179 protein-coding genes, 1 tRNA gene and 6 pseudogenes (2 of these 186 cut by a window edge) are annotated in these 230,686 nt (G+C 60.2%); 78 read left to right on the top strand and 108 right to left on the bottom strand.

What is annotated here, in order from left to right:
- From LRO94_RS16280 to LRO94_RS16230, 11 genes are all read right to left on the bottom strand, one after another.
- On the bottom strand, positions 1–1,553 hold the 5' portion of the coding sequence (locus tag LRO94_RS16280) for a PAS domain-containing protein (protein ID WP_032886541.1). It extends 943 nt beyond the left edge of the window; only the first 1,553 of its 2,496 coding nucleotides appear in the window; it begins with the start codon at positions 1,551–1,553; its stop codon lies off the left edge, out of view.
- 140 nt (positions 1,554–1,693) lie between these two features.
- Positions 1,694–3,646, bottom strand: coding sequence for an acetoacetate--CoA ligase (locus tag LRO94_RS16275; protein WP_179178853.1), 1,953 nt, complete (start codon positions 3,644–3,646; stop codon positions 1,694–1,696).
- Positions 3,647–3,808: 162 nt separating this feature from the next.
- Positions 3,809–4,582, bottom strand: coding sequence for a 3-hydroxybutyrate dehydrogenase (gene hbdH / locus LRO94_RS16270; protein ID WP_032886538.1), 774 nt, complete (start codon positions 4,580–4,582; stop codon positions 3,809–3,811).
- Positions 4,583–4,589: 7 nt separating this feature from the next.
- Entirely contained in the window at positions 4,590–5,981 is a 1,392-nt protein-coding gene (locus LRO94_RS16265) for a GntP family permease (protein WP_032886537.1), read from the bottom strand.
- A gap of 293 nt (positions 5,982–6,274) precedes the next feature.
- A complete protein-coding gene (locus tag LRO94_RS16260) occupies positions 6,275–7,666 on the bottom strand; it encodes a sigma-54 interaction domain-containing protein (RefSeq protein ID WP_179178854.1) in 1,392 nt (463 codons plus the stop codon).
- Positions 7,663–9,237, bottom strand: coding sequence for an ABC transporter ATP-binding protein (locus LRO94_RS16255; protein WP_179178855.1), 1,575 nt, complete (start codon positions 9,235–9,237; stop codon positions 7,663–7,665). Before LRO94_RS16255 ends, LRO94_RS16260 begins: the two co-directional genes overlap by 4 nt.
- Positions 9,238–9,247: 10 nt before the next feature.
- Entirely contained in the window at positions 9,248–10,270 is a 1,023-nt protein-coding gene (locus LRO94_RS16250; RefSeq protein ID WP_179178856.1) for an ABC transporter permease, read from the bottom strand.
- Entirely contained in the window at positions 10,270–11,331 is a 1,062-nt protein-coding gene (locus LRO94_RS16245) for a microcin C ABC transporter permease YejB (protein ID WP_032886533.1), read from the bottom strand. The genes LRO94_RS16250 and LRO94_RS16245 overlap by 1 nt, the downstream gene beginning before the upstream one ends.
- A complete protein-coding gene (locus tag LRO94_RS16240) occupies positions 11,331–13,190 on the bottom strand; it encodes an extracellular solute-binding protein (RefSeq protein ID WP_179178857.1) in 1,860 nt (619 codons plus the stop codon). Before LRO94_RS16240 ends, LRO94_RS16245 begins: the two co-directional genes overlap by 1 nt.
- 130 nt (positions 13,191–13,320) lie before the next feature.
- Positions 13,321–13,602 (bottom strand): peptidylprolyl isomerase, encoded by a 282-nt coding sequence (locus LRO94_RS16235; protein ID WP_005788801.1) that lies wholly within the window; start codon positions 13,600–13,602, stop codon positions 13,321–13,323.
- An 89-nt stretch (positions 13,603–13,691) separates the two neighbouring features.
- Positions 13,692–14,186: a DUF1543 domain-containing protein gene (locus LRO94_RS16230; RefSeq protein ID WP_032886531.1), complete on the bottom strand. Its 495-nt coding sequence runs from the start codon at positions 14,184–14,186 to the stop codon at positions 13,692–13,694.
- Positions 14,187–14,292: 106 nt separating this feature from the next.
- Here LRO94_RS16230 and LRO94_RS16225 point away from each other — a divergent pair, with 106 nt between their 5' ends.
- Positions 14,293–15,114 (top strand): aldo/keto reductase, encoded by an 822-nt coding sequence (locus LRO94_RS16225; protein ID WP_032886530.1) that lies wholly within the window; start codon positions 14,293–14,295, stop codon positions 15,112–15,114.
- 53 nt (positions 15,115–15,167) lie between these two features.
- Here LRO94_RS16225 and LRO94_RS16220 read toward each other — a convergent pair whose 3' ends face one another.
- Entirely contained in the window at positions 15,168–15,683 is a 516-nt protein-coding gene (locus LRO94_RS16220; RefSeq protein WP_032886529.1) for an Hcp family type VI secretion system effector, read from the bottom strand.
- A 476-nt stretch (positions 15,684–16,159) separates the two neighbouring features.
- On the opposite strand from LRO94_RS16220, the gene tssA reads away from it, so the two are divergent.
- Genes tssA through LRO94_RS16140 form a run of 16 tightly spaced genes read left to right on the top strand, consistent with a single transcriptional unit; the run spans position 16,160 to position 35,913 of the window.
- The gene (gene tssA / locus LRO94_RS16215; protein ID WP_179178858.1) at positions 16,160–17,707 is read left to right on the top strand and encodes a type VI secretion system protein TssA; all 1,548 of its coding nucleotides are present in this window, start codon (positions 16,160–16,162) and stop codon (positions 17,705–17,707) included.
- A gap of 29 nt (positions 17,708–17,736) precedes the next feature.
- Entirely contained in the window at positions 17,737–18,234 is a 498-nt protein-coding gene (gene tssB, locus LRO94_RS16210) for a type VI secretion system contractile sheath small subunit (RefSeq protein ID WP_179178859.1), read from the top strand.
- 28 nt (positions 18,235–18,262) lie between these two features.
- Positions 18,263–19,738 carry a type VI secretion system contractile sheath large subunit gene (gene tssC, locus LRO94_RS16205; RefSeq protein ID WP_179178860.1) on the top strand — a complete coding sequence of 492 codons (1,476 nt, stop codon included), beginning with the start codon at positions 18,263–18,265 and terminating at the stop codon, positions 19,736–19,738.
- Positions 19,735–20,154, top strand: a complete 420-nt coding sequence (gene tssE / locus LRO94_RS16200) for a type VI secretion system baseplate subunit TssE (protein WP_032886526.1) — start codon at positions 19,735–19,737, stop codon at positions 20,152–20,154. Before tssC ends, tssE begins: the two co-directional genes overlap by 4 nt.
- Positions 20,144–21,931 (top strand): type VI secretion system baseplate subunit TssF, encoded by a 1,788-nt coding sequence (tssF, locus tag LRO94_RS16195; RefSeq protein ID WP_179178861.1) that lies wholly within the window; start codon positions 20,144–20,146, stop codon positions 21,929–21,931. The genes tssE and tssF overlap by 11 nt, the downstream gene beginning before the upstream one ends.
- Positions 21,895–22,902: a type VI secretion system baseplate subunit TssG gene (tssG, locus tag LRO94_RS16190; RefSeq protein ID WP_179178862.1), complete on the top strand. Its 1,008-nt coding sequence runs from the start codon at positions 21,895–21,897 to the stop codon at positions 22,900–22,902. Before tssF ends, tssG begins: the two co-directional genes overlap by 37 nt.
- A gap of 9 nt (positions 22,903–22,911) precedes the next feature.
- On the top strand, positions 22,912–25,350 hold the full coding sequence (locus tag LRO94_RS16185) for an AAA family ATPase (RefSeq protein ID WP_179178863.1): 2,439 nt from the start codon (positions 22,912–22,914) through the stop codon (positions 25,348–25,350).
- Positions 25,347–26,879 carry a sigma-54 interaction domain-containing protein gene (locus tag LRO94_RS16180; RefSeq protein ID WP_179180066.1) on the top strand — a complete coding sequence of 511 codons (1,533 nt, stop codon included), beginning with the start codon at positions 25,347–25,349 and terminating at the stop codon, positions 26,877–26,879. The genes LRO94_RS16185 and LRO94_RS16180 overlap by 4 nt, the downstream gene beginning before the upstream one ends.
- A gap of 59 nt (positions 26,880–26,938) precedes the next feature.
- Positions 26,939–27,070, top strand: a complete 132-nt coding sequence (locus LRO94_RS16175) for a type VI secretion protein (protein ID WP_081797692.1) — start codon at positions 26,939–26,941, stop codon at positions 27,068–27,070.
- Between the two features lie 16 nt (positions 27,071–27,086).
- Complete coding sequence (gene tagH / locus LRO94_RS16170; protein ID WP_179180067.1) at positions 27,087–28,271, top strand: type VI secretion system-associated FHA domain protein TagH; 1,185 nt, start codon at positions 27,087–27,089, stop codon at positions 28,269–28,271.
- A 5-nt stretch (positions 28,272–28,276) separates the two neighbouring features.
- Entirely contained in the window at positions 28,277–28,753 is a 477-nt protein-coding gene (gene tssJ / locus LRO94_RS16165; protein WP_179178864.1) for a type VI secretion system lipoprotein TssJ, read from the top strand.
- A gap of 11 nt (positions 28,754–28,764) precedes the next feature.
- Positions 28,765–30,093 (top strand): type VI secretion system baseplate subunit TssK, encoded by a 1,329-nt coding sequence (tssK, locus tag LRO94_RS16160; RefSeq protein WP_095184557.1) that lies wholly within the window; start codon positions 28,765–28,767, stop codon positions 30,091–30,093.
- Between the two features lie 5 nt (positions 30,094–30,098).
- Positions 30,099–30,962 carry a type IVB secretion system protein IcmH/DotU gene (gene icmH / locus LRO94_RS16155; protein WP_233896817.1) on the top strand — a complete coding sequence of 288 codons (864 nt, stop codon included), beginning with the start codon at positions 30,099–30,101 and terminating at the stop codon, positions 30,960–30,962.
- A gap of 15 nt (positions 30,963–30,977) precedes the next feature.
- Entirely contained in the window at positions 30,978–34,355 is a 3,378-nt protein-coding gene (gene tssM, locus LRO94_RS16150) for a type VI secretion system membrane subunit TssM (protein ID WP_179178865.1), read from the top strand.
- A complete protein-coding gene (locus LRO94_RS16145) occupies positions 34,352–35,074 on the top strand; it encodes a PP2C family protein-serine/threonine phosphatase (protein ID WP_122756546.1) in 723 nt (240 codons plus the stop codon). Before tssM ends, LRO94_RS16145 begins: the two co-directional genes overlap by 4 nt.
- On the top strand, positions 35,071–35,913 hold the full coding sequence (locus LRO94_RS16140) for a serine/threonine-protein kinase (protein WP_179178866.1): 843 nt from the start codon (positions 35,071–35,073) through the stop codon (positions 35,911–35,913). The genes LRO94_RS16145 and LRO94_RS16140 overlap by 4 nt, the downstream gene beginning before the upstream one ends.
- Before the next feature lie 8 nt (positions 35,914–35,921).
- On the opposite strand, the gene LRO94_RS16135 is transcribed toward LRO94_RS16140, so the two are convergent.
- The gene (locus tag LRO94_RS16135; protein WP_032886512.1) at positions 35,922–36,251 is read right to left on the bottom strand and encodes a DUF6388 family protein; all 330 of its coding nucleotides are present in this window, start codon (positions 36,249–36,251) and stop codon (positions 35,922–35,924) included.
- A gap of 285 nt (positions 36,252–36,536) precedes the next feature.
- On the opposite strand from LRO94_RS16135, the gene LRO94_RS16130 reads away from it, so the two are divergent.
- Positions 36,537–38,612: a PTS sugar transporter subunit IIC/EAL domain-containing protein gene (locus tag LRO94_RS16130; protein ID WP_095184563.1), complete on the top strand. Its 2,076-nt coding sequence runs from the start codon at positions 36,537–36,539 to the stop codon at positions 38,610–38,612.
- Here the strand turns inward: LRO94_RS16130 and LRO94_RS16125 are convergent.
- From LRO94_RS16125 to LRO94_RS16115, 3 genes are read right to left on the bottom strand one after another with little or no spacing between them, the layout of a single operon-like run.
- Positions 38,609–39,442: a metal-dependent hydrolase gene (locus LRO94_RS16125; RefSeq protein ID WP_179178867.1), complete on the bottom strand. Its 834-nt coding sequence runs from the start codon at positions 39,440–39,442 to the stop codon at positions 38,609–38,611. The two genes, LRO94_RS16130 and LRO94_RS16125, sit on opposite strands and share 4 nt — an antisense overlap.
- A gap of 15 nt (positions 39,443–39,457) precedes the next feature.
- Positions 39,458–40,348 (bottom strand): SDR family NAD(P)-dependent oxidoreductase, encoded by an 891-nt coding sequence (locus LRO94_RS16120; RefSeq protein WP_032886509.1) that lies wholly within the window; start codon positions 40,346–40,348, stop codon positions 39,458–39,460.
- Positions 40,345–41,883 (bottom strand): flavin-containing monooxygenase, encoded by a 1,539-nt coding sequence (locus LRO94_RS16115; protein WP_095184565.1) that lies wholly within the window; start codon positions 41,881–41,883, stop codon positions 40,345–40,347. Before LRO94_RS16115 ends, LRO94_RS16120 begins: the two co-directional genes overlap by 4 nt.
- Positions 41,884–42,159: 276 nt before the next feature.
- On the opposite strand from LRO94_RS16115, the gene LRO94_RS16110 reads away from it, so the two are divergent.
- From LRO94_RS16110 to LRO94_RS16060, 11 genes are all read left to right on the top strand, one after another.
- Positions 42,160–43,149 (top strand): alpha/beta fold hydrolase, encoded by a 990-nt coding sequence (locus LRO94_RS16110; protein WP_179178868.1) that lies wholly within the window; start codon positions 42,160–42,162, stop codon positions 43,147–43,149.
- 294 nt (positions 43,150–43,443) lie between these two features.
- Entirely contained in the window at positions 43,444–44,724 is a 1,281-nt protein-coding gene (locus LRO94_RS16105) for an alkane 1-monooxygenase (protein WP_095184567.1), read from the top strand.
- A 113-nt stretch (positions 44,725–44,837) separates the two neighbouring features.
- Positions 44,838–45,332, top strand: coding sequence for an alkane oxidation protein activator PraA (praA, locus tag LRO94_RS16100; protein ID WP_179178869.1), 495 nt, complete (start codon positions 44,838–44,840; stop codon positions 45,330–45,332).
- 133 nt (positions 45,333–45,465) lie between these two features.
- Positions 45,466–45,969 carry an alkane oxidation protein activator PraB gene (gene praB / locus LRO94_RS16095; protein ID WP_081797686.1) on the top strand — a complete coding sequence of 168 codons (504 nt, stop codon included), beginning with the start codon at positions 45,466–45,468 and terminating at the stop codon, positions 45,967–45,969.
- 222 nt (positions 45,970–46,191) lie between these two features.
- Positions 46,192–46,695 carry an alkane oxidation protein activator PraB gene (praB, locus tag LRO94_RS27945; RefSeq protein WP_285891639.1) on the top strand — a complete coding sequence of 168 codons (504 nt, stop codon included), beginning with the start codon at positions 46,192–46,194 and terminating at the stop codon, positions 46,693–46,695.
- A gap of 127 nt (positions 46,696–46,822) precedes the next feature.
- Positions 46,823–48,238 carry an outer membrane protein transport protein gene (locus LRO94_RS16085; protein WP_099602287.1) on the top strand — a complete coding sequence of 472 codons (1,416 nt, stop codon included), beginning with the start codon at positions 46,823–46,825 and terminating at the stop codon, positions 48,236–48,238.
- A 288-nt stretch (positions 48,239–48,526) separates the two neighbouring features.
- Positions 48,527–51,052, top strand: coding sequence for an acyl-CoA dehydrogenase (locus LRO94_RS16080; RefSeq protein WP_179178871.1), 2,526 nt, complete (start codon positions 48,527–48,529; stop codon positions 51,050–51,052).
- 149 nt (positions 51,053–51,201) lie between these two features.
- Positions 51,202–52,545: a 3-oxoacyl-ACP reductase gene (locus tag LRO94_RS16075; protein ID WP_095184571.1), complete on the top strand. Its 1,344-nt coding sequence runs from the start codon at positions 51,202–51,204 to the stop codon at positions 52,543–52,545.
- Between the two features lie 3 nt (positions 52,546–52,548).
- The gene (locus LRO94_RS16070; protein ID WP_179178872.1) at positions 52,549–53,439 is read left to right on the top strand and encodes a MaoC/PaaZ C-terminal domain-containing protein; all 891 of its coding nucleotides are present in this window, start codon (positions 52,549–52,551) and stop codon (positions 53,437–53,439) included.
- Complete coding sequence (locus LRO94_RS16065) at positions 53,436–54,734, top strand: acetyl-CoA C-acetyltransferase (protein ID WP_032886499.1); 1,299 nt, start codon at positions 53,436–53,438, stop codon at positions 54,732–54,734. Before LRO94_RS16070 ends, LRO94_RS16065 begins: the two co-directional genes overlap by 4 nt.
- Before the next feature lie 31 nt (positions 54,735–54,765).
- Complete coding sequence (locus LRO94_RS16060; RefSeq protein WP_099602292.1) at positions 54,766–56,469, top strand: AMP-binding protein; 1,704 nt, start codon at positions 54,766–54,768, stop codon at positions 56,467–56,469.
- Positions 56,470–56,603: 134 nt separating this feature from the next.
- Here LRO94_RS16060 and LRO94_RS16055 read toward each other — a convergent pair whose 3' ends face one another.
- A complete protein-coding gene (locus LRO94_RS16055) occupies positions 56,604–57,719 on the bottom strand; it encodes a Gfo/Idh/MocA family protein (protein WP_032886496.1) in 1,116 nt (371 codons plus the stop codon).
- A gap of 307 nt (positions 57,720–58,026) precedes the next feature.
- Between LRO94_RS16055 and LRO94_RS16050 the strand changes: the two genes are divergently transcribed.
- Both LRO94_RS16050 and LRO94_RS16045 read left to right on the top strand, forming a co-directional pair.
- Positions 58,027–59,067: a WD40/YVTN/BNR-like repeat-containing protein gene (locus LRO94_RS16050; RefSeq protein ID WP_032886495.1), complete on the top strand. Its 1,041-nt coding sequence runs from the start codon at positions 58,027–58,029 to the stop codon at positions 59,065–59,067.
- A gap of 15 nt (positions 59,068–59,082) precedes the next feature.
- A complete protein-coding gene (locus LRO94_RS16045) occupies positions 59,083–61,458 on the top strand; it encodes an efflux RND transporter permease subunit (RefSeq protein ID WP_032886494.1) in 2,376 nt (791 codons plus the stop codon).
- Positions 61,459–61,508: 50 nt separating this feature from the next.
- On the opposite strand, the gene LRO94_RS16040 is transcribed toward LRO94_RS16045, so the two are convergent.
- Together LRO94_RS16040 and LRO94_RS16035 are read right to left on the bottom strand one after the other, a co-directional pair.
- Complete coding sequence (locus LRO94_RS16040; protein WP_179178873.1) at positions 61,509–66,401, bottom strand: dermonecrotic toxin domain-containing protein; 4,893 nt, start codon at positions 66,399–66,401, stop codon at positions 61,509–61,511.
- 114 nt (positions 66,402–66,515) lie between these two features.
- Positions 66,516–71,135: a hypothetical protein gene (locus LRO94_RS16035; RefSeq protein ID WP_179178874.1), complete on the bottom strand. Its 4,620-nt coding sequence runs from the start codon at positions 71,133–71,135 to the stop codon at positions 66,516–66,518.
- Between the two features lie 208 nt (positions 71,136–71,343).
- Here LRO94_RS16035 and LRO94_RS16030 point away from each other — a divergent pair, with 208 nt between their 5' ends.
- The 3 genes from LRO94_RS16030 to LRO94_RS16020 all read left to right on the top strand — a co-directional run bounded on the left by LRO94_RS16030 (position 71,344) and on the right by LRO94_RS16020 (position 73,132).
- Positions 71,344–71,634, top strand: a complete 291-nt coding sequence (locus LRO94_RS16030; protein ID WP_032887223.1) for a DUF5629 family protein — start codon at positions 71,344–71,346, stop codon at positions 71,632–71,634.
- Positions 71,621–72,796, top strand: coding sequence for a lactonase family protein (locus LRO94_RS16025; RefSeq protein ID WP_179178875.1), 1,176 nt, complete (start codon positions 71,621–71,623; stop codon positions 72,794–72,796). The genes LRO94_RS16030 and LRO94_RS16025 overlap by 14 nt, the downstream gene beginning before the upstream one ends.
- Before the next feature lie 156 nt (positions 72,797–72,952).
- On the top strand, positions 72,953–73,132 hold the full coding sequence (locus LRO94_RS16020; RefSeq protein ID WP_032887221.1) for a hypothetical protein: 180 nt from the start codon (positions 72,953–72,955) through the stop codon (positions 73,130–73,132).
- 33 nt (positions 73,133–73,165) lie between these two features.
- Here LRO94_RS16020 and LRO94_RS16015 read toward each other — a convergent pair whose 3' ends face one another.
- The 12 genes from LRO94_RS16015 to LRO94_RS15960 all read right to left on the bottom strand — a co-directional run bounded on the left by LRO94_RS16015 (position 73,166) and on the right by LRO94_RS15960 (position 89,611).
- Positions 73,166–73,759 carry a glutathione S-transferase gene (locus LRO94_RS16015; protein WP_032887219.1) on the bottom strand — a complete coding sequence of 198 codons (594 nt, stop codon included), beginning with the start codon at positions 73,757–73,759 and terminating at the stop codon, positions 73,166–73,168.
- Complete coding sequence (locus tag LRO94_RS16010; protein WP_179178876.1) at positions 73,756–77,394, bottom strand: AAA family ATPase; 3,639 nt, start codon at positions 77,392–77,394, stop codon at positions 73,756–73,758. The genes LRO94_RS16015 and LRO94_RS16010 overlap by 4 nt, the downstream gene beginning before the upstream one ends.
- Positions 77,391–78,632, bottom strand: coding sequence for an exonuclease SbcCD subunit D C-terminal domain-containing protein (locus tag LRO94_RS16005; protein ID WP_179178877.1), 1,242 nt, complete (start codon positions 78,630–78,632; stop codon positions 77,391–77,393). The genes LRO94_RS16010 and LRO94_RS16005 overlap by 4 nt, the downstream gene beginning before the upstream one ends.
- 167 nt (positions 78,633–78,799) lie before the next feature.
- Positions 78,800–79,336: a hypothetical protein gene (locus tag LRO94_RS16000; RefSeq protein ID WP_032887214.1), complete on the bottom strand. Its 537-nt coding sequence runs from the start codon at positions 79,334–79,336 to the stop codon at positions 78,800–78,802.
- Between the two features lie 181 nt (positions 79,337–79,517).
- Positions 79,518–81,158, bottom strand: coding sequence for a BatD family protein (locus LRO94_RS15995; protein ID WP_032887212.1), 1,641 nt, complete (start codon positions 81,156–81,158; stop codon positions 79,518–79,520).
- Positions 81,155–82,894 (bottom strand): tetratricopeptide repeat protein, encoded by a 1,740-nt coding sequence (locus LRO94_RS15990; RefSeq protein WP_032887211.1) that lies wholly within the window; start codon positions 82,892–82,894, stop codon positions 81,155–81,157. Before LRO94_RS15990 ends, LRO94_RS15995 begins: the two co-directional genes overlap by 4 nt.
- Entirely contained in the window at positions 82,891–83,979 is a 1,089-nt protein-coding gene (locus LRO94_RS15985) for a vWA domain-containing protein (RefSeq protein ID WP_032887209.1), read from the bottom strand. The genes LRO94_RS15990 and LRO94_RS15985 overlap by 4 nt, the downstream gene beginning before the upstream one ends.
- The gene (locus LRO94_RS15980; RefSeq protein WP_032887208.1) at positions 83,972–84,466 is read right to left on the bottom strand and encodes a DUF4381 domain-containing protein; all 495 of its coding nucleotides are present in this window, start codon (positions 84,464–84,466) and stop codon (positions 83,972–83,974) included. Before LRO94_RS15980 ends, LRO94_RS15985 begins: the two co-directional genes overlap by 8 nt.
- The gene (locus tag LRO94_RS15975) at positions 84,463–85,395 is read right to left on the bottom strand and encodes a DUF58 domain-containing protein (RefSeq protein ID WP_032887206.1); all 933 of its coding nucleotides are present in this window, start codon (positions 85,393–85,395) and stop codon (positions 84,463–84,465) included. Before LRO94_RS15975 ends, LRO94_RS15980 begins: the two co-directional genes overlap by 4 nt.
- A gap of 5 nt (positions 85,396–85,400) precedes the next feature.
- Positions 85,401–86,360 (bottom strand): AAA family ATPase, encoded by a 960-nt coding sequence (locus LRO94_RS15970; protein ID WP_017739127.1) that lies wholly within the window; start codon positions 86,358–86,360, stop codon positions 85,401–85,403.
- A gap of 186 nt (positions 86,361–86,546) precedes the next feature.
- On the bottom strand, positions 86,547–89,120 hold the full coding sequence (locus tag LRO94_RS15965) for a S8 family peptidase (RefSeq protein WP_179178878.1): 2,574 nt from the start codon (positions 89,118–89,120) through the stop codon (positions 86,547–86,549).
- 137 nt (positions 89,121–89,257) lie between these two features.
- Positions 89,258–89,611, bottom strand: coding sequence for a hypothetical protein (locus tag LRO94_RS15960; RefSeq protein WP_179178879.1), 354 nt, complete (start codon positions 89,609–89,611; stop codon positions 89,258–89,260).
- A gap of 501 nt (positions 89,612–90,112) precedes the next feature.
- On the opposite strand from LRO94_RS15960, the gene LRO94_RS15955 reads away from it, so the two are divergent.
- The gene (locus LRO94_RS15955; RefSeq protein WP_032887202.1) at positions 90,113–94,981 is read left to right on the top strand and encodes an NAD-glutamate dehydrogenase; all 4,869 of its coding nucleotides are present in this window, start codon (positions 90,113–90,115) and stop codon (positions 94,979–94,981) included.
- A 196-nt stretch (positions 94,982–95,177) separates the two neighbouring features.
- Here LRO94_RS15955 and LRO94_RS15950 read toward each other — a convergent pair whose 3' ends face one another.
- From LRO94_RS15950 to LRO94_RS15940, 3 genes are all read right to left on the bottom strand, one after another.
- Entirely contained in the window at positions 95,178–95,864 is a 687-nt protein-coding gene (locus tag LRO94_RS15950; RefSeq protein WP_179178880.1) for a GntR family transcriptional regulator, read from the bottom strand.
- A gap of 16 nt (positions 95,865–95,880) precedes the next feature.
- Positions 95,881–96,582 carry a FadR/GntR family transcriptional regulator gene (locus tag LRO94_RS15945; protein ID WP_095184588.1) on the bottom strand — a complete coding sequence of 234 codons (702 nt, stop codon included), beginning with the start codon at positions 96,580–96,582 and terminating at the stop codon, positions 95,881–95,883.
- A 148-nt stretch (positions 96,583–96,730) separates the two neighbouring features.
- Positions 96,731–98,056, bottom strand: coding sequence for a C4-dicarboxylate transporter DctA (locus LRO94_RS15940; RefSeq protein ID WP_177326439.1), 1,326 nt, complete (start codon positions 98,054–98,056; stop codon positions 96,731–96,733).
- A 217-nt stretch (positions 98,057–98,273) separates the two neighbouring features.
- On the opposite strand from LRO94_RS15940, the gene LRO94_RS15935 reads away from it, so the two are divergent.
- Positions 98,274–98,903 (top strand): DNA-3-methyladenine glycosylase I, encoded by a 630-nt coding sequence (locus LRO94_RS15935; RefSeq protein ID WP_233896815.1) that lies wholly within the window; start codon positions 98,274–98,276, stop codon positions 98,901–98,903.
- 151 nt (positions 98,904–99,054) lie between these two features.
- Here LRO94_RS15935 and LRO94_RS15930 read toward each other — a convergent pair whose 3' ends face one another.
- The 6 genes from LRO94_RS15930 to LRO94_RS15905 all read right to left on the bottom strand — a co-directional run bounded on the left by LRO94_RS15930 (position 99,055) and on the right by LRO94_RS15905 (position 104,321).
- Positions 99,055–99,456, bottom strand: coding sequence for a cupin domain-containing protein (locus LRO94_RS15930; RefSeq protein WP_095184590.1), 402 nt, complete (start codon positions 99,454–99,456; stop codon positions 99,055–99,057).
- 84 nt (positions 99,457–99,540) lie between these two features.
- Positions 99,541–100,974, bottom strand: a complete 1,434-nt coding sequence (gene pdxR / locus LRO94_RS15925; RefSeq protein ID WP_179178881.1) for a MocR-like pyridoxine biosynthesis transcription factor PdxR — start codon at positions 100,972–100,974, stop codon at positions 99,541–99,543.
- Between the two features lie 70 nt (positions 100,975–101,044).
- Positions 101,045–101,812 carry an SDR family oxidoreductase gene (locus LRO94_RS15920; protein ID WP_032887191.1) on the bottom strand — a complete coding sequence of 256 codons (768 nt, stop codon included), beginning with the start codon at positions 101,810–101,812 and terminating at the stop codon, positions 101,045–101,047.
- Positions 101,813–101,835: 23 nt separating this feature from the next.
- A complete protein-coding gene (locus LRO94_RS15915; RefSeq protein WP_179178882.1) occupies positions 101,836–102,903 on the bottom strand; it encodes a phosphotransferase family protein in 1,068 nt (355 codons plus the stop codon).
- Positions 102,904–103,032: 129 nt separating this feature from the next.
- Positions 103,033–103,986 (bottom strand): 2-hydroxyacid dehydrogenase, encoded by a 954-nt coding sequence (locus LRO94_RS15910; RefSeq protein WP_179178883.1) that lies wholly within the window; start codon positions 103,984–103,986, stop codon positions 103,033–103,035.
- A 140-nt stretch (positions 103,987–104,126) separates the two neighbouring features.
- A complete protein-coding gene (locus LRO94_RS15905) occupies positions 104,127–104,321 on the bottom strand; it encodes a hypothetical protein (RefSeq protein WP_179178884.1) in 195 nt (64 codons plus the stop codon).
- 237 nt (positions 104,322–104,558) lie between these two features.
- Here LRO94_RS15905 and LRO94_RS15900 point away from each other — a divergent pair, with 237 nt between their 5' ends.
- Both LRO94_RS15900 and LRO94_RS15895 read left to right on the top strand, forming a co-directional pair.
- Positions 104,559–105,836: a serine/threonine transporter gene (locus LRO94_RS15900; RefSeq protein WP_032887187.1), complete on the top strand. Its 1,278-nt coding sequence runs from the start codon at positions 104,559–104,561 to the stop codon at positions 105,834–105,836.
- Between the two features lie 144 nt (positions 105,837–105,980).
- Complete coding sequence (locus LRO94_RS15895) at positions 105,981–107,630, top strand: SulP family inorganic anion transporter (RefSeq protein ID WP_095184594.1); 1,650 nt, start codon at positions 105,981–105,983, stop codon at positions 107,628–107,630.
- Between the two features lie 384 nt (positions 107,631–108,014).
- Here LRO94_RS15895 and acnB read toward each other — a convergent pair whose 3' ends face one another.
- Positions 108,015–110,624, bottom strand: coding sequence for a bifunctional aconitate hydratase 2/2-methylisocitrate dehydratase (gene acnB, locus LRO94_RS15890; RefSeq protein ID WP_032887185.1), 2,610 nt, complete (start codon positions 110,622–110,624; stop codon positions 108,015–108,017).
- Between the two features lie 396 nt (positions 110,625–111,020).
- Here acnB and LRO94_RS15885 point away from each other — a divergent pair, with 396 nt between their 5' ends.
- On the top strand, positions 111,021–111,491 hold the full coding sequence (locus tag LRO94_RS15885; protein ID WP_032887184.1) for a DUF1289 domain-containing protein: 471 nt from the start codon (positions 111,021–111,023) through the stop codon (positions 111,489–111,491).
- A 72-nt stretch (positions 111,492–111,563) separates the two neighbouring features.
- Here LRO94_RS15885 and LRO94_RS15880 read toward each other — a convergent pair whose 3' ends face one another.
- Positions 111,564–112,427, bottom strand: a complete 864-nt coding sequence (locus tag LRO94_RS15880; protein WP_032887183.1) for a universal stress protein — start codon at positions 112,425–112,427, stop codon at positions 111,564–111,566.
- Between the two features lie 150 nt (positions 112,428–112,577).
- Here LRO94_RS15880 and miaE point away from each other — a divergent pair, with 150 nt between their 5' ends.
- Positions 112,578–113,180 carry a tRNA-(ms[2]io[6]A)-hydroxylase gene (gene miaE / locus LRO94_RS15875; protein ID WP_032887182.1) on the top strand — a complete coding sequence of 201 codons (603 nt, stop codon included), beginning with the start codon at positions 112,578–112,580 and terminating at the stop codon, positions 113,178–113,180.
- On the opposite strand, the gene LRO94_RS15870 is transcribed toward miaE, so the two are convergent.
- Positions 113,136–114,335 (bottom strand): MFS transporter, encoded by a 1,200-nt coding sequence (locus LRO94_RS15870; protein WP_179178885.1) that lies wholly within the window; start codon positions 114,333–114,335, stop codon positions 113,136–113,138. The two genes, miaE and LRO94_RS15870, sit on opposite strands and share 45 nt — an antisense overlap.
- Positions 114,336–114,492: 157 nt before the next feature.
- On the opposite strand from LRO94_RS15870, the gene LRO94_RS15865 reads away from it, so the two are divergent.
- Positions 114,493–115,200, top strand: a complete 708-nt coding sequence (locus LRO94_RS15865) for a winged helix-turn-helix domain-containing protein (protein ID WP_095184596.1) — start codon at positions 114,493–114,495, stop codon at positions 115,198–115,200.
- Positions 115,201–116,478: an ATP-binding protein gene (locus LRO94_RS15860; RefSeq protein ID WP_179178886.1), complete on the top strand. Its 1,278-nt coding sequence runs from the start codon at positions 115,201–115,203 to the stop codon at positions 116,476–116,478.
- An 89-nt stretch (positions 116,479–116,567) separates the two neighbouring features.
- On the opposite strand, the gene ampC is transcribed toward LRO94_RS15860, so the two are convergent.
- Positions 116,568–117,722, bottom strand: a complete 1,155-nt coding sequence (ampC, locus tag LRO94_RS15855) for a class C beta-lactamase (RefSeq protein ID WP_179178887.1) — start codon at positions 117,720–117,722, stop codon at positions 116,568–116,570.
- A gap of 204 nt (positions 117,723–117,926) precedes the next feature.
- On the opposite strand from ampC, the gene LRO94_RS15850 reads away from it, so the two are divergent.
- Positions 117,927–119,111 (top strand): DUF2252 family protein, encoded by a 1,185-nt coding sequence (locus tag LRO94_RS15850; RefSeq protein ID WP_032887177.1) that lies wholly within the window; start codon positions 117,927–117,929, stop codon positions 119,109–119,111.
- A 458-nt stretch (positions 119,112–119,569) separates the two neighbouring features.
- Here the strand turns inward: LRO94_RS15850 and yghX are convergent, their stop codons facing one another.
- Both yghX and LRO94_RS15840 read right to left on the bottom strand, forming a co-directional pair.
- Positions 119,570–120,457, bottom strand: coding sequence for a YghX family hydrolase (yghX, locus tag LRO94_RS15845; RefSeq protein ID WP_032887176.1), 888 nt, complete (start codon positions 120,455–120,457; stop codon positions 119,570–119,572).
- Positions 120,458–120,501: 44 nt separating this feature from the next.
- On the bottom strand, positions 120,502–120,990 hold the full coding sequence (locus LRO94_RS15840; RefSeq protein ID WP_179178888.1) for a PaaI family thioesterase: 489 nt from the start codon (positions 120,988–120,990) through the stop codon (positions 120,502–120,504).
- 86 nt (positions 120,991–121,076) lie between these two features.
- Here LRO94_RS15840 and LRO94_RS15835 point away from each other — a divergent pair, with 86 nt between their 5' ends.
- The gene (locus tag LRO94_RS15835; RefSeq protein WP_179178889.1) at positions 121,077–121,634 is read left to right on the top strand and encodes a YceI family protein; all 558 of its coding nucleotides are present in this window, start codon (positions 121,077–121,079) and stop codon (positions 121,632–121,634) included.
- Here the strand turns inward: LRO94_RS15835 and LRO94_RS15830 are convergent.
- Complete coding sequence (locus LRO94_RS15830) at positions 121,631–122,521, bottom strand: DMT family transporter (RefSeq protein WP_179178890.1); 891 nt, start codon at positions 122,519–122,521, stop codon at positions 121,631–121,633. The genes LRO94_RS15835 and LRO94_RS15830 overlap by 4 nt on opposite strands.
- A 90-nt stretch (positions 122,522–122,611) precedes the next feature.
- Here LRO94_RS15830 and LRO94_RS15825 point away from each other — a divergent pair, with 90 nt between their 5' ends.
- A complete protein-coding gene (locus LRO94_RS15825; RefSeq protein ID WP_179178891.1) occupies positions 122,612–123,937 on the top strand; it encodes an aminotransferase-like domain-containing protein in 1,326 nt (441 codons plus the stop codon).
- 14 nt (positions 123,938–123,951) lie between these two features.
- Here LRO94_RS15825 and LRO94_RS15820 read toward each other — a convergent pair whose 3' ends face one another.
- Positions 123,952–124,377, bottom strand: coding sequence for a nuclear transport factor 2 family protein (locus LRO94_RS15820; RefSeq protein WP_032887170.1), 426 nt, complete (start codon positions 124,375–124,377; stop codon positions 123,952–123,954).
- Between the two features lie 246 nt (positions 124,378–124,623).
- On the opposite strand from LRO94_RS15820, the gene LRO94_RS15815 reads away from it, so the two are divergent.
- On the top strand, positions 124,624–124,842 hold the full coding sequence (locus LRO94_RS15815; protein ID WP_179178892.1) for a DUF6434 domain-containing protein: 219 nt from the start codon (positions 124,624–124,626) through the stop codon (positions 124,840–124,842).
- Positions 124,839–124,961, top strand: a complete 123-nt coding sequence (locus LRO94_RS27885) for a hypothetical protein (protein WP_256583447.1) — start codon at positions 124,839–124,841, stop codon at positions 124,959–124,961. Before LRO94_RS15815 ends, LRO94_RS27885 begins: the two co-directional genes overlap by 4 nt.
- Positions 124,962–125,096: 135 nt before the next feature.
- Here LRO94_RS27885 and LRO94_RS15810 read toward each other — a convergent pair whose 3' ends face one another.
- A complete protein-coding gene (locus tag LRO94_RS15810; protein ID WP_122680893.1) occupies positions 125,097–126,803 on the bottom strand; it encodes an amidase in 1,707 nt (568 codons plus the stop codon).
- Positions 126,804–126,860: 57 nt separating this feature from the next.
- Positions 126,861–127,649 carry a helix-turn-helix domain-containing protein gene (locus LRO94_RS15805; RefSeq protein ID WP_032887167.1) on the bottom strand — a complete coding sequence of 263 codons (789 nt, stop codon included), beginning with the start codon at positions 127,647–127,649 and terminating at the stop codon, positions 126,861–126,863.
- A gap of 83 nt (positions 127,650–127,732) precedes the next feature.
- Here LRO94_RS15805 and LRO94_RS15800 point away from each other — a divergent pair, with 83 nt between their 5' ends.
- Entirely contained in the window at positions 127,733–128,038 is a 306-nt protein-coding gene (locus LRO94_RS15800; protein WP_095184604.1) for a DUF2834 domain-containing protein, read from the top strand.
- Entirely contained in the window at positions 128,031–128,453 is a 423-nt protein-coding gene (locus tag LRO94_RS15795; RefSeq protein WP_179178893.1) for an MAPEG family protein, read from the top strand. The genes LRO94_RS15800 and LRO94_RS15795 overlap by 8 nt, the downstream gene beginning before the upstream one ends.
- A gap of 232 nt (positions 128,454–128,685) precedes the next feature.
- Here the strand turns inward: LRO94_RS15795 and LRO94_RS15790 are convergent, their stop codons facing one another.
- Both LRO94_RS15790 and LRO94_RS15785 read right to left on the bottom strand, forming a co-directional pair.
- Positions 128,686–129,852, bottom strand: coding sequence for a GGDEF domain-containing protein (locus LRO94_RS15790; RefSeq protein ID WP_179178894.1), 1,167 nt, complete (start codon positions 129,850–129,852; stop codon positions 128,686–128,688).
- Positions 129,853–129,960: 108 nt separating this feature from the next.
- Entirely contained in the window at positions 129,961–131,172 is a 1,212-nt protein-coding gene (locus LRO94_RS15785) for an MFS transporter (RefSeq protein WP_095184607.1), read from the bottom strand.
- A 144-nt stretch (positions 131,173–131,316) separates the two neighbouring features.
- Here LRO94_RS15785 and LRO94_RS15780 point away from each other — a divergent pair, with 144 nt between their 5' ends.
- Positions 131,317–132,108 carry an AraC family transcriptional regulator gene (locus LRO94_RS15780; RefSeq protein WP_032885323.1) on the top strand — a complete coding sequence of 264 codons (792 nt, stop codon included), beginning with the start codon at positions 131,317–131,319 and terminating at the stop codon, positions 132,106–132,108.
- Here the strand turns inward: LRO94_RS15780 and LRO94_RS15775 are convergent.
- From LRO94_RS15775 to LRO94_RS15765, 3 genes are all read right to left on the bottom strand, one after another.
- Entirely contained in the window at positions 132,083–134,641 is a 2,559-nt protein-coding gene (locus tag LRO94_RS15775; RefSeq protein ID WP_179178895.1) for a bifunctional diguanylate cyclase/phosphodiesterase, read from the bottom strand. The genes LRO94_RS15780 and LRO94_RS15775 overlap by 26 nt on opposite strands.
- Positions 134,642–134,715: 74 nt before the next feature.
- Positions 134,716–135,900, bottom strand: a complete 1,185-nt coding sequence (locus tag LRO94_RS15770; RefSeq protein WP_179180068.1) for an MFS transporter — start codon at positions 135,898–135,900, stop codon at positions 134,716–134,718.
- The gene (locus LRO94_RS15765) at positions 135,900–136,922 is read right to left on the bottom strand and encodes an alpha/beta hydrolase (protein WP_095184610.1); all 1,023 of its coding nucleotides are present in this window, start codon (positions 136,920–136,922) and stop codon (positions 135,900–135,902) included. Before LRO94_RS15765 ends, LRO94_RS15770 begins: the two co-directional genes overlap by 1 nt.
- Positions 136,923–137,087: 165 nt before the next feature.
- On the opposite strand from LRO94_RS15765, the gene LRO94_RS15760 reads away from it, so the two are divergent.
- Entirely contained in the window at positions 137,088–138,002 is a 915-nt protein-coding gene (locus LRO94_RS15760) for an AraC family transcriptional regulator (RefSeq protein ID WP_095184611.1), read from the top strand.
- Here the strand turns inward: LRO94_RS15760 and LRO94_RS15755 are convergent.
- Both LRO94_RS15755 and proP read right to left on the bottom strand, forming a co-directional pair.
- Positions 137,977–138,483 (bottom strand): GAF domain-containing protein, encoded by a 507-nt coding sequence (locus LRO94_RS15755; RefSeq protein WP_099602323.1) that lies wholly within the window; start codon positions 138,481–138,483, stop codon positions 137,977–137,979. The two genes, LRO94_RS15760 and LRO94_RS15755, sit on opposite strands and share 26 nt — an antisense overlap.
- A gap of 51 nt (positions 138,484–138,534) precedes the next feature.
- A complete protein-coding gene (proP, locus tag LRO94_RS15750) occupies positions 138,535–140,037 on the bottom strand; it encodes a glycine betaine/L-proline transporter ProP (protein ID WP_179178896.1) in 1,503 nt (500 codons plus the stop codon).
- Between the two features lie 347 nt (positions 140,038–140,384).
- On the opposite strand from proP, the gene LRO94_RS15745 reads away from it, so the two are divergent.
- Together LRO94_RS15745 and LRO94_RS15740 are read left to right on the top strand one after the other, a co-directional pair.
- The gene (locus LRO94_RS15745) at positions 140,385–140,909 is read left to right on the top strand and encodes a GNAT family N-acetyltransferase (protein WP_179178897.1); all 525 of its coding nucleotides are present in this window, start codon (positions 140,385–140,387) and stop codon (positions 140,907–140,909) included.
- A 143-nt stretch (positions 140,910–141,052) separates the two neighbouring features.
- Positions 141,053–142,456, top strand: a complete 1,404-nt coding sequence (locus LRO94_RS15740) for an MFS transporter (RefSeq protein WP_179178898.1) — start codon at positions 141,053–141,055, stop codon at positions 142,454–142,456.
- A gap of 30 nt (positions 142,457–142,486) precedes the next feature.
- Here LRO94_RS15740 and LRO94_RS15735 read toward each other — a convergent pair whose 3' ends face one another.
- A complete protein-coding gene (locus LRO94_RS15735; RefSeq protein ID WP_179178899.1) occupies positions 142,487–143,464 on the bottom strand; it encodes a DMT family transporter in 978 nt (325 codons plus the stop codon).
- A 92-nt stretch (positions 143,465–143,556) separates the two neighbouring features.
- On the opposite strand from LRO94_RS15735, the gene LRO94_RS15730 reads away from it, so the two are divergent.
- The gene (locus LRO94_RS15730) at positions 143,557–144,465 is read left to right on the top strand and encodes a LysR substrate-binding domain-containing protein (RefSeq protein WP_179178900.1); all 909 of its coding nucleotides are present in this window, start codon (positions 143,557–143,559) and stop codon (positions 144,463–144,465) included.
- Positions 144,466–144,498: 33 nt separating this feature from the next.
- Here the strand turns inward: LRO94_RS15730 and LRO94_RS15725 are convergent, their stop codons facing one another.
- Both LRO94_RS15725 and LRO94_RS15720 read right to left on the bottom strand, forming a co-directional pair.
- Entirely contained in the window at positions 144,499–145,791 is a 1,293-nt protein-coding gene (locus tag LRO94_RS15725; protein ID WP_179178901.1) for a PQQ-dependent sugar dehydrogenase, read from the bottom strand.
- Positions 145,788–146,201 (bottom strand): DUF2231 domain-containing protein, encoded by a 414-nt coding sequence (locus LRO94_RS15720; protein WP_032885312.1) that lies wholly within the window; start codon positions 146,199–146,201, stop codon positions 145,788–145,790. The genes LRO94_RS15725 and LRO94_RS15720 overlap by 4 nt, the downstream gene beginning before the upstream one ends.
- 172 nt (positions 146,202–146,373) lie before the next feature.
- Between LRO94_RS15720 and LRO94_RS15715 the strand changes: the two genes are divergently transcribed.
- Both LRO94_RS15715 and LRO94_RS15710 read left to right on the top strand, forming a co-directional pair.
- Entirely contained in the window at positions 146,374–147,399 is a 1,026-nt protein-coding gene (locus tag LRO94_RS15715) for a UV damage endonuclease UvsE (RefSeq protein ID WP_032885311.1), read from the top strand.
- Complete coding sequence (locus LRO94_RS15710) at positions 147,399–148,172, top strand: nucleotidyltransferase domain-containing protein (RefSeq protein ID WP_032885310.1); 774 nt, start codon at positions 147,399–147,401, stop codon at positions 148,170–148,172. The genes LRO94_RS15715 and LRO94_RS15710 overlap by 1 nt, the downstream gene beginning before the upstream one ends.
- Before the next feature lie 128 nt (positions 148,173–148,300).
- On the opposite strand, the gene LRO94_RS28115 is transcribed toward LRO94_RS15710, so the two are convergent.
- The 3 genes and pseudogenes from LRO94_RS28115 to LRO94_RS15700 all read right to left on the bottom strand — a co-directional run bounded on the left by LRO94_RS28115 (position 148,301) and on the right by LRO94_RS15700 (position 154,380).
- Positions 148,301–149,068, bottom strand: coding sequence for a methyl-accepting chemotaxis protein (locus LRO94_RS28115; RefSeq protein ID WP_371260683.1), 768 nt, complete (start codon positions 149,066–149,068; stop codon positions 148,301–148,303).
- Positions 149,069–149,155: 87 nt separating this feature from the next.
- Positions 149,156–150,160: pseudogene (locus LRO94_RS28110) on the bottom strand (cache domain-containing protein); the annotation flags it as partial.
- Between the two features lie 230 nt (positions 150,161–150,390).
- Positions 150,391–154,380, bottom strand: coding sequence for a bifunctional nitrate reductase/sulfite reductase flavoprotein subunit alpha (locus tag LRO94_RS15700; RefSeq protein WP_179178903.1), 3,990 nt, complete (start codon positions 154,378–154,380; stop codon positions 150,391–150,393).
- Between the two features lie 614 nt (positions 154,381–154,994).
- Between LRO94_RS15700 and nirB the strand changes: the two genes are divergently transcribed.
- The 3 genes and pseudogenes from nirB to LRO94_RS15675 form a co-directional block, all read left to right on the top strand.
- Positions 154,995–157,538: a nitrite reductase large subunit NirB gene (gene nirB / locus LRO94_RS15695; protein WP_155989944.1), complete on the top strand. Its 2,544-nt coding sequence runs from the start codon at positions 154,995–154,997 to the stop codon at positions 157,536–157,538.
- A complete protein-coding gene (nirD, locus tag LRO94_RS15690; protein WP_032885306.1) occupies positions 157,538–157,900 on the top strand; it encodes a nitrite reductase small subunit NirD in 363 nt (120 codons plus the stop codon). Before nirB ends, nirD begins: the two co-directional genes overlap by 1 nt.
- A gap of 738 nt (positions 157,901–158,638) precedes the next feature.
- Positions 158,639–158,728, top strand: a pseudogene (locus LRO94_RS15675) (nitrite reductase small subunit NirD); the annotation flags it as partial.
- A gap of 411 nt (positions 158,729–159,139) precedes the next feature.
- On the opposite strand, the gene LRO94_RS15665 reads toward LRO94_RS15675, so the two are convergent.
- Genes LRO94_RS15665 through LRO94_RS15645 form a run of 5 tightly spaced genes read right to left on the bottom strand, consistent with a single transcriptional unit; the run spans position 159,140 to position 164,329 of the window.
- Positions 159,140–160,471 (bottom strand): ABC transporter substrate-binding protein, encoded by a 1,332-nt coding sequence (locus LRO94_RS15665; protein ID WP_095184621.1) that lies wholly within the window; start codon positions 160,469–160,471, stop codon positions 159,140–159,142.
- Between the two features lie 39 nt (positions 160,472–160,510).
- Positions 160,511–161,578 carry a branched-chain amino acid ABC transporter permease gene (locus LRO94_RS15660; protein ID WP_179178904.1) on the bottom strand — a complete coding sequence of 356 codons (1,068 nt, stop codon included), beginning with the start codon at positions 161,576–161,578 and terminating at the stop codon, positions 160,511–160,513.
- Positions 161,579–161,601: 23 nt separating this feature from the next.
- Positions 161,602–162,483: a branched-chain amino acid ABC transporter permease gene (locus tag LRO94_RS15655; protein WP_032885303.1), complete on the bottom strand. Its 882-nt coding sequence runs from the start codon at positions 162,481–162,483 to the stop codon at positions 161,602–161,604.
- Between the two features lie 2 nt (positions 162,484–162,485).
- Positions 162,486–163,262, bottom strand: a complete 777-nt coding sequence (locus LRO94_RS15650; RefSeq protein ID WP_179178905.1) for an ABC transporter ATP-binding protein — start codon at positions 163,260–163,262, stop codon at positions 162,486–162,488.
- Positions 163,263–163,273: 11 nt separating this feature from the next.
- Complete coding sequence (locus LRO94_RS15645; RefSeq protein ID WP_179178906.1) at positions 163,274–164,329, bottom strand: AMP-binding protein; 1,056 nt, start codon at positions 164,327–164,329, stop codon at positions 163,274–163,276.
- Between the two features lie 263 nt (positions 164,330–164,592).
- On the opposite strand from LRO94_RS15645, the gene LRO94_RS15640 reads away from it, so the two are divergent.
- From LRO94_RS15640 to LRO94_RS15630, 3 genes are all read left to right on the top strand, one after another.
- Complete coding sequence (locus tag LRO94_RS15640) at positions 164,593–165,030, top strand: HIT family protein (RefSeq protein WP_032885300.1); 438 nt, start codon at positions 164,593–164,595, stop codon at positions 165,028–165,030.
- Between the two features lie 70 nt (positions 165,031–165,100).
- Positions 165,101–165,829 (top strand): hypothetical protein, encoded by a 729-nt coding sequence (locus LRO94_RS15635; RefSeq protein ID WP_179178907.1) that lies wholly within the window; start codon positions 165,101–165,103, stop codon positions 165,827–165,829.
- 85 nt (positions 165,830–165,914) lie between these two features.
- Positions 165,915–167,318 (top strand): XAC2610-related protein, encoded by a 1,404-nt coding sequence (locus tag LRO94_RS15630; RefSeq protein ID WP_179178908.1) that lies wholly within the window; start codon positions 165,915–165,917, stop codon positions 167,316–167,318.
- Between the two features lie 117 nt (positions 167,319–167,435).
- On the opposite strand, the gene LRO94_RS15625 is transcribed toward LRO94_RS15630, so the two are convergent.
- From LRO94_RS15625 to LRO94_RS28170, 3 genes and pseudogenes are all read right to left on the bottom strand, one after another.
- Positions 167,436–167,951 carry a hypothetical protein gene (locus LRO94_RS15625; RefSeq protein WP_095184627.1) on the bottom strand — a complete coding sequence of 172 codons (516 nt, stop codon included), beginning with the start codon at positions 167,949–167,951 and terminating at the stop codon, positions 167,436–167,438.
- Between the two features lie 318 nt (positions 167,952–168,269).
- Positions 168,270–169,214 (bottom strand): annotated as a pseudogene (locus LRO94_RS28175) (methyl-accepting chemotaxis protein); the annotation flags it as partial.
- Positions 169,215–169,565: 351 nt separating this feature from the next.
- Positions 169,566–169,835: pseudogene (locus LRO94_RS28170) on the bottom strand (PAS domain-containing protein); the annotation flags it as partial.
- Between the two features lie 163 nt (positions 169,836–169,998).
- Between LRO94_RS28170 and LRO94_RS15615 the strand changes: the two are divergent.
- Positions 169,999–172,197, top strand: a complete 2,199-nt coding sequence (locus LRO94_RS15615; protein WP_032885296.1) for an OsmC domain/YcaO domain-containing protein — start codon at positions 169,999–170,001, stop codon at positions 172,195–172,197.
- 124 nt (positions 172,198–172,321) lie between these two features.
- On the opposite strand, the gene LRO94_RS15610 is transcribed toward LRO94_RS15615, so the two are convergent.
- The 7 genes from LRO94_RS15610 to LRO94_RS15580 all read right to left on the bottom strand — a co-directional run bounded on the left by LRO94_RS15610 (position 172,322) and on the right by LRO94_RS15580 (position 177,406).
- Complete coding sequence (locus LRO94_RS15610; RefSeq protein WP_179178909.1) at positions 172,322–173,488, bottom strand: cystathionine gamma-synthase; 1,167 nt, start codon at positions 173,486–173,488, stop codon at positions 172,322–172,324.
- Positions 173,485–174,861: a pyridoxal-phosphate dependent enzyme gene (locus LRO94_RS15605; protein ID WP_179178910.1), complete on the bottom strand. Its 1,377-nt coding sequence runs from the start codon at positions 174,859–174,861 to the stop codon at positions 173,485–173,487. Before LRO94_RS15605 ends, LRO94_RS15610 begins: the two co-directional genes overlap by 4 nt.
- Before the next feature lie 173 nt (positions 174,862–175,034).
- Complete coding sequence (locus LRO94_RS15600; RefSeq protein WP_095184631.1) at positions 175,035–175,514, bottom strand: VOC family protein; 480 nt, start codon at positions 175,512–175,514, stop codon at positions 175,035–175,037.
- Positions 175,515–175,653: 139 nt separating this feature from the next.
- Complete coding sequence (locus LRO94_RS15595; protein WP_164440561.1) at positions 175,654–176,172, bottom strand: SUKH-4 family immunity protein; 519 nt, start codon at positions 176,170–176,172, stop codon at positions 175,654–175,656.
- Between the two features lie 144 nt (positions 176,173–176,316).
- A complete protein-coding gene (locus LRO94_RS15590) occupies positions 176,317–176,949 on the bottom strand; it encodes a hypothetical protein (protein WP_032885290.1) in 633 nt (210 codons plus the stop codon).
- A 32-nt stretch (positions 176,950–176,981) separates the two neighbouring features.
- Positions 176,982–177,143, bottom strand: a complete 162-nt coding sequence (locus LRO94_RS15585) for a hypothetical protein (protein ID WP_179178911.1) — start codon at positions 177,141–177,143, stop codon at positions 176,982–176,984.
- Between the two features lie 53 nt (positions 177,144–177,196).
- Complete coding sequence (locus tag LRO94_RS15580; RefSeq protein WP_179178912.1) at positions 177,197–177,406, bottom strand: hypothetical protein; 210 nt, start codon at positions 177,404–177,406, stop codon at positions 177,197–177,199.
- A gap of 58 nt (positions 177,407–177,464) precedes the next feature.
- Here LRO94_RS15580 and LRO94_RS15575 point away from each other — a divergent pair, with 58 nt between their 5' ends.
- Positions 177,465–177,638, top strand: coding sequence for a hypothetical protein (locus LRO94_RS15575; protein ID WP_179178913.1), 174 nt, complete (start codon positions 177,465–177,467; stop codon positions 177,636–177,638).
- Here LRO94_RS15575 and LRO94_RS15570 read toward each other — a convergent pair.
- Positions 177,632–177,985 (bottom strand): VOC family protein, encoded by a 354-nt coding sequence (locus LRO94_RS15570; protein WP_032885286.1) that lies wholly within the window; start codon positions 177,983–177,985, stop codon positions 177,632–177,634. The two genes, LRO94_RS15575 and LRO94_RS15570, sit on opposite strands and share 7 nt — an antisense overlap.
- Before the next feature lie 103 nt (positions 177,986–178,088).
- Here LRO94_RS15570 and LRO94_RS15565 point away from each other — a divergent pair, with 103 nt between their 5' ends.
- Positions 178,089–178,832, top strand: coding sequence for a class I SAM-dependent DNA methyltransferase (locus LRO94_RS15565; protein WP_032885285.1), 744 nt, complete (start codon positions 178,089–178,091; stop codon positions 178,830–178,832).
- A gap of 121 nt (positions 178,833–178,953) precedes the next feature.
- Here LRO94_RS15565 and LRO94_RS15560 read toward each other — a convergent pair whose 3' ends face one another.
- The 3 genes from LRO94_RS15560 to LRO94_RS15550 all read right to left on the bottom strand — a co-directional run bounded on the left by LRO94_RS15560 (position 178,954) and on the right by LRO94_RS15550 (position 182,185).
- Entirely contained in the window at positions 178,954–180,291 is a 1,338-nt protein-coding gene (locus LRO94_RS15560) for an MFS transporter (RefSeq protein WP_032885283.1), read from the bottom strand.
- A 123-nt stretch (positions 180,292–180,414) separates the two neighbouring features.
- Positions 180,415–181,350, bottom strand: coding sequence for an EamA family transporter (locus LRO94_RS15555; protein WP_122757567.1), 936 nt, complete (start codon positions 181,348–181,350; stop codon positions 180,415–180,417).
- A 322-nt stretch (positions 181,351–181,672) separates the two neighbouring features.
- Positions 181,673–182,185: a hypothetical protein gene (locus LRO94_RS15550; RefSeq protein ID WP_179178914.1), complete on the bottom strand. Its 513-nt coding sequence runs from the start codon at positions 182,183–182,185 to the stop codon at positions 181,673–181,675.
- Positions 182,186–182,582: 397 nt separating this feature from the next.
- Between LRO94_RS15550 and LRO94_RS15545 the strand changes: the two genes are divergently transcribed.
- The 4 genes from LRO94_RS15545 (at position 182,583) to LRO94_RS15530 (ending at position 185,444) form a co-directional block, all read left to right on the top strand.
- Positions 182,583–183,065, top strand: coding sequence for a GNAT family N-acetyltransferase (locus tag LRO94_RS15545; protein WP_179178915.1), 483 nt, complete (start codon positions 182,583–182,585; stop codon positions 183,063–183,065).
- A 243-nt stretch (positions 183,066–183,308) separates the two neighbouring features.
- The gene (locus tag LRO94_RS15540) at positions 183,309–184,064 is read left to right on the top strand and encodes a bestrophin-like domain (RefSeq protein ID WP_095184640.1); all 756 of its coding nucleotides are present in this window, start codon (positions 183,309–183,311) and stop codon (positions 184,062–184,064) included.
- Between the two features lie 318 nt (positions 184,065–184,382).
- A complete protein-coding gene (locus LRO94_RS15535; protein WP_032885278.1) occupies positions 184,383–184,838 on the top strand; it encodes a VOC family protein in 456 nt (151 codons plus the stop codon).
- Positions 184,839–185,012: 174 nt separating this feature from the next.
- Positions 185,013–185,444: a bleomycin resistance protein gene (locus LRO94_RS15530; RefSeq protein WP_095184644.1), complete on the top strand. Its 432-nt coding sequence runs from the start codon at positions 185,013–185,015 to the stop codon at positions 185,442–185,444.
- A gap of 173 nt (positions 185,445–185,617) precedes the next feature.
- Here LRO94_RS15530 and LRO94_RS15525 read toward each other — a convergent pair whose 3' ends face one another.
- Positions 185,618–186,178, bottom strand: a complete 561-nt coding sequence (locus LRO94_RS15525; protein ID WP_032885276.1) for a thioesterase family protein — start codon at positions 186,176–186,178, stop codon at positions 185,618–185,620.
- 1,276 nt (positions 186,179–187,454) lie between these two features.
- Between LRO94_RS15525 and LRO94_RS15520 the strand changes: the two genes are divergently transcribed.
- The 3 genes from LRO94_RS15520 to LRO94_RS15510 all read left to right on the top strand — a co-directional run bounded on the left by LRO94_RS15520 (position 187,455) and on the right by LRO94_RS15510 (position 190,548).
- Positions 187,455–187,856, top strand: a complete 402-nt coding sequence (locus tag LRO94_RS15520; protein WP_233896812.1) for a hypothetical protein — start codon at positions 187,455–187,457, stop codon at positions 187,854–187,856.
- Entirely contained in the window at positions 187,810–188,271 is a 462-nt protein-coding gene (locus LRO94_RS15515; protein ID WP_233896810.1) for a hypothetical protein, read from the top strand. The genes LRO94_RS15520 and LRO94_RS15515 overlap by 47 nt, the downstream gene beginning before the upstream one ends.
- 624 nt (positions 188,272–188,895) lie before the next feature.
- A complete protein-coding gene (locus tag LRO94_RS15510; RefSeq protein WP_179178916.1) occupies positions 188,896–190,548 on the top strand; it encodes a methyl-accepting chemotaxis protein in 1,653 nt (550 codons plus the stop codon).
- Positions 190,549–190,810: 262 nt separating this feature from the next.
- On the opposite strand, the gene LRO94_RS28105 is transcribed toward LRO94_RS15510, so the two are convergent.
- The 3 genes from LRO94_RS28105 to LRO94_RS15495 all read right to left on the bottom strand — a co-directional run bounded on the left by LRO94_RS28105 (position 190,811) and on the right by LRO94_RS15495 (position 195,343).
- Positions 190,811–191,503, bottom strand: a complete 693-nt coding sequence (locus LRO94_RS28105; RefSeq protein WP_260366928.1) for a methyl-accepting chemotaxis protein — start codon at positions 191,501–191,503, stop codon at positions 190,811–190,813.
- A gap of 995 nt (positions 191,504–192,498) precedes the next feature.
- On the bottom strand, positions 192,499–194,664 hold the full coding sequence (locus tag LRO94_RS15500) for a TonB-dependent siderophore receptor (RefSeq protein WP_179178917.1): 2,166 nt from the start codon (positions 194,662–194,664) through the stop codon (positions 192,499–192,501).
- Between the two features lie 187 nt (positions 194,665–194,851).
- Positions 194,852–195,343, bottom strand: a complete 492-nt coding sequence (locus LRO94_RS15495) for an Lrp/AsnC family transcriptional regulator (protein ID WP_032885271.1) — start codon at positions 195,341–195,343, stop codon at positions 194,852–194,854.
- A gap of 121 nt (positions 195,344–195,464) precedes the next feature.
- On the opposite strand from LRO94_RS15495, the gene LRO94_RS15490 reads away from it, so the two are divergent.
- Positions 195,465–196,499 (top strand): histone deacetylase family protein, encoded by a 1,035-nt coding sequence (locus tag LRO94_RS15490; protein ID WP_095184652.1) that lies wholly within the window; start codon positions 195,465–195,467, stop codon positions 196,497–196,499.
- A 68-nt stretch (positions 196,500–196,567) separates the two neighbouring features.
- Entirely contained in the window at positions 196,568–197,971 is a 1,404-nt protein-coding gene (locus LRO94_RS15485) for an amino acid permease (RefSeq protein WP_122753469.1), read from the top strand.
- Here LRO94_RS15485 and LRO94_RS15480 read toward each other — a convergent pair.
- The 20 genes and pseudogenes from LRO94_RS15480 to LRO94_RS15390 all read right to left on the bottom strand — a co-directional run bounded on the left by LRO94_RS15480 (position 197,928) and on the right by LRO94_RS15390 (position 226,243).
- On the bottom strand, positions 197,928–200,492 hold the full coding sequence (locus LRO94_RS15480; RefSeq protein ID WP_179178918.1) for an autotransporter family protein: 2,565 nt from the start codon (positions 200,490–200,492) through the stop codon (positions 197,928–197,930). The two genes, LRO94_RS15485 and LRO94_RS15480, sit on opposite strands and share 44 nt — an antisense overlap.
- 247 nt (positions 200,493–200,739) lie before the next feature.
- Entirely contained in the window at positions 200,740–201,501 is a 762-nt protein-coding gene (locus tag LRO94_RS15475; protein ID WP_032885266.1) for a PIG-L deacetylase family protein, read from the bottom strand.
- Between the two features lie 177 nt (positions 201,502–201,678).
- Positions 201,679–202,338, bottom strand: coding sequence for a glycosyltransferase (locus tag LRO94_RS15470; RefSeq protein WP_032885265.1), 660 nt, complete (start codon positions 202,336–202,338; stop codon positions 201,679–201,681).
- Positions 202,335–202,934: an SAM-dependent methyltransferase gene (locus LRO94_RS15465; RefSeq protein WP_032885264.1), complete on the bottom strand. Its 600-nt coding sequence runs from the start codon at positions 202,932–202,934 to the stop codon at positions 202,335–202,337. The genes LRO94_RS15470 and LRO94_RS15465 overlap by 4 nt, the downstream gene beginning before the upstream one ends.
- A complete protein-coding gene (locus LRO94_RS15460) occupies positions 202,931–203,689 on the bottom strand; it encodes a PIG-L deacetylase family protein (RefSeq protein WP_032885263.1) in 759 nt (252 codons plus the stop codon). The genes LRO94_RS15465 and LRO94_RS15460 overlap by 4 nt, the downstream gene beginning before the upstream one ends.
- Positions 203,686–204,684 (bottom strand): acyl-CoA dehydrogenase family protein, encoded by a 999-nt coding sequence (locus LRO94_RS15455; protein WP_032885262.1) that lies wholly within the window; start codon positions 204,682–204,684, stop codon positions 203,686–203,688. Before LRO94_RS15455 ends, LRO94_RS15460 begins: the two co-directional genes overlap by 4 nt.
- A 1-nt stretch (position 204,685) precedes the next feature.
- The gene (gene glgX, locus LRO94_RS15450; RefSeq protein WP_032885261.1) at positions 204,686–206,845 is read right to left on the bottom strand and encodes a glycogen debranching protein GlgX; all 2,160 of its coding nucleotides are present in this window, start codon (positions 206,843–206,845) and stop codon (positions 204,686–204,688) included.
- A gap of 122 nt (positions 206,846–206,967) precedes the next feature.
- A complete protein-coding gene (locus LRO94_RS15445; protein ID WP_095184657.1) occupies positions 206,968–207,237 on the bottom strand; it encodes a DUF2934 domain-containing protein in 270 nt (89 codons plus the stop codon).
- A gap of 24 nt (positions 207,238–207,261) precedes the next feature.
- Complete coding sequence (locus LRO94_RS15440; RefSeq protein WP_032885258.1) at positions 207,262–210,012, bottom strand: malto-oligosyltrehalose synthase; 2,751 nt, start codon at positions 210,010–210,012, stop codon at positions 207,262–207,264.
- Positions 210,009–212,093 carry a 4-alpha-glucanotransferase gene (malQ, locus tag LRO94_RS15435; protein WP_179178919.1) on the bottom strand — a complete coding sequence of 695 codons (2,085 nt, stop codon included), beginning with the start codon at positions 212,091–212,093 and terminating at the stop codon, positions 210,009–210,011. The genes LRO94_RS15440 and malQ overlap by 4 nt, the downstream gene beginning before the upstream one ends.
- Positions 212,090–213,835, bottom strand: a complete 1,746-nt coding sequence (gene treZ, locus LRO94_RS15430) for a malto-oligosyltrehalose trehalohydrolase (protein WP_032885254.1) — start codon at positions 213,833–213,835, stop codon at positions 212,090–212,092. Before treZ ends, malQ begins: the two co-directional genes overlap by 4 nt.
- Positions 213,836–213,854: 19 nt before the next feature.
- Complete coding sequence (glgA, locus tag LRO94_RS15425) at positions 213,855–215,411, bottom strand: glycogen synthase GlgA (protein WP_081797612.1); 1,557 nt, start codon at positions 215,409–215,411, stop codon at positions 213,855–213,857.
- 1,650 nt (positions 215,412–217,061) lie between these two features.
- Positions 217,062–218,015 carry a D-2-hydroxyacid dehydrogenase family protein gene (locus LRO94_RS15420; protein WP_179178920.1) on the bottom strand — a complete coding sequence of 318 codons (954 nt, stop codon included), beginning with the start codon at positions 218,013–218,015 and terminating at the stop codon, positions 217,062–217,064.
- Between the two features lie 26 nt (positions 218,016–218,041).
- Complete coding sequence (locus LRO94_RS15415) at positions 218,042–219,043, bottom strand: alpha/beta fold hydrolase (protein ID WP_179178921.1); 1,002 nt, start codon at positions 219,041–219,043, stop codon at positions 218,042–218,044.
- 44 nt (positions 219,044–219,087) lie between these two features.
- On the bottom strand, positions 219,088–219,531 hold the full coding sequence (locus LRO94_RS15410; RefSeq protein ID WP_179178922.1) for a YqaA family protein: 444 nt from the start codon (positions 219,529–219,531) through the stop codon (positions 219,088–219,090).
- A 3-nt stretch (positions 219,532–219,534) separates the two neighbouring features.
- Entirely contained in the window at positions 219,535–219,981 is a 447-nt protein-coding gene (locus tag LRO94_RS15405; protein ID WP_179178923.1) for a DUF411 domain-containing protein, read from the bottom strand.
- Positions 219,982–220,062: 81 nt separating this feature from the next.
- Complete coding sequence (locus LRO94_RS15400; protein ID WP_032885248.1) at positions 220,063–220,521, bottom strand: SRPBCC family protein; 459 nt, start codon at positions 220,519–220,521, stop codon at positions 220,063–220,065.
- 90 nt (positions 220,522–220,611) lie between these two features.
- A pseudogene (locus tag LRO94_RS28100) lies at positions 220,612–221,127 on the bottom strand (methyl-accepting chemotaxis protein); the annotation flags it as partial.
- Positions 221,128–221,472: 345 nt separating this feature from the next.
- Positions 221,473–222,597 (bottom strand): annotated as a pseudogene (locus LRO94_RS28095) (HAMP domain-containing protein); the annotation flags it as partial.
- Between the two features lie 283 nt (positions 222,598–222,880).
- Positions 222,881–226,243, bottom strand: a complete 3,363-nt coding sequence (locus LRO94_RS15390; RefSeq protein WP_179178924.1) for a membrane-targeted effector domain-containing toxin — start codon at positions 226,241–226,243, stop codon at positions 222,881–222,883.
- A 537-nt stretch (positions 226,244–226,780) separates the two neighbouring features.
- Here LRO94_RS15390 and LRO94_RS15385 point away from each other — a divergent pair.
- Positions 226,781–226,969 (top strand): hypothetical protein, encoded by a 189-nt coding sequence (locus tag LRO94_RS15385; protein ID WP_032885243.1) that lies wholly within the window; start codon positions 226,781–226,783, stop codon positions 226,967–226,969.
- Positions 226,970–226,999: 30 nt separating this feature from the next.
- Here LRO94_RS15385 and LRO94_RS15380 read toward each other — a convergent pair whose 3' ends face one another.
- The gene (locus LRO94_RS15380) at positions 227,000–227,380 is read right to left on the bottom strand and encodes a hypothetical protein (RefSeq protein WP_032885241.1); all 381 of its coding nucleotides are present in this window, start codon (positions 227,378–227,380) and stop codon (positions 227,000–227,002) included.
- 237 nt (positions 227,381–227,617) lie between these two features.
- Here LRO94_RS15380 and pvdQ point away from each other — a divergent pair, with 237 nt between their 5' ends.
- The 3 genes from pvdQ to LRO94_RS15365 all read left to right on the top strand — a co-directional run bounded on the left by pvdQ (position 227,618) and on the right by LRO94_RS15365 (position 230,508).
- Complete coding sequence (gene pvdQ / locus LRO94_RS15375; protein WP_179178925.1) at positions 227,618–229,906, top strand: bifunctional acylase PvdQ; 2,289 nt, start codon at positions 227,618–227,620, stop codon at positions 229,904–229,906.
- Positions 229,907–230,118: 212 nt separating this feature from the next.
- A tRNA-Cys gene (locus LRO94_RS15370) sits at positions 230,119–230,192 on the top strand.
- A gap of 109 nt (positions 230,193–230,301) precedes the next feature.
- Complete coding sequence (locus tag LRO94_RS15365) at positions 230,302–230,508, top strand: hypothetical protein (RefSeq protein ID WP_032885237.1); 207 nt, start codon at positions 230,302–230,304, stop codon at positions 230,506–230,508.
- 1 nt (position 230,509) lies between these two features.
- On the opposite strand, the gene LRO94_RS15360 is transcribed toward LRO94_RS15365, so the two are convergent.
- A protein-coding gene (locus LRO94_RS15360; protein ID WP_032885235.1) for a hypothetical protein crosses the window boundary here: on the bottom strand, positions 230,510–230,686 show its 3' portion. Its footprint extends 69 nt past the window's final position; only the last 177 of its 246 coding nucleotides appear in the window; its start codon lies beyond the right edge, outside the window — the gene reads right to left on this strand; its stop codon occupies positions 230,510–230,512.

Raw genomic sequence — 230,686 nt, 5'->3', positions numbered from 1 at the left:
GCTAACAGACGGTGAGTGAGGGCGGCAGCGCGGTGAGCCGACGACACGGCGGCATCGGTAAAGCGCCCGATTTCCTCACTGCGCCCAGCGACGATATAGCGCTGCATCAGGTCCAGGCTGCCGATAATGCCGGTGAGCATGTTGTTGAAATCATGGGCGATGCCGCCGGTGAGCTGGCCCAACGCTTCCATTTTCTGCGCATGGCGCAATGCATCTTCGGCGCGCTCGCGCTCGAACATCTCGTTTTGCAGGCGTTGGTTGGCCTCGGCCAGGGCCTGGGTGCGCTCGGCCACGCGTTCTTCGAGGTTATCGTTGAGGTGGCGCAGGGCTTCTTCGGTGAGTTTGCGTTCGGTCTCGTCAATCACAAAGATGTAGAAACCATTGACCGAGCCGTCATTGCTGAAACGCGGCAGGTATTTCATCAGCGCATGGCGGGGACGCCCGTCGCGGTGGGGCGTGATGGTCATGAAGCTGCACGCCTTGCCCTTGAGTGCGGCAGCGATCTGGTGTTCGCGCCCGGCATACACTTCGTCGCCCAATACTTCGCGGATGCTCTTGCCGTACAGTTCCTGGGGCGTCATGCCGTACCAATCAAGGTAGGCGCTGTTGTTCAGGCGAAAGCGCTGCTCGTGGTCGACGTAGCCGATCAGCACCGGCATGGCGTTGATGATCAGCTGCAATTCGGTCTGGCTTTGGCGCAGGGCCTGCTCGGTGTGCTTGCGCTCGGTCAGGTCCAGGGCGGCACCGAGGAAACGTGCGGGGCGGCCGTGGTGATCCTTGTAGCAACGGCCTCGGGCAAACACCCAGCGGACTTGGCCATCGGCTTGTTGCAGGCGGTATTCCTCGGCGTATTCGGTGCCGTGGGTGATGCAGTGCTTGATACTGCGCGCCACCGTGGCCCGGTCTTCGGGATGCACACCTTGGAGGTAATCGCTGATGGGCAGCCGGTTCGCGTCGTCGGGGTCGACACCGTGCAAGTAGGCGAAGTGAGCGTCGGCGATAAAGTGATCCTCGCCGATGTCCCAATCCCAGGTGCCCACGGCGTCGGTCGCCGCCAGTGCAAGCTGCAAGCGTTGCTCGGTGTTGTGCTGGGCCTTGCGGCGCTCGTTGGTTTCAATGGCAGTGACGAGGATGCCGGCCACGTTGGCGCTTTCATCGCGGATCGGGCTGTAGGTCAGGTCGAGCCAGATTTCCGTGTCGCGATTATTGCGTTGCAGGACAAAGCGCTGCTCGCTGAAGGTGCGCACCTGGCCGCTGAGCACGGCGTCGTAGACAGGGCCGGTAAAGCTTTCCAGCTCTGGCCACGTCTGGTGCGCCGGTTGGCCCATGGCTTCGGGGTGTTTGTTTCCGGCTAGCAGGGCGAACCCGTCGTTGTAGAGTTGGGTGAGTTGGCTGCCCCACAGCAGGAGCATGGGCATCGGCGAATGGACGACAATATCGACCGCTGTGCGCAGGCTTTGCGGCCAATCATTGGCCTCACCGAGTGGGCTTCGTGCCCAGTCCAGCCGCGCAATTAATGCAGCGGCGTCGCTACCGGTGGATGTTCCTTTCATAAAAAGCCCTGAGCGTAACGCTTTGAAAAATGACAACACCCATTATCCCGTGAGTCGAGAATGGGTGACTACCCCCGAAAAATAGCATGCATTCGGCGTTTGTCTTCAAATGAGTGCGTCAGCGCTGAATCCTTTCATCTTTATGCCAGTTCCGGGCGGTCGCGGAACTGTTCCAATGCCTGCGGGTTGGCCAGGGCGTCGGTGTTCTTGACCGGCTCGCCATGCACAACATTGCGCACCGCCAATTCGACAATCTTGCCGCTGATGGTACGAGGGATATCGCTGACAGCCAGGATTTTGGCCGGCACATGGCGCGGTGTGGTGTTGGCGCGGATCACTTGGCGGATCTGCTGTTGCAACGCCTCATCCAACTCGATGCCCTCATCGAGGCGCACAAACAGCACCACGCGCACGTCGTCTTGCCAGCGTTGGCCGATGGCCAGGCTTTCCAGTACCTGTGGGACTTTCTCCACTTGGCGATAGATCTCCGCCGTGCCGATGCGCACGCCGCCGGGGTTGAGCACCGCGTCGGAGCGGCCGTGAATCAGCAGGCTGCCATTCGGGCGTTGCTCAGCGTAGTCGCCTTGGGCCCACACGCCGGGGAACTGACTGAAATACGAGGCGCGCAGCTTCTTCTGGTCGGGGTCATTCCACAAACCGATGGGCATGGCCGGGAAGTGCCGGGTACACACCAGCTCGCCTTTTTCACCGACCAACGGCTGGCTGTGGTCGTCCCACACTTCAATGGCCATCGCCAGGCTCTTGCACTGCATTTCGCCTCGGCGCACCGGCAACACCGGGTTGCCGATAACAAAGCAGGACACGATATCGGTGCCGCCAGACATGGAGGATAAACACAGCTCGCCCTTGATCTCGCGGTACACATAGTCGTAGCTCTGGGGTGACAGCGGCGACCCGGTCGAGATCAGCCCCTTGAGGCTGCCCAGGTCGTGGCTCAGGCGCGGTTGCAGCCCGGCCTTTTCAAGGGTGGTGAGGAATTTTGGGCTGGTGCCGAACACGCTGATCTTTTCGGCATCAATCAAGTCGATCAGGCGCTCAGGTCCAGGATGAAAGGGTGAACCGTCATACAGCACCGCCGTGGCGCCGATGGCCAGTACCGAGACCAGCCAGTTCCACATCATCCAGCCGCAGGTGGTGTAGTAGAACAGGCAGTCCTCGCGGGACAGATCGGCATGCAGGCCGTGTTCCTTGAGGTGTGTAAGCAATACGCCGCCGGTGCTGTGGATGATGCACTTGGGCACGCCGGTGGTGCCGCTGGAATAGAGGATGTACAGCGGATGATCGAAGGGCACCGCGACAAACTCAGGCTCGCCGCCGGGTTGGTAAAAGTCCTGCCACAGCACAACCTTTGCCTGGGTGCGGTAGTCCTCGACCTGCGCCTCGGGCCGCGCATACGGCACCACAATCAACTGCTCCAGGGACGGCAGCCGTTCGAGGATTTCATTGAGTTTGGCGCTCTGGTCGATGGGTTTTCCGGCGTACCGATAACCGGCGCAGGTAATAAGCACCTTGGGCTCGATTTGGCCGAACCGGTCGATCACGCCTTGGGTGCCGAAGTCCGGCGAGGAGCACGACCAGATTGCGCCCAGGCTGGTGGTGGCGAGCATGCCCACCAGGGTTTGCCAGGTGTTGGGCATGCACGCCGCCACCCGGTCACCGATGCCGACGCCAGCCGACCGCAGACTGTTTTGCAGGCCGGCGACGTGTGCGGCCAGTTCGGCGTAGGTGAGTTGTTCGCGCTGGCCGTCTTCGCTGATCGCGACCACGGCCGGGTGGTGGTCACGCCGACGCAGCAGGTGCTCGGCGAAATTCAGGGTCGCGCCGGGAAACCACTGGGCGCTGGGCATCTCGGCGCCTTCGATCAGTACCGCGCCGGGCGGGCTGCGAAACTGCACGTCGAAGTAGGCGACGATCGCCTGCCAGAAGTCCGGCCGCTGGTCGATGCTCCATTGGTGGAGGGCGGGGTAGTCGCCCAGTTGCAAGGCGTGGCGGTCGTTGATGAAGCGGCGGAACTGGTCCATCCGCGTGTGGCGGATGCGTTCCGGTGAGGGTTGCCAGAGGATCTCGGACATCAGCAAGGTCTCTTGTTCTTATGCAGGTCTTCAAAACAATAGAATTCTACTGTGGGAGGGGGCTTGCTCCCGAAAGCGGAGTATCAGCTAGCCCGTGTGGTACTGACCCACCGCCATCGGGAGCAAGCCCCCTCCCACAATTTAGAACGCCAGTGTCTGGTTTTATTGGGCCAGCCAGCCGCCATCAATGTTCCACGCCGCGCCACGTACCTGCGCACCGGCCTCGCTGCACAAAAACAACACCAACTCACCCAACTGCGGCGGCGTCACAAACTCCAGGGACGGCTGTTTCTCCGCCAGCAAATCATGCTGCGCCTGGTGCGGGTCCACACCTTTGGTCACGCGATCATCAATTTGCTTCTGCACCAGCGGCGTCAGCACCCAGCCGGGGCAAATCGCATTACAGGTCACATTGCTGGTTGCCGTCTCCAGGCCTACCACTTTGGTCAAACCGATCACGCCATGCTTGGCCGCCACATAGGCTGCCTTGCCCACCGAACCGACCAGGCCGTGAACCGAGGCGATATTAACGATACGCCCCCAGCCCTTGGTCTTCATGCCCGGCAGGCTCAGGCGCGTGCTGTGGAACACCGAGGACAGGTTGATCGCGATGATCGAGTCCCAGCGTTCGGCCGGGAACGCTTCCACCGCCGCCACATGCTGAATGCCGGCGTTGTTGACCAGGATGTCCACGCCACCGAACTCACGCTCGGCGTAGGCGAACATTTCGGCGATCTGCGCCGGGTCGCTGACGTCCGCAGGGTGATGCCCCACCTTGCCACCAAACGCCTGCACCTGCGCGATCACCGCGCTGGCGTCGCCGAAGCCGTTGAGGATCAAGTTGGCCCCTGCCTGTGCCAGGCTCAAGGCAATGCCCAGGCCGATGCCACTGGTGGAGCCGGTGACCAGGGCGGTCTTGCCATTCAAAGTCGTCATGAAAACCTCACACAATGCCGGTGGCGTAGAAAGTACCGATCACCACGAACACCGCGAGGGTCTTGATAATCGTGATGCCGAAAATGTCTTTGTAGGCTTCGCGGTGGGTCAGGCCGGTCACCGCCAGCAGGGTGATCACCGCGCCGTTGTGGGGCAGGGTGTCCATGCCGCCGCTGGCCATGGCCGCGACCCGGTGCAGCACTTCAAGGGGAATATTGGCCGCATGGGCCGCCGAAATAAAGCTCTCGGACATGGCCGCCAGGGCGATGCTCATACCGCCCGACGCGGAACCGGTGATACCGGCCAGCAGGGTCACGGTAATTGCTTCGTTGACCAGCGGGTTGGGGATGCCCTTGAGCCAGTCCGCCAGCACGAGAAAGCCTGGCAGCGAGGCAATCACCGCACCAAAACCGTATTCCGACGCGGTATTCATTGCTGCCAGCAAGGCGCCGCTGACCGCACTTTTGCTACCTTCGGCGAGCTTGCTTTTGATCGCCGACCAGCCGAAGGCCAGCACCATCAAGATCCCGACCAGCAACGCCGCCTGCACCGCCCAGATCGCGGTGAGCTTGGCGATTTCAGTGGTCACTGGCGCGCTCATGCCCGGCAGGCTGAGGCTGTGGGTCTTGCCGTACCACTGCGGGATCCAGTGGGTGAACAACAGGTTCATCACGCCCACCAGGATCAGCGGCGACAGCGCGATCCACGGATTGGGCAGAGTGAGGTTTTCGGCGGTCTCAGGCTCGTTGCGCAACTCAGTGCCATAGCCTTCACCCGCGCGCTGGGCCTTGTTGCGTTGGCGCGCCAGGTACAGCATGCCGGTGCAGAACACGAAGATCGTGCCGATCAACCCCAGCCACGGCGCCGCCCAGGCGGTGGTGTTGAAGAAGGTGCTGGGGATGATGTTCTGGATCTGCGGCGTGCCGGGCAGGGCATCCATCGTGAACGAGAATGCGCCGAGGGCGATAGTCGCCGGAATCAGGCGCTTGGGGATATTGCTCTGGCGGAACATCTCCGCCGCGAACGGGTACACCGCGAACACCACCACAAACAGCGATACGCCGCCGTAGGTGAGCAGGGCGCAGACCAGCACGATCACCAACATCGCCTGACGCGTGCCAAGCAAGCGAATCGCAGCGGCCACGATGGAGCGCGAGAACCCCGACAACTCGATCAACTTGCCGAAGACCGCACCGAGCAGGAACACCGGGAAATACAGTTTGATAAAGCCGACCATTTTCTCCATGAACACCCCGGTAAAGGCGGGGGCGACAGCGGACGGGTCGGTGAGCAGTACCGCGCCAAGGGCGGCGATGGGGGCAAACAGGATAACGCTATAGCCACGGTAGGCGGCCAACATCAGCAGCGCGAGCGCGGCCAGGGCAATGATCACACTCATGGTGTGTCTCCATCGGATTGTTATTTTTGTGGGTGAAACTGTGGGGAGGGCTATAGCGAGATGTGTGCCATATTTTCAAGTTATTGAAATATATGGATATTTTTTAATTTCTTTCGAGTGTTTTTGGGTTTTGTCTCAATTTCGAGACAAGCGAAGATCAAATGTGGGAGGGGGCTTGCCCCCGATAGCGGTGCATCAGCCAGCATATGTGTTGACTGACCTGATGCTATCGGGGGCAAGCCCCCTCCCACATGGATTGTCTTTATATGGAGAACTTAGTCTCTTTGTGGAGATTAGGCGATGCCCAGTGCCACCATCTTCTTGTACAACGTCGACCGTCCCAGCCCCAATCGCCTGGCCGCCTCGACCACGTTGCCGTCACAGGCCTTAAGTGCCGTCGCAATCAGCTGTCGATCAAACCGCTCCCGCGCCGCCGCGAATGTCTCGCCCTCAACCGTTGCGACCGCGCCGCGCTCCACGGGGCTGAACGTGCCGATCGCCGCGCGAATGTCCGTGGCATTCAACACCAAGTCATCACTCAGCAACGCCGCCCGCTCCAGCACATTACGCAGCTCACGGATGTTCCCTGGCCACGCATGCTGTGCCAACAGCGCCAGAGCCTCGCGGTCCAGCTCATGCTGGCTGCGCAGTTCTTCGAGGATCGCCTCGCTCAATGCCGGAATGTCCTCCAACCGATCACGCAGTGGCGGCACGTGGATCGGCAACACATTCAGCCGGTAATACAAATCGGCGCGAAACTCACCACGCTTGATCGCCGCTTCCAGGTCCATGGAGGTCGCCGCGATTACCCGCGCATCGCTGTGCAGCATCTCGTTGGAACCCACCGGTTCGAATTCCTTTTCCTGCAACACCCGCAGCAATTTGCTTTGCAGCGGCAGCGGCATATCCCCGATTTCATCGAGGAACAGCGTGCCGCCCTGGGCAATCTGGAATTTGCCTGGACGGCCCTTGCGATCAGCGCCGGTAAAGGCGCCTGGCGCGGTGCCGAAGAATTCGGCTTCGAGCAGGTCGTGGGGAATCGCCGCGCTGTTGACGCTGACAAACGCCTTGTGCGCCCGTGGCGAGGCACCGTGGATGGCCTGGGCCAGCAACTCTTTGCCGGTGCCGGTTTCGCCGAGCAACAACACCGGCGACTCGGCACTCGCGCTGCGCCGGGCACGGCGTTTGACCTCAAGGCTGGCGGCGCTGGTGCCGATAAAGTGCGCGAAGTTGTACTTGCTCTGGCGTGAGCGCAGCAGCGAGCGGGTGGAGGCCAGCTCCTGCTGCATGCTCAGGTAACGTTCGATCAACGGCGACAGGTTGCGCAGTTCATCGAACAACGCGAAACCAATCGCGCCGATCACCGCGCCAGCGTCGTTGTGGATCGGCAGGCGCATCACCACCAACGGGCCTTTGGGTGTGTCCTGGATATCCAGCAGGATCGGCTGGTCGTTACGTACCACTTGGCGCAACAGGCTATTGGAAATCACCTGCTCGCACGGCTGGCCGATGGCCTCGTCAGCGCTTTTGAGGCCGAAGCGCTTGGCGTATCGCTCGTTCATCCACACGATATTGGCGTCGCGGTCGACAATCACCGTGCCTTCGCTGGACTGCTCGATGATCTCGAACAGCGACTGGATCGCCAGGCCGCGAACCTGTTGGTAGTCCTTGAGGCTGGTGCTCATGTCGACAGCCCGCACGCCGCCGCCAGCAACTCCTTGGTGTAGGGATGTTGTGGCGATTCGAACACATCATGGCTCGCGCCGCGCTCCACCACCTTGCCGTCCTTGATCACGATCATGTCGTGGGCCATGGCGCGTACCACGGCCAGGTCGTGGCTGATGAACAAGTAGGTCAGGCCGTACTTTTCCTGCAGCTCGCGCAGCAGTGCAACCACCTGTTTTTGCACCGTGCGGTCAAGCGCTGAGGTCGGTTCGTCCAGCAGCATCAGTGCGGGTTTCAACACCAGGGCGCGGGCGATGGCGATGCGTTGGCGCTGGCCGCCGGAGAATTCATGGGGGTAGCGATGGCGGCTGGCGGGGTCTAGGCCCACGTCCTTGAGCACCTGGATCACTTGCGCGTCGCGGTCGGCGAGGCTGCACGGCGCGTGGACTTCCAAGCCTTCGCTGATGATTTGCTGTACCGACATACGCGGGCTGAGGCTGCCGTAAGGGTCCTGGAAAACCACCTGCATCTGTTTGCGCCAGGGGCGCATTTGCTGATGGTTCAGCGGGTCGAGGGCTTCACCCTGGAAGCGGATGCTGCCGGTGGAATCCAGCAGGCGCAGGATCGCCTGGCCCAGGGTGGATTTGCCCGAGCCGGACTCGCCGACAATCCCCAGGGTCTTGCCGCGCTGCACGTTGAGGCTGATACCATCCACGGCGCGCAGGTAGGTTTTGCGCCGAAACAGCCCACCGCCGAGGGGGAACTCTACGGTCAGGTCATCCACTTCCAACACGGTCTCGCGCGGATCGCTGCACAGCACATCGCCGGACGGCTCGGCGTCCAGCAACAGGCGGCTGTAAGGGTGTTGCGGCGCCGTGAACAAGGTCTCGCAGTCAGCCTGCTCGACAATCTCCCCGGCGCGCATCACGCACACGCGCTGGGCGATGCTGCGCACCAGGTTGAGGTCATGGCTGATCAACAGCAGCGACATACCCAGGCGCTGTTGCAAGGACTTGAGCAGCAGCAGGATCTTGCGCTGCACGGTCACGTCCAGCGCGGTGGTGGGTTCGTCGGCAATCAGCAACTCCGGCTCGCAGGCCAGGGCCATGGCGATCATCACGCGTTGGCGTTGGCCGCCGGACAGTTGGTGCGGATAAGCCTTGAGGCGCTCCTGGGGTTTCTGGATGCCCACCAGTTCGAGCAGTTCAAGGATGCGCGCCTGCGCCGCCTTGCCGCCCATGCCCTTGTGCAGCAGCAACGTTTCGCCGATTTGCTTTTCGATGCTGTGCAGCGGGTTGAGGGAGGTCATGGGCTCCTGGAAGATCATCGCGATACGGTTGCCGCGCAGTTTCTGCAGGGTCGCCGTCGACGCGCCGACCAACTCCTGGCCGCGATATTTAACCGACCCCGTGGTAGCTGTGCCGGCTTCGGGCAGCAATTGCAGGATCGAATGGGCCGTCACCGACTTGCCCGAGCCCGACTCGCCTACCAGTGCCAAACACTCGCCGGGGCGCACGTCCAGGCTCAGGTTACGCACCACGGTCTGGCCGCTGAAGGCGACACTGAGGTCGCGGATTTCGATCAGGTTCATAGGGACTCACTCATGAACGTGGGTCGAAGGCGTCACGCAACGCCTCGCCAATAAAGACCAGCAGCGACAGAATCAGCGCCAAGGTGAAAAACGCCGTCAGGCCCAGCCATGGCGCTTGCAGGTTCTGCTTGCCCTGGGCGATCAGTTCGCCCAGGGATGCGCTGCCCGCCGGCATGCCGAAGCCGAGGAAATCCAGGGCGCTCAAGGTGGAAATCGCGCCGGTCAAAATAAACGGCAGGTAGCTCAAGGTGGCGGTCATCGCATTCGGCAGGATATGTCGGCGGATGATCTTGCCATCGCCCAGGCCCAGCGCCCGTGCAGCCTTGACGTATTCCAGGTTGCGCCCGCGCAGGAACTCGGCGCGCACCACGTCCACCAGGGCCAGCCAGGAAAACAGCGCCATGATCCCTAGCAACCACCAGAAATTGGGCTCGACAAAGCCCGACAGAATGATCAGCAGGTACAGCACCGGCAGACCGGACCAGACCTCAAGTACCCGCTGGCCGATCAGGTCGACCCAGCCGCCGTAGTAACCCTGCAAAGCCCCCGCGGCGATGCCAATGGCTGCGCTGATGGCCGTCAGCGCCAGGGCGAACAGGATCGACACCCGCGCGCCGAAAATGACCCTCGCCAGCACGTCGCGGGACTGGTCATCGGTGCCCAGCCAGTTCACCGCCGAGGGCGGGCTGGGGGCAGGGCGGGTCAGTTCGTAGTTGGGGGTGTCATCGCTGAAAGGGATCGGCGGGAACAACATCCAGCCGCCGTCCTGTTTGATCAGCTTTTGCACATAGTCGCTGCGGTAGTCGGCCTGGAACGGCAGCTGGCCGCCGAACTGCTGCTCGGTGTAACGCTTGAACACCGGGAAATACAGTTCGTTCTTGAAACTCAGCACCAGGGGTTTGTCGTTGGCGATCAGTTCGCCGCCGAGGGTCAGGATAAAGAGGCCGATAAACAGACACAGCGACCACCAGCCACGGCGATTCTTCTTGAAACGCTCGAAGCGTCGGCGTGCCACGGGAGACAAGTTAAGCATCAGGCGTTCCTCGCGGCGAAGTCGATACGCGGGTCCACCAGGGTGTAGCAGAGGTCACCGATGAGTTTTATCAGCAGGCCGAACAGGGTGAAGATAAACAGCGAACCGAACACCACCGGGTAATCCCGCGAAACCGCCGCTTCGTAGCTCATGCGACCGAGGCCATCCAGGGAGAAAATCACCTCGATCAGCAAGGATCCTGCAAAAAACACGCTGATAAATGCCTGGGGAATCCCCGAGATCACCAGCAGCATGGCGTTGCGGAACACATGTCCATACAGCACCCGTCGTTCGCTCAAGCCTTTGGCCCGCGCGGTCACCACGTATTGGCGGGTGATTTCATTGAGGAACGAGTTTTTGGTGAGAATGGTCAGGGTGGCGAATCCGCCGATTACCAAAGACGTCACCGGCAACACCAGGTGCCAGAAGTAGTCGGCGATCTTGCCCACGGTGCTCAGTTCTTCGAAGTTCTCCGACACCAGTCCGCGCACCGGGAACCAGTTCAGGGAGGTGCCGCCGGCGAACACCACGATCAGGAACATCGCGAACAGGAACGCTGGCATCGCATAGCCGATCACGATGGCAGTGCTGCTCCACACATCAAAGCTGCTGCCGTGGCGCACCGCCTTACGTATACCCAGCGGGATCGACACCAGGTAAGTGATCAGCGTGGCCCACAGCCCGAGGGAAATGGTGACGGGCATCTTTTCCAGGATCAGGTCGATCACCGTCGAGCCGCGAAAGAAGCTGTTGCCGAAATCCAACTGGGCATAGCTCTTGAGCATCAGCCATAGGCGTTCCGGTGCGGACTTGTCGAAGCCGTACTGTTTTTCAATGTCCTTGATCAGCTTCGGGTCCAGGCCCCGACTGGACCGCGAGCCGCTGCTGATACCTTCGCCGGATGAGCCGCCGACACCGCCGCCGCCAATCCCCTGCAAGTGGGCGATGGCCTGTTCCACCGGGCCACCGGGGGCGGCCTGCACGATCACGAAATTCACCAGCAGGATGATCACCAGGGTTGGGATGATCAGCAGCAGGCGCCGCACGATATAGGCAAACATCAGCGCGCTCCTCCGCGTTTTTTCAGTTCGGCATTCATCTGCTCAGTGGTCAGAGGTGTGGGGCTGACTTCCCACCAGGTTTCCAGGGCCTCGTCATTCTTGGCCTCGATGGCCGGGCGGCCGAAACGGTTCCACCAGGCGGCGGACGTACCGGGCGGGTAGTAATTGGGGATCCATAGGTAATTCCATTGCAGCACCCGGTCCAGAGCATGGGCGTAGGTGAGCATCTGCGCCTGTGTGTCGGCTTTGACCAGACCTTTGATCAAGGCGTCAACCGCCGGGTCCTTGAGCACCATGTAGTTGTTTGCGCCCGAATCAAAAGCGGCGCTGGAACCAAAGTAGTTGTACAGCTCCATGCCCGGCGAGGTGGTGACAGGAAACCCGGTGACGATCATGTCGTAGTCCCGTGTCATCAAACGGTTGACGTACTGAGAGGAGTCGATGCGACGGATATTAAGGGTGATGCCGATCTGCGCCAGGTTGCGTTTGTACGGTAGTAACAGTCGCTCCAGACCGGCCTGCGCATTGAGGAAGGTGAACTCAAGCGGTTCGCCTTCGGCGTTTACCAGCTTGTCGCCGTTGGGTTTCCAACCGGCCTCTTCCAGCAGGGCCAGGGCTTGGAGCTGTTCTTCACGGATCATGCCGCTGCCGTCGGTGACCGGTGCCTTGAACACCTGGGTAAACACCTCGTCAGGGATCTGCCCACGCAACGGTTCAAGAATCGCCAGCTCTTCCTGGGTGGGCAGTTGGGTCGCCGCCAGCGGGCTATTAGAGAAGAAACTCTGCTGACGGATGTACATATTTCGCATCATCTGCCGGTTGGCCCATTCGAAATCCCACAGCATTGCCAAGGCCTGGCGCACGCGGCGGTCTTTGAATACTGGCTTCTGCACGTTGAAGACATAGCCTTGGGCCGGTTGCGGCATTTCCTTGGCCAGGTGAGCGCGTTGCAGGCGGCCATCGTCCAGGGCAGGGCCGTTGTAGCCGATGGAGTAGCCGGTGGCGGAAAATTCACGATTGAAATCGTAGGCGCCGCCTCGCAGCACCTGGCGGGCTACTTCGGTATCACCGAAAAACTCCAGGCTCAGGTGATCGAAGTTGTACAGGCCGCGGCTGACGGGCAAGTCTTTGCCCCACCAGTCCGGGTCGCGAGTAAAGGTAATGGTGTTGCCGGAGTCGACCTTGCTGACTTTGTACGGGCCGCTGCCCAGTGGTGCTTCGTAGCCGCCGCCATTGGCGAAGTCGCGGGTCTTCCACCAGTGCTCCGGGAACACCGGCAGGGTGGCGATATCCAGGGGGAGGGTGCGGTTTTCGTTGCTGGAAAAGTCGAAGCGCACCTGGCGCTCACCTTCCACTTCGACGTGCTTGACGTCGGCGAACAGTGTGCGAAAACGCAGGCTGCCTTGGGTCATTAATAAATCAAAGCTGTAGCGTACGTCTTCGGCGGTGATGGGTTTGCCGTCGGCAAAGCGCGCCTTTGGGTTCAGGTAGAAACGCAGGGACAGGCCGTCCTCGGCGCGCTCCATTTTTTCGGCGACCAGGCCGTAGACCGTATAGGGTTCGTCCAGAGAGCGCAGGGCGAGGGGCGCGTAGAGCCAGCCGTCAACCTGTGACACGCCGATGCCTTTGTCGATATAGGGCAGCACATGATCGAAGCGTCCGATTTCGATGGCCGAGCGCCGCAGGCTGCCGCCCTTGGGCGCGTTGGGGTTGGCGTAGTCGAAATGGGTAAAACCAGCGGGGTACTTGGCTGGTTCGCCGTACACCGTCAGTGACGGTTGGGGGGCCGCGATCACGGCGGTGCTGGCCAGCAGCAGGGCGAGGGTAGAGCGAAATAGAGTCGAAAAGGCCAATCGCATTATCAGTCTTGAACGCCGGAAGAACAGGAATAGGGATTTGTACGCTAACGGCATCAGCGTCGCCAGTCATCACATGCACAACGGCCCACCAAAAGGCGGGCCGTTGTTTGTCGCATCAGCGTGGACTGGATCAGTCCTGGCGGCTGGTGACTTCCAGCAGGTGGTAGCCGAACTGGGTTTTCACCGGGCCTTGCACGGTGTTGACCGGGGCGCTGAAAACTACGGTGTCGAATTCTTTAACCATTTGGCCTGGACCGAACGAACCCAGGTCGCCGCCTTGACGGCTGGATGGGCAGCTGGAGTTGGCTTTGGCGATTTCTGCGAAATCGGCGCCGCCTTCGATTTGGGCCTTGAGTTCGTTGCACTTGTCTTCAGTGGAAACGAGGATGTGACGGGCGGTGGCTTTGGCCATGGGGAGTAACTCCTTGAGTAAAAAGGGTGAGCGTACCGGATTCAGGCGGTTATTTCCTGGCAAAGTTCCCGGTATTTGATCGGCCGGTCTCAGGGCAGCACGATATAGTCGTTGCGCTGCAGGATTGCCCGGTGCGGTGCCTGGACGAGGTGCAGGTAGCGCCCGTCGACCAGGTCGATGGGCAGGCAGTCATCGATATCCAGCACGCCGTCGGTGTGACCCTGGGACCAATGCCCCAGCATCTGTTGCTTGCCCATGCGGGTGGCTTCCTGTTTGTTGCGCGCGACCACCAGCAGGTAATGATGGGCCTCGCCAAAGGTGTTCGCTTCGTACCCGCCAAGGTTGATGAAGTACAAGTGATGGGCGCCGGCCTGGGGCGCCAGGTGGCTGAGTTCGACCTTCCAGCCGTCGACGCCATCCACGGCCATCCAGGAATCGATATGCACGCCCTTGGGGCTGCCAAACCAACCGTCGCGCAATTGCGGGTAAGTGGCTTCCAGCGTATCCGCAGCGGCGAACACCACATCGTGAACTTCGATTTTCGCCCTGGGGTGCTTGCCCCCGAGCATCACGATAAACAGCATTGCGGGTCTTTCCTCGCGACTTGGCAAAGGGCAACCATACTTCGATTGAACCCTTTTGTCCGACCAATGCCACACTGTTAATCCGCGAACTCATCAGGAGGTTGTCATGCGTACTATTGATCTGGCCGGCGTTCCCGTCCCTGTCATCGGCCAGGGAACCTGGCGCATGGGCGAAAACCCGGACCAGCACCGCGCCGAAGTCGCCGCGTTGCAACTGGGGATCGACGAGGGCATGACCCTGATCGATACCGCCGAAATGTACGGCGAGGGCGGCGCCGAAACGGTGGTTGGCGAAGCTATCCGCGGCAAACGTGACCAGGTGTTCCTCGTGAGCAAAGTCTACCCGCACAATGCCAGCCACAAGGGTGTGCCGCGGGCCTGCGAAGCCAGCCTCCAGCGGCTGGGCACTGACTACATCGATCTGTACTTGCTGCACTGGCGTGGCCAATACCCGCTTGAAGAAACCGTTGAAGCCTTCGAGCGTCTGCGCGAAGCCGGCAAGATCGGTCGTTGGGGTGTCTCCAACTTCGACGTGGCAGACCTGCAGGAGCTTGCCTCCCCAGCCTGTGCAACCAATCAGGTGCTCTACAACATCGAAGAGCGCGGCATCGAGTTCGATCTGCTGCCCTGGTGGCAGCAACATCACTTGCCCTTGATGGCGTACTGCCCGATCGCGCAAGGCGGTGAGTTACTGTCCAGCGCGACGCTCAAGCAGATCGCCCATCGTCATGAGGTCACACCGGCGCAGGTCGCTCTGGCCTGGGTGTTGCGCCAAGAGGGCGTGATCGCCATTCCCAAGGCTGTGTCGCCGGAGCACGTGCGACTGAACGCAGCCGCCGCCAAACTGGTGCTCGATGAGCATGATCTAGACGCCATCGACCGCGTCTTCGGCGCGCCCAAGCGCAAGCATCCGCTGGCGATGGTCTAACCCGCTGGCAGAAACGGCGCCGTCCCTGGCGCCCGTTCCTGCGTGGGGCCGGGTTAACCGGCTACCGGGCTGCGCCAGTCATCCGACCCGGACGTGCCGGACACTTCGTGGGTCCATACGATCTTGCGATAGGTGAAGTACACGTCCTCCAAGTGTGTGAAGTGGGCATTGCTCGGGTCCTGGCAGTTGGGCATGCGTGATTGGATGTCCACGATGGTTGCCCCTTCCAGTTCGATGGTGAAGTAGTGCTCCTGTGCTCCGGCAGATGTGCTGCGCATCCATTCCAGGCGGCACGTGACCTGCTCACCGCTGGTCAAGGCGCTGAACAGGAGTGGTGATGACTTATCGAAGACCTTACTGATCATCAGCGGTTTGTGAACCCTCTGGCCGGTTGGTTGACCGGACTGTGGGTCCCGCGGAACGACTACTTGGTGGGAAAAGGCCTGGACCAGGATCTGGTCTGCATGGCCCTGCTGATAAGTGTTGCCTACAGAGTCCTGAGTAAATGTGCCTGCCGTAATCAAACCCTGTTTGACGCCGGTGATAGAGAGATACGCGGGTGTTGGCATGACGGGTTTCCTTGCCTGATTGAAAGGTCGTTCACACCGGCGACTGCGCCGGTTGGAGAAATGCCTATAACAAGAAACGTGCCTGAAAGTGTGGGAACCAATAAGTACTTGGTGTCCGTTGAGTGTCTGCGCGGCATGTAGAAAGTTATTGAGGGGTTGGAGGTGGTTTGTCGGGTATTAATTGCGCATAAGTGCGCATTTAATTGCTCGTGCCGATAGGGCGCCTGGCAATTGATTTTCGCTGATATTCGATTCGATAGGCTGGTTTTATTGCGCAATATCCGGCATATGCCTTAGTTTACGTCACCCGTAGGACAAGTCTTAAGTATGTGGTTATTGCTTGCTGAATGTTATTGGCATGGCTAAGGTTTGCGAACTTCGTGGCGAGTCGAGCGAAGCCAAGATGACATTCTAGTGCGAATTTTAAGTTTGCTTAGTTTGTTGTTCGTACCTTGATTAATTGCGTGCGGTCCTAAATGGGATACTCGGATAAACTCTGCGTTCATTATCTTGAACTTGCCAAACTACCCTGTTCGCAAACAAGTTTTGCTGGCGGTGATATACGGTATTCGAGTGAGTATGAAGCCCTGGAGTCTGAACTGGGAAAGATGCAGTCCATTCATGGCGCTGGCCAGCCGGACTGGCAAAAGACTCTGGACATCAGCGAATGCCTGCTGCGTGAGCAGTCCAAAGATCTGCGCGTGGCTGTCTGGCTGACGTGGGCGCTGTACCAGCGCGAATCCTTTGCCGGTCTGCTGGCAGGGCTCGGGTTGCTGCGTCATCTCTGTGAGCATCATTGGTCCACGGTGCACCCACAAAAGCTGCGCACCCGCAGCGCGGCGTTCGGCTGGTTGGTCTTGCGCCTTGAGACACTGCTTGTTCAAAGCCTTTCGCTTCAGGACCAGCAGCCTTTATTCCGAGCGTTGCTGGAACAACTCTCGCGCCTTGATGAGCTCTGGACTGCCCATTTGGGCGAGGGCGCGCCGCTCTTGCTACCGATTCGCAGGCAACTGGACCAGCGGATGGAGCTTGCGGCGCAGGGTCATCCCGCCGTCACAGGGGTGAGTGCCGTGATTGCACACGTCAAACAGGCCACCATCCCGTTGTCGAAAACCGAGCTGACGGTCAACAACGAAAAGGACGCGCATAAATTGTTGCGTGCCTTGCAAGAACAAGCCCGTCCGTTGTGTACCTGGTGGCTGCGCCACAACGCTACCGACTTACGGGCCTTGCACCTGAGCCGAACGCTGGCATGGCTGGCCATCGTCCGCTATCCGGACGCCAACAATGAGCGCGTCACCGCGCTTTACGCGCCGCCCTGCGACACGCTCAAACGCTATCAGGAGCGGTTTTGCCAAGGGCATCACGCCGATCTGCTGGTTGAACTTGAGGCTTGCTTCTCAGGTGCCATGTTCTGGTTCGACGGGCTGCACATGATCTGGCAATGCCTGGAGGCTCAGCAGGCGAAGCAGGCCATGACCGAACTGGAAGTGAGCTTTGCTCTGTTGCTGCAACGCTTGCCGGACTTACCGGCGTTTCGTTTTCACGATGGCGCTCCTTTTGCCAACAGCAGTACTCGCGACTGGATCGCACTGCATGTTTCCCATCACCTGCAAGCGCCTGAAGTGCCCGGTGTGGTGGCCGATGCCGAGCCCTGGGAGATCGCTTTGCAGGATGTATTGCCTCGGCTGGGCAAAGAGGGACTCAAGGCCGCCGTGCAACAACTCAAGCAAGGCTTGCACGCCGCCCGCAGTGATCGAGCACGCTTTTACTGGCGCTTGGCCCAGGCGCGTTTATGTGTCCACGCGGGCAAGCATGAACTGGCGAAGATCCTGCTCGAACATTTGGATGTCGAGCTGCAACGCTCGGGCCTGGAGCGCTGGGAACCGGAGCTGGCGTTTCAAGTCACCCAACTCTTGCATCGCTGCTGCGACCTGATGCCGCAAAACCATGCCGTGCGCGAGCGCAAGGAAGACACCCACCGCAGGCTGTGCCTCTTCGATCTTGAAGCGGTACTTGAATAGGCTCACGAGCCAAAAAAAGGAGAAATACCATGGCCAAAGAAGGTTCGGTAGCACCCAAGGAACGCATCAATATCACCTTCAAACCCGCCATCGGTGGTGCTCAGGAAGAAGTCGAGCTGCCGTTGAAACTGCTGGTGCTGGGGGACTTCACCCAGCGTGAGGACCTGCGCAAGCTTGAAGATCGCAAACCCATCGCCATCGACAAGAACACCCTTGATGAGGTGCTGGCCAAACAGGCGCTGAGCCTCACGCTGAATGTACCCAACCGTCTCCAGGAGTGCGCCGAAGTTGAAGAACTCGCCATCCAGGTACGCATTAATTCGATGAAGGATTTCAACCCCGCAAACCTGGTGGAGCAGATCCCCGAGTTACACAAGCTGATGGCCCTGCGTGAGGCGTTGATGGCGTTGAAGGGACCGCTGGGCAACACGCCGAGCTTTCGTAAAGCCATCGAACAGGCTCTGGCCGATGACGTCTCCCGTGCCCGGGTATTGGCAGAGTTGGGCCTGAACAGCCAAATCGCCTGATATTTCTCAGTAAAAGGACACTGGTGCCATGACGACTCAACACACTCCGATACCTGTACACAGCACTGATGAGTGCAGCATCCTCGACAACATCATCGCTCAGACTCTGTTGAGTGCGGACGACGAGGCCTACGGCATTGCAAAGCGTGGGGTCTCGGCCTTTATCGAAGAACTGATCAAGCCGCAGAACAGCGGTGAACCGGTCAAGAAGCGTCTGGTTGACCGGATGATTGCCGAGATTGACGAAAAGCTCAGTCGGCAAATGGATGAGATTCTTCACCACCCAGGTTTCCAGGCGCTGGAGTCCTCCTGGAAAGGCCTGCAGCTGTTGGTCGAACGCACCAACTTTCGAGAAAACATCAAGATCGAACTGCTAAATGTCTCGCGGCAAGACCTGCTGGATGATTTCGAAGACTCGCCAGAAGTGACTCAGTCAGGGCTCTATAAGCATGTCTACAGTGCGGAATACGGTCAGTTCGGCGGCCAGCCGGTGGGCGCGATCATCGCCGACTATTTTCTGTCGCCCAGTGCCCCTGATGTGAAGTTGATGCAATACGCCTCCAGTGTGGCTTGCATGGCCCATGCACCTTTTATCGCTGCCGCCGGGCCGGGTTTTTTCGGCTTGGAAAGCTTCACCGACCTACCTGATCTAAAGGATCTCAGGGACCATTTCGAGGGCCCTCAATTCGCTAAATGGCAAAGCTTCCGCCAGAGCGAAGACGCCCGATATATCGGTCTGACTGTGCCGCGTTTTCTGCTGCGCACGCCTTACGATCCCCTTGAATGCCCGGTCAAGACTTTTGCCTACCGGGAAACCGTGGTGAACAGCCACGAGCACTACCTATGGGGTAACACCGCCTACACCTTTGCCACACGCTTGACCGACAGTTTCGCGCGGTTTCGTTGGTGCCCTAACATCATCGGTCCGCAAAGCGGCGGCGCAGTGGAAGACTTACCCTTGCATCACTTCCACAGCATGGGCGAAATCGAAACCAAGATTCCCACTGAAGTACTGGTGTCCGACCGCCGCGAATATGAACTGGCACAAGAGGGCTTCATTGCCTTGACGATGCGCAAGGGCAGTGACAATGCCGCGTTTTTCTCCGCCAGTTCGGTACAAAAGCCCAAGAGTTTCGGCATCAGTGCCGAGGGCAAGGAAGCGGAGTTGAATTACCGCCTGGGCACTCAATTGCCCTACATGATGGTGGTCAATCGTCTGGCCCATTACCTCAAGGTCCTGCAACGGGAGCAACTGGGGTCGTGGAAGGAGCGTACCGACCTTGAGCTGGAGCTCAACAAGTGGATTCGCCAGTACGTCGCAGACCAGGACAACCCCAGTGCCGAGGTGCGTGGGCGGCGGCCATTGCGTGCGGCGCGCATCGTGGTCAGTGACGTTGAGGGTGAGCCTGGTTGGTACCGGGTCAGTCTGAGCGTACGACCGCACTTCAAATACATGGGGGCTGACTTCACGCTGTCCCTGGTTGGCAAGCTCGATAAAGAATGAGCAGGGGCCAAGGGGTGACCCGCAACCGAAGTCTGTTTGAGCGACTTGGGTATCCAGCTGAGCATTCAGCCTGTGGCGTGAGGTCTGTCGCAGCTCACCTGGGAAAAATGCTCAGCATCCGCGCGGGCAGTGTGCAGACATTGCCGGACTACGGAATGCCGGACCTCAATGACATGAACCAGAGTCTGCATGAGTCCTTGAGCCAGTCGCGCTTATTGATCGAGCGGTTTATCCGCGCCTACGAACCACGCTTGAAACAAGTCCGCGTGAGGTCGTTACCCCGAGGTCACGACGCTTTGGCCCTGGCGTTTGCCATCGACGCCACGCTTTCTATCGACGGGGTGACACAACCTGTGGTGTTCACCGCGCGCCTGCGGGATGCGGGACAGGTTGAGGTCTTGCCTGATGTCCTTTAACCAGTACTACCAAAGTGAACTCAGTGCGTTGCGTCTGCTCGGGCGGCGTTTCTCCGAGCGAAATCCCGCGCTGGCGCCCTTTCTAGGGGAGGCTGGCCAGGATCCGGATGTGGAGCGATTGCTGGAAGGTTTTGCCTTTCTCACCGGTCGCTTGCGCCAGAAATTGGATGACGAGTTGCCAGAGCTGACGCACTCGTTGATGCATTTGCTGTGGCCCAACTATATGCGGCCGATACCTGCGTTCAGCATTTTGCAGTTTGACCCGCTGAAGCATACGGGCGTCGGGGTGATGGTCGCACCGAATACGCCAGTCGAAAGCGGTGCGGTGAATGGCGAACGCTGTCGCTTTCGGACCTGTTACGACACCCGCATCCTGCCGTTGCAACTGAGCGCATTGGAGTATTGCGTCCAAGGCGAACAGGCGTTGATGAGCCTGCGCCTCGACATGAGTGCCGGAGGCAATTTCAGCGAATGTGAGTTCGACCAATTACGTCTGCATCTGGCGGGAGATCGCTACATCAGCCAAGGGTTATATCTGAGCCTATTGCGCGAGCTTGAAGGTATCGAGTTACGACCACTGGACTGCGATGGACGAGCTGTGAGCGCGGCTGATGGCAAGTCCCTGTTGTTGCGACTCGACGCTGAGCAGGTAAAACCGGTGGGGTTCGCCGAGGAGCATGCGCTGATGCCCTATCCGCACACTACGTTTAGTGGGTATCGCCATTTGCAGGAGTATTTCTCCTTTCCTGAAAAGTATCTGTTCGTCGATGTAAATGGGCTGGATGTGCTGCAGCGGTTGCCCCAGGACCAACTCAAGCAAATCTGCAGCATTCAAGTGTGCTTCACGTTGCGCGTGGGCTGCCAGACCACCGAGTGCCCCACTTTGAGCAACGTGAAGCTGTACTGCACGCCCATCGTCAACCTGTTCAAACATGATGCAGTTCCGATACGCCTGGACGGCAAGCAGGACGAGTACCTGCTGATTCCTGGAGAGTACGCGCGGGAAAATGCTTGTGTGTTTTCAGTAGATAAGGTCATGGGTTGGCGCCCTGGCGGGTTGGGGTATCAAGCGTACGTCCCGTTTGAAACCTTCGAGCATGATGGCGATATCGACGCTTCGGCGCCCCCCACCAGCTACAGCATTCGGCAGCGCGCGTCGGCGCACCACACAGGGCTCGATACTTGGCTGACGTTTGGAAATGGGCAGGTGCATGCCCAGGAAACGCTGTCGATCGAGCTGACATGTACCAATCACAACCTGCCTCGGCAATTGCAGGCAGGTGACATCAATCAACCCTGTGAGCAGACGCCGGAGGGGTTGTCGTTTCGCAATATCTGCGCGCCGACCGCGAGTTTTGCGCCGCCCCTTGACCAGGATTTTCTCTGGCGACTGATCAGCAACATGTCGCTCAACTATTTGTCACTGACCGATATCAACGCGTTCAAGGTGCTCCTGCAAACCTACAACGTGCCGCGTTACCACGACAGGCACGCGCAAAAGGTCAGCCAGAGAAGGTTAGGTGCGTTGCGATCCATCAGTCATAGGCCGGTCGATCGTTTGTACCGCGGAATGCCATTTCGTGGCTTGCAGATTGACCTGAGCATTGATTTCGAAGGCTTCCTCGGGAGGGGCGAAGCGTTTGTGTTCGCCTCGGTGCTGAACGAGTTCTTCGCGCTTTACGCAAGCCTCAATGCCTACCACGAACTACGTGTCATCAGCACACAAGGAGATGTGTACCTATGGCCACCCCGGATGGGGCAGCAGCCCCTGCTTTGAAGGAACTGTGCAGTGCGATCCGCGAATATTCGCTGTTCCAGGCGATTTTGCAGGTGATCAAGCGCCTGCGCGCCGCCCATCCTTTGCTGGATGACGACGCGCTCTATGACAGGTTGGAGTTTCAGGCCAACCCAGGTCTTGGTTTTCCCGGTCACGACATCGATCGGGTGGAGTTTTTTGTTGAACACGGTCAATTGCGTGCGCGTCTTCGCCTCAACGTTCTGGGTCTGTGTGGCGCTGGGTCACCGTTGCCGGCGTTTTACGGCGAGCAGGCGTTTGCCGATGAGGCGAGTGGGCACGCCACTCGCGATTTTCTGGACCTGTTTCACCATCGTCTGCAACGGCTGATGCTGCCGATCTGGCGCAAATACCGTTACCAGGTGAGCTTCCAGGCGCAGGCCCGTGACGCGTTTTCCGAGCAGATGTTTGCGTTGATTGGGTTGAAGGGCCGGCAGCTGCGCACTGCAGCGCAGTTGGACTGCAAGCGGCTGTTGCCCTACCTGGGTCTGCTTAGTCTGCGGGGGCATTCGGCGGCGGTAATCGAGACAATGCTGCGTTACTACTTCAAGCACGACCGCGTGTTTATTGAGCAGTGGGTCGAACGCTCGGTGGTCATTGCTCCCGCGCAGTTGAACCAGTTGGGTGTTGCCAACAGCGTGCTGGGCACCGACCAGGTTTTGGGAGACCGGGTCGCCGACTGCAGTGGCAAGTTCAGGGTGCATGTACAGGGCCTGGATTGGCAGCAGTTCCATGGTTTTTTGCCTACGGGTGCGGACTATCCGCTGCTGTGTGCGTTGGTACGACTGACCGCTCGCGACCCGCTGGATTACGACCTGCGCCTGGTGCTGGACAAGGAGTCCATCAGGCCGTTGCACGTGGGTGAATACAACGTCTGCAGGCTGGGTTGGACCAGTTGGCTGGCACACGAATGCGCCGACGGTGTGGTCATCGTGGCCAACAACGCTCACTAGGGGCTCTTGATGATGAATGTAGACCTGCAACAACTTATCCGAACGTTGACGCCTGCGGTCCGCCAAGACTTGGAGCGCTCGGCTGAGCGTTGTGTGGCGCGTGGTGGCAGGGAAGTGCTTGTAGAAGACTTGCTATTGGCCCAGCTGGAACATCGCGATGGCGTTTTAATGAGAGCCTTGGTCGACGCGGGGATCGAAGCGCAGACGCTGCAAGCAACGCTGCAGCCCAAGGGGGAGGGAAGTGCTTCACGTAACCCGGTGTTTGCCCAAGCCCTCGTGCAATGGTTGCAGCAGGCATTGTTGGTTGCTCATCTGGAGTTGCGCCAAACCGAAGTGGACCACGGCGCGCTGTTACTGGCGCTGTTGCATCACCCGTTGCAACACGCAGGCAGTCGCTATTACGCGTTGTTGAGCCGTTTGGATGCACAGCGCGTACAGGGCTTCGTGCTGAGCCAGCGCCCGGACATCATCCCCGCCGCAAGCGACGAGTCATGGCTGGCACGTTTCACCCATGACCTGACACGCCAGGCGCGCGAAGGGCGTATCGACCCGGTGCTGTGTCGTGATGGCGAGATTCGTCAGTTGATCGACATCCTCATGCGTCGACGCAAAAACAATCCGATCCTGGTGGGGGAGGCAGGGGTAGGCAAGACCGCTGTTGTCGAAGGTCTTGCGTTGCGCATCGCCAGTTCACAAGTACCGGAGCCGCTCCAGAATGTGCGGGTGCTGACCCTGGACATGGGTTTGCTGCAAGCGGGTGCCAGCATCAAGGGCGAATTCGAACGACGGCTCAAGGGCGTGATCGACGAAGTCAATGCGTCGCCCCAACCGGTGATTCTGTTTATCGATGAAGCGCACACCTTGGTGGGCGCGGGCGCCCAGTCGGGAGCCGGCGACGCAGCCAACCTGCTCAAGCCAGCCCTGGCCCGGGGCGAATTGCGCACCCTGGCGGCCACTACTTGGTCCGAATACAAGAAGTACTTCGAAAAAGATCCTGCCCTGGCGCGGCGTTTCCAGCCTGTGCTGGTCGGTGAGCCCAGCGTGGAGCAGGCGATTTCGATCCTGCGTGGTCTGGTTCCGGCGTATGAAGCCAGCCATGGGGTGTACATCCGTGACGATGCGGTCGTGGCGGCGGCGCAAATGAGCGCACGCTACCTGGCAGGGCGTCAGCTGCCCGACAAGGCCGTGGATGTGCTGGACACCGCCTGTGCCCGTGCGCGCATCAGTCAGGTAACGATGCCAGAGGCATTAGAGCGTTTATGCACCGAACAGGCTGAAGGCTCGCGGCAACGGTACGCGCTGAGTAGAGACAGAGACGCAGAGCTTGCGGTGGATGAGCAGGCTGTGCACGCATTGAACCTGCGATTGGCGGCTATCGAGAGTGAGCGTCAACGTTTGGAACAGCACTGGTTCGAACAACGGGTGCTGGCGGACCAGGTGCACGTTTGCCCGCGACGGGTGGCACAGGTTATCGGCGCATGGACGGGTATTCCCGTTGAGCAGTTGTCCCTTGAACACAGTGAATCGGTGCTGGGGGTTGCCGATGCTCTGCGCTCGCGCATTCTCGGCCAGGAACCCGCCATACAGGCGCTCGACCGCAACTTGCGTGCCGTGGCGGCCGGGCTGAACAAGGCCGAAGCGCCGGTCGGTGTATTTTTGTTGGTCGGCCCAAGTGGCGTGGGCAAAACCGAAACCGCCTTGGCGCTGGGTGATTTGCTGTATGGCGGCGAGCGTTTTGTCACCACCCTCAACATGTCGGAATTTCAGGAAAAACATGCCCTGTCCCGGCTGATTGGCGCACCACCCGGTTATGTCGGGTATGGCGAGGGGGGTATGTTGACCGAGGCTGTGCGTCAGCGACCCTATTCGGTGGTATTGCTCGACGAAGTCGAAAAGGCCGACCCGGAAGTGTTGAACCTGTTCTATCAGATCTTCGACAAGGGGCTGGCCAATGATGGAGAGGGCCGGGAAATCGATTTTCGCAATACGCTGATCCTGATGACCTCCAACCTGGGCAGCGAGTGCATCGTCGACTTATGCGCTGGAGGTCTGCGGCCTGACACCCAGGTGCTGCAAGACGCAATCCGCCCCGCGTTGCGCGACTACTTCAAACCGGCACTGCTCGCCCGGATGCGGGTCGTGCCTTATTACCCGGTTGTGGGTGCGGTGCTGCATGACCTGGCCAGAGTCAAGCTGGACCGTCTTGGGCAAAGGTTGCAGTCGCGCAAGTTGGCATTGAGCTATACGACAGAGCTCGTCACTCACATGGCCGAGCGATGCACCCATAGCGACAGCGGTGCGCGGTACATCGATCACTGGATCGAGATTCATCTGTTGCCGCAGATAGTCGATCGGCTTTTGGGGGCGATGGCCATGGGTGAGTCCCTATCGCTGGTGCATGCCAGTCTGGATGGTGACGGGCAGCCGATATGCGAGTTCAGCCTATGACCAACAGTGGGTTTGCCCAGCTACCCGAGCCGCTGGCCTATGCCGAGTCGTTATTGGCCTGGTTCACCCGAATGGGTATCGACAGTGACGAGTCAACGTTGCCAGACCTGTGTGTTGCAGCGGCAGCGCAACTGAGTCAATGCGAACTGAGCCAGTTGTACGGGTGTGACGAGAGCACAGGTCGACTCGATCTGATTGCCCAGCATTTGCCCGGCGCGCTGCCCCCGGGCGACCTCGCTTGCGGTCCCGACTTTCAGCATCAGCAACTGTTGCATTACGTCCTCAGTCGTTGCTGTTCCCTGAGCCTGGAGAACCTGGAAGACAGCGTGTATGAGAGCGGGTTTTTACCGGCGACAACAGTGCCGTGGCGCTCACTGTTATGCGTTCCGCTGGTCGGTCGCCACAACGCGGTCGCGGGTCTATTGCTGTGCGCCAGCCGGCAGCCGAGGTGGCTGCAGAACTACGGCCCGTCGTTAAGTCAATTGGGTCGCTTCGCCTTGAGTCAACGGGCTTTGTTGCGACGGGGGCGTCCTGCGAACATCGCTTCCCAGGCCAAAGGCTGCGCACCCACCGCTCGTGTCACCTATGGGCTGACCGGCAACAGCACAGCCATGGACGAAACCTACCGTCTGATCGGTAAGGTGCTGAATGCTCCCTACACAGTGCTTCTGCGCGGGGAGACCGGAACCGGAAAAGAAGTGGTGGCCCGGGCCATCCATACCTCTGGGCCGCGCGGTAGCAAAGCATTTGTGGTGCAGAACTGTGCGGCGTTTCCCGAGGGGCTGCTGGAAAGCGAGCTGTTCGGCTATCGCAAAGGCGCCTTTACAGGTGCGGAACGTAACCACGTCGGGCTATTTGACGCCGCCAATGGCGGCACATTGCTCTTGGACGAAATCGGCGATATGCCCTTGTCGCTCCAGGCCAAGCTGCTACGGGTGCTGCAAGAAGGCGAGGTCCGCCCGCTGGGAGCCTGTGCGGCCCATAAGGTCGATGTGCGGATTATCGCTGCGACCCATCGCGACCTCAGTGCAATGGTGGCCGACGGTACGTTTCGCGAGGACTTGTATTACCGACTGGCGCAGTTCCCGATCGAATTACCGGCCTTGCGTGAGCGGGACGGCGATGTGTTGCTGTTGGCGCGACAGTTCGCCCAATCGGCCTGTTCGGCACTGGGTCGCACATCGGTGCAATGGTCTGCTGCCGCCTTGGATCAACTGTCGTGCCACGCTTTTCCCGGCAATGTTCGTGAGCTCAAATGCCTGGTGGAACGCGCGGTGCTGCTCTGTGACGACGGAGTGGTGCTGCCGGAGCACCTATCGCTGTCGTCCGCGTCGAGCGCTACTCCCGTCGACGCAACATTGCGCCAGCGCCTGGAGCAGGTTGAACGAACATTCCTGATCGACTGCCTGCACAAGAATCGTGGCAATCGGACCCGCACGGCACGTGAATTGGGTGTCGCTCGCCGCACGCTGCTCTACCGCCTTACACGCTTGAAAATCCCTGTTGGCGACGTTCGAGGGGGAGGCTGATTCATGCACATACAGACCTCACTCTTAGTGGCCAGCCTTACTTTCATTGGAGATACCTGATGCCTCTTCGTACGTGGAAAGCCTTGGGGCTTGTCCTGTGTTTGTTGAGCGGCTGCAACGCCAATTACGTTTTTGATGATGCTGACTACCGTCCGCTGGGTGATCCCCAGGCGACCCGTCGCAGCGATTGAACAGGGAAGCCTTGCCATGCAATTAGTGTTTGAGGTGTGTAATGCCGAAAGCGGTGAGCCTACTTGCGTCAAAACATTTGATGGCGTTGGCGGCGTGATCGGCCGCGGGGCGGGTTGTGACTGGGTCATTCCCGACGCCAGTCGGTTGCTTTCCAGTCATCACGGTCTGGTCAGTTACCGGGAGGGGCAGTATTTCTTAACGGATATCAGCAGTAACGGCATTGGCGTGTCGGGCAGTACGGAACGTTTGGGCAAGGGGCAAGCACGACTGATCAACGAGGGCGATGTCTACCAATTGGGGGCGGTGCAAATCCGTGCGCGGTTGATGGCCCGGGGGGCACAAATTGGCCAGCAGCCGTTGTTCCGCACCGACAGGATTCCTGACGATGCCTTTTTGGTGCTGGACCCCTTGCATGCGCTGGATTGTGAAGCACTGTATGGCGATTTAACCGAGGGGCTGGAGGTGTCAAAGCCCTTGGCCGAGCAAGCGAACGGTGCACTTTTTCACGGCGCCGTCGAGCAGGATCACTTGATCGTGCCCAGATGGAGTGGGCCATTGGCGGATGAGGTCTTGACTCCAGCCGAGCAGGTTGCTGCACCCGCCCGTGACCCCTTCTGGTTCCAATTCGCCGAGGCTTTGGGCATGCAGCTGGATGCGCTCGATCCACCGGCGTGCGAGGCCGTCGCGCTGAAGGTGGCGGGTCTTTTCAGGCAAACCATCGAAGGTCTGCAGCAGAGTCTGCGGACTCGCGATGAGTTGAACGCAGAGTTGGATCTGGGCCGGACCTCGCCTGCGCTCAAGCGCTACACCCCCTTGAATGAGTGCGCCGATACCCAGTCAGCCTTGACCGCATTGTTGGGCCCCGGCGAGTTGGGGCAGTTGCCTGCTGAGGTAGCAGTCGCCCAGGCGTTCCGGGATATGCAAGTCCACCAACTGGCCTTGGTCGTTGCCTGCCGTGCTGCAATGCGCGGCGCGGTTGCGGCATTTGCACCCAGCCATCTGTTGCTGTGCTTCGAGCGCCAGAGCACACCGGCCAGGTTCTCAACGGATGGATCTCATTGGCGGGCTTACCAACGCCATTACCGGAGCCTGATCAATGAGCAAACCTCGGGCGAACATCTGTTGCGTAACGAGTTTTCCAACGCCTACGAAGAGCAGGTGCGCCTGGTCGCTACTTTGCACACGACATATCCGGGATGACCTTCATGTATCGAGCCACCGTTGTATCAATACTGATCGCACTGAGCCTGCTGGCCGGTTGCGCCAGCCTCTCACCCTTTTCGACCCTGACCAAGGTGGACGTGACGTTGACGGCAAGTGAAGGCGTCAATCCCGATCTTCATGGCCGTCCTTCTCCTGTCGTCGTGCGCCTGCTTGAGCTGCGACACCCCGTAGCGTTTGAACATGCTGACTTCTTCACCCTCTATAACCGCGCCGCGCAGGCGTTGCCCAAGGACTGGGTAAACGGCGAGGAGTTGGAGCTGCGCCCCGGTGAGCAACTGGCGTTCAAGCTCAGTGTTGAGCCACAGAGCCGTTATGTCGGGGTGCTGGCTGCCTATCGGGACCTTCCCCATGTGCAATGGCGGCTTGTGCTGCCCGTAGCCCAGCAACGATTGACGCGTGTTGAGCTGATGCTCGACGAGTCCGGGGTTCGCGTCGTTACCCCTCAAGCCCCAAGGTAGGAGGATCAGAGATGCAGGTTCATAAAGTCGTCTGGCAGGAGGGCATGCTGCTTCGCCCGCAACACTTGCAGCACAACGACCGCTACTACCGCGAGCAGCTCAACCGCACCCGCTTGCTGGGAATTGATGGCTGGGGGTTCCTGACCCTTGACGTCGATGTGCAATACCTCAATTTGGGCAAAGTGGTCGTCAACCAGGCCAGCGGTGTATTTCCCGATGGCAGCTTTTTCGAGCTGAACAACGCAATGGAACCCCTGGTGTTGCAGGTCCCTGCCAACACCAGTGGGCAGGCTGTGTATCTGGCGTTGCCATTGGCCATTGGCAATCAAGTCGAGGTGCGCCAACGAGAGCAAAGCGATGTGTTGGCTCGCTACGTCAGTTGCGCAGCGCAGATCAGCGATTCCAATGCCGGTGTTGAGTCCCGTTGCCAGATCAACTGCGCACACCCGGATCTAAGATTGCTGTTAGGCGAGCAACCCGCTGACGCGCTGCATGTGAAACTGCAGGTCGCCCAAGTGCTGGACTCGACGGGCGAGGGAGGTGTGCGGCTGGACGCGGATTTTGTACCGACGTTTATCTATCTGCAAAGCTCTGGCTATGTCTCGTCATGCCTCAAGGAGGTCATCAGTCTGCTCACCACCCGAGGCGATGCGATTGCCGAGAGGATCAGGGGCGGGGGCGGATCGGAGGGCGCTCAGATTGGCGACTTTCTCATGCTGCAATTGATCAACCGTACCGAGTTGGTGTTGCGCCACTTTTTGAGTCAGGGCCAAGTGCGTCCGGAGGCTCTGTACCGGGTGTTGCTGTCGATGCTGGGCGAGTTGTCCACGTTCTCTACCGATAACAAGCGCCCCACGGTGGAAAGTCGTTACAAGCATGGTGAGCAGGGGGCGAGTTTTCGCGGGTTGATGGACGGCATCCGTGCAGTGCTGTCGTTGGTGCTGGAGCAACATGCCATCGAGTTGCCATTGGAACAGCGGCAGTATGGGGTGCTGGTGTGCCCGGTGAGTGACCTCAAATTGCTGGGCAGCGCGACCTTCATTTTGGCGGCAACGGCCCAGTGCGACTCCGAAGAACTGCGCCACCGCCTGCCGGCACACCTGAAAATTGGCTCCGTGGAGCGCATCCGCGAGCTGGTCAACCTGCACCTCGCCGGTATCAAGGTCAAGCCGCTGCCGGTGGCGCCTCGACAGATTCCGTTCCACGCCGGCAAGACCTATTTCATGCTCGAACTCACTGCCCGAGACATCGCGCAGTTGGAGCAATCGGGTGGCTTTGCCTTCCACGCCAGCGGCGAGTTCGCCGGGCTCGAACTCAACTTCTGGGCCATCAGGAACTGAATGCCATGACGATGGACAGCGAATACCCGCAGGACGAAAAAACCGTTCTGCTTGACCTCGATGGTCGCGCGCCCGCCCAGGCGACGGTGACGGACTTCCCATCACCTCCGCGCTTTGAGCAGTTGGAGGACCGGATGATCTACACCGCCGGTCTGCAAGGAGCACAGAGCTTTAATTTCGGCCCCAACGCCCTAGTGGCCGCCGCCTGGGAACTCTTGTCGCAGGTCGTCCAGCTCAAGGGCAGCACCGGCCGGGAAAGCTTGCAGACCCTCAACGATCGCTTGTCGTCGGGGATTACCGCGTTTGAAACGCATGCCTTGCACCAGGGCGTAGAGGCTTCCCAGGTCATGTCGGCGCGCTATGTGCTGTGCAGTGTTATAGACGAGGCGGTGGTCACTACAGCGTGGGGCAGTCGAAGTGACTGGTCGAAGACCAGCCTGCTGAGCCGCTTTCACAACGAAACCTTCGGTGGCGAAAAGTTTTTCCGGCTACTGGAGCGCTTATCCCGCGACCCCGTCAAGCACCTGGCGTTGCTGGAGCTGATGTACCTGTGCCTGTCACTGGGTTTCGAAGGGAAATACCGCATCATGGAGCGAGGAGGGATGCAGCTGGAAACGGTACGCGATGGTTTGTACCGACAAATCAGGCATGTGCGTGGTGAGCGCCCGCTGATGTCTTCCCCCGCTCCCTTGAGACGGGCACCTGGAGCACGGCTGCGCATAATTTCCGTTACCGGGTTCGTCGTCTTCACCCTCGGCTGTGTGCTGGCTATGTACTTGGCGTTTGCATGGGCATTGGCTAATGAACGCATGACAGTGCTGCAACCCTTTCAAATGTTGGCGCCGGATCAGACACGGTCGCCCTTGTAACGCTGGGAGTAATGAATGAACGCATTCTTCATGGGCGTGGGCACAGTGCTGCGCAAAAGTTGGGTCTGGAGCCTGTTGATCGTGTTGTGCAGCGCGCTGCTCGTATGGTTTTTTGGGCCGTTGCTGGCGGTGGATGATCACCGGTTCTGGCAAGGCGCTCCGGCTCGGCTGTTGACCATCAGTGGATTGTTCCTGCTGTGGGGGCTAGCGATGGTCATGGTGGGTGGGCGCCGTTCCGCACGACTTAACCAGCCTGCACACCAGGAGCGTCATGAGCGCCTGGGGTTGGTCGAGGACGAGCAGAAGCAGGTAAGAGGGCGCTTCAAGGAGGCGTTGCACACGCTGAAAACCTCGCGTCGCTACGGTGAACGCAGTGAGCGTTGGCGCAGCGACTTGCCGTGGTATCTGTTGATCGGGCAGCAGGGCAGCGGCAAGACTCGCCTGTTGGCTGCCTGCGGATCGCACTTTGCGCTTGATCGAGGCGAGGGGATTAAAACCCCTGGCGCGACGCAGTATTTTGATTGGTATCTGGCCGACGATGCCGTACTCGTCGAGAGTGCGGGGCGCTACCTGGCTCAACCGGATAGCGCCGTTGACGGGGCAGGGTGGTCGACGTTTCTAGGCCTGCTCAAAGTCCGGCGCAGGGCACGTCCGCTCAATGGCGTGATCGTGACCCTGGCGGTGGAGACGCTGCTTGGCAGCAATGAACGCGATCTGGACTTGCATGCGCGAAACGTACATACGCGGTTGCAGGACATCCAGCAGACGCTGCATGCGGATGTGCCGATTTACTTGGTGTTGACCCACGCGGACCGACTGCCAGGCTTTGTGGAATTCTTTGATGCGGCACAGGGCGACAGTGCCGACTCTCTGCTGGGAGAGCGTTTGGTGACAGGCCCGGCCGGTGCTGACATTACACAGGTCCGTGAAGCGTTCGAGGCGTTGCTGCAACGCCTCGCCGCAGAGTTGATCCCGCGTTTGCACCAGGAGCGAAACGCAGAGCGTCGCGGCCAGATGCTCGACTTTCCGCGGCAGGTCGCGCAAATCGGTGAGCGTTTGTGCCTGTTTGTGGAGTCTGCGTTCTCTGCCCACCGCTTCCAGCGTATTAACGGTTTGCGCGGGTTTTACCTGACGTGTGCGCAGACGGCTGACAGACGTTCCCACTTTGTACAGGGCCTGTTCAACCGGGTGATTTTTGCCGAGGCCAATCTTGCGGGACTGCATACTCCAGAGCGACAGCGTATCCGTCGACATCAAGGGTTGCTGGCGTTGGCGGCTTCCCTGGCTATTCTCGGCGCGGGAGGGCTGTGGGCCTACAGCTATTCGGTCAACCACCAACGCTTGATTCAACTGGCTCAACTGAGCAAACCACAGCCGCCCGCCGTGCCAGGGTTGGACGTTACCCTGGCGCGGCTGCCGCTGTTAGATGCTCGCTTGGCCGCTACCCAGGTATTTCCCGCGTTGGCGGACGCTCGATTGGTCGAGCGCGGGGGGTTGTATCAAGGGGAGCTGAGTCGGCCGCTGCTGGTGAGTGCCTATGAAGATTCACTGCGTGAGCAGTTGCTGCCTCTGGTCTCCTCGATGCTGGAAGAACAGGTGCGAGCCAGTCTTGGCGACCGCGAGGAACTGCTGGATAGCCTGCGGGCATACCTGATGCTCAGTCTGCGTGAGCGTCGCGATAACGGTTGGCTGGCGCAGCGTGTAGCCGGTCATTGGTCGGTGCGTTATGCCGGTGATGCTGCGACGCAGAATCGGTTGAATGAACACCTTGCAATATTACTGGGGCTGTCGTTCGAGACGTCCTCGGACGTTGAACTGGTTGCCGAGGCTCGCCAGGAGTTGCGTGGTGAATCCTTGGCAGGCGTGGTCTACCGGGTGCTGCGTGACCAAGCGAGAAGTCTTGAGCCGCTTCGCCTGGCCGAGGGACGGGGGTTTGTCACTGCCGAGCAGCCCATACCCGGCTTCTACACCAAACGGTATGTGCAGTATTTTGAAAGGCAAGGCCCGCGGCTGGTCAACTCCATCGCTCAGGATAACTGGGTCATCGGGGAGGGCGCAGATCTGAGTGCACTGGATTTGCGGCGTTTGATGCTGGAGTTGGAGCAGCGCTATTTCAGTGAGTACGCTGATACGTGGAGTGAGGCCCTTGGCCAAGTCCGTCTGCAGGAAAGTAACAGCCTGAGGCAGCATGCGGACGGGCTTGCCAGCCTGGCGTCAGCGCAGTCGCCGTTGGTGCAACTGTTGCAACAGGTTCGGGAAAATACGCGCTTGCTCTCGGCCACTGATCGCCTTGAGGCCGTTACCCAACAGGTCTTGGATGTGGAGACTTCCGCTTCCAGTGTGTTGCTCAGCCAACTGCAGGGGCAGGCTGCACCTGACTCTGCCCGACGCGCGCTGCAGCGTCGGTTCGAACCTCTGCATCAATTGCTGGATGCGGAACAAAACCCCGGCGTTGAGCTGACGCAGGCTTTGCGGCTGCTCGATGGATGGCATCTGCAACTGGCGGCCCTGAACCGCGAAGGCGTGCCGGAGCAGGCGGTATTTACGATGGTCAGGCAGCGTATGGAAGGGCAACAGCCGTTGTTGGGTAGCCTGCGTGATGCTGCTGCGCGCTTGCCGCTGCCGCTCAAAGGCTGGTTTGAAGGCATTGCCGATGACAGCTGGCGACTACTGCTCGACGATGCCTATGTGTATATCAATCAGCGCTACCAAAGTGAGGTCTATGGTTTTTACACCAAGGCGATCCAGCATCGGTATCCGTTCGATGCCACTGCCACCAGTGATGTCGCCCTTGGCGATTTCCAGGCGTTTTTCAAACCCCAGGGCGCCATGGCGAGCTTTTATGAAAGCTACCTGCGCTCCTTTGTCAGTGCCGAGGGCAGTCGCTATCGCCTACGGGGACTCGATGGCCGTAGCCTGGGGCTGTCGCGCTCACTGTTGGACCAACTGACCAGAGCCCAGATGATCCGCCAGGGCTTCTTCACCGAAGATCAGGGGGACTGGGCGGTGCGGTTCACGCTGGCTCCCTATAGCCTTGATCAGGCAGTCAGCCGTGCCGTCTTGAGCATTGGGGATCAACACCTTGAATACCGTCATGGTCCGATTGTGCCTATGGCGTTCCAGTGGCCGGGCGAGACGGATAATGGCCGTAGCAGCCTGGTACTGGAGAGGGGTGTGCAGCGGCCGTTGGGGATTGAAAAAAACGCGGGCCCCTGGTCGTTGTTTCGATTTTTCGAGCTGATGCAAAGTGAGCCCGCGATTGGTCAGGGCGCACAGCTGATCAAGGCCGAACTCGATGGCATGCGCGCCAACTTCCTGCTCAGCAGTCAGCGCAGTCTCGGTCCGTTCCAAATGGCGAACTGGCGCACATTCCGCTTGCCGGAGCAACTGTGAACCAGGCACATACCGCGGGATACAGTGCTGGGCGAACGGCCCGGGGCAAGGCGCGTTTGCGCAACGAGGACGCGTTTCTCGACTGCCCCCAGCGGGGGTGTTGGGCAGTAGCCGACGGTATGGGTGGTCATCAGGCTGGGGATGTGGCCAGCCGCTGGGTAATCAGCAGCCTGGCTTCGTTACCTGATCAGGGCAGCTTTGACGAACGGGTCGAGGCCGTGAGGCGGTGTTTGCGATCGCTCGACAGTGAAATGGGGCAAGCAATAAAGCAAGCCGCCGAGGGCATCATGGGCAGCACCGTGGTGGTGCTACTGCGCGAGGGCAATCGCGCCGCGTGCATTTGGGTCGGGGATAGCCGTTGCTATCTGTGGCGGGGACAGCGGTTGTACCAACTGTCGCGGGACCACGCGCTGTGGCAGCACCTGATGGACAAGCAGCAGTTGAGCCTGGAGCAGGCCCAGGCCCATCCGGATGCCAAGGCGTTGACCCGTGCCATTGGCGGCCGACAGCCACTGAGCCTGGCAGTGCTGGAGCTCAGTATCCAGCCGGGGGATGTATTTTTGTTGTGCAGCGATGGTTTGTATCAGGGGCTCAGCCACGGCGAACTGGGTAGCGCCCTGAGTGTGGGGACGCCCTTGCAGGTGGTGGATCGCTTATTTACCAACGTAATGCGAGGGGCCGCGCGGGATGACCTGACGGCCGTGGTGGTTCAGCCATGAGTGCAGTCACCGGCCCGCCGAACCTGCTTGCAGGACGCTATCACCTCGAACGCGAATTGGGCACAGGCGGGATGGGCGTGGTTTACCGCGCCCGTGATCTGCTGCACGAGGCGTTCGGCGAGCCCAACGCATGGGTGGCGCTGAAGCTGTTGGGCGATACGCTCGCCGAATCCCCCGACGGCCATGTATTGCTGTACAGCGAGTTCGCCCTGACCCGAAGCCTGCGCCACGATCATGTGGTCAGAACGTTTTCCTTCGAGGTTGACACCCCGCGCCAGGTTGCATTCTTCACCATGGAGTTGCTCACCGGTATGACCCTGGACCGGCTGCTCAAGGAGTGCCCTGATGGATTGCCATGGAGGGAGCTGAAACCCATCGCAATGCAACTCTTGGATGCTCTGGCGTATGCCCACCAGCAGGGCGTTCTGCATGGCGACGTGAAGCCCGCCAATATCATGGTGGGCGAGCAGGGTGTGCAGTTGTTCGATTTTGGTTTGGGGCATGGCGAGGCACAGCAGGCTGCAGGTTTGCCTGGCTTGAGTCGCAGCCGCTTAAACGCCTGGACACCGGCGTATGCGGCACCGGAATTGCTGGCGGGCGGGCGCCTGTCTGCCAAGGCCGATCTGTATGGCGCGGCCTGTGTGATCTATGAACTCGCCCAGGGAAACCGCCCCGGCAAGTGGCAGTTGAATAAGCCATTGCCGAGGCCACGACAACTGCCCCGCCAGTGCTGGTCCGCGTTGCGTTCTGCGTTGGAGGTGGACCCTGAACGACGCACCCTTTCGGCCGAAGAATTGTGCGAAGCGATAAATGGACGGCGACGCCACTGGTTTTTTTAGTGGGTGTATCAGCCGTTCAAATCGTGCAGTTGGCAGTATTCGACCCAACTCAGTCCGGCCATCTGCGCCACTTCCTTGTGCACTTCCAGGCGAAGGGCCTCGAAGTCCTCGGAGGAGTCGGTGGTCAGTTTGAGTGTCAACTCCCATGCAAAGAGACCCTGGCGTTCGGCTTCTGCCTCAAACGCTTCATGCAACCGTTCGGCGCGGTACTGTGCCAGGGTTTCGCCCTTGGCCTGGGCGGCCAGCGGGTTCAGGGTGTTCAGTTCTGCGGCCACATCGGGGTGTTCGTTCAAGAATCGGTCCAGCGCGAGCTGGTGGTTATCGCCAGGTGGTGACAAGGGTGTGCTCCAAATCAGATGGAATCAGGCTTCAGTTTTTGGCCCGAGACGAGCCATATGCGCATTAAGCGCAGACAACAGGTATTGAAGCAGATTCCAGGATCGGCCCAGGTCACAACATTCAACAATTGAAAAAAAACCGGCGCTGCCTGCTATTCATTGCTGAAATTTCCGCCCTGAACATGGCAAAAGGCTTTCGCTCCCGGTGTCAGGACGTGTAGCGTTAGCCCCGGTATTTTGGGCACTGCCTTCCATGGGCAGAGGGCGATGGGCAGAGGGTGGGTCATGGCGCAAACGCTGTTCAAACTGTTCTTCACCCAGCGTCTGGCTGCCTTGGCCAGTACCGAGTCGTTGCGTGCGATCCGCGAAGGGCTGCTGTGGATCCTGCCGTGCCTGCTGGTGTCAGCGGGTTTTCTGATCCTGTCCGAATGTGCGCGGGTACTGGGGTTCGATCCGCAAGTGGTAGCGCTCCTCGCAGGGTTGCACAACCAGATCAGTTCAGTGATTCCGCTGCTGGTGGCGGCTTCCATCGGTTACATGCTGGCGATCCAGTACCGCCTGCCGCAGCTACCGGTGGCGTTTCTGTGCCTGGCTCATGTAGTGGTCGCGACCTTTATCCTGCGCGAATACCCCCGTGCGTCTGCCACGTTCGTCCTGTTTATCGCCATTGCCTCACCGCTGCTGAATGTGCCGGCCATGGCCTGGCTGTACCGCTACCGCTGGACCCGCCTGGTCAATGAAGACCTGGTAGGGCACAACCTGCGGGGTACGATCAATATGGTGGTGCCGGGTGCCATCACCGCTCTGGCGCTGGTGGTGGCGCTGTCTTTGTTGCTGCAGATTCCTTACGTGGCGCAGTTGCAGGGGCCCCAGGTGATTGAAGCCCTGGAGTCGCCCTATGGCAGCGGTTTGTTTGTCACGTTGATGAACTCGCTGTTGTGGTTTTTCGGGATCCACGGCGTGTACGCCATGCAACCGCTGTTCGATGTACTGGATCAGGCGGTGGTGCTCAACGGCGCCGCGCTGGCAGCAGGTGAGCCGATCAAATATGTACTCAACAGCGGCCTATTGGGCAGTTTTGCCTTTATCGGCGGCTCGGGCGGTGCATTGTGCTTGCTGGTGGCAATCCTGCTGTTTTCCAAGAGTCAGTCGATGCGCCTGCTGGCCGTGGCGAGCTTGCCGCTCTCGCTGTTCAACGTCAGTGAAGTCCTGCTGTTCGGCCTGCCGATCATCCTCAACCCACGCCTGTTCATTCCGTTTCTGGTAGTCCCTGCCCTGAACGCAATGGTGGCGTTGACCGTGGTGGAGTTGGGGTGGGTATCTCCGGCGGTGGCCAGCGTGCCGTTCACTTCCCCGGTATTGCTCAATGCCTACCTGAGCACCCACGGCGATCTGGCGGCCGTCGCGCTGCAAGTAACGCTATTGGCCCTGGGCACCCTGGTGTACGCGCCGTATGTACGTGCAATCCATCGCCAGGCCGCTGAAGGTGGCACGGTGTACCTGAAATCCCTCGACATGACCTTCCGAGGCCTCGAAGAGAAAGGCCGGCTGCGCGAGCTGGACCCGGTGCTGGCGTCCCACAGGACCTTCGCGCGCCAAGCCAATGAACTGAGCCACATCCAACAGATCAGCGACTACGAGTTCTACCTTGAATTCCAGCCGCAGGTCTCGACACGCACCGGCCTGTGTACTGGCTGCGAAGCGCTGATGCGCGCCCGCGATGCCCAGGGCACCGTGCACTCGCCGTGGGAATTCCTGCAATGGTTGGCGCAGGCGCGGCTGATGCCGGACGTGGATGTGTGGGTGGCGTCCCAGGCGATTCGTCAGTATCAGAAGTGGCAAAAGCTCGGTTTTGCGCTGCCCATGACCATCAACATTTCCAGCGCGACCCTGACCGACGCGGCCTATGGCGAACGCCTCGTGGAAATCCTCGCTCAGGCCCATGGGCAGGTGTCGGTGGAAATCACCGAAGACGCGCTGATCAGCGACATCCCGGCCACGCGCCAGACCATCCGCAAATTGCAGGACATCGGCGCCAAGGTCTATATCGATGACTTCGGCACCGGGTTTTCGGCCCTGAGCTATCTGCACCAATTCCCGGTGGACTTCATCAAAATCGATCGCAGTTTCGTGGTGGCCCAACACGATCCCAAAGGCGCCCAAGTGCTGACCGGCATGCTGCGTTTCTGCGAAGCGCTGAACCTGGGCGTGGTGGTGGAGGGTGTGGAGACCGCCGAGCAGTTGGCCTTCCTGAACACCGGCCCTGAGTTGATTATCCAGGGCTGGTATTTCAGCAAGGCACTGCCGGGCGATCAGTTGGAAGGCTTTGTGCGCGAGCGTGAAGCCTTGGCGCAAGCCTAGTGGCCGCGCTGAGTCTGTTCGATGTCTTCGATCAGGCTGTCGATGCCCTCCAGGCGCGCCCGGTTATCGTGGTCCCATGGATGAAAGCCGGGTTTGAAGTAGTGCAGCCAAGGCCGCAGCATCCGTGGGAAAACTCCCTTGGGCCCATACAGAAACTTCAGCATGCGCCAGAAGCCTTTGAGGTGCCCGCCGGCCTTACGGTCTGCGATCAAGAGGCGTACGTGGAAATCCAGTACGACCAGCCAGAAGAACACCGTGGTGGTCAGCATGGCGCCGGTGCGCAGCAGATAGCGCTTGGGGCCGGGCTTGATCACCGTATTCCACACGTCGAAGGCCACAGCCTTGTGTTCGGTTTCCTCTAGAGCGTGCCAGTACCACATCTGCTGGTAGCCCTTGAGTGAGTCGCCAAAGCGGGACGGATCGCTGAGCAGGATTTCCGCAAGCATCGCTGTGTAGTGCTCAAGGGCAATGGTGATTGCCAGGTTGAAGGCGGGCGGAAAGTGTTTTTTCTGCAGGTCCAGGACGAACTTGAGACGCCGGTCCAGGGTGTGTGCCGGCAGCCCTGCCGCTTGCATCAGGTCGTTGTAGGCCACGTGTTCACGGCTGTGCATCGCCTCCTGACCGATAAAGCCCTGGATCTCTTTTTTCAGCGCAGGGTCCTCCACGCGCTGGCGGTATTGGCGCACGCTGTCCATGAAAAACAGCTCGCCCTGGGGAAACAGCAGGGACAGGGCATTGAAAAAATGCGTGATGAACGGGCCCTGTTCGTGCCAGTTGGTGATGCGCTCGGCGGGCAGGACAAAACGGACGTCGCGGCGGATAGGCAGCATAGTGCGTGCTCCTGTTCAGAGACGGGGTTCGTCATTGGTTTCAAATACTGGCCTGCGTTGCTTGGGCGCCATGCGTTTGCTGGCGAACACCACCAACGCTTGATAGGCCGCGGGTAGGCAACGGGCGAGCAGGTCGAGGAAATACGCATCGCGGCCGATCAGCACGCGGCGTTTGTTTTTGCGGATGCCTTGGAGGATCACTTTGGCGGCCTGGTCGGCATCGGTGATGAAGAGTTTTTCGAAATCGGCGCGGGCTTGCTGTTCGCTGTGGATCAAGAAGCCGGTCATGTTCGCGTCGATGCGGCTGCTGCGGCAGATGTCGGTCCGAATGCCACCGGGGTGAACGCAGGTGGCCGACACGCCGCAGCGTTGCAGATCCAGTTCCTGGCGCAGTGCTTCTGTGAAGCCGCGCACGGCGAATTTAGTTGCGTTGTAGCCGCTCATTCCCGGTTGGGCAAACAGGCCAAACACGCTGGAGGTGTTGATTACATGACCTTCGCCGCTGGCTTTGAGATAGGGCAGGAACGCCTTGGTGCCGTGGACTACTCCCCAGAAGTTGATGCCGACAATCCATTCCAGGTCGGCATAGTCCACGCCCTCCACGGTGCTGGAGAGGGCCACCCCGGCATTGTTGAACACCAGGTTGACCTGGCCGTGCTCAGCCATGCAGCGCGCGGCCCATTCTTCCATGGCCTGGCGATCGGACACGTCCAGCACCTGGGTGGTGATCATCACGGGTGACAGGGTGGAGGTCTTGATCAGCGTCAGGGTTTGCTCCAGGCCTGAGGCGTTTTTGTCCGCCAGTGCCAGATGGCAACCTTCCCGCGCGAGTGCCAGAGCCAACGCGCGACCCATGCCGGATGCCGCGCCAGTGATGGCCGCCACGCGACCGTTGAATGACTTCATGACAGGCTGCCTTCTGCGGTGGAATGGGCGGCCGCCGCGGGACGGGCGGGCGTATTGAGCGGTAACCGATCGACTTCATAGTCCTTGAGCGCAAACTGTCGCGTGACCTGCTTGAAGCGCCACGTGGAGCCGGGCCACAGGGTGGTGTTTTTGCCGGTGCGCGGGTCGAGGTACCAGCTCTGGCAACCGCCGGTGTTCCAGATGGTGCGCTTGAGTTGGTCCTGCAGTTGGCGGTTGTACGCTTGTTCCACCGCTGGCTTGACGTCCACTGTGGCGATGCGCTGGCGCTGCATCTGCTTGAGTGCGTCGAGGATGTAGGTCACCTGCGCCTCGATCATCAGGATCATCGAGTTATGCCCCAGACCGGTATTGGGCCCGACGATCAAAAACAGGTTGGGATAACCCGGTACCGTCGTGCCCTTGTAGGCATGGGCGCCGTCGTGCCAGGCGTCCATCAGGTCCACACCGTCGCGCCCGATGATGCAGTCGCGAGGCACGGGGTCGGTAGCTTGGAAGCCGGTGCCGAAGATCAGGCAATCGGCCGGGTGCTTGATGCCGTCGGCGGTGATCACGCCGTCGGCTTCGATGCGCAGCACGCGGTCGGTGACCACCTCGACATTGCTGCGCGACAGCGCCGGGTAGTAGTCATTGGAGATCAGCACGCGCTTGCAGCCGATGGTGTAGTCCGGCGTCAGGGTCTTGCGCAGGGACGGGCGGGCCACTTGCTTGTGCAGATGGCGTTGGGCGATTTTCTGCACCATCTTCATCAGCCTCGGGTGCAGGGCAAAGCCCACTACGCGACCTTCCAGCGCCCAGTAAAAGGCGCCGCGCACCAGGCGCTGGGTGAAAGGCAGGTGCTTGAACAGCCAGCGTTCGAGGGGCGAAATTGCCCGGTCAGGCTTGGGCATGATCCACGGTGGCGTGCGCTGGAACAGGTCCAGGTGGGCCACCTGCGGCGCAATCTGCGGAACGAACTGGATGGCACTGGCGCCGGTGCCGATCACCGCCACGCGTTTGCCTTTCAAGGAATAGTCATGGTCCCACTGCTGGGAGTGGAAGCGCTTGCCCTTGAAGTTCTCCAGGCCTGGAATCTCCGGCAGCGCCGGGCGCGACAGGCCGCCCATACCCGATACCAGCACCCGTGCGCTCACGTGCCGGCCATCGCTGAAGCTCAATTGCCAGCGTTGCTGCTGCTCATCGAATACTGCGCGTTCAAGGCCCTTGTTGAAACGCAGGTAAGGCGCCAGGCCGAAGCGCACAGCGCATTGCTCCAGGTAGGCGCGGATTTCCGCTTGGCGCGCGAACTGTCGCGTCCAGTTCGGGTTGGGCGCAAAGGAAAACGAATACACATGGGACTGCACATCGCAGGCGCAGCCTGGGTAGTGGTTGTCCCGCCAAGTACCGCCGAGGGTCTCGGCCTGTTCGGCGATAAAGAAGTCGGTGAACCCGGCCTCTTTGAGTTTGATGGCCATGCACAGGCCGGCGAAGCCTGAACCGATGATGGCGATGTCGATGGATTCACTGTGGGCATTCATAGGCTGTCCTTGATGGGCATCGGATGTGCTCCTGTTTTTGTTTTGTCTTTTAGATAAAACACCATTGCAAAGAAAAATTGAATTAATTATTTTAAAAAAGATTTTAAATAATCTACCTGAAAATATCGCCTACGCTAGGACCATGTTTGGTATGCACCACTTGTCCGACGGACGAGCACGGTCCGCATGAGGTCAAAGTCCAGGGGGCGGGCGATGGCTGAGGCCTTGACCAATTCCGGTCGGGTCGCCAGCAGCAGGGAAGCAGAGGACCGAGCTATGGCTGTGGAGTGGGTTGCCGCTGCGGCGGGCGCAAGTGCGGTGTTATGGGGCTTCAGCGCCTGGATGACACGGCGCATTGAAGCCGCTGTCCCCATCAATGGGCGCTTGGTGGAGGTCGATGGCGAGCGCTTTCATTATGTAGAAGAGGGCAAAGGCCCACCCCTGGTGATGATTCACGGGCTGATGGGCAGCAGTCGCAACCTGACCTATGCCTTGTCCGGCCAGTTGCGTGAGCATTTTCGGGTGATCACCCTCGACCGTCCCGGGTCGGGTTATTCCACGCGTCATAAAGGCACGCCAGCGGACCTGCCGGCCCAGGCGCGTCAGGTCGCAGCGTTTATGCGAGCACTGGGCCTGGAAAAGCCCCTGGTGTTGGGGCATTCCCTGGGCGGAGCGATATCCCTGGCCCTGGCCCTCGACCACCCCGAGGCCGTATCCGGCCTGGTGCTGGTGGCGCCGCTGACCCATCCCCAACCCACCTTACCGTTGGTGTTCTGGTCGCTGGCGGTGCGACCGGCCTGGTTACGGCGCTGGGTCGCCCATACCCTCACCGTGCCCATTGGCCTGTTGACCCGGCGTTCGGTGGTCAAGGGCGTATTCGCCCCGGACACCGCTCCCGAAGATTTCGCCACCCAGGGCGGCGGGCTGCTGGGCATGCGCCCCGACAACTTTTATGCAGCCTCCAGCGAGATCGCACAGGTCAACGACTTCCTGCCGGACATGGTCAAGCGCTACTCGCAACTGACGCTGCCCATCGGCCTGATCTATGGCGCGCGAGACAAGGTGCTGGACTTTCGCAAACACGGCCAGGCCCTCGCCGACAAAGTGCCAGGCCTCAAGCTGCAAGTGGTGGAAGGGCGCGGCCATATGCTGCCGATCACCGCCACGGCGCGAGTGGTTGAGGCGGTGTTGCAGGTGGCCAAGCGCGCGCGTCCGGCGCAAACGGCCACAGTCCTGCATCCGCCCTTTGCCCTGGCGAACAAATAATCGAGGTACTCATTGCGGGTTCGAACGGCGCAAATGCTTGCCCTAGAGACCTGACCAAACGGCTGAAAAAGAGACTGCTCGGTCACGTAAAAAAGGCTTCGAAAAAGTAGTTGACGACCTAACGATTCCGCGTTATTTATTTAAAAAAATATTTCAATGTTTGTTTTGAAATGATTTTTGAAATGCCTAAGAGCGAATAAAAATGAAAAAAACGTCTTTTATCGCATGGTTGATTTCCCGGAGCCTTCTTCGCTCCCTGAACCTGTTTTCCACCTCCCTGCCAAGGAGGCTGCCATGAACCAGACTCTGGCAGCGCCAAGCGTGTGGACCGATGGCAAGCGCCACCTGTGGTGGTTGGGCATCATGCCGTTGGCCACACCCCTGTTGTCCGGCTCCCTTGCCATTTTCACCGGCGTCCAGCAGTTATGGTGGGTCGGCGTGCTGGTGATCTTCGGGCTGATCCCACTGATTGACGGCCTGCTCGGCGAAGACGTGAGCAACCCGCCCGAGTCGGCTGTCAGCCATTTGGAAACCCAACGCTACTACCGCTGGATCGTCTACACCGGCGTGCTGTTCGTCATCTCGTCAGTGATCATTACAGGCTGGCTGGCTGCCGGCGGCATCGAATGGATCATCCAAGGTGGTCTGTTGCACGCCACCGCTCACCTTGATCCTTCCAACTGGCTGGTCCACGCCGCCAGTTACATCACCGATCGCACGCAACTGCATGGCGCACCGAGCTGGTTCACCTACTTGGGCATGGCCATGTCGACCGGCGCCGCCACCGGCATTGCCATCAACACTGCCCATGAACTGGGGCACAAACCCAACGCCTTGGAAGTGTTTCTGGCCAAGGTCACATTGGCACCGACCTTCTATGGGCACTTCTACACCGAGCACAACCGTGGTCACCATGTGCGTGTCGCCACGCCAGAAGACCCGGCCAGCTCGCGCTTGGGCGAAAGTTTCTGGGCCTTCCTGCCGCGCTCGGTGTGGTTCAGTGCGCACTCCGCGTGGAACCTGGAGCGCGAACGCTTGCGCAAACTCGGCCTGCCGGCCTGGCACTGGAAGAACGGTGTACTCAGTGCCTGGATGTACAGCGTAGTGCTGTGGGGCGCGATGATTGCCTGGCTGGGGGCGGCGGTGATTCCCTTCTTGATTATCCAGGGCATCTACGGGTTCTCGTTGCTGGAAGTCGTGAACTATGTCGAACACTACGGCCTGAAACGCCAGAAGTTACCCAATGGTCGTTATGAACGCTGCTCGCCTCGGCACTCCTGGAACAGTAATCGGATTGTCACCAATATCTTTCTGTTCCAGTTGCAGCGGCACTCCGACCACCACGCCAACCCCACGCGCAGTTATCAGTCGCTTCGCCACTTTGATGAATCGCCGCAACTGCCCTATGGGTACGCGAGCATGATTGTCTGGGCCTATGTACCTTACTTATGGCGCCGGCGCATGGACCATCGGGTGCTTAATCATTACGCCGGGGATATCAGCCTGACCAATCTTCAGCCCTCACAACGTTTGAAGTATCTGGAGAAGTACAGCAACAGCGCCAAGCCGTTCTGACATGAAGTAATACCCAGTTGTGTACTCGGGGCCTTAAATGCCGCGCAGGATTTTATCGCCCCGAGGAAGTGGTTTGACCCGAACAACAATAATTAAAGGGAAGGACGTACACCATGCAATCACCTGCCAAGTTCACTATCCATATTCTATTGGCTGCACTGGGCCTGATCGTTTATCACCAGGCCCAGGCCGCCCGTATCGAACCGGCCGGCAGTGCGTTCACCGCCCAGGGCCCCATCAGTTTTTCCAAGGGGGCGCTGATCAGCGCCGACTGCACCATTAAGGTCGCGGGCAAAGTCGCTGCCGATGGTTCATCCGTGAATGTCGACAAAGTTGAGTTCGATGGCGGCCTCAAGTGCAGCCGGGTCGAAGCCACCAACTTGCCGTGGGTGCTGGTGGCCAAAGACACCAAAAGCGGTTCCATGTCGAATATCAGCGTGGATGTGCACGCCTTCGGACTGGGCGGCAAGTGCGGGCCTTCTACCGCTGATGGCACGTGGGACAACGCCACCGGAAAGTTGGAAGCGGCCAATGTCCCCATTGGCGAAGACTGCAAGATCAAGACGGTGTCGATCAAGATGCCGCCCACCTTCAAAGTTGTTGAATAACGCCGTCCACGTTTAGAGCGGTAATTGAATTGAGATTTGGCTGGAAAGGGAAGTTCTGCAGTTTCACCGTGACCTCTCGTTCATGGCCATTACCCCCTGGCGAATGACTCGCCATTACATGTGAGGAAAAACAATGAAAAGTTTGAAAACCCTCGTTTGTGCAACTTCTTTTGCTCTGTGCTTTGGTGCCGTTTCGATGGCAAACGCCGCGACCATTGCACCTGCTGGTGCCGCTTTTACCACCTCGGGCTCTATCACCGTTAAGTCGCCGGCGTCCCTGAATATCCCGGTCACTTGCAACATTATCTTCACCGGTACCGTGGCGAGTGGTGGTGCTGGAGCTTCGATTACCGGCGCCACGGTCAGCGGTTCCAACCCGCTGTGCGGCGTTCCAGTGTTGAGCAACCTGCCATGGCCGCTGACGGTCGCTGGTACTGGGCCTGACGCGTTCACCGGCACTGTTTCGGGTGTGAAATTCAAAATCGCCTCTGACTGCAGCGCTACGCCGGTGACCATCGCGGTCAACTGGAAGAACTCCACCAACACGCTGGGTATTTCTACGCCTCAAACCGTGGGCTCTTGCACAATTACCGCCCTTACCGCTGTTCCAAGTCCAGCGTTCACCGTTAGCCCATAAGTACCCTGAGTACTTGACGTGATGATCACACGTTGAAACTGGCAAGTGCCTCGTAAGAGGCACTTGTTTGAAAAAGTTTGCAAGGGTGGAATACAACAATAAGGAGTGGCGCATGAGTATTAAGAGAACAGCCGCACGCAGTCTATTGGGCTTTAGCATTTCATCTGATCAGTGGCGCTACGCATAGGCGAAGTGACTCGCCAGACCCTGTGAGGAATAACAATGAAAAGCTTGAAAACGTTCGGTTGTGTAACACTCTTTGCTCTTTGCGGTGGGGCCATATCGACGGCCAGTGCGGCCACTATTGCCCCTGCCGGTAGCGCATTTACCACGGCGGGCACTATTACTATAAAGTCTCCCCTTAGTCTTAATGTACCAGTGACTTGCAACTTCGCGATGGCCGGTTCGGTTGCATCTGATGGATCAGTTGCAGCGATTACCAGTGCCGTGTTCAGCGGTTCAAACCCCATATGCTCAATTCCTGTCGCGAGTAATTTTGTGTGGCGTTTGAAGCTGACAGGTAGCGGCCCCGACGTGTTCTCCGGAACGCTTGGTGCGTTGAAGTTAAAGGTTGCATCGGACTGCAGCAGTTCTCCAGTGAACATCAGTGTTATCTGGAAAAACTCTACTAACACCCTGAGCATCACAAGCCCTCAAACCGTGGGTGCTTGCACGATCACAGGTCTCACTGCTTCACCCAGTCCGGCGTTTACTGTTTCTCCGTAAATGGCCTGGGTGCTGGATGGGACGGTCATGAATTGCAGTGAGCAAGTGCCTGGCAAGAGGCACTTGTTGAAGTAAACCGGGTTCGGAAAAACCGATATCGGTGCTTAACAACTATAAGGAGTCGGGCATGAATAATAAGAAAGCACACGCACGCACGTTAATAAACCTGGCCGTTATCGGCGGCCTGATGGTTATAACCGGCAGTGCGCAAGCCGGTGGGTTCTCTACTCCGACGTTCGGAGCGGAAGGCTGGGGCCGCGCGTTCGGTGGTGGTTCGATGTTTAAGGATGATCCGTCATCGGCTTACAACAACCCGGCGGCGATGGCGTTCATTGATCACAATATCTCGCAGTTCAACGTTGACTACGCGCGTATCAATATTCACTACAAAGGTACCGCCAAAGACTACGCAGGCAATCCGACCTCCACCACGACTGTTAACCCCGATACCTTTGAGTTCAATTCCGTGCCCCGCGATGGTGATGGAGGGCAGGGCGGTTTTACCGCCTGGGTGCCGACCGGATTCATGGTCATGCCGATCGGTGACCGTTTCGCTTTCGGTCTCAGCCAAGTGGTGCCCATGGGCGCACGTACCACCTGGGACAATGACTGGAAGGGACGGGATTTTGCGGTTGACACGCGCATCGAAACCGTCGGGTTGACGGGGTCGCTTTCGTTCAAGGTCAACGATGAGTTTTCCATCGGCGGTGGCGCGATTGTTCAGCACACCAAAGGCTTCGTCAGCCAGAACGTTGACCTCTATGCCGCCGCTGCACTTGCTCCGAATTCGATCCCATTCCCGGCGGGCATTGGCTACTCGCTCATGCGAGTCAAAGTCGATAATACCTCGGTGGGCTGGTTTGCCGGCCTGGCCTGGAAGCCAACCCCACAAGACACTCTGGGTTTGAACTACCACGCCAAGATCAAGAACAAGCTTGAAGGCAAATACAACATCTACGCTGACGAAGGCTCCCAGGGCCTGATCGACGCCGGGTTGCCGGGCATTTTGTATCCAGGTCTCAACCTTCAAATGAACGGTAAAGCCTCCACCCAATTGGACGTTCCTGCCAGCGCAGCGATTGATTGGGTTCACCAGTTCAATGATCGTTTTACCCTCGGTGCCAGTGTCTTGTGGACCCAATGGTCGTCATTCAAAAACCTGACCCTGAAGTCTGAGGGGTCGACCATCGTTGCCATCCCTTACAACTACAAGGACGCCTGGATGGTGTCTCTCGGCGGCGACTATAAGCTCACCGATGATTTCACGTTGCGCGCCGGTGTTGCGACGGACCAGACACCTACCCGTAACTCCACCCGCGACCCGCGTATCCCGGATGGCGACCGGATCTTCACCTCGCTGGGCTTCGGTTACAAAATCAGAGCGATTCCAGGCCTGGGCATCGACGGCTCCTACTCCCACCAGTTCGTGGAAAAAGCCAAGTTGAAAACCCAGAACCAGGATCGTCTCGGGGGGGCAACCCTGGACGGCAAGGCCGAAGCCTATGGCGATGTCGTGAGCCTGGGGGTCACTTACAACTTCTGATCCTGTGTTACGCCGTGCCGGTGCGAAGCCCGCAGTCAGCGCATCTTTCTGCAGGTTTTTCACCGGTAATGCAACGAAGGGGTCGCCCACGCGACCCGTTCCGATTTCGTCCAATTCGCGTTGATTCGGCTGACAGGTTCAGTCGCTATTTTTTCGCTCAAGCATTAAATAAAAATTTCAAAACAAAATTTGAAATTAGCTTTCCAAGTTTGTAGTGTGGCTTTAAGCCGCAGGTCAATTCGACCTTGCGCACGTAAACCACGCCCTGAATCGAGTAGAGGTATCCCCATGGTTATCTGGTTATTGGTGGGTTTCGCAGCCGCGATTGCCCTGGCGTATCGACAAGCTGCCGCGACCCTGTGGTTAGGGGCCGGCTTGATCTGGTTGGCACTGGGTTACGTGTTCAACGTGGTGGCAGGTTTTGGGGCCAGCGTCGCGGCGCTGCTGGTGATAGCGCCCGCGTTGCTGATGGCGATCAAACCCCTGCGTCGCACCTTGCTCACCAGCAAGGCCCTCGGCCTCTTTCGCACGATTATGCCGGCAATGTCCGACACCGAGCGTGCGGCTATCGAGTCCGGTACCGTGTGGTGGGACGCCGAGTTGTTCAGCGGCAAACCCGATTGGCAGCGCCTGTTGCAAGCCGCGCCGGCCAGCCTCAGCGCCGAGGAGCAAGCCTTCCTCGACAATGAAGTGGAAACCTTGTGCGACATCGCCAACGACTGGGAAACCACCCAGGTCTGGCAGGACATGTCCCCCGAAGGCTGGCAGTACACCAAGGATGCCGGTTTCCTCGGCATGATCATTCCCAAGCAGTACGGCGGCAAAGGCTTCTCCCACTATGCCCATTCGCAAGTGGTGATGAAGCTGTCGACGCGCTGCTCGGCGGCGGCGATTTCGGTGATGGTGCCCAACTCCCTCGGCCCGGCCGAGCTGTTGTTGCACTACGGCACCGACGCCCAACGTAATTACTACCTGCCGCGCCTGGCTCGGGGTGAAGACATCCCGTGCTTTGCCCTGACCAGCCCGTATGCGGGCTCGGATGCCGGGGCCATTCCAGACCTGGGTATTGTCTGCAAGGGCATGCACGAGGGCGAAGAAGTGCTGGGTTTCAAAGTGACCTGGGACAAGCGCTATATCACCCTCGGCCCCATCGCCACCGTGCTGGGCCTGGCGTTTCGCGCCGAAGACCCGGACGGCTTGCTGGGCCCGAAAGGTTCGCTCGGCATCACCTGCGCACTGATCCCCACGTCCCACCCCGGCGTAAACAGCGGTCGCCGCCATTGGCCACTTAACGCCGTATTCCAGAACGGCCCGACCACCGGCAAGGACGTCTTCATCCCGTTGGAATGGGTGATCGGCGGCCGTGAACAAGTCGGTAATGGCTGGCGCATGCTGATGGAGTGCCTAGCAGCAGGCCGTGCCATTTCGTTGCCGTCGGCCAACGTCGGCCTGGCCAAGGTTGCGGTGCGTGGCACTACGGCTTATGCCGCGATGCGCAAGCAGTTCGGCCTGCCCATCGGCAAGTTCGAAGGGGTGCAGGCACCTCTGGCGCGCATGGCCGGGCATTTGTATGCCTGCGATGCGGTGCGCAAGGTATCGGTAGCGTCCCTGGATGCCGGCGAGAAACCTTCGGTGATCTCCGCCATTGCGAAGTACCACGTCACCGAGCGTGCGCGAATCATCGTCAACGACGGCATGGACATCGTCGCCGGCAAGGGCATTTGCATGGGCCCGAATAACTTCCTGGCCCGTGCGTATCAGCAAAGCCCCATCGCCATCACGGTGGAAGGCGCGAATATCATGACGCGCTGCCTCATCATCTTTGGCCAGGGCCTGATCCGTTGCCATCCCTATGTGTTCCGTGAGATGGAAGCGGCGCGCAACCCGGACCGGCGTAAGGCGCTGGAAGACTTTGACAGCGCGATGTTCGGCCATGTGAGTTTCGTGCTGGCCAACACCGTACGTGCGGCGGTGCATTCGCTGACAGGCGGCCGTCTGATTTCCGCACCTGCCAAGACCGACCCCGCGCTGGCGTCCTACTACCGCCAGGCCAATCGTCTGTCGGTGGTGCTGGCGCTGATCTCGGACATTTCCATGGGTGTGCTGGGCGGTGCCCTCAAGCGCAAGGAAAGTATCACCGGGCGTCTGGGGGATATTCTGTCGCAGCTGTACATTTTGTCCTGCGTGCTCAAGCGGTTCGAGGATGACGGCCGGCCTCAGTCAGACCTGCCGCTGGTGCACTGGTCGGCTCAGGATGCGCTAGTGCGTGCTCATGAAGCCCTTGCCGAAGTGCTGGAAAACTACCCGTCCAAAGCCGCCGCCGCCGTGGTGCGCGGCCTGACGTTCCCGTTCGGCATTCCGCTGCGCAAACCGTCGGATCGCCTACTGGCCCAGGTGGCCGATGTGGTGCAGACACCGGGCGAGACCCGTGACCGGTTGTTGGCCAATTCCTACATTCCACGTCCGGAAATCGACAAGTTGGCGTATGGCGAGTTGGGCTTCCGTCTGCTGCCACAAGTGGAGCTGATCGACGCCCGGCTCAAGCCTGCCATCAAGCAAGGCGTGCTCGAACCGATGCCTATTTCCGCCACGGCTTTCACCACCTGGCGCGTCAAGGCCAGGGCGCTGGACTTGATCAGCGACGACGAAGACGCCTTGCTCGCGCGCTATGTGGAATACGCCGACCACGGTATCCAGGTGGATGACTTCCCGCAGGACTTTGGTTTGCTGGAGGCCTTGCAGCAGCGCAAGCAGGCGTTGGAACCGGCCACCAAGCGGCGCAGCAGCCAAAGCGAAAACGCCTCGGTCAACTAGGACAAACGCGGCCAGTGTGGGAGGGCGCTTGCACCCGATAGCAATCCATCAGTCACCGACTCATTGGCTGAACCACCGCTATCGGGGGCATGCCCCTCCCACATGGACCGGGTTTACAAGGTCAGAATGTGTTGTGAGTGAATGCTGATATGAGTGACAGCTACCTATCGTTCGTCAATTCCCCCTGGGGCCGTCGCCTGGCCCAGGCAGTGGGCTTGCCCCAGCCCGTGCCGTTGCAACGCCATCGCAGCGGTCAGCCGGGCCTGGCTAACCCGGTGATTGTCGCCGGGGCAGGGCGCCTGGCCTCCCAGGTGCACCAGGTCTTCAGCGCCACCGACACGGTCGCGGCTACCCCGGCAACGCTCAAGGCGCCGTCCACGGTCAAGGCCCAGGGCGCGGTGTATGACGCCAGCGCGGTGGTCGACCTTAAACAGTTGGATGAGCTGTACGTATTCTTCCACGCCAACGCCAAGCGCCTGGGCCAACACGCACGGGTGGTGGTGCTCGGCACTGCACCGGAGCATTGCGCGGACTTGCCCCACGCCGTCGCCCAACGCGCCCTCGAAGGGCTGGTGCGTTCGCTGGCCAAGGAGCTGCGTCGGGCGATCACCGTCCAGTTGCTTTATGTTGCGCCAGGCGCCGAAGACGGGTTGGACAGCAGCCTGCGTTTCTTCCTGTCGCGCCGTTCGGCCTATGTGTCGGGGCAAGTGGTGCGATTGGAAAAACCGGTAGATGGCAACCCTAGTGTCAACTGGGACAAGCCTTTCGCTGGCCGACGTGCGCTGGTCACTGGCGCTTCCCGTGGCATCGGCTTGGCCATCGCTCAGGTCTTGGCACGTGAAGGGGCGCACGTGGTGTGTGTGGACGTGCCCCAGGCCCAGCAATCGTTGGAACAGGCCGCCGCCAGCGTCGATGGTTCAGCGTTGCCCTTGGACATCACCGCGCCGGATGCAGCCTCGTCGTTGCTGGCCCACGTCAGCCAATACGGCGCGTTCGATGTGGTGGTGCACAACGCCGGCATCACCCGCGACAAGACCATCGCAAAAATGCCCGAAGCGGCCTGGCGCGATGTGCTGGCGGTCAACCTCGAAGCACCGTTGCACCTGAGCACCGCATTGATGGAAAACCAGGGGCTTAATCCCGGTGGGCGCATTGTGTGTGTGTCATCGATTTCCGGTATTGCCGGCAACCTCGGCCAAAGCAACTACGCCACCTCCAAGGCTGGCGTGATCGGCCTGGTGCAAGGCCTCGCGACGCGCGCCGCCACGCAGCAGGTGACGGTGAATGCCGTGGCGCCGGGGTTTATCGAGACCCAGATGACAGCAAAGATCCCCCTGATGATTCGCGAAGCAGGGCGGCGCATGAACTCTATGAGCCAGGGCGGGCAGCCCATCGATGTGGCCGAGACCATCGCCTGGTTGGCGCATCCCGCGTCGGGTGGCGTCAATGGCCAAGTCGTTCGTGTGTGCGGCCAAAGTCTGCTGGGAGCCTGAGCCATGGACTACGTGACCCAGATTATCGACCCGCCGCCCTCGCGCACCCAGTTGTTGCTGGATGGCGTGCGCGCCCTGCGTAAGCCCAAGTTCGACGGCGCGCCGGTACTGCCCAAGGAGCGGCTGGTGCGCTCGGCGGTGGGGTTATCCGCCGCCGGCATCGCCGCCTATGGCCGTGCCTGCGGGTTCCGGCGCGAGCAGGGTGTGCCGCTGTCCTATCCCCATGTGCTGGCGTTCCCGCTGCACTTGATGCTGTTGACCCGGCCAAGCTTCCCGTACCCGGCCAGCGGCATGGTGCACTTGGCCAATCGCATTCGTCAGCACCAGCGCCTGCACGAAGGTCAGGCCTTGCGACTGGAGGTGTATGCCGAGCGCTGGGTCGCCCATCCCAAGGGCCAGGCGCTGAGCATCGCCACACGCGCTTACAGCGCCGGCACCCTGGCGTGGGAAAGCGACAGCCTCTACCTGCGCCGCGACGTAAAAGACCCGATTGGCGAGCCCTGGGGCGACGCGTTGCCATTGCAGGAACACGGCCTGCTGCGCACCCAGCGCTGGGTTTTACCCGCCGACCTGGGCCGGCGCTTCGCCAAGGTTTCGGGGGATTTCAACCCGATCCACACCTCGGTGATCGGCGCAAAACTCTTCGGTTTCCGCCGCGCCATCGCCCACGGCATGTGGACGCTTGGCCGCGCCTTGGCCGCCCAGCAACCGCCCGGTGGATTGGATCAGGCCGAAGCCCATTGCGACTTCAAGTTGCCGATCTTTTTGCCCGGCCAAGTTGCCCTGTGGCAACACCCTGTGACCGGCCCGAGTCGCGAATTCGAAGTGCGCAATTTCGCCGGCGACAAACCCCATATGCGCGGGCTATTTGTCTGGAATGAGAGCCATACATGAGTGACTACAGCTTCAATCCGGCCCCGACCCGCCGCGTGGCGATTATCGGCGGCAACCGTATCCCTTTTGCCCGTTCCAACACGGTGTATGCCCACGACAGCAACCAGGATTTGCTGGTAGCGGCGCTGCAAGGCTTGGTCGACCGTTACAACCTGCATGGCCAGCGCCTGGGCGAGTTTGCTGCCGGCGCGGTGATCAAGCATTCGCGGGATTTCAACCTCGCACGTGAGTCCCTGCTATCAACCACCTTGTCCCCTGAGACCCCGGCCTACGATCTGCAACAAGCCTGCGGCACGGGCCTGGAAGCGGCATTGTTGGTGGCGAATAAAATCGCCCTGGGCCAGATCGAAGTAGGCATTGCCGGTGGCGCCGATACCACCTCCGACGCCCCCATCGGCATCAACGAATCCTTGCGCCATACCTTGCTCGCAGCCAACCGCGCCAAGGGCTTGGGCGACAAGCTCAAGGCTCTGCTGAAGGCGCGGCCGTCGATGTTTTTCAAACCGCTGCTGCCACGCAACGGCGAGCCGCGCACCGGTTTGTCCATGGGCGAGCACTGCGAAGAAATGGCCAAGCGCTGGCAGATCAAGCGCCTGGCCCAAGATGAGCTGACCCTCACTAGTCACCAACGCCTGGATGCCGCGTACAAACGCGGTTTCTTCGAGGACCTGATCAGCCCCCACCGCGGCCTGACCCGTGACAACAATCTGCGGGCCGACGCCAGCCTGGAAAAACTCGCCGGTCTATCCCCAGCCTACGACCGCCAGAACGGCACGCTCACAGCGGGCAACTCCACGCCTCTGACCGATGGCGCCTCGGTGGTGCTGCTGGCCAGCGAAGAGTGGGCGGCCGCCAACGGCTGGCCGGTGCTGGCTTACCTACGCACCGGCGAAACCGCCGCGGTGAATTTTGTCGACGGCACCGAAGGTCTGCTGATGGCCCCGGCCTATGCCGTGCCGCGCATGCTCAAGCGCGAAGGCCTGAGCTTTGCCGACTTCGATTTTTTCGAAATCCACGAAGCCTTTGCCGCTCAGGTGTTGTGCACCCTCAAGGCCTGGGAAGACGCCGACTATTGCCGCGAACGCCTGGGACTCGACGCGCCGCTGGGCGTCATCGACCGCGCCAAAATGAACGTCAACGGCGGTTCCCTCGGCTGCGGTCATCCGTTTGCCGCCACCGGTGGCCGGCAATTGGCGGCGTTGGCCAAGGCCATCCACGAGCGCGGCGGCGGGCGCGGGTTGATCTCGATCTGTGCAGCGGGCGGGCTGGGCATTACCGCCATTGTCGAAAAGTAGCGCTACCCAAAATAACAATAAGGAGACTGCCATGAACGCTATCAGCCAGGAACACACCGAACGCGTGTGGTTGAACGCTTATCTGCCCGGCGTCCCGGCAGACATTGATGCCGCGATTGAGGAATACCCATCGCTGCGGGAAGTATTCCTGGAGCACCTGGAAAAATTCCGTGAGCGCGTGGCTTACGTCAGCATCGGCACCGAAATGACTTACGCCGACTGGCAGGTCCAAGGCATTGCGTTTGCCGCCTGGCTCCAGGGCCAGGGCGTACAGCCGGGCGACCGTGTGGCGCTGATGATGCCCAATTGCTTGCAGTACCCGATCTGCCTGCTCGGCACCATCCTGGCTGGCGCAGTGGTGGTCAACGTCAACCCGCTGTACACCGCCCACGAACTCAAACACTTGCTCAAGGACAGCGGCGCCGAGACGGTGGTGATCTTCGAAAACTTCGCCCACACCCTGGAGAAGGTCGTGGCTGGCAGCAGCGTCAAGCGCGTGGTAATCGCGGCCATCGGCGACTTGCTCGGCACCTTCAAGGGCGCGGCAATGAACTTCATCCTGCGCAGCGTGCAGAAGCAGGTACCCGCGTTCAAGCTGCCGGGGGCGGTGCGTTTCAATCGGGTGTTGAAACAGGGGCGGGCCCTCAACCACTTTCCGGTGAGCATGGCCCTGGATGACCTGGCCTTCCTGCAATACACCGGCGGCACCACTGGCGACGCCAAAGGCGTGATGCTCAGCCACCGTAATATCATCGCCAACCTGCTGCAGGCCAAAGCGTGGGTCGGCGACCAACTGGACCAACACAAGCAGGAAACCAACGTCACGTTGCTGCCGCTGTACCACATCTTTTCCCTGACGGTGAACTGCCTGATGTTCATGTGCCTGGGCGGGCGCAACATCCTCATCGCGAACCCTCGGGATGTGAAACGGGTGCAGATGATCCTGCGCAAGGAGCGCTTCAACGGCATTGCCGGGGTCAACACACTGTTTAACGGCTTGCTGGAAAACAAGGAGTTCTGCGCGCGGGACTTTTCCGACCTGCGCATGGTGATCGCCGGCGGCATGGCCACGCACACGGCAGTGGCCAAGCGCTGGAAGGAAGTCACTGGGCTGCCGATCATCGAAGGTTATGGCCTGACCGAGTGCTCGCCGGTAGTGAGCATCAGCCCGATCAACATTGCGCGCATGCGCGAGATGGAGTTCACCGGTAGCATCGGTGTGCCGTTGCCGTCCACCTGGGTGCGCTTTATGCGTGAGGACGGTGAACTCGCCGACATTGGCGAGCAGGGCGAACTGCAAGTGCGTGGCCCGCAGGTGATGCAGGGCTACTGGAAACGCCCCGAGGCAACCGCCGAGGTGCTGGATGCGCAGGGCTGGTTGTCCACCGGCGATATTGGCGTGATGGACGAGCGCGGCTATATCCGCCTGGTGGATCGCAAGAAGGACATGATCCTGGTCTCGGGCTTCAACGTGTATCCGAATGAAATCGAAGACGTGGTGGCGATGCACCCTGGCGTAGGCGAAGTAGCCGCGATTGGCGTGGAGGACGGCGTCACGGGCGAGAAAGTGAAGATCATCGTGGTGCGCAAGGACCCGAACCTGACCCAGGAACAGATCCTCGCCCATTGCCGGGAATACCTGACGGGCTACAAGGTGCCCAGGTATGTGGAGTTTCGCACCACCGAGTTGCCTAAAACCACCGTGGGTAAAGTGCTGCGCCGAGCCTTGCGCTGATTTAAATGTGTGTAGGCGATCTAAATGTGTAAGTGATCTAAATGTGGGAGGGGGCTTGCTCCCGATGGCGGTGGCCCAGTTGGAACATCTTCGTCTGACACACCGCCATCGGGAGCAAGCCCCCTCCCACATGTTCAAACCGAGTTCACGTTGACCCAACGTTCTTCCTGGGCAGCCACGCGAATCGCCGTCGCCAACCGCTCCACCTCCCACGCCGCTTCAAAGTCGGTGCCATCGGTCCCCTGGCCTGCGACGGCCATGATCAATTCTTGCACTTCCAGGGTCTTTAACTCGTTGTAGCCAAGTTGGTGTCCCGCTGCCGGGCTGAACGCCGCATAACCGGGCAGGGAAGGGCCGGCCAGCAAGCGTTGGAAGCCGTCCTGGCCGACACGGCACAGGCGAAGCTCATTCAAGCGCTCCTGATCGAACGCCAAGGTGCCTTTGGTGCCGCTGATCTCGAAGCTCAAGTGGTTCTTGTAGCCATGTTTGAGCCAACTGCTGCTCACCGTGCCGCGCGCGCCATTGGCGAAACGCAGCAGGGCGTGTACCTGGTCATCCACGGCGATAGGTTTGAGTTCGTTGCTGCCTTTGACAGCCGGGCGTTGAACGTGGACGGTCTGGGTATCGGCGCAGACGCTGACCACATCCCCGACCAGATAGCGCGCCATCGACAGCAAGTGGCTGCCCAAGTCCGCCAGGGCGCCGCCGGCGTGTTCCACTTCGCAGCGCCAGGACCAGGGTGATGTTGGGTCAGCCATAAAGTCTTCGCTGAACTCGCCCTGGAAGCTGATGAGGTCACCCAACTCGCCACTGGCGATCAATTGCCGCGCCAAGGTGATCATCGGGTTGTGTTGATAGTTGTAGCCCACCCGCGTTACCACCCCGGCGGCACTGGCGGCGCGGCGCATGGCGTCGGCCTGTTCCAGGCTCACGGCCAGGGGTTTTTCGCAATACACCGCTTTGCCGGCGGCAATCGCGGCCATCGCCATGGGGTAGTGCAGGTGGTTGGGGGTGGTGATGGCCACGATATCGACCTTGGGGTCGTTGATCAGCGCCTGCCAGTCGCCATGGGCGTGATCAAACCCCCAGGACGAGGCGCAGTGCTGGGCGCGTTCGGTGTCGGCATCGGCCAGGGCGGCCAGCTTCAGGGTGACTGGCAGTTCAAACACCGCCCGGGCATTGTTGAACGCCAAGGCGTGGGCGCGGCCCATGAAGCCTGTGCCGATCAAGCCGATTCCGAGTTCACGCATAGCCGTGGTCCTTTGGATTATTGTTTTCAGGATGTGCATTAATGGAATAAAAATTCCCATATTTCAATAGATGGAATAAAAATTCATTAACGCCTCGGTAATCACCTTGGCGAATGCAGCTATATTCACCAAGTGGCCAAAAGCCGCCAGTTAACAAAAGATAACGTAGCGCCGATTGTCAGACGATTCCAAAGCCCGATAGGATGGCCCCTGCTTCCTTCAGGCGCTCTAGATTGCAGGTTTCAGAGCCCGGGAAGGCAAGACCTAACAATAATAAATGGGAGAAAGGTCTATGAGTGAGCCTGTCATGGGTTGGGTTGTTTGCCGCCCACGCGCCGCACGCAGGGTTGCGTTGCTGGCCACAGCGCTCTCGTTGCTGGCCGGTGCTGCGTTGACGACACCGGTGCTGGCAGCCAGCGATACCCCCGCAACGCCAGCGTTTGCGATTGAGTCCCCCAAGGCCGCCAAAGGCCTGATGATCGACGTGGTGCATGCCGGCAAGCGCCTGGTAGCCGTCGGTGATCGCGGGCATATCCTCTATTCCGATGACCAGGGCTCTACCTGGACCCAAGCCAAAGTCCCCACCCGCCAATTGCTCACGGCAGTGTTTTTCGTCGACGACAAACATGGCTGGGCGGTAGGCCACGATGCGCAAATTCTCGCCAGCACCGACGGCGGCGCCACCTGGACCCAGCAATACCAGGACCTCAAGCGCGAAGCGCCGCTGCTCGATGTGTGGTTCAAAGACGCCAATCACGGCCTGGCCGTCGGCGCGTACGGTGCATTGATCGAAACCACCGATGGCGGCAAGAGCTGGAACGACGTCAGCGACCGCCTCGACAACGAAGACCAGTTCCACCTCAACGCCATCGCCCAGATCAAAGACGCCGGCCTGTTTATCGTCGGCGAGCAGGGCAGCATGTTCCGCTCCAGTGACGACGGGCAGACCTGGGAAAAACTCGAAGGCCCTTATGAAGGTTCGCTGTTCGGGGTAATCAGCACCGCGCAACCGCAAACCCTGCTGGCCTTCGGCCTGCGCGGCAACCTGTACCGTTCCACCGATTTCGGCAGCACCTGGGAGCAGGTTGAGTTGAACGCCACCCGTGGCGCCTTGGAGTTTGGTTTGTCGGGCGCGACCTTGCTGGATGACGGCGCAATCGTGGTGGTCGGTAACGGTGGCAGCGTGGTGGTCAGCCACGACGATGGCCAGACCTTCAGCGTGTTCAACCGCCCTGACCGTATTTCACTGTCGTCGGTGACGGCGGCGGGCAATGGCAACTTGATTCTGGCCGGGCAGGGTGGCGTTCGCGTATCGACGCCGACTGGCGCTGAGCTCGTAAAACAATAAGAAGGCGGGGACAGAATGAGCAGTCATCACAACGATAAAGCGACCTTTCTTGAGCGCCTGATTTTCAACAATCGCCCGGCAGTGATCGTCATCTGCCTGCTGGTGAGCGTGTTCCTGTTCTGGCAGGCGACGCTGATTCGCCCGTCCACCAGCTTTGAAAAGATGATCCCCCTCAAGCACCCCTTCATCGAAAAGATGATGGAACACCGCAACGACTTGGCCAACCTGGGCAACACCGTGCGCATCTCGGTGGAGGCCAAGGACGGTGACATCTTCACGAAGGAGTACATGGAGACCCTGAGGCAGATCAACGACGAGGTGTTCTACATCTCCGGCGTCGACCGCTCGGGCCTCAAGTCGCTGTGGAGTCCTAGCGTGCGCTGGACCGAAGTGACCGAAGAGGGCTTCGCCGGCGGTGAGGTGATCCCCCAAAGCTACAACGGCTCGGCGCAAAGCCTCGATCAACTGCGCAATAACGTACTCAAGTCCGGCCAGGTCGGGCGCTTGGTCGCCAACGATTTCAAGTCGAGCATCGTGGATATCCCGCTGCTGGAGTCCTATCCGGACCCGCAGGATCAGGGCAAGTTGCTGGCCCTGGACTATCGCAAGTTCTCCCATGAACTCGAAGACAAGATCCGCGACAAGTTCGAAGCCCAGAACCCCAACGTCAAGATCCACATCGTGGGCTTTGCCAAGAAGGTCGGCGACCTGATCGACGGCCTGGTAATGGTGGTGCTGTTCTTCGGCATCGCATTCGTCATCACCCTGATTCTGCTGCTGTGGTTCACCAACTGCCTGCGCAGCACCATCGCGGTGTTGAGCACCACCCTGGTGGCGGTGGTCTGGCAACTGGGGTTGATGCACTTCTTCGGCTTCGGGCTGGACCCGTATTCGATGCTGGTGCCGTTCCTGATTTTCGCCATCGGTATTTCCCATGGCGTGCAAAAGATCAACGGTATCGCCCTGCAATCCAGCGAGGCCGACAACGCGTTGACGGCTGCACGGCGGACCTTTCGTCAACTGTTCCTGCCGGGGATGATCGCGATCCTGGCGGATGCGGTCGGGTTCATTACGCTGTTGATCATCGACATCGGCGTGATCCGTGAACTGGCCATCGGCGCGTCCATCGGCGTGGCGGTGATCGTGTTCACCAACTTGATCCTGCTGCCGGTGGCGATTTCCTATGTCGGCATCAGCAAGCGCGCCATCGCCAAGAGCAAGAAAGACGCAAACCGCGAGCATCCGTTCTGGCGCCTGCTGTCCAAATTCGCCAGCGCCAAAGTCGCGCCAGTGTCGGTCCTGCTGGCCCTGGTCGCCTTTGGCGGCGGCCTCTGGTACAGCCAGAACCTCAAGATCGGCGACTTGGACCAAGGTGCACCGGAACTGCGCCCGGACTCGCGCTACAACAAAGACAACAACTTCATCATCAGCAATTACTCCACCAGCTCCGACGTGCTGGTGGTAATGGTCAAGACCAAGGCCGAAGGCTGCTCGCGGTATGAAGCCATGGCGCCCATCGATCAGTTGATGTGGAAGATGCAGAACACCGAGGGCGTGCAGTCGGCGATCTCGCTGGTGACCGTGTCCAAGCAGATGATCAAGGGCATGAACGAGGGCAACCTGAAATGGGAAACCCTGTCGCGTAACCCGGACGTGCTGAACAACTCCATTGCCCGCGCCGACGGCCTGTACAACAACAACTGCTCACTGGCGCCGGTGCTGGTGTTCCTCAACGACCATAAGGCCGAAACCCTCGACCGCGCCGTGCATGCGGTGCAGGACTTCGCCAAGGAAAACAACAAGGACGGCCTGGAATTCATCCTCGCCGCCGGTAACGCCGGGATCGAGGCTGCCACCAACGAGGTCATCAAGGAGTCGGAACTGACCATCCTGATCCTGGTGTACCTGTGCGTGGCGACCATGTGCATGATCACCTTCCGCTCGTGGGCCGCGACCCTGTGCATCGTGCTGCCACTGGTGCTCACCTCGGTACTGGGCAATGCGCTGATGGCGTTCATGGGCATCGGCGTCAAGGTCGCGACCTTGCCGGTGGTGGCGTTGGGCGTGGGGATTGGCGTGGACTACGGCATCTACATCTACAGCCGCCTGGAAAGTTTCCTGCGTGCCGGGTTGCCGTTGCAGGAAGCCTATTACCAGACGCTCAAATCCACCGGTAAAGCCGTGTTGTTTACCGGCCTGTGCCTGGCCATCGGCGTGTGCACCTGGATCTTCTCGGCCATCAAGTTCCAGGCCGACATGGGCCTGATGCTCACCTTCATGCTGCTGTGGAACATGTTCGGTGCACTGTGGCTGCTGCCGGCACTGGCGCGCTTCCTGATCAAACCCGAGAAGCTGGCGGGGCAGAAGGGCAATTCGCTGTTTGCCCACTGAGCCCAAGGCGGTACACAACGTCCGGCGTCAGCGACGCCGGACGTTGAGGGTCAATTGATGGTTGGCGCGATAGCCAGGAAGAGCTGGTCCTGGGGCGGCGCGATCAATACGTACAGGATTCTTTCCACCGGGTCGGCCCCTGCCGCCTGCTCACTGCGCAATTTCGCCTGGACATGTTCCTTGAGCAGATCCTTTTGCGTGTATTTGCGCTGGCTGGCCAGTTTCAAGTGGGCTCGCGTGTAGCGCTCAGGCGGCGCGTCGGCGGTGGCGTAGTGAAAGTGGGCATACCAAAGCACACTGGGCGGCTTTTGCGCTTTGTCGTACACCGCGTATTCGGTGAAGAAATCCCCACTGAGGGTTGGCCGCTGCGGGTCTGCCAGGCTGGTCAGGTTGATATCGATTTCCTTGTGTCGCCAGAGGTAATCGAGGCTTTCCAGGGTTGGCCACTGGCGTTTGTAGGCGTCGCTGCACAGTCGTGTGGCCATGCGCTGCATGTCCCTGGCGTTGGCGCGGTAACGATCGATGGCGTCCTGCGCCCTGGGCTGGTCGCTGTGATCCCGTGCGATTTCATCCGCAAGTGCGTTGAGTCTATCGGCCTGTCCGGTGAGCAACTCATCCCAGTCGGCCGGGTTGACGTCTTGCCGGGTGAGGGCGGACTCCAGCTTCTTCTGTTGGGCACTGATCAGCCGTTCGATCTCGGGGCGTTGCCGCAGCACTTTCTCGCCCTGGTCTTTGAGCATTGCCAGGGTAGAGGCCGGCGCCGCCGGTTCGGGGGCGGCCATGGGTTGCTGGGGCGTTTCCACCCAACTGCCGGCATCATCCGCGTCGAAGGTGGTCAGGGGTTCACCGGTCAGGCTATTGGTAATGGTGAGCCGTTCGCGTGGGTGTAGACCATCGACAGGTTTCAGCTCGCTGATCCAGTACGTGCGCGTACGGGTTTTGAAGATACGTTTGGCCGGCTCTTTCGGCCTGAGCAACGTGGCGGCGGATGCTTCGACCTCCAGTGCTTCCTGGCTGCGCACCACACTTTCCAGCTCGTTTTCAGCCAGCGTCCGCGCCCGACTCAGCCCGGCCAGCAGGCGTTCGGCCACGGGGTGTACGCGTTGCGGATTGATGAACGTGAGCGCTTCGATGGCCTGCTCGTAGCTGCGGTACTTGTCCAGGATTGTGCCGTACAGCAATCGTTGCTCATCCAGCGGATAACCGCTGCTGCTGCGCACTTCGGTATGTGACAGCAAGGCCTGGCCCAGGCTCGAATTGTTTAGATGGTCGATGTACAGCGCCTCCAGCGGCGACACCTCCAGCGCCGACAATTTCACGACCACCCACGAGAGCGGGATCAGCGCATGCATCTCCAGGTTCTGCGCAAAAAAGTGCTGGAACGTCGTAATTTTGGACAACGCTTGCGTGCGCAACACACGTCCGGCCACGGAGTCCTGTTCCAGCAACTCAAGGGTGGTTTCCATCTCGCGCGAGCGGGCCGCCATGCGTTGAACGACGTCCGCCAGTTCAATCGAGCGGGTCACATGTTCGTTATACGCCCAGGGGCGACCTTCGCGCAGTTCCTCGCGCATCCGGCTGGCCAGGTGGCTCATGGGCTCGCCACGCTCAGTGAACATAAAGGTGTCGGCCCATTTCTGCAGGTGGAAATGCGTGCGCATTTGCTCGTCCCAAAGCGTTTTGAGCGTGATGGCCTGGTCCTGGACATGGGGGCCGGCACCCGCGTATTTCTGCAGGTCCTGACCTACCTTGTACAGCTCGATGCGCTTTGGCAGTACCTTGGCGTAACTCTGCTCGAGTTTATCCAGGACCACCTCATAGTCGGTGCGCGCCTTCGAATAGGCCGCTATCTCCTGCTGATGCCGTGCTTCGATCGCGGGTCTCTGCGCATCGGTGGCTTTTTGCAGCAGGTTCCACACCAGTTTCAACGTAGTGGTCTGCTTGATCAGGACCACGCGGTTATTGTTAAGGCGGGTCAACCAATCTCTGAACTCGGCCATGTCTGGGGAAATCTGCTCATTGAGCGTGTCCATCCGGTCCTTCAATTGCACCGCCTGGCGACGATTCTCTTCGCGCAGCGTTGCCAGACGCTTGGGCCCGCCGCCCGCCAGCTTGAGCCCGCGGTCTAGGGTCCAGTGGCCCTTGCCATCGGTGCGCAGCTTGATGCCGGGGTGGTCGGGTTTGTTCGGGTCAATGATGAATACGTCGTCCACGTCCGGGGTAATGTTGACGCGAAACAGCAGGCCGCCCACCGTGGCGTGCCAGCGCTGGCCGATCTTGAACAACCCGCGATAAGGGCCGAGCGCGACGGGGTCCGGGGCGTGTTCAGGCCAGGGCACATTGACCTCCAGCAGTTTCCTTAACAAACGTGTCGCGGCCCTGTCGCTGGCCAGGGAGCGGTCGATATCCAACAGGGTGCGGCCGCCGCCGGGCGGTTCGGCAGGCAAGCCGACGATGCCCCGTCGAACCACGGCCGGGGTTGAGATGGCCTGTCCCTGCGGGTGTTGCAATGGCAACCGTGGGACCTCCGCTTGCGCAGGGGGCTGTGCTACGTGGTCGCGTATCCCCAGGTGAATCAGAACCATGCTGGTGTTGAGCAGCAGGTCGACCCACGCCAGTTCACGGGCAATCGGGTCTTTGCTTTCCAGGGCTGGTACGTCCTGCTTGAGGCTCAGGGCCAACTGCATGAACCAGCCCACCGCCGCCAAGGGCCCACGCACCAGCATCAGCAAGGTGTTGAAGCCCAGTTGCACGCCTTCGAGAATCAGCGCCCAGCGGCTTTCGGCGTTGGACGTCGAGTCGCGGTCGGCTTGCTCCTGCAGTTGCCGCGCTTCGCACTCGTACAGGTAGTCCATCAGTTGGTTGTTGCCCAGCGCCTGGAGGATTTGATCGCTGCTTTCATCATTCGGCGGGGCCAGCGTCGCGGGGCGTGGAATGGGCGGCAAGGGGTCGAACTCGGAACCTATGCCGCTGACACGCACGTAATGGGGCTCCCGGAATCCGCCGTTGCTGTACACCGCTCTGGCAGGGTCTTCCATCCAGGCCAGGACGCTGTCCTGCAGCTCGCCGGGCTCGGCGATGGCGGCCAGCAGACTGGCGCGGTCGGTGAATTCCAACAGCGAATCCCGATACGCCGGGCGATACAACAAGCGCGGGCCTGGCTGCCCGTTGCGCGGCTCGATGATGAACATATTCTGCACCCCGTCCGCCTTGGCGCCGGGCTTGCGTTGAAAGGCGAGCACACGCATGACCACTTCATCCATGCCCGCCCAGCGCTCGGTACTGTGGGTGCCCAGCACTGCTTCGACATAGCGCAGCCCTCGCGACGTAAGCCCGGCTTGGCCTTTGATCTTGTATTCCAGGGCCTGGGTTTTCAGGTCGATGGGACGCTGCACAAGGAACAGCCGCTTGCGCTCTTGCGCCTGGGCGTCCTCGCCGAGCAGTGACTGGTGAAGGTAAGCCGGGTAGTTGCGCCCGACATCGATGCGCTGCACCAGCGCGAGCAGATACTCCGGGGTCAGGCTGCTGTCGACCGGCTGGCCATCCGCATGGCGCACCGTCATGCGGCCGGCAGGTTTACCTGAAAGGTTCTTGAGCGCCAGGTCGACCAGGCTCATTGACACGCGGTCGATATAGCCACTTTGCAGAGTGCCCACCGGCACTTCGAAGGTCAGTTGCAGTGCGTCGGCCCGGTAGGCGCCCTGGGCAAGTTCCTTGCAGCTGCGTTCGCCGTGTTCGTTGGCGTTGCGGTCCAGGCACAGTTGGTGATCCAGATGGCTGGCGGCATAGCTGCGAATATCCTCGAGATCATCGAGGTAGTGTTTGCCTTGATTCAGACGCCGAAGGCTGGCCTGTTCGAGCAGGCACTGAGAAAACGCGAAACGATCGGCCGCCGAGGCGTTTTGCAGCCAGCCGGGCAGGGCCGTCTCGATCGACGGCGCGGGATGGCTGGCGATGGCGGGCGAGTCGGGGAACAGGCTGGCCAGGTCGGTGATTGCCGCAAACTGCTGTTCCAACGCCTTGACGCTGGTGCCCGCCGGCAGGCGCAGATTGGCCAGGTTCTCCAGTTGTCGATCCAATACCAGCGCCGCCTGCACTTCGAAAATATCGCCATCGGGCTCGTACTGGCGCCAAGTGATGGTGTCGGCCATCCCCTCTGCCTGCATGCGTTTGCCCCATGCCTCGCCGAATGCATCAAGGCTGGCGTAGGAATCGATCCGGCCGGACAAACCACACAGCAGCACGCGCGTGCCGCTGACCACTAGAATATCGCTGGCCTGCTGCGTCAGTGATGTGCTGCCTTGTACAAGCTGGGTTTCCAGGGTGTAGGCGTGGATCGCATTGGCAGGCCATGGCTGCTCGGTTCTGGTTTCTCGGCTGGGATAGTCGGCCAGGGTGCTCAGTATCTGCAGTTGCTGGGTGTCGTCCCCCGATTGACGGACGGCGCTGGCCCTGAATGCGCCGCGCAGCACTTCGGCCAACCATTGCCAGCGACTGACGCCGGTATCGCTGTCCTGTTCCCAATACGCGGCCAGCGCCTCTTGGGCCCCGATAAACAGGATCAAGGGCAGTTCCCGTATCGCGTTTTCGAAGACGTTCAGGTCGTAGCTGCGCTCGCCATCGGCCTGAAACGTGAGTCGGCTGCCGGTGGCGTCGCTCAGGTAGGCGTCCAACCCGTAACTCAATGAAAGGTCGGGGAAATGGCCGTCGGCAAGGAATTGCAGCGCCACATCCAGCACCGGCCGCAGTGCCCGGCCGCCCCCCTCACGGGGGAGCGCCATGTACAGATCCGAAGGGGCGATGGACAGGGGCGGGTAGTGTTCTTTCAGGGTGCGGGCCAGCATTTCTGCAACTACCGACCGCAGGGCGGGGCGCGTTGAAAACTGCCCCTTTATCACGGTTTTCAACAGGTTTTCCGCCGGGATCGGCGTGACGATTGGCATGAAAGGTATTCCTTTACGTTGGATAAGCGAATGCCCGCCTAACCTAACGCCAACGCCACGCCTGATGCGGTAGCCCGATAGTGCACACGTGCGCGAACGGCTCGGGCCGGTTTATTACGGGAACGATAAGAACCAGCGCTGCGCCAGCGCCTTGCCAATCAAGCCTCGGTGTACGTCGACCACTGCCTGCGGGCCCTGCGCCTTGGCGAGCAACGAGTAATAGCTTTGCTTGCGCTGTTCGCGGGTTTTCATGTGCGCGGCGGTGTAATCGGCCCCTGCGGTGTCTGCGGTGGGGTAGTGAAAATGCGCATACCACACCGGGTAGCCTTTGGGATCATTGATCGCGTACTCCTGGATGAAGTCCTGGCGCTCACCCTTCAATCGGGTCCGCCCGCCCAACTTGGCCACGTTGACCTGGCGCTGGTTGAGCAGGTATTCCAGATTGCCGTGGGTGGGCGGCAGTTCCAGGCTCAGTTGGTGCCGCAATGTCTGGCCCAAGGCACTCAAGCGTTCACCGGCCTTACGCATGTCGCTGGCCAGTGCCTGGTCAGCGGTGGTCCTGGCACTCTCGGGCTGAGCGGCGATGGCCTGGTCCAACTCGGTGGCCAGTTTGTCATAGCGAGCCGCTTCGTAATCCAGGACCTCCTGGACCTCCTGGGGGTGTCTGCTGCTTTTTTTGTAGTGCTCGGCCCTGCGCAGATGATCATCCAGCATGGCCAGCAACTTGCGCGCTTCACCCTTGACCTGGCTCAGACTGCGCGGTGGGACGGGCGCCTGGGGCGGCGTCTGCACCACATACTCGACCCATACATCGCCCTGCTGTGAATAGCTCTCGACCACTTGCCGGGTGTTCTCGTTGCGTACTTCGACCACTTCAACGTTGTGCACCCGCTGCACGTCGCCGATCAGCATGCCCCTGCGCCGGGTCTTGATTACCCGTTTTGCCGATGTGGCCGTCGGGGCCTGAGCCGGCACAGGCCTGGGCGGCTGGCTGCTGGTGTGTGCAATCGGTCTGACCTCCCTGGACAGACGTTGTGTTACCTCGTCGTAGAGCCCGCGGACCAGGTTCAGCAACCGGCCGCTGAACGTCGCATCCAGGCCCTCGACGTCGACAATTTCCAACCCGAGCAACCCATCCAGCGCACGGCCGTAATGCTCCACCAGACTTTCCAACACACTCAGCCGATCACTGGGCGACAGCACCAGGCCGTTGAGTTCGGCGTGGGTGCGTACCTGCTGCTGCAGCGGGCTGACAATGTTATCCATCGCCTTGAACAGCGGGTGCCCGAAATCCTTCACGCTCAGGTATTTCAAGGTGCGCAGTTGCAAGTCCTTGATGGACAGCGCGCTGATCTCGTTCACCCGATTGGCAGTCATCTCGATGAATCGTTTGGCGCCGCTGGAGCCCATTGACTGCATGTGTTCAAGGTGGCGCGCCTGGCGTTCAAGCCAGCGGATACTGCGCTCGTTGATGTCCGCCAGTTGGGACGTGAACTGGCGATAGCGGTTGCGTTCAAGCACGACTGCCACATTGAAACCGGGACCTTCACGCCGGAACTGCGGGTGGGCGCGGTACAGGTCTTCTCTGTCGAGCTCGGCAATGGCCACATGTTTACGGGCATTGAGAACGGCGTCGTGCAACAGGTCCAGGGTTTTTGTCAGCGATAAGGGAACGTTTAAGGCTTCACGCTCCTTGAGGCTGTCCAGGATCTGCTGCTGGTGCTGGCTTTGTTTCTCAAGGGCGGCATCGTACTGATGACGCGCCTCTGCCAGTGGCTTGCCGCTTAAACCGGTCTGCCGGGCTTCTGCCTTGTCGACCTCGGGCTGAGTTTGCAAGTAGGCCCGAAGTTCATCCTCCAATGCCTTGACGCGGTTGGCCTTGCGCTCGCGCTCGGCAGCGATGCGCTTTGGCGGCATGCCACCGCGCAGGCGCAGCCGGGAGTCCACTGACCAGATGCCCTGGCCGTCGTCGCGCAGGTAAGGGCCAGGCCGTTGGGCATCGGTGGGGTCGGTAATTCGCACGCTGCCATCGTCCTCCAGGTTGACGCGGAACAGGTCGCTGTCGACCTGCGCATGCCAGCGGCTATCGATGAGGTACAAGCCCTTGCGGGGGCCATTCAAGACCGGCTGTGGCAGGTCACCCGGCATCGGCACCTTGAGTGACGCGAGGTTGGCGCGCTGGCTGGGCGTAAGGCGATAACGGGCCTGGGCGTAGCTGAAATCCACGGCGGTGTGCAAGCCTTGTGGCTGCACGCCGGGCAATGCAACGGTGCCTTGGCGAATCCGTGCAGGTGTGGGCGCCGGCCATGCCTGCGGGCGTCGCTGCGGCACGCGTAGCGCCACGGCTGGGGGCGGGGCAGTGGGGGCCAGCGGGGATTCCAGCAGCAGTGTTGCGACAGTGAGCAACAGGTCGATCGCGCCTTGCTCGCGAGACGTGGCGGATGAACTGTCGAGCAACTGAATGTCCTGGCTGAGGCTGCTGTACAGCGCCAACAACCACCCCACTATCATTGACGGGCCTGACAGAAGTGGTTGCAGCAAGCTGCCGAACAACAAACTCCCGCCCTCCATCAGCACCTGCCAGCGACTTTCACTGTTGGACGTGGACTCGCGCTCGGCCTGTTCAATCAGGGCCCGGCTGTGGTCGCTGAACAGGTAAGTCATCAGTCGCCCGGTGACCAGGCACTGGTGCAGTTCGTCGTTGGCGCCGTCGCTGGCGAATGTCGCCGGTGGCGGCGTGCGGCGCGGCGCGAACTCATCGCCCTGGCCAAAACGCAGATAATGGGGCTCCTGAAAACCGCCGTGGTCGTAAATCGGTCGGGCGGTATCGGATAACCAGGTCAGGACACTGGTTTGCAATTCACCCGGTTGCGCAATGGCCTGGAACAGCGCCGCCCGGCTGGAGAACTCCTGCAATGCCTGGGCATACAAGGGCCGGTAAAGCAGATGCGGGCCGCGTTCACTGCCCTGGAACTCGATCAAGTACATGGCGCTGACCTTGTCGGCCTTTGCGCCGGGGCTGCGCAAAAAGGACAGGTGACGGATCACCACCGGCTTGCCGTCGACCTTCTGTTCGGCGCTGCTCCCTTGCATCAACGCCGCCACCATACGGGCGCCTTGTGGCGTGATGCCGGCTTCGCCCTTGAGGCTCAGTTCCAGCGCCAGCAAGCACAGTTGCATCGGCTGCTGAGCGGCGAACAGTGTTTCCCGCTCCCGCGCCTGAGGCGTGTCGCTCAACAGCGCTTGCTTGAGCAACTCGGGGTAGTGCTTGCCGATGTCGACGCGCTTGATCAATCCGTTGCCGCCAATCACCGTTTCGCGGGTCAACCAGGCCGGTAATGGTGTGCCCTGGCGATGGGCGATGGATAACTCGCCGCTGGGCAGGCCTGCCAGGTTTTTGAGCGCCAGTTCCGTCAGGCTCATGTGGACACGTTCGACAATACCCACGGTGCCTGGGTAGCCCGCGGCAACGACGAACGTCAGTTGCAGGTCATCAGGGTGCAGGGCCACTTGCCCGGTGGTGTCACCGGCAGCGCTCGCCTCATGGTCAAGTGCTTGCTGCAGGGCATGTACGGTGTAGGTGTGGATATCGTCGATGCCGGTGAGAAAAGAGCGCCCACCCGCCCGCTGTTTGGCGGTGGCCAGGGCCAGGCTGTATTGCCGGTATCGCTCACGGTATCCGGGGGCCGCATCGCGCAAGGCATCCGGCAACCGAGCGCGCACGGCATCGAGGGTGCGGACGGGGCCGTCTTGCGCATCCAGGAAAAACTCGCCGGGGTCGGTGAGCCGCAGGTACAGCGCCTGCAGGGTTTCCTGGCGTTGTTCCAGGGGCAGTTTCAGAGCGGCCAGGCGTTCCATTTGCAGGTTAAACAGCGTCGTGGCCTGGTAATCAAAGATCGAGCCCTCGGGCTCGTAACGATTACAGGTGATCGTCTCTGCCTCGTACTGGGCAGCGGCGCGCTCGCCCCAGGCAAGGGTGAAGGCATCCATGGACGAGAACGCCTCGACACGCCCGCCGGGGGAACACAGCAGCACCGGCGCCTTGCCGTTGATGGCACGCGTCAGTAGCAACTGCTCTGACAACACGCGCCTGGTTTGGCCTGCGTTATCCAGTTGTGTCTCCAGGCTGTAGGCGTATACCGCGTGCTCACCATATCGCGCGATCCGCTGTTCGCGGTCCGGGGTGCCAATGAGTTGGTCAAGGGTCTGCCGCACGTCCGCATCCAGGTCGGTCTGACGCAAGGCGCTGGCTTGCAGGGTGGTCATGAGCATGTCGCTGAGCCAACGCCAGCGGCTGCCGCCTGTGCCCGAGGGCTCATTCCAGTAATGGGCCAGTGCGTCCTGTGCGGCAATGGGCAGTGTCGAACACAGATCCTGGATCAGCGATTGGACCACCGTCATCTCCAGCTTTTCGCGGGTCAGGCCCGGCAGTTTCAGGCGTTTGGGCGGTACGTCCGAGAGGTAGTGATCGATACCGTACGCCTCACCGAGATCCAATGGCCCGATACCGGCGAGGTAATTGAAGATGACGTCCATCAATGGCTGAAACGTCCAGCCCTTAGTCGCTTGCGGGATTGCCAGGTGCGTAAGGGCCAGGTTAATGCTCAACGAGGGGTAGCGTTCGCGCAGGGCATTGCCGAGCAGGGTCTGGACCAAGGGCATGAGGCTCGGGCGGGTGGCGAACTGGCGGCTGACGGCCTGGACGGTTAGGGGAGGAGACGATAACGGTTGCATAGGGATGAAAATCCTTTTCGTGCGGATGCGGGCTTCAATCGCAGTGGCCGGGGTGCTGGTCGGTGGGCCATGCGCCACGGATGTGGACCAAGAATGGCAAGCCGGCGCACGCGCTGGCGGTATCCGGATATCGTTGGGCAACGCGATGGGGGAAGGGCGTGAGGAATTGGCTTATCATCACGCTCTTTTCTTTGCGTGAACGATCCCGATGACTGCCGCTAGCCTCCTTACTGAACTTGCCAACACCGATATGCTCGAAGTCGATGGGTTGCACGCCTTTGATTTCACCCTCGACGATCAGGCGCTGGTGATCACCTGCATCGACGGACGCGCTGAAAAGCGCTGGTCTTTCAGCGTGGCGCAAGTACAGGCCGCGACCTTTGATGAAACGTTGCAAAGCTGGACCCTCACCGGTGACTCGGGCGAGCACCGTCTCGTGTGCATGAGTGCTTTCACCGGCAACAATAACGACGAGGAAGACGAGCATGATGATGCGTAAATTCTGGCCCCTGTTGATGGCGGGCAGTGTCGGTGCGATGTCGGTACAGGCCGCGCCGGCCGAGACCTATGAACTGTTGGTAGGCAGCTACACCGCCGGCAGCAGCGAAGGGATTTACCGCCTGCAATTCGACAGCCGCACAGGCCTGTTTCAGGGCCAGCCGGTGTTGGCGGCCAAGGCGGACAATCCGTCGTGGCTGACCCTTTCCAAGGACCAGACCCATCTGTTCGTGGTCAATGAAAACGGCCCAGGCCAGAAAGACCCGGTCGGCCGCGTGAGCAGCTATCGCATCGACCCGAAGAATCAGCAACTGACCCTGATCAACCAGGTGCAGAGCCTGGGTAATGAGCCGACTCACTCCAGCATTGCCGCCGATGGACGTTACTTGTTTGTCGCCAACTATTCCGTGAAGGAGGATCCGGGCGGCAGCCTGGCGGTGCTGCCGGTGGATGCCGAGGGCAAGCTGTCGGCACCGGTGCAGTTGAGCGGACACCCCGCCAGCCGGGTCAACCCCGAGCGTCAGGCTTCCAACCATGTGCACTCGGTGGTGTCGGCGCCGGATGGCAAGTACGTGTTCGTGCAGGACCTGGGGGCAGATAAAGTGTTTGCTTACCGCTATGACCCCAAGGCCAACCACGAGCAACCACTGACGCCGGCTTCCCCGGCCTCGGTGCAACTGCCACCGGGCAGCGGGCCGCGTCACTTGCTGTTCAGCGCCGATGGCAAGCACGCCTGGCTGACGACCGAAATGAGCGCCCAGGTCGCGGTGTTTGACTACCACGACGGCACGCTCACGCAGACCCAGTTGGTGGATTTCGCCGCCGGGCAACCGGTGTCGGACAAGGCCGGCGCAGCGTTGCACGCATCCAGCGACGGCAAATTCCTGTACCTGAGCAACCGCGGCACGGCCAATCAGCTGCTGGTATTCAGCATCGACCCGGCGACCGGGCACCTCAAGGAACTGCAGCGCCGTTCCGTAGAAGGCGACCATCCGCGCGAATTCAGTCTGGACCCGAGCGGCAGGTTCCTACTGTTCGCCAACCAGAAAAGCAATGAAATCGTGGTCGTCGAACGCGACCCCAAGACCGGCCTGCTGGGTAAAACCGTGCAGAAATTGCCGATCGATGCGCCCAGCGACCTCAAGTTCCTGGTGCGTCAATAAGCCACAGGCCCCGCAGTGCGGGGCCTGTGGCTTTGTATTAATTGCATTAATAGCGGCTAATGTTTCAAAGCATTTCTAAGGTTTAACCCTCGGGCGTAAGTTGAGTTCCAAGGCCTTCCCAGGCCACTCAACCAAACGAATACAAGGGCTACCGACATGAACTTCAATCTCTTCTCGATCATCGCCGCTTCCGCCGTTTCCGCCACCGTTGCCTTGCCTGCCGCCGCCAGCGTGGAAGTCAGCGGCAAACAGTCCGGCACCACCGCGTACACCCAGAAATACCTGCAACAAAGTGCCAACTTCTATGCGGCGCTGGATCACAAAACCCAGCACTGAGCGACAGGTGTGTGAGATCTGATGTGGTAGGGCTCAGGATTTGGCCATCACCGCGATAAACAACGGTGATTCCAGAAAGCGTTGCAGCCAGGCCTGAAGCCGGTGATACGGCGTCCCCGCAAACCATTCCCGATCCACATGGGCAAACTGGCGCACAAATGGCGCCAGTGCCACATCGGCAAGGCTCAGGTGATCGGCCAGCAAGTAATCTCGCTGCGCCAGCAATCCTTCCAGCTTTTGCAAGAACACCTCACCCTCGGCCCGATAATGTTCCATCGGCTGCTCGGGGTAGCGTTCGGGGTACTTGTATCGATTCAAGTGCTGTTTGAACCCCAGATCATTCTCGGCGATCAATGCCAGCGTGGCCGGGTTGCCCTGTAGCAACCAATCGTCAGGATCATGCTGCGCCAGGGCCCATTGCATGATCGCCAGGCTCTCGTCGATGACCACGCCATCCACCACCAGCACCGGCACCGTACCCTTGGGCGACAGCGCCAGCATCTCGGCCGGCTTGGCCTTGAGGCTCACCTCGACAATACGCATCGACACCCCCGAGTAGCGTAGCGCCAGACGCGCGCGCATGGCGTACGGACAGCGCCGAAACGAATACAGCAACACTTCGCTCACTTGACCTCCAGCGTGCTCAAACCATTGCCCTGGCGCATGACCTGGATCTGCACCGGGATGCGCTCGTGCATTTCCTGTACGTGGGAAATCACCGCCACCTTGCGACCTTGGGCCTGCAAACCGTCCAGTGCATCCATCGCCAATTGCAATGACTCGGGGTCCAGGCTGCCGAAACCTTCGTCGATAAACAGCGACTCGATCTTCAATGTGCTCGACGCCATCGATGCCAGACCCAGGGCCAATGCCAGCGACACCAGGAACGTCTCGCCGCCGGACAACGAGTGCACAGAGCGAAGTTCATCACCCATTTCCGTGTCCATCACCAGCAACCCCAACATGCTGCCGCCGCGCTTGAGGCGATAGCGGCGCACCAGTTGGCGCAATTGCACGTTGGCGTGATGCACCAGCAGGTCGAGGTTGTAAGCCTGGGCGAGCTTGCGGAATTTGTCGCCGCTGGCCGAGCCGATCAGCGATTCGAGACGTGCCCAACGCTGCCATTCCTCATAGGCGTTGGCGGTGGTCAGCGCCAGCGCCGCGTTGGCTTCTTGGCGCCGCTGGTCTTCGGACTGCCGCGCGCGCAATTCGGCGACCTGTTTTTCGCCCTCGGCCAATTGCTGGTTGAGGGCGGCGAGGGTGCTCTCCAGTTGTTCGGCGTCGAGATTGCCGTTGTGCAGGGCCTGGTGCTCGGCAAGGCGTTGTTCGCGCTCCAGCAGCAACACCTTGGCTTGTTCGACGGCCTTTTCGCTGGCCTGCAGATGCTGGCGCAGGGCGTTGACCTGAGCATCGTCGAAGGCCAGCAGGCGGGTGAGGCCAGTGTCGTCGAGTTCCGGGTGCTGGGCACGCCATTCGCTGATGCGCTTGGCAAGGGCCTGCTGTTCCGCCTGCAACGCCTGTTGGCGCTCCTGCTTGGCCTTGAGGTCCGCCGCCAGTTGCACCAGCGCATTGCGGGTTTCCTGCAGTTGTTGGCTGGCGTCGGTTTCGCTCGCGCGCGACTGCGCCACTGCGTGGTCCAGTTGCTGCTGCCAGTGCTCGGCGCTGGGGTTTGTGCCAAGCAGTGCGGTGAGGTTTTCCTGAGCGGTCTGTTGCTGAGTGGTCACATCCGTCAGGTGTTGTTGAGCGGCTTCCAGCTGTTGTTGCCGATGCTGTTGACGGTCCTGCTCTTTTTCAATGGCTTGCTGACGTTGCTGCTGTTCGGCCAGCTCATCGCGTTGGTGTGCCAGTTGTTCCAGGCGCTGGCTGACCTGCTGATCCAACAGCAGGAAGGTCGCCGTCGGTTCATGGCGCAGGCCATCCAGGATGTCGGCAGGCAACAGGCTGGCAAAAGTCGCGAACTCTTCATCGAGGCGCTTGCGGTCGGCCGACAACTCACGTTGCTGCGTCGCCAGCAATTGGGTGGCCTGCTGGCTCGCTTCCTGGGCAGCTTGAAGTTGCTGCTGCAAACGGCCGGCGTTCTGCTGCAGGCTAAGCAGCGCGCCCTGGCGTTGTTCGTCCTGCGCGATGCTTTGGGTGAGTTGGCTGAGTTGCTGGGTCAACCAGCCGCTGCGCTGGGCGGTGGTTTGATTGAGCAGTGAAGCGCCCAGTGCATGGGCTTGCAGATTGGAATTCGACGTTCGCTGGCGCGTGGCCAAGTCTTCCTGCTGGCTCAGGAATTCCTTGATTTGCCCATTGACCCCACCCAATTCGCCGCGCAACTCAACCAGTGTTTGATTGAGTGCATCGACCGCCTTTTGCGCGTTTTCCTGCTCGCTCTCATCATGCCGTCCAAGGCTTTGCAGCAAGGCTTCCGGACGGTGATAAGGGTGTTCGTGGCTGCCGCAGACCGGGCAGGGCTGATCGTCCTGAAGTTTGGCGCGCAATTCCTCAACGCTTTCACTGCGTGCAGTACGTTGACGTTCCAGCAGTTGCTTGGTGATGGTCAGCGTATGTTCGGCAGTGGTCAGTTGCGTCTTGGCTTGCTGGCCCAATTGAATCAGGTTTTCCCGTTGCTGCTGGGCATCGGCGAGCCTCTGCGTCAGATGGGCGGCCTGTTGATCCAACTGCTGTTCGTTGTCCCACAGCCGTGCCAGGTCTTCGAAGGCGCGCTGTTGTTTGCGGTTGTCTTGCAGCAGGCTGGCGAGCAATTGAATCTGCTCGGCCACGGCGTGAGGTTCTGCGCCGGCTTCCTGATACAACAGGTTCAGCGCTTCACGCTCCTCGGCATAGTGTTCGGCGGCCGCAGTGGCGCGCTGTTCGAGCAAGGGCAGCTCGGTGCTGCCTTTGTTGAGTCGGCTACCGGTTTGCATCAACTGTTGCAGGCTTGGGCGATAACCCTCCCACGCGGCGCTCAAAGGCGCCAGGGCGACACTGCTCTCCAGCTCGGCCTGCAATTGCTGAAGCCGTTTGACCGCCTGTTGGTGCCTTTCATGCAAGTGAGCCAGTGCAGACTGGCCTTCAGCACAGGCATTTTCTTTGAGCTGTTTGTCCTCGATGCGCTTGCCGAGCTCGTTGGTCACGTGGGTCAACGTTGTCTGTTCAGCGAAGGCGCGCTGCAGTAAAGGTCCCGCGTCGCCCTGTTGCTTGATAGCCTCGACCAGTGCCGTTTGCGCGGTCGCTTGCTGTTGCTGGGCGTGCTCTTGGCGTGCGTGCAACGCGATTTGTTGTTCGGTGTGCAGCTGAATCTGCGCTGCCAGTGGCGTCAACAATGCGCCGAGTTCGGCCAGGCGCGCGAAGTGGTGACGTTGCGGGGCCAATTGGTCGAGGTGGCTCAGGTCCTGGCGGTGTGGGTCCTGGCTGGCCCAATCGGTTTGTGCTCGTTGTAGATCTTGGGCGGCGCTGAGTTGCCGATCCTGCCACTCACGCAACTCCTTAAGCCAGGTGTGCTGCAACTCCAGTTGCTTGAGCTGGGCCTGCTGGGCCTTCAGCTGTTGCTGGGCGCCGGCCAGTTGCTGATCCAGTTCGGCGCGCGCTTCAGCGGCCAGGGGCACTACGCCGGTGGCCTGGTCCTGCAACTGTTTGTGCGCGTCCTTGGCTTCCTTGGCCTTGTCGAAGGCGCGACGGCCGAGCCGGGTGTACAGCGCGGTATCGGTGAGCTTTTCCAGCAGTTCGCTGCGCTCGTTGTCGTTGGCCTTGAGAAACGCGCTGAACTCACTTTGCGCCAGCAGCACGGCGCGGGTGAACTGCTCGAAATTCAGGCCCAGGGCCAGTTCCAGCTGGGTCTTGTATTCGGTTTTCTGGCTGGCCAGCAGTTGGTCGCTGTCCAGGTCAATCAGGCTTTGACGGCTGTTTTGCAGTTTGCCACTGGCTTTGTCGCGGGCACGATTGGCTTCCCAGCGCGCGCGATAGCGACGGCCGCTGACACCGACAAAATCCACTTCGGCATAACCGCCGCCGGTGCCGCGACGGATCAGGGTGCGCGGGTCGCCGATGGAAATATCGCTGTCGGCATCTGGCATTTTCGCCTGGCCGGTATCGCCCAGCCGTGGCACGGCGCCGAATAGCGCCAGGCACAGCGCATCGAGCAGGGTACTTTTACCGGCGCCGGTGGGCCCGGTGATTGCGAACAAGCCCGCGCTGGCCAGGGGCTCGGCGGTAAAGTCGATCTCGAATGGGCCGGCCAGGGAGGCGAGGTTCTTCAGGCGGATGGCGAGAATTTTCATTGCTGTTCCTCCTGCTGTTGCACTTCCTGGAGCAGCACGGCGAAGTCCTTCAAGGTCTGTTCATCCACTTCGCTGCCGTAGCTGTCCTGCCAGGCGCGGCTGAACAGCTCTTGCGGCGTGAGTTGGTCGAGTTCGATCAAGCGTTCTTCGTCAGTGGCATCGCTGCCGCGTTTGCCTGCGTATTCGGCGGCGATGCGCACCAGGCGCACGGCCTTGCCTTGCAGGGCGCTTTCGATTTGCTGGCGCAGGTCAGGCTGCGGCTCGTCAAGGCGCACACGTACTTCGAGCCAGGGGTGGCGCTGGGTTTCTGCGAGCAGGTCGACATCGGGCAAGTCCGCCAACGCTTTGAGGATGTCGGCCAGGGGCGCGGCCTCCAGCCGTTGCAGGTTGACCGAGCGCGGGATCAGGAGCGGTTCGACGCTGACCAGTCGTTCGCCCTGGAACGTCACGTCGAGAATCTGGTGTTTGTAGCCGATCTCGGAAAACGACAGCGGGATCGGCGAGCCACTGTAGCGAATGCGTTCTTCGCCGTTCACCTTTTGCGGCTTGTGCAAGTGGCCGAGGGCAACATAGCCGACACTTTTGTCGAACAGGTTGGCGGGCAGCGCCTCGGCATTGCCGATGATCAGGCTGCGCTCGGAGTCTTCCGACACTGAACCACCGGCCATATGGGCGTGGCTGATGGCAATCAGCGCCTGGCCTCTTTTGCGTTTGGCGTTGGCGGCGGCGATCAACCATTCATGTACCTGACCGATACCGCGCAGGTAGTCGTCACCCAGGTGCGCGCCGGTCACTTCCGCCGGGCGCAAGAAGGGCAATGCCAGGCACCACGCGGCGATCTTGCCTTTGGCATCCGGCAGTGGAATCAGCAGGCGTTCGGCGTCCAATTGGCCGTCATCGAGCCACAGCACGCGCCCGAGGGCATGGGCGCGCAAACGGCGCATCAACGGTGCAGGCAACTCGATGCGCGAACCGGAATCGTGGTTGCCGGCGATCATCACAATGGTCAGCTTGGGGTTTTGCTCGTGGGCGCTGATGATGAAGTCATACAGCCGCTCCTGTGCCTTGAGCGGCGGGTTGACCGTGTCGAAGATATCGCCGGCGATCAGCAGCACATCGGGATGTTGGGCGCCGATCTGGCGCAGCAGCCATTCCAGGAAACAAGCGTGTTCGTAGTCGCGTTCCTGGCCGTGGAGGTTTTGGCCAAGGTGCCAGTCGGAGGTGTGGAACAAACGCAAGGCGAACTCCGTGAAAAAAATAGAGATGTGAATGGCCGCCGTATACAGAGAATGGCGGTGAAAAGGAGGGGAGTTTACCTTACAGAGCAATGAACCTACTCAGCCAACGACGCAACTTTGTCGACTGAGTGAGGTGTCTGGCGGGGGCGGGCAGCTTGCTGGCTGGCTTACGCCGGAGTGAAGGGGGAAAACGGCAAACTTTCATTCAGGACATCCTTGCCTGTTCGCGTTCCTACAATGTATTGCGCGGGAATCGCCGTCAGGAAGGTGGCCTCTCGGGTATGTACCGGATGACAAAGCGCGATAATCGTTGCCGTTTCATAGGTGTTGCCGTTGTGAATGATGCAGTATTTGCGGGTGGTACCGACGTTCGACAACGGTATCTGTCGTTCTCGATCGCCCTTGTTGGTCAGTTCCCACGCCATGAGCTCACGGTCGGGGATTGAAATCTTGTAGAAATAGCTTTTCGCGAATGCGCCCTCCTGCGTTTGAGCGGTGGCCACCAGCCCGCCAGGGGTTTGTTCGCGCCACGTCATGCCCACGTCATGGCATGAAAGGCGCATATTTCCTTTCATGAATTGTTGAGCGAGATATAGACGTGCCTGGTTGCCGTTCATGGTGGGGATAGGCGGTTTTGCGGTGAACCCTTGTTTACGAATCACGCTGTCCGCTGGGTTGCGGTCGTCACCTCGGTAAAAGTCCATCCAATAAATCCTCTGATTTCAAGCGTACGGCAGGTATTGCCGACCGCTGCAGAAGTTTGACTGGCGGGGAGGTATTTGCTGAATCGGACTAATCTGCTGGTTCAGAAAGCGTCAACTCCCGTGTAGGAAATTGACTGGCGTGTGGGCTCTCAATCGCGAGGGTTTTTTGCTGGGCAATGGGCTACTTGGGATAGAGCGGCGGCAGGCTGGTGGTGTCGGTCGTTGAGTCCAGCTCGCGTTCGGCGATTGGGATGGCTTTTATCGCGCGCCATAGGTCTTCGCCCAGCCAGTATTGGCCGCTCTCGCTGTACAGCGCGCCGTTGAGCCCATCCAACGCATCCGACAACGGCACAAACCGCGCCGCCATGTCGGCCAGGGTTTCCGGTTGTTGGCGTGCCCAAGCGTCGAGCGCTTGGCGGGTGGCCTGAGGGTCGTTGGCCTGGGTTGCGCGTTTGAGGTCGTCGAGCAAGGTGCGCGGGCTCGGGCCGGTTTGTGCGGCGCGCAGTACCGCCGGTTGCCGGCGCGCACGCCACCACAGGCCGAAGCCCAGCAGCGTGGTGCAGGCCAGGATCAGCGTACTCAGTTGCCACAGCCACAAACGGCTGTCGTCCGGCGCGGTGATGATGGTCGGCGTGGCGGGGGTGTCCACCACCAGGCTGGGGTTGTTGGCCACTTGCAGCGTGCGGGCGGGCAGGCTGGTGCGTTCGAGGTGGTCTTCGTGGGTGTTCCACCACACCACTTCCACGGACGGTAGTTCCAGCGGGCCGACACGGTTGGGCACCAGGGCTTCGCGGTCTTCGCGGCTGCCGATCAGGCCACGGTCGCTGGTCTGGTTGCCGAGCACCGGTTGGTCGGGATAGCGGCGCAGGCCATTGATGTCGGTGCTGGGCAAGGCTGGCAGTTGGGCACTGGACAGGCCCTCGGCCTTGACCGTGAGACTGCGGGTCAAAGAGTCGCCGACTTGCACATGTTCAGGTTCTGGGTTCCAGGCCTCGGTCAGCGTCAGGCTGCGCGCCGGCAACCAGGGCGTGTCGGCGGGATACAACTCGGGCTTGGGTTTGACCTGCAACGTCAGCGGCGCCGAGCTCACGTGGATCAGCTTGCCGGGCTTGGTGCCCTGAAGGGTGTTTTCCTGAGGCGGGCGCGATTCCACCAGCGTGGCGCTGAAGGTCTGCGTCGGCAGTTCCAGGGCGCCGCTGTGCTGTGGGTAGATCGCATAGCGGGTTTCGATCACGCCATGGCGGATGCTGTTGATGACTTTTTCGTACGTGCGCGACTCGCCCAGTTGCTCCACGCGGGCATCCGGAATCTGCAACGGCGTGAGGCTGCTGTCGTCATACAGCGACACCGAGTGGTAAACACGTACGGTCAGCAGCGCCTGTGCCTGCACGTACACGCTGGTCTGGTCGAGGTTGGCTTCGATAAAGACGGGTGCCAATTCGGCATTGCTGTTCTGGCTGGCGGTTTCCACCACTTGCAGGCTGATGGGTTGGGTCGTGTAGTCGCCCACTTGCAAGGGGGGGATCACCACCGTGCCGTTTTCCTTGGGCAGCAAGGTAATGATCCAGCGCGTGGTGGCGTGGTTATCGCCGCCCAGGGTGGTGAGCTGGTTGAGCTGGCGGGTACCGCTGACTTCAAACTGCGCGTCCAGGGGCGAAAGGTCGGGCTTGCCGAACTGGGTGACGTCACTCGATTCCACCGTCAGTTCCACCGTTTCCCCGGAATTGAGGCGGCTGCGGTCGACGCTGGCGACCAGGTTCGCCGCCTGGGCGTGGCCTGCCGTCAACGCGAGCAGAAGCAGAAGGGTGGTGCGGCGGCTCATCGAGTCTTGTCCTGATGTTGTTGCTGTTCGTACCAGAATTTGCGTCGCAGCAGTTCGCCGGGGTTGTCCGGGATCTCCTGCAGCCATTGTTCCAGGGCTTGGCGACGTTCACCGTCGAGGCTTGCGTCGTTAGGGCGCAGCGGCGGGGTGGTGGTTTGCTCGTCGCCCAGTTCGCTGCCCGGCACTTCGTTGCCGCCGGTTTGCGGTGTGGCGCCAGTCTGGGTATCACCGGTGCCTGCTTCGCCTTGGCCCTGGGACGACTGCTCGCCGCCAGTGGCATTCTGCCCGCTGGCGCCCGGTTGCGCAGTTTGGCCGGGTTGGGTGGATTCGTCATCCTCGTTTTTTGCCGGCTGTTCTGGCTCGGGCTTTGCCTGTTCCTGCATCAGGGATTCCACCAGAGCCTTGTTTTTCAGGGCCGGTTGCAGGTCAGGTTGGGCTTCCAGGGCTTGTTCGTAGGCATCGATAGCCGCTTCCAGTTCGCCGGATTTGGCCAACGCGTTACCGCGATTGTAGTGAGCGTAGGCGTCATTGCCTTCGGCAAACCGCTTGATGGCTTCGGCATAGTTGCCAGCTTCGTACAGGGCAACGCCTTGCCATTGCACGTCCTGAAAGTGTTCGGCGGCTTCGGCGGGGCGTTTCTTCTTCAACAGGTATTGGCCTTGCTGGTCGGGACGCAGCCACAAATCCTGGAGTTCAAAGGCGTAGCTCGGCTGCGGCGCTGCCATTAGCAGCAAGGGCAGGCAGAACAACCAGCCACGGCGCCCGGCGCAAGCGGCGAGCAGCAGCAACGGGAGGAGCAGCCAGTAACCCTGGTCGGCCCAGGTGTCGAGGTGCAGCAACTGGCCGTCATTGCGCAGGGCTTGCGGCGGGTCGAGTACGCCGAGCTGGCGCAGGTCTTTATCGTCGAGGCGTGCGGCACGGTAACGCCCGCCCATTTCGCTGGCGAAGGCTTTGAGCGTGGGGCTGTCGAGGCGTGGTACCAGAATCGCACCGTGTTCGTCCTTGAGAAATTCGCCGCTTTCCTGGGTGACCGGCGTGCCTTCGCGGCTGCCGATGCCGAGGATCGACAGGGGTGGCGACTGGTTACTTTGCAGCAGCAGGCGAATGCCTTGGCGCTCCTGCTTGGACAGGGATGAGCCGATCAGCAGCAGGCGCCCTTGGCCGAGACCGCTGTGCTTGAGCAGGTCGAGGGCTTTCTGTACTGCCAGGTCGGCGCGGTGGCCGGGTTCGGGCATGATCGAGGGGCGCAACGCTTCGAGCAGGTTGCGGCTGGTGCCCAGATCGTCCGAGAGTGGCACCAGGGTGTGTGCGCTGCCGGCATACACAACGATGGCGGTTTGCGCGTCGGTGCGCGCTTGCAACAAGTCATACAGCTTGCGGCGTGCCTGTTCCAGGCGGTTGGGCGGGCTGTCGGTAGCGAGCATTTCCGGGGTCAGTTCCAGCAGTACCACCAACGGGTCGGACGGCTTCTGACTGGTCTGTTCAACCCGTTGCCAACTGGGGCCAAGCAATGCCAGCACGGCCAACAGCCAGGCGATACCGAGCACCACCCACGGCGATTTACTTTCGCGGCCGTTGCCACCGCTGAGCAGCACGGCGTGGAAGGCCGGCGGCAGGATCATCTGCCAGCGCCCGGCGCGTTTTTGGCGGTGCCACAGTTGCCACAGCAACCAGCCGAGCAACGGCAACAGCAACAGCCACCAGGGGCGGAACCAGTGCGGCCAGAGGTCGATCATCGACGCCTCCGCAAACGCAGGCGTTTAAGGCGCTGGCGCCATTCAGGGCTTTGTTGCAGGAAGATCCCCTTGCTCGACAATTTACTGAACCAGCGTTGCAGGGCGTTGTTCGGCCAGCGTTCCTGGATCACCAGCAACATGCTCAGGAGCAGCGCCAGGGCCAGCGGGCCGCTGTACAACGCCAGCGCCGGGCGGGCTTGGGTTGGTTGCTGTTCGACGGGCTCCAGTTGGTCGAGGGTTTCCTTGATGGTTTGCAATTCTTCGCCGTCGCGGGCACGGAAATATTGCCCGCCGGTGGCGTTGGCAATGGCCTTGAGCGCCGGTTCGTCGAGGTCCAGGCTTGGGTTGACGCCGAGAATGCCCAGGGATCCGGTTTGCTCAGGGTCGGCGCCGATACCGATCGGGTAGATCTTCACGCCTTCTTCGGCAGCCAGGCGCGCGGCGGTCAGTGGATCGATTTGACCCGCGTTGTTGGCGCCGTCCGTGATCAGAATCAGCACACGGCTTTGCGCCGGGCGCTGACGCAGGCGCTTGAGGGCCAGGCCAATGGCATCGCCAATGGCGGTATTTTTGCCGGCGATGCCGATGCGCGCTTCATCCAGCCAGGTGCGCACGGTGCGGCGGTCAAACGTCAGCGGCGCTTGCAGGTAGGCTTGGCTGCCGAACAGGATCAGGCCGACACGGTCGCCGTCGCGATGCTCAAGGAAGTCACCGAGGAGGTTCTTGACCAGGGTTAAGCGGCTCACGTCCTCGTCCCGCCAATGCATATCGGGGAAATCCATGGAGCCGGACACGTCGACCGCCACCAGCAGGTCGCGACCACTGGCGGCAATCGGCAGTGGTTCGCCGAGCCACTCAGGACGTGCGGCGGCGGTCAACAGCAGCAGCCACAGCACCACGAAAGGGGCTTGTTGGCGCCAGCCCGGCAAGTTGACGCGGGCGCGGCGCTTGGCCAGGCCTTCGAGATCACTGAGGTAGCTGACTTTCAGTGCCGGCTCGCCGCTGTCGGCCACAGGCAGGATAAGCCGCATCAACCAAGGCAATGGCAACAGGACGAAGATCCACGGCCAGGCGAACTCAAACATGTTTGCGAATCCAGGTGTCGACGGCTTGGGTCAGGCCGGCGATGGCCTTGTCGTCGAGTTTGCATTCGGGTTTATAGGCGCCTTCCACCAGTACCATCCAGCGGGTGAGGCCGGCAGCCGGGCAGCGGTTGTCGAGGAACGCCAGCCATTTGCGCCCATTGAGGGTGTGGCTCTGGCTGTAAGGGTAGTCGTTGCGGCACAGGCGCTTGAGCAGGCCATTGAGTTGTTGCAGCCAGGCACCGGCGGGCGCGCCGTCATAGGGTTTGGGCATGAGGGCCAGTTCTGCCAGTGCGGCGATGCGCAGCGGGTCCAAGGGTTGTTCGGCGCGTGCCACTGGGCGTCGCGCAGGGAGGAAGCGGCGCAAGGACCAAAGCCCCCAACCCAGCAACGGGATCACCAGCAGCAACAGCCACCAGCCCGGTGCAGGCGGCCAGAAGCCGATGCTTGGCGGGGCGATCAGCGGTTGCAATTGGTCAAGGCTGCTCATTGTTTTTTGGCCGGGCGTTGCGGGTTGAGGTATTCGCGCAGTTGCTCGACCATTTCGCTCTGGGTGCTCAAGGGCATCAGCAGTATTCGCAGTTTTTGCGCGAGCAGTTCCCAGCGGGCGATGCGTGCTTCAGCTTGGGCCTTGTAGGCCTGGCGCAAGTCGTAATTCAGCGTGTCCAGTTCCAGTTGCGCCCCTCTTTGCGCAAAACGCAGCAGCCCCGCGGCGGGCAGGGCGTGGTCCAGCGGGTCGGAAATCGGCAACAGCAGCAGGTCGCAATGGCGTGACAGTAGGCTCAACTGTTGCTCGGCGCCTTCAGTGAGGGCGCGTTCATCGCAGATCACAATCACCAGGCTGCCAGGGCGCAGCACTTCGCGACCACGGCGCAGGGCCATGCCCAAGGCGTCGGCTTCGGGGCGGCTTTCGGTGTCCAGGCTCTGGTTGACGCGCACCAGGCGGTTGAGCAGTTGCAGTAGGCTTTGCTTGCTGCGCCGGGGTTTGATTTCGTAGTGCTCATTGTCTCCAAACACTAGCCCGCCGACCCGGTCGTTATGCCCCAGCGCGGCCCAGCCGATCAGGCTCGCCGCCTGGGCCGCGAGCACGGATTTGAACATCTGGCCCGAGCCGAAAAACAGCCGGCAGCTTTGCTCGACCATGATAAAAATCGGTCGCTCGCGCTCTTCGTGGAACAGTTTGGTGTGTGGTTCCTGGGTGCGGGCAGTCACGCGCCAATCGATGGTGCGCACATCGTCGCCAGCCTGGTATACGCGCACCTGGTCGAAGTCGACTCCGCGCCCGCGCAGTTTGGAGTGATGCAAGCCGATCAGCGGGCTGCGCTGGCTCGGCGTGGAAAACAGCTGTACTTCGCGCACGCGGTGGCGCATCTCAATCAACTCGCTGAGCGTGACGCGGATTCCATCGCTGGCATTCATCGAGTTCAAGCGACGGCAACGACGTCGAGGATGCGTTGCACCACACGGTCCTGGTCGATGCCAGCCGCTTCGGCTTCGAACGACAGGATGATGCGATGGCGCAGTACGTCGAACAACACCGCCTGGATATCTTCCGGGCTCACGAAGTCCCGTCCGGCCAGCCAAGCGTGGGCGCGGGCGCAGCGGTCGAGGGCGATGGAACCGCGGGGGCTGGCGCCGTAGGCGATCCACTCGGCCATCTCTGGGTCGAACTTGGCCGGGGTGCGTGTGGCCATGACCAATTGCACCAGGTATTCCTCCACCGCATCGGCCATGTACAGGCCGAGGATTTCTTTGCGCGCGGCAAAAATCGCCTGCTGGCTGACGCGGCGTTCGGGCTTGGTTTCACCATTGAGGGCTTCACCACGGGCTTGTTGCAGGATGCGCCGCTCCACGGCGGCGTCCGGGAAGCCGATCTTGACGTGCATCAGGAAACGATCGAGCTGGGCTTCGGGCAGCGGGTAGGTGCCTTCCTGCTCGATGGGGTTTTGCGTGGCCATCACCAAAAACAGCGGCGACAGCTCGTAGGTGCTGCGTCCTACGCTGACTTGGCGCTCAGCCATGGCTTCGAGCAAAGCCGATTGCACTTTGGCCGGGGCCCGGTTGATTTCGTCGGCCAGCACCAGATTGTGGAAGATAGGCCCTTGCTGGAATACGAAGCTACCGGTTTCCGGGCGATAGATCTCGGTGCCGGTGATGTCGGCGGGCAGCAGGTCTGGGGTGAACTGAATACGATGGAACTGCGCTTCGATGCCTTCGGCCAGCTCTTTGATGGCCTTGGTCTTGGCCAAGCCTGGCGCGCCTTCGACCAGCATATGGCCGTCGGCGAGCAGGGCGATCAGCAGGCGATCAATGAGTTTTTCCTGGCCGAGAATCTGCGTAGAAAGAAAGGTTCGCAGCGCGAGCAGCGCTTCACGATGTTCCATCGATGACGGTTCCTGGAGAGATGAGCCTCTACGTCATGCAGCAAACGTCGGGCTGGGGCGACTACTTTAATGCATGGCGGGGGGTGGCGACTAACGGCGCGCGGGGTATTTTCAGGAAAACTTGTAGGAATTTTGTTTAGGAAGCAGGAATGGGGTGAGCGGGCCTGTCCGCTCACCCCGGATGCTTCAAGGGCATGGCACCCCGATTTTCCATTCTTTGCCCCATTGCGCGGAGTAAAGGTCCGGCGGCTTGTTCTGGCTATAGAAGTTATGTTCGTAGACCTTGTCTTTGTACAAGACTTTCTCCCAGGCGGTCTGGTAGGTCTTGGTCGGCGACCACGCCGGGGTGTTTCTGCAGTCATCGGAGTCCGATGCTGCTTTGACGGTGATCGGCCGGTCCAGCCTTAGCGTACCTCCGCGCCCGTCACTGACCGCCACGCTGATGGTCGCGCGGGTGTCGCTGCTGACCGGGCGGGCAGTCACGCTGATGGTGCGGGTATTGAGGGCGGTGGCGGTGAGGACGGTTGGGAGCGTCCAAGCGTACGTCATGGGGTCGCCATCCGGGTCGCTGGTGTTGGCGGTGAAATTCACGGTTTTGCCCGATTCGACCGTCTCATCGCCCTGCAGGCTGCCCACCGGCGGCCGGTTGACGGGGGCGCTGGCGTTCACTTTGACAGTGTGGCTGGCACTGGCGCTGGCGCCGCGTGCGTCGGTGACGGTCAATGTGATGCTGCGCGTACCGTCCGTGTTTGGCGCGACGAGCGTAGCGGTCGGCTGCGTCGACGTTGACGGGGTAAAGCCCGATGCGGTCCATGCATAGCGCAGGTCCTGGCCGGTGGACGAAATGCCCGACACTTGCAGCTGCTTGCCGGCTTCAACCGTGGATGGCGCGGTGATCCTGGCGACAACGGGTGATTCGCCACCGCAGGTGCCCAGGCGACGCCAGGGTTTGGCGGCGCCGGTTTCAACAAAATTCAGGTCCGGGCGTGCGCCCTGGGACCAGTGCGCGACCTGATAGTTGTAACCGCTGTAGGAGACTTTTTCGCTGACATTGGAATACGCCTTGGTGGCGACCCACGCGGCGACGCAGTCACCGACCGGTGGCGTTTCGGTGGCTTTGATCGTGAGGTTTTCGACCAGCGTGATGCTGCGTGTGCCATCGGACACCAGCACTGATATCGACGTGCGGGTGTCGACGGGCATCACGGGTGCCGCCAGTGCAATGGTCGGCCCCTCACCGGTCGCGGGCGTGAAACCCGTGGCAGTCCAGCGATACGTCAGCGGTTTGTTGGTGGGTGATTCGGCGTAGACCTGCCCGGTGAATGCCGCGCCCGACTTTACCTCTTCGGGCAGGGCCAGGCGGCCGGTGGGCGGCTGGCCTGCGCCGTCGGCGAGCAGTTTCTTGATCGCTAAATCCAGGTCGGGCTGCACGCCGATCTCGGTGCGATTGCCGTTGGCCTGTGGGTAGCCGGTTTCGACGAGGATTCTGCGCAGTTCCTTGGGCGGGATGTCTCCCAGTCGATTGGCCCGCGCTACGCCCTGCAGCGACGCCACTACCCCGGCGATGATCGGGTTGGCTGATGAAGTGCCGCTGTAGGTGTGGGTGTAGGCGGTGGTTGGGTTTGCAGCGCTCCAGGTGGTCGTGGTGACCGAACCGCCCCAACTGAACAGGTCGACGCGGCTGCCATATTGGGAAAAATACGCGCGCACGCCCGACTTGGGTTCGACGGCGCCCGCATAGATGCTGCCGGTGTCAAATTTGTTGCGGTCAAAGTAGCCGGCGAAATAGGGGTGATCCAGATTGATATTGCCGTTCGCGGCGGCGATCACCACGTGCAAGCCTTTTTCCTCCGTCATGTAAGTGATGATGTCGCGTATTTTCCTGTTGTACTCGACAGGCATATAGCAACTGCTGGTGCAACCTACGGCTGAAAAGGGGGTGTGATTGGTGTGGATGCCGATTTGTACGACATCGCCCGGGCTTAATTGCTCTGCCGCTCGCAGCAGTCGGGTGTCGCCATATTGCGCGTAGCCGAGTTGCACCTGCGGAGCGATGCCGGTGGTGCCGAAGCTGTTTTCCTTGGAGGCAATCGTGCCGACGCTGGCAGTGTCGTGGTAGCCGGTGATTGCCCCGTCGTCGACTTCCAGGAAGGGTTTTGGCAAGTCTGCGTGATCATAGGACCAATGGTCGATTTCCGACGAAACCACTCGAATGTTCTCGCCCTTGCCGCCTGGCACCTTCCAAGCTTGCACGGCATTCACACCGCCGATCTTGTACGGCGTCACGGCTTGTGGGCCATGTAGGTAGTTCTGGCGGCTGGTGTGGTCGGGGATCGCGTTGCGCGGGCTGTCTTCGACGGGCTCGGCCTTGTCATCGAACATGCCTTCGGCCAGCGGCTCGAAGTCGACCTCTTCAATGGCCGGGTCCTGCCTGAGCTTCGCAGCCAGTGCCTGGGCCTGGTCAGGTGTCAGGTGCTGGGTGTCGATAATGTAATAGCGGTCCAGTCGATGCCGCTGCAAGGCCTGAAATGCCTCCAGCGTACGCGTCTTGGAAGGCGGCACCAGCGCCTTGATGTTGGGTACATGGGTCTGGAAGGTACTGGACGGGTCGTAGGTGTCCTGGAAATGCCTCGACGTCGAGCCATCGTCCTTGAGCAGCAGGACCAGATGTGAATAACCAGCGTTGGCAGGCGCTGCCGACAACGCCGAGGAAGCTGCGCCCAAAAGGACGATGGCGAGAAGCTTGCTGATGGATTTCATCGGAGCACCTGTGCAGTCACCGTGATTTCAATCAGCTAAGGCGCAAAACCGAAGGCGGGATACTGTTAGAAATAACAGTAACGACAAACGGTCAAGGCCCTCGATCTTGACTGCGCAGGGGGTTGAAGGCCCCGGTTTCAGGCGCGGAGGTAGGTGCCGGTGCCCTTGAGAATATTCTGCAGGGTTGCTTCCACTTCTGCCATATCTGCCACTGCTGTGGCGTGGCTGATCTCCAATTTATCCTTGCCACCGAGGGCGTCGGCATCGCCGGCGGCCAGTTCCACGGTCAGGGTCGTGTCGCTCAGGGTGATTTTCAGGCCATCGAGGGTTGAAGGCTCGTAGTCCCAGGTGAGTTCCACTTCGTCTTCATCGGGGTAGCGGGTCAACATGAACATTTCGCCGTTCTTGCCGTGGCAGCAGAGCATGGCCATGTTGTCTTCTTCGTCGTCGCACGGTGTGGCCATCAGGGCGTCGGTTTTGATTTGCAGCATGGGGAATCCTGTCTGGGGGAGGGCATCGCGTGGGCAATTGTGCCATTGCCGCGAATTTTGTGCTTCTTCCTGTGTCAGACTCAGGGCATGACCTGGCATGGAGAATCAGTCATTTTCGACACTCACCCCCGAACAAATAGGCGGTTTTTTCACCCGAAATCACGGGTTGCCCAAGTTGCAACCGCGAGCCTGCTTACCGATGACCGAATATGTCGCAGCTTCGCAAGCAGCGCGCTTCCCTCAGTCGTTAAGCTGCGCAACGGATGCAGCTCTCGTTCCACAGCCTGCCAGGCGTCTGACCTGCCCGTCGTACCGTCACCCGGCAGGGTGCGCATCTTATGGAAGTTGTATGTGACCTCATTGTCTTGTCCAGCTTCACCCTCCTGTCATCCTGATTCGTCTATGGTGCTTTAGTTACCGGCGAACAGAGCTGACGGTCTCCCCGCAAGGGGATAACACGCGACGCTTCCATCAATAACAAGCCCAAGCGGAGTACCACAGATGGCGTTCTTCACCGCAGCCAGCAAGGCCGACTTCCAGCATCAACTGCAAGCGGCACTGGCGCAGCACATCAGCGAACAGGCACTGCCACAAGTGGCGCTGTTCGCTGAACAATTCTTCGGCATCATTTCCCTGGACGAACTGACCCAGCGTCGCCTTTCCGACCTGGCCGGTTGCACCCTGTCTGCCTGGCGCCTGCTTGAGCGCTTTGATCACACCCAGCCACAAGTGCGGGTCTACAACCCCGATTACGAACGTCATGGCTGGCAGTCGACCCATACCGCGGTCGAAGTGCTGCACCATGACCTGCCGTTTCTGGTGGACTCGGTGCGTACCGAGCTGAACCGTCGCGGCTACAGCATTCACACCCTGCAAACCACCGTGCTGAGTGTGCGTCGTGGCAGCAAAGGCGAGTTGCTGGAAATCCTGCCGAAAGGCACGCAGGGCGACGACATCCAGCAAGAATCGCTGATGTACCTGGAAATCGACCGCTGCGCCAACGCCGCCGAACTGAACGTGCTGAGCAAAGAGCTTGAGCAGGTTCTGGGTGAAGTGCGCGTGGCCGTGGCCGATTTTGAACCGATGAAAGCCAAGGTCCAGGACCTGCTGGCCGGTATCGACGCCAGCCAGTTCGGCATCGATGGCGAAGAAAAAGCCGAGATCAAGAACTTCCTGGAGTGGCTAGTGGGCAACCACTTCACCTTCCTGGGCTATGAAGAATTCGTGGTACGTGACGAGGCGGACGGTGGTCATATTCAATATGACGCCAGTTCCTTCCTCGGTCTGACCAAGCTGCTGCGTGCTGGCCTCACCGCCGATGACCTGCGCATCGAAGACTACGCTGTGTCTTACCTGCGTGAACCGACCGTGCTGTCGTTCGCCAAGGCTGCGCACCCAAGCCGTGTTCACCGCCCGGCCTACCCGGACTACGTGTCGATCCGCGAGATCGATGCCGACGGCAAGGTCATCAAGGAACATCGCTTCATGGGCTTGTACACCTCGTCGGTGTATGGCGAAAGCGTGCGAGTCATTCCGTACATTCGTCGCAAAGTGGCCGAAATCGAACGCCGTTCGGGCTTCCAGGCCAAGGCGCACTTGGGCAAGGAGCTTGCCCAGGTCGTTGAAGTACTGCCCCGTGACGACCTGTTCCAGACCCCGGTCGACGAGCTGTTCAGCACTGTGATGTCGATTGTGCAGATTCAGGAACGCAACAAGATCCGCGTGTTCCTGCGCAAAGACCCGTACGGTCGTTTCTGCTACTGCCTGGCCTATGTGCCGCGCGACATCTATTCCACCGAAGTGCGCCAGAAGATCCAGCAAGTGCTGATGGATCGCCTGAAAGCCTCGGACTGCGAGTTCTGGACCTTCTTCTCCGAGTCCGTACTGGCCCGTGTCCAGTTGATTCTGCGGGTAGACCCCAAGAACCGCCTCGACATCGACCCGCTGCAACTGGAAAAAGAAGTGGTGCAGGCCTGCCGCAGCTGGCAGGACGACTACTCCAGCCTGGTGGTGGAAAGCTTCGGCGAAGCCCAGGGCACCAATGTGCTGGCGGACTTCCCGAAAGGCTTCCCGGCCGGCTACCGCGAGCGTTTTGCCGCGCATTCAGCCGTCGTCGACATGCAGCACCTCAACAGCCTGACCGAAGCCAACCCGCTGGTGATGAGCTTCTATCAGCCACTGGGCCAGGTCTCCGGCCAACGCGAGCTGCATTGCAAGCTCTACCACGCCGACACCCCGCTGGCGCTGTCCGACGTACTGCCGATCCTGGAGAACCTCGGCCTGCGCGTGTTGGGTGAATTCCCTTACCGACTGCGCCACGCCAATGGCCGTGAGTTCTGGATCCATGATTTTGCGTTCATCGCCGCCGAAGGCGTGAACCTGGATATCCAGCAGCTCAACGACACCCTGCAAGATGCGTTCGTGCACATCGTCCACGGCGATGCCGAGAACGATGCGTTCAACCGTCTGGTGCTGACCGCCGGCCTGCCATGGCGCGACGTCGCGCTGCTGCGTGCCTACGCCCGTTACCTGAAGCAGATCCGCCTGGGCTTCGACTTGGGTTATATCGCCAGCACCCTGAACAACCACACCGACATCGCCCGCGAGTTGACCCGGTTGTTCAAAACCCGCTTCTACCTGGCGCGCAAGCTCACCGCCGATGACCTTGAAGACAAGCAGCAACGGTTGGAACAAGCGATCCTCACGGCCCTGGACGACGTCCAGGTACTCAACGAAGACCGCATCCTGCGTCGCTACCTGGACCTGATCAAGGCCACCCTGCGTACCAACTTCTACCAGACCGACGCCAACGGCCAGAACAAGTCGTACTTCAGCTTCAAGTTCGACCCGCGCGCCATTCCCGAGCTGCCTAAGCCGGTGCCGAAGTTTGAAATCTTCGTGTACTCGCCACGGGTCGAAGGCGTGCACCTGCGCTTTGGTAACGTCGCTCGCGGCGGCCTGCGCTGGTCCGACCGTGAAGAAGACTTCCGCACCGAAGTGCTCGGCCTGGTAAAAGCCCAGCAAGTGAAGAACTCGGTGATCGTACCGGTGGGCGCCAAGGGCGGCTTCCTGCCGCGTCGCTTGCCACTGGGCGGCACGCGGGATGAAATCGCGGCCGAGGGTATCGCCTGCTACCGCATCTTCATTTCCGGCCTGTTGGACATCACCGACAACCTCAAGGACGGCGCCCTGGTGCCGCCGGCCAACGTCGTGCGTCATGACGACGATGACCCGTACCTCGTCGTCGCAGCGGACAAGGGCACCGCGACCTTCTCCGACATCGCCAACGGCATCGCCATCGACTACGGCTTCTGGCTGGGTGATGCGTTCGCATCCGGTGGTTCCGCCGGTTACGACCACAAGAAAATGGGCATCACCGCCAAGGGCGCGTGGGTCGGTGTGCAGCGTCATTTCCGTGAGCGCGGCATCAACGTGCAGGAAGACAGCATCACCGTGGTGGGCGTCGGCGATATGGCCGGTGACGTGTTCGGTAACGGCCTGTTGATGTCCGACAAGCTGCAACTGGTCGCAGCCTTCAACCACCTGCACATCTTCATCGATCCAAACCCGAACCCGGCGACCAGCTTCGTCGAGCGTCAGCGCATGTTCGAGCTGCCGCGTTCGGCCTGGACCGACTACGACACCAGCATCATGTCCGAAGGCGGCGGTATCTTCTCGCGCAGCGCGAAGAGCATTGCCATCTCGCCGCAGATGAAAGAACGCTTCGACATCTCGGCCGACAAGCTGACCCCGACCGAACTGCTGAACGCCTTGCTCAAGGCGCCGGTGGACCTGTTGTGGAACGGCGGTATCGGTACGTACGTCAAGGCCAGCACCGAAAGCCACGCCGATGTCGGCGACAAGGCCAACGACGCGCTGCGCGTCAACGGCAACGAACTGCGCTGCAAGGTGGTGGGCGAGGGCGGTAACCTCGGCATGACCCAGCTGGGTCGTGTGGAATTCGGCCTCAATGGCGGCGGTTCCAACACCGACTTCATCGACAACGCCGGTGGTGTGGACTGCTCCGACCACGAAGTGAACATCAAAATCCTGCTCAACGAAGTGGTGCAGGCCGGTGACATGACCGACAAGCAACGCAACCAGTTGCTGGCGAGCATGACCGACGAAGTCGGCAACCTGGTGTTGGGCAACAACTATAAGCAAACCCAGGCCCTGTCCCTGGCTGCCCGCAAGGCTTACGAGCGAGCAGCCGAGTACAAACGCTTGATGAGCGACCTGGAAGGCCGTGGCAAGCTGGACCGCGCCATCGAGTACCTGCCGACCGAGGAGCAGCTCGCCGAGCGCGCCGCCAACGGCAAGGGCTTGACCCGTCCGGAACTGTCGGTGCTGATCTCGTACAGCAAGATCGACCTCAAGGAAGCATTGCTCAAGTCCCTGGTGCCGGATGACGAGTACCTGACCCGTGACATGGAGACCGCGTTCCCACCGAGCCTGGTCGCCAAGTTCGGCGAGGCCATGCGTCGTCACCGCCTGAAGCGTGAGATCGTCAGCACCCAGATCGCCAACGACCTGGTTAACCACATGGGCATCACCTTCGTTCAACGACTCAAAGAGTCGACCGGCATGAGCCCGGCGAACGTGGCCGGCGCTTATGTGATCGTGCGCGACATCTTCCACCTCCCGCACTGGTTCCGCCAGATCGAAGCCCTGGACCACCAGGTCTCCGCTGACGTGCAGTTGCAGTTGATGGATGAGCTGATGCGCCTGGGCCGTCGCGCTACGCGTTGGTTCCTACGCAGCCGTCGCAACGAGCAGGACGCTGGGCGTGACACCGCGCACTTCGGTCCGCACCTGGCCGCACTGGGCCTCAAGCTCGACGAACTGCTGGAAGGACCGACCCGCGAAGGCTGGCAGAAACGCTATCAGGCTTACACTGAAGCGGGCGTGCCGGAGTTGTTGGCGCGTATGGTTGCAGGCACTACTCACCTGTACACCCTGCTGCCAATCATCGAAGCCGCTGACGTAACCGGGCATGACGCCGCCGAAGTGGCCAAGGCCTACTTCGCCGTAGGCAGCGCTCTGGACTTGCCATGGTACCTGCAGCAGATCAGCGATCTGCCGGTGGCCAACAACTGGCAGGCTGCGGCTCGCGAAGCGTTCCGCGACGACGTGGACTGGCAGCAACGGGCGATTACCATTTCTGTCCTGCAAATGGCCGACGCGCCACAAGACATGGAAGCCCGCGTGGCCCTGTGGCTTGAGCAGCACAAGGACATGGCGGATCGTTGGGTGGCCATGATGGTGGAGATTCGTGCTGCGGTCGGTACGGACTACGCCATGTATGCGGTCGCCAACCGTGAGTTGCTGGACTTGGCCTTGAGTGGGCCGTCGGTGTTGCAACCGGCTTGATTTAGCGCCTGAAAAAAAAGCCCCTGCATTGTGAGATGCAGGGGCTTTTTGTTGGAATGCCCTTTATCAAACACCCCAAAAACTGTGGGAGGGGGCTTGCCCCCGATAGCAGAGTGTCAGCCAGCCTCTTCATGACTGGCCCACCGCTATCGGGGGCAAGCCCCCTCCCACATTTTGATCTCGTTTTATCTGGAGATTAATGGTGTTTCAGCAACTTGGCTTCCAGATGATCCAGGTGTTGGGTCATCAGGGTCACTGCGGTGCTTGAGTCGCGTTGCTCCACCGCATCCACAATCGCCACATGTTCCTGCCCCGCGCAATACGTGCAGGCTTTTGCTTCGAATTGGGCAATGATCAACGACGTCAACGGCACCAGGCTGTTGAGGAACTGCGCCAACGGACCATTCCCCGCCATCACCGCCAGTTGCAGGTGAAACTCCCCCGACAAGCGAATCGCCGGCCCACGCTGGTCGCGTTCAATGCACTCGCGTTCGCGAGCAATCAACTCGCGCAGTTGGCGTATCTGCGTCGGCGTGGCCTGGGCACACGCCAGTTGCACCACGGTGATTTCGGTCATGCGCCGTGCTTCGAGGATCTGCCGTGTCTGCTGTGCGTCCGGTGCCGCTACTTGAGCGCGCTGGTTGGGACGCAGGATGATCACTTGCTGATGAGACAGCTTGGCCAATACGCGGCGAATCACACTGCGGCTCACGCCAAAGGTTTCACCCAGGCTTTCTTCTGTAAAGCGGCTGGCCGGGGCGATGCGTTGTTCGAGGATCGCGTCGAACAGCCGTGGGTAGATGTCATCCACCGTTGGCTTTTTACCGGCTACCAGGCGCAGGGCGGGGAGGAAGGGCTCGCGGTGCAGGGCGTGGGCGGTCATGGTCGTCTCCAAAAAGTCAGCTGCCCAGATGGTCGTCCGGGATGTTCAAGCGAATGCCCATGCGCAGGCCTTCCTGGAGGATGTGCTTGCGCATTTCTGCGCTGGCCAGGGCGCTGTTCTTGTTGCGGATGGCGCGCACCACCGCGTCGTTTTCCTGCAGGCGCTCGGCCAGGTGTTCAGGAGAGTTGCGCAGAACCTGGGCGCTTTGCTTGAGGGCGTTGCTGGTCTGTTGCACCACGTTCTGGAAAATCGGGTTGGACGTTAGCGCAAAGAGTTCTTCGTGAAAGCCGATGTAGGCGTTCATGCCTGCTTCGGCGTCACCAGCGTCGAGAGCCTCGCGCATGTCCATTAGGGTCAAGCGCAATTGGCCGACTTCCTTGCTGCTGATGGACTGGGCCACAAGGCCGACGATGAAGGGTTCGAGGGTGTAGCGCAGTTGCAGGAGGTCTTCGAGACTGGCGTCGGCCACTGCGTCGCTGGATTGGGGCTCACTGACGCTGGTTTCGAGCACGACCACGCCTTTGCCGGGCATGGAGCGCACGAGGCCGAGGGTTTCCAGCACGATCACCGCTTCGCGCAGGCTGGGGCGGCTGATGCCCATCTGTTCGGCCAGTTCGCGCTGGCCGGGCAGCATTTCGCCCCGGCGCCACTGACCTCGCGCCAGGGCGGCGCGGAGTTTTTCTACGACTGAATTGACGACCGTTGAGGTGCTGATCACGTCGATACTTCCTTAATGTTGCTAATACAGTCATGTGGGAGGGGGCTTGCCCTCGATGGCGGTGGATCAGTTACAGATCTATCAACTGACCGTCCTCATCGGGGGCAAGCCCCCTCCCACATTAGCCAGTGTTGCCCATGAGACAGCGTTAGAATTCCTGGTGGGCCGGCAGCACCGGTTTCTTGGCCTGGAAGGCATACCCTTGCTGGCCGTCCAATACCTTGTTGGCGCGCTGGATATCGATGTCTTTTTCCCAGCGTGCGATGGCCACGGTGGCGACGCAGTTGCCGATCAGGTTAGTCAGTGCGCGGCCGATGCCCATGAACCAATCCACCGCCAATACCAGCACCAGGCCCACTACCGGAATCGCCGGGATTGCTGTCAGCGTTGCCGCCAGAATCACCAGCGCAGAGCCGGGAATCCCGTGGGCGCCTTTGGAGGTGATCAACGACACGAGCAGGATGGTCAGCAAGTCAGTCATCGACAGCGGCGTGCCGGTGGCGTTGGCGATAAACACGATGGCCAGGGTCAGGTAGATCGAGAAACCGTCGAGGTTGAACGAATACCCCGTTGGAATCACCAGGCCCACGGTGGAGCTACCAATGCCCAGGTGTTCGAGTTTGCGCATGACCTGCGGCAGCACGGCATCGGAGGAGGCGGTCCCCATCACGATCAGCAGTTCTTCGCGCAGGTACTTAAGCAGCGGCAGCATGCGCAGGCCTGACAGGCGCATTACCAGGCCCAGGATCAGTCCGACGAAGGCAAAGCAGGTCAGGTAGAACAGGCCAACCAGGCTGCCCAGGTGTTGCAGGGAGTCCAGGCCGTAAGTGCTGGTGGTGAAGGCAATCGCGCCGAACACACCGATTGGCGCCAGGCGCACGATCATGCCCATGATGCGGAAGATCACGTGGCTAAGCTCATTGATCAGCCGTGTGATGCCTGAGGCCGCTTCGCCCACCAGATTCAGCGCGCTGCCAAACAGCACCGAGAACAGCAGCACTTGCAGCACGTTGTTGTCGGCAAAGGCGCCGATCACCGAGTTGGGGATCAGGTCCATCAGGAACTGGCTGGTGCCCTTGATGTGCTGGCCCTTGTCGGCCAGTTCATTGAGGCCGGCGGAGGAGAGCTGCTCCAGGTGGATATTGGCACCTTGGCCGATACCGGTGCTGAAGGCCATGACCAGGCCGATCACCAGGGCGATGGTGGTGAGGATTTCAAAGTAGATCACCGACTTGAGGCCGATTCGTCCGACTTTCTTCAAGTCGCCGGCGCCGGAAATGCCACTGACCACGACGCAGAACACGATCAGGCCAATCAGCATTTTGATCAGCTTGATAAAGCCGTCACCCAGGGGTTTGAGTTGCGAGGAGAATTCGGGAAGGGCCAGGCCGCAGATGATGCCAAGCATCAGGCCAATTACGACTTGCAGGAAAATCGAACGCGAGCACCATCTGAGCATGGGAGGGATCTCTATTCGGTGCCCTGGTGGTTCCAGGGCTTAATTGTTGTGGTCATACCGGTAAGTCCAGTGCGGGGCCAGTCTACGCCGGGTTTTTTCGAAATCACAAGTCATTATTGGTTGATTGACAAGTCCCGGTCTGACCAGTTGGTCGCTGAGGGCGATGCTTGAGCGGTTGGCGGGCTGGAAAAATTTTCGTCTATCATCCGCCGCTCGGCTTATGAGGTGATGGATGGACACTCCAGGATTGACCACTGACGCAGCGGGCCACGTTCATTGCAGCTGGCGCACCTCGGCGCCGGAATATCCGCGTTACCACGACCAGGAATGGGGTGTGCCGGTGGCGGACGATGTCCAGCTGTACGAGAAAATTTGCCTGGAAGGCTTTCAGGCGGGGATGGCGTGGATCACCATTTTGCGCAAGCGCGAGCAGTTTCGTGCGGCGTTCGAGGGCTTTGATTTTCGTCGGGTGGCGCAGTACGGCGAGGCTGATATAGAGCGGCTGATGCAGGATCCGGGGATTGTGCGTAATCGGGCCAAGATCGTGTCCACCATCAATAACGCGCGCAGGGCCTGTGAGCTGGTGGATGAAACCGGATCGCTGGCGCGGTGGTTGTGGGCGTTCGAGCCGGGTGATGAAGAGCGCCCGGCGGTGGTGGACCTGGCTTACTGGACGGGCAACCCCACCTCACCGGCCTCGGTGCGACTGTCCAAGGCCCTTAAAAAACGTGGCTGGACCTTTGTAGGTCCGACCACGATGTATGCGCTGATGCAGGCGATGGGGATGGTCAATGATCACCTTGAGGGCTGTGCGTGCCGGTCAAGGATCGAAGAACTGCGCTGCCTATTCAAACGCCCCTAGTCCCTGATTCAACGCGGTCAAAACTGTGGGAGGGGGCTTGCTCCCGATAGCGGTAGTTCAGCCAAATGGGTGTCGTGACGCACTGCTATCGGGAGCAAGCCCCCTCCCACATTTAGCGACCGCCCATACTTCTGATGGATGTCTTAGCTGATTATTTTGCAAGAGGGGTCAGCACCTCGGCCTTGTCATCCAACACCATCACCACCAGTAACTTCGCTGGCTGGGTCTGGCTGGCATTGCTGGATTCAAAGTGCCGCGAACCCGCGGGCTCGTAGAACGATTCGCCGACCTTGTAGGTTATCGCTTTCTCATCATTGACCCGCGAAGTGATCGCGCCCTCCAGCACATAGGCCACCGCCGTCCCCGTATGGCTATGGGGAACGGTGGCCTGGCCGGGGGCGTAATCAACGGTGAGCATGATGGTTTTCTTGCCGGGCACGTTGGTCAGGGCGTGCTCCTGCAGCACCTTGATCGACTCCTGGTTGTACACCGGTTCGTGGGCAAATGCGCTGAGTGAAGCGAGCATCAGGGTGGTGGCGAGCAGGCGTTTCATGTTCGGGTTTCCGAGTAGTTCGAGACCTGTCCACCCTACGCCGCAGAACCTGGCCGACCAATGACCAATCCGCCGGAAAAGCCCCTAGCCAATCTGTTTGAGAATGTCGCGCACTTTATCCAGCGCCGGGTCTATATCCAGGGTTTCGATGGCGCCGAATCCAATAATCAGCCCAGGGCGCACCGGTGCGTCGTGGAAGAACACATCAAGCGGGTATAAACCCACTTCGGCCTCACGCGTCAATGTCATCAGCAACGGAATGCTCACCGGCACCTTGCACAGCGCCGCCATATGAAACCCCGCCACGGTGGGCACGGCTTCGAACCACGGCGACAAATCCCCGGCCAGTCGTTGCAGGATGCGCTCACGACGCCCGGCATATACGGAGTGGCAGCGGCGGATGTGTTTGAGCAGGTAGCCTTCGCTGATGAACTTGGCCAGCGCCCACTGCGGCAAGGTGGAGCTGTGCTGGTCGGTCAATTGCTTGGCCTTGAGTACCGCGCCGTGGATGGCTGGCGGCAGCACCAGATAGCCCAGGCGCAGTTCGGGCAGCAGGGTTTTGGAGAAGGTGCCGACGTAAGTGACTACGCCGCGGGTGTCCATGCTTTGCAGGGAATCGGTGGGGCGGCCTTCGTAGCGGAATTCACTGTCGTAGTCGTCCTCGATGATGATCGCCCCCAAGTCGAAGGCGCGGACCAGCAAGGCTTCACGGCGCGCCAGGCTCATGGGCATGCCGAGGGGGAACTGGTGGGAGGGGGTCACATAGATCAAGCGGGTGCCGTCGGGGATCTGATCCACCTGAATGCCTTGGTCATCCACCGGCACACTGGCGACCCGGGCGCCCATCGCCTGGAACAACTGGCGTGCGGGGCTGTAGCCAGGGTCTTCCATGGCGACGATGCTGCCTGGTTCCAGCACCACGCGGGCCAGCAGGTCCAGCCCCTGTTGCGCGCCATTGGTGACCACGATGTCGTCATCGCGGCATTTGACGCCTCGGGAAAAGGCGATATGCCCGGCGATGGCACTGCGCAGTGCCGGCAAGCCTTCGGGTTGGCTGTAGAAGCCGCTGTTCTGGGCAATGCGGCGCAGGGCGTCCTGGGTGCAGCGTCGCCATTCGTCCTGTGGGAACTGATTGCGGCTGGTGGCGCCGCCGAGAAATTCGTAGCGCAGGAGGTTGTCGCGTGTGGGGTGGCGCATCGGCGAGGGCAGCGCCTGCCATTTAGCCAGGTTGTTGGCGCAGGCCAGGTCGGTGGCAGTTTGCAGGCGATCCGCAGGGGGCGCCCAAGCGTTAACGAAGGTGCCACGACCGATCTTTCCCACCAGCAAGCCTTCATAGGTCAACGTGGCGTAGGTATCGGACACGGTCTTGCGCGATACGCCCAACTGCTCGGCCAGCAGGCGGCTGGGCGGCAGTTGCGCGCCTGCCGCGAGACGCCCGGCCGCAATGGCTTCGCGCAATTGTTGATAAAGCTGGGCCGCCAGGTCCTTGCGGCCTTTGATGACGATGTGCAGTTCCATGTTTCACTCTGAGACAAATCGATCTACGCCAAGGTTACGCGTAAATCGACCTGTAGAAACCCGGGCGAAGTCAGGAGAGGAAACCACCGTCTACATTCAGCGACACACCGGTGGTGTAGCTGGACGCGTCACTCGCCAGAAACAGCACCGCGCCGGCCATCTCGCTTGGGTCGGCCACACGCTTGAGCGGGATCTGCGCCAGGGCCATTTTCAGGATCGCATCGTTCTTCACCAGCGCCGAGGCGAACTTGGTGTCCGTCAGGCCCGGCAGCAGGGCGTTGCAACGGATGCCGAACTCAGCGCATTCCTTGGCGAACACTTTGGTCATGTTGATCACCGCGGCCTTGGTCACCGAGTAGATGCCTTGGAAGACACCCGGCGAGATGCCGTTGATCGAGGCCACGTTGATGATGCTGCCGCCGCCGTTTTCGCGCATCAGCTTGCCGGCTTCCACCGACATGAAGAAGTAGCCGCGAATGTTCACGTCAACGGTCTTCTGGAACGCGCCCAGATCGGTGTCCAGCACGTTGCAGAACTGCGGGTTGGTGGCTGCGTTGTTGACCAGAATATCCAGGCGGCCGAACTGCTCGCGAATGCCGGCGAACACCTGGCTAATCTGCTCCATTTCACCAATATGGCAGGCAACCGCAGTGGCCTTGCCGCCGTCGGCGATGATTGCGTCGGCCACATGCTGGCAGCCTTCTAGCTTGCGGCTGGAGACGATCACATGGGCGCCTTGCTGGGCCAGCAACTTGGCGATGGCCTCACCGATGCCACGGCTGGCGCCGGAGACAAACGCAATTTTGCCGTCGAGGTCGAACAGATGAGTCTTGGACATGGGGGTTCCTTGTTTTTGTGCGATCAGAGGGCTGATTTAGCGATTACCTTCAGGCTCATTTGCTCCAGCAGTGAGTTCATGTGAATGAACTGAGCAAAGCGTTTGTCCTGGGTCTGGCCATGGAAGAAACGGTAGTAGATCTGCTGCACGATGCCGGCCAGGCGGAACAGACCGTAGGTGTAATAGAAGTCGAAATTATCGATCTGGATGTCCGACCGTTCGGCGTAGTAGTCGACGAACTCGCGGCGGGTGAGCATCCCGGGCGCATTACTCGGCTGGCGGCGCATCAGTTGCACCGGCGCGGGGTCGGCGGCCTCTATCCAGTAGGCGAGGGTGTTGCCCAAGTCCATCAGCGGATCGCCGAGTGTGGTGAGCTCCCAGTCCAGTACGCCGATGATCTGCATCGGGTTGTGTGGGTCGAGGATCACGTTGTCGAAGCGGTAGTCGTTATGCACGATGCTTGATGTCGGGTGGTCGGCCGGCATCTTGTCGTTGAGCCAGGCCCGCACTGCCTCCCATTTGGGCGCATCGGGGGTCAGGGCCTTTTCGTAGCGGTCGCTCCAGCCGCGAATCTGGCGCGCCACATAGCCTTCGGGCTTGCCCAGGTCGGCCAGTCCGCAGGCGTTGTAGTCAACTTGGTGCAGCTCGACGAACTTGTCGATAAAGCTTTTGCACAGTGCTTCGGTCTTGGTTGCATCCAGCCCCAGCTCAGGCGGCAGGTCGGAGCGCAGGATGATGCCCTTGACGCGTTCCATCACGTAGAACTCAGCGCCGATCACCGACTCATCGGTGCAATGCACATAGGCTTTGGGGCAATACGGGAAGCCATCTTTTAGCTGATTGAGAATGCGGAATTCACGGCCCATGTCATGGGCTGACTTGGCCTTGTGACCGAAGGGCGGGCGGCGCAGGACGAATTCCTGCCCAGAGTATTCCAACAGGTAAGTCAGGTTGGACGCGCCGCCGGGGAACTGGCTGATCGCAGGCGTGCCGCTCAGGCCCGGGATATGGGCCTTGAGATAGGGATCGATCAGGCCAGCATCAAGTTCTTCGCCTGGGCGAATCTGGGTCGATTGGTCGTTCAGCGCCATGCTTATCCCTTCTGCTTATTCTAAAGGCCTTGGACTATTTCCTAATCTAATGCGCACGACCGCCCAGCGACAAGGTCGGGGCGGCTTAATAGGTTAGCGTGTTGGATGATGATCAGCGTGCCTGATTGGTCATTTTACGGGCGCGGGTAACACGACCGGCGTGAGCACTAGTCGGCCGGCGAAGTACTCCACCAGATTGTCGGCCACCCGTTGCACGGTGTCGTGAGCGGCTTCCGGTGAAAGGCCGGCCACATGGGAGGTGAGTACGGTATTGCTCAGGTGCTTGAGAGCGTCGGGCACCTTGGGTTCGTCGTCGAATACATCCAGCGCAGCCCCGCCAATGCGGCGCTGTTCAAGGGCGGTGATCAGGTCGGCGGTAACCACCACGCTGCCACGGCCGATATTGACCAGGTAGCCATTCGGCCCCAGAGCATCCAGGGCGTGACGATCAATCAGGTGACGGGTGCTCGGGCCACCGGGCGTGGCCAGGATCATGAAGTCCGAAGTGCGCGCCAGCTCCACGGCGCTGGCGCAGTAGGTGTAGTCCACATCATCACGGGGCTGACGGTTGTGATAGCTCACTTCCATACCGAATCCGAGGGCGGCGCGCTTGGCGATTTCCAGGCCCACGGCGCCCAAGCCAAGAATGCCCAGTTGCTTGCCGCCCAGGGAAGGGCGCATCACCTTGGGCCATTCACCGCGCCGCACGGCGACGTCGGTCTGCGGGATGCCGCGCACCAGGGACAGCAACAGCGCCATAGCGTGGTCCGCCACCGACGGCGCATTCACCCCGGCGCCGTTGGTCACGACAATCCCACGATTGCTGGCGGCCTGCAGGTCAACATGTTCGTAACCGGCGCCGATTACACAGATGATTTCCAGCAGCGGCAGCGCGGCGATTTCGTCGGCGTAAAGGCCCAGGGGGCCGCGGGTCAACACGGCGTTGATCTGGCCGCCATGGCGCTTGATGGCTTGGGCTCGTTCGGCTGGGGTTGGCGCCAGGATCACATGAAAGTCATTGCTCTCGATGATTTGCAGGTAGTCGTTGATGGTTTCAACCAGGACCAGAACAGTGGTGGTCATCGGACGGCTCTTCCTTGTGGGGCGGGATGGAAGAGAGAGTATGCGACATTTTATAGGGCGGTGATGCAAGGTCCGCAGGGGGGCGGGTAGAGGGCAGTGAATCCATAGCATGGATCCACGCCCTGGTGAGTCGCGCAGTCTTAGCCGATGCGAGGCATTGGGATCATTGTGTTGTTGGGTTTGGGCGCGGCAGCGTATTCAATGCCGTTGAAAGGGAAGCTGGGAGGCTGCTGTGGCTTGGGCTTATCTTGTTCCGCGATTTGATCGGCAATATGCATCGCCACGCTGTCGACCAAGTGGCCGGCGTGGGACAGATTGAGGTTTGAAATCGTCATGGTTGAATCTCCAAGGTTCGTGATAAGGCTCCCTCTGAGTGGGCGAAATAGGCGTCACGTTCCTGACTGGAACAAGTTGTCGTCAATTGGATTGATCTGCTTCGTACAACCATTCCTCAGCTAAGTCTTTGCTTATTCAAAAGAATCCCGGACAATCCGGCCCCTTCTATGGTCGGGGCGCTGCCTGTCAGGTTTTTCTGACTCGTCCCGGCCGTGTAAATGCGGAGATCCGACCGGATGAATGATCAGGCCAATAGCGTCGACGAACGCTATGCAACGACACCTGCAACCCTCACAAGCTGGAGCCGCCAGGACACCACCTGGATGCTTGGCCTGTTCGGCACCGCCATTGGCGCCGGTACCTTGTTCCTGCCAATCAACGCCGGCCTGGGCGGTTTCTGGCCGCTGGTGATCCTGGCAGTGCTGGCGTTTCCGATGACCTTCTTTGCCCACCGTGGGCTGACCCGTTTTGTGCTCTCCGGCCGTGAAGGTTCGGACATTACTGATGTGGTCGAAGAGCATTTCGGTATCAAAGCGGGTGCACTGATCACCTTGCTGTACTTCTTCGCGATTTTCCCGATCCTGCTGATCTACAGCGTGGCCCTGACCAACACGGTCAGCAGCTTTATGGAGCACCAGTTGCACATCATGCCGCCGCCACGGGCGCTGCTGGCGTTTGTGCTGATCCTCGGCCTGCTGGCGGTGGTGCGTTGCGGCGAACAAGTGATCGTCAAGGCCATGAGCATGATGGTGTACCCGTTTATCGTCGCCTTGCTGTTCCTTGCGGTGTACCTGATCCCGCATTGGAACGGTGGCATCCTCAGCACCGCGAGTGTGGTCCCGGCGCCTTCGGCCTTGCTCAATACCCTGTGGCTGGCGATTCCGGTGATGGTGTTCTCGTTCAACCACTCCCCGATCATCTCGGCGTTCGCGGTTGACCAGAAGCGCCAGTACGGCGAACACGCCGATGAGCGCAGTTCGCAGATCCTGTCCCGCGCGCACCTGTTGATGGTGGTGATGGTGCTGTTCTTCGTGTTCAGCTGCGTGCTGACCCTGTCGCCGGCCCAGTTAGCTGAAGCGAAGGCGCAGAACCTGTCGATCCTGTCGTACCTGGCCAACCACTTCAACAACCCGACCATCGCGTTCGCTGCACCGTTGATCGCGTTCGTGGCGATTGCCAAGTCGTTCCTCGGTCATTACATCGGCGCGAGCGAAGGCCTCAAGGGTCTGGTGCTCAAAAGCGGTCGCCGTCCAGCTGCGAAGACGCTGGACCGTATGACTGCGGGCTTCATGCTGGTGGTGTGCTGGATCGTCGCCACGCTGAACCCCAGCATCCTCGGTATGATCGAGACCCTGGGCGGGCCAATCATTGCGTCGATCCTGTTCCTGATGCCGATGTACGCGATCCGCAAGGTGCCGGCCATGGCCAAGTACCGTGGGCACGCGTCCAACGTGTTTGTCACCGCAGTGGGCCTGGTGGCAATTACTGCATTGATTTACTCGCTGCTGTCCTGAACCCAGGGCTCACGCAAGCAAGCCGATTCGCGCATAGCGCGAATCGGCTTTTTTTTGCCCGCGCAAAAGCTGATGCGGCTCAACCGCAGCCGAGCAATGAGGGCTAAGCTTACGCACGCTTTTTGCCAGGATGGGTTGGGCCGATTGAAGACTGAAACCGATGCACCCGTTGCCGTACCGTCGAACCGCATCCAAGACCTGCTGGCTGGCCTATCCATCGCGGGTTTGCTGCTGCCGGAAGCCGTCGCCTATTCCAGTATCGCCGCGCTGCCGCCCCAGGCCGGGGTGATCGCTTTATTTGCCGGCCTGGTGTGCTACGGCCTGTTCGGCACCAGCCGCTTTGCGATTGTTTCGGCTACCTCGTCGTCGGCGGCCGTTTTGGCGGCGGCGACGGCGAGCCTGGCGGGAGATGACCCGGCATTGAGGCTTTCCCTGGCCTTCGGGCTGGTACTGCTCACCGGGGTGTTTTTCCTGTTGGCCGGCCTGTTGAAACTTGGCGGCGTCACTTCGTTTATCGCCAAGCCCGTGTTGCGTGGCTTCGCCTTCGGCCTGGCGCTGACCATCATCCTCAAGCAATTGGCCAGTGTGGTGGGCGTGCACCTGACCGATAACAACCTGATCCGTTTTCTGCCGCAGTTGCTGGAGCAGCTACCGCGCTGGAACTGGCCTGCGGCACTGGTGGCGGGGCTGGCGTTGCTGGTGTTGTGGCTGTGCGCACGCTTCCCGCGTCTGCCGGGTGGTTTGGTGGTCGTGGTGCTCGGCATCGCTGCCGGGCAGTACTTGGACCTGCAGGCCTATGGCGTGGCGCAGATCGGCATGATCGACCTGCGCCTGGAGCTGGGGCGTTTGCCGGTGCTGCCGTTTGCCGACTGGCTGCGCCTCGGGGAATTGGCGTTTGCGCTGGTGATGATCCTGTACGCGGAGTCCTACGGCTCTATCAGTTCGTTCGCGCTCAAGCATGGCGACCGCGTGTCCTCCAACCGTGACTTGCTTGCGCTGGGAGTGGCCAACCTGGTCTCCGGTCTGTTCCACGGCATGCCGGCCGGTGCCGGGTATTCGGCGACCTCGGCCAACGAGGCGGCCGGCGCCTATTCGCGCCTGGCGGGGATTGTCGCGGCGCTGGTGATATTGCTGATCGTGCTGACGGTGCTGCCCTATGTCGCGCTCACGCCGGAGCCGGTGTTGGCGGCCGTCGTCATCTATGCCCTGGGTCGAGGCTTGAGTTTGCAGCCGCTGGGGCGTTATTTCCTGTGGCGCCGCGATCGCGTGCTGGTAATTTGTGCGGTGGCGGCGGTGCTGGTGCTGGGCGTGCTGGATGGTTTGCTGCTCGCGGTCGCAATCAGTGTGATGCTGATGCTGCGCCAGATGTCGTCAGCCGACATTCAAGTGTTGGGCCGCCTGGGTGACAGCCATGACTTTGTCGACCGCCTGCACCATGCCGACGCCCTGGCCGTCCCGGGGGTATTGATCGTACGGCCCAGCGAAGCGCTATTTTTTGCGAATGCCGAGCGCATCCTGGGCGCGGCCTTGCGCCTGATGCGTCATTCCCAGGCGCAGGCGGTAGTGTTGAGCCTGGAAGAATCGCCGGACCTCGACGGCACCAGCATCGAAGCGCTGGCGGCTTTTTTTGCGCAAGTACACGGGGAGGGCAAGCGCCTGGTACTTGCCCGCGTGCGGCATGACGCGCGCGAGGTGTTGCAGGGGCTGCCCGAAGCATTGGCGTCCCATGTGCTGCTCAGTGGCTTGAGCGTCGATGGCGCGGTGCAGCTGGCGCTTGAGGTGAGCAAAGCGTGACGCGTGGGGATTGCTCCAAATAGCGGTGGGTCAGTGGCAGATGCATCAACTGACACTCCCCCATCGGGGGCAAGCCAGCTCACCTTGAGGATCAGACGATGGTGCGGTTGAAGGTATAAGGTCGCCCGTTGCGGTCAAAGCTGTGGGAGGGGACAAGCCCCCTCCCATATTTGGAACGGTGTCTTCAGCCAGCTCACCTTGAGGATCAGACGGTGGTGCGGTTGAAGGTATAAGGTTGCTCGTCGCGGTCAAAACTGTGGGAGGGGGCTTGCTCCCGATAGCGGTGGGTCAGTGACAGAGGGATCAATTGAATGTGTTTGTATTCCAGGCATAAAAAAACGCCGCGTATCTTGCGATACGCGGCGTTTTTGTTACATCAACACCTTAGGCTTGAATCACCGGGATGTTGGCGCTTGCTGCGATCTTGCGGAACTCAGCGATTTGGTCGAAGTTCAGGTAGCGGTAGACGTCGCTGGCCATGGTGTCCAGTTTCGCCGCGTAGCCCATGTACTCTTCGACGGTCGGCAGGCGACCCAGGGTGGAGGCTACTGCCGCCAGCTCAGCCGAGGCCAGGTAGACGTTGGCACCATCACCCAGACGGTTAGGGAAGTTACGGGTCGAGGTCGACACAACAGTCGAGTTCGGTTCTACACGTGCCTGGTTACCCATGCACAGCGAGCAGCCCGGCATTTCCATGCGCGCGCCAGCCTTGCCGTAGATGCCGTAGTAGCCTTCTTCGGTCAGTTGGTGAGCGTCCATCTTGGTCGGCGGCGAGAGCCACAGACGGGTAGGCAGCTGACCCTTGACCTGCTCCAGCAACTTACCGGCAGCGCGGAAGTGACCGATGTTGGTCATGCACGAACCGATGAACACTTCGTCGATCTTCTCGCCGGCAACACTCGACAGCAGACGAGCGTCGTCCGGGTCGTTTGGTGCGCAGAGGATCGGCTCGTTGATTTCGGCCAGGTCGATCTCGATGATTTCGGCGTATTCCGCGTCGGCATCGGCTTCCATCAGCTCTGGGTTGGCTACCCAGGCTTCCATCGCTTGAGCGCGACGTTCCAGGGTGCGTGCATCGCCGTAGCCTTCGCCGATCATCCAGCGCAGCAGGGTGATGTTGGAGTTCAGGTACTCGGTGACGGACTCTTTCGACAGCTTGATGGTGCAACCGGCAGCCGAACGTTCGGCCGAGGCGTCGGACAGCTCGAAAGCCTGTTCCAGCGTCAGGTCGTTCAGGCCTTCGATTTCCAGGATGCGGCCGGAGAAGGCGTTTTTCTTGCCTTTCTTCTCGACAGTCAACAAACCGGACTGGATCGCGTAGTAAGGAATGGCATGAACCAGGTCACGCAGGGTGATGCCAGGTTTCATTTTGCCTTTGAAGCGCACCAGGATCGATTCCGGCATGTCCAGTGGCATTACGCCAGTGGCTGCGGCGAACGCGACCAGACCGGAACCGGCCGGGAACGAGATGCCCATCGGGAAGCGGGTGTGGGAGTCACCACCGGTACCGACGGTATCCGGCAGCAGCATGCGGTTCAGCCAGCTGTGGATGATGCCGTCGCCTGGACGCAGCGATACACCGCCACGGGTCATGATGAAGTCAGGCAGGGTGTGGTGGGTGGTCACGTCGATCGGCTTTGGATAAGCCGCGGTGTGGCAGAAAGACTGCATTACCAGATCGGTCGAGAAGCCCAGGCACGCCAGGTCTTTCAGTTCGTCACGGGTCATAGGACCGGTGGTGTCCTGGGAACCCACGGTGGTCATCTTCGGTTCGCAGTACGTACCTGGACGAACGCCTTTGCCTTCCGGCAGGCCGCAGGCCTTGCCGACCATTTTCTGGGCCAGGGTGAAACCCTTGCCAGTGTCGACCGGTGCTTCAGGCAGCTTGAACAGGTCGGTAGGGCCCAGACCCAATTCGGCGCGAGCCTTGTCGGTCAGGCCACGGCCGATGATCAGCGGGATACGGCCGCCGGCACGAACTTCGTCCAACAGGACCGGGGTCTTCATTTCGAAGGTGGTCAGGACTTCATCGGTGCCGTGTTTGCAGACTTTGCCAGCATGAGGATACAGGTCGATCACGTCGCCCATGTTCATGTTGGTCACGTCGAATTCGATTGGCAGTGCGCCAGCATCTTCCATGGTGTTGTAGAAGATCGGAGCGATCTTGCTGCCGAAGCAGAAACCGCCGGCACGCTTGTTCGGTACGTAAGGTACGTCGTCGCCGAAGAACCACAGTACCGAGTTGGTAGCGGATTTACGCGAAGAGCCGGTACCGACCACGTCACCGACGTAGGCGATCGGGAAGCCTTGGCCGCGCATTTCTTCGATCTGCTTCATCGGGCCGGTCTTGCCTTGCTCGTCCGGCACGATGCCTTCGCGAGCCATTTTTAGCATGGCCAGGGCGTGCAGCGGGATGTCAGGGCGGGACCAGGCGTCCGGAGCAGGGGACAGGTCGTCGGTGTTGGTTTCGCCGGTGACCTTGAATACGCGCAGGCTGATCTTGTCGGCCAGGGTAGGGCGGTTGCGGAACCATTCGCCGTCAGCCCAGGACTGGATTACGGCTTTAGCGTGCTCGTTGCCGTTGCGGGCTTTTTCGGCGACGTCGTGGAACGCGTCGAACATCAGCAGGGTGTGCTTGAGTTGGGCCGCGGCGACAGGCGCCAGCTCGGCGTCGTCCAGCAGCTCGACCAACGTCACGATGTTGTAGCCGCCTTGCATGGTGCCGAGCAGTTCAACAGCGCGTTTCTTGTCGATCAGGGGGGAAGTGGCTTCGCCCTTGGCCAGGGCAGACAGGAAACCGGCCTTGACGTAGGCAGCTTCGTCAACACCAGGTGGAATGCGGTTGGTGATCAGGTCAACGAGGAATTCTTCTTCGCCGGCTGGAGGATTTTTCAGCAGCTCGACCAGGCCTGCGGTTTGTTCGGCGTTAAGCGGCTGGGGAACAATACCCAGGGCTGCACGCTCTTCGATATGTTTGCGGTAGGCTTCAAGCACAGTTATTACCCTCATCAGTGGTCCCACGGGACGCTCATCCAGAAATGAACGGCACGCATGCGCTCGGGGGCTTTTTGGGCCGCAAAGCCAGCGCTGCCGGCATTCCTCACAGAAGCTGCTTTCAAAGTTTTACGCCTGCAGAACGGAGCTGATGAGGGTTGGCGCGGTTGTTGACCTACCGGGGTCAAGTCCGCGCCAACACCGTTCTGAAGGAACGACTGTGCTCGTGACGCTTTGAAAACAGCTTCCAGCGGATTATTGGCGCCTTACAAGGCCGGATGATTCTACGGCAAAAAATTTCTAAAGGTAAGTTGCCATGGCAAGTTTGCTGGGTGATCAACCTTAGACAAAGGGCTAACATGGCGCACTGTTTCGCTGATTTGCGTGTCGTTGCCCATGTCCAACCAAACCATCAAGACCCCCTGCGTCGGCCTGTGCTCCACGGTTTACGGCGATCTGGTGTGCCGTGGCTGCAAGCGCTTCCACCACGAAGTAATCCTGTGGAATGGCTATAGCGAAGAAGAAAAACGTGCGGTATGGCTGCGCCTGGAGCAACTGCTGGTGCAGGTGATGGCCGGCAAACTGGAGATTTTCGACCCCAAGACCCTGCGCGGTCAGTTGGAGCAGCGCAAGATCCGCTTCGTGCCGCACCAATCCGAGTACTGCTGGGCATACCAGTTGATTGCGCGCGGTGCGCGGGTCATCAATAACCTGGAGGCGTACGGCATGGTGCTGTTGCCGGAGTTTCGTGATTGGGCGTTGCCGGAACTGCGCGATGCCATCGACCGTGAGTTCTTTATCCTGTCCGAGGCCCACTACCAGCGCTATATTGCCCCAGGGTTCCTCAGGGATGCGCTCTCTACCTGACGGCAAAAATCGGAATGTGGGAGGGGGCAAGCCGCCCCCCACATTGGACGTCGGTTTTCTGGAGGATAGGCGTCAGGGTTTGGTGACCAGCTCTTCCAGGTGATCCATCAATGTCTGCGGCTTGAGCACCAACACATCACTTTCCACAGCATCCAGCACCACCTCCGCCGTGTTGCCGATCAGTGCACCGGAAATTCCGGTGCGCGCTACGGTACCGATGATGGTCACTGCTGCCTGCCACTTGTGCGCCGCGAAGGGAATCAGCACATCCGCCGGGCCTTCCTCGATATGCAGGTGCGCGTCGTCCACGTCGAACTCAGCCTGGAACGCCTGGCACTGCTCGCGGTAGCGCGCTTCGATGGTTTCCTTGAGTTGGAACGTCGGGTCCGCCGCTGACAGCATCGGCGACGGATGGGCGCTGATCACGTGCAGCTGCGCCTTGGCGAGGCTGGCGATGTCGAAGCCATGATCAATGATCGAATTGTGCAGCGAACGGTGCTCGCTGTCGGTATTGCCCACATCAATTGCTGCCAGGATCACCCCGCCAGCCCATGGCGTGGACGTCTTGACCAGCAACACCGGTGTCGGGCAAAAGCGCAGCAGCTTCCAGTCCGCCGGTGTCAGCAGCGCCTTCTTCAGCGGGCTGTCGGGAAAGTGTTGCTTGATCACCAAACCGCAGCCCTCAGCCTGCTGCACATCAATGATGGTTTCATGCAGGCTGGCATTCCACGCCTGTTCGGTGGTCACGCTGTAGCCATCCTCCTGCAATCCGGCCTTGAGCAGGCTCAACAGCGCCGAATGCTCATGGTTTTTATCGCAGACCAGCAAGTGCAGGTGCGCGCCGGTTACCTCGGCGATCAGCTTGGCGCGCTTGAGGGCCAGGCTTTCCGAATGCTCGGGCTCGATGACCACCAGGATACTGCGGATGGCTTGCATGGTCGGGATCTCCAAAAGAGTGGGCGTGGAATAACTATAGTTGCTGCCCGGCAGCCGTCATGTTGATGCACATCAAGGCCGGTGGCTGGTGGTCTGCGGCGTGGTCGGTATAATCGCCGGCCTTTTGTGATCCTTTTCCCCGTGAGCCCGATGAACCTGCCAGAAATCCACGAATTCCTCGGTTGCCGCACCCCCGACGCCTGGGTCCAGGCCGCGTTGGCCGATCAGGAAACGCTGCTGATCGACCACAAGAACTGCGAATTCAAGGCCGCGAGCACCGCCTTGAGCCTGATCGCCAAGTATCACGGCCATGTCGACCTGATCAACATGATGTCGCGCCTGGCCCGCGAAGAACTGGTGCACCACGAACAGGTCATGCGCTTGATGAAAAAGCGCAAGATTGAACTGCGCCAGTTGCATGCCAGCCGGTATGCCTCGGGCTTGCGCAAAGTCGTGCGCAACCATGAGCCAGTGAAATTGGTGGATACGTTGGTAGTCGGGGCGTTTATCGAGGCGCGCAGTTGCGAGCGTTTCGAAGCGTTGGTGCCGCATTTGGACGAAGAACTCAGCAAGTTCTACTTCGGCCTGCTGAAAAGCGAGGCGCGGCATTTCCAGGGTTACCTGAAGCTGGCCTACCAGTATGGCGATGCAAAGGATATCGCCCAGGTGATCGAGCGGGTGAGGGCGGCCGAGCAGGAATTGATCGAGTCACCTGACGTCGAGTTTCGCTTTCACAGTGGTGTGCCGGCCTGAGGCGACGGCCACGCCGATCAGTGCGGTGATCCCGGTCAGCAGCAGGATCACCGTTTGCGTGCCCAAGGGCGCTGCCAGCACGGCAATCACCAGGCCAGCCACGGGCTGTGGCAGGTTATTGAGTAGGGTGATCATGCCGACGGTCTTGCCAAAGTCCTCTACCGGGATGACCTGCTGGCGCACGCTGCGCATATAGACGCTGTACATCTTGTCGAAGCCTATAACCAGCAGGAAGCCAAGGCTGTAAGCCCACAGGTTGGGGCTGACCGCCATGATCAGCGCGCCCACAGTGATCAGTCCGTAAGACACGCCACCCAGGCGTTTTAGCGGCAAGGTCGTGCGCGACAGGTAAAACAGAATCACGATAGTCACCAGCGCACCTGCCGCTTGCAGCAGCGCGTAGGCATCCTTGTCGGCGTTGAAATCGCCAGTGACCATGGCGGCGGAAGTGGCCAGGGTGGCGCCAATGGGCAGGTTCACGCCCACCGTCAGCGCAATCAGGCGTTTCAACCCCGGCAGGTTGCGGATATGCGCGAAGGCGATGCGCAGCGGTTGCAGCCAGATATCACGGTGCTGCTGATGGGGTTGCGGGTTGACTGAGGTGTTACGTTGCCACGCGCGCATCGCCAGGTCTGCCAACACGAACAGCCCTGCAACCCCCAGCACTACCCAATGCCAGGCCCACACCTCCAGCATCAGCGCGGCCAACAACGGCCCCAGTACCAGGCCGGATTGGTCGGCGATCTGGGAGTAGGACAACGTCTTGGCATAGCTGTATTGCGCAAAGATATGCGGCATCAGCACCTCCCGGGCCATGATGCCTTGGGTGGTCAGCACCCCGCATAGCGCGGACAGCAGCACCAGCCAGTAGATACCGTCGAACATCCCGTAAAGCGCCACAGCCACCACACAGGCCAGCGCCCGGTAGACCTGGCTGATATGCAGGATACGCACGGGCGAATACTTGTCGCACACGGCGCCGCACACCGGGAAGGCCAGGAAGCGTGGCAGCGACTCGATAAAAAAGGCCAGGCCTGCCCACGACGCACTTTGGGTGGTTTGAAATACGATCAGCGGCACGATAAACAACAGGATCTGATCCGCCAGACGCGACAGGAACAGCGAAACAAAGAACGCCAGGTAATCCTTACGCATACAACTCCCTGTGATTGGCGTTAAAGAATGCAGGCTATTTGTAAAAAACTCTTAAAAACATGAAGCTTCAGGGACGTCCGTTGGCTATCTGCTTCAGTTGCCCAGCTTGCCACCTATAATGCCGCCTCTTCAATCCGCGTGCGCGCACTGAGAACGTATGGAAAACCTGGGTCAGGGTAAGGTTCTGCTTGTTGAGGACGACGAGAAGCTGGCGGGGCTGATCGCGCATTTTTTATCACAACACGGCTTCGAGCCTCGCGTGGTACACCGAGGTGATGAAGCCTTGGCGGCGTTCCTGGCGTTCAAACCGAAAATGGTCGTACTCGACCTGATGCTGCCGGGCCAGAGCGGCCTACAGGTGTGCCGCGAGATTCGCAGTGTGTCCGACACTCCCATCGTGATCCTCACCGCCAAGGAGGATGACCTGGACCATATCCTCGGCCTGGAATCCGGCGCCGACGACTACGTGATCAAACCGATCAAACCGCCGGTGCTGCTGGCGCGCCTGCGTGCGCTGCAACGCCGCCAATTGCCGGAGCCTACCGTACGCGGGGCGCTGGCGTTCGGTCGGTTGGCCATCGACCGCAGTTGCCGGGTCGTCAGTCTGGGGGACGACAAGATCGACCTCACCACCATGGAGTTCGAATTGCTGTGGTTGCTGGCCAGCAACGCCGGCACCATTCTTTCTCGCGATGACATTCTCAACCGCATGCGCGGCATCGCGTTCGACGGCCTTAACCGCAGCGTCGACGTCTACATCAGCAAACTGCGCGGCAAACTCAATGACAACCCACGTGAGCCGGTGTGTATCAAGACGATCTGGGGCAAGGGGTATCTGTTCAATCCGTTTGCTTGGGAGGTCTAGATGCTGCGCTTATACATGCGCCTGTACATCATCCTCGCGCTGGGGTTGGCGGGGGCGATTTGGCTGGTCAACTACACCTTTGATGAACTGCTGCCCGAAGCCAACGAAACCTATAATCGCGAAGCCATGCGTGGCCCGGCGTACGGTCTGGTGGAGCAGTTGCGCCCGTTGCCGGCCGATGCGCGTCCGGCGCGGCTGGCCCAATTGCAGCCACATTATGGTTTGCTGCTGAAACTGGTCCAGCGTGATGAATTGGCCCTGACCCCCCGTGAACAACAATTGTTGGCGGCCGGCCACTTGGTAGTGCGTGGCGATTTCATGGAGTTCATCGCCTCGGTCGACAGCGGTCCACAACTGCTCGAAATCAAACTGCCGGCAGAGCCGAAATGGCTATACCTGTGGGCCTACAGCCTGCTGGGTCTGTGCCTGGCGGTAGTGCTGTATTTCTGGGTGCGTCCGCATTGGCGTGACTTGGAGCACATCCGTCTGGCCGCACAACGTTTTGGCGACAACGACCTCGGCTCGCGCATCCTGCTGCCACGCCGCTCCACCGTGCGCGAGCTGGCCGGGCACTTCAATCAGATGGCCGAGCGTATCGAGAACCTGATCGCCAACCAGCGCGAACTCACCAATGCGGTGTCCCATGAGCTGCGTACGCCAATTGCACGATTGTCGTTTGAACTCGACCAACTCAAGCAGCAGGCCGACCCGCGTCAGCGCAGCGAATTGATCGCCGATATGTACGCCGACCTGGGCGAGCTGGAGGAAATGGTCTCCGAACTGCTGACCTACGCCAGCCTGGAACGCGGCGCGACCCAGGTCACTCGCGAGCGCATCGAAGCCCATAGCTGGCTCGACAGCGTGATCGGTAGCGTGGCCCTGGAGGCGGAGGCGGCGGGCATACACTTGTCGTTGCGCACCTGCGAAGTGGACGTGATCCAGATCGAGCCGCGTTTCATGGCGCGAGCGGTGATCAACCTGCTGCGCAATGCCATCCGTTACGCCGAGCACCGTGTGGACATTTCACTGATCAAATTCGGCAACGGTTATGAAGTGCGGGTATGTGACGACGGCCCGGGTGTACCCGAGGAGAGCCGGGCGAAGATCTTCCAGCCGTTTATGCGCCTGGATGCCAGCCGTGATCGCCGTACCGGCGGCTTCGGCCTGGGCCTGGCGCTGGTGCAGCGAGTGTCCCAATGGCATGGCGGGCAGGTGCATGTGCAGGATTCGGAGCGGGGCGGGGCGTCGTTTCGGATGACGTGGGCGAATGCTGAATAACGTTTATGAACACCATGAAGGTCAAATGTGGTGGAGGGCTTGCTATGGCTGAACAAGCCCTTCATCACAGGGTGGGCTCGTGTCCGGCTTTAATGGTCCAGCGCACTCAACACTGCATGGGCGACTTTCACCCGCTCTGCATTCGGGTAGTTCTTGTTCGCCAGAATCACCACCCCTAATCCCTTGCTCGGCACGTAGGCCACATAGGCGCCAAAACCATTGGTGGAACCGGTCTTGTTCACCAGCGTGTTGGCGTGGGGCGTCTGGGCAGGGGTTAGCCAGTTCACCTTGTGCGGTTCCATGGCCATTGGTGTGGAGTTGCCGTCAGTCAACGCATCGAGCGTGATGGGATAAGGGTACATTTCCCAGCCCAGCCCTTGGGTCATGCCGTCGACGGTGTAGTAGCCGGTATGAGTGATGCTGACCGCGCGTTGCACGGCGCTTTCCAGCTTCGCCGGGTTCATGTTGGCTTGCACATAACGCAGCAAGTCCGAGGCGCTGGTCTTGATGCCGTAAGCCTCACTGTCCATGGCGCCGGGGCCGACGCGCACCGGTTTGCCATCCTTGCCGTAGCCTTGTGCGTAGAGGCTCATCTGACTCGGCGGCACCTTGACGAAGGTGTGCTTGAGCCCAAGTTTGGGCAGCAGGGTTTTTTCCATCGCCTGATCGAACGGTTGCTTGAGGCTCTGCGCCGTCAGGTAGCCGAACAGGCCCAGGCTAGGGTTGGAATACAAACGCTGGGTGCCTGGGGCGAAGTCGGGCTTCCACTGCTGGAAGTAGCTGATCATGTGCTGAGTGTTGTCAGCCTCCGGTGGAAATTGCAGAGGCAGGCCGCCGGCGGTGTAGGTGCCGAGGTTAAGAATGCTGATGTGATCAAACTTGCCGCCACCCAAGGCTGGCAGGTAGTCGCTGGCCGGGGCCGAAAGCTTGAGTTTGCCGGTAGCCGCCGCATAACCGGCGAGGGTGGCGGTGAAGGTTTTGCTCACCGACCCGACTTCGAACAGGGTGTTCTCGCTGACGGGCTGCCTCGTCTCCTGGGAGGCGACGCCGTAGTTGAAATAGTGCGCTTTGCCGTCCTGAACCACGCCGACCACAAGACCGGCAATGGCCTGTTGCTGCATCAGCGGCTTGACACTCGCGTCCACCACCGCCTGCAGATCGGTCGCGGCCAGGCAGTGGCCGGTAGCGACAAGGGCGGCTACCGCCGTGAGATTGCGCATGCCTGAGAACATAGATAGGGGCATGAGAGTGTTTCCATGAAAGTGATCGATTAAAAAAAGACCCTCGCGGGGGAGGCAAATATAGGCAGTTCGCCTGCTCTGGGCAAACGATGAAGTCTCTTGCCTGGATATAACGGGAGAAGGCCAACGTGATAAATTTTTTAGAAACATAATGAAACATTCTCCGAGGCGCACCGCTCTACCGCTACACCTGTACTGAGTTATTCCATGAAAACACCGCGCCCCTCCGCTCGTATGCCCCACCTGACCCAACTGCGAAACCTCAAGATGGCGCGCTCGGCCCACGCTTATGTGCGCGGCAGTACCGTTCAATTCTACGAGTGGCTGCACAGCTTGCCTGGACGCCGTTTGCCCCGCGGGCCAGCGATCTGGATCTGCGGCGACTGCCACGCTGGCAACCTTGGCCCCACCGGCGACACCAAGGGGCGCATCGATATGCATATCCGTGACCTGGACCAGGCAGTGATTGGCAACCCGGCCCACGACCTGGTGCGCCTGGCCTTGTCCCTGGCGACCGCCGCGCGAGGCTCGGACCTGCCGGGGGTAACCACCGCACGCATGCTTGAAGAAATGATGGTGGGCTACGAGCAAGCCTTCAAAGACAAGCCCGATGAAACGCCGCCACGCCCGTCCCAGGTCAAGGCAGGGATGCGCAACGCCGTGGCGCGCACCTGGAAGCACTTGGCCCGTGAGCGCATCGAAAGCGCCCGGCCGACCATCCCGTTAGGCAAGCATTTCTGGCCGTTGTCGCGGGCCGAAAAAAGTGCGCTGAAAGTCGTCTGCGCGTCGGACGAGATCCACCAGTTGGTCACTTCGCTCAAAGGCCGGCCCAAGGATGCCAAGGTCGAACTTTTGGATTGCGCTTATTGGGTCAAGGGCTGCAGCTCCCTTGGCTTGTTGCGCTACGCGGCCTTGCTCGGTGTTGGTGATAAGGATGATCAGGCGTATTGCCTGATCGATATCAAGGAGGCGGTCGGCGCCGCTGCACCCCGGGCCGCACGGGCGAAGATGCCCAGGGACAACGCCCGCCGGGTTGTGGAAGCTGCGCGTCAGTTGTCGCCGGGCCTTGGCGAGCGGATGGTGGCGACGCGGTTTCTGGATCACGGGTTTTTTATTCGCGAACTGCTGCCTCAGGACATGAAGTTGGAGTTGGATGAGTTGAGCGAGACTGACGCGATGCACGCTGCGGGTTATTTGGCTCGGGTGGTTGGCGTTGCTCATGCCCGGCAGATGGATCGGGCGACTCGTAAGGATTGGATGGCGGTTTTGCAGGAAAACCGGTCAAGGGAGTTGGATGCGCCTTCGTGGTTGTGGACCAGCGTGGTGCAGCTGGTGGGGAGTCATGAGCAGGGGTATTTGGATCATTGCCGGCGGTATGCTTTGGAGCATTGATGTCGAGGGGGATGATGGGTTTTGCGTAGGAGAGCTGGTAGATGTCTGTTTCTGCGTCAACGGCGGCCAGGGTTACGCCATTTGACTGATGGTCCCCTATCCAAATGTGGGAGGGGGCTTGCTCCCGATGGCGGCCTGACAGTCGACTCATATGTTGGTTGGGGTACATATCCATCTCTGCGGTAACGGCGGCTTAGGGTTCCGCGCTTACAGCGGGTCACTTTTGGAAAGGCCGGAATGCCGGCCCAGCCAGAAGTAATCAAAAGGCCTTCGCCCCAACACTCGGTGCTTCGTCTGGAATCGGCATGCCCTCACTCCGGCTGGATCTATGGCCCAGTGCGGCTAACCCGGCGTCCTGCCGGGTTGCCCACGGATTCAAGCCTGCGTTCGGCCAGCGCGTCTGACGGGGCGCTTTGGATCAAGATCAAAAGCAGGAGCAACAGCCAGAGCAGCGCCAGTCATGCCAGGTATTTGTTGAACCACCCCAGTGTTCTTTCCCATGCCAGGTTGGCGGCTGCTTCGTCATAACGTGGCGTCGAGTCATTGTGGAAGCCGTGATTGGCGCCCTTGTAGATGAACGCTTCATAGGTTGTGCCGGCCGCTTTCAAGGCTGCCTCGTAGGGCGGCCAGCCTTCGTTGATACGTGTATCCAGCTCGCCGAAGTGCAGCATGATCGGCGCCTTGATCCGCGGTACGTCCTTGGCTTCCGGTTGGCGGCCGTAGAAGGAGACGGCTGCGCCCAGTTCGGGGTAGGCCACCGCTGCTGCGTTGGTCACGCCACCGCCGTAGCAGAAGCCGGTGATGCCGACTTTTCCGGTGCTGCTGTCGTGGTGCATCAGCCATTCGATGGCGGCGAAGAAGTCGTTCATCAGTTTGGTCGGGTCGACGGTCTGTTGCAGCGCTACGCCTTTTTCGTCATTGCCGGGGTAGCCGCCGACCGAGGTCAGACCGTCCGGGGCCAGGGCGATGAAGCCGGCTTTGGCCAGGCGTCGGGCGACGTCTTCGATATACGGGTTCAGGCCGCGGTTTTCGTGGACCACCACCACCGCCGGCAATTTGCCCGCAGCCTTGGCCGGGCGTACCAGGTAGCCGCGTACCGTGCCGTTGCCCTTGGGTGAGGGGTAGGTGACATAGTCGGCGACGATGTCCGGGTCGGTGAATTTCACTTGCTCGGCCAGGGCGTAGTTAGGGCTCAGGGAGGCGAGCAGGGCGGAAGCGGTCAGGCCGCCAAACGTGAACAGCGCAGCGCGGTCGAGAAACTCACGGCGGTTGATCTTGCCGTGGGCGTAGCCGTCGTAGAGTTCCAGCAGTTCGGGGGCAAAGTCTTTCGCGGTGAGACGAGTCATCGGTGCAATCCTCGATTAGCGGTGACAGTCAATGTAGACCAGCTTCAGCCCTCGCGGCCATGGGCGGCAGCGGCCAGTTGCCCAGTGTCGACGCGCACGAACACCGAGTCGCCGATTGCCGTGAGCACGTCGCCGGCGTATACCTCGCAGACCACGCGGGTTTTTCGCTCCACGTCGCCTTCGACCCTGGCGCGCAAGGTGAGGGTGACACCCATGGGCGTGGGCTTGATGAATTTGATGCCGAGGTTGCCGGTCACGCAGTCGATGCGTGGCAGGCTGCCGGGTTCGCGTTGCTCGGTGCGGTAGTGGTAGGCCATGGCGGTCCAGTTGGAATGGCAGTCCACCAGCATGGCGATGAGGCCGCCGTAGACCAGGTCCGGCCAGCCAGTGAAGTGAGCTTCTGGCGCGTGTTGGGTGATCAAATGGATGCCGTCTGCGTCCCAGCGGCTCTTGATGTGCAGCCCGTGAGGGTTGCTGCCCCCGCAGCCGTAGCAGATGCCTTCCGGTGCGGTGATGTCTTGTAGCGCTTGCATGCAACGTCCTTATTGTTGTGGGCGACTATTCTGTTTGGCAGGACAAACGCGTGATGGGAATACATCCAGACTTTGCGGAGTGGTGCATGAAACGTGGATTTTTGCCGGTTGCGCTTGTCCTGGGCTTTATCGCCAGCGCCCAGGCGGTGGAGTACAAGGACGTCAATCACACTGCCAGCCAGATCAGTTTCACCTACGAACAACTGGGGCAGCGGATGTATGGGACGTTCAAGGAATTCGAGGGCACCTTGGCCTTTGATACGCAGGCGCCGGAGGCGGGACACGCGCTGCTCAAGATCCAGCTCACCAGCATCAGCGCCGGCAGTGACGATGCCAATGACACCCTGCAACGCGCGTCCTGGTTTGACACCGCGACCTATCCGGTCGCGGTGTATGAATCCACTGGGGTCAAGGCGCTGGGGGATAACCGCTTCAGGATCAGCGGCAACCTGACCATCAAGGGCACCACACGCCCGGTTGATGTAAAGGTGGTGCTCAAGGAGCTGGATGGCATTGGCGTGTTCGACGGCGAATTCATCCTCAATCGCGGCGATTTCAAGATCGGTGAGGGTGAATGGGCCGGCAACAGCGTGGTTTCCAACGACATCCATATCAAATTCAAGATGGTCGCACCGCAGCGCTAGCGGGCGAACTTCTTCGCACCGGCCACGCAGGCGATCACCGCCACCGTCACCAGCACCATGCCTAGACTGACCTGTTCATGCAGCAGGCCCGCCGCCAGCGCCAGGCCGAAGAACGGTTGCAGCAACTGCAACTGGCCGACGGCCGCGATGCCACCTTGAGCCAGCCCGCGATACCAGAACACAAAGCCGATCAACATGCTGAACAGCGCCACATAGCCCAGGCTCAGCCAGGCTGTCAGGCTGATGCCGGCAAAGCGTGGCGGAGCAAGGAGCAGGCCTAACGGCAGCACCACTGGCAGCGACACCACCAGCGCCCAGCAGATCACCTGCCAGCCGCCCAGGCTGCGCGACAGTTTCGCGCCCTCGGCATAGCCCAAACCGCACACCAACACCGCCAGGAGCATCAGCAAATCGCCGGCCGGAGCGGCGCTCACGCCCTGGGCGAAGGCATAACCCATCACCAGGGCACTGCCCAGAATCGAAAACACCCAGAACACCGGTCGCGGCCGCTCGCCGCCACGCAGTACGCCAAACACCGCCGTGGCCAGGGGGAGCAGGCCGATAAACACGATGGAATGGGCGGAGGTTACGTATTGCAGGGCCAGCGCGGTGAGCAGGGGGAAGCCGATCACCACGCCGAGGGAGACGATCAGCAGGGGCGCCCATTGAGTGCGCGCGGGTCGTTTTTCCTTGAACAGCCACAGCAGAAGCAGCCCCAATGCGGCAGCGATGGCGGCGCGAATCATCGTCAGAAACACCGGATCGAATTCCATGACCGCCAAGCGCGTAGCGGGCAGTGAGCCGCTGAAAATCACCACGCCGATAAAGCCATTGATCCAACCCTGAGTGCTGTTGTCCAGGGCGTTGAGGGGAGACGTACGTTCCATGGGGGCTGTCCCGAAAAAGAAGAGTTGCGTGGTGCCCATCCTAGGATCGAGAATCAAGACAATCAAAAAATTGTCATGGATACATCGCCAATGCCCCGCGCCCGTTACAAGTCACTGGTCGACAACTTTGCCGAAGACATTCGCAGCGGGAAACTGCCCCCCGGTATGCGAATGCCTACCCATCGCCAATTGGCCGCGGATCATGGCTTGGCGCTGGTCACCGCCAGTCGGGTGTATGCCGAGCTGGAGGCCATGGGGCTGGTCAGCGGAGAAACCGGGCGCGGCACCTTCGTGCGCGAGATTGCGTTGCCGCCAGGGCAGGGCAGTGGGCAGATGACCATCGCGGCGGGCATGCTTGACCTCAACTTCAATTACCCTTCGTTGCCGGGTCAGGCGGACTTGCTGCGCACTGCGTTGCGCCAATTGGCGCTGTCCGGTGACCTCGAAGCGCTGCTGCGTTATCAGCCCCACGCCGGCCGCCTGCATGAGCGCGCCACCATTGCCCGCCACCTGCTGAGCCGAGGGCTGACGGTGCAGGCCGAGCAGGTGTTGGTGGTCAGCGGCGCCCAACATGGGTTGGCGGTGGCGATGATGGCGTTGCTCAAGCCGGGGGATGTGATCGCGGTGGACGCGTTGACCTATTCGGGGTTCAAGGTGTTGGCAGAGACCCTGCATCTGGAAATCGTCGCGATTCCCGTCACCGCCAGCGGCCCGGACCTGGAATATCTGCATAGCGTGTGTCGCAAGCGTCCGGTTCGCGCGGTGTACAGCATGCCGACCCTGCACAATCCGCTGGGCTGGGTGATGGGCATGGCGCAGCGCGAGCAGCTGGTCGCCATCGCCCGCCAGCACAACCTGATGATCATTGAAGACGCGGCCTACGCGTTTTTAGTTGAGGACGCGCCAACGCCCGTGGCGAGCCTGGCACCGGAACGTACGGTGTATGTGGGTGGGTTGTCGAAGAGTGTCGCCACAGGGCTGCGCGTGGGATTTGTCGCGGCGCCTGTTGCGTGGATGAAGGCGTTGGAGCGCACCATCATGGCGACCACTTGGAACGTGCCCGGGGTGATGAGCGCGATTGCCGTGGCCTGGATCGAGGACGGCACCGTTGCCCACTTGGAAGCACAAAAGCGCCAGGATGCCCGGGCTCGGCAAGCCTTGGCTGCGCAGGTGTTGAAGGGGGTGGCCTACACCAGCCACCCGTCATCGTATTTTTTGTGGCTGCCCCTGGCGGAAGATGCCCGCGCCGATCAAGTCGCCATGGCCTTGCAGCGCGAGGGCGTTTCCGTGTCCACCGCTGAGCCCTTTGCCGTTTCGGCTCAGGTGCCCCATGCGCTACGCCTGGCGTTGGGGTCGGTGGACATGCCGTCGCTGCGCGAGGCGTTGCTCAAGGTGCGCAACGTGGTGGCGTGGTGAGCCACCGCTAGCCATCAGAATTTAAAGGCCTGGCGACCGATCAGCAGCCAGTGGCCTTTCTGTTTTTGCCAGACCTGGAAGTTTTCGATGTCGGTAGGCACTTCGACGCCACTGTTCACCGCCTGTGCGTGAAAGTGGTTGCGCACCAGTGCCGTGTCGCCTTGCAGAGTGATGGTTTGTTTTTGCATTTCCAGAGTCTTGAAGCCGCTGCGACCGGTCTCGATATCGGCGATGAATTCCTGTTTGTTCTGAATTTTGCCGCTGGAGTGGCCGTAGGTGAGTTGCTCGGCAGTGAGGGCCTGGAGCTGCTTGATGTCTTTGTGCAGCATGGCTTGGGTCAGGTGATCGACCGCTTGGGCTACGTCGTTGTCGGCGGGGGCTGCGGCCACGTAGCCGCTGAACAGGCACAGAAAACCGATCAGCACTTTGACGTTTTGCATGGGTGTTTCCTTATTGTTGTTGGGGTGTGCACGACAGCTATAGTCGTCGTACAACCATGCAATATTTGCCGGGTCTAAGGAAAGTAAAATTTTGAAATACCCCGAGAAGATTGGTATTTGTAGGTTTTAACTCCTTATACGATGTCCCAACACGCGGGGTGCTCGTACACGGAAGGTTTTGGCACTTCCTGGGTGGCTGGCACATCGCTATGCTAACGCCGACCCAACACCTGCCCGAGTGACAAAATGGATTTTGACTGGCACAGCGACCCCATCATCCGCGCCACCCCTGTGACCGCACACTACAAAAACACCCAGAACGTGCGGCGCTTCATGCGTGAGCACTGCGGGCCGACCTTCAAGTTCGATCGTCCCTTCATGGCCTGGATTCGCAACGATATCCCCAAGACCCTGGGCGACGTGGTGGATGAATGGCAGCGCCTGAACCATGACAACCGCCCATGATCACCCAGGGACTGGTTGTACTGATCAACTACGGCATTCACCTGGCGCCCGGCCTGTGGTTTGCCCTCACCCCCAAATCGCTGCCAGGTGCCGCTGTGTGCTGCCGGCATTTGTCGTGAAGACAAAGCCGGTAACTGACACGATGAGGATCAAAATGTGGGAGGGGGCTTGCTCCCGATGGCGGTGGTTCAGTTGGAACAGCTTTGCCTGATACACCGCCATCGGGAGCAAGCCCCCTCCCACAGGGTAAATCGTTAGTTTGTGATCAGTGGCGGGGTGCGCGGGGGAATCAATCGCTTGCTGCCGGTCGCTTCATACGCCGCCGCCAACCGCAGCAATGCCGAGTCATCATAAGCGCGCCCGGCAAATGTCAGCCCTACCGGCATGCCGATATCCGCCATCACGCCCATCGGCACGGTGACGGTTGGCACGCCCAGGTGGCGGATGGCGAGGTTGCCGTTGGCCACCCAGATACCATTGCTCCAGGCGATATCGGCGCTGGCTTCGTTTACATCGGCATCCGCCGGGCCTACGTCGGCGACGGTGGGGAACAGCACAGCGTCGAGGCCGAGTGTTTCCATCCAGTCTTCCAGGTCGATCCGCCGGGTTTGCTCCAGGCCGCGCAGGCCATCGGGCACGGTGCTGATTTCATTCCAGGGCGTGATCCCGCGCTGGGCCATGCGCACGTATTCGTCCATGCCGGCGGCGAGGTCGTCTTCACGGTTGGGCAGGGTGCCGGGGTCGTGGGGGAAGATTTTCGGGCCGTCCACATCCGCCAGGCGGTTGAGGGTTGGGTCGTTGTTGGCGCGCAGGAAATCATCGAAAGCCCAGGCGGACAGTTCCCATAACTCGTCGTGCAGGAATTCCTTGGACACCAAACCTCGGGTGAACACCGTCGGCGCGCCGGGGCGATCGCCTTCGCAGTTGGACACCAGGGGGAAATCCACTTCGATGACTTCGGCGCCAGCCGCTTCCAGCGCCTTGCGGGCGTCTTTCCACAGGTCGATCACGCTGGCGCGGGTGTTGATCTGTTGCCCGGTCGGGCCGCCGATGCCGGGTTTTTCGCTGGTGCCGGCGTCGGGGTCGGCATTGATGTACATGCGCGGTACACCCAGGCGTTTGCCCGCGAGGGATTCAGCCGTCGCAGCCAGCTCAGCGTAAGACGCCGGGCGCACCGAGGCGACGCTGGGGATCGGCACCCAGGGTTGCAGGCGCCACAGGTCGCCACGGGTGTCGGGGTCTTCGGCGACCACCACATCGAGGACTTCCAGCAGGTCGGCCATGGTGCGGGCGTATGGCACCACCACGTCCATGGTTGGCGTCAGCGGCCAGTTGCCGCGCACCGAAATCACCCCACGGGAGGGGGTGTAGGCGCACAGGCCATTGTTGGACGCCGGACCGCGTCCGCTGGACCAGGTTTCTTCTGCAAGGCCGAATGCCGCGAAACTGGCGGCGGTTGCAGTACCCGCGCCGTTGGACGAGCCGGAGGCGAACGGTGCGGTGAGGTAGTCAGCGTTATAGGGGCTTTCGGCGCGGCCATATACGCCACGCTGCATGCCGCCATTGGCCATCGGCGGCATATTGGTCTTGCCCAGGCAAATGGCGCCACCGGCGCGCAGGCGTTCGATGGTGAACGCGTCGCGCTGGGCGGTCAGTTTGGCAAATGCCGGGCTGCCGGAGGCCGCAGTCAGGCCTTTGACCAGGTAACTGTCCTTGGCGGTGTAGGGAATGCCATCCAATGGCCCAAGGGTTTCGCCCTTGGCCCGGCGTGCATCGGACGCCTCGGCCTCTTTGAGCGCGTGTGGGTTGCGCACCACCACAGCGTTAAGCGCGGTGGCGGTCTGCGGGCCGTCGTACGCGTCGATCCGTGCGAGGTAAGCCTGGACCAATTCAACGGCAGTGGTCTGGCCGGATTCAAGCGCCGCGCGCAATTGGGCAATGGAGACTTCGGTAACTTGCATGACGTTTTCTTCGCCGCCTTCAGATGGAGGTATGGCCGCAGTCTACGTACAGATATTTCACAAAACCAGCGCCGAATAGTCCGCGAAGGCAGCGCGCATCACCTGCCAGGTCGCCTCGTCAGCCGGAATCAGATGCTCGATGCGCAGCGAGGTGAGGGTGATGTCCTGGGGCATGCCGAACGTGGTGAAGGTCGACAGAAAGTTCAGCTCGCCTTCGAGTGAGCGGATGCGCGTGAGCACCAGCGGCGGCATTTCGGTGGGTAATTGGGTGTGAGTCGGCGCTGGCAAACTCGCCAGCAGCGCAGCCAATGCCGGATTGCCCAGCGCCTCGCGGGTTGCCCGTTGCCAGGCCAGGGTGCGGATCTCTTCGGCGTTGATGAGGTGGTCGCCCAGGCCACCGGTTTGCAGCAGGGTGGTCAGCAGGTTCAAGCCATCGGCTGCGTCTGCTTTGATGCCCACCCGTTCAAACAACAGCCCGGTACTGACATTCGCCGCCAGCACTTGCCACTCACTGCCCAGCAGAATCGCAGGCGCGGGGTTGTTGGCATGCAGCACATGGTTGACCGCTTCGCGAACCGCGGCCATGGCCGGTGAGGCAAGCGGGGTCGCGGTGTAGCGCGGGGCGTAACCGGCGGCGAGGAACACGCGGTTGGATTGCTCCAGTGGGGTCTCCAGTGCCGTCAACAGGTTGTGCAGTGTCCCCGGACTAGGTGTGGCGCGACCGGTTTCGAGGCAACTGAGATGACGCTGGGAAATCCCGGTGATCAGGGCGAGGTCCAGTTGGCTCAACTTGGCCTGTCGGCGCAGTTGGCGCAGGTGTTCACCGGCGCTAGCAGGGTTTTCCATGACGTATTCATGACCTCCGAGGTCATTGCGAGGGGCCAAACCTTATCACTAAGGTGGGCCTCCATCACCCCAAGGACGACACCATGCACAGACCTTATATTGCCCTGGCCGGCTTGCTCGGTTTTTCCCTGTACACCCTGGTTACGATGCTGACTGCCGAGCAATCGCTGCTGGCCTTTGGGCGCGAGCTGATGTCTCGACCGGACACCGCGCAAGTGGTGATCGACCTTTACCTGATGGCGGTATTGGCGTGTGTATGGATGTATCGGGATGCGCGCGGGCGAGGGCGGTCAGTGCGTTCGGTGGTGCCGTACTTTTTATTGACGGCGGTGTTTGTGTCAGTGGGGCCGCTGCTCTATATCGTGGTGCAGGGAGTCAGGGATGAATGACCTCCTGAGAGTCTATGCCCTGTGTGTACTGGTGCTATGTCTGAAGATGTTTGCGGTTTCCTGCTACCAAGGGTATTTCCGCATTCGAGGCCTGGCATTCACCAATGCTGAAGATGCGGCTTTCTTTAAGCGCGCCACGCATTCGATAGAGCTGCCACCGGTTGGCCGAGCGAGCAGAGCGTGGGCCAATGATCTGGAAAACATCCCCATGTTTTTTGTGCTGGGAGGGCTGTGTGTTGCGCTGGAGGCGCCCGCTGTGGCGAGTGCGTGGTTGTTTGGCGGTTTTACCTTGGCCCGTCTGGCGCATACGGTGACGTATCTGGCGGGTTGGCAACCTTGGCGAACGCTGGCGTATGGGGTCGGGGTGATCTGTTTGCTCGGGCTTGGCGCGATGACTTGTTGCAGGCTTGTCTGAAATTCAGCGGCATCCCGCTTACTTCTGTAGTGAGCGAGCTTGCCTCGCGCGGGGCAAGCCCGCTCACCACAAAAGCGCCTCACGGACTCAAACCCATCGCCTGCCTTTGGTTGTCTTGATACGCCGTGACGTGTAACTGGCCTTGAAGTCTGCGGCGCCACCGGCGTACTGCTCACACCGAAGCGTTGGAGTCGGTCAGGACGGGCCGGGGTGTGGGGGTTAGTTACGATCTCTAACCGTAGGGCGTGGCGCCCCTGCGATCCACCAACCGGATACTGTCGCGCCCACCCCGCTTGGACTCATACAGCGTGGTATCCCCTTGCTCAATCAACGCCGCCAGGCTCTCCGGCGGCTGATCGAACAGGTTGGCGCCAATGCTCAGGGTCACCGGTTGCGGGGTGCTGAAGCTCTGCGAGGCCAGTTGCTGAAACTGGTCGCGCAGGTTGCTGCCCAGTTCAACGATCTGCTCAGCCGACGTGGGATTGAGCAGGATCACAAACTCATCGCCGCCCAGCCGTGCTGCCAGTGCGCCTCGGGGCACGACGGCGCGGATCATTTCGCTCAATGCGATCAACAGGCGGTCGCCGGCGGTGTGGCCGTGGAGGTCGTTGACGCCTTTGAAGTTGTCGATGTCGATCAGCAGTAGGGCGCCGGGTTGGGTCGAAGATACCTGGGCCAGCAGGCGAGGGGCGCGCAGGTCGAGGGCGCGACGGTTGTAGAGGGCGGTGAGCGGATCGCGGGCGGCGAGGCGGGCGATCTGTTGTTCGCGGCGGTAACGTTCGGAACCCGTCATGGACAAGGCAATCAGCATGATTGCCATGGCGCCTTCCACCAGGGAGATCTGGATGATCTCGCCCTTGAAGGCGGCGAGGTCGATCAGGGTGCCGGGAATGACCACTGACAGCGTTTTGGCCACGTAAAAGGTCCCGTGGAGCAGCAGCACGAAACGCAACTGCACCGCGCCGACGCTCAGGGACCGGCCATGGGGCCGCAGCAGGAAACTGGCGCGCAGGGTGGGCAGGGCGACCAACAGCGATTGCACCGCCAGCATGGCTTTGGACCATGATTGGTCCGTTGGCAGCGCGAGCATGGCGAACCAGATCACGGGCATCAGGGCCCAGGCGCGTGATACGCGTACTTGGGTAAACCGCGCCACGCCGAGCAGAAACAGGAAGTGTGCGGTCACCAGTAAACCGTTGGCGAACCAGATGCCGATGACTAAAAAGCCATTAATGCGCAGTAGGGCCAGGAGAGAACCGATGGTGATGGTGGCGAAACCGCTGCTCCACAACAGCAGCGAGGGTTCGCGCACGCTGCGCCATTCGACCAGCAGGTAAAGGGCGGCAGCGGCTGCCAGGGCAACGGTGAGTGCCAAAATCGTGGGAGGGTCGAGCGTCATTTCTTGCTGGGTCTGCCTGGTGTGCGTTTAAACCGGGATTGTAAGCGCACACGCAGGTTTTTCAGAGCATTCTGTGTAGTGGCACACAGCCAGCCGATGATCGGTGGGTCAGACGCCTTTGGTCGACGGCAGCAGAATCGTCAGGATACCCACCAGCGGCAGGAACGAGCACAGTTTGTAGACGTACTCGATGCCGTGGTTATCCGCGAGCAAACCGAGCAACGCCGCGCCAATCCCGCTGAAACCGAACATCAGGCCAAAGAACACACCTGCGATCATCCCGACATTGCCCGGCACCAGTTCTTGGGCAAACACCACAATGGCCGAGAACGCCGAAGCCAGGATAAAGCCAATCACCACACTGAGCACGGCGGTCCAGAACAGATCGACGTAGGGCAGGGCCAGGGTGAAGGGCGCGGCGCCGAGGATGGAGAACCAGATGACTTTCTTGCGGCCGATTTTGTCGCCGATCGGGCCGCCCGCGAAGGTGCCCACGGCCACCGCACCGAGGAACAGGAACAGGTACATCTGGGAACTCGATACCGACAGGTGGAATTTTTCAATCAGGTAAAACGTGAAGTAGCTGGTCAGGCTGGTCATGTAGAAATACTTGGAGAACACCAGCACTGCCAGTACCACCAGGGCAAACGTCACGCGGCCTTTGGACAAGCCGTGGGTGGCTTTGCCGCCTTGCTTGAGCTTGAACAGCGCGAGGTGGTTGCGGTACCAGCGGCTCAAGCCATACAGCACCAGGATCGCGAACACCGCGAACAGACCGAACCAGGCGATATTGCCCTGGCCGTAGGGAATGATGATCGCCGCTGCCAGCAACGGGCCGAAGGCGCTGCCGGTGTTGCCACCGACCTGGAAGGTCGATTGCGCAAGGCCGTAGCGTCCGCCGGAAGCCAGGCGCGCCACGCGGGAGGTTTCCGGGTGGAAGGTCGACGAGCCTACGCCCACCAGACCCGCCGCCAGCAGGATCGCCGGGAAGCTGCCGACAAACGCCAGCATCAGGATGCCGATCAATGTGCACACCATGCCGGCCGGCAGCAGCCAAGGCTTGGGATGACGATCAGTGTGGTAGCCGATCCACGGTTGCAGCAGCGAGGCGGTCAGTTGGAAGGTCAGGGTGATCAGGCCCACCTGGGCAAACGTCAGTCCGTAATTGGCCTTGAGCATGGGGTAGATCGACGGCAGCACGGCCTGGATCAGGTCATTGATCAGGTGCGCCAAAGCGCAGGCACCGAGGATACGCATAACTAATGGGCTTGCTTGGGGCGCACTGGTAGCAGTGGCGGGTGACGCGGTGAGTGTCGACATGCAGGCATTCCATACAAGGCAGCGAACAGGGGCCGCCAATACGTGGCTGGCGGCCCATTTCAAATTGTGTCGGGCTTTATGCTAGATTCAGTAAAAATGTCTGTCTCACGAAATTCGGGCAGTAACTGTCGCAAAAAGGGCTAAATGATCAAGTCACTGGATAAATTCCTGCAGGAGATCGACGAAGGCGAGTGGGCCGTGATCAGTTCGGCCACCGACTATCCTGAAAACTGGGTGATCCCCGACCACAGCCACGAGAAGCATCAACTGCTCTACGCGACCGAAGGGGTCATGGTAGTGCATTCGGCGCAGAACCAATGGACAGTGCCGCCCAATCGCGGCTTCTGGATGCCCTGCGGGCACGTGCATTCCCTGCGCTGCGTAGGTCCGCTGAAAATGCGCAGCGTGTTTGTGCGCCCCGACAGCTTCCCCAATCTGCCCACCGAAACCAAGGCTGTGAGCATCTCGCCGCTGCTGAGCGAGCTGATCAAGGCCTCGGTCAGCCTCAAGCCGCCTTATGCCGAAGACTCGCGGGATGCGCGGATCATGCACCTGATCCTCGACGAACTGGCCATCCTGCCCGCGTTGCCGTTATCCCTGCCACAGCCTGCCGACCCGCGTATCCAGCGGATCTGCCTGGCGCTGCAACAGAATCCGGGCGATGCCTCGACAGTGGCGCACTGGAGCGAGCGCCTGGGCCTGGATCAGAAAACCATCCAGCGCCTGTTTCGCAAGGAAACCGCCATGACCTTCGGCCAATGGCGCCAACAGGCGCGGTTGCTACTGGCCCTGGAGCGCATGGCGATGGGGGAAAAGATCATCGACGTGGCGTTGGAGCTGGGCTACGAAAGCCCCAGCGCCTTCACCAGCATGTTCAAGAAACAGTTCGGCAAGACGCCGAGCCTTTTTTTCAAACCGGGCCCAGCAGCCGGTTGAACGCGTCGATATCCAGCGGGCGGCTGAGGAAGTAGCCCTGGCCTTCATCACAGGCCACGGCCTTGAGCATCGCCAGGTGCTCGGCGGTTTCGATGCCTTCGGCGGTCACCGTGAGTGCCAGGGCACGTCCCAGGCCGACGATGGCATGGATGATGGCTTGGTCGTCCTCGCTGTCTTCCAGTCGGGTCAGAAAGCTGCGGTCTATTTTCAAGCCATCGAACGGGAACGCGCGCAGGTAGCTCAGTGACGAATACCCGGTGCCAAAGTCGTCCATGGCGATGCGGATGCCCAGTTGTTTGAGGGCGCGCATCACGTCCAGCGCACCGACGGCGTCTTCGAGCATGACGCTTTCGGTGATTTCCAGTTCCACCCGCGCCGGTTCGATACCCGATGCCTGCAACGCGTGACGCACGCGCTCCATCAGGTTGCCGCGCTTGAACTCGGTCGGCGACAGGTTGACCGACACAAACAACGCATCCGGCCAATGGGCGGCACAGGCACAGGCGGTTTCCAGCACCCAGTCACTCAGCGACAGGATCAGGCCGGACTCTTCGGCAATCGGGATAAAGGTGTCCGGCGCAATCAGGCCGCGCTCCGGGTGTTGCCAGCGCACCAGCGCTTCGGCGCCGACCATCTGCCCGTCGGCTATGCGGTAACGCGGCTGAAAGTGCAGGCGCAATTCCCCATGTTTGATCCCATAGCGCAGGTCGCTTTCCAGGCGTCGACGCTCGATGATTCGTGCATTCATCTCGCCGGAGTAGAAGCGCCAGGTATTGCGCCCGGCGGACTTGGCCTCGTACAGCGCGATGTCCGCGTAGCGCAGCATTTCGGTGACGTTGCCGGCGTCATTGGGCGCCAGCGCAATACCGATGCTGGCGCTGATAAACACTTCCTGCTCATCGATCCGGATCGCGCGCTCAAGGGAGACGATCAAGCGTTTGCAAAAGTTTTCGACGTCGTCCTGGGTGCCGGCATCGCTGAGGATCAGCACAAATTCATCGCCGCCAACCCGCGCCACCAGGTCACCGTGACGCACGCAGTCGGTCAGGCGGCTCGACACTTCATTGAGCACCCGGTCGCCGGCGGCATGCCCGAGCAAGTCATTGACCGGTTTGAATCGGTCCAGGTCCAGGCTGAGCATGACCAAGGGTTGCTCAAGGAGGGGCAGCGTCTTGAGCTTGGTGTCCAGGAAGGCTTGCAGACGCGTGCGATTGGGCAACCCGGTCAGGGCGTCATGCTGGGACAAAAATTCAATGCGTCTGCGCGCCTCGACTTCTTCAGTCACGTCGGTGGCGGTGCCGCGAAACCCGCCGCACGGCATTTTCCGCGCCGATAGCCGGGTGGTGCGCTCTTGCCCTTGGGCATCCACATACAGGCATTGCACGCTGAGGTCCGGGCGTCGGCCGGGCGTGCACAGCCACTGTGACAACAACCCGTCTTCGGTGCCCAGCAGGTCATTCATGGCCGCGCCGATCCAGGCGTCGCGGGTCAGCCCGGTTACGCTTTCGAAACGCTCCGAGAGGTAGGTAAAGCGCCAATCGCCGTTGATCTCCCAGACCCAGTCGGAACTGGCTTCTACCACATCGCGAAAGCGCGCTTCGCTGGTTGCCAAGGCGTTCTGGCTGGTTTGCAGCGAGCTATGACTGGCATCCAGCGCCAGGGCGGCGGCAGTGCTGCGGCGCAAGATCACCCACGTCATCAGGCACACCAGCAGCGCGGCCAGGCCCAGCAAGGGCAGGCCGACGCCAATGAGGCGTCGGCCGGGCTGTTCCGGCTGCCAGTACAGGCTACCGGCGCTGCCGTTGTCGCCGAGGGGTAAAAACACGCCCTTGGCGATGTCTTCAGGGGTGGCAATGTGCAGGTTGCCCACGCCGAAGTCATCGCCGATCCGGCCCAATTTGGCGCTGTCGAGGATGTCGACAAAGACCAGCACCGAGGCTGGCCTACCGTCTGCAACCACCGTGGGGTCGGTGCCCGGCGTAATGGCTGCGGCAGCCACCAGTGCGGGGCTGCCGCGTACGTTGATGAACGTGCTCACCGGGGTTTCGTTGTCTACGCCGGCGCGAGCCTGTTCGAGCAGTTGGGTGAGGGGCTGATCGAGCCATTCGCTGAGCTCAAAGGTTTGCAGTTCGCCTTCGACCACGGTGTACACCGTGCGATTGGCATCGTTGACCACAAACAGGCCCTGAAAACCGAAGTCTTGGAACAGTGTGGGCCCGATATTGCCGCGCTCGAAGGCCCAATCCTTGTCCACCTGTACATGCAGGTGCTTGTAGGCATCGCTCCAGAACGCGTAGTCCTTGACCGTCACCCGCATGGCTTTTTCCATGGACTGTATGGCTTTGCGGGTATGGAACGCGCTTTCGGCCTGCTCGGTGCGGTCCAGGTCATGGGCGATGTAAAGCAGTGAGTAAGCCGCTGCCGCAAAGACAACGGCCAGCAAGGCCATGAAATTGAACAGTGACGTGCGTGCCAGTGACAGGCTGGTGCGGGTGGACAGCGAGCGGACGATTGGAGCGAGAGAGTTGGGCATTATTTAGCGCAGGGCCTCGCTGCAAGTCAGGGGTATGACAAGTTATCGGCGGCCCTTGGAAAAGATTGAGTGCGTCAGGCTGTGCTCAAGTGTTGTGCGCGAACACTGACGCGGCGTGCTGCCCATGCAAGCAACGCCGCCCCGCACAGCAGCGCTGCACTCAACTCAAATGTCGCCCGATAGCCACTGAAGTCAAACACCACACCGCCCACCGTGGCGCCTGAAGCAATCGCCAACTGGATGATCGCGACCATCAGGCCGCCCCCTGCTTCGGCATCCTTGGGCAGGGTGTTGGCCAGCCACGTCCACCAACCCACGGGGGCGGCGGTGGCGACCAGGCCCCAGAGCCCCAGCAACAGGGTTGTCATCCCGGTCGAGCTGCCGAAGGCGACCAAGGCCAGGGCGATCAACGCCATCAGCAGTGGGATGGCAATCAGCGTGGGATACAGGCTGCGCTTCAAAAAACGCTCGATCAGGAACGTGCCCGCCAGACCGGCCATGCCCAGTACCAGCAGCATCAGCGACAACAGGGACACGCTGACCTGGGTGACGGTTTCCAGGAACGGTCGCAGGTAGGTGAACAGCATGAACTGACCCATGAAAAACACACTGACCGCCAGCATGCCTATGATCACAGGCGGCTGTTTCATCAGGCGCAGCACGTTGGTGGTCTTTGCCTCGCCCTGCGACTTGATCGACGGCAGGCTGATCAGCAGCCACACCACGGCGATCACCGCCACCGGCACCACGCAGAAAAACGCGCCACGCCAGCCGATCATTCCGCCCAGAAAGCTGCCCAGTGGTGCAGCAATCACCGTGGCCAGGGCGTTGCCGCCGTTGACCATGGCCAGGGCACGCGGCACTTGGTCGTCCGGTACCAAGCGCATGGCGGTGGCGGCCGACAGTGACCAGAACCCGCCGATGGCAACGCCGATCAACGCTCGCCCCAACATGAAGACCATGTAGTTCGGCGCAAAGGCCACCACCGTTCCGGACACGATCATCAGCAGTGTCAGCGCCACCAGCAGGCGCTTGCGATCCACCCGCGCCGCCACGGCGGCAATCACCAGGCTGGTGAGCAAGGCAAACAGCCCTGACACCGAAATGCCCTGGCCGGCCTGGCCTTGAGTGATGTTGAGGTCGGCCGCCAGTGGCGTCAGCAGGCTGACCGGCATGAACTCCGAGGCGACTAATGTAAAGGCCGCCAGGGACATAGCGAGCACCGCGCCCCAGCGCGGTGCATTCGGGTTATTGGGCATCACTTGAGGTTGTTCTTGAAGAAGGTGGTGAGGTGGGCAAACGGAATCAGATTGACCCGGTCGTACAGGTCCACATGCCCCGCGTTCGGGATGATGAGCAATTCCTTCGGTTCGGCCGCACGCTGGTAGGCGTCTTCGCTGAACTCGCGGGAGTGCGCGTTGGCCCCGCTGATCAGCAGCAGCGGACGCGGAGAGATCGTCTCGATGTCGTTGAACGGGTAGAAGTTCATGAACTTCACGTTGCTGGTCAGCGTCGGCATGGTGGTGGTCTGCGGCGACGCACCGGCAGGCGTGACCTGGCCACGTGGCGTGCGGTAGAAGTCAAAGAACTCGTCCCCCACCGGGTTGCCCGTCAGCTTGAGCGGCGTGCCGCTGGTGTAGAGGGTCTCGCCGCCCTGGAATTCCACATAGCGCTGGTTGGCCGCTTGCAGCAGGATATGCCGGCGTTGTTCCAGGGTGACGCCGTGCTTGAGGCCGTTGCGGTTGGCCGCGCCCATGTCGTACATGCTGACGGTGGCGATGGCCTTGAGGCGGGGGTCGATCTTCGCCGCCGCGATGACGAAGCTGCCGCTGCCACAGATACCGATCACGCCAATGCGTTCACGGTCGACCATCTGCCGGGTGCCGAGGAAGTCCACGGCGGCGCTGAAGTCCTCGGTGTAGAGGTCGGGCAGCACCGCGTTGCGCGGTGTACCGGCGCTGTCGCCCCAGAACGACAGGTCCAGAGAGAGTGTGACGAAGCCCTGTTCGGCCATTTTGGTGGCGTACAGGTTCGCGCTCTGTTCTTTGACGGCACCCATCGGGTGACCGACGATAATCGCGGGGCTTTTAGCACCCGAGCTCAGGTTTTTCGGCACGAACAGGTTGCCGGCAACCTGCAGGCCGTATTGGTTGTTGAAGGTGACCTTTTCGACCGTCACCTTGTCGCTTGTGTAGAAGTTGTCAGCACTGTTGGACATATCGGCTCCCAGAGCAGTTAAAGACGTCACCAGCAAACCAAGGGCAAGCAAGAGGCGTTTCATGGGCGGATCCTTGAAAGGGTTGGTCCGCACATTTTCCCGGTGTGGCGGTGGCGTCTGTAGTGCGTTCCGCTGGATTACCTGCCTGATGCTCTGAGTCTGGGGGTTTACGGGGGACGCCGTGGACTGCGCGGGGTAGAGTTCGCGGATCAACAAAAAGGGCAGGTTATGAAGAACAATCTGGACGCGCTGGTCCACGCCATTGCATCGCGCATCGCTGCGCCTGGGGACTGCCCCATGCCGATCCCGGGCCTGGGGTTCTATCGGCGTGAGCAGCCGTGCACGCCGGTGGTGTGCATGGTCGAACCGAGCATTGTGCTGGTGGCCCAGGGGCAGAAGCAGCTGTGGGTGGGCGGCGAGGGGTATCCGTATGACACGTCACGCTTCCTGGTGACATCGCTGGACATTCCTGCCAATTCCGAAGTGCTGCAGGCGAGCCCCACGCGGCCGTGCCTGGGGCTGACCTTTAAGCTGGACCTGCGCATATTGGCCGAGCTGATCGCCCAGAGTGAGCTGCCGCCCAAGCGCGAGCGTTCAGTGCTCAAAGGGGTCGGCATCGGGGTTGTCACCGACGGCATGCTGGCGTCGTTTGCGCGGCTGGTGGCGTTGCTCGATGAGCCCGAGGCGATCCCGGTACTCGCACCACTGATCCAGCGCGAGATCCACTACCGCTTATTGCAAAGCGACCAGGCTGGACGACTGCGGCAGATTTGTTCAGTGGACGGGCAGGGCTACCGTATCGCCAAGGCGATTGACTGGCTCAAACTCAATTACGACGCAGTGCTGCGCGTGGAAGACTTGGCGGCGCGGGTGCAGATGAGCGCGGCCACGTTCCATCATCACTTTCGCCAACTCACGGCGATGAGTCCGTTGCAGTATCAGAAGTGGCTGCGTTTGAACGAGGCGCGCCGGTTGATGCTTAACGAGCATCAGGATGTCTCCAGCGCGGCGTTCAAAGTGGGCTATGAAAGCCCGTCGCAGTTCAGCCGCGAATACAGCCGGCTGTTTGGCGTGCCGCCCAAGCGCGACATCGCCGGGTTACGCGGCAAGCCGAAATTTAACGATCACTCTGTGTCAAGTTAGCGAAAAAGATGCAGCCAATCAGTCGGGCAAACAGGCTCAGGGTTTCCGGCAGGTTGGGGTCGTCAAACAGCATCGCCTGTGAATCCAAGGCACACAGCGCGCCGAACAGGCGGCCATCAGGCAGGAAAATCGGCGCGCCGGCGTAGCTTTCGATAGCGAACTGCTTGACTACCGGGCGTGAAGCGAAGCGGCCGTTTGCGCTGACCTGCGGGATAAACAAGGTCTGTGGATTAATGCAGAACTCGCTGCACAGGGTGGTTTCCAGGTTAAGCACGTCATCCACATTGATCCCCATTTCCATAGGGTCGTGGACCGAGCAGACCACCCATTCCAGGTCGGTGAACTTGGCGATGCCGGCAAAGCGCATCCCGGTCAGGCGGGTGACCAACTGCAGAATGCTGGTGGTGGCTTCTATTTCGGCGATGGCGGCGCGTTCGTCTGCGCTCAGTAGCGAATGTGCTGCGGTGAAGCTGGGAAGCATGCTGAGCTCTCCAAAGGCGTGGTGGCCGGGGCCACCACGCACGGTCAAGTCTTAATTAATTCGCGGGTGCTGTTGCACCAGATTCTGGCGCTTAGCTTCCAATTCCGCAATTTCGGCGTCGATGTCTTCGATCTTCTGCTCGATATTGTCGTGGTGTTCCTGCAGCAACTCCTTGGCTTCTTCCATGTCCGAAGCTGCCGGTGCCGCGCCACGCAGAGGCTTGTTGGCAGTTTCCTTCATCGTCAGGCCGGTGATCAAGCCGACCACGGCAAACACCATCAGGTAGTAGGCGGGCATGAACAGGTCGTTGGTGCTTTCCACCAGCCACGCCACGGCCGTCGGTGTTACACCAGCGATCAGCACCGAGACGTTGAACGCACTGGCCAGCGCGCTATAGCGCAGGTGAGTGGGGAACATCGCTGGTAAGGTCGAAGCCATCACGCCGATGAAGAAGTTCAGGATTACAGCGAGGATCAAGAGGCCGGCGAAGATCAGGCCGATCTTGCCGCTGGTGATCAGCATAAATGCCGGGATCGACAGAAACAGCAAGCCAACACTGCCCGCGATGATGAAAGGCTTACGGCCGATCTTGTCACTGACAAAGCCAATGAACGGTTGCACGAACAGCATGCCGACCATGATCGCGATGATGATCAGCACGCCGCTGTTTTCTTTGTAATGCAGGTTGTGGGACAGGTAGCTCGGCATGTAGGTGAGCAGCATGTAGTACGTCACGTTGGTGGCCGCGACGATACCGATGCAGGTCAGCAGGCTGCGCCAATGCTTGGTGGCGACTTCCTTGAAGGAGACCTTGGGACCGTGGGTCAGGCCTTCGCGGTCGCCTTGTTCGAGCTTGTCCATGTGTTGCTGGAACGCGGGGGTTTCTTCCAGCGCATGGCGCAGATACAGGCCGATGATGCCCAGAGGCAGAGCCAGGAAGAACGGCAGGCGCCAGCCCCACGATTCGAATTCAGCTTCGCCAAGCACGCTGGAGATCAATACCACTACGCCGGCACCGAGCACAAAACCGGCAATCGAGCCGAAGTCCAGCCAGCTACCGAGGAAGCCGCGCTTGCGGTCCGGGGCGTATTCGGCGACGAAGATCGACGCGCCGGTGTATTCACCACCCACCGAGAAACCCTGGGCCATCTTGCACAGCAGCAACAGGATCGGCGCCCAGATGCCAATGGACGCATAGCCGGGAATCAGGCCGATGGCAAAGGTGCTCAGGGACATGATCACAATGGTGGCGGCGAGGACTTTCTGCCGTCCGTATTTATCGCCCAGCGCGCCGAAGAACAGGCCACCCAGCGGACGAATCAGGAAAGGCACGGAGAACGTACCCAGCGCGGCGATCATTTGTACGCTGGGGGAGGCGTCCGGGAAGAACACTTTACCGAGCACATAGGCGACAAACCCGTAGACACCGAAGTCGAACCATTCCATGGCATTGCCAAGGGCGGCGGCGGTAATTGCTTTGCGCACCTTGGCATCGTCGACGATGGTGATGTCCTTCAACCCGATGGGTTTGACGCTTTTTCTACGTAATTTCATGCGAACCACTCTAAAACAGAACAGGGGTGGTGCTATCACTGCGATAGCACCGCTCTGTCACTTCAGATACAAGCGGACACGAAAAAATTCACCCGTTGCTGTACTTTTTCTCGACTGGCAGCAGATCTACCTGTGAAAAGCGCTATTTCACGACCCCGCTACCCCTGTAGTGAGCGGGCTTGCCCCGCGCTGGGCTGCGAAGCAGCCCCAAAACCACACAACCTGGTTTGTCTGGAAAACCGGGTTGGCGTTGATGGAGCTGCTTCGCAGCCCAGCGCGGGCGGTGCGACGATTCGACAAGCCCGCTCACCACAAAAAAGAGCGACATCCTTGAGAGAACCACCCCAATGCCCACCTCACGCCTGATCTACCGCCCACCAACCCCCGACGATCTGCCTCGATTATTCTCGATCTTCGGCGACCCACAGACCAACCGGTTCAATCCTTCCGGTCCCTTGGCAAGCCTTGCCGATGCGCGGCGGTTGCTCGACCACTGGCTCGCACAATGGGCGCGCGACGGTTATGGCTGGTGGGCGATTGCCCGGCGTGAATCCCCAGAGCATCTCATCGGCTTTGGCGGTATCGCACCGCTCAACTACCTCACTGAGCGGCGCATCAACCTCGGCTACCGTTTTGCCGTGGAGGCCTGGGGGCAGGGCTATGCCACTGAGCTTGCCCGCGATGCGCTGGTGCTGGCGTTTGAAACCCTGAACCTGCCCGAAGTGTTCGGGCTGGTTCGGCCCGATCACGCCGCCTCGATCCGCGTGTTGGAAAAGGTGGGCCTGCAGCACATTGGCGTCCTCGACGATGTGCCCGGTCAGGCACCGAGTCTGGTGTTACGCGTTTGTCATCCTACAACCACCTCTTTCTGAAACGTCTCGTAACTACGTAGCCCCTAGACAGGCGGCAATCTTTCAGATTGACACCGCTCATGGGTCTCGATATAAAAGTCGCAGTTGTACGACGACATATGACGTTACATATGTCCTACCTAACAAAAATAAAAAGTGATGCCATGAATCTGAACGAGCCCATCAGCGCCCAGCGCGTTGGCCAGGCGGTAGGCAACTATCGCTGGACCATCTGTGCGATGTTGTTTTTCGCCACCACCGTCAACTACCTCGACCGCCAGGTGCTCAGCCTGTTGGCACCGCAGTTGTCCACGCAATTTGGCTGGAGCAATACCGATTACGCCAACATCGCGGCGGTGTTCCAGTTCGTGTATGCGATTTCCATACTGTTTGCTGGGCGCTTTGTCGACAAGATCGGCACCAAGGCCGCTTACGTGGTCGCCATCGCCATTTGGTCCACCGGCGCCGTCATGCATGCGTTCTCGGTGCAGATGGGCGAGGGCATTGCCGCTGTCAGCAGTGCGATTGGGCTGGCGGTGATTCCGGTATCGATTGCCGGGTTCATGCTCTCCCGAGCGGTGCTGGCGATTGGCGAGGCGGGTAATTTCCCGATCGCGATCAAAGCCACTGCCGAATACTTCCCCAAGAAAGAGCGCTCCTTCGCGACCGGCATCTTCAACTCTGGCGCCAACGTCGGCGCAATCCTGGCGCCGATCTGCGTGCCGCTGATTGCTGGCATGTGGGGGTGGGAAGCCGCGTTCATGGTGATCGGCATGCTCGGTTTCCTGTGGGTGGCGGTGTGGGCCGCGGTGTATGAAAAACCCGAGCAGCAAAAACGCCTGTCGGCCGAAGAACTGGCCTATATCCGCAGTGACCAGACCGTACAGCCGTTCACCAAAGCCCCGTCTGGCGCGCCCGAAAAGAAAGTCTCCTGGTTCAAGTTGCTGACCTACCGCCAGACCTGGGCCTTTGCCTTTGGCAAGTTCATGACTGACGGCGTGTGGTGGTTCTTCCTGTTCTGGCTACCGACTTACCTGTCCGCGCAATACGGCATGAAAGGCGCCGATATCGTGATGCCGCTGGCGGTGCTGTACAGCATGACCATGGTCGGCAGCATCGGCGGCGGCTGGTTCCCCAGCTACTTTATGGCGCGCGGCGATGCCCCGTACGACGGCCGCATGAAAGCCATGCTGGTGATCGCGCTGTTCCCGTTGGTGGTGTTGTTGGCGCAGCCCTTGGGCTACATCAGCTTCTGGGTGCCGGTATTGCTGATCGGCGTGGGCGCGTCTGCGCACCAGGCGTGGTCGTGCAACATCTTCACTACCGTGTCCGACATGTTCCCGCAGAAAACCGTGGCCTCGGTGGTCGGTATCGGTGGCATGGCCGGTGGGATCGGCGGCGTGGTGATGACCAAGATCGGCGGGTGGGTGTTTGACTATTACAAGTCAATCAACGACATCCACACCGGCTACATGATCATGTTTGCTATCTGCGCCCTGGCCTACCTGGTGGCGTGGAGCGTGATGAAGACCCTGGTACCGCGTCACAAGGAAATCACCGACCTGTGAAAACCACAGGTCGCGAGGTGCACTTGCGCCTCACACCCGTTCAGCACCCCCGCAGGTGCTTGCGGGGTCTGCCCTGGTCAGGATGATCCGCACCGCCATCACCACACCGGTTAGCACAGCGGCCAAGCCTGCGGTTTCCATCGGCGTTGGCCAGCGCCCGTGAAACCCCAGGCCGAGCAGGGTGGCGAAGAGTGATTCAAGGGCGATCAATTGGCCGCTCAATACCATAGGCAAGCGCTGTGTTGCGGCGTTCCAGGCCCAGGCACCGACCACGGTCGACATCAGCGCGATGATCAGGCTCCAGGCATACAGCGGCCCAGCGCGGGAGAGCCCAAGGCCCAACGTCGGAAGCTTGAGCAGGCCGAAGCTCTGTATCAGCGGCAGCAACCCCAGTGTGGCGGTGCCTGCACCGAGCAGCATCAACGCGCTCCAGAGTCCAATGCTCGACGCGGGAAGGTGCATCAATTGCTTTTGATTGATCACGCTGAAGCCTATCCACAAGCCAACCGCGCTCAACGAAAACAGCAGCCCCAACCACCAGGAAGCAAGGCTCAATGAAGGCTGGTGCAGGCTGCTCAGATTGGCCAACAACAGCCCCACGGTCAGGCACGTCAACGGCATCGCCAGCCTGCGCCACTGCACGGTTTTGTCCCTGGCGTTGCCGAGCAGAGCCAGCAACACGGGGACCATCCCCACCAGCGTCGGCGTCAGCACCGGGCCGCCGAACATGACTCCCGCAGCGATGCACGCGCCGTATCCCAGGCAGCCCAAGGCGCCGAGGGCTGCGGCTAGGCAGAGCTGGCCAGGCCGCAACAAACACAGGTGCGCCCGCCACAGAATCACGCCCAATACACCCAGCGCGCCCGCGATCAAAAAACGCACCACCATCAGGTCGTAGAGGGTGTATTCGCCACTGACGTAAGGCGTGATGAAGTTCAGCGCCCAGCCCAGGGTCGAGATGACCGCCAGGGTTACGCCAACAAATATCGAGCTCTTCGGTAAGGTCATCAGGGTTATCCATCAGGCGAGAGATCCATGGTGCCTAGCCGCGAGGCTGTGCTACAAACGAGTTCTCGGCCCTGAATGCATAACTTCAGATTATGAATACGCTCGGTAAAACCTTGCCGCCTCTTGCCAGCTTGTTGCCCTTTGAAGCAGCGGCGCGCCTGTGCAGTTTCTCCAGGGCGGCGGATGAATTGCACATCACACAGGCGGCTGTCAGCCGACAGATTCGTGGGCTTGAAGACAACCTCGGGGTGAAGCTGTTTTACCGGCGCAACCGCGCGGTATCCCTTACGCCAGAAGGGCGTGACCTGGCGCGGGTGGTTAGCGACGCATTGCACAGCATCGGTGACAGCGCAGCCCTCTTGCGCGCCGCGCAACGCAGCGACCGGGTGGTGCTGCTCTGCCAACTGTGCGAGGCGTTTTATTGGTTGATGCCGCGTCTGTCGAGTTTCCACCAGCAATACCCGCATCTCGATATCCAGGTCGTGACCTCAACCCGGCCGCTGACGGAGTTCAATGCGCACTTCGACGTTGCTCTGCAAAGTTCGCGGCGACCCAGTGGCGCACATCCCTTGATGTTCACCGCTGCTGACGAAGTGTTCCCGGTGTGCAGCCCGGCCTACTTCGATGCGCGACAACCGCTGTCGCTCACCGAATTACAGTCGGCCACTTTTTTGCACCACAGCTCCCAGCCTCCGCACTTGATGGAGTGGGACAGTTGGTTGCAGGTATTCGGGCAGACAGTGGCCGTCAATGCGCGCAGTGCCACATTCGACAGTTATCCATTGATGTTGCAGGCAGCGGTGGAAGGGCATGGAGTTGCCATGGGCTGGCGCCGTACGGCAAGCAGGCTGATCGAGAGTGGGGCGCTGGTCAGACCCTGTGTGGAGAGCGTGCATTTACCCGAGGCGATTTCGATTTATCGTCATCAAGGCGCGGGCGACCGCCCAGAGATCGCGGCGTTGTTGGGCTGGTTGCAGGAGCAATTAAAGGGCGACAGCTGACGGCTGACCAGCTGTCGCACACTCAATGCGCTGTTATTGGTTACGCGTCACGCGCCACACCGTGTTGGCCAAGTCATCCGCAATGATCAGCGCACCTTTGGGGTCCACCGTCACGCCCACCGGGCGGCCGCGGGTCTTGCCGTCGTCGCCACGGAAGCCGGTGGCGAAGTCAATCGGCTCACCCGCCGGTTTGCCATTGCTGAACGGCACAAAGATCACCTTGTAGCCCACCGGATTCTCACGGTTCCAACTGCCGTGCTCGCCGACGAACACGCCGTCGGCGAATTTTTCGCCCATGGCCGGGATGGAAAAGTCCACACCAAGTGCCGCCACGTGAGAGCCCAAGCTGTAGTCCGGCTTGATCGCAGCAGCGACTTTGGCCGGGTTCTGTGGTTGTGCGCGCGGGTCGACGTTCTGGCCCCAGTAGCTGTAGGGCCAACCGTAGAAGGCACCTTCACGCACCGAGGTCAGGTAGTCCGGCACGAGGTCGGGGCCGAGTTCATCGCGTTCATTGACCACTGTCCACAGTTGCCCGGAGTCGGGTTGGATGGTCAGCGCCGTGGGATTGCGCAGCCCGGTCGCGTAGGGCTTGTGCGCGCCGGTGGCGGCGTCGATCTGCCAGACCATGGCGCGATCGATCTCCACTTCCATGCCGCGTTCGGTGACGTTGCTGTTGGAGCCGATGCCCACATACAGCTGGCGCCCGTCGGCACTCACGGCCAGGGACTTGGTCCAGTGGTGGTTGATCTGTGCCGGCAGGTCGGTGACTTTGACCGGCGCACCGCTGGCCTTGGTCTGGCCGTCGGTGTAGTCGAAACGCACCAGCGCATCTTGATTGGCGACGTAGAGCTTGCCGTCCGCAAATGCCAGGCCATAGGGCGCGTTGAGGTTGTCGGCGAACACGGTTTTCAGCTCGTAGGTGCCGTCACCGTCGGCATCGCGCAGCAGGGTCAGGCGGTTGCCGCTCTTGACCTTGGTGTTGCCCTCGGCCTTGATCAGGCTGGCGATCACATCCTTGGGCTTGAGCTTGGCCGCACTGCCGCCACGGCCTTCGGCGACGAGGATGTCACCGTTGGGCAGCACCAGGGTCTGGCGCGGGATGGCCAGGTCGGTGGCGATGGCCGTGACGCTGTAGCCTTCGGGCACTTTGGGTTTCTGATCGCCCCATGGCGCGGGCTCGGCGATCTTCATGCTCGGCAGCAGGCTGCTTTGTTGTTCCGGCAATTTGGGATCAGGGCCGCGGGCCTGGGTTTTATCGCCTTCGCCACCGCAGGCGCTTAACAGCAGGGCGGCACTCAACAGGGTCAATGTGCTGGACGTTTTCATTTCACACCTCCCGAACGCAGGCCGGTCCAGGTCGCTGCCAGCGTCAGCAGCATCACGATCGCCGACAACACCAGGCCGGTCGGCATGGAGGCGTAAGCGTCCTTGGCGTGTTGGAACGCGTTGACCAGACCGAGTATCCAGGTGGCCAACAACAGCAGGACATACCGAGTAGGTTGCCCGGCCTTACGCTCGGCGCGCAGCAGGTTGACCAGTGCAAACAGCAGCGCAAAACCACCGAATACCAACGCACCGGCGATCAGCCAGGAGGCGAAGTTCGCCCACTGGATCTGGTAGGTCTGGGTGTAGGCGATGTCACTGAGCAACGCGCCAAGAAACAGCGGCACGGTGCCGGCGAGCAAGGTCGCATGCAGCGGACCTGGCGTGGGGCGATAGGTGGAGAGGGTAGTCATGGGGGGGCGGCTCCTTTTTATCCAACGCCCCTGGGCGGGGCAGCGCATAGGAAATGAGCGCGGCGCTTGTCGGAAAGTTCAGGGTGATTGGTGTCTAAATATTATGAGCCCGCTGCCAGAGCCCATGCATAAGGCCGTATCATCGTGTACTTTCCTTTCGCCAGGCGCCTCTATGACACACCCTCGCATTGGCTTCGCATGCCAGTACAAGCACCCCGAACGCCTATTGTCGCCCAGCGCCCTCAAGCTGATCGAAGGCCCGTTCAACCCCCGCACGACCACCTTGCGCTGGATGGACGGGGTTACGCCGCAGGTCGCCCGCGAAAAATTGGTCGAAGTGGTCACCCATAATCTGGCAGCGCAATTGCGCCTGTTGGCCTATGTCGCCCAACTGCCGCCAACCTTGCGCATGCTGCGCTTGAGCAGCGACCTGCTGCCGTTCTACAGCCATCCGAAAGTCGCCGACGTCTATAAAGATCCCGCCATCGAGCGCCAATTGATTGAAGGTTTCGCCGCCATCGGCGAGCTGGCGCGTGCCTCGGATATTCGGCTGTCGTTCCACCCTGGCCAATACTGCGTGCTCGGTTCGGAAAACCCCGGCGTGGTTGAAAACAGCCTCGCCGAATTCGAATACCACGCCGACATGATCCGCATGATGGGCTACGGGCGGCAGTTCCAGGACCTCAAGTGCAACGTGCACATCGCCGGACGCCTGGGGGTTGAGGGCACTCGCGCGGTGTGGTCGCGCTTGTCTGAGGTGGCGCGCAACTGCATCACCTTCGAGAACGATGAAAAGACCTACGGGCTCGACCACTGCCTGCAAGTCGCCGATCTGGCGCCGGTTGTGCTCGATATTCACCACTGCTGGATCAACGAAAACGAGTACATCGACCCCAGCAGCGAACGCGTCACTCGCGTGATCGACAGCTGGCGCGGCGTGCGGCCGACGATGCACTACTCCCAGCCCCAGGAAGTCCTCCAGGAACTGGGCTTCGACGCCGAGCACAAGTTGGAAATGGACGCGCTGTTGCAGGTGGTCTCCAAGCGTGACCTGTACGCCCACAGCGCGCAGATGTGGAACCGCTGGACCAACAACTACGCGCTGCAGTTTCTGGAGCGCTTCGACATCATGTTGGAATCCAAGGACAAAAACGTGGCAGCGCTGGCGTTTTATGAGCACTGGAAGAGACAGTCGTGATGACGTCGAACAGCTCGGGTATTGACCCGGACGGCTATATCCTAAGCGTCCCCCACAACCCAATGCAGCCTGAGTTCCAGGCATTGCTTGAGGATGTCTGCGCTTCGCTGTCGCCGGATGATTTGGGGCTGGACAGTCTCTATCTGTACGGCAGTGTCGCAAGGGGAGACGCCACGCCCGGTGTCTCTGACCTGGACCTCACGCTGGTGCTGCGTGAACCGCCCACTGCGCCGCTGCTGGCGCGTCTGGAAGCGATTCGCCGGGCGCTGGAGCAACGGCACCCGCACGTCATTAAGGTCGATTTTGACATCGGCAGTCGTGGGCAAGTGTTAGCGGCTGACAACAGCAACAGTTGGGGCTTCTGGCTCAAGCACCATTGCCGCTGCCTGTGGGGCAATGATCTTTCCCTGCATTTCGAGCGGTATCGGCCGTCCCGCGACATTGCCGTGGCGGTGAATGCCGACTTTGAACACGTGCTGGCCGGCTACCTCACGCGTATTGCGCAAGCTGATACCCAGCAGGACCGATTGCGCTTGCAGCGTGAAGCATCACGCAAGGTGGTGCGGGCCACGCATGTGTTGCGCTCGGAAGATGCGACAACGTGGCCACAGACACTCGAAGAGCATGTTGCACTGTTCGTCAGGCGTTATCCGACGATGATCACGCAGGTGGCGTTCTTTCTGTTTGAAGCGCGAAATCCTGAAGCCGAAGTCGACAACTTCACGACCCGGCTGCAGACATTTCTGGGTTGGATGGCCTCGCAACAGCAATAAAGGTGTTGGCCGTGAGGCCGCCACTGCAGCATGGCCATCTCCACACTTCCTAAAGACCAACACACAACCCTGTGGTGAGCGGGCTTGCCCCGCGCTGGGCTGCGGTTGATCAATGTGCTTGCCAACCCTCAGGACTTGAAGCGTCCCACCAACCCATTGAGCTCATCCGACAAATTCGACAAGCGCCCCGAGTCGTCCTGCGCGGAGTTGGCCAGGCTTTCCACCAGGCGCGCTTCGTCGTAGATCTGCTGGATATGCCGGTTGATTTCTTCGGCCACGCTGTGTTGTTCCTCGGCGGCGGCGGAGATTTGCAGGTTCTGGTCGCGGATCTCGTTGACCGACAACTGGATGCCTTCAAAGCTGTCCCGCGCGCTTTCAATGGACGACACACTGGCCCGTGACAGGTCCAGGCAACTGCCCATTTTTTGCGTGACTTCCTGGGTCTTGTTTTCCAGGGTGCCCAGCAGGTTTTCGATTTCGCCGGTGGAGTCGGAAGTGCGCTTGGCCAGCGCGCGTACTTCATCGGCCACTACCGCAAAACCACGACCCTGATCACCGGCGCGGGCTGCTTCGATGGCGGCGTTGAGCGCCAGCAGGTTGGTCTGTTCGGCAATCGCGCGGATGGTGCCGATGATCTGGTTGATGCTGCGGCTGCCGGCTTCGAGTTCGACCATGGCGTCGGACGACTCGGTCAGACGGCGGCCCAGGCGGTTGACGTTATCGGTGGTGACTTCGATCTGTTGCTTGCCCTCGGCCACACGGCGATGGCCGTTCTCCGCCGACTCTGCCGCGCTGCTGCAGGAGCGCGCGACTTCGTTAGCGGTGGCGACCATTTCGTTGAATGCGGTGGACACCAGTTCCACGGCCTCGCGCTGGCGCCCGGCGGCTTCGTTCATGTTGTGCGCCACTTCGCTGTTGACCTTGGAGGCGTTGTGCAAATTGGCCGAGGCCGCGCCGATGTGCTGGATCAATTGGCGGATGGCGGCGAGGAACTTGTTGAACCAGCCAGCGAGTTCAGCGGTTTCATCCTTGCCCTGCACGTGCAGTTCGTGGCGCAGGTCGCCTTCACCCTCGGCAATCGACTGCAAACCGGTACTGACCTGGCCGATGGGCTTGACGATCACTTTGGAAAACGCCGCCGCGAGCACGCCGAAGATCAGCACCAGCACGCCGACGATGACGGCGGTGAGGTAGGTCATGCGCATGGCTTCGGCCATGACTTCGCGGTGTTCGATCAGGCCGATATAGCGCCAGCCCAGGCCGGGAGAGGTCCACACGTTAGCCATGTAGCGCACGCCGTTGATTTCCACTTCGGTAGAACCCTGGGGTGTCTCGGCCAAGTGCGCATAGGCGGCACCCAACTCCTTGAGCGGCTTGAAGCTGTGGGCGGCGTCGCGCGGGTCGACCAGCACCACACCGTCCTCGATCAGCATTACGTAGCCGCTTTCGCCGAGCTTGATGCTCTTGACCAACTCGGTGAGATTCTTCAGCGACACGCTGACCACGAACACCCCCTTGGCCTTGCCGGCGTTATCCAGCAATGCCCGCGCGGTGCCCACCAGGGCCACGTCGTCTTTGTCGTAATAGTACGCCGGGGTGCGCACGGTCTTGCCGGGGCTGGCCATCGCGGCCTTGTACCAGGGGCGTGTGCGTGGATCGTATTTAGCCAGTTGTGGATCATCGGGCCATTTGACGTAGGTGCCGTCTTCCAGGCCGATGGACAGGATGGCCGCCGCCGGATGGGTGGCGCCAAACCGGGCGAATCGGTCGATCACCTCTTGCGCGGCCGCAGGCATCGGTTGGCTGGCGGCGTCGGCGGGTTGGTAATTCTTGAGGGTGTTGACGGAGGTGTATACAGGATCCGTGGCCATTTGATCGACGTTCTGCAGCGTGCCGTCGAAGAACTGACGGATATTGCCATCGATCTGGCGGATTTCGCGGGTGCTGCCGTCGATGAACTGATCGACCGCCTGGGTCCGCGTGTTCATGACAGAGATCACCGCCACCAGGCTGACCGGGATAAACGCGACAGAGACAAACGCCAGTACAAGCTTATTTTTTATTTTCATCGAGACGACCATCAGCACGGAGGGTGGTGAAACCGTCGCATTCTGCACCCGCAGCGCGGCGATTTGCTATCACCGCTGTTTCGGCTAGATGCCGGCAAATCTTTAGGGTTTTTTGTACACAATACAATCGGCGATTGTTCTGTATCCAATCAGTAGACATCACGCAGATAACGCTTCTGCTCACTCAGTTGGCGCCAGTACTCCACGGCGTCCTCTACGCCCAGTCCGCCGTGGGTATTTGCGACCTGGCGCAGTGCCTGGTCAACGTCCTTGGCCATATGGCTGGCATCCCCGCAGATGTACAGCTTGGCGCCGTCCTGCAACCAGCGCCACAGCTCGGCGCCGTGTTCGCGGATGCGGTCCTGCACGTAGATCTTCTGCGCCTGGTCGCGGGAAAACGCCAGGCTCAGATGAGTGAGCAGGCCGTCGCGCTGCATGCCTTGCAGTTCGTCCTGGTAATAAAAATCGCTGGCGGCGTACTGCTCGCCAAAAAACAGCCAGTTACGCCCCTGATGCCCCAGGGCCCGACGCTCCTGCAAGAACGCACGGAACGGCGCCACACCGGTGCCGGGACCGATCATGATCATCGGCACGTCACCGTCGTTGGGCGTGCGGAAGTGTTTGGACGGCTGCACAAACACCGGCACTTCGCCGTCGCCGACGCGGTCGGCGAGGAAGGTGGAGGACACGCCTTTGCGCTTGCCATAACGCACGGCGGCCACCGTCAGGTGCACTTCGTGGGGATGGGCCTTGGCACTGGAGGCAATCGAATACAGACGCGGTTGCAGACGTTTCAGGGTGCCCAGTAGCTCGTCCGCCGAGCAGTCGATGGGATATTGCTGCAGCACATCCGTGAGCTGTCGGCCCCATAGCCAGTCTTTGAGTTCAGCCTTGCGCTCGGGCCGCAGCAGTTGTTCCAGGCCCGGATTGGCACTGCGCTCGGCAATAAAGGCCAGGGTCTCGCTGCCAGGACGGGCGATCTCGAAGTGCTGGGTCAGCGCCTGTTGCAGCGATACCTCACCAAAAGTGTCGATGTTTACCGAGGCGCTGGCGCTCAGGTGGGTCAGCTCCAGCAGTTCGCTCACCAGTTCCGGGCAGTTGCGCGGCCGCACGCCGAGGGCGTCTCCGGCTTCGTAGGTCAGGCCGGAGTCCGCCAGGTCCAGGGCGAGTTGGCGAGTTTCCTTGTGGGCGTTCTGGGGGTTCAGGTGCCGGTTGAGCAGCAGGCGTGATTGATGCAGTTTGGTTTTGCCGGCGGGTGTGGCGGCCAGTGTGACGGGCTTTGCCGGGTTGAGGGTTTGCTGCAACTTCGTCAGCCAGGCATCGGCGCGTTCTTCGAATTCGGTATCGCAGTCGACGCGTTCCAGCAGGCGCGTCGCCCCCAGTTCCACTAGGCGCTGATCAAGCCTTTTGCCGTGCCTGCAAAACTGGTCGTAATTCGGATCACCCAGGGCCAGTACGGCAAAGCGCAGGGACTCCAGGCGCGTGTCGACGGTGCTGAGGCTGTGCCAGAAACCTTCGCCATTGTCCGGTGGGTCGCCGTCGCCAAAGGTGCTGCTGATCAGCGCCAGGTTCTGGGTACTCGCCAGTTTGCTCGTCGGGAAGTCCGCCATGGCGCTCAGCTCCACGCTGATGCCCGCTTCGCGCAGGCGTTTGGCGAAGCGCTCGGCCAGGGCTTCGGCGTTGCCGGTCTGTGAGGCCCACAACAGGGTGACGTCCGGGGAGGGGAGCGGTGCAGCGCCTGTGCGACTGAACAAACCACCGAGCAACCCGTCCAGCCACAAGCGGGCGTCCTGGGCCAATGGCGCGCTTGCCGGAATCACCGGGACGCCAGCGTCCTGCCGCGTGGCGCTGGAGTGCAGGCCACTGAGGAAGCCGGCGAGGTAGGTACGTTCACTGTCGCTCAGTGACGGCGCCGGCCTGTTACGGATACCGGTGAGATCAGCGAAGGCGTCAAGGCGCGACATGGTGAGGTCCTCCGGAAGGTCATGGGAAGTGGGCGCCGGTTGGTCGAGGAATTGATGGTCGATCAGCTCGACTCGGGCCAGCGCGACCGCGCAGCACTTGAACTCGGGCTGCAGGGAAATCGGGTCGACGGCATCGTTGGTCACCGCATTGATCGCCAGGTGCTCGCCAAACACATCGTTCCAGTGGAAGGGCGCAAAGCAGTTGCCGGGCCGCACGCGGTCAGTGATCACCGCAGGCAGCACGGCACGCCCGCGCAAGGAGCGCACCTCCACCGGTTCCTTGGCCTTGAGGCCCAAGCGCGCGGCGTCATCGGGATGGATTTCCACGAACGGGCCGGGGTTGAGTTTGTTCAAGGTGGCGACCTTGCCGGTCTTGGTCAGGGTGTGCCACTGGTGCTGCAGGCGGCCGGTGTTGAGCACGAAAGGGAAGCTGTCGTCGGGCATTTCCGCAGGCGGCATATAGGGGCGCGGAAAGAATTGGCCTTTGCCGCTGTCGGTGGCGAATCTGAGCGTGCCGGTATTCAGGTAGCGGATCGGGTTTCGGTCTGCGCCGTCGGCTGAAGGGCAAGGCCATTGCAACGGTTGTTCACGCAGGCGCGCATGGCTGGCGCCGCGCATGTCATAGCCGGTCTTGGGGTTCCAGGCGCGTTTGATTTCTTCGAACACGTCGGCGGCGCTGGCATACGTGAACGCGTCGGCAAAGCCCATTTCACAGGCGACACGGGCGATGATCTGCCAGTCCGGCAAGGTTTCACCGGGTGCATCGACGGCCTTTTGCATCAGGGTCAGGTTGCGCTCGGAATTAATCATCACCCCTTCGGCCTCGGCCCACAGCGCGCCGGGCAGCAGGATGTCGGCGTAGCGGTTGGTCTCGGTGTCGAGGTAGGCGTCCTGGGTGATCACCAGTTCTGCTGTGCGCAAACCGTCGATAGCGGTCTGGCGATTGGGCACGCTGGCCACCGGGTTGGTGCAGATGATCCAGCAGGCTTTGATCTGCCCGGCGGCCATCTGTTCGAACATCGCCACGGTGCCGTTGCCGGCTTGGCGCGGCAGGTGGTCAGGCGGGATTTGCCAGAGGTCTTCGATAAATGTGCGGTCGGCGTCGACCATGACCGAGCGCTGTCCTGGCAGGCCCGGGCCCATGTAGCCCATTTCGCGGCCGCCCATGGCATTGGGTTGGCCGGTGAGGGAAAACGGCCCGCTGCCCGGGCGGCAAATCGCGCCGGTGGCCAGGTGCAGGTTGCACAAGGCGTTGGTGTTCCAGGTGCCATGGGTGCTTTGGTTGAGGCCCATGGTCCAGCAGCTCATCCATTCTGCGGCCTGGCCGATCCAGTCGGCGGCTTGGCGGATATCCGCTTCGGCCAAACCCGTGATGGCAGCGACGCTGTGGGGCGGGTAGTCCTCAAGAAAACCGGGCATAACCTCCCAACCTTCGGTGAACGTGGCGATAAAACCGGGGTCGGTGTGGCCGTTTTTCACCACCAGGTGCAGCAGGCCATTGAGCAGCGCGAGGTCGGTGCCGGGTTTGATCGGCAGGTACAGATCAGCTTTGTCGGCGGTGGCGCTGCGCCGGGGGTCGACCACGATCAGCTTCGCCCCGGCCTTGACCCGGTCCATTATGCGCAGGAACAAAATCGGATGACAGTCGGCCATATTGGCGCCGATCACGAAGAACAGGTCGGCGCGGTCAAAGTCTTCATAGGAACCCGGTGGCCCGTCGGAACCGAGGGACAGCTTGTAGCCGCTGCCGGCACTGGCCATGCACAACCGCGAGTTGGATTCGATATTGCGGGTGCGCACAAACCCCTTGGCCAATTTGTTGATCAGGTACTGCGCCTCCAGGGACATTTGTCCGGACACGTAGAACGCCAACGCATCGGGGCCGTCACGGTCGAGGATATGGCGCAAACGGCCGGCGGTTTCGCTGATGGCGGTGTCCATGGCGACCCGCACCGGGTCGTGATCGCGCTGCTCACGCAGGTAAGCGTTTTCCATGCGCCCGGACTCGGCGATGGCTTGGCCGCACGTAGTGCCTTTGGTGCACAGGCGGCCAACGTTGGTGGGGTGGGCCTTGTCGCCGATCACCTTGACCACCTTATTGTTTTCCACTTGCATCACGATGCCGCAGCCGACGCCACAATAAGGACACACGCTACGTACGCTTTGGTTTGCCATCCGTCACCCTCTAAACTTTTTTACCCGCCAACAAAAAAGCGCCCTGCAACCCTCCGTTTGGAAACGGGGGTTGCACGGCGCCTTTGTCGTGAATGGGCAATCAGCGTTGACTGCTTTATGCAGGTGTTCCTAGCAAGTCACGCGCCAGGTTTTTTCGAACGCTGCAATGGGTGCTTTTTTGTGAAGAACCGGGTTGTTCTGGTGACCTGGCTGTTGGGGTGTGCGGGCTAGTCGAATCGTCGCACCGGCCACGCTGGGCTGCGAAGCAGCCCCAACACTCATCAGCCAGGAAATTGATGATGCAAGCGCGCCTTTTTGATGCAACGCGCACCAGTTGGATGCGCAATCCACGCTGTTCAGGCGACGCGAGGAGACTGCAGCGGCCCCACGTACGGCTCCGCGGCCAATTGGCATAGAGCCTGCAAGCTCCCCGTCAACCCCACTCGGTCAACGACGATCGACAGGCCATTGAGGTCATGGGCATAAAGCGATGGATCCGGCGAAGTCGTCCGAACAGATCCCGCATAAGAACAGGCAAAGACGCCTGGAACCGCAAGGTTTCAGGCGTTTTTTTTTTGCTTTTTAAACCGTGATGAATGTTGTCAGGTGCTGATATGAACAAACCGATGAAAACCCTGATCGTCGTTGGCAATGGCATGGTCGGTCACCATTGTGTGGCGCAACTGATCGAGCGCGGCGCGCTGCAACACTACCACCTGCATGTGTTCAGCGAAGAGCCGATGCGCGCCTATGACCGTGTGCACCTGTCCGAGTATTTCACCGGACGCGATGCCGAGTCGTTGGCACTTTCCGAGGCGTCGCTGTACCAGACGCCGGGAGTGACGTTGCACCTGGGCGTGCCGGTGCTGGAGATCGACCGCGTTCGCCGTGAGGTGATCACGGCTCAGGGCTGCGTGGCCTACGACACATTGGTCCTGGCCACCGGCTCCTATCCGTTCGTGCCGCCGATCGAAGGCGCCGAAGGGGATTCGCGGTTGGTGTATCGCACCTTGCAAGACCTCGATGCCATCCGTGCAGCGGCAGCCAATGCCCGACGTGGTGTGGTGGTGGGCGGTGGCCTGCTGGGCTTGGAAGCCGCCAACGCCCTGAAAAGCTTGGGCCTGGAAGCCCATGTGGTGGAGTTCGCACCGCGCTTGATGCCAGTGCAGTTGGATGATTTCGGCGGTCTGGCGCTCAAGGCCCAGATCGAACGGCTGGGCGTCGGCGTGCACCTGTCCCGTGCCACGCAGTCGATCAGCGCGGGCGAGCAGTACCGCTATCGCATGAACTTTGCCAACGACGAGTTCCTCGAAACCGACCTTATCGTGTTCTCCGCCGGCATCCGCGCACAGGACGCCCTGGCGCGCCAGGCTGGCCTGGAGATTGGTCCGCGTGGCGGGGTGGTGATCAACGATGAATGCTTGAGTTGCGACCCGCACATCTACGCGATTGGCGAGTGCGCGTCGTGGAACGGCAGCCTGTTCGGCCTGGTCGCGCCGGGGTACCAGATGGCCCGCGGGGTAGCCGCGCTGTTATGCGGGCAGGTCGCCGAGCCCTTTGTCGGTGCCGACATGTCCACCAAGCTCAAACTGCTCGGCGTGGACGTGGGTTCCATCGGCGACGCCCATGCCCACACGCCGGGTGCGCGCAGCTATCAGTTCATCGACGAGGCCAGCGCCAGTTACCGGCGCCTAGTGGTGGACGCATCGGGCAAGCATGTGATCGGCGCAGTGCTGGTTGGCGACAACAGCTACTACGACACGTTGCTGCAATACATGCAGAACGCGATTGCACTGCCTGCGGAACCGGCCAGCCTGATCCTGCCGTCGTCCGCCGGTGCACCGACTCTCGGCCCAGGCGCGTTGCCGGAATCGGCCACGGTGTGTTCCTGCCACAACGTGACCAAAGGCGCGATTTGCTCGGCCATCGACGGCGGTTGCAGCGACCTCGGCCTGCTCAAATCCCAGACCAAGGCTTGCACCGGTTGCGGCGGTTGCGCGGGCTTGCTCAAGCAAGTGTTTGAACACGAGTTGATTGCCCGTGGCGTCAGCGTCGACAAGAGCCTGTGCGAACACTTCGCCTACACCCGTCAGGAGCTCTATGCCCTGGTGCGTGTGGAAGGGGTGACCACCTTCGAAGAACTGCTGGCCAAACACGGTCGTGGCCACACCGGTTGCGACGTGTGCAAACCGGCGGTCGGTTCGATCCTGGCGTCGTGCTGGAACCAGCCAATAATGGACGCCTCGTTGGTGCCGTTGCAGGACACCAACGACACGTTCATGGCCAACATGCAGAAGAACGGCACCTACTCGGTGGTGCCACGGATTCCCGGTGGTGAAATCACGGCCGACAAGCTGATCGTGATCGGTGAAGTGGCGAAGAAATACGACCTCTACACCAAGATCACCGGCGGCCAGCGCATCGACTTGTTTGGCGCGCAGTTGCATGAGCTGCCGGATATCTGGGCCGAGCTGATCGCCGCTGGCTTTGAGACCGGGCACGCGTATGGCAAATCCACGCGTACGGTGAAGTCCTGCGTGGGCAGCACTTGGTGCCGCTACGGCGTGCAGGACAGCGTGAAAATGGCGCTGCTGATCGAGGATCGCTACAAGGGCCTGCGTTCGCCGCACAAACTCAAGTTCGCGGTGTCCGGCTGCACCCGTGAATGCGCCGAAGCCCAGAGCAAGGACGTGGGCGTGATCGCCACCGAGAAGGGCTGGAACCTTTACATCGCGGGCAACGGCGGCATGCGTCCGCGCCATGCCGAACTGTTCGCTACTGACCTCGACGACGCCACGTTGATCCAGTACATCGACCGCTTCCTGATGTTCTACATCCGCACCGCCGACAAACTGCAACGCACCTCTGTGTGGCGCGAAAGCCTGGAAGGTGGCCTGGATTTCCTCAAAGACGTGATCCTGCACGACAGCCTCGGCCTGGGCGCGGAGCTGGAAGCGCAGATGCAGCTGGTCGTCGACCGCTACGAATGCGAGTGGGCCAACGCCCTCAAGGATCCGGAAAAACTCAAGCGCTTCCGCACCTTCGTCAACGACAAACGCCCCGACCCGGACATCCACTTTGTCCAGGAACGCGGCCAGCGCCGGCCGATCATGGCCACCGAACTCAACCTGATTCCCGTCATCGAGGAGATTGCCTGATGAGCCAGCCTGACACTCAGCACCACCTGTCCACCTGGAAAGGGGTGTGCAGTGAGCAAGACCTGGTGAGCAACTCCGGCGTAGTGGTTTGGCTGGACGGCGCGCAAGTGGCGCTGTTCTACCTGCCGGGTGCGCAGGAGCAGACGCTGTTCGCCATCGACAACCATGACCCGGAGTCGGGGGCAAATGTAATTGGCCGTGGATTGGTCGGCAGTATCAAGGGCGATTTGGTGGTAGCTGCGCCGATCTATAAGCAGCATTACCGCTTGCAGGACGGCCAGTGCCTGGAGGCGCCACACCAGCGATTGCAGGTGTGGCCGGTGCGATTGAATGAGGGTGTGGTGGAACTCGCAGTGAGTTGATCGACCTCGGTCCAAGTGTGGGAGGCGGCTTGCTCCCGATGGCGGTGTGTCAGTCAATATCGGTATGGCTGAACCACTGCTATCGGGAGCAAGCCCCCTCCCACATAAAACTGCATCGCAGTGGAGAAATCTTACTGCTCCTTGCTGCAATCACGGGGGGGAATGCCTTTCTCCTTCGCGTACTAGGATGGCCAGTGCCTGGAGGCGCCATACCAGCGATTGCAGGTGTGGCCGGCGCGATTGAATGAGGGCGTGGTGGAACTCGCAGTGAGCTGATCGACCTCGGTCCAAGTGTGGGAGGGGGCTTGCTCCCGATGGCGGTGTGTCAGTCAACATCGGTATGGCTGAACCACTGCTATCGGGAGCAAGCCCCCTCCCACATAAAACTGCTTCGCAGCTGAGAAATCCTACTGCTCCTTGCTGCAATCACGCGGCGTAATGCCTTTCTCCTTCGCGTACTAGGACGGCCAGTGCCTGGAGTCGCCACACCAACGATTGCAGGTGTGGCCGGTGCGATTGAATGAGGGTGTGGTGGAACTCGCAGTGAGCTGATACACCTCGGTCAAAATGTGGGAGGGGGCTTGCTCCCGATGGCGGTATGTCAGTCGACATCGGTATGGCTGAACCACTGCTATCGGGAGCAAGCCCCCTCCCACATAAAACTGCATCGCAGCTGAGATATCCTACTGCTCTTTGCTGTAATCACGCGGCGTAATGCCTTTCTCCTTCGCGTACTAGGACGGCCAGTGCCTGGAGGCGCCACACCAGCGATTGCAGGTGTGGCCGGTGCGATTGAATGCGGGCGTGGTGGAACTCGCAATGAGCTGATCGACCTCGGTCCAAGTGTGGGAGGGGGCTTGCTCCCGATGGCGGTGTGTCAGTCAATATCGGTATGGCTGAACCACTGCCATCGGGAGCAAGCCCCCTCCCACATAAAAAACTGCATCGCAGTGGAGAAATCTTACTGCTCTAGTTGCTGCAATCACGCTGCGTAATGCCTTTCTCCTTCGCGTACTAGAACGGCCAGTGCCTGGAGTCGCCACACCAGCGATTGCAGGTGTGGCCGGTGCGATTGAATGAGGGCGTGGTGGAACTCGCAGTGAGCTGATCGACCTCGGTCCAAGTGTGGGAGGGGGCTTGCTCCCGATGGCGGTGTGTCAGTCAACATCGGTATGGCTGAACCACTGCTATCGGGAGCAAGCCCCCTACCACATAAAACCGCATTGCCGCTGAGAAATCCTACTGCTCTTTGCTGCAATCACGCGGGGTAATGCCTTTCTCCTTCGCGTACTGCGCCGCCGAGGCTTCGATGATCGGCCGCAGCAGCGCGCGGTCGGCTTGTACCCAATCGCTGATCAGGTTCCAGCGCTGGCCATCCCACTGCTGGAAGCGTACCGCGCCGCCGCCTTCATGGTCGGCGCAGGACAGTTTCAGCGGTTGCACCAGGCCTTTTGCGCCCAAGGCCTGAAGACGTGCATTGTCCAAGTTCAGGTGTTCGAAACCCCAGCGTACTTGTTCGCCAGTGAGGGGCTGGTGGCCGTATTTTTCCTGGGCCAGGCGCACGGCTTCGACGTTGAGAATGCCGTTCACCACACCGAGGTTGTAGTACACCGTGCCGAAGCGCTTCGGATCGGCCAGGTTGCCTTTGCCCGCGTCCACCACGCTTTGCTTGATGCCTTGCAGCACTGGGAAATCGGTGCCGGACGGGTGGGTGGTGATGGAGATAAAACCCTTGGCTGCGTTGCCGGCCGGCAACACGTCTTCTTCCGAGTTGCTCCAGATATTGCCGATGATGTGATCAGCCGGGTAACCGACTTTTTGCGCAGATTTGAGCGCCACCGGGTTCATCACGCCCCAGCCGCGCAGGATCACCCAGTCCGGCTTGAGACGGCGAATGTTCAGCCACTGCGATTGTTGCTCGTTGCCAGGGTGTGGCACTTCCAGCAGGGTCAATTCGAAGCCGGCATTTTTGGCCAGGGTTTCCAGCACGCCGTTGGTTTCCTTGCCGTACGGCGAGCCGTGGTAGAGCACGGCGATTTTCTTGCCCTTGAGTTTGTCGGCGCCGCCTTCGCGCTGGCCGATGTAGTTGATGATCGCCGAGACTTCCGAATACGGGTTGAGCTGCAACGGGAACACGTAGGGGAAGACGCTGCCGTCGGTGGAGTCGGTGCGTCCGTGGTTGATGGTGATCAGCGGTAGTTTGTCGGCGGTCGAGCGATCCAGCGTGGCGTAGGCGATGCCCACCGACAGCGGGTTGGTGGCCGCTGCGGGCGCACCGTTGAGACCGCCCTTGAGGCGCTCGTAGCATTCGACGCCTTTTTCCACCACGTACTCGGTCTCGCATTCGCTCCAGGTCAACTTGACGCCGTTCACGCCGCCGTTGGCGTTGATGTATTGCAGGTAGTCGATAAACCCACCGAAGAAACCGGTGCCACCGGCGGCATAGGGCCCGACCCGATAGCTCTGCAACGGAAAGTATTGTTCGTTGGCGGCCTGGACGGTGCCCGTGAGCGTGGCGGTGATCAAGGCCAGGCCCAAGGCCAGGCGGCGCAGCGGTGCGGGGTGTCTCATGGAGGCAGTTCCTCGGGGTTCAGCTCGGGGGTTAGTAAGTTAGTAACGCAGCGGCCATACCCTGGCCCGTTGACGAAAGCGCTGCCACAGTCGGGCCAGCCCCTCCGGTTCCTTGATCAGGAAGGTGATGATCAGTGCACCGAACAGCATCTTCTGAAGGTTTTCCAGCTGGCCGGCGTCCATCAATCCGGCCGGCAGCAACGCGAAGAGGTTGCCCAGCAGGATCGGGAACAACACGATGAAGGCCGCGCCGAGGACGTTGCCGAGCACACTGCCCAGACCGCCGATAATGATGATGAAGAGCACCTGAAATGAGCGGCTCAGGTCGAAGCCGTGAGGCTCCACCGTGCCCAGGTAGGCGAAGGCCCAAAGCGACCCCGCGACGCCCAGGTAGAAGCCGCTGATGGCAAACGCCAGCAGCTTGGCCTTGAGCAGCCGAATGCCGATCACGGCGGCGGCGGTGTCCATGTCTCGCACGGCCATCCAGTTGCGGCCCAGCTCACTGCGCACCAGGTTTTTACCGAGCCAGAACAGCGCCACGACCACGCTGAGGGTCAGCAGGTAGCGGCCACATGGCGAGCTGAAATCAACCCCGGCGATCAGCAATGGCGGCGAGGTGATGACCCCGGATGCGTTGTCGTTGGTAAACCAACTGAAGCGGGTCAGCACCCACTCCACCACGAACTGGGCGGCCAGGGTCGCTACCAACAGGTAAAAGCCCTTGATGCGCAGGCTCGGCAGACCGAAGAACACCGCCACCAGCGCAGCGATCACGCCGCCCAGGCCAAAGCTCACCAGCAACGGCAAACCGGGTACGCGCAATTGCAGGTTGTAGGCGGCAAATGCGCCCACCGCCATGAACGCCGCCGAGCCCAGAGAGAGTTGCCCGGCGTAGCCAGTCAGCAGGTTCAGGCCGAGGCCGGCCAGGGACAGCACCAGCAGCGGCACGAGGATCGCGCTGAACCAGTAATCGTTGCCCAGCCACGGCATCACCACAAAGGCAAAGCCCAGCAGCACCCACAGCGCGACGCGGTCCTGGCGCAGGCGAAAGATGCGGCGCTCGGCCGCGTAGGAGGTACTGATTTGACCGACTTCTTGATACAGCATGCAGGCATTTCCTCAAAAAACGATCAGACCCGTTCGATGGCGCGCTCGCCGAACAACCCGGCAGGGCGCACCAGCAAGAACAGCAAGGCAAGGACGTAAGGCACCCAGTTTTCAATGCCGCTGCCGATGATCGGGCCGAGGTAGATCTCGGCGATTTTTTCGCTCGCGCCGATGATCAAGCCGCCGACAATCGCGCCGCCGATGGACGAAAATCCGCCGATGATCAGCACCGGCAATGCCTTGAGTACCACCAGCGATAACGAGAATTGCACCCCCAATCGCGCGCCCCAAAGCAACCCGGCCACCAGCCCGACAAACCCCGCCACGGCCCACACCAGGGCCCAGATGCGCGGCAGGCGAATGCCCACCGCCATGGACGCCAGCGGGTCGTCTGCGACTGCACGCAGCGACAGGCCTATACGGGTTTTGTTGAACAGCAATGACAGGGCGAGCACCAACGCGGCGGCGGTGCCGGCAGCGAACAGGTCGAACTGCGAGAGCAGCATGCCGCGGATTTCAAGCGGCTCGTCGGCAATGCCCAAATCCAAGCCATGCACCTGCGCGCCCCAGAGGAATTGCGCGAAGCCTTCGATCATGTAGGACAGCCCAAGGGTGGCCATGAACAGGATGATCGGCGGGCGATTGACCAGGGGCCGCAGCACCACTTTCTCGATCAGCAGCGCAAGCACCACCATGCTCACCAGGGTCAGCAAAAACGCGAAGACAAACGGAAAGCCGCGCTCCAGCAGGCTGACAAAGGTCAGCGCGGCGAACAGCACCATGGCGCCCTGGGCGAAGTTGAAGACGCCCGAGGCTTTGTAGATCAGCACAAAACCGATCGCCACCAGGGAATACATCACGCCCGCCAACAGGCCGCCGATCAGCACCTCAAAGAAAAATTCCATGCTCAAGTTCCCAGATAGGCGGCGATGACATCGGGGTTGGCGCGCACTTGCTCGGGTGTGCCGTCGCCGATCTTGCGGCCGTAGTCGAGCACCACTACGTGGTCGCACAAGCCCATGACCACACCGATATCGTGCTCGATCAGCACCACGGTGGTGCCGAACTCGCGGTTGATGTCGCGGATGAACTGGCTCATCTGGGCTTTCTCCTCGGCGTTCATGCCGGCCATGGGTTCATCCAGCAACAGCAGGGTGGGTTCGGCGGCCAGGGCACGGGCCAGTTCGACACGTTTTTGCAGGCCATAGGGCAGGGTGCCGACCAGCACATGCCGCCAGGGATGGATCTGCAGAAAGGCAATCACCTTTTCCGCGTGCAGGCGGTGCGCGTCGTCCTCGCCCGGGGCGCGGCCCACGCGCAGCATCTGTTCCAGCCAACTGCTGCGGCGCTTGAGGTTGCGCCCGGTGAGCACGTTGTCGAGCACGCTCATGCCCTTGAACAGCGCGATATTCTGGAAGGTTCGCGCAATCCCGCCTTCGGCCGCCTGATGCGCGCGCATGCGCCGTCGGGTGTGGCCGGCGTAGTGGATGCTGCCGCTTTGGGGGTGGTAAACGCCGTTGATCACATTGAGCAGCGAACTCTTGCCGGCGCCGTTGGGGCCGATCAGCCCGCAGATGTCCCCGGCCTTGACGTCGAAACTGATGGAGGTGATGGCCTTGATGCCCTTGAACGACAGGGTAATGTCATCGAGCCGCAGTAAGACCGCTTGAGTGGTTGCATGCATGGTGGGGCTCGTCAGACAGCGTGAGGCAGTCGTTGGTCGGCGGGTTGGTGTTGGGGCGCTGGCTCTTGCCAACGGCCGGGATCGATGTCCAGGGCGGTAAAGAACGCCGCACTGTCCGGGCTCAACGCTGGCCCTACCAGCAAAGGCACGCGCAGGCGGCTCATGCCCAGCACTTCGAGCAATGGTCGACGCACCAGCCAGTGGCCCAGCCAGCGGCGAATGATCGATGGGGTTGGCTGCATCGCCCAGCGGTACAGGCGATGACTGAATGTGCCCGGCAGCGGCAGGCGCTCACGAGCCCACTGTTCCAGACGGGCGTAGGATTCACGGGTGCCCAGCACCAAGGTTGGGCCCAGCTCGCGGCGGTCGGTGTCACGGGTGGCCAGGGCTTCGGGGAAGTTCAGGCGAAAACCAGCGTGCAGCCAGGGCGCCAGCAAGTAGCGCGCCTGCCCGCTGGCGGCGAAAACCCGCGCGGCCAGGGCTTCCTCATTGGCGTCGAGGTGTTCGCGGGCCACTAAAGTGCGCGCGTCCATGAGCAACTGCCCGTGGGTCAACTGCACGCGGGTATCGGCGTGGAACACAAAGGCGAGGGCAGTTGACTGAGCCGCGCACGCCGGGGCAGGGAGGTCCGTGCGCAAGTCCGCATAAGCGACCAAGTGGGGGCCTTTGTGTTGATCCAGACCGCGCCCATCGAGGTACACCACCACACCGGGCCCACTGATTGACGGAATCGCCTCGGCGTTTTCGGCGAGAACAAATGTCGGCCGCAGTTGCACCAGCAGCGCACGATTGTCGCGCTCGGGATCGAGCAGCGTGACGCTCCCCCCCAACCACTGCGCGGCCAGTGCCAGCAGCAAGGCTTCGGGGCGCGCCTGACTGATGATCAGCAGATCATCGTCAGGCCCGAAGTCGCGCTGGTGAAGGGCTGCGGCGAGTTGGCGTATGTCGTCTGCCAGTTCGCTCCAACGTCGCTCTTGCCAGATGCCCAGGCGCTTGTAACGCAAGGCAATCGCCGACCCTCGGGTGTGGGCTTGATGCAGCAGCGCCTGGGGCAGTGTCTGGGGCATGGGTGTGTCCTTTGGGTCGATGCAAAGGTGATTGCACGCGCCATGCCAGTGAGATAAATGCTTTTATTTCAAATGGATACGTTTAATTTTAAAAGGGAGAGCCTGTTTGGATTCAGCACAAGCTGTGCAACTGCTGTTGGTGGGGCAACAGGCGTTTTCTCAGGCGGCCTGTCAGGTAACTCCCTTAGACTGTTCCCGTTGCTGAAAAGCAGGGGGCAAGCGTTAAAATGCCGCCCGCATCTTGCCCCCATCAAGGACCCTACATGCCACTGATCACGGAACGCGTAGCCCTGGCCCGCATCGGCGCCAATGAGAAGGTTATCTGCCGCATGGCCTCGGGCTGGGCGGTGATGGGGGATGTGCAGTTTCTGCCGGGCTACTGCCTGCTGCTGCCCGATCCGGTGGTCGCGAGTTTGAACGACCTGGATACCGAAGCCCGCGCGACTTACCTGCTGGACATGGCGCGCCTCGGTGATGCGGTGTTGCACGCCACCGACGCCCAGCGCATGAATTACGAAATCCTGGGCAACTCCGAGCCTGAGTTGCACTGCCATATATTCCCGCGCTACGCCTCGGAACCCGACGACAAGCGCCGGATGCCGGCATGGTTTTATGACTGGAAGAATGCTGTTCCTTATGCCGAAGAGGTGCATGGGGATTTGCGCAAGGCCATCGAGCGGTTGCTGCGTCAACCCAGTTGAGAGGCGAGAGCGTGCAGCCGCATTGGCGCCAACTTTTATTAACTTTCGCGTGAAGAGTGCAGTTAGAAATATGAATCTACTCGATCCGTTGACTGGAACAGAAGCGTTGACTCAATCGGGGAGACCCATAGAACCTGGGTTTCTAACGGCTTTCTGGGGCTGGGGTTTTTCAGCATTGGATAACCCCCTGCTACGAGGTTATCTGGCAGAGTTTTTGGTGTATCGGGCACTGTTCAACATGCCTAGCCCCGATTTCAAGGTACCCACCTCGCATTTTTCAACCAAGATGGAAGGCGATGTTCATGACCTCGTGTTTTTCATGAATGATGAAAAATTCACTATCCAAGTTAAATCGAAAGACTCCTATAGCAAATCTCAGGTGTTCGATACCTCCTTCGCTGAAGGATTCGATTGTGTCTCCAATAGTCCGCTGCCCGCTGAGCATTGGTCAGACTTTTACATCTTCGCTTATCTCGCATTGGATAATAAAAAGTGTCAGGAGAACGAGCGTCTTCATGATAAGTGGAACCCCAATCCATCTCGTGCACTGCCGATGGAGAAAGCGCGGTTCAAGCTCAATAAGCAGGCGTTGGTGAAAACGGTGTTGGAACTCGATAACTGGAGCTTCTACATTCTTGACCGAGAGCAATTACGTGGGCAGAAAAGCATCAATTTGAACAAGCTGCGCAGTAAGGTCAATAAGGGGGAAGCTGTGTGGGTACAGCATGACGGTATTGCAGATGCGTTGGTGGGTTTCGCCCTCGAACGGCACGCTAAACGATGCGATGAAATGCTTTAGGTTCCCTTCGCTCGTGGGGTACGCCACATAGCCGCCAGCGAAACCGCTACACTGCCGCCCCCGAATTTCAGCAAGGATGCTTTGAATGCGTTCGCTCGTCAGCGCTGTGCTCCTCTCCATGACCCTGGCGGCCCCGGCCATGGCCGAGCCTCGTTCGTTCTCGGTCAATGACCCGAGCGGCAAATACCTGGTCGAAGTGTTGTTCCCGCAGGTGCCGCAGGACTTGCAGTACCTGGCGCGAGCCCTGATCACGATACGCGACGCAACTACCCTCGAAATCCTCCAGCAATTGCAAACTCCGGACGCCCAGGTGCCGCTGGACCAGAATGGTAAAACCGTCGACTGGCGTTTGATGGGCGAGAACGGCGTGGTCTACTTTGCCGACATCAATCAGGATGGCCGCCAGGACTTGGCGATCCGCAATGGCACCGGCGCGGATAAAGACTTCCAGTCCAGTTACGATGTGTACCTGCAAGACCCGCACAAGACGCAGTGGGTGCTCAACGGCCCTCTGACCGATCTTGCGAACGAAACCTCCGGCGGTATGTTTTCAGTCAATCCCAAGGACGGCGTTATCCATTCGCAGACCGACCAGGGTTGCTGCTGGACCCGCGCCAGCCGCTATCAGATGCGCGACGGTGAGTTGGTGAGGCTCAGCGCGTACACCCAGGCCCAAGTGCCTGCGACGGACGATGACGCCAACAACAGCATGCCCAGCGGCTACATGCTGCGCACCACCGGTGAGTGGAAGGACGGCCAGTGGCTGGAAACCCCAGGGCTCGAAGGGCCGGTCAATGAGGATCCTGAGTTCCTGGCTGGCACCCTCAACGGCAAGATCCCGGTGCAACTCTGGTACCAGCAACAGGGCGCGGTGTTGATTGGTGAATTGCGCTACACCAAAAGCGGCAGCGGCAAGCCAATCAAGTTGGTAGGCGAGTTGGGTGAATACGGCGACCAGTCGTTTGTCTATCTGCACGAATATGCCGACGATGGTCATCAAACCGGCATCTGGCGCATCACGCGGGAAACCGTCGAGCCCTATGCTTACTCCGGCACGTGGGTCAGTGGCGCCCAGGGTGACAAGCCAGAGTTGCAAATCCAACTGCATCGCGAGGACCGTGAGCCTGAGTACAAGAAACTCGGTGACGTTGCCCGCGATCAGCGTGACGGTCACTACCAGATGCGCAACGACTTCCTCGACCGTGACGGCGACCTGGACCTGAAGATCCTCCCCGACCGCGATGCCCAGGGCCGTGAAGTGGCGGAGTTCACCGTAACGCTCAAGGAAACCGGTACCGACAAGGTCATCGTCAGCGCGCACCACAGCGTGCCGATGGAAACCGAGAACCTGATTATCGTGCGCGAGCCGTTGGCGACCCGGCGCGCCGGCCCGTATCACATTCAACTGGTGAAGGGTTTTGCGGTGATCAACCACAACTCGGCGCCGGACTTTCCGGATTACTTCACGGGGATGTATCGCAAGCAATAGCGCAGATGCTGAGCCAGCCGCTTAACATCGATGGGTGATTTGAATGCCGGAAACTACCCAGCGACCAACTTAAAGCAGTGCCGCCCGACAAGCGAGCGGCCTTGCCGTGCGCGCGGGTCAGTCGGTGGCTTCAACCCATTCGCAGTTTATGAGCGGCGTTCCATCCCCGACGCGCATGTAATAGGCGTCTGGAACCGCGATCCGTTCATGGGAGGTGCCCACCGGCCCGTCGTGGTAATCGGTGAACAACTGCCCACCGGTAATCTCCCAGCGCACGGAGTACCCCTGCGTTGACCGATAAAGCCAGAGGCGCGGCGCCGCGCGGCAGGACAGGTAGTTGCCGTCCTGAAGCTGAAGCTGCATGCGGTTGCCGTCGCTGGAGACATTTTTGAACTTGGCTTTGTCGCCGTTGGACGGCGTTGCGCTGATGTAGTCCCAAAAGCTCCAGCTGGCCTGGTTGCCTACGAAATAGGCAAAACTATCCTGCACCTTGCCGTTGTCATCGACGTATTGAAGCTTGAGGTAGTACCACTTGTTTTCTGGTAAAGCCTGGCTGCCGCTGCGAGGGGGCAGCGGACCGCCCTTGGGTTCGAAAGGTTTGTCGTCCTTGGAGGGGCTGATTGAGTCGCTCATGGGTTCATCCTTTAGAAGAGAGAGTCGAAATGAAAACTCGCCCGAGCCAAAGCCATAATGCGGATAGGTAATGCAGGGGAGGAACGCGGGAATACATCAGGTTGCGCCTTGCGCACAACGGCTTGGGACTGTGCTACGACATTGGGACGATCACCCGTTTGCGTTACGGCTTGTCCTTCTCTCATCCATGATTTCAGCAACCGATGGCTCAAGCCATCGAGGCGTTTTGCAAGGTTAGGTCATGACGGCGGATTCGTCGAAAAAAAACTGCGGCATGGCGCCGGCCAGGCTCAATGACTGGCGCCATGCAGCGGCTGATCAGCGGTTAAAGCGTTCTACCAACGCATATTGAGTGGCCGCCGTATTGGTCAGCTGCTTGCTAAGGTCGGTGGATTGATGGGCTTGTATCGACGTCTGGTCAGCCAGCTCCGCGATAGTGGTGATGTTGCGGCTGATCTCCTCGGCGACCGCGCTTTGTTCCTCAGTGGCGGCGGCGATCTGTGTGGTCATTTCGGTGATATGAGACACCGCTTCGCTGATGCCGACCAACGCCTGGTCTGCTTCCAGCACCCAGGCTACGCCTTCCTGCGCCTGGCGTTGGCCGTTTTCCATGCTTTGCACGGCATTGTTGGACGATGCCTGCAACTGAGTGATCAGCGCATGGATTTGAGTGGTGGATTGGGAGGTACGCTGCGCGAGTTGGCGCACTTCATCGGCCACCACGGCAAACCCGCGGCCTTGCTCACCGGCGCGGGCCGCTTCGATGGCGGCGTTGAGGGCGAGCAGGTTGGTTTGATCGGCGATGCCTTTGATCACGTCCACCACGCTGCCGATTTCGTCACTGTCCTTGGCCAACTGCGCCACGGTGGTGCCGGTTTCGCCCACGACGGCGGACAAGCGCTCAATGGCCAGGCGGGTATCACGCGCGACTTCACGGCCACGTCCGGTCAGCACGTTGGCCTGCTGGGTGGCGTCGGCGGTGCGCTGCACATGGCTGGCGACTTCCTGGGTGGTCGCAGCCATCTGGTTGACGGCCGCCGAGACCTGCTCGGTTTCAACGCGTTGGCGATCCAGGCCTTTGGAGCTGGCGGTGGCCAACTGATCCGATTGCCCGGCCAGGGCGCTGAGTTGTTCGGCACTGTCCTGCAGGCGTGTGAGGCAGGTTTTCAGGCGTGAGTTTTGGCTGAGGAACGCGGTTTCCAGGCGTGCCTGGGGGCCGCTGGCGTCGCTGTACATCTGGGCAATCAAGGCATCCGACGTCGAGGGCTCGACACCCGCCAGCAGGCGCAAGGTGCTGCCTTGGCGTACGCGTGAGCAGAGCATACCCACCGGCACGGCAACGGCCACGGCCACCGCAATGGCGATCGGTGCACTGAGGAAAAGCCCGGCAATGCTGCCGGCGATGCCGGTGGCCACGTACGGAACGGCACTCAACGCCGCGGGCAGCCAAGTGTCCTTGATTAGCGCGCTGGATTTGCCTTGGCTGAGGCGGCGATACAGCACCTGCGCCCGGCGGATTTCATCGGCGCTGGGCTTGACCCTCACCGATTCAAAACCAACGACTTCGCGGCCGTGGAAGATCGGTGTGACGTAGGCGTTAACCCAGTAATGGTCGCCGTTTTTCGAGCGGTTCTTGACGATGCCCATCCACGGCAGGCCTTGCTTTAGCGCACGCCACATATGGGCAAACACGGCCGGCGGGACATCGGGGTGACGCACGATGTTCTGTGGCGCGCCGATCAGATCGGCCCGTTCAAAACCGCTGATTTCGACAAAGGCGTCGTTGCAGTAAGTGATGCCCCCGTGAATATCGGTGGCGGAGATAAGTTTTTGCGAAGGCGCGAGTGAAATCTCACGTTGTGTTACTGGCTGGTTGTTGCGCATTCCGGCTACTCCCTGGTTGCACACAGTGCATCGGCGCCAACGTGCAGAAGATTAATCCACATTGGCTATTTCGCCAGCCATTGGTCAAAAGCCTGAAACTTATCGATGAAAAACCTCATAATGGCGGCCATTTTTGTTTAGCCCGTAATTCTGGTGTGCCCCCATGGAAATCAAGGTCAACTTTCTCGACAACCTCCGGCTTGAAGCCAAGTTCGATGACTTCACGGTGATTGCCGACCAACCTATTCGCTATAAGGGCGATGGTTCGGCACCGGGGCCCTTCGACTACTTCCTGGCATCGTCGGCGCTGTGCGCGGCGTACTTTGTGAAGCTGTACTGCCAGACCCGCAACATCCCCACCGACAATATCCGCCTGTCCCAGAACAACATCGTCGACCCGGAAAACCGCTATAACCAGATCTTCAAGATCCAGGTCGAGTTGCCCGCGGATATCTCCGATAAGGACCGCCAGGGCATCCTGCGCTCCATCGACCGTTGCACGGTGAAAAAAGTGGTGCAGGCCGGTCCCGAATTTGTGATCGAAGAGGTGGAAAATCTCGACGCCGACGCCCAGGCCTTGTTGATGCCCAGCAGCCTGTCGGAGCAGGGCACCTACATCGCGGGCAAGGACCTGCCGCTGGAGCAGACCATCGCCAACATGTCCGGGATCCTTGCCGGCCTGGGCATGAAGATCGAGATCGCCTCGTGGCGCAATATCGTGCCCAACGTGTGGTCGCTGCATATCCGCGATGCGCACTCGCCAATGTGTTTCACCAACGGCAAGGGCGCGACCAAAGAGGGCGCGCTGGCGTCGGCATTGGGCGAATTCATCGAGCGGCTCAACTGCAACTTCTTCTACAACGACCAATTCTGGGGTGAAGAACTGGCCAACGCGCCGTTCGTGCATTACCCGGACGAGCGTTGGTTTCAGCCAGGCCCCAACGACGAGCTGCCGACTGAAATCCTCGACGCTTATTGCCGCAAGGTCTACGACCGCGAAGGCGAGCTGCGCGGTTCGCATCTGTTCGACACCAACTCCGGCAACGAAGCGCGCGGCATTGTTTCGCTGCCGTTCGTGCGCCAGTCCGATGGCGAGGTGGTGTACTTCCCGTCCAACCTGATCGAAAACCTCTACCTCAGCAACGGCATGAGCGCGGGCAACACCTTGGCTGAAGCCCAGGTGCAATGCCTTTCGGAGATTTTCGAGCGCGCGGTCAAGCGTGAAATCATCGAAGGTGAATTTGCCTTGCCGGACGTGCCGGCTGAGGTGCTCGCCAAATACCCAAGCATTGTGGCGGGCATCGAAGGCCTGGAAGCCCAGGGCTTCCCGGTGCTGGTCAAGGATGCATCCCTGGGCGGCGAATTCCCGGTGATGTGTGTGACCCTGATGAACCCGCGCACCGGCGGGGTATTCGCTTCGTTCGGTGCCCACCCGAGCCTGGAAGTGGCGCTGGAGCGCAGCCTCACCGAATTGCTGCAAGGCCGCAGTTTCGAGGGTTTGAACGACTTGCCGCAGCCGACCTTCGAAGGCCAGGCGGTGACGGAGCCGAACAACTTCGTCGAGCACTTCATCGACTCCAGCGGTGTGGTGTCGTGGCGCTTCTTCAGCGCGCAGTCGGACTACGAGTTTGTCGAGTGGGACTTCTCCGGTGAAGGCGAAGACTCCAACGTCCAAGAGGCTGCGACCTTGTTCGGCATCCTGGAAGGCATGGGCAAAGAAGCCTATATGGCGGTGTACGAGCACCTCGGCGCCACCGCTTGCCGCATCCTGGTGCCGGATTACTCGGAAATCTACCCGGTGGACGACCTGATCTGGGACAACACCAACAAAGCGCTGTTCTTCCGCGAGGACATTCTCAACCTGCATCGCCTGGACACGGAAGAATTGCAGGCATTGGTCGAGCGCCTGATCGAAAGCGAGCTGGACGATTACACCGACATCACCACCTTGATCGGCATCGAGTTCGACGACAACACGGTATGGGGCCAACTGACCATCCTGGAGTTGAAGCTGCTGATTTTCCTGGCCTTGCAGCAATATGAAGAGGCCAAGGAGTGCGTGGAGATGTTCCTGCAGTACAACGACAACACCGCCGAGCGCGGCCTGTTCTACCAGGCGTTGAACGGTGTGCTGGAGATGGAACTGGACGACGACTTGGACTTGGCGGATTACGAAGCCAACTTCCGCCGCATGTTTGGTAATGAGCGAATGGATGCGGTGATCGGCTCGGTCGATGGCAGTGTGCGGTTCTATGGGTTGACGCCGACCAGCATCAAGCTGGAAGGCTTGGACCGGCATTTGCGTTTGATTGACAGCTACAAGAAGCTGCATTCGGCGCGTGCCAACATAGTCCAGGTGTAACGCATACCCAATGTGGGAGGGGGCTTGCTCCCGATGGCGGTGGTTCAGACAAATATTCAGTGCCTGACACGCCGCTATCGGGAGCAAGCCCCCTCCCACGTTTGATCTTTGTTTTTTGGGGGGGTTATATACGGGCCAAGGCTTGCGCCAGGTCCGCTCGTAGATCCTCCACATCCTCAACCCCCACCGACAACCGCACCAACCCGTCGCCAATCCCCAGCTGCGCCCGCGTCGCCGCCGGGATGCTGGCATGGGTCATGATCGCCGGATGTTCGATCAGGCTTTCCACACCTCCCAGGCTTTCGGCCAGGGCGAAGATGTTCACGTGTTCCAGAAAGCGGGTGGCGCCCGCCAGGTCGCTGTTCAAATCCACTGAAATCATCCCACCAAACCCGCGCATTTGCCGGCGTGCCAGTTCGTGCTGCGGGTGGGATGCCAGGCCTGGGTAATAGACCCGCGCCACTTGCGGTTGTTGCTCCAGCCAGGTGGCCAGGTCCAGTGCGTTGCTGCAATGACGCTCCATGCGCAGGGCCAACGTTTTCACGCCGCGCAGGGTCAGGAACGCGTCGAAGGGGCCAGCGATGGCGCCCACTGAGTTCTGCAGGAAACCCAGGCGATCAGCCAATTCGGGGTTGTCACCGACAATGGCGATACCGCCGATCACATCGGAATGGCCGTTGAGGTATTTAGTGGTGGAGTGCACCACCACATCAACGCCCAGTTCCAGCGGGCGCTGGATCCAGGGGCTGGCGAAGGTGTTATCAGCCACGCAGATGATCCCGCGACTGCGGCAGATACCTGCGATGGCGGCCAAGTCGGTGAGGCTGAGCAGCGGGTTGCTCGGGGTTTCGACCCAGACCATGCGCGTGTCGTCCTGCAAGGATGCTTCAAACGCCGTTACATCACTCAAATCGACAAAGCTGAAACGATGCCCGGCGCTGCGTTGGCGCACCTTGTCGAACAGCCGAAAGGTGCCGCCATAGAGGTCGTTACCGGAAACGATATGGGCGCCCGCATCCAGCAGCTCCAGCACCGTGGAAATCGCTGCCAGTCCGGATGCAAAGGCAAACGCCTGGCTGCCGCCTTCAAGGTCGGCCACGCAACGCTCCAGAGCAAACCGCGTGGGGTTGTGGGAGCGGCCGTAGTCGAAGCCCTTGTGCACGCCGGGGCTGTCTTGCAGGTAGGTGGAGTTGGCGTAGATCGGCGGCATCAGCGCGCCAGTGGCTGGGTCTGGGAACTGCCCGGCGTGGATCACACGGGTGGCAAACGCACTTTTATCAGGCTGGCTCATGCAAGGGATCTCCGCAGGTGGTTGAGCAGGTCGACGCGGGTGATCAGGCCATAAAAGCCTCCTGCATCGGCAATGATGGCGACCAAGCCGCGATCCAGTTCAGTTTGCAATTCGGCCAGGCTGGCGCTGGGGGACAGGGTTTGAAGGTTGTCGGTCATGGCGCTGGCGACGACCATCGTGAAGTGCGCGGCATCGTGGTGCAGGCCCAGCAGGATGTCGGATTCGTCGATCACGCCCACCAGTTCGCGGCCGTTGACCAACACCGGCAGTTGCGACACGTCGGCCAGGCGCATGCGCTGGAAGGCGGTGAGCAGGGTGTCGTCGGGGCTCACGCTGATCACGCGGCCGTCTTCGAAGCGGCGGGCGATCAGGTCGCGCAGGTCGCCGTAGTGTTTGTAATGCAGCAACCCCGCGTCGGTCATCCACTGGTCGTTGTAGACCTTCGACAGATAGCGCGTGCCGGTGTCGCACACAAAGCTAACCACGCGCTTGGGCGTGGTTTGTTCGCGGCAATAGCGCAAGGCAGCGGCGAGCAGGGTGCCGGTGGAGGACCCGCCGAGAATGCCCTCGGCCTTGAGCAGTTGGCGCGCGTGGTCGAAGCTCTCTTCATCGCTGATGGAATAGGCGTGGCGCACGCTGGACAGGTCGGCAATCGACGGAATGAAGTCCTCGCCAATGCCTTCCACGGCCCACGAGCCGGGTGTTATCAACTGGCCGCTGCGGCTGTATTCAGCCATTACCGAACCCACCGGATCGGCCAGCACCATTTCCAGCTCCGGTTGCACGCGCTTGAAGAATCGGGTCAGGCCGGTGAGGGTACCTGCCGAACCGACGCCGACCACAATGGCATCCAGGTCGTGCTGGGTTTGCGCCCAGATCTCCGGCGCGGTGCTGGTCTCGTGAGCCTGGGGATTGGCCGGGTTGTTGAACTGGTCGGCGAAGAATGAGCCGGGAATCTCCTGGGCCATACGCGCAGCCATGTCCTGGTAATACTCGGGGTGGCCCTTGCCCACATCGGAGCGGGTGATATGCACCTCGGCGCCCATGGCCTTAAGGTGCAGCACTTTCTCCGTGGACATTTTGTCGGGTACCACCAGCACCACCCGATAACCCTTGGCCCTGCCCACCAGCGCCAGGCCCAAGCCGGTGTTGCCAGCGGTGGCCTCGATGATGGTGCCGCCGGGACGCAGGCGGCCGTCACGCTCGGCGGCGTCGATCATGGCCAGGCCGATGCGGTCCTTGATGGAACCGCCGGGGTTTTGGGATTCCAGCTTGAGGAACAGCGTGCAGAGGCCGGTATCGAAGCGGCTGACCCGTACCAACGGCGTGTTGCCGATCAGTTCGAGTACGGCGGGGCGTGAGAGTGTAGGCATGGCGTCACCTGGGTGCGCAGAGGAGACATGAAACACTAGGTCGGTATTGGGTGAGTCGCAACCGGACCGTCGGCTCGCTGTCTTTTTTTGGCGCATGGGCCGACGCGACAATTGCGCCTGACGCTGCCAGGCGGAGCGCATTGAAGCCCTGGATAGCCTCGCCAGTTGCCGCCTCAGCCCTTTATCGCTGCCTCAATCGCCGCAATGTCGATTTTGGTCATGGTCATCATCGCCTCGAACGCGCGCTTGGCGATGGCTGGATCAGGGTTAGTCACCGCCTCCGTCAACACGCGCGGAGAGATCTGCCACGACAGGCCCCACTTGTCCTTGCACCACCCGCAGGCGCTCGGCTGGCCGCCGTTGTCGATGATTGCGTTCCAGTACCGGTCGGTTTCGGCTTGGTCATCGGTGGCCACTTGGAAGGAAAACGCCTCGGTGTGGGGAAAGATCGGGCCGCCGTTCAGGCCAATGCAGGGGATGCCGAGTACCGTGAATTCGACGGTCAAGACGTCGCCCCGCTTGCCGGACGGGTAATCCGCTGGTGCACGATGCACGGCGTTCACCGCACTGTCGGGAAAGGTGTTGGCGTAGAACTTGGCCGCCTCTTCGGCGCTCCCGTTGTACCAGAGGCAGAGGGTGTTTTTGTGGGTCATGAGCAGTCTCCACGCAGTCGAGGGTCTGTGGAGTTTAGCTGCGTTTCAATGGCGGCCTTATCAAGTCGAGACGGTTGAGGTCGGCGTTATAGGCTCGATAGAGGTCGGCCAATTCGTGGTGGGTCATCAGCGTTCACTTCTACCCGTTGAGTTCTGCGCTGACCTCATCCGCCCACATCGTGCCCGGCACGGCGGCGGCAGGATCGATGCATTGGATCTCGGGTAAACAGCGCGCCATCGTGTTGTCTCGCAGATGTGCCTGGAACACGCACAAGCTGCGGGCGAACTGGGGCAGTGAGGTATTGATGAGTACGCGTGCGTGATGGGCGTCGTGGTTGAAATAGACAATCGTCCCACTGTGTCGATCAAGCGCGATGACGTCCCCGGAGCCGGTGTGCCCCAAAGGGTAATAGTGGTTGGCGATGGCGAATATTGCCAACCTGCGTTGTGCTTCGGCTTGGCTGTAGGCCTCGAAACTCAGAAAGGGCGCGGCGTCGCGCGGCAGGCCGTGCTTGAGGAGGAATTCAGCGTCTGGCGCGGGGAGGGTGGCCAGGTCACTGGGGTTGAAGGTGATGAATTCGTCAAAGCCGAGGTCCAGGCCGGGCGGGTCGGGAGGCAGTACCGAGATGAAATGTGTTTTGAAGTCGAAGTCGGTCATAGTCGTTCGCCGCGTTATGTGAAGGGGGGGGCGGGATGCTGACATAGAAACACTGCAGGGCCTGGGGTAGAACCCGTTCACAGCCTCAAGGTTGATCCAGCTAATGCCGCAGCAATGGTTGCCGCAGCATGAGTGCGAGGAGTTTTAGTTACTCGACTTATCTGGCAGTGGCGCCGTATGAATTTCGTCATACATAGCGGTTGCCACTGAAGCAGCATAAACAATGTATTTCAGATCACTCGCGTCATTCTTGACTTCATAAATTTCACACAGAAGACTTCTTTTGTCCTTGGGCAACTCCACAGGCGACCAAGATGAAGGGCTTTTGAAGTTATACTCAGGGCCTTTGTATGTTAGTGATCTGATGCCAACAACCATGCGCTTATAGTGTTGCCTATCAGGTCTTTTAGTGTTTTCATAGCTGCCGCTAAATGATCCTAGAGAGTCAGAGACAACATCTACACACTCTTTGTCTAGCTCGGTCTCATAATCAGCAGCCGCATAGGTTCCAACGGTCCCATGATTGGAATAGAATTTTGCACGCGGCGACAACTTTTCTTCTGGGTATTTGGCGGTGTATTCATCACCCTCGAAGTAATATTCGATATACCCTCGCGAAATATCTACCCTGCTATATTTCTTTCTCTTTTCTATGATGTCATTGAAAGAGTACCAGCGCTGCTCGATTAGTTTGTGCTCGACTTCCAGTCCGCCTGCAAAGACCTTCAAGGAAAGCGCGGAGCCAAATAAGATAGATGCAATCAAAAGATTTTTCATGAATTGACCTGAAGTATGATTTTTTATTTTATTTAAAATAGGTCTGTTGATGTTGCGCGTTGATTAATTTCGCGAACCTTTTCAGCTTCGGCTTGTGCCTTCTGTTGAACAGTCCAAGTGATTGCCGCACCTACAATTGTCAAGCTTGTTGCCATATCAAAGCCAAGCTGGATGTTACTGAACCATGTGCTCATTTGACTTCCTTGAGTTTTATTTGATTTCCTTGAACATCACTTTTTGTAGCCGTTTACGCCGTAACAACGGACTCCAGCTCAAATTTCACGCCGCATAAGCGGCGTTGTCGTGCTTTTTTAATCGTGCTCTCGCTCTGAGCGGGCACGCCGCCGGTAATTTGCTGCGTGAGCATAAAGGCGATGCCGGGTCGGAACAACCGTTCGTCGCGACCTACACCGCCAACGCCCGGTATCTGAACCTTTCCGCTGGCGTTGTGCAGCACGACTACGAGACCAAACCCGCAGCGCACTGACTGGCGCCGTGAGTTGCGCGAGGAATAGGTGCGTTCGGTGGTCAACTACGTGGCGGATGTTGCTGGCAAAACCAGCTTCGGCAGTAACGGCCCATCGGCGATCAAGGACACCGGCCTGCTCGGTCTGGGCGTGACGTGGGGGTGCGATGCGGGCCACTTAAACTGCGTGGCCTGCACTCGTGGTGCAGCGATCACTCACTGATCCGACCAAACCGCCAGTTCATAACCATCCGGATCAATGAAGTGGAACCTGCGCCCACCGGGGAACGCAAACGTCTCGCGGCTTATCACAGCGCCTGCCGCCGTGATGCGTTGGTGCGCCCCTTCGAGGTCATTCGCAAACAAAATCACCAACGGCCCCCCTGGCCGAACGGGTTCTCCCGTGGTGAACCCGCCCGTCAGCCGCCCATCGCTGAACTCGGTGTAGGTGGGCCCGTAGTCCACGAATGTCCAGCCGAAAACGGCGCCGTAGAAGGCTTTGCTGCGGTGGATGTCGCCCACGTTGAATTCTATGTTGTCGATCTGACGGTCTTGACCACGAACGCTCATGGTTGCCTCCTTGGCGGATGATTGAGGCGCGAGTGTAACGGTTCTGACGACGGACTGAGTTACCATGCCGCCGCGAAATTCCCGCCGACCGCTCTGGCTACCTATGTCCTCCAACGCGCTGTACACCGATCTTTCCATCTACTACGACCTGATGTGCGCCGACATCGACTATCGCGCACAGAGTCACAGCGTTCGCCGGTTGCACCAACTGTTCGGCAATAACGGGCGTCGGCACTTGGACCTGGCCTGCGGCACCGGGCCCCATGTGCGTCATTTCCTCGACTTTGGCTACCACAGCGCCGGCCTGGACATCAGCCAACCGATGCTGGACCTCGCCCAACTGCGCTGCCCGGAGGCACGGTTCAGCCGCCAGGACATGGCGGGTTTCCAGGTGGACGACGCGCAAGATCTGATCACCTGCTTTCTCTACTCGACCCATTACAACGCCAGCCTGGCCAAACTGCGCATGTGCCTGACCAGCGTGCACGAGGCGCTCGCCGAAAATGGCGTGTTCTGTTTCAACGCGGTGGACAAGCAGCACATCGACAACCGTTTGCTGGTACGCCATAGCGTTGAGTTTGAAGGCAGCCACTTCACCTTCGGTTCCGGCTGGCACTACAGCGAGGAGGGCGAGCAGCAGGCGCTGCGCCTGAGTATCGAGAAGACCACCGGGGGTGTGACTGAGGCTTGGCAGGACGAACACCCGATGGTCGCCTTCAGTTTCACCGAGTTGCAGCAGTTGTTGACGCCACAGTTCGAGGTGCACATCTTCGAGCATGACTACGAATGCATCACGCCCTGGGAGGGCACGAGCGGGAATGCTTTGTTTGTCTGCGTGAAGCGCTGATACCTGCTTTACCCAGTTTCCTGTGGGAGATGTCGAGCTTTAGCGAGGCTTCGAAGGCGGCGGTACAGGCGAAGTATTCTTACCTGACCCACCGCATTCGTGGGCATTACGTCATGTAGCACTAACGCGAGAGCACCGCCGCTGAGCCTTTTTCCTCAGCGCCCACGTCATGCAGGGAGATCCTCGATGTCTCCGGCAACGCCAACCCGCCTGCCAGCGCCAGCAACGCTACGGCTATCAGATAAAACGCGGGTGACAGGTTGCTGCCCGTGGTGCTGATCAACCATGTCGCCATCAGCGGCGCGGTACCCCCAAAGATTGTATAGGCCATGTTGTAGGTGATCGCCGAGGCGGTATACCGCGTCCGAGTCGGGAAGGTCTCCGACAGCAACGCCGCCGTGACCACCCCACATAACACCGCACCCACCGCGAGCAGCATCACCCCCACGATCGAGGCCGCGAACGAACCTGAACTGGCCATCAGGAACGACGGATACACCACCACCATCAGCAATACGCAGGCGGTCATTACCGTGACCCGACGCCCCACCCGATCCGAATACAGCCCCGCCAGCGGGCAGATGGCCGCGGCGAAAATCAGCGCGATCAACGACACCAGCAACGCCGCCGCCCGACTCAGCCCACCTGCCACCTGCAGGTATGTCGCGAAGTAGGTGGTGAACATATAAAACGAGAGCGCCGTCAGCGACACAAACGCGCCCAGGCAGCAAATCGCCGCACCATGGTTGCGCAAGGTTTCCTTGAGCGGAGAGTGGGCGACCGCGTGTTCCTGCTTCACGGCCTGGAAGGCGGGTGTCTCATCCAGTTTCCAGCGCAGATACAGCCCGACCAGACCCAGCGGTGCGGCGATCAGGAACGGCAGGCGCCAGCCCCAACTGCCCATCGCCTCGGCGGACAGCGACGCCTCAAGGGCGTAGGCCACCACTGCGGCAGCGGCGAACGCGGAGAACGTCGACACCGGCACGAAGCTGCCGTACCAGGCGCGTTTGTTGCTCGGCGCGTGCTCCATCAGATAGGCGCAGGCACCGGCATATTCGCCCCCGGCGGAGAAGCCTTGGGCGCAGCGAATCAGCGACAACAGAATCGGCGCTGTCACGCCGATGGCGGCGTAAGTGGGCAGCAGGCCGATCAAGGTGGTCGCACCGGCCATCAGCAAAATCGTCATGGCCAGGGTACGCTTGCGGCCGATGCGGTCGCCGAGCATGCCAAAGAAAATCCCGCCCAACGGCCGAAAGGCGAAGGCCACGGCAAACACTGCAAAAGTCTTGAGCAGCGCCGCGCTGGCATCGCCACTGGGGAAGAATTGTTGCGCGATGGTGGTGGCAAGAAAGCCGTAGACGGCGAAGTCGAACCACTCGACGAAGTTACCGATGCCGGCGGCGATGATGACCTTTCGCAGGGTTTGGGGGCTGACCTGTTCGGTGGATGAGCTCGTCATAAGGGAAGGCCTCGGAATGCGCAGGGGGATGCCTGATTATCCGAGGCGGCGGCCAGACGGCGGGGTTCAAAAGAGTCCTCCGCGTAGTCAGCAGCGACTTTCTGCAAGGGCTAGAGGCACGCTTCAGGCCTTGGCGGAACGCTGAGCGGACGTGCGATACGTCAGCAGCACAATTCCTGTCACCACGATGACGCCGCCAGTCACCTGACCGGCGCTGAGCATCTGATCGAGCACGAGCCAGCCCATCAGCAACGTCGCCAGCGGCTCAATGTTCATCACCGGCGCATTTCGCGGCATATCCAGGCGCGGCACCGACATGAACAGCACGATAAAACCGGTGCCGTAGAGCACAACCAACGTGGCCAGCGCCAGCCAACCGGTCAGACTGGCCGGTGGGTTCAGGCCGTCGGCAAGGGCGCCACTCCAGCCCGCAAGGTTGACGCTGCTGAACACAATGAAGATTGTCAGCAGACTGCGCACCGAACCCCGTACCTGGGACAACTTGTGATCGGTGATCCACAGCGCGCAAGCGAATACAAAGGCGGCGCAGAAGGCGAGGGTGACGCCGAGCAGCCATTGCGGGCCGATGTCGGCGTCGGCTGAAAGGCGAGTGGGCACGTCCAGCACGAACACCAGACCCACCAGAATCAAACCCATCAGCAAGGCGGTGCGCGCCGTCGGACGTGGGCCGCCTAGTGCCCAGGTCAGCAGCGCCAGCAAAATCGGGAAAACGTTGGCCACCAGCAACGCCAGCGCTACCGGTACGCGGGCTACGGCGGAATAGAGGCACAGGCTTTGCGCGGTGATGAGCAGGCCCAGCAGTAACTGCCAGCGCCATGCACCCGAAGGCAGGCGCAGGCTTTGCCGTTGCCAGAGTACCAGCGCGCCCAGCACCAACAACGTACCGCCGGAGCGCAGCAGAATAGCGAGGAGAACACCGGCGCCGTCGTCGAAGGCCACGCGAGCGGCGATGTGGTTGCCGGCGAAGGCGCAGCCCATGCAGAGCAGGATCAGCACGGCGATGTGGCGGGGGAAAAGATTGGGGGCAGGGGGCGTCATGGTAAGGGCTCGGGCAGTGGCTTCCATCGTCGGGGATGGCAAATTATTTTTAGGTTGTCGTACAACGTTATGGCGGATTTGTAGCGTGTTTGGGGCGAATGGGCAAGGGAGGTTTTTTGTGGGATGACCGCGGGCGTTGTTTCTTATGGACTTAACAAGATTGTTTAGGTGATTGCGTTGAGATAGAGATAGACAGGACTGAGTAGGGGAGGTCGTATGACTATTGAGGGCCTATTGAGTAATTCGCCATGCGCGACCATGAGGCCCGTTTAATATCGTTCGGGTTCTGGCAAGCGGTCGCGCAGTGCAGAGGTGCAATGTCTCACTGGAGCGTCGGTAATCGGTCCAGCGCACAATTTCGGTCCATTTTCGGCTCATCGGCCATGGGGACGCGCGCGCCCGAATCGACATTGAATATGTCAATGTGACAACCGCTCAGCGCGCCCGGGCTGTCGACAATTCCTCCTTTGATCACGTAACGCGCGCCCGGCGCAAATTCGCTGACAAACGCTATGCTGCACGAACGATTGGCATTGGCCGCACCGCGCATCACCAAGTGCAGCGGCTTGCCGGCTTCAATCGGAAAGAAGCCCTCCGGCGTCGATACGTTCTTATAAACGGAAACCAACTGCCCTCCCTGCGCAATCGCCACGGTTCTGCCATATTTGCAGGCCATTGGAGGCGCCTCGACCAGGGACACGCTGTTTCGATAATTCTCCATCGACACCAACTCGCTACGGATAAGCGCCTGAGGCGCCCCCGCAGGCACAAGGTATTTCGGCGTTGGGGCGCAGCCTGCAAGCAGCAGAAGTGAACACAGGTAGAGAGGCTTCATAATTTCCTTATCAAGGTCGGTAAAGGGCGGCCTCAACTAGCCTGATGAATCAGAATGGGTCAAGCAGTAAGTGAGAAGGATAGATACCTGACCCGGTTTGAAATAAAGGTGAATCGCCCTTGGTTTATTGAATAGGCGCAACGGTTGCTCTTGGCCTAGGCTGTGTAAAAACGTTTTTTTACGCGATAGGCACTCAAAACTGGACTGAAAATCGCGCTTCTGTGCGAAATTCACATCTGCTGATGTGCCGATAAATTTCGGATTTAACGTAGATGCGCACACTTCAATTTTGGCTAAGCGGTTTTACACACTCTGGTCCAGAAGTGGACTCTCAAATTTGTCTACGGTATCTGGGCCGCTTCAATGGCTCCCCAGGATAGAAGTTGGAGCACAAAATATGCCCGTCGCACCCAATCAGAATTCCCCAATCATTTTGGTCCTGGCTCAACAGAGCGACTTGGATAATCTTGTAGCCATTCGAATTGAGGCCATGCGCGAAAGTCTGGAGCGTGTTGGTCGATTTGATCCAGTCCGCGCGCGCGAGCGGTTTCTCAGCGGTTTTGAGGCTCGCAACACACGCTACATAGAGGTGTCTGGAGAGAGGGTTGGTTTCGTCGTGATCAAGCATCAACACAATGAACTCTTGCTCGACCACTTGTATGTGAGACCGAGCGCGCAAGGGTCAGGGGTAGGGTCTGCTGTTCTCACTCAGATTTTCAAAGAGGCGGATGCGGCTGCGCTCCCTATTAAAGTGGGTGCTCTCAAAGAAAGCGCTTCGAATCGCTTTTATATCCGCCATGGCTTCCAATTCATCGGAAGCAGTGAGTTCGACAATTACTATATTCGACAGAGTGTTCCGGCGATCGGCCCAGATTGCTAGCTGGATGCGATGCACCTCGACGTGTGCTTTGACACACTCTGGACCATAAGCAGACGCTCGTGATCTGCTGCCTTTCATGATGGGCAGAACTAGGCCAATACCTACTGATAATCACCGCCGGTGTTCAAACCAATACTGAAGTCATTTCTGGACGGTAAACGCAGTAACTGCCGAGCAGAGTTCTGAAAACACCCAATGGTCTATCCTTCAAGACTTGACGCAAATTGATCAGGGCCCTGATGTATGAACGCTCTCTGGATCGCATTGGCCATTTTTGGGTGCCTGGTTGCTTCCTCGCTTCTCATGATGTTTTGGTACCCAAGACTGGCATCCCACCACAGGGATGACGACACCAACACCGTAATTCGTCTAGTCGCCAATATTTTTGTGGTTATGACATCGCTGGTCTTTGGCTTGATGATTAATTCTGCCAAAAACACCTTCGAGTCCATTGATGCAAACTTCCATGGGTACGCAACCAGCATGATCATTTTTGATCGGACACTGCGGGGCTATGGCGATGCGGCACAAGACACGCGCAATCGTCTGATCACCTATCTTGAGCGCGCTATCGAGACCCCGTATCGGGGAGACGAGGCGCTGCAGCATCGAAACAGCGAGGCGGCTAAATACCTGGATGACATAGGCAAGTCATTGGCTGTTATCAAGCCCCCGGACCGCTACCATGAAACGATGCTTCAGGATATTCGTCAGCAATATCATTCGCTCATCGAGCAACGTTGGAGGATCGTCGAGCAGTCGGAGGGAGCGATTCCTGGCCCCCTTATTGGGATGCTTGTTGCTTGGTTGACGCTCATTTTCGCTAGTTTTGGATACCGCGCACCCCGTAATTCGATGGTGATAGGAATGTTCATCGTCTCGTCATTGCTCATTGCGGCTTCCGTATACCTTGTGTTGGACATGGACGTGCCATTTCACGGTCCTATCCAAATATCCGACGAACCCCTGCGCAGGGCGCTCGCCGTAATGCAGCTATAGGGGAGCATGACAGGCAGCGTTTTGAGTAGTGGCCTCGGAGCGGGATATATCGGTGTCTGCTTTTGGCCGATCGTTGCATTTCGCGAGCGGCAGCTTTGGGTCGGAAGCCGCGCCTTATGAACGACGGATTTCGGCCATACGCGGGCAGTCACTTTTGTTCGCCATCAAGCGATGGACAGCTCCTCGCTTACCTCAGTTTGAACGCGGGTTTATCGCCGAATTGGCGCATTGCTACACCGACAATATGGACTCATGAAGTCCATGGAATTTTGAGGGTCTCCGGCTCAACATTGACGCCGGTTCAACAGGGAGGCTGCAATGGATCTGAAGTTCAGTCACGTAGATGTACTGGTCAATAATCTCGAAGAAGCCTGTGCTTACTACGCACAGATACTTAATGCCAGGATATCCAAAACGCTCGTTTGGGAACGAGGTGGCCTGCATGTGCGCTACGCGATAGCGCTGATCGGTCAAGAGCGTTTCATGTTGGTACAGCCATTGGCGGGGAACCTGAGGGAGCTATTAGACTCCGCGGGAGAAGGGATGATTTATCGCCACTGCTATTCGACGCCGGACATCGAGAAGGCCTACGACGAACTGATGGTCGCCGGTGTTCAGCCACAAGACGAAAACGGAAAGCCATTGGCCCGCGCGAACCTGCAATCCCCATCGGGGACACGCATTATCTGGTTGCCCAAGCGCTTTGGGCACTTCTCCATCGAAATCCTGGAAGACAAGGCGTTAGAGGCATTTGTAGAGGATGCATTTTCCTGAGTTATGCGGCGATGAAGGTCTGCTTGCGGCCAGAAGCTGCCACTCAAAGCGACTCGATAACTCCCACCCAAGCGTGCATCATCATGCGCACCACGATCCCGCCCTGGCAGCGAAGCCGTAGGTGCAGAACCTGCCCGCTCACAAAAACAAGCATTTTGAAATGGAAGTCATCTCATGTTCGAACGTAACAAACTGGTTCCGGAGTTAATGGTCACCAACCTGGATAGCAGCCTGGCTTTTTGGGTTTCTCTTCTGGGGTTCAAAGTAGCTTATCAACGTTCGGATGACGGATTTGCGTACCTTGATTTGAATGGTGCTCAAGTAATGCTTGAGCAGATTGATCCGGACGCGGGTCAATGGCTGACTGCGCTATTGACCAAACCGTTTGGAAGAGGCATCAACCTACAGATTGATGTTGAGGCTGTCGCACCCATCATCCAAAAACTTGTTCAGGCTGGATTTCCACTCTATCGAGAATGCAAAGACACCTGGTATCGGGCTGACAAAATAGAAGTAGGTCAGCGCGAATTCATCGTCCAGGATCCCGATGGTTATCTCGTAAGGTTGGTAGAGCGGTTGGGTGAGAGACCGGCTTGCTCAATCTGAACCTAAGCCAAGCCGACCGTCAGCTTTGGGTCGATAGCTGCCGGTGGCGACTGGCAGTCATCGGCCAGAAGCGGCCACTCAATGGTGTCTATAGCGGAATTCATCTCCTGACTGACCTCGGTTTACGACATAGAAGCGTACACCAATGAGTGGGGGCTCTTAACATCAGCAGGTTAGCTGGACTGCTGATCGCTGATGCTTTCTTCTTCTCTGAGTTGGCCACTCATCGCATCGCAGCTAGCCGACCACGATGTCAGCCATTGCGGCATCGCTGGCGACTTTTCGGGTAGTCCCAACTCCCGAACAAATTCGCCTGGTGGAATAATCCCTTTAGATGCGCGAAATAGACCCCGCATTACTACAACTCCGATCACCCGTCCTTTGCTCAGAAACCGATGTTCCATAAAGCTCCATTTGTCGTCCCAGCCCAGCATTCTGGTGTGGACTTCAAACGTTTCAAACAGCTTAAGCTCACGACGAAATTTACCCCAGGTGTCCCCTACGATTGGTAGCGCTTTCGTTCTAATAGCCACTCGATACGCACCACTGCGCAGAACGAAATCCATACGTCCGACATCGGCGAGTGTGAAGTATCGGCCATTGGTGACGTGTCGATTGAAGTCAAGATCTAGAGGCCATACGCGCATTCGGATGACGGTTGACCCCAGAGCTTTTACGGGGTTGCGCCACGGTCGGCGGAGTAGCATGAACAGAAGCCGAAACCATAGATTCATAAAAAACACCGATAGTTGAATGATCGGTGCACTTTAAAGAGTGAGGAGTGGGCTAGGTAGGTCTGAAAATGACTTAATTTGCCTTAAAAGTGCATTTGAATCACTGCTGCCAGAGGATTAGTGGTTTTATGGTGAAATCTGGCTCCAAGGCTGTAACCGTCCGGGCAACACACCTTCCTAACAACGTCACTTGATCCTCAATTGGGTTTCATTACGTCGCCTTAGTCCTAGCTGAAGGCGGTTGAAACTCAATTGAGCGAATGGCCGCGACTGGCCGACTTCTGCCTTTCGCCGCCGTCAGCTTTGGGTCCAGACCGCTGGCCTACCCGACTGGCCTCTTCTCACTATCACACATTGGAAAGTGTTTTAGGCACGTCAGCGCTGGTGGGAGACCGAAGAGATAGAAATCGTTAGCTGAATCGTCCCAGCAGCCTCTGCGCGTAGACAGGCGGTCATCTTTCTACCGAAACGAGCCGAGAATAGTGTGCCGACGGGCAATGGCGAAAATTAGTAACTCAACCTATGTACCATGACTATGGTGATAACCGGTAGCGGCAACCAGGACCACTGCGCAGCTATTGAAATTGAAGGGGTACAGGCTGGATATGTTTTAGTTCCTGCAGGTTGTGAAATCTTTACTCATCCGATGTGTTAAAAACACCAACCCTTGGCTTAAAGAATTCTGGTTACCTGCCGCTATAAAGGTTGAGTCTTACTATTTTTTCTATACAAGACGACGCGGAAGGACAATAGTTATAGTGACTATCAAAATTAAAGGGATATTTATGAGATTCGCTAAACTGTTCGGGGCAGCAACTTTATTCGCCTCTATGATTGCATGTGCCCAAGCAGGCACAATCGTCACCGTGAAGTTGAAGGACTCTACGACTGGTCCAGCCGCGTACACTTTCGAGTACTTTTCCGGGAGTGTAGCCCCCACCCCAAGTACGATTCTGCCTTCTGCAACGACGACATTTGTCCTGACCAGTGTCGCTGATACGGTTTCAGGAATGCGATTCGTCTATACTTCAGGCAATAAGAATGTCGTTTTGCAGCAAGGCACCAGGTCAATCCAACGACTAAAACCTCTAGCTTGACTAAAATGGGCACTAGCACTGGTTCAGATAACGCTACTTGCAACGCCAATGTCACAGCAATTCAATCGGCGCCTCCCTATAACTACACTGTCGAATATGAAATAAAATAATCCGACATTTGTATAGGCGCCCTAGCTGAAGATAGCTCTCGTGCTATTTTCAGCGCATGGAGTATTACCATGGATATTTCGATCAAATCGTATCAAGCAAGTACACAGGCAAAGCCTTCTACACAAGAGAAGCTTCCTTCGTCCAACCCTGTAAATTTACCTTCAGGGGATGCCGCCCTCAAGACGACCGAGACCGTCACAATCTCCGATTCTGCACGGGCACTGTACGCATTAAGTAACGCTGATGACAAACAAGCCTCTATGTCCAATAGGGATTTAAAAGGACAATATGCAAAAGGTCAGAGCGATATGTACAATTTCGGGCAGCGGATTGCTGGCGGGAATCTTAATAATGAGGATCTACTTCCCAAAACAGACTACCCCACCCGTTTGGCGTTAGGTCTGCAGTCACTAGATTACGCAATTGGGCTTTCTAAACTCCCCCCCCGAAAAACTTCCAAACCCATTTGAAGGTATGGACCGAAACGGGCTAAGCAATATTGTTTATGATGATTCAGGAACCTATACAGATGCAGAACGATATGCCGCTTATGGGGAGCTTAGTAAGCAGGATGAAACATATTTCTCCAAGTTGTACGCCCATATAACGAACGGCGGTGACAACAGTGAAATCTTCAAAGGCATCATGGACTATTTCGATGATCTTCCAGGGGTCGAGAAAGCGGCATACCCTGATGGCTTTAGGGACAGTATAAAAAGTCTTTACCAAGAGCAGTTAGGACAATCGGGGCCGCTCGCCCTGCTCAGGCAATCGACTGAAAACGACTCTGATAAATTGTCCCCGAGCTTCTTCAACAAGGAACAATCACCGGAGCAGATGTTACAAGCCGTCTTAGAAAAAGCGACTGCTCTTTCGACGATCTGACCAGTCCAAAGCAACCAATGTGTAGCTGCACGGATCAATGACGAAGCGTTTTTACACACTCTGGGTCGAAAGCCGTCTTTCGTGAATGTCGGCTAATGGCCGAAAGCAGTCTTTCATGGACCACTGCAAGCCACCAGGCTTGCTCCTCTATTCGCAGGCACAAGCTATGGCCAACGTTAAGCATTGCCACTGTCTGCAAAAAGGTGCGGTATTTCGACCGATTGGTGCGACCGTAAATCTGACGCGCATTTCGAACAGTTAGGAGGCCGAGACCTTGGTTTTCAGCAGACGCTAAAAAGCCCGCCAGGGCAGCCTTCTTTGTAGGAGGCTATTGGGCCTATGGCTCGTTATGGGGCTCGATAAAATGTAATTGAGTTAAATATAAAGCGGTTTCTGTTTTAACTATAGACTTTGAAGTAAATATCAACCCTAGAATAAAAATCCATTCATATAGATGCGTTTAGATGGTGCAGGTAGTTCGATTGGATTGTTTGAGTTTCAATTTAGTACTTTAGTACCGTAACCCGATTTAAGTCTTGAATTACTGCCATCTGGCGCCGCATAGTGTCAATGCGCCATATCCCTGGCTGCGCCGTGAGAATACTAAAAAATCGGAGAGTCAGCATGTTAAATTCCTTGTCGGTGCGGAAGAGGTTGTTGTTAAGCTTTGGCTTGATGGTAGTGATTATTTTTATGATCTCTGCATTTTCTGTCACTAGCTTAAATGGATCAAATCTACGCTTCTCAAGTTATGTTGATGGTTTGAATAAGCGCATGGGCCTGATGAATGATCTATTGCTCGCTGCGCAGCAACGTGCGATCTCAGCACGAAACCTCGTGCTGGTTACCTCGGCAGCTGACAGACAGGCCGAGGCCGATACCGTAAATATCGAACATCAGAAGGTTAAAAGTATTTTGTCAGCGTTAGTGGCTGGAGTCGCTGCATTGCCTCCATCCGCTGATGGTAATAACGCTCGGAGCTTAGTTGCTAACATTGAGGAGATTGAGAAAGCGTATGGTCCGATTGCTTTGGAAATCACGCGGTTAGCCGTTACTGGCGATGCAAAAGCGGCTATTAATATGATGAATAACGAATGCTTGCCACTCCTAACGAAACTGGTGGCTAGCGTTACAACTTACAAGAGTTTTAACTCAGGTCTAGCGCTGGCTAGCATTAGTGATGCGCAGAACGATTATAAAGACACCCGTAATCTTCTGATGTTTTTCTGCGCAGTAGCAATTGTCATCGGGGTAGTACTGACTACTCTAATAGTTCGTGGCTTATCACGTGCTCTTGGTGCAGAGCCTACTGTCTTGTCCACCATCGCTCAGCGCGTTGCCAGTGGTGACTTGCGCCCGATTCTTGAAGCGAAAATGTCAGCGGCCGGCAGTGTGCTGTCCTCCTTGGGTGAAATGCAGTCACGCCTGAGCCTGCTTATTAGTCAGGTTAATACGTCATCGGGCGTAATTTCTGATGCCGCCGTTGACCTTTCCGCAGCGACAGAGCAGACCCGCATCGGGGTTGGTAATCAGAGAACTGAAATCGACCAAGTCGCCACTGCGATTCACGAAATGGTAGCAACCACCCTCGAAGTTGCACGCAACTCTGAGGAAGCAGCCCATGCGGCGCTCACCGCTAACCTCCAAGCGCAGACCGGCGGAACCATGGCAAAAGAAGCAATAACCCAAATAAAACGTCTCGCATCTGAAGTATCAAAATCTGCCGCAGCCATGGCACAACTCAGGATAGAGAGCCTGAATATAGGCGGGGTATTGCAGGTCATAACGTCTGTCGCCGATCAAACCAACTTGTTGGCGTTAAATGCCGCTATCGAAGCTGCTAGGGCGGGCGATGCTGGTCGAGGATTTGCGGTGGTGGCTGATGAGGTGAGAACGCTCGCCAAACGAACTCAGGGCGCAACCCTGGAAATTGGAGCGCTGACTGCCAATCTGCAAAAAATAGCCGAAGAAGCTGCTGGGATGATGGAAGTCTGCCGCGGTTTGACGGATGAAACGGTAATACAGGTTTCAAACACTGGGGGCTCGGTTGAAACCATCGTGGAGATGATTGACAACATCCAGCAGATGGTCAGACAAATCGCTACTGCAGGTGAGGAACAAAGTTGCGTCGCGGAAGAAATTAACCGGAGTGTTACGTCGGTTCGCAATATTGCGGATGATTCAGCTTTATCGTGCGAGCGAACTGCCCGTTCAAGTACTAACTTGGCTGAGCTCGGAGCCGTGCTACAGCAGCAAATAGGTAACTTTAAGGTTTGACGAGTTTATTGAGATTGCGTCTATGAATTGAGGGCCACTTGAGTTGAGCCACACTCAGCATTACGGTCAACAATCAGCGCAAGCACCTGCATCAGAACGACCTGTATAGCTTCTCGACCTCGTATTCTCTCTTTAGAACTGGGTACGCAAGCGGCGGAACTCGAACCGCTGCTATTGGCCTGAAGTTATCTCTCACGACGTATTTCAAATAGGCCCAAGCGCGCGATCAACACAACGCCGAGGCCTTTCGAAGATCACCACCTCACGGATGAAACCGGCGCCCCAACGCGTCCAACCGCACCGCAATCGGCGGCAGTTGTTCGCTGCTCCTGGCCAGCATCTCTACATCCTGTGCCGTGCTCTGCGCGATGCCCTGCACCGACTGCAAGCGCCCGACGATCTCCAGGTTTGCTGAGGTCTGTTCCCGCGTAGTGCTGACGATCCGCCCGTTCAGCGCATCGATTTGGGTGATGTCATTGCCTACTGCCTTTAGCATTTGCACCGCGACCTGGCTGTCTTCCACGCAACGTTCTACGCCCTGGCGGCTGTCCTGCATGGCTTCGACGGCTTCGCGGCTGCCTTGCTGCAAGCCTTCGATGATGGTTTTGATTTCCTGGGTGGAAACCGCTGTGCGTTGCGCCAGGTTGCGCACTTCGTCGGCGACGACGGCGAAGCCGCGGCCTTGTTCACCGGCGCGGGCGGCTTCGATGGCGGCGTTGAGGGCGAGGAGGTTGGTTTGGTTGGCGATGCTGCTGATGACGTCGAGCACCGAGCCGATCTGTTCGGCCTGCACGGCCAAGCCTTGAACGGTCTGATGGGTGTCGGTGAGGCGTGTGGCCAGTTGGGTGATTTCGTGTTGGGCGCGGCCGACGCTTTCCTGGCCGCGCAGGATTTGTTGGCTGGCGACGTCGGCGTGCGCGACCGCTTCCTCGACGTGCACCGTAATGTTGCCCATGGCGTGTTCCATGCGCTGCATGGAGTCAGTCATTTGTGCGATTTCGGCCAGTTGGTGGCGTGCGCCTTTTTCCAGGGTGCCGCTGGCGTGGGCCAGTTCTTGTCCGAGTTGGCCGAGGCCGTGGGAGTCACGGGAGACGCCGTCAATGAGCCCGGTGATCTGTTGCAGGAAGTGGTCGAAGCGCTTGGCCAGGGACATATGCGCCTTGCCTTCACCTTGTGCGGTTTCCACGGTGAGCTGGGTGGTGACAGCGAGCATTTTTTCGAGCATTTCCTGGCTCTCGACGGCTTCGGCCTGGCTGTGCACGGCGAGGTAGAGCAGGGCGACGGTTTCCATCACCACGTAGAAAGCATGCACAAACACCATGGTCCAGCCGCCGTGGTGTTCCATCACGAAGACCGGGAAGCCTTGATGCTGCAAGGCATGGAAGACCACGTGGTGCACGGCGATGGTGAGTGCGGCCACGAGGATCGGCAGCCAGTCGCGGTAAAACGTCAGCACCGCCAGTAGGGCGAAAATTCCGAAGTGGGCTTCGATCACGCCTTGTGCCTGGTTGATATGCAGCGCGGCCATGACCATCAGACCAGCGCCCAGTGCGCAGCGCATCACGCGCGTGCCGCCGATGGCGCGGTAGAGCGCGGTGAGCAGCAGGCTTGTGCCGCCACCGACTACGATTGCTTGGATCAAGGTGTCGTGCCAGAACGCCAGGCCTACGGAGAACAGCGTCATCAGCCAGATCAACGCCAGCATGATGCGGTCGGCTTTGCGGTAGTGCTCTAGAAAACGCGTGCGTGCGGGCATTCACTCTTACTCCCTGTGGTGTTGCCGGGAACAAAGCATGCGGCGTGCCACGATGGCGCGCTGCTACAGAGCAAAGCAGGTATCAGGATTTTTGCAGGTACGGGGAAAGCAAAAGCTTATCGGCAGTTGGGGAGAGAGCTTTAAGCGCCGCTGCCAGGAGGAAAGGCTGCCCGAGCGGGCAGCCTTGATGACGATCAGAAGGTGTATTTGGCCGTCAGCATCATGTTGCGTGGGGTGCCGTAGCTGTCGCCGCCGTAGTCCACGGAGTTGGCGATGGTTGAGTAGTAGCTGCGGTCGAAGATGTTGTTGGCGTTGAGCTGCAGGTCCAGGTTGTCGTTGACCCTGTAGCCGGCCATCAAGTCGGTGACGGCGTAGGCGCCTTGTTGCAGGCGGTAGGTACTGCCGTCAGCCAGCTTGACGTCGTTGTACATGCGGCTCTGCCAGGAGATGTTGCCGCCCACCCGGAATTTCTCCAGCGCGCCCTGGAGGTTGTAGCGGGTGGTCAGTTTGAACAAGTGCTCCGGGGTGTCGGTGTCGTACTGCTTGTTGACAAGCTGCGGGTTGGCTTCGTCCTTGATGGTGTGGGTGCGCGCGTAGGTGTAGCCACCGCCGACCTGCCAGTTCTCGGTGAGGGCGCCTTGCAGTTCGAAGTCGATACCCTGGCTGCGAATCTCGCCGGAGGCTTCATAGCACTCGGTCTGCGGGCAGTTTTGCACGGTCACTTTGGTGGCACGATTTTCCTGATCGACGCGGAACAGTGCGACGCTGGCATTCAGCGCGCCGCCCAGGTATTCGCCTTTAACGCCGACCTCGTAGTTTTTGCCGACAATCGGCTTGACCGGGGTCGCCGAACTATCTTTGGCGGTTTGCGGCGTGAAAATGTCGCTGTAGCTGACGTAGACCGAGTGATGGTCATCCAACTCGTAGATCAAACCCGCGTAGCGCGTCAGGTTGCGGGTGACTTTGTAGTCGCCGCTGTTGCTGCCATGGGCATCGTAGTCATACCAGTCCAGGCGCCCGCCGAGGATCAGCTTGAGCGGGTCGGCCAGGCTCAGGCGCGTGGTCAGGTAGAAGCCGTCCTGGGTGGTGATTTCACGGGTGTCGGTGGTGTGGACGAAGTCCGGTTTGCCTGCGGTAATCGGCCAATTGGTGTCGTACGGGCTGTAGTCGTGGCTGGTCATGTCGTAAATGCGGCGGCTGGCACCGACCACCAGCTCATGGGTGCGCCCGAACGCCTGGAACGGGCCGCTGACGAAGGCGTCGACGCCAGCCTGATTTTCGTCATAGGCGGCCTGGTAGACGGTTCGCGCCAGTGATTTGTCAGCAGCCCAGCGCGATTGATACGAGCCCGAGAACAAGGCTTTCTGCTCGGCGTAGTTGGCGTTGACTTGCAGCTTCCAGTCGTTGGCCAGTTGCTGGCGCAGTTCGGCGAAGACCGTGTTGATCTCCTGGTCCTTGTTCTCCCAGTCGGTGCCGGGGTTGTAGGAGCGGGGCAGGTCGAGGTGATGGCCATCCTGACCGATCATTGAGGAACCCCAGAAGTAATTGGTCTTGTCCTTCTGGTTTGAGTAGCCGAGGGTCAGGGTGGTGTCTTCACTCAAGTCAGCTTCGGTGACGGCATAGAACAGGCCGTGATACTCCTCGGCGTTGTCGATGAAGCTGTTGGCGTCGCGGTAGGAGGTGACCACCCGGCCGCGCCAGGTGCCGCTGTCATTGAGCGGGCTGGAGGCGTCGAGTTCGCCACGGTAGTCGTCCCAGCTGCCAGCGGCGCCGGTCAGGGTGACTTTCTGCTCGTCCAGGGGCCGCTTGCGGATCAGGTTGATGGCGGCCGACGGGTTGCCCGCGCCGGTCACCAGGCCGGTCGCGCCGCGCACCACTTCAACGCGGTCGAACATCGCCAGGTTGGGCTGCGCGCCGACTGAAACGCCGTTATAGCCGCTCGGAATACCGTCATACATCAGGTTGTCGATGTCGAAACCGCGCGAGGTATAGGACTGCCGGCCCGGTCCGTTGGAGTAATTCAGGAACAACCCGGGCGTTGCGTTGACCACGTCGTTGATGCTGGTCATTGCCTGGTCATCCATGCGCTGGCGCGTAATCACGGTGACGGCTTGTGGCGTTTCACGCAGGGTGAGTGGCAACTTGGTCGCGGTCTTCATCGCGCCGGTGGTGTAGGACTGCGTGCCCTCAGTGGTTTCGCCCAACTGCTGCTCGCCGGAGATTTGGGTGGCGCCCAGTTCCAGGGTGGTGACCGGTGCTTCGGCGTCGGCGGCGAAGGCCGCGTGCGAGGTGGCGAGACAGACCGCCAACGCGATCAAACTGGGTGTAAAACCTTTACCGCCGGGCTGGTGCACAGGCATCGAACGAGCTCTCCCCTAAGTGCCTTTCCCTGGCGAATAATAAAAGTGTTGATAATTATTCGCATCAGTGTGACAGATTGATTCTGTAGGAAAAAGCCATAGGGATGAATTAGTTAACGATTTTTTCACATCTGCATGGCAGGCCTTTAGCCAGCACCTGCCGTTTTCGAGCGTTCATGGACGGTGTTCAATCGCGCTTCGGAATCGCCACCCGGCTTGTCGCTTTCACTTCGCGCAGCGCCAGGCTCGACTGGATCGACGCGATCCCCAATTGTCGCCTCAGGACGCTCTCTACAAACTCGCTGTAGCTGTCGAGATCTTCCGCCAGCACCTGCAACAGATAATCCGCATCCCCGGTGATTTTGTGGCACGACAGCACCTGAGGCAGTTCCTTGACCACCGCTTCGAAGGCGTCCGGCGCGTGGTCGGTGTGGATGGCAAAGCGCACATGCACAAACGCCATGATGTCCAGGCCGAGCAGCTTGCGATCCAGATTGGCCTGGTAGTCCTTGATCACGCCTTCTTCTTCCAGACGCTTGCGGCGGCGCCAGCACGGCGTGAGGCTCAGGGCCAGACGCTCGCTGAGTTGGGCGTTGGAAATACTCGCGTCTTCCTGCAGCAAGGCGAGGATGGCGAGATCGGTGTCGTCAAGAACGACCTGCTTGGTTTTATTTTTCATATTCGCCTGTAATAGGGGTAAAAAAACCCGATAAAACTAACAGCGCAAGAACTAAAAGCAAAGAAAGCCCCGCACCGCCAGAACAAAATAGACCCTGTCTTTTACTGGCGGATGTATACACATGCTGACTGTTTTTAGCGATGCCCACCGTTTGCACCATGGCACCGAATTGAAGGATGGCGTACTCAAGCCATCGTTCGAGCAACCGAGCCGCGCCGACACCGTGCGTGACCGCGTCCAGCACGTCGGGCTCGGCGATATCATCGTGCCGCGCGCCTTTGACCGCGCCTGTTACGTCAATGCCCACAGCGAGCGCTACGTCTCTTTCCTTGAAACCGCATGGGCCGAATGGACCGCCATCGGCCGCAGCCATGACGCGCTGCCGCTGGTGTGGCCGGTGCGCGATCTGGCCAATGAACAGGTGCCGGATTTCATCGACGGCAAGCTGGGGTTCTATGCCATGGACGCCGGTTCGCCGATTACCGCGACCACGTGGCAGGCGGTGAAGACCAGCGCGGACATTGCACTCACTGGCCTCGCGCTCATCGATGAGGGCCACAACAGCGCCTTTGCCCTGTGCCGCCCACCCGGCCACCATGCCGCCCGCGAATACATGGGCGGTTATTGCTACCTCAACAACGCCGCGATTGCCGCACAACAGGCCATCACTCAAGGCGCCAAACGCGTTGCGGTACTGGACGTGGATTTCCACCATGGCAACGGCACACAGAACATTTTCTACGACCGCTCGGATGTGCTGTTTATCTCCCTGCATGGCGAGCCCGCCGTGTCCTACCCGTACTTTTCCGGCGCCAACAGCGAGCGCGGCAAGGGTGCAGGGGAGGGCTTCAACCTGAATTATCCGTTGCCGAAAAACACCACCTGGGATCACTACAAAATTGCCCTCGCCGACGCGTGCCAGCGGCTCAAACACTTCGCCCCTGAAGTGCTGGTGATTTCCCTCGGCGTCGACACGTTCAAGGACGACCCCATCAGCCACTTCCTCCTCGACAGCGAAGACTTCCTCGGCATGGGCGAGATCATCGCCAGCGTGGGCGTGCCGACGTTGTTCGTAATGGAAGGGGGCTACATGGTCGATGAGATCGGCATCAATGCCGTCAACGTGTTGCACGGTTTCGAAAGCAAAACCGCCTGACCCCCTAATAACAACGACCGCCCAATTTTTTTCTGCCAAAACTCAAAAACATAACAAGAGGTTTTGTGATGAAAACAACTACGTCCGGGCTTTGCGAAAAGCCTGCGTTGCAACGCACCCTGAGCAACCGTCATATCCAGCTGATGGCCATGGGCGGTGCGATCGGCACCGGCCTGTTCATGGGCTCCGGCAAGATCATTGCGCTGTCCGGCACCTCGATCATCCTGATCTACATGATCATCGGGCTGTTTGTGTATTTCGTGATGCGCGCCATGGGCGAGCTGCTGCTGTCCAATCTCAACTTCAAGAGTTTTGCCGACTTTGCCGGCGCCTACCTGGGACCGCGCGCCGCGTTTTTTCTCGGCTGGTCATACTGGCTGAGCTGGAGCGTGGCGGTGGTGGGGGATGCGGTGGTGGTCGGCGGGTTTTTCCAGTACTGGTTCCCGGACCTGCCGGCGTGGATGCCGGCGGTGGGCATGCTGTTAACGTTGTTCGCGTTGAATGCGCTGACTGTCAGGTTGTTCGGCGAAGTGGAGTTCTGGTTCGCAATCATCAAGATCATCGCCGTGGTGACCCTGATCGGCGTGAGCGTGGTGCTGATCGCAGGCTCGTTTGTCTCACCCACCGGCGTCACTGCATCGCTGTCGCATTTGCTGGACAAACAGGCGGCGTTTCCCAACGGCCTGTTCGGCTTTTTCGCCGGGTTCCAGATGGCGATTTTCTCCTTTGCCGGCACCGAGCTGATCGGCACCGCCGCGGCCGAAACCCGTGCGCCGGAGAAGACGTTGCCCAAGGCAATCAATTCGATTCCGTTGCGCATCATTCTGTTCTACGTGCTGGCCCTGGCGTGCATCATCGCCGTGACCTCGTGGCAGCAGGTGTCGCCGAGCAAAAGCCCGTTTGTAGAGCTGTTCCTGGTGGCGGGTTTTCCTGCGGCTGCGGGCATCGTCAATTTCGTGGTACTCACCTCGGCGGCGTCCTCGGCCAACAGCGGGGTGTTTTCCGCCAGCCGCATGTTGTTCGGGTTGGCCGATCTGGGGGATGCGCCAGGTGTTTTCCGACGCTTGTCCAACAGCAGCGTTCCGTTGTTCAGCCTGGCCTTCACCACGGTATTGATGCTGCTCGGCCTGGTGTTGCTGTTTGTGGTGCCGGAGGTGATGACCGCCTTCACCATTGTGTCGACGGTCTCGGCGATCCTCGTGATTTTTACGTGGTCGACGATTCTCGCGTCGTACATCGCTTACCGTAAAAAACGCCCGGACCTGCACGCCAAGTCCACTTACAAGATGCCCGGCGGTGTGCCGATGGCTTGGTTTTCCCTGGGTTTCCTTGCGTTCGTGCTCTGCCTGCTGGCGTTGCGGCCAGACACACGCCTGGCCCTATATGTGATGCCGGTCTGGTTTATCTGGCTGGCGATTGCCTACCAGATCAGAACGCCATTCTCAGGCCAACCGTCCCTTGGCGGCCGTTGAAGGTGTTGCTGTCCAGGTTGCGGTTGTAGCCCACCTCGCTGTAAACGCTGATGTCTTGGGTGACCTTCAACGTTGCACCGACGCTGAGGTCCAGGGTGGTGGACTTCTGCTCGGTGTCGATGTCGGTGACATCGGCAAAGGTCACGGTGTTCTGTCCGGCGCGGGTGTGCCAGACATTCGCCCGTACATAAGGCACCAGTGGCATGCCACGCACTTGGTAGTCGCCGCGCAGGCGGATTCCCAGGCGTGTGGTCAGGTGGGTATCGGCGTCATAAGACACGTCGGAAACCCCGTCGTTTTGGCTATTCAACGTGGTCTTGCTGACGATCACTTGTGCCTGGGGTTCCGCGACCCAGTTGGTCGTCACCGGGATCGGCCAGCCGACTTCGGCGGAGGCTGTGACGTTGTGCCCGCGGGTTTTCATCTTCACACCACGGTCCGACTCATTGTTGCCATTGAAGCGTGTGCCCATTAACACCAGGTCAAGGTAGGCCTGGTTGGCGCCGATCAACGTCCAGTACACGCCCAGGCTGTCACCGCGCAAGGTGGTTTTGCCAGCGTTCTTGTCCTCCCGGCCGCCGTTGAAGCCTTTGACTGTGCCCCGCAAACGGCTATGGCCGACGAAAAACCCCAGGCGTTGCTGGCCATCGCCCATGGCGCTGGCATAGAGATCGCTGCCCACCTGGAAGCCCGTTACCGAACTGTCCAGCGTCGGGCTCACCGTGCCGGCGAAACTCTGGCGACTGCTGTTGCCGTAGACCCGACCCCACCCGGCCGATAAAGCGCCGGTCTGCTGTTGCTGGCTCTGGTCACCCATGCGCTGGTGAAAGGTGCCGAGCATGCCTTGCACGATTTGCTGGGCGGCGGGAAACAGCGCGGCGTAGAGCGGCACTTCCGGGCGGTAGATGGGAATCGGCTCTGTCCCAGGGTTGGGCGGCAGCGGTGGTTCATCGGGAATGGGGACAGGCAACGGCACGATAATGACCGGGTTCGGCGGCACCACCGGGATGGTCGAACGCAGGTAGTAGTTTTCTGCGGTGCCGGCGGTGACGCCACCCTTGAACAGGTAATAGTCGAACGCGCCGGCAGACACCGGCGCGCCAAGGGTAAAGGCAGTGCCGCTGCCGGTGGCGCCGTTGAGCGCCTGCACCACCTGAATACCATCTTGCAGCGTAGCGGCGCCTGCGCCGCCGAGGTTAGTGACGCGAATGCTCGTACTCCCCTGGATGGTCCCCTGGCTGATTACCAGTTTGTCGCTGGGCGAACCGTCGCTACCCAATACACTTTGCAGCGCGAGTTGGCCGCCGCTGGCGTTGTAGTTGCCATTGACCGTCAGGGTATCGCCGGTGCTGGTGCTGCCGGTGGTCATGTCGATCAGGCCGCTGTTGTTCAGGGTCGTCAGTTGGCCGGCGGTAAACGGGTTGATGATCCCTGTGCTGACCCGTAATGCCGAGCTGCCATTCACGTTCATGGTGCCGGTCCCGGTAGCGGCATCACCCAGTGTGAAGGTGCCGCCGAGGGACAAGCTCGAATTGTTATCCAGGTTGACGATTTCCCAGTTCTGATAACGTTGCGGTGTGCTGACCTGGCTGTTGTCGAACGTCAGGGTATCGTTCTCCGTTCCGCCGTCCACAACGGGAGTAGGGGCGACAATGGCTTCGGTCAGGTTTTTCAGCAGCGCCGTGTCGTTATCGCCGGCCAGCAGTACTGCCGAGTCGAGTTGGCCCGCGCCGTTCCATTCGAACTGGTCATTCCCCGCGCTCATGCGAATTTCCCCGGCAATCCGGCCACCCTTGATGACGATGATGTCGGCCCCGCCGCTGACGCTGAGGTTACCGCCAATGAAACTGGTGCCCGATACCAGGATCGTGTCGTCGCCAAAGCCGGTGACGAAGTTGCCGACAACGGTGCCGCCGCGCATATCAAACAGGTTGTTGTCGAGTTTCATGTCGACGCGTCCGATGCTGCCGCCGGTCATCAATCCGTGGTCGCCATCTTCAAAGGCGCCTGTGATGGTACCGCCGCTCATGGCGAAGTCGTCGATGCCATCCCCTTGGGCAAGGGATGTGATCGTGCCGCCGCTCATGGAGAATTTGTCCAATCCGGCGCCCTGGAAAATTCCACCGGCCGTACCGCCGCTGATTTGCACTACATCGGCACCGGAGCCCTGCAAGATCACACTGTTGACCGCCCCCTGGAACAGGCGAAAGATATTCGCGCCATCGCCCATGTTGACCCCACTGGTGCCGATGACCGCATCTGCGGTGTTCATCTCGATGAGGTCATTGCCCGCGCCATAACCGACGCCCAACACGCTGCCGTTGCCGGAGGGAAATATCAGACTGTTGTTACCTTGCGCATCAATGAGGTTGCCCCCCGCGCCGCTGGTGCAGGTCACCACATCGTCACCTGGCGTGATGGTGAAGGTGCATGCCTGAGCAGTGCTTGAACAGCTCAACAGCCATGCTGCTGACGCCATAATCAGGCTGGCGCCGGTCCGTTGGGGAAGTCGTTTGCTCATGATCCGTCCTCGCTCAATGCGACCTGACTCCACGGTGCCTGATGACAGGCACGGTTAAGGACCATGGCAACAACGAACGCGATACGGATCAGGGAATACGAGTTACCTGCTTCGAAAACACCGGCCAATGCAAAGGGTTGGCATGGCTTTCTCGACTGCACCTCACCTGTGCAGCACGTTTTGAACCTTAGACGCACATCCCTCGCGTCGCTACTGTGAGAAATAACAGGTACGGACGAGTCGGCGGCTATGCGAAGACGATCTCGTAAGGCTCGCGCATGCGATCCAACAACACCTGCGCCAGCATCGGCGCCAGGCCGATCTGCGGGTCACCCACCAGTTGACTCGCATAGGCATGGACCGCGTGGAGTTTGCGCGCGACGCTCCATGTGTCCAGGCGCACTTTGCGCGCCCGTTGCCAGGGGATGATTGCACCCTCGCGCGCGGGCCAGTGCCAGGCCCAGATCGGCAGTTCATACAGCTGCGCACCGACGAGATTGCACGCCTTCGCACTGGCGCGGCCGACCGCTTCGTGGTCGGGGTTGCCGTCGTTGCGCCACGTGGTGAACACCACATCGCCCGCTTGCAAGTAGCGCGCGATGAATTGGCTCAGTTGCGGCTCACGGGCCGACAGGGCGTTGTCGCAAAACCCACCGCGAATCCATTTCAGGCTATGCATGGGCATGCCCAGGCGACGCAGCGCTTCGGCGCTTTCCTGGGGACGCACGACGCTTAAGCGGCTGGCCGGCCACCGATGTGAGCCGGGATGGCTGGCGCTGCCGTCGGTGATGGAGATCAGTTGCAGGGGATATTCAAGGGTGCTGAGCAGTTGCAGCATGCCGCCGCACGCCAACACTTCGTCGCCCGGATGGGGCGCGATGACCACCACCCGTGCACCGGCCGGGACCAGCGATGTCGCAGAGATAGGGGCGATTTGCGCCAGCTGCGGCGCAGTGTTCCAGATTTGCGCGGGGCCGCGACGGCCTTCACTGAGGGAGGCAGACTTCATGAGCGTTACATCCTTGTGGATTGGTGCTGGGTCGTGCCCCGTTGACGGGACGACTCTATTTATTCACCACAGACTCCGCCGTGATGGGTGCGTGGCCATTCAACCCTGAATGACCAGCAAGGCGTCTTCAGCATAGACAAGGATTCGCCGCTTTTACATTCTGTAATATGGATTTTTTCACGACGCCGGCATCAGGCTCTTCAAATAATCGCCAAACCCACCTTGGGCGCGGGATTCCAGGCGCGCACTGGTGATCACCTGCGGGGTATTGCTCCAAGCGATAGAGGCGCCACAGCGTTCCAGGTTACGCACCAATTGCACGTCCTCATGGCAGGCCAAGGGTTCGAAGCCGCCTGCGCGAATGTAAGCACCCGCGCTCACCCCCAGGTTGGCGCCGTGGATGTGCCGATGCCCGTCCTGCGCCTGATAGCCCTGGAGGTAGCGGATCTGCGCGGCCGGGTCGAAGCCCTCGCTCCACGCGTCCACCGTCACCGTGCCGCATACCGCATCGGCGTTCAGCGCCAACTGCGCTACCAGCCAATCAGGCGCGACGCGGCTGTCGGCGTCGGTGCAGGAGATCCAGCGTGCGCCCTGATTGAGCAGATGCCGCGCACCCAGCCCGCGCACATGCCCAACATTGCGCGCCTGTACTTCGAAGTGCTGCACCGGGTAGCTCTGGACGATGGCTGCGCTGTCATCGCTGCAACTGTCGAGCACCAGCAGGATCTGCACCGCTTCGCCCAGCAGGCCAGGGTGGCGGGCCGCGATCAACGCGGCGTCCAGGCAGTCGGGTAACAGCGCTTGTTCGTTATGCACCGGGATCAGAACGCCGATCATCGCAGGCCCTCATGGCGAGCGACCGAGGTGCCATCGCGGCACCACAGGTCGAGGAGAAAATCCTGTTCGTGGTAGCTGGCGAGGCGCGGCATTGCCAGTCGTTCATGGAGCAGGGCATGCACCTGCTCAGCTGTCTGCGGACAGCCTTCAATCGGTACGCGCCAGTGGCACGCCAGCAGTTGGCCGTCGTCGGTCAGGCTGGCGAGGGCGCGGTCGATCACGCGACCTAAATCGTCTGCGTCGAGGTAGTAACACAGCTCGCTGAGCACGATCAGCTCGAAGCGCTCGGTCGGCCATTGTTCCGGCAGGCGGCTCTGTTGCACCTCGGCATGGGGGAACCCCAACAAACGGCTGCGCGCCAGGCTGACGGCGGCGGCGGCGGTGTCACAGCACAGCAGGCGATCACAGCGAGGCGCCAGTTCGAAACTCAGCTCGCCATTGGCACAGCCCGGCTCAAAAATGGCGGCATAGCGTGGACGCGTCAGCACTGCAAGGGTCAATGCTCGTTTGCGTCGCTCATACCAGCGTTGACGAAACGCCCAAGGGTCATCATTTTCGGCGAACAGCTGGTCGAAATACGGCGTAGCCACACTCATACGAATACCACTTCAAACGGTTGCAGCAAGCGCTCCACCACATAGGGCGCGAGCACCGGGGGCAGGCCGATCTGCGGGTCACCTTCCAATTGGCTGGCGAACGCGTGAATAGCGTGGCGCTTACGGGCCACCGACTCGCAGCTCAGAGGGATTTTGCGCGCGCGGTGCCACGGCACTTGGCTGTCTTCGGCGGTTGCCCAGTGCCACGTCCACACCGGCAGCTCGTACAGCGTAGCGCCCACCGCTTGGGCGGCCTTGGCACTGGCGCGGCCTACGGCTTCGTGGTCGCAGTGGCCGTCTTCTCGCCAGGTGGTAAACAGCACATCCGTGGGCTTGAGGTAGCGTTGGATAAAGGCGCTCAATTCGTCCTCTCGCGCCGCTACCTTGCTGTCGGTAAACCCGGCGCGCAGCCATTTCAAACTGTGCAATGGCAAACCCAGCCGATGCAGGGCTTGCGCTGATTCCTGGGGCCGCACCACGCTCAGGCGCTCTACCGGCCAGCGCCGAGAGCCGGGGTGACTGGCGCTGCCGTCGGTCACCGAAATCAGCTGTATGGGCCGACCGAGCGCCGCCAGACCTTGCAACAGACCACCGCAGCCCAGCACTTCATCATCTGGATGGGGCGCGATGATCACGGCGCGATGCCCTTCAGGTACTAACTGTTCGACGCTGATCTGCGGCAACTCGGCCATCCGCGGTGAGGCCTGCCAGTGATGCAGCGGGGTGCCTTGGCCGACAATCGGGTTGGGTTTCATAACTGCCACCTCCCTGCGGGTTCGCCTGCGATCAGCTCACCCAGGCCGGCCAAGTCACGTTCTGCGTGACTCTGGCGCAAGTACACCGGCAAATCCGCCATCAACTGCGCAAAGTGCGGGTCCTTGCAATAGGGGCCTGCACCGACGGCACGCCCCACGTGGTGCATCACTTGCTCGACCGTGTCTTCAATGCAAGCCCGCGTCTGCTGGGCCAGCACTCGGGCATCAGCCTTAGGTTCAAGGTCGATGTGCTCGGCGCTGGCGCGCAGAACGCAGGCGGCTCCGTTCAGCGCACTGTCCACTGAACCCAAGTGGGCGAGGGCATGGGGTTCCGGGCGTTTGGCGCATTGCTCACGCAAGACTTCCGCCAGGCGTTGCGCGGCGCCATACCAGCACGCCGCAATACCAATCCCGCCTTGCCAGAAACCGGGGCGGGTGAGGTACTCACCGGGGTGGCCGACGGCAATGCCGCGCACCCCCTCGAAGACCACTTCAACGCTGCCCGTCGCCGCCATGCCGACCGCGTGCCAGCCGTCCTTCGTCACAGTTACGCCCGGCTGCTGCATCTCGACCGCGACCAGTTGCTGCCGATCTTCTTCATCCCAGGCCGTCAGCAACCCATGGCTGACCACGGCCGCGCCGGAACACCAGGCTTTACGACCGTCCACCATCAGTCGATGGCCGTCGCGCCGCACGCGTACCTTGGCACTCGGCGGTTCGGCGGCCCACATGCCCCACGTGCTACCCAAGGGCGGCAGGGGGCTGTCCAGTTCTGCAATGATCGCCAACGCGTCGGTATGACCCTCAAACAACTTGCACAGGCGCAAGTCATGCCCGGCGACCTGGGCCAGGCGACTGAAGCGTGCCAAGGTCTGCCCGCTGCCGGGCAGCGGAAGTTGGTCAAGGCCTTCTTCCTGAAGCGCCTTCAGGGCATCCCCCAGGGCTTGCGTGTCCGCATAACCCCGGTAACCTTGAAGGAATCCGTGTAAAGCCATCTCACACCTCGTCTTCGCGCTGCAGTTCAAACAACAACAGCGAGCGGCCGGTCACCGCGTATTCATGTTCAAAATCAAAGCGTTCCTGACCGCGTACTGCGGTGTCATTGGTATCGAGCATGCAGGTCCAGAACTCACCCTCGGGCACTGGCGGCAGGCGGAAATTGACCATGTCGTGGTGCGCGTTGACCACCAGCAACAAAGTCGCATCGGCACCGGCGCGACGAATCCCGGTTTCCTGGGCGCGGCCGTCCATCAACATGCCGAGGCAGCGACCGTGGCTGTCTTCCCACTGTTCGGTGGTCATTTCGTTGCCGTCGGGTGCGAGCCAGGTTACGTCCTTCACGCCGATGTCTTCGTTATAGTCGCCGACCAGGAAGCGTCCACGTCGCAGGATCGGGTAGGCCAAGCGTAGCTTGATTAAGCGTTTGACGAACTTGAGCAGCGACTTGCCGTCATCGTCCAATTCCCAGTTGACCCAGCCGATCTCGCTGTCCTGGCAATAGGCATTGTTGTTGCCGTGCTGAGTGCGGGCGAATTCGTCACCGGCGACGATCATCGGCGTACCTTGGGCCAGCAGCAGAGTGGCGAAGAAGTTACGCATCTGGCGCAGGCGCAGCGCGTTGATTTCCGGGTCGTCGGTGGGGCCTTCAACGCCGTGGTTCCAGGACAGGTTGTTGTTGCTGCCGTCCTGGTTGTTCTCGTCGTTGTCTTCGTTGTGCTTGTCGTTGTACGACACGAGATCATGCAGGGTGAAACCGTCGTGAGCGGTGATGAAATTCACCGAGCTGTACGGGCGGCGACCGCGATGATTGAACATCTCGCCCGAGGCGGTCATGCGCCCGGCGAAGTCCGCGAGCTGGCCGTCGTCGCCTTTCCAGAATGCGCGCACGGTGTCGCGGAAGCGGTCGTTCCATTCCACCCAGCCCGGTGGGAAATTGCCCACTTGATAGCCGCCCGGGCCGCAGTCCCAAGGCTCAGCGATCAGTTTGAGCTGACGCAATACCGGGTCCTGGCGGCAGGCCACGAGGAAACTGTGGCGCTCGTCGAAACCATCGCGATAGCGGCCAAGGATCGTTGCCAGGTCGAAGCGGAAACCGTCGACATGCATCTCGTTGGCCCAGTACCGCAAGGAGTCAGTGACCATTTGCAGCACGCACGGGTGACTCAGGTCCAGGGTGTTACCGGTGCCGGAATCGTTGATGTAGAAGCGCTTGTCGTCAGGCATCAACCGGTAGTACGAGGCATTGTCGATGCCGCGCATGGACAGAGTCGGACCGCGCTCGTTGCCTTCGGCGGTGTGGTTGTAGACCACGTCGAGGATCACTTCCAGCTTCTGTTCGTGCAGGTGCGCGACCATCTCCTTGAACTCGGCGATCTTGCCGCTGGCCAGGTAGCGCGGGTCGGGGGCGAAAAACGCGATGCTGTTGTAGCCCCAGTAGTTGGTCATGCCTTTTTCCAGCAGGTGCTGGTCGTTAACGAAGGCGTGCACCGGCAGCAGCTCCACCGACGAAATACCCAACTGGCGAATGTGCTTGAGCACATCGTCTTCCATCAACCCGGCGCACGTGCCGCGCACGGATTCACCCACCGAGGGGTGACGCATGCTGATGCCGCGCAGGTGGGTTTCATAAATGATCGTACGGTCCCATGGCACCCGCACCGGCTGGTCGTTACCCCAGGTGTGTGCCGGATCGATGACCTTGCACTTGGGCACGAACGGCGCGCTGTCACGCTCGTCGAAACTGAGGTCGTCGTCGGGATGGCCGATGGTGTAGCCGAACAGCGCTTCGGACCATTTGAGCTCACCTACCAACTGTTTGGCGTAGGGGTCGATCAGCAATTTGTGGTGGTTGAAACGATGACCATTGGCCGGATCGTAGGCGCCGTATACCCGATAACCGTAAATCAGTCCTGGATGGGCATCGGGCAAGTAACCGTGGAAGATTTCGTCGGTGTATTCCGGCAGCTCGATGCGCTCCAGCTCTACTTCGCCGGCGTCGTCGAACAGGCACAGTTCCACCTTGGTGGCGTTGGCCGAAAACAGCGCAAAGTTGACACCCAGGCCGTCCCAGGTGGCACCGAGCGGGAAGGGCAAACCTTCGCGAATCCGCGACGGCTCATGTTCCTGCGTCGCTTGGTTTTTGTCGGGTTTGCTCATTCAAGTTGCTCCTGCAAGGGTCTTTTTTCAGGCCGAACGCCGCCAGGCTGACGAACGTTCAGCTCACAATCAGCGTGATGAAGTAACCGCCTGCCGAACGCGTCGGCAGGCGGTTGATAGGATTAAGGCTTTGGCTTTTTCGGAGCCGAGGGCTTTTTCGCCGCAGGAGGTGTCGGCTTGCTGGCAACCGGAGCCGGCGGTTTGGCTTTGGCGGGCGGCTTGGGCGCGGCCTTCGGCTTGGCGCCAGCCTTGGGTTTACTCGGCGTCAGCGCTTCGGCTTCGGCCAGTTTGCGCGCCATCTCCCAGTGGCGCGCATCTTCACCATGGGGCTTACCTTCAGACTCCCAGATCTGATGCGCCAGTTCGCGTATGCGTTTGTCTTCAGTACTCATCACAATGCTCCTCACAGAAAATTTTCAGCTTTCTTGATCATCAGGATTGATAAAGACATTGACCGGGAAATCCCCCAGGGCAGTGCTGATCAACAGCTCCTTGTCTGGTGTGACTGCGCCTGTATGAAAAAGTCCCTTCCAGTTTTGAGTTGGTGCGGCGAACGGTAATTTCAGCCGCGTATCGCCCCAAACCTGCGCATTGATCTGGGGATACACACCGTTCTCCAGCAGGTGATGTGACCAGCGTGGAACCACTACCAGCAGGCGTTTGCCCTGGTGTTCGCGACAGAATGCGACCACCCGCTCGGCATGCTGGCCGACCACTTCCAGCGGTGTGTAGGTACCGTTGCGAAACAGCTCAGGCTGGGCCTTGCGCAAGGCCAGCACCTGGGCAATCACCGCCTGTTTGATGCGCCCGTCACGCCAGTTGAACAACAGTTCGCCGATGTCCGTTGGGGTCTCGAGTGCCCGTTGTCGTGCACTGAAATCCACCGGACGACGGTTGTCCGGATCCACCAGGCTGAAGTCCCAGAACTCAGCGCCCTGGTACAGGTCTGGTACACCCGGCACAGTCATGCGAAGCAAGGATTGCGCCAGCCCGTTGAGCGCCCCGGCCGGGGCAATCGCCTGGGCAGCCGCCGCAATCGCGGTGCGCAACGTGCGACCTTCTTCACTGAGCAATAGACGCGACAGAAACGCTTCCACGCCTTGTTCGTAGGCGTCGTTGGGCGCACTCCAACTGCTGTTCAATTTGGCTTCGCGCAGGGCCTTTTGTTGCCACTGCCAGAGGCGTTGTTGATAGCCGTCGAAGTCATCACCCTGGTCCAGCGGCCAACTGCCCAGCAGCACTTGGTAGAGGATCAGCTCATCACCGGCCGACGGAGTGTCGGCATCGCTGCGTAACGGTGCTGCCAGGGTGCGCCACTGCTCAACCTGTTCCACGTACCAGTCGGCGCACTCGCTGAGCACTGCCAGTCGAGCGCGGGTGTCTTCGCCGCGTTTGTGGTCGTGGGTGGCGGTGGCCAGCAGGTTATCCGGGAAGGCTTCCAAGCGCTGTTGGTTGATCGAATGGAATTCGGTCAACGGTGCGCTGAACTGCTCAGTACTGAAGCCCACATCATTGCGCGACAGCAGCACCGCTGAGCGATAGAACGCGGTGTCTTCCACGGCTTTGGCGGCCGCGGGCGAGGTCAGTTGCTGGAAGCGTACGCAGGCATGCTTGAGTATCTTGCGCTCACGGCCCACCGGACGTTGGCGCCAAGGTTGGCCGCCGAGGGATTTTTCGAGGTGATCCAGCACCGGCCAGTCGCCCTCGCTCAAGGTGGTGCGGGCACCGTCCATGGCCTGCTGGAACACCGCGTCGTCGGCGGCGCTGCGGCCCAAGGCGCTGATGTAAGTGCGGTACACCGGGAAGTGCACGATCAGCTCCTGCAGGGCGCGGCGAATCGCGCCCAGGGTCAGGTCGCGGGTCATCACATCGTCGCGGGCCACTTGCAGGAGCGCTTGGGCGACGCTTTCAAAGTCCCCGCCCAACGAGCCGTTGAGGATCTGCTGGCGGGCCAGACGGGCTTCTTCGATAAACGCTGAGGGCCGTTCGGTATGGCGTGTCCACAGCTCGGCCAGCGGTGCAAAGCCGTCCGGCTGGTGTTGCAGCAAGGACAGTTGGTCCATGAATTCATAGCCGGTGGTGCCGTCCACACACCAATCCTCACGCAGGGTTTCGCCTTCACCGAGGATCTTCTCGACAAAGATCGGCAAGTGCCGCCCAGGCGCCAGGGCGTCCACTCGGCGACGCAGCTTGCGGCAATAACCCCGGGGGTCGGCCAGGCCGTCGATATGGTCGATACGTAACCCATCCACCAAACCTTCGCTGATCAGTTCGAAAATCTTGCCGTGGGTGGCCTCGAACACCGCCGTGCGTTCTACGCGCAGGCCACCCAGCTCATTGACGTCGAAGAAGCGCCGCCAGTTGATATCGTCTGCCGCGGTGCGCCAACTCGCCAGGCGGTAGGCCTGTTGTTCGAGCAACTGATGCAGGCGATTGAAACCCTCGGGTTGGCGCCCATCGAACTGGGTCAAGCGGTCTTCGATAGCCGCCAGGACCTCAGTCGCCCGCTCGGCCAGTGCCTGCTTGAGCCAGGCGGCTTCGGCGTAGGTGTCGTCCTGATAGGCGAGGGCGGCGAAACGGTCAGCCAGGGGTTTGAGCGTTTCATCGCTGCCCAGGATCAACGCGTAATCCCGTGGGCATATCGGGAAGCGATGCTCGTAATGCTCGACATAAAATGCGCCGTGGACCGCATCGAAATGCAATGTCAGGGTGCCGGTCTGTAACGCTTCGCCGTAGTCGCTGCCCAGAAACGGCATCAACAGTTGACCCTTGAGCAGCGGGTCGGGCGAGTGCCACTGGATGTCGAAGAACTCGCTGTACGGGCTCAGGCGGCCCCACTCCAGCAGGTCCAGCCACCACGGGTTATCGGCACCGCCAACGGCCATATGGTTGGAGACGATATCGAGGATCAGCCCCATGTCGTGTTCACGCAGGGCGGCGACCAGGCGGCGCAAGGCGGGTTCACCGCCCAGTTCCGGATTGACGCGGGTCGGGTCGACCACGTCGTAGCCGTGCATGGACCCGGCGCGGGCGCTGAGCAGGGGCGAAGCGTAAAGATGGCTGATGCCTAACTCGGCAAAATACGGCACCAGCGGCACCGCATCGTCCAACGTAAAGCCTTTATGAAATTGAAGGCGCTGGGTGGCGCGCAGGGGCAGTGTCTTCATCGGTCACGCTCATAGGCCTGGTTGCGCGCGACGGCCAATAGTTCAAGGCGGCGCGCGGCTCCGGCATTGTCCAGCAAACTTGAAGCCTCACCCGCCAGGCGTCGGCGCCAATTGGGATGGGTATCGGTGGTGCCGGGCAGGTTGGCTTGTTCTTCGACGCCCAGGGCGTCTTCCAGTGGCAACAACACCAACGGCGCACGGGTATGGCCGAGGTAGCGCACGCTGGCGTCGATCATGTGGTCGGTTTCGTTACGGATCTCGTCAACGAAGTTCTGCGGGTCCTGGCTCAAGGCCTGGCGCAGGGCCTGGCGTTCGCGCAGGCGGTGTTCGCTCCATTGCTCCACGGTGGGCGCATCGATCAGGCCGAGTTGGATGTTCCAATCGATGTCGCGGCTGTGCCACCAACCATTGAGCGTGGGCAAATCGTGGGTGCTGGTAGTGGCCAGGGCGTTGTTCGGCCAGTCGAGAATCGGCGTGAACTGACCATCGTGGCCTTGCTCGAAGAGCAGCACACGCATCCCCAGGATAGAGCGGCTGCTGAGTTTTTCGCGCAGGCCGTCGGGCACAGTGCCGAGGTCTTCACCGAGGACGATGGCTTGATGGCGGTGAGATTCCAGCGCCAACAGACGCAACAGGTCGTCCACCGGGTAATACAGGTAAGCGCCTTCGCGAGGGGATGCGTCCATGGGGATGACCCACAGACGTTGCAGGCCCATCACATGGTCGATGCGTAAACCACCGGCATGGGCAAAGTTGGCGCGCAGCATCTCGATAAATGCGCGGAACCCATTGCGCTGGAGGCCTTCCGGCGAGAACGCGGAAATGCCCCAGCCCTGGCCCGCACGGTTGAGGATGTCCGGCGGCGCGCCCACGGTCAGGTTGGCCAGCAGTTCATCCTGGCGGCTCCAGGCCTGGCTGCCACCGCCGTCAGCTCCCACCGCCAGGTCGGCGATCAAGCCAACGCCCATGCCACTGCCCTTGGCGGCTTGTTGCGCGCGCTCAAGGCAGCGGGCGATCAGCCATTGGGTGAAGGCGAAGTAGCCGATCTCTTCTCGGTTGTCCTCGGCGAACTTCGCCAGCGCCGGGCTCTGCGGGGTACGCCACTCCTGCGGCCAGTGGCGCCAGTCGAGCGCTTCGCCGGCAGCCGCGCGCACAGCTTGCACCGCTTCAAAGCGACAGTGATTTTCCAGGGCTTCACCGCCGGCCTGGCGGAAGCTCAGGAAATCGGCATGTTGCGGATGCTGGCCGTGGCGGAAGTCTTCGTACAGCGCGCGCAACAGGCGTTGCTTGGCGTTGGCGGCGGCGGGCCAGTCGATCAGGGTGTGTTGCTCCAGAGCGTGCAGCTCATCCTCCAGACCAAGGGCGTCGATGGCGTTGCGCACTTCACGTTCGCCAAGGATGCAGCCGGGCGAGGCATACAAACTGTTGAGGAACAAACGGCTGGACGGCGAATAGGGGCTGTAGCGCCCTGTGTCGGCGCTGAACATCGCGTGCATCGGGCTGATTGCCAGGGCATCGGCGCCGCGCTCGGCGGCAGAACGGGCCAGGTGTTCCAGGGCCAGGGTGTCGCCGAAGCCACCATCGCCCAGACGGCGCAGCGAGTACAGCTGCGCACTCAGGCCCCAGGCGCGGGCGGGCTGGCTGTCGACCGAGTCGGCGACGCTGTAGCAGTGAGTGGGGGCGACGGCCAGCGTGAAGGTCTGGTCGTTGATGTGCACCTGGTGGTAGCCCAGGGCGATGATGCCCGGCAGCACGGCGGCGCCGTCCAGGCGCAGGTCCAGGGTTTCGCCGTCTTCCAGGCTGACACGGCACAGGGTGTCGGGTTCGAAGTAGTGCGCCAAGTCAAGGCCGTCGCCGCTGTCGACCGTCATCAAGGGCGGCAGGTGTTTGTCTTGTTGCGCCCGCTCCAGTTCCAGCAGGCTGGTATTGATCTCTGCGTCGCTGTCGGCCGGGTGACCGAGGCCTTTGAGGACAGCGCGCAGGGCATCGGGTGTCACGCGTTGCGGGCGGCCGTTGGCGTCGATCCAATCGACGGCCAGGCCTGCGCGGCTGGCGAGGATTTCCAGGTTCGCTTCACTCAAGGGTGTTCTCCAACAGGGGAAAGGCTGACGCGCGCGCTGTACGGCGGCAGTTGCGCGCCTTGCTCAGCAGGCGTGGCAAAAAGTAGGTGCTCCGGCGCCGGATGATTCACGGGCGTGGCACTGAGGTTCAGATCGATTTGCAACAGGCTGCCATTGCCCAATCGCCAGCGGGCTGTTACAGCGCCGTCCGCCAGCACTTGGGCGCCCAGCGCCACACTGCCGGGCAAGTGCGGCACGAGATGGCGATGGCGCAGGCTCAGCAGTTGGCGGTAGAACTGCGCCTGTTCGCTGTCGGTAAATGTCGGGTTTGATTGCTGGAAGGTAGGCAGGGCGTTGGGGTCAGGGATGCGTTCGCGTCGCTCGGGATCCTGGAATGCGGCGAAGTCGGCAAACTCGTTGCGCCGGCCTTCACGTACCGCTTCGGCCAGTTCGCCGTGGTGGTCGGTGAAAAATAGAAAGGGCTCTTTGGCGTTGACTTCATCGCCCATGAACATCAGCGGGATCATCGGCGACAGCAGCAGCAACGTGGTCGCGGCCTTGAGTGCCTGAGGCGAGCACAGTTGATGCAGGCGTTCGCCCAAGGCGCGGTTGCCGATCTGGTCGTGGTTCTGCAAAAACAGCACAAAGGCACTGGGTGGAAGGTGCGCGCTGGGTTCGCCACGGGTGTGGCCATGGCGTGTGGTCTCGCCTTGGTAGATGAACCCTTCGCCCAGGCAGCGCGCCAGCTTGGCTGTGGTGTCTGCGGCGAAGTCGCTGTAATAGGCGTCGGTTTCACCGGTGAGCAGCACGTGCAGCGCGTTATGGCCGTCGTCATTCCACTGTGCATCGAAATCATGCTCCAGCAGGCTGGCCTGGTTGAATTCGTTCTCCAGCACCAGCCAAACGTGGCGACCGGTGTCGACCTGCTGGCGCACACGCTGTGCCAGTTGTTGCAGGAAACCGGGATTGTCGATGGCGTGCACGGCATCCAGGCGCAGGCCGTCGAAGCGGTACTCCATCAGCCACATCAGTGCGTTGTCGAGGAAAAAGTGGCGCACCTCGCGGCGCTCGAAATCGATCCCCGCGCCCCAGGGGGTGTGCACGTCTTCGCGAAAGAAGCCTTGGGCGTATTGACCCAAGTAGTTGCCGTCAGGACCGAAGTGGTTGTAGACCACGTCGAGGATCACGGCCAGGCCGTGCTCGTGAGCGCTGTCGATCAAGTGCTTGAGCTGCTCAGGCGTGCCGTACGAAGAATGGGGCGCGTAGGGTAGAACACCGTCGTAGCCCCAGTTGCGTTCGCCGGGGAACTGCGCCAAGGGCATCAACTCAATGGCCGTGACGCCCAGCTCGGCCAGGCGTGGCAGGTGTTTCTCCACGCCGGCGTAGCCTCCCATTGCGCCGACATGCAGCTCGTAGATCACCGCCTCATGCCACGGGCGACCTTGCCATTGGCTGTGCCGCCATTTATAGGCGAGGGGGTCAACCACCCGGCTCCAACCGTGCACATCGCACGCTTGGGCCCGGGATGCGGGGTCGGGCACGTCTTTTTCCCCGTCGATGTTGTAGCGGTAGCGCGTGCCCGCCGGGCACTTTATTTCTACTTCAAACCAGCCCTCTGCCTGCGGCAGCATGGCAACTGATTTGCCGTCTTCCAATTCAACGCTGACATAAAACGCGTCTGGCGCCCACAAGGCAAAACGCGTGTGTTGCGCGTCCAGCATGATTGCGCCGTGGGGCCAGGTTTCTAGAGTCCGTAACGGCATCTATAGAGGCCTCCCTTGATTACTTGACTGATTTCCCCAGGGCCTTGGCCACAAGTTGTTCGTAGAGTTCGGCGTAGGGTTCGACTGCCTGGCACCAATTGAACGGTTGGGTCATGGCACGGCAACGCATGGCGTTGAGCAGGCCTGGGAAAGCGAAGACCTTGAACGCGCGGCTCAGGGCTTCTTCATAACTTTCCACCGTGGATTCATTGAACAGGAACCCGGTGACGCCATTTTCGATAGTGTCTGCCAGCCCGCCGGTATTGCGTGCCACCGGCAGTGAGCCGAAGCGCTGGGCGTACATCTGGCTCAAGCCGCAGGGCTCGTAGCGCGATGGCATCAGCAGGAAGTCGCTGCCGGCAAACATACGGCGCGCGTCGGTTTCGTTGAAGCCGATGCGCACGCCGACTTGGCCCGGGAAGCGCAGGGCCAGTTCACGCATGGCCTGTTCTTCTTCCGGTTCGCCGCGCCCGATGATTGCGATCTGGCCGCCGTTCTCAACGATGAAGCCAGCCACCGCTTCGGTCAGGTCCAGGCCTTTTTGGTAGACAAGACGCGAGACCACGGCGAACAGCGGGCCGGTGGAATCGTGCAGACCGAACAATTCGCGCACGTGGGCGGCATTGATTGCCTTGCCTTCCCAGTCGCCGATATTGAAGTTGTGCGTCAGGTGCTCGTCGGTGGAGGTTTCCCAGCTTTCATCAATACCGTTGGGGATACCACTGAGCAGGCCTTGCTGGGTCTTGGCGGCGAGAAAACCGTCGAGGCCGCAGCCAAATTCCGGGGTGGTGATTTCCTGGGCGTAGGTGGCGCTCACCGTGGTGATATGGCTGGAATAAGCCATGCCGGCCTTGAGGAACGACATCTTGCCGTAGAACTCCATGCCTTCCTGCTGCAGGGCGTGGGGCGGGATACCCAGCTCTGGCGTCGAGGCCAGGCTGACCACACCTTGATAGGCCAAGTTATGAATGGTGAACAGGGTCGGCGTACGTGACCCACGCCAGTGCATATACGCCGGGGCCAGGCCAGCAGGCCAGTCGTGGGCGTGCACCAAGTCCGGGCACCAGTGAATCTGTGCGAGGTTGGCGGCGATGTCGGCGGCGGCCAGGCCCAGGCGGGCGAAGCGGATATGGTTGTCCGGCCAGTCGCGGCCGTTGTTGGCACCGTAAGGCGTGCCTTCACGCTCGTAGAGCTCGGGGCAGATCAGCACATAAATGACGAGGCCGTCCTTGAGGTCCATACGCCCGATCTTGCATGGCGGCAGCGCGGCGTGGCCGCCCAGTTCACCGATGATGTGGATCGGGTTGTCGCTTTCCATGACCTGCGGGTAGCCGGGGATCAACACGCGCACATCATGCAGGTGAGCCATGGCACGGGGCAGGGCCGCGGAGACGTCGCCCAGGCCACCGGTTTTCACCAGGTCAGCAAACTCGGACGTGACAAACAGCACTTTTTTTCGATTCGGGTTGTGACTCACGATCGGCCGCACAGAGCTTGGCAGGTCGGCCAACGACGTAGGCCCCCCTGCAGGCTGACTGAAACGCTCTCCCTGAGTATCTACTGCGGCACTGATCATAATGCACTCCCATTTTGTTGGTCGGCTAATGGCCCGCTGCCACTAGCTCCGATTGGCCGCATCCTGCGGCCAGGCGCACAAGCACTGTACAAACTGGCAAGGCGTATGCCAGTTGCACGGATTGCGAAAAAAGATTGGATGGACGGGCATGTGCTGTGAAGCGTGTGTGCTCGCCTTACCTTAAAACTGGACCAATGGCAGAGTCGGAAAGTTTAGATTTTTTGCGGGGTTTTTGTTTTGGAACGGACCCATCGGTCATCAGTCTAGGACAGATCCTCATAGCCTGTAGGGTTTCTGGGAAGATTTTGTAGGACAAAAAACTTTTAACCTGAGAGTCAGTGGTTATTAGCCAATTGTTTGTGGGGCACTGGTGTATTTCGAGGTAATGCGGTTTGACCTGGGTTTTGTAGTGAGCAGGCTTGCCCTGCGCTGGGCTGCGAAGCAGCCCCATTAGGGGCACCGCTTATGTACCTGGTGCAGCAAGGTGAACCATTTGGGAGCGCTTCGCACTCCGTCGCAGGGCAAGCCTGCTCACCACAGAGGTTGTGGCGCCCGTGGGCAGGAGGTTGTGAGCTTATTTCTGAGCAAACCTCTCACCACAGCGTTGTTTGCGACTGTGGAGTAGGGCTGAGCCGTATTTTGTAGTGAGCAGGCTTGCCCTGCGCTGGGCTGCGAAGCAGCCCCATTAGGAGCACCGCCTATGTACCTGGTGCAACAAGGTGAACCATTTGGGAGCGCTTCGCACTCCGGCGCAGGGCAAGCCTGCTCACCACAGAGGTCGTGGTGCCCGTGGGCCGGAGGTTGTGAGCTTATTTCTGAGCAAACCTCTCACCACCGCATTGTTTGCGACTGTGGAGTGGGGCTGAGCCGTATTTTGTAGTGAGCAGGCTTGCCCTGCGCTGGGCTGCGAAGCAGCCCCATTAGGGGCACCGCCTATGTACCTGGTGCAGCAAGGTGAACCATTTGGGAGCGCTTCGCACTCCGTCGCAGGGCAAGCCTGCTCACCACAGGGGTTGTGGCGCCCGTGGGCAGGAGGTTGTGAGCTTATTCTGAGCAAACCTCTCACCACAGCGTTGTTTGCGACTGTGGAGTAGGGCTGAGCCGTATTTTGTAGTGAGCAGGCTTGCCCTGCGCTGGGCTGCGCAGCAGCCCCATTAGGGGCACCGCCTATGTACCTGATGCAGCAAGGCGAGCCATTTGGGAGCGCTTCGCACTCCGGCGCAGGGCAAGCCTGCTCACCACAGAGGTTGTGGCGCCTGTGGCAGGAGGTTGTGAGCTTATTTCTGAGCAAACCTCTCACCAAAGGATTGTTTGCGACTTTGCAGTAGGAGCTGAGCTGCACTTTGTAGTGAGCAGGCTTGCCCTGCGCTGGGCTGCGAAGCAGCCCCATTAGGGGCACCGCCTATGTACCTGATGCAGCAAGGCTAGCCACTTGGGAGCGCTTCGCACTCCGGCGCAGGGCAAGCCTGCTCACCACAGAGGTTGTGGCGCCTGTCGCAGCAGGTTGTGAGCTTATTTTCTGAGCAAACCTGCTCACCACAGGGGTTGTGGCGCCTGTGGGCAGGAGGTTATGAGCTTATTTTCTGAGCAAACCTCTCACCACAGGGGCGGCGTGCGCCTCTGCGGTGAGAGGCGCCCCGTATTGGTGCGTCAGCCAATCGGCCGGATGAGCGCATTTTTCGCCCAGGCTTGGATATCCTCGATCATCTGCTGGTAGAACTGCCGGTAATTCTGCTCGCTCACATAGCCTACATGGGGCGTGGCCAGCACATTGGGCAAGCGGCGGAACGGATGATCCAGCGGCAACGGCTCCTCGGCATACACATCCAGTGCAGCCCCCGCCAGGCGACCACGGCTCAATGCCTCAACCAATGCCTGCTCATCCACAATCGGCCCACGCGCGGTATTCACCAGACGCGCCGTCGGTTTCATCCAGCCCAACGCTTCTGCATCTACCAGGCCTCGGGTGCGGTCGCTGAGTACCAGGTGGATGGTCAGGATATCGGCCTGTTTGAACAGGTCTTCCTTGCTGACCCAGCTCACACCGGCTTGTGTCGCACGCTCCGGCGTGAGGTTTTCACTCCAGGCAATCACGCGCATGCCGAAGACTTGGGCAAATTGCGCGACCTTCTGGCCGATGCTGCCCAGACCAAGGATGCCCAGCGTCTTCCCGTACAGGTCGCCGCCAAGGCCGACCTGCCAGTGCCCGGCGCGCACGGAGTTGGCCTCGGCCAGCAGGTTGCGGGTGGAGGCCATGATCAACGCCCACGTCAATTCCGGCGCCGCCTGTTTATAGCTGTCGGTGCCGCAGACGTGAATGCCCAGGGCCTTGGCGGCGGGGATATCGATGGCCGCGTTGCGCATGCCGCCGGTCACCAGCAACTTGAGGTTGGGCAGCCCCTGCAACAGCGCGGCGTCGAATGGGGTGCGCTCACGCATCACGCAAATCACCTCGAACGGCTGCAGACGTTCGATCGTTACGGCGGTATCGGCCGGGTAATCGTGCAGGAAGTGCACCTGGCCGACCGACTCCAGCACCGACCAATCCACCACGTCACGGGCCACATTCTGCCAATCATCAATGACTGCGATTTGTACCGACATTCACGAGTGCCTCGAAAAAGGTTGGATTAAAGCGCGTTCAAACCCTGCAACAGCGCCTGGTGAAACTTCGCCGGTTCTTCCATCTGCGGCGCGTGGCCCAGGCCGGGAAACTCCACCAGCGTTGCGTGGGGGATCAGCTTGGCCACGGTTTTGCCCAACACCGCGTAGTTGCCGAGCTTAGCTTTGACCTCGGGCGGCGCGACGTCCTTGCCGATGGCGGTGTTGTCGGAGGTGCCGATCAGCAAGAGGGTAGGCATCTGCAGGTTCTTGAATTCGTAGTACACCGGCTGGGTGAAGATCATGTCGTAAATCAACGCCGAGTTCCATGCGACCCGCGTATGCCCCGGGCCGTTGCTCAGGCCGGCATACATATCCACCCACCGCTCGTATTCCGGCTTCCAGCGGCCGACGTAGTACGTGTTGAGCTGGTATTGGCGAATCCCATCGGCGCTGACTTTCAGTTCACGGGCATACCACTGGTCGACGCTGAGCGCAGGCACGCCCAGGGCTTTCCAGTCTTCCAGGCCGATGGGGTTGACCAGCGCCAACTGCTCAGTCTGCTCGGGGTACATCAGCGCGTAACGCGTGGCGAGCATGCCGCCGGTGGAGTGGCCGAGCAGGGTGACCTTTTGAATGCCGAGCTTTTCCAGCAGTTGGTGGGTGTTGAGGGCCAACTGCTGGAAGCTGTACTGGTAGTGCTCGGGTTTGCTGGAGCTGCAAAAACCGACCTGGTCCGGTGCGATCACTCGGTAACCGGCATCACTCAGGGCCTTGATCGAGCTTTCCCACGTTGCACCACAGAAATTTTTGCCGTGCATCAGCACGACGGCGCGACCATTGGCGGTGCCTTTGGCCGGCACGTCCATGTAGCCCATTTGCAGGGATTCGCCTTGGGATTGGAATTGGAAATGTTCAAGGGGGTAGGGGTACTGGAAACCTTGCAGCTCGGGACCGTAGGTGGCCGCGTGCGCAGGCGCTGTGCTGGCCGTCAGCAGGCCGGCGATGCAAAAAGCGCGGAATAGAGGCATGGGCGGGGCTCCAGGAAGGGTGTCCGGATGCTCTTTGCGAGGGATTAAGTGGGGATTAACACCCATTGCAAGGTCACGGCGGCCAGCACGGCATAGCGCAGGCCTTTAGCTAGGGTCACCAGCAGCAGAAACCGCCACAAGGGCTCACGCATTACCCCGGCCACCAACGTCAGCGGGTCGCCAATGATCGGCACCCAACTGAGCAGCAGCGTCCAGTGTCCCCAGCGCTGGTAATGGGTGCGCGCTTTTTCCAGTTGCCTGTCGCTGACCGGAAACCAGCGCCGACCCTTGAAGTGCTCCACCCAGCGGCCCAGCCACCAATTGACCAGCGACCCGAGAACATTGCCCAGGGTCGCGATACCCAGCAGCCACCACAACCCGTAATGCCCGCTGACCAGCAGGCCTACCAGCACCGCTTCGGATTGCAATGGGAGTAAGGTCGCAGCACCAAAGGCGGCGAAGAACAGCCCGAGGTAACCCATCAGCACAGATCAGTGCGCCGGGTACTCAGCCACCACGACATCGTTGCCGTCCCGGGTCAGCCCGATGACTTGATAGGCCTCGCTGCGCCCGTCCATTTCCATGCCGGGCGAACCCATCGGCATGCCCGGTGCGGCAATACCCAGCAGGTCGTCGCGATTGCGCAAAGCCAGCACTTGATCGGCGGGCACGTGGCCCTCGACGAATTTGCCGTCGATCACGGCGGTGTGGCAGGAGCCCAGGCGCGGGGCCACGCCCAGGCGTTGCTTGACGGCACTCATGTCGGCTTCTACATGGTCGTTGACCTTGAAGCCGTTGCTTTCCAGGTGGCTGATCCACTTTTTGCAGCAGCCGCAGTTGGCGTCACGGTGCACGTCGATGGGGATGAGGTCAGCGGCCTGGGCCAGGGTGGTGGTGAAGAGGGCTGAAAGCAGGGCCAATCGCAGTGGGGTTTTCATCAGGTTTTCGTCCAAGACCAGGCAGTAAGCCGGGCATTCTCCGCGCTTTTTTGAAGGGGGCGCCGTTGTAATGTTTCAAAGTTATACAAGATTGGCGTTTTCAAGGCGGTGCCTGAGCTGGTCCAGCGCAATCGCTGATAGTTCGATCATGCGTTCGTGCAGGCTGGCCAACTGCAATTCGGTTTCATAGGTCAGCACACGCTTGAACAGCGTGCCGTCGTGAAAGGGCAGCAGGAAATAGTGGATGGAACCATCGACGGCGAGGGATGTGAACACCGTCTTGAACTCGTCGGGACGACGGGCGATCTGCACGCGGTAGCTCATGGGCACGCGTACACCCAGCAGGTCGATCATTTCGGTAAAGCGTGCACCGGCGGGGAGCGATCCGGTGGTGCCGGTATCGGCCCCGAGGGATGTGGGGTGCCATTCATGCCAGCGATCCGGTTGGGTCACGTAGTCGTAAACAGCGTCAATGGGGGCTTGGATAAAGCGTTCCTGACTGATCCGCTCCAAGCGGAACGACTGCTCGACAGCGCGCATGGCACACCTCCTGTGTGGCGGGGCTTAACACTTGGAACTGTCAGAATAGTCCGACTCCCGCGCTTTGCGCGGGAGCCTTTAGAGAATTGATCAGCGCACTTTGAAGCGGCCCATCAAGGCGATCACCCGGCCATTGGCATCCAGCAGGCTCTGGGTATTGGTTTCGGTGGCATGGCCGCTTTGTACCAACTCTTCGACCATGTGTCGGATTTGCACCATGCTGCGGTTGATCTCCTCGGTCACCGCGCTTTGCTGCTCGGCGGCTGTGGCGATCTGCGTGCTGAGGTTGTTGATATGGCTCACGGAACCCGCCATTTCATCCAACCCGGTGTTGACCCGCGCCGTGGCATCCGCTGCCGATTGGCAGCTGGCCTGGGTATTTTCCATGGCCGCGACCGAGGAACTCACCCCGGCAGTCAGGCGTGCCAGCATCTCGTTGATCTGCGAGGTGCTTGCCTGAGTGCGCGCAGCCAAGGCGCGCACTTCGTCGGCGACCACTGCAAAGCCTCGACCTTGCTCACCGGCCCGGGCCGCTTCAATGGCGGCGTTGAGGGCCAACAGGTTGGTCTGGCCAGCAATGGCGCCGATCACCCCGAGGGTCTCGGTGATGCGTGCGGCGTCCTGGCGCATGTTTTCCACGGTGTGGGTGGCGGCGGCAACTTCGCCGATCAAGGCGCTGACACTGGTGGATGCTTCCCCAACGACCACGCGGGAGCGATCGGCGTGCTCATTGGCGCGCTGAGTGAACGAGGCGGTTTCGGCCGCGTTTTGCGCGACGTTGTCGGCGGTGGAGCTCATCTCGGTGATAGCGGTGACGGTCTGGTCGGTTTCCGAGGCGTGACGCACCAGGATCTGGTTGGTGTGGGCCGAGGTCCGTTGCAATTGCTCAAGGCCTGACGACATCGCGCCGGTGGCCTGGGTGACTTCGCCGATCATGTTTTGTAGGTAGACGATGAAGTGGTTCACCGAGTGACCGATGGCGCCGAGTTCGTCTTCGGCGCGGATGGTGATACGTCGCGTGAGGTCGGCATCGCCAGCGGACAGCGCGTCGATATTGGTTTTGAGGATCTTCATGCGCTGCACCAGTTGGCGGATCGCATACGCCGCCAGCAGCACCAGCAGCAACACCATTGGGATCTGCAACAGCGCCAGACTGCCGAGCACGTCATCGCGTTGGGCAGTGATCAGTGAAGTGGGCAGGGCGGTGGCGAGGAACCATGGCGTGCCTTCGATGGGGCGCAGATAGAAAGTGCTGGCCACGCCGCCATTGTCGAACTCGCTGCGTTGCAGTGCCTGGTCGCGATGGGCCAGGGCTTTGCTAACCTGGGTGGCAAATGCCGAGGTGGAGGTCAGTTCGCTGATGTTCTTCAACACCACGGGGCTGCTCAGGCGCGAGCTGTTGCTGATGATCTTGCCATCGCCCTCGACGATCAGCATTTGCCCGCCGATGTCTTTTTCCTTGCTGGCCACCAGGTCATTGAAGAAACCCAGGGTCACGTCGATGGTGGCCACGCCATAGGCGGCGCCGTCACGCTGGATCGCCATGGCGCAGTTGGTGCGCGGCTCCTGGCTGGCGTCGTCTTTGTAGGCAGCCGCCCAGGCGCATTGCCCGCGCGGCGAAGCGAGGCCGCCTTTGTACCAGCTCTGGTCGTAATAGTTGGGCGCGGGGTCGCTGTTCCAGAACGTGTTCACCGCCAGCTTGCCCGACGCATCGCGGTGCCAGAACGTGCTGTGCTTGTTGCGGCCCGGCGTGCGCTGGTTGGGCAGCGGCCAGATACCACCACCAAATACCTTCAGTTCACCATATTGGTCGACCAGGCCTGGCAGGACCTTGTCGATGGCATCGCTGTCGAGCAGTGGAATAGTTTGGGTGATGGTGCGTTGCTGGGCCTGAACCTTGTTCAGTTCGCCCTGAATTTGTTCTGCCACCTCACTGATGCGGTTGAGCACCACCTGTTCTTCGGTCTGTCGCAGCTTGGGTGCGACCAACTGGCCGATACCCACGACGGTCAACACGAATAGCACCAGGACGAACAGCACCAGAAACAGGGTATAGCGGGCTTGGATAGAGCGCATTGGGGGCATGGGGTCGTCCTTACGAAGCGTTTATTATCGACGCGGCTTTTTTAGAGCTTCGTTGGGCTATCGGCTTGGCAACGCTTAGCTTTAGGTACGCTCGTGCAAATAAAGTAAAGGGCTAAACGGTTGGGATTGGCAATTCAACTGGGAGCCCATGGACAGTTGTCTCGGTAAACCGTGCCGATAATGGGTTGAGCGGCGCGCCCCACCCGGCACGGGGTTGCAGCGCTAGGGACGGGCCATGCGCTGTGACCGCTAGTGTGCCGGGTGGGATTTGGGTTTACGGCTTGATGTAAATCTGGAGATCGCCGGGGATACCGCCGCTGCCGACCGGTTTGGTGGGATCCTGTGGATGGCCCAGGACTCTGGTTCCGAAATGGTTCGTGGCGCTGGGCCTGTCAAACACACCAATGCCGATGCTGCCGGTCAACTCAGCGAGGCCGGGCACACCTTCGGAGGTGTTCATATGTGAATGCCCAACCAATGCAGCCCACTTATCAGCACCTGAGGTGGCCTGGATGGTTTCAGCGGCGTAATAGTTGAACTCTTCAAGCCGCGTGATCGACGCGGAGCCAGTAGTGGTCGGCTTCTTTAAGCCGCGTAGGTCTTTGTGGCGGGTGAGGTAGTAGTGATCAAGAGGCAAGACCTCTATGCCGTTATCCTCCAGCTTTTTGCGTAACTCTTGGAATGTCGGGCCGCTTCGAAGCTGCTTGCTTTGACCAAGGATGCCAATTCCGTCGTCGACAAGCCCTTGGGGCATATCTATCAACCCCTCGAAGTAAACTCTTTTAACGCCCTCGTTTTTTAGTGTGGCGACGTTATCGAACAGCGCCCGGAAGCTTGCCATCTGCTTGTGGGACTCTCCAAATACCACGCCTTGCGAGGCTTTCAACGCTGTTTCGATCAGGTCAGGGACAGGGACGTTGCCGGCGATGTGCGGGATGGTCGGTCGCGTCGGGAGGCCCGCCTGCTGGATGGCGTCAAAATAGTCCTTCATTTCATCTTTGAACTTTTGAATGGTCGCCATTTTGGTGTCGGGTTTGAAATGATCCGGTTCCAGTTTGCCGCGCATACTTTCTGCGTAGTCGCCGACGGGCAACGGCTTTCTGACTCGCACTGGACGCGCGATGGAGGCCATAGGGTTGTATCGATGACGGTGTTGTGCAGGGGAAGGGGAGTGGGTATGGGGGGAGCCGGGTGCCAAGGTGTCGAGCGGGTTGAAGTCTGCCAAAGGCGTGCCGTAGGGCTTCATCGCAGCGGGGTCGTAGGCATACCGTTGGCCGTTGGACAGGATGGTGTCGGCCCGGAAGGTCTGGTCGGCGATCTTGAAGGTGCCGTGAGTAATGGGCCCATGCTCGTTGGCGATGACCCTTGCCATATTAACGGCCCCACTGGTTTTCTTGATGGTGTCGATGCCTTTGCCGATCAGCTTGGCGCCTCCCTGCACCAGATCACCCAGCCCGCTCGCTGGGTTGAGCTCACCGATGAGCGTGGTTCCCAGAATTTTTGCCACCCGAACCGCCTTGGTTGTCGCGCTGAAGCCCTTGACTGCGACGTTCCCAATTTTCGCCGCCGCACCTGCGCCGGCAGTGACGAATCCGAAAATATCCATCCCCAGATCGACAACACCGTCCAGGACGTTGCCGTTCTTGAAGTTGACGATGGCCGATCTCAAGGGAATCAGGTCGAGAAAGAAATCCGCCAGTTTCTCCTCGACGTCCATCTGTTGATCGTAGGTGGTGGTTCCCCTGGCCTGCTTGACCACGTCCTTGTTATCAATATCCAGGTGTTCGATAAACGCATCGGCAATGGATTGCGTTCGGTTGCTTGAAAAGCTGTCGGGAACTGGCAGTGGATTCCCCGCAGTGTTACTTGGCTGCCAAACGGTGTCATCGGCGTTGGTTGGGAGGAACTGCTCTATTGGATAGACGAGGTTTGACTCGCGATCACGTTCTTTGGTCAATACGGTGCCTGGGACCGTGGTGATGGAACCCTGCTTAAGGTCGATCGCGTAAACCGTTTCGCCGCTGCCCCCGGTGGCTTTAACCAGCAGTTGTTCGTTTTTCTCTACAAGGGTTCTGCCAGTGAACCCCATACCCAACTGGTACGTATTGTTTTGATAGAACTCCAGCTTCCCATATTCCAGGTTTTGCCTGTCTGCCAGCGGGAGCTGAGCGATCAAGTGTTTGACCGTCGTACCAATGCCTTGTTTGCGTGAGTTGATTGCTTGGGAAAGTTGAGAATTAAAGACGGCGTTTACATCGAATGCCAGGGACTTACCTTCCAGTGCATCAAGGATGCGCGGGTCTTTGGTTTCCCACGAAAACTGATCCAGCCCGCTCATGGCGATATCCAAGAGCGAATGGTGGCCTGCTGGCGCTCGATTGGGGTCGTAGAGCGGTTGCGCGTAGGGTTGGCTGGTGTCCTTGACCGTTAGCAGCTTCTCTTCAAACGGGACATCCTCGCCAAAACGTTCTTTTAGTTTGGCCAACGCGATGTCTTTACGGCTGGGCATGTCGGTTTGGATCTGGCCGGTGGCTTCTAGCCGTAAATTCGCTTGTTGATTGAAAGCGGTTTTGACCTTGTCGATGTCGGCTTCGTTGTACCGATCGGCTTCGGCCTGGCTGATAACGCCGTTTACGACGCCCCAGACCCGCAGGGCCGCACTCTGCGCTTTTTGGGTGATGGACAGGTCTTGCAGGCTGGCGCCTTCAGCGGCCGACATGACCTGGGCAAAGGTCATGTTCGGCACCTTTCCCGGTGTTTGCGCTTCTATCGTCGCGGCGGCGATCGACAGGTTGAGCCACGCGGTGCTGCCATACGTCACGCTGGCCGGCAGGTCCTTGATCAGTAATTCGGGGGCTTTCCTTGCCAGAAGCACGTACGCGCCAACGTTGGCCATTGCGGCGGATGTTTTGCGTTTTTTTATCAGGTGTTGGCTCAGGCTGGTCACCACGGCCGACGCGGGTTTGCCCCAGTGTGCGTCCTGTGCGAGGTTGAAACTGGCGATTGCGCTGGGGGGGGCGTGATCAATCGATTCTGGATCCAGCGCCAGGTTGATAGCGGTCAGCGTGTATTCGTTGACGCTGGTGTCAGTTGCAACGCCGTTCAATTTGGTCTGAATGGCTTGCCCCAGCGCCTGTGCCCGTGGGGTGGTCAGGATAGCGACCAAGGCTTTCGCCGGATCGGTGGCGGCTTCGCCGGAAGGTGGCTGGTTGCTGTTCAGGTATTCCAAAACGCCAAGGCTTACGCCTATCTGCGCTGGGTTCGGATGCTGCGCCACGTAGTGCCTCAGCGTACCAAGTAGCGCCTCTTCGTTGCGCATGCTCATTGGTATCGGCCAGGACAGCCCACCGCCTAAATTGCCCAGTGGATGCTCTAACGCCCGGTTGAACACGGCGTCTGCCAAGGCAATCAGGCCGAAATGGTTATTGGGGAGCATCAGGTTGTTGGACGTGATGTAGGCGTCGAGCGTGACGGCCGCGTCTGCTTCTATCGGGTAGGACGAACCCGGTTGAATATCCATCGGCGTCGCCTTCAGCGCGGCGAGGATCGCTTGCGGTGTGGCATTCACACCTAAGCGTGTTGCCGTTTCGCTGAGTTTTTGTCCTAGGCTCCTGAGGTTCTGGTTGTCCGCCATCATCTGTTTCAAGCCAGTGCTGGCACGTGAGAGGCGGGGGGAGGACGCAGCGGTTTGGAGGTTTGCTGAAGGATTGCTGGCGTGTAAACCAGGCGATTGATTATTGATAGGCGGGGGCGGTAGGTGAGGCTGAGATGGGGGTTGAGTGGGTGTGTGAACATTCAACATGGGGTGGGCACCTTTTCAGACAAGCTGTAATAAGCGTCTTTCATGAGGAGGTTCCCTTTTCCTCAGACGTCCTCGATTGGGTGTAGAAAACACCCTGCGAGGTTCCTTGCGGAAATACCGAGGTCTGTAAAATTAAGTGTTGGCAACGGCGTGAAAAGTCTTTTATGAAACCGGTAAATCAGCCCTGTGTCTCGATGTGATGGCTCAGATTGCCGTAAGGCGTTTGCAGGTCAATCCGGCGTAGGGCGAGCCAAAGCTTTTCATCGCCTGTAATATGAGCGCCTGTCGGCCCGGCCTATGCCTGCCCCAGGGCCGGTGTTGGCAAGGAAGGCTTCAAACAATGGATACACTCTTCAAGTTCAGGAACTTGTCATGACCCAAAAGCAACGTTTGAAATATTCACTTCTGATTGCCCTGGCTGTATTGGGGACGATGTTTGGCCTGTCCTACTTGCAGAACACCGGGGTCATCAGTGAGAAAACGTTCCAGACCATCGCCATTGCCGTCGCGGTGATCGTGGTGGTGATCAACGGCGTCATGCGTCGCAAGGTCAAGCTCTGAGCGTGAAGGCATGGGCATGAAGCTCTGACTTCAGGCGCGTCCTTCGAGCACCTTGGCAGCCTCTTCGTGGAGGCTGTAACTCTTATCGGCATTGAGGGTGATAACGCCCTCGCTGCACAGGCGCTTGAGCACTTCGCGCACGCTGAGAAACGACAGCGGGATGCCAAGGTTCAGCAAGTGGCTGTGCACGCCGCGCACCCCGAGGGTGCGCTGGCTGTCGGCAGCCGTGAGCAGGGCGTCGATGACCTTCAGCCGAATCAGGCTGGTGCGCAAACCGAAACACTTAAGTAAGTGGCGAATACGCTGGTTGCCATGCTGTTCGGGCGCTTTGCCGAACACTTGCGTGCCGCCGCCAAAGTTGGCGTCGGCAACCGATGAATGTCCGTCCGTGGGCACTTGCGGGTTGTACATGCAAAAAACTCCTTATCAGAGCCTGATCAGGAAAATGATGGCGCTCTTACTAATAAGACGAACGAGCGAGCGAAATCATGAAGTGTTGGATGTAGAAATTTCGTCAGTGTCGGTTTTGTCACAACCAGCGTCCTTCAGATAAAGCGGCCGCGTCGCTAAATTTCTCCCGGTTTTGTGCGTTCTTACGGTGGGGTAACTGCCCCCGGTGAGGGTGTTCAATTTGACTGTGGAGTCTGCGTGATTATTTCCAACGGGTTGTCCAGGATGGGTGTGGCAGGGCTATTGCTGGGGTTGAGCCTGGCCGCATCGGCGCGCGAGCAGGTGGCGCAGGCGTCGGCAGATATCCGCCGTACCAGTTATGGGGTGCCGCATATTCGTGCCAACGATGAGCGTGGCCTGGGGTTCGGCATTGGTTATGCCTATGCCCAGGACAACCTGTGCCTGCTGGCCAATGAGGTGGTCACGGTAAATGGCGAGCGGGCAAAGTTTTTCGGCCCCGATCAGTCAACCCTGGAAGAGCGCAACAATCTGGCCAGTGATGTGTTTTTTTCCTGGCTGAATACGCCAGAGACGGTGGCGGCCTTTTGGACAGCCCAGAGCCCCGAGATAAAAGACCGTATCGAAGGTTACGTCGCTGGCTACAACCGTTACTTGAAAGAGCAGGGTGCTCCCGCGCAGTGTCAGGCGGCCTGGGTACGCCCGTTGGTCGCTGAAGACGTGGTGAAATTGACCCGCAGGCTGCTGGTGGAAGGCGGTGTCGGCCAATTCGCCGAAGCGCTGGTTGGCGCGGCGCCGCCTCAAGCCACTGCCAGCGTGCAGCTCAGCGCCAGGGCATTTGAATTGGCTGCGGCCAACCAGCAGCGTTTCACCCTTGATCGTGGCAGCAACGCGGTGGCTGTGGGCCGTGAGCGCTCGTTCAATGGGCGTGGGATGTTGCTGGCCAACCCGCACTTTCCGTGGGTGGGTGGCATGCGCTTTTATGAGATGCACCTGACCATTCCAGGCCAATTGGACGTGATGGGCGCCGCGTTGCCGGGCTTGCCAGTGGTCAACATTGGCTTTAACCAGCATGTGGCATGGACCCATACGGTCGACACGTCCAAGCATTTCACCTTGTACCGCCTCACCCTGGATCCGAAGGACTCGACGCGCTACATGCTCGATGGCAAGTCCGTCCCCCTGGAAAAAACCTCGGTAACGGTGCAGGTCAAGCAAGCGGACGGCAGTGTTAAACCCGTGGTTCATCCGGTCTATAGCTCGCAGTTCGGCCCCGTCGTGCAATGGCCTGGCAAACTGGACTGGGACAGCCATTACGCGTTCAGCCTGCGCGACGCCAACCTCGGCAACGATCGCGTCCTGCAACAGTGGTACGCGATGAACCGCGCCGGCAGCCTCAACGAGCTGCAAACTTCGGTGCACACCCTGCAAGGCATCCCATGGGTCAACACCCTGGCCGCCGACGATCAGGGTCAGAGCCTGTACATGAATCTCTCGGTGGTGCCCAACGTCAGCGCGGCCAAGCTTGCCCAGTGCAGCGATCCACGTGCCGGCCTGCAAATGATCATGCTCGACGGCGCCCACAGCGCCTGCGCCTGGGACGTCGACCCACGCTCAGCCCAGCCCGGCATCTTTCCGGCTGACCAACTGCCGCAACTGGAGCGCACTGACTATGTGCAGCACTCCAACGATTCGGCCTGGATGGTCAACCCCAAGGCGCCGCTGGCAGGTTTCTCACCGGTGATCAGCCAGGACAACATCGGCCTGGGCCCGCGAGCGCGGTTTGCCTTGCAGCGCCTGCAATCCCTGGATAAGCAACCGATCAGCGCTGCCGACTTGCAAAACATGGTGATGGACAACGAGGTGTACCTGGCCGGCCAGGTCATGCCGGATTTGCTGGCGTTCTGCGCCAAACACCTCGGCACCGATGCGGCGGCACTGAAGCCGCTGTGCACCAGCCTCAAAGACTGGGACCGGCACGCCAACCTCGACAGCGGCCTGGGTCTAGTGCACTTCATCAACCTGGTGGAACAGCTGGAGCAAATCCCTGATGCCTGGCGCGTTGCCTTCGACCCGGCCCAACCCCTGACCACACCGCGCGGCCTGGCCATCGACCGTGCACCGGTCGCCAAGGCCCTGCGCGAAGCCATGCTGGCCTCTGCCGCAGACGTCGCCAAGCTCGGCCTCAAGCCCGGTAGTAAATGGGGCGATGTCCAAGTCTCCGGCCAAACCCCGATCCACGGCGGCCCGCAGGAACTGGGGATCTACAACGCCATGCAAACCGTGCCCCGTGCCGATGGCAAGCGCGAAGTAGTCAGCGGCAGCAGCTACCTGCAAATCGTCACCTTCGACGACCAAGGCCCACACGCCCAGGGCGTACTGGCGTTCTCCCTGTCCAGCAACCCCGCATCGAAATACGCCAAGGACCAGACCCAAGCGTTCTCCGAGAAAAAACTGCGCTCACTGCCGTTCACCGACGCCCAGATCAAGGCCGACCCGCAATACCAGTCGCAGCGCATCAAGGAGTAGGGCAGGCACGCAACCCCTTGATGCCAATGCGAAATATTTTTGAAATCAAGGGGTTGCAGGCATTGGCAAATGAGTACATAATGGCGCCCATCGAACGCAACGAAGCATTAAAAACTTCAATGTATTCAATGAGTTAGAGTAGAGGCATGGCTTTGTAGCCCACTCAAGTTTTTATGCGGTGAATGTCAGCAACCAGGGCGTTGATCGTTTGAGGCCGAGTAGCAAAATGGTTATGCAGTGGATTGCAAATCCACCTACGCCGGTTCGATTCCGACCTCGGCCTCCACTCTTGAAAACCCCGTAGATTAACGTCTACGGGGTTTTTTATTGTCTGGTGAAAAGTTGGAGTCGTTCACTCGGTTAGAATCATTCTTTGCTCAGTCAGGAGTCTTCTTATGAAATGGATCAGATACTTCAACAGCGCCGCTGAGCGATACGGCAGCAGATTTTCAAACCTGCAAATCCGCCTCTTGGCTGCGTTCCTGCTGGTCGTTCACTGTTTGATGCTTTGGGCTATTCCCAGCTACACCTCGACGTTTCTCGGCGCGTTTGCAGTCACGCTTGGCGCGCTGACGGTGTTCCGGCCAGACCCGCCGCGTTGATTCACGACCGGTTGATGCGCAGCCCCTTAACCTCATCCGCATACGCCGCTAGTTTTGCCTGTTGATTTGCCAGCAGCGCGCACATTCTCATCAATGCTGCCGCCTCATCCGGCGTTCTGCCTTTGGACGCCAGGGTGGTCAACTCCATGACTGACCATCCAATAACAGCCGCGGCATC

Origin of the sequence: Pseudomonas sivasensis (assembly GCF_021391435.1) — a bacterium.
Lineage (GTDB): Bacteria > Pseudomonadota > Gammaproteobacteria > Pseudomonadales > Pseudomonadaceae > Aquipseudomonas > Aquipseudomonas sivasensis.
Note: the sequence above shows the minus strand (reverse complement) of the source record. Positions and strands in the feature narration are given on the sequence as shown.

Bases quoted from the DNA above. Each gene is read 5' to 3' on its own strand.
- LRO94_RS15585 (WP_179178911.1), bottom strand. From the start codon at position 177,143: ATGAGCACATGGTTCAGTAACATCCAGCTTGGCTTTGATATGGCAACA.
- LRO94_RS16115 (WP_095184565.1), bottom strand. From the start codon at position 41,883: ATGAATGCCCACAGTGAATCCATCGACATCGCCATCATCGGTTCAGGC.
- tagH (WP_179180067.1), top strand. From the start codon at position 27,087: ATGCAATTAGTGTTTGAGGTGTGTAATGCCGAAAGCGGTGAGCCTACT.
- LRO94_RS16000 (WP_032887214.1), bottom strand. From the start codon at position 79,336: ATGGACTTTTACCGAGGTGACGACCGCAACCCAGCGGACAGCGTGATT.
- LRO94_RS15720 (WP_032885312.1), bottom strand. From the start codon at position 146,201: ATGACTACCCTCTCCACCTATCGCCCCACGCCAGGTCCGCTGCATGCG.
- LRO94_RS15485 (WP_122753469.1), top strand. From the start codon at position 196,568: ATGAAAACAACTACGTCCGGGCTTTGCGAAAAGCCTGCGTTGCAACGC.
- praB (WP_081797686.1), top strand. From the start codon at position 45,466: ATGAAAAGTTTGAAAACCCTCGTTTGTGCAACTTCTTTTGCTCTGTGC.
- LRO94_RS15540 (WP_095184640.1), top strand. From the start codon at position 183,309: ATGAACGCTCTCTGGATCGCATTGGCCATTTTTGGGTGCCTGGTTGCT.
- LRO94_RS15615 (WP_032885296.1), top strand. From the start codon at position 169,999: ATGGAAATCAAGGTCAACTTTCTCGACAACCTCCGGCTTGAAGCCAAG.
- LRO94_RS16240 (WP_179178857.1), bottom strand. From the start codon at position 13,190: ATGCGATTGGCCTTTTCGACTCTATTTCGCTCTACCCTCGCCCTGCTG.
- LRO94_RS15860 (WP_179178886.1), top strand. From the start codon at position 115,201: ATGCTGCGCTTATACATGCGCCTGTACATCATCCTCGCGCTGGGGTTG.
- LRO94_RS16105 (WP_095184567.1), top strand. From the start codon at position 43,444: ATGAACCAGACTCTGGCAGCGCCAAGCGTGTGGACCGATGGCAAGCGC.
- LRO94_RS15805 (WP_032887167.1), bottom strand. From the start codon at position 127,649: ATGGAAAACCCTGCTAGCGCCGGTGAACACCTGCGCCAACTGCGCCGA.
- LRO94_RS16175 (WP_081797692.1), top strand. From the start codon at position 26,939: ATGCCTCTTCGTACGTGGAAAGCCTTGGGGCTTGTCCTGTGTTTGTTG.
- LRO94_RS16025 (WP_179178875.1), top strand. From the start codon at position 71,621: ATGATGATGCGTAAATTCTGGCCCCTGTTGATGGCGGGCAGTGTCGGT.
- LRO94_RS15760 (WP_095184611.1), top strand. From the start codon at position 137,088: ATGAAGAACAATCTGGACGCGCTGGTCCACGCCATTGCATCGCGCATC.
- LRO94_RS16055 (WP_032886496.1), bottom strand. From the start codon at position 57,719: ATGCGTGAACTCGGAATCGGCTTGATCGGCACAGGCTTCATGGGCCGC.
- nirD (WP_032885306.1), top strand. From the start codon at position 157,538: ATGAGCCAGCCTGACACTCAGCACCACCTGTCCACCTGGAAAGGGGTG.
- praA (WP_179178869.1), top strand. From the start codon at position 44,838: ATGCAATCACCTGCCAAGTTCACTATCCATATTCTATTGGCTGCACTG.
- LRO94_RS15900 (WP_032887187.1), top strand. From the start codon at position 104,559: ATGAATGATCAGGCCAATAGCGTCGACGAACGCTATGCAACGACACCT.
- LRO94_RS15835 (WP_179178889.1), top strand. From the start codon at position 121,077: ATGAAACGTGGATTTTTGCCGGTTGCGCTTGTCCTGGGCTTTATCGCC.
- LRO94_RS15795 (WP_179178893.1), top strand. From the start codon at position 128,031: ATGAATGACCTCCTGAGAGTCTATGCCCTGTGTGTACTGGTGCTATGT.
- LRO94_RS15445 (WP_095184657.1), bottom strand. From the start codon at position 207,237: ATGAGTACTGAAGACAAACGCATACGCGAACTGGCGCATCAGATCTGG.
- LRO94_RS16245 (WP_032886533.1), bottom strand. From the start codon at position 11,331: ATGTTTGCCTATATCGTGCGGCGCCTGCTGCTGATCATCCCAACCCTG.
- LRO94_RS15510 (WP_179178916.1), top strand. From the start codon at position 188,896: ATGTTAAATTCCTTGTCGGTGCGGAAGAGGTTGTTGTTAAGCTTTGGC.
- LRO94_RS15405 (WP_179178923.1), bottom strand. From the start codon at position 219,981: ATGAAAACCCCACTGCGATTGGCCCTGCTTTCAGCCCTCTTCACCACC.
- LRO94_RS16030 (WP_032887223.1), top strand. From the start codon at position 71,344: ATGACTGCCGCTAGCCTCCTTACTGAACTTGCCAACACCGATATGCTC.
- LRO94_RS15455 (WP_032885262.1), bottom strand. From the start codon at position 204,684: ATGGCTTTACACGGATTCCTTCAAGGTTACCGGGGTTATGCGGACACG.
- LRO94_RS16275 (WP_179178853.1), bottom strand. From the start codon at position 3,646: ATGTCCGAGATCCTCTGGCAACCCTCACCGGAACGCATCCGCCACACG.
- LRO94_RS16140 (WP_179178866.1), top strand. From the start codon at position 35,071: ATGAGTGCAGTCACCGGCCCGCCGAACCTGCTTGCAGGACGCTATCAC.
- proP (WP_179178896.1), bottom strand. From the start codon at position 140,037: ATGAAATTACGTAGAAAAAGCGTCAAACCCATCGGGTTGAAGGACATC.
- LRO94_RS15850 (WP_032887177.1), top strand. From the start codon at position 117,927: ATGAAAACACCGCGCCCCTCCGCTCGTATGCCCCACCTGACCCAACTG.
- LRO94_RS15475 (WP_032885266.1), bottom strand. From the start codon at position 201,501: ATGAAGTCTGCCTCCCTCAGTGAAGGCCGTCGCGGCCCCGCGCAAATC.
- LRO94_RS15920 (WP_032887191.1), bottom strand. From the start codon at position 101,812: ATGTCCAAGACTCATCTGTTCGACCTCGACGGCAAAATTGCGTTTGTC.
- nirB (WP_155989944.1), top strand. From the start codon at position 154,995: ATGAACAAACCGATGAAAACCCTGATCGTCGTTGGCAATGGCATGGTC.
- LRO94_RS16235 (WP_005788801.1), bottom strand. From the start codon at position 13,602: ATGGCCAAAGCCACCGCCCGTCACATCCTCGTTTCCACTGAAGACAAG.
- LRO94_RS15490 (WP_095184652.1), top strand. From the start codon at position 195,465: ATGCTGACTGTTTTTAGCGATGCCCACCGTTTGCACCATGGCACCGAA.
- LRO94_RS15600 (WP_095184631.1), bottom strand. From the start codon at position 175,514: ATGACCCACAAAAACACCCTCTGCCTCTGGTACAACGGGAGCGCCGAA.
- LRO94_RS15815 (WP_179178892.1), top strand. From the start codon at position 124,624: ATGGATTTTGACTGGCACAGCGACCCCATCATCCGCGCCACCCCTGTG.
- LRO94_RS15990 (WP_032887211.1), bottom strand. From the start codon at position 82,894: ATGATCGACCTCTGGCCGCACTGGTTCCGCCCCTGGTGGCTGTTGCTG.
- LRO94_RS15810 (WP_122680893.1), bottom strand. From the start codon at position 126,803: ATGCAAGTTACCGAAGTCTCCATTGCCCAATTGCGCGCGGCGCTTGAA.
- LRO94_RS15775 (WP_179178895.1), bottom strand. From the start codon at position 134,641: ATGCCCAACTCTCTCGCTCCAATCGTCCGCTCGCTGTCCACCCGCACC.
- tssA (WP_179178858.1), top strand. From the start codon at position 16,160: ATGGGATACTCGGATAAACTCTGCGTTCATTATCTTGAACTTGCCAAA.
- LRO94_RS15825 (WP_179178891.1), top strand. From the start codon at position 122,612: ATGCCCCGCGCCCGTTACAAGTCACTGGTCGACAACTTTGCCGAAGAC.
- LRO94_RS28115 (WP_371260683.1), bottom strand. From the start codon at position 149,068: ATGAACGAAGCCGCCGGGCGCCAGCGCGAGGCCGTGGAACTGGTGTCC.
- LRO94_RS15520 (WP_233896812.1), top strand. From the start codon at position 187,455: ATGGATATTTCGATCAAATCGTATCAAGCAAGTACACAGGCAAAGCCT.
- LRO94_RS15650 (WP_179178905.1), bottom strand. From the start codon at position 163,262: ATGCATGCAACCACTCAAGCGGTCTTACTGCGGCTCGATGACATTACC.
- LRO94_RS28105 (WP_260366928.1), bottom strand. From the start codon at position 191,503: ATGGGCAACATTACGGTGCACGTCGAGGAAGCGGTCGCGCACGCCGAC.
- LRO94_RS15905 (WP_179178884.1), bottom strand. From the start codon at position 104,321: ATGACGATTTCAAACCTCAATCTGTCCCACGCCGGCCACTTGGTCGAC.
- LRO94_RS15560 (WP_032885283.1), bottom strand. From the start codon at position 180,291: ATGACGAGCTCATCCACCGAACAGGTCAGCCCCCAAACCCTGCGAAAG.
- icmH (WP_233896817.1), top strand. From the start codon at position 30,099: ATGACGATGGACAGCGAATACCCGCAGGACGAAAAAACCGTTCTGCTT.
- LRO94_RS16230 (WP_032886531.1), bottom strand. From the start codon at position 14,186: ATGCTGTTTATCGTGATGCTCGGGGGCAAGCACCCCAGGGCGAAAATC.
- LRO94_RS15630 (WP_179178908.1), top strand. From the start codon at position 165,915: ATGCGTTCGCTCGTCAGCGCTGTGCTCCTCTCCATGACCCTGGCGGCC.
- LRO94_RS16060 (WP_099602292.1), top strand. From the start codon at position 54,766: ATGAACGCTATCAGCCAGGAACACACCGAACGCGTGTGGTTGAACGCT.
- LRO94_RS15495 (WP_032885271.1), bottom strand. From the start codon at position 195,343: ATGAAAAATAAAACCAAGCAGGTCGTTCTTGACGACACCGATCTCGCC.
- LRO94_RS15715 (WP_032885311.1), top strand. From the start codon at position 146,374: ATGACACACCCTCGCATTGGCTTCGCATGCCAGTACAAGCACCCCGAA.
- LRO94_RS15480 (WP_179178918.1), bottom strand. From the start codon at position 200,492: ATGAGCAAACGACTTCCCCAACGGACCGGCGCCAGCCTGATTATGGCG.
- LRO94_RS15930 (WP_095184590.1), bottom strand. From the start codon at position 99,456: ATGAAACGCCTGCTCGCCACCACCCTGATGCTCGCTTCACTCAGCGCA.
- LRO94_RS15885 (WP_032887184.1), top strand. From the start codon at position 111,021: ATGTCCAACCAAACCATCAAGACCCCCTGCGTCGGCCTGTGCTCCACG.
- LRO94_RS16020 (WP_032887221.1), top strand. From the start codon at position 72,953: ATGAACTTCAATCTCTTCTCGATCATCGCCGCTTCCGCCGTTTCCGCC.
- LRO94_RS15665 (WP_095184621.1), bottom strand. From the start codon at position 160,471: ATGAGACACCCCGCACCGCTGCGCCGCCTGGCCTTGGGCCTGGCCTTG.
- LRO94_RS16125 (WP_179178867.1), bottom strand. From the start codon at position 39,442: ATGCTGCCTATCCGCCGCGACGTCCGTTTTGTCCTGCCCGCCGAGCGC.
- LRO94_RS15980 (WP_032887208.1), bottom strand. From the start codon at position 84,466: ATGAGCAGCCTTGACCAATTGCAACCGCTGATCGCCCCGCCAAGCATC.
- LRO94_RS16255 (WP_179178855.1), bottom strand. From the start codon at position 9,237: ATGAACCTGATCGAAATCCGCGACCTCAGTGTCGCCTTCAGCGGCCAG.
- pdxR (WP_179178881.1), bottom strand. From the start codon at position 100,974: ATGGAACTGCACATCGTCATCAAAGGCCGCAAGGACCTGGCGGCCCAG.
- LRO94_RS15955 (WP_032887202.1), top strand. From the start codon at position 90,113: ATGGCGTTCTTCACCGCAGCCAGCAAGGCCGACTTCCAGCATCAACTG.
- LRO94_RS15770 (WP_179180068.1), bottom strand. From the start codon at position 135,900: ATGCCCAATAACCCGAATGCACCGCGCTGGGGCGCGGTGCTCGCTATG.
- LRO94_RS15790 (WP_179178894.1), bottom strand. From the start codon at position 129,852: ATGACGCTCGACCCTCCCACGATTTTGGCACTCACCGTTGCCCTGGCA.
- hbdH (WP_032886538.1), bottom strand. From the start codon at position 4,582: ATGACGACTTTGAATGGCAAGACCGCCCTGGTCACCGGCTCCACCAGT.
- LRO94_RS15470 (WP_032885265.1), bottom strand. From the start codon at position 202,338: ATGATCGGCGTTCTGATCCCGGTGCATAACGAACAAGCGCTGTTACCC.
- LRO94_RS16185 (WP_179178863.1), top strand. From the start codon at position 22,912: ATGATGAATGTAGACCTGCAACAACTTATCCGAACGTTGACGCCTGCG.
- LRO94_RS15975 (WP_032887206.1), bottom strand. From the start codon at position 85,395: ATGAATGCCAGCGATGGAATCCGCGTCACGCTCAGCGAGTTGATTGAG.
- LRO94_RS15660 (WP_179178904.1), bottom strand. From the start codon at position 161,578: ATGCTGTATCAAGAAGTCGGTCAAATCAGTACCTCCTACGCGGCCGAG.
- LRO94_RS15735 (WP_179178899.1), bottom strand. From the start codon at position 143,464: ATGACCTTACCGAAGAGCTCGATATTTGTTGGCGTAACCCTGGCGGTC.
- LRO94_RS16085 (WP_099602287.1), top strand. From the start codon at position 46,823: ATGAATAATAAGAAAGCACACGCACGCACGTTAATAAACCTGGCCGTT.
- LRO94_RS15635 (WP_179178907.1), top strand. From the start codon at position 165,101: ATGAATCTACTCGATCCGTTGACTGGAACAGAAGCGTTGACTCAATCG.
- LRO94_RS15755 (WP_099602323.1), bottom strand. From the start codon at position 138,483: ATGCTTCCCAGCTTCACCGCAGCACATTCGCTACTGAGCGCAGACGAA.
- LRO94_RS16070 (WP_179178872.1), top strand. From the start codon at position 52,549: ATGGACTACGTGACCCAGATTATCGACCCGCCGCCCTCGCGCACCCAG.
- LRO94_RS16250 (WP_179178856.1), bottom strand. From the start codon at position 10,270: ATGCTTAACTTGTCTCCCGTGGCACGCCGACGCTTCGAGCGTTTCAAG.
- LRO94_RS15440 (WP_032885258.1), bottom strand. From the start codon at position 210,012: ATGAAGACACTGCCCCTGCGCGCCACCCAGCGCCTTCAATTTCATAAA.
- ampC (WP_179178887.1), bottom strand. From the start codon at position 117,722: ATGCCCCTATCTATGTTCTCAGGCATGCGCAATCTCACGGCGGTAGCC.
- LRO94_RS15985 (WP_032887209.1), bottom strand. From the start codon at position 83,979: ATGTTTGAGTTCGCCTGGCCGTGGATCTTCGTCCTGTTGCCATTGCCT.
- LRO94_RS15545 (WP_179178915.1), top strand. From the start codon at position 182,583: ATGCCCGTCGCACCCAATCAGAATTCCCCAATCATTTTGGTCCTGGCT.
- LRO94_RS16130 (WP_095184563.1), top strand. From the start codon at position 36,537: ATGGCGCAAACGCTGTTCAAACTGTTCTTCACCCAGCGTCTGGCTGCC.
- LRO94_RS16080 (WP_179178871.1), top strand. From the start codon at position 48,527: ATGGTTATCTGGTTATTGGTGGGTTTCGCAGCCGCGATTGCCCTGGCG.
- LRO94_RS15655 (WP_032885303.1), bottom strand. From the start codon at position 162,483: ATGGAATTTTTCTTTGAGGTGCTGATCGGCGGCCTGTTGGCGGGCGTG.
- LRO94_RS15465 (WP_032885264.1), bottom strand. From the start codon at position 202,934: ATGAGTGTGGCTACGCCGTATTTCGACCAGCTGTTCGCCGAAAATGAT.
- LRO94_RS15525 (WP_032885276.1), bottom strand. From the start codon at position 186,178: ATGAATCTATGGTTTCGGCTTCTGTTCATGCTACTCCGCCGACCGTGG.
- LRO94_RS15625 (WP_095184627.1), bottom strand. From the start codon at position 167,951: ATGAGCGACTCAATCAGCCCCTCCAAGGACGACAAACCTTTCGAACCC.
- LRO94_RS16260 (WP_179178854.1), bottom strand. From the start codon at position 7,666: ATGAGCACCAGCCTCAAGGACTACCAACAGGTTCGCGGCCTGGCGATC.
- LRO94_RS15960 (WP_179178879.1), bottom strand. From the start codon at position 89,611: ATGCTGCAAATCAAAACCGACGCCCTGATGGCCACACCGTGCGACGAC.
- LRO94_RS16050 (WP_032886495.1), top strand. From the start codon at position 58,027: ATGGGTTGGGTTGTTTGCCGCCCACGCGCCGCACGCAGGGTTGCGTTG.
- LRO94_RS15965 (WP_179178878.1), bottom strand. From the start codon at position 89,120: ATGAAATCCATCAGCAAGCTTCTCGCCATCGTCCTTTTGGGCGCAGCT.
- miaE (WP_032887182.1), top strand. From the start codon at position 112,578: ATGAACCTGCCAGAAATCCACGAATTCCTCGGTTGCCGCACCCCCGAC.
- LRO94_RS15550 (WP_179178914.1), bottom strand. From the start codon at position 182,185: ATGAAGCCTCTCTACCTGTGTTCACTTCTGCTGCTTGCAGGCTGCGCC.
- LRO94_RS15590 (WP_032885290.1), bottom strand. From the start codon at position 176,949: ATGAAAAATCTTTTGATTGCATCTATCTTATTTGGCTCCGCGCTTTCC.
- LRO94_RS15870 (WP_179178885.1), bottom strand. From the start codon at position 114,335: ATGCGTAAGGATTACCTGGCGTTCTTTGTTTCGCTGTTCCTGTCGCGT.
- tssJ (WP_179178864.1), top strand. From the start codon at position 28,277: ATGTATCGAGCCACCGTTGTATCAATACTGATCGCACTGAGCCTGCTG.
- LRO94_RS16120 (WP_032886509.1), bottom strand. From the start codon at position 40,348: ATGAAGTCATTCAACGGTCGCGTGGCGGCCATCACTGGCGCGGCATCC.
- LRO94_RS15645 (WP_179178906.1), bottom strand. From the start codon at position 164,329: ATGCCCCAGACACTGCCCCAGGCGCTGCTGCATCAAGCCCACACCCGA.
- LRO94_RS16040 (WP_179178873.1), bottom strand. From the start codon at position 66,401: ATGCCAATCGTCACGCCGATCCCGGCGGAAAACCTGTTGAAAACCGTG.
- praB (WP_285891639.1), top strand. From the start codon at position 46,192: ATGAAAAGCTTGAAAACGTTCGGTTGTGTAACACTCTTTGCTCTTTGC.
- LRO94_RS16075 (WP_095184571.1), top strand. From the start codon at position 51,202: ATGAGTGACAGCTACCTATCGTTCGTCAATTCCCCCTGGGGCCGTCGC.
- LRO94_RS15745 (WP_179178897.1), top strand. From the start codon at position 140,385: ATGCCCACCTCACGCCTGATCTACCGCCCACCAACCCCCGACGATCTG.
- LRO94_RS15595 (WP_164440561.1), bottom strand. From the start codon at position 176,172: ATGACCGACTTCGACTTCAAAACACATTTCATCTCGGTACTGCCTCCC.
- LRO94_RS27885 (WP_256583447.1), top strand. From the start codon at position 124,839: ATGATCACCCAGGGACTGGTTGTACTGATCAACTACGGCATTCACCTG.
- LRO94_RS15830 (WP_179178890.1), bottom strand. From the start codon at position 122,521: ATGGAACGTACGTCTCCCCTCAACGCCCTGGACAACAGCACTCAGGGT.
- LRO94_RS16220 (WP_032886529.1), bottom strand. From the start codon at position 15,683: ATGCCAACACCCGCGTATCTCTCTATCACCGGCGTCAAACAGGGTTTG.
- LRO94_RS15460 (WP_032885263.1), bottom strand. From the start codon at position 203,689: ATGAAACCCAACCCGATTGTCGGCCAAGGCACCCCGCTGCATCACTGG.
- LRO94_RS15530 (WP_095184644.1), top strand. From the start codon at position 185,013: ATGTTCGAACGTAACAAACTGGTTCCGGAGTTAATGGTCACCAACCTG.
- LRO94_RS15915 (WP_179178882.1), bottom strand. From the start codon at position 102,903: ATGGCGCTGAACGACCAATCGACCCAGATTCGCCCAGGCGAAGAACTT.
- LRO94_RS16110 (WP_179178868.1), top strand. From the start codon at position 42,160: ATGGCTGTGGAGTGGGTTGCCGCTGCGGCGGGCGCAAGTGCGGTGTTA.
- tssG (WP_179178862.1), top strand. From the start codon at position 21,895: ATGGCCACCCCGGATGGGGCAGCAGCCCCTGCTTTGAAGGAACTGTGC.
- LRO94_RS15400 (WP_032885248.1), bottom strand. From the start codon at position 220,521: ATGCGCGCTGTCGAGCAGTCGTTCCGCTTGGAGCGGATCAGTCAGGAA.
- LRO94_RS15970 (WP_017739127.1), bottom strand. From the start codon at position 86,360: ATGGAACATCGTGAAGCGCTGCTCGCGCTGCGAACCTTTCTTTCTACG.
- LRO94_RS15880 (WP_032887183.1), bottom strand. From the start codon at position 112,427: ATGCAAGCCATCCGCAGTATCCTGGTGGTCATCGAGCCCGAGCATTCG.
- LRO94_RS15570 (WP_032885286.1), bottom strand. From the start codon at position 177,985: ATGAGCGTTCGTGGTCAAGACCGTCAGATCGACAACATAGAATTCAAC.
- yghX (WP_032887176.1), bottom strand. From the start codon at position 120,457: ATGACTCGTCTCACCGCGAAAGACTTTGCCCCCGAACTGCTGGAACTC.
- tssK (WP_095184557.1), top strand. From the start codon at position 28,765: ATGCAGGTTCATAAAGTCGTCTGGCAGGAGGGCATGCTGCTTCGCCCG.
- LRO94_RS15840 (WP_179178888.1), bottom strand. From the start codon at position 120,990: ATGCAAGCGCTACAAGACATCACCGCACCGGAAGGCATCTGCTACGGC.
- tssF (WP_179178861.1), top strand. From the start codon at position 20,144: ATGTCCTTTAACCAGTACTACCAAAGTGAACTCAGTGCGTTGCGTCTG.
- LRO94_RS15910 (WP_179178883.1), bottom strand. From the start codon at position 103,986: ATGACCACCACTGTTCTGGTCCTGGTTGAAACCATCAACGACTACCTG.
- glgA (WP_081797612.1), bottom strand. From the start codon at position 215,411: ATGATCAGTGCCGCAGTAGATACTCAGGGAGAGCGTTTCAGTCAGCCT.
- LRO94_RS15730 (WP_179178900.1), top strand. From the start codon at position 143,557: ATGAATACGCTCGGTAAAACCTTGCCGCCTCTTGCCAGCTTGTTGCCC.
- LRO94_RS15610 (WP_179178909.1), bottom strand. From the start codon at position 173,488: ATGAGCCAGCCTGATAAAAGTGCGTTTGCCACCCGTGTGATCCACGCC.
- LRO94_RS16010 (WP_179178876.1), bottom strand. From the start codon at position 77,394: ATGAAAATTCTCGCCATCCGCCTGAAGAACCTCGCCTCCCTGGCCGGC.
- tssC (WP_179178860.1), top strand. From the start codon at position 18,263: ATGACGACTCAACACACTCCGATACCTGTACACAGCACTGATGAGTGC.
- tssM (WP_179178865.1), top strand. From the start codon at position 30,978: ATGAACGCATTCTTCATGGGCGTGGGCACAGTGCTGCGCAAAAGTTGG.
- tssE (WP_032886526.1), top strand. From the start codon at position 19,735: ATGAGCAGGGGCCAAGGGGTGACCCGCAACCGAAGTCTGTTTGAGCGA.
- LRO94_RS15365 (WP_032885237.1), top strand. From the start codon at position 230,302: ATGAAATGGATCAGATACTTCAACAGCGCCGCTGAGCGATACGGCAGC.
- LRO94_RS15385 (WP_032885243.1), top strand. From the start codon at position 226,781: ATGACCCAAAAGCAACGTTTGAAATATTCACTTCTGATTGCCCTGGCT.
- LRO94_RS15565 (WP_032885285.1), top strand. From the start codon at position 178,089: ATGTCCTCCAACGCGCTGTACACCGATCTTTCCATCTACTACGACCTG.
- LRO94_RS15555 (WP_122757567.1), bottom strand. From the start codon at position 181,350: ATGACGCCCCCTGCCCCCAATCTTTTCCCCCGCCACATCGCCGTGCTG.
- tssB (WP_179178859.1), top strand. From the start codon at position 17,737: ATGGCCAAAGAAGGTTCGGTAGCACCCAAGGAACGCATCAATATCACC.
- LRO94_RS15380 (WP_032885241.1), bottom strand. From the start codon at position 227,380: ATGTACAACCCGCAAGTGCCCACGGACGGACATTCATCGGTTGCCGAC.
- LRO94_RS16225 (WP_032886530.1), top strand. From the start codon at position 14,293: ATGCGTACTATTGATCTGGCCGGCGTTCCCGTCCCTGTCATCGGCCAG.
- LRO94_RS15700 (WP_179178903.1), bottom strand. From the start codon at position 154,380: ATGGCAAACCAAAGCGTACGTAGCGTGTGTCCTTATTGTGGCGTCGGC.
- LRO94_RS15725 (WP_179178901.1), bottom strand. From the start codon at position 145,791: ATGAAAACGTCCAGCACATTGACCCTGTTGAGTGCCGCCCTGCTGTTA.
- LRO94_RS15820 (WP_032887170.1), bottom strand. From the start codon at position 124,377: ATGCAAAACGTCAAAGTGCTGATCGGTTTTCTGTGCCTGTTCAGCGGC.
- LRO94_RS15780 (WP_032885323.1), top strand. From the start codon at position 131,317: ATGATCAAGTCACTGGATAAATTCCTGCAGGAGATCGACGAAGGCGAG.
- LRO94_RS15710 (WP_032885310.1), top strand. From the start codon at position 147,399: ATGACGTCGAACAGCTCGGGTATTGACCCGGACGGCTATATCCTAAGC.
- LRO94_RS15785 (WP_095184607.1), bottom strand. From the start codon at position 131,172: ATGTCGACACTCACCGCGTCACCCGCCACTGCTACCAGTGCGCCCCAA.
- LRO94_RS15535 (WP_032885278.1), top strand. From the start codon at position 184,383: ATGGATCTGAAGTTCAGTCACGTAGATGTACTGGTCAATAATCTCGAA.
- LRO94_RS16045 (WP_032886494.1), top strand. From the start codon at position 59,083: ATGAGCAGTCATCACAACGATAAAGCGACCTTTCTTGAGCGCCTGATT.
- glgX (WP_032885261.1), bottom strand. From the start codon at position 206,845: ATGAGCAAACCCGACAAAAACCAAGCGACGCAGGAACATGAGCCGTCG.
- LRO94_RS16065 (WP_032886499.1), top strand. From the start codon at position 53,436: ATGAGTGACTACAGCTTCAATCCGGCCCCGACCCGCCGCGTGGCGATT.
- treZ (WP_032885254.1), bottom strand. From the start codon at position 213,835: ATGCCGTTACGGACTCTAGAAACCTGGCCCCACGGCGCAATCATGCTG.
- LRO94_RS15640 (WP_032885300.1), top strand. From the start codon at position 164,593: ATGCCACTGATCACGGAACGCGTAGCCCTGGCCCGCATCGGCGCCAAT.
- LRO94_RS16265 (WP_032886537.1), bottom strand. From the start codon at position 5,981: ATGAGTGTGATCATTGCCCTGGCCGCGCTCGCGCTGCTGATGTTGGCC.
- LRO94_RS15765 (WP_095184610.1), bottom strand. From the start codon at position 136,922: ATGAAACGCCTCTTGCTTGCCCTTGGTTTGCTGGTGACGTCTTTAACT.
- LRO94_RS15865 (WP_095184596.1), top strand. From the start codon at position 114,493: ATGGAAAACCTGGGTCAGGGTAAGGTTCTGCTTGTTGAGGACGACGAG.
- LRO94_RS15390 (WP_179178924.1), bottom strand. From the start codon at position 226,243: ATGATGGCGGACAACCAGAACCTCAGGAGCCTAGGACAAAAACTCAGC.
- LRO94_RS16035 (WP_179178874.1), bottom strand. From the start codon at position 71,135: ATGCAACCGTTATCGTCTCCTCCCCTAACCGTCCAGGCCGTCAGCCGC.
- LRO94_RS16180 (WP_179180066.1), top strand. From the start codon at position 25,347: ATGACCAACAGTGGGTTTGCCCAGCTACCCGAGCCGCTGGCCTATGCC.
- LRO94_RS15935 (WP_233896815.1), top strand. From the start codon at position 98,274: ATGGACACTCCAGGATTGACCACTGACGCAGCGGGCCACGTTCATTGC.
- LRO94_RS15800 (WP_095184604.1), top strand. From the start codon at position 127,733: ATGCACAGACCTTATATTGCCCTGGCCGGCTTGCTCGGTTTTTCCCTG.
- LRO94_RS15415 (WP_179178921.1), bottom strand. From the start codon at position 219,043: ATGCCTCTATTCCGCGCTTTTTGCATCGCCGGCCTGCTGACGGCCAGC.
- LRO94_RS15740 (WP_179178898.1), top strand. From the start codon at position 141,053: ATGAATCTGAACGAGCCCATCAGCGCCCAGCGCGTTGGCCAGGCGGTA.
- LRO94_RS15500 (WP_179178917.1), bottom strand. From the start codon at position 194,664: ATGCCTGTGCACCAGCCCGGCGGTAAAGGTTTTACACCCAGTTTGATC.
- LRO94_RS15605 (WP_179178910.1), bottom strand. From the start codon at position 174,861: ATGCCTACACTCTCACGCCCCGCCGTACTCGAACTGATCGGCAACACG.
- LRO94_RS15950 (WP_179178880.1), bottom strand. From the start codon at position 95,864: ATGACCGCCCACGCCCTGCACCGCGAGCCCTTCCTCCCCGCCCTGCGC.
- LRO94_RS15420 (WP_179178920.1), bottom strand. From the start codon at position 218,015: ATGTCGGTACAAATCGCAGTCATTGATGATTGGCAGAATGTGGCCCGT.
- LRO94_RS15995 (WP_032887212.1), bottom strand. From the start codon at position 81,158: ATGAGCCGCCGCACCACCCTTCTGCTTCTGCTCGCGTTGACGGCAGGC.